Raw genomic sequence first — 230,686 nt, 5'->3', positions numbered from 1 at the left:
CTAATCCTCCAATCGGTTTCATTTAGTTAAAATTGCAGTTTCATTTTACCATAAAAATCCGGTTAAATAAAGAATACTAAAACTATTTACTTAATGTTGATAATTCTTTAATAATATTTATAAGATTATCTAACATATCTTTTTTATTCATATCCTTACTCTTATATGCTAAAACAGGTACGTCGCCCATTTTAAACATTATATGCTTTCTATAGTTCTCAAGGATATACTTAACCATTTCGGAAGTTAAGTAGCTTTTATCCTTAAATGTTATCAATACCTGAACACCTGTATCCTTAATTTCTAAAACTCCAATTTCTTTTGCTATAGCTTTCAAATAAGCTATGTTCATTAAATTATAAACACTTACCGGTATATCTGAATATCTATCTTCAATCTCCTCTATAACATCCTGCATATACTCATAGGATTCAATTGAAGCAATCTTTTTGTAAACTTGTATTTTTTGTGTTTCATCACTTATAAAGCTGCTTGGAATATACGCATCAATTTTAATGTCAACTGTAGTGTCTATTGGCTCTTTATCAATTTCACCTTTAACCACCTTAACAGCCTCTTCCAGCATTCTGCAATATAAATCATATCCAACAGAAGACATATGTCCACATTGTGCTGCACCCATGATATTTCCCGCTCCACGTATCTCCAAATCTCTCATAGCAATTTTTAATCCTGATCCAAGTTCTGTAAAGTCCTTTATTGCTTTAAGTCTCTTCTCTGCAACCTCAGTAAGAATCTTATCCTTTGTATAAGTGAAGTAAGCATATGCTATTCTATTGGTTCTTCCAACCCTTCCTCTTAACTGGTAAAGTTGTGAAAGTCCCATTTTATCTGCATCTGCAATTATCATTGTATTTGCATTTTGAATATCTATTCCAGTTTCTATTATAGTTGTAGCTAATAATATATCGTATTTTTTATCAACAAAATCTAGGATAACCTTCTCCAGCTCTCTCTCTGTCATTTGACCATGTCCAATGGCAATACGAGCTTCTGGTACAAGCTTTTGCAGATAAGTTGACATATCACTTATAGTTTCAACCCTATTATAGACGAAAAATACTTGTCCGCCCCTATTCATCTCTCTCATAATTGCATCTCTAATAAGCTGATCATTAAATTCTACAACATAAGTTTGAATAGGATATCTCTCTTCTGGCGGAGTTTCAATTATACTAATATCTCTCACTCCACTTAAAGACATATGAAGAGTTCTTGGTATAGGTGTAGCACTCAAGGTTAACACATCTATGTTTTTCTTAAACTCTTTTATCTTCTCTTTATGTGCAACTCCAAATCTCTGCTCTTCGTCAATTATAAGAAGCCCTAAATCTTTAAATGCTACATCCTTTTGAAGAAGTTTATGGGTTCCAACTACTATATCCACATTTCCTTCCCTTAAATCCTTTAAAGTCTTTTTAACTTGAGCAGCAGTTCTAAACCTGCTTATCATCTCTATTTTAATAGGGAAATCAGAAAATCTCTTAACCATGTTTTTATAGTGCTGTTCTGCAAGAATTGTTGTAGGAACAAGGATTGCAACCTGCTTCCCATCCATAACACATTTAAATGCACCTCTTAATGCAACCTCAGTTTTACCATAACCAACATCACCACAAAGAAGTCTATCCATTGGCTTATCGCTTTCCATATCCCTTTTAATATCTTCTATTGCAGCTAATTGATCTGGCGTTTCCTCATAGATAAACTCATCTTCAAACTGTCTCTGCCATGGAGTATCTGGTAAATATTTATGCCCTTTTAAAGTTGACCTGATAGCATATAGTTTAACTAAATCCTCAGCAATATCTTCAACTGACTTTTTAACCTTACTTCTAGCCTTAGCCCACTCATTGCCGCCTAATTTATTTACTTTAGGAACCTTTCCTTCTCCACCTATATATTTTTGAACTAAATCCAGTTGTTCCACTGGTACATATAATGTATCCCCTGAATTATATTCAAGGACCAGATAATCCTTCTTATTACCTTGTACATCTAACTGATTAATCCCCTTATACACTCCAATTCCATGATTAACGTGTACAACGTAATCTCCAAGCTTTAACTCTGTAAAACTCTTAATCTTACTTGCACCCTTCGCTGTGGACCTTCTTGTTGCTTTTCTCTTTGACTGTCCAAAAACCTCTGAATCAGATATAATACAGATTTTTAAATCTGGATACTCAAACCCCTTTATAGCATTACCAAAAGTTACTACCACATCGCCCTGTCCAACATTGTCTACTATGTCTTTATATACAGCATTAATATTTCTTTCTTTTAAAGTATCAATCAATCTTTCTCCACGAGTCCTAGTACCTGACAATATAAGAGTTCTGAAACCTCTTTTTTTCTTATCCTCAATATCATCAATAAGCATATCGAGTTGACCATGATAGTTGTGTATTGTAATTTGGGAGAAAGCAACAAGACATCTAGGTTTTAATACGGCTGACGTTGTAGATAACCCTTGAATTGTTAAAGTACTTCCAGCTTCTAACCTATCGATAACCTCCTCCTTAGCTACAAGGAGCTCTCCTTGAGCAGGTAATACATTACCCCTACTTAAGAAATTCTCATAATTTTCTTCAAACTCAAAGTATACACTGTCCATTTTTCCCATGGATCTATTTACATCATCCACAACAACTAATGCATTCTTAAAATAATCCAATAAAGTTGTTTGTTTTTCATAGAAAAACGGCATATAACTATCAATAGTTTCAAAATTCCATGTCTCAACTAAACTTTCAATATTATGTTTTACAGTTGTTTCTATTCTTTGCAGAGCATCTTTATCCTTGGCCTTCTTAAATACTGCTATAGCTCCTGCTAACTCCTCTTCTATCTTCTTTTTGCCTGCTTCAATATGAGATTCAGTTAAAATTATCTCCTTTGCAGGGAAGACATGAATCTTGTTAACTTTATCAATACTTCTTTGGTTTTCTGAATTGAAGGTTCTTATAGAATCTACTTCATCATCGAACAACTCTATTCTGTAAGGAATTCCACCCATAGGAGGATAAATATCAATTATCCCACCTCTCACAGAAAACTGACCAATGTTCTCCACTACACTACATCGCTCATAGCCACACATAACTAACCTTTGACTTAACTCTTTTATATCCAATACACTTCCAACTTCTATATCAAAGGTAAATCTCTTAAATAACTCTACCGGGGCATAAGAAGCCGCCAGCGATTCGATAGATGTGACAATGATGTTTTTCTCACCACTTAAAATTTTGTCAAAGACCTTAAGCCTCTCCCATCTCAAATCCCCAGATATTGCATCTATATTATAAAATGTTACCTCACGAGTAGGCAGATAATAAACATCATTACTATAGAAACTTAAATCTTCATAGATATTTTTAGCTTCCATATCGCTGTGAGTTACCACCAACATACTTTTCTCTGTTTCTTCAAATACACCATATAGCAGATAGCTTTTTCCCGACTCTGAAAGACCATGTACCCCTATAGGATATTTGTCCTCCTTTACAGCTCTTTTTATTTCTTTAAACTCACTGCTAATCTGCAAAGGTGCCATTATGCCTTTTAATCTCAAATTATCACCTCTTTAAAACAAACTTCATTACTTCTCGGCTTTAAAAGAATTGAATTTATTCATAGCTTCATTAGGCCCTTGTGTAACCATTACTTTAACAGCTTCTGCCGCTGCTTCAAAGGACTTTTCTAATAATGCATCTTCCTCTGCCGTAAACCTTCCTAATACATAATCAACTAAATCACAAGTTGGTTCTCCTACTCCAACCTTAATCCTTGGAAACACATCAGTACCTAAGTGCGCAATAATATTTTTTATCCCATTATGACCGCCAGCACTTCCCTTAGTTTTAATTCTTAACCTACCGACCTCAAGGCTTATGTCATCATAAATAACTATTATATTTTCATTAGGTATCTTATAAAAATCAATAATACTTCTAACGCTTTCTCCACTTAAGTTCATGTAAGTCTGCGGCTTTAAAAATATTACCTTTTCTCCAGCAATATTTGTTTCTCCATACATTCCTTTAAATTTTGTCCTGTTTATATTAAAGTTATACTTTTTCTCACATAAATCAACTATATCAAATCCTACATTATGTCTCGTTTTATCATATTTATCCCCTGGATTTCCAAGGCCAACAACTAAATACATAGTATCCTCCAACTTATCTCATTAAATATTTTAAACCATCTCCACTGCTTATTATACTAAACTTTCATAAAAAAACAAAAGCAGCATTTTTAATGCTACTCTTATTTCCTAACTTCCGGTATTTTTATATTAAAATCAGTATAAATTCCATTTTTATAAACTGTAAAATCTACTTCTGCCCCTTCATCTAAGGCTGACAAAACAGCATTAATATCATTAACACTACTAACCGATATACTATTTACTTCTGTAATTATATCTGTTGGTCTGATTCCAGCTTCATAAGCTAAACCATTTTTAATTACTTCTTTAGTATAAACACCTTCGATACCATCCTCTTGCTGCGAAACTGCAGCTTCTCCATAAATCCCAAGGTATGTAATCATAGAATCCCGTTTACCTAAGATATTCTCCGTAATCTGATTTAAATCCTCTACAGAAATATAAAAACTATTTTTTAAGTAATCATTGTGATATGCCATGGTCGTATTGTTTATTCCAACTAACTCGCCATCCATATTGCATAAAGCAGCACTTGTATTAATATACTTAGGTGGTACTGTTGTTTTTATCATTCTAAGCAGCTCTGCTACCTTAGTTTGAGAATTTCTAAACATTACACTCTCCTTAGTACTTAGCACTGTGCCAACTTCTATACTACCATTATAAGACTTACCTAAAGGATTACCAACACTTATAACCTTATCTCCAGGCTTTAAGTTTATAGGACTTTCAGCCATTGGCATTGGTGTCAAATTACTATTTTCAACCTTTAACATCGCAATATCATAAACAGTATCAAAACCTATAATTTCAGCATTATATACTACATCTGTATAACTTTTAATCTTAATGCTTGAAGCATTTATAAGATTATTATAACTTGAAATAATATAACCTCTGCTGTCTAATACAATCCCTACACCAACATTTACTTCCTTGGTGTAATTTTGATTATTAATCACATTAATAACTGAAACTACAGATCTTACAGCCTTACCAGCAACCTCCTGAAGCTTATTCGAACTCTCCTTGGTTATTACGCCATCACCCGTATCATCATGATTAAGATAATAATTCCCCTCATCTTTACCACCACTCATTACCATAGCAGTAAAGGCACCACCTAAAGAGGCCATAAATAAGCAAACTATAGTAAATACAACAAAAGTGCCTCTTCGCTTTCTCTTTATCTGATTAAATGTTATATTTGCTCTTGATTCCTTACGGTCATCATTAAAATTGCTCATAATAGCCTCCCTTCTAAATTACTCACCTTTATAGGCTATATTTTTTTAGTAATTGGTAAAGTAAAGGTGAACTTAACACCATTATCTATGTTTTTAACCCAAATCTCTTCGTCGTGAAGACTTATAATTTTCTTAACTATAGAAAGACCTAATCCAGTGCTCACCTTCTGAGTTCTTGATTTATCTACCTTATAGAATCTATCCCAAATATGCTTTATATCTGTCTCATCTATTGGCAAGCCTTCATTAAAGATTGATATGCAAGCTTTCTTTCCTTTACCTTCAGATGAAATCTTTATTGCTCCACCTTCATTTCCATATTTAATGGCATTATCAAGAAGGTTAGTAACCACTTGAATTATCTTATCTTCATCACAAGAAACAATTAATTCACTACCCTCAAAATATACCTCTACATTTAAATTTCTGCTTTTTATTCTGCCTTCATTTCTTAAAATACACAAACGAATAATTTCATTTATATCTACTGAAGTTCTCTCTAATTTATAGGTTCCTGATTCAACTGCAGATAAATCTAATAAATCATTTATAAGTCTCGCTAAACGCTGAATCTCCTCATAAGCAATATTCAAGTAATATTTATGCTTTTCTGGAGGTATTACTTCATCTAAGATTCCACCGATAAACCCTTTTATAGATGTCATAGGTGATCTAAGCTCATGAGATACATTTGAGATAAATTCTTTTCTGTTTTGCTCTACCTGCTGAAGAGAATCCGCCATAACGTTAAATGCATTTGCAAACTCTTCCATCTCATCATCTGAATGGATTTCAACTCTCTTTTCAACATCACCACTAGCTATTTTTCTAGCTACTGAACTCATTTCAGACAATGGATTTACTATCATCTTTTGAGAGAAATAGTATATTACCACACAGGATGCTATAACTGCCAAAACAGCTGATAACCAAATTATTTGATATACATTAGATAGAGAGCTGTCAAGATTATCCGTAGAAATACTTATAAGCGCAGCTCCCTTAACATTTCCATACATGTCTTTTAATGGTTCACCCATTACATAAACCTTTTTATCAAGATATACTCCATAATCATTTATAGCTTCAACACATACATCATCCTTTAAATCTTCAAGCTTACCATGATAAATCTGCTTTCCAATTAATTGATTATATTTCATTGAAGTAGTTGAATTAACATATCCTTCACTATCTAAAACTAAAATATCATCTCCGATATAGGAAGCTATAAATTTTATTCTTTCACCTAGCTCATCATGGGTCATCCCACCCTCTAAGTAGGTTATTACAACATTCTCAATAACATCTATTTGATTAGTTAAACTCTCTTTTCTTGATTTTATAAAATAATCCTGAAACCAGAAAGATAGAAATGCGGCTAAAATAGTAAAACTTACCGTTATTATGATGGTATATGTTACAACCATCTTAGAAAACAAGCTGTTTTTAACCATTATTTCACCTCAAATTTATATCCAACACCCCAAACAGTTTCTAACTGCCAAGTGTCTCCTCCTGCAACTTTTTCTCTTAATCTCTTAACGTGTACGTCAACTGTTCTTGAATCACCTGGGTAATCATATCCCCAAACCTCACAAAGTAATTGCTCTCTAGTAAATACTCTATTCTTATTGCTTGCTAGGAAATGTAATAATTCAAACTCCTTAGGTGGCATTTTTATTTCTTGCCCTTTATAAGTAACACTATAAGAGTTTATATCTATTACAAGATTATCAAAAGAAAGAGTTTCTTTATTATCTCCTTCAGAAGTATATCTTCTTAACACAGCTTTTACTCTTGCCATGAGCTCTTTAGGTTCAAAAGGCTTAACGATATAGTCATCTGCCCCTAACTCTAAACCTAAAACTTTATCAAAAGTCTCACCCTTAGCAGTTATCATTATAACTGGAGTTTCATTATCTCTTCTTATCCACTTTAATACATCAATTCCATCTAAGTATGGAAGCATAACATCTAGTAAAACTAGATCTGGCTTATAGCTAGAAAAAGTCTCCTGTGCTTCTCTTCCATCATTTGCAACCTTAACATGATATCCTGAATTCTCTAAATACATTTTTATTACTTCGCATATATTCTTATCGTCATCAACAACTAATACTTTTCCTAAATTGCCTTCCATAAATATCCCTCCAAATAATTAGCTTGCGCTTAATTTATTATCTCACTTGTATTATATAACAATCCACAAAAATCTAATTAAATTAACTATAAAATTAATATTTTTAACAAATTATTTAAAATATTTTAGTCACATAAATTTCACTATAAATTTATTCAATATTATAACCAAAAACATTATAAAAATAGAGGGAAGAAATCTCCCCTCTAGTAACTTAAATTTAAAAATTATTAATCAAAAAGTTTGCTTACAGAAACTTCTTCATATATTCTCTTTATAGCTTCTGCAAATAATGGTGCTATAGATAAAACTTTTACCTTATCTATCATTTTTTCTTCTGGTAAGTGAATGCTGTCAAGCATAACTAATTCTTTTATTGGTGATGCTTCTAGTCTTTCTATAGCTGGGCCTGAAAGAACTGCATGTGAGCAGCAAGCATAAACTTCAGTAGCTCCCATTTTAACTAGAGCCGCTGCACCATTACAAATAGTTCCTGCTGTATCTATCATATCATCTATTAAGATAACTCTCTTACCTTTAACATCTCCGATAATATTCATTATTTCAACTGCGTTTGCTTTTGGTCTTCTCTTATCTATTATAGCTATCGGAGCATTTAATCTATCAGCAAATTTTCTTGCTCTTGTAACACTTCCTAAATCTGGAGAAACTACTACAACATCCTCACAATCTTTAAATCCATTATCGATAAAGTAATCTGCAAGTATTGGTGCCCCTATTAAATTATCAACTGGAATGTTAAAGTAACCTTGTATTTGAGCAGCATGTAAATCCATTGTAAGAACTCTATCTGCTCCAGCTGCTGTAATAAGGTCCGCAACTAATTTAGCTGTGATTGGATCTCTAGCCTTAGCTTTTCTGTCTTGTCTTGCATATCCATAGTAAGGAACAACTGCTGTTATTCTTCCTGCTGAAGCTCTCTTAAATGCATCTATCATTATTAAAAGCTCCATAAGGTTGTTATTTACTGGTGCACTTGTTGGTTGGATAACGAATACGTCTAATCCTCTTACTGTCTCTGCGATATTAACAGCTATTTCTCCATCACTGAAAGTAGTTACATCACTTTTACCTACTTCAAGTCCTAAACGATGTGCTATATCCTCTGCTAGCTCTGGATATGAGTTACCCGCAAAAATCTTGATATTTCTTCCATGGCTTATCATTGTGTAGTCCTCCTAAAACTTTATTTATTATATTTATCATGTACCCAGTTTTCTTTATTAACTTGTCTCGCCCTAGCTATAGCTAAAGAGCCTTCAGGTACCTTGTTTGTAATTGTAGATCCAGCTGCAATATAAGTGTTGTTTTCAACTTCAACTGGAGAAATTAAATTTGAGTTACAGCCAATAAATACATTGTCTCCGATTATTGTTTTATTCTTAGTTTTTCCATTATAGTTAACAACTACAGTTCCACATCCAAAATTACACTTTTCGCCTACTTCAGCATCACCTATATATGTTAAATGAGATACCTTAGTCCCATTTCCTATAGTAGCTTTCTTAATTTCAACAAAATCGCCTATTCTTGCATCACTGCCTATAACTGTTTCAGGACGAATATATGCGAAAGGCCCCACAGTAGTATTTTCACCAACTCTTGACTCTAATACTACAGAGCTCTCTATAGTTACTCTATCGCCAATAACCGCATCTGTTAATCTATTGTTAGCATAAAGTGTACACTCTTCACCAACAACAGTTTTACCTTCTAAGACATTTCCTGGGTAAATTATTGTATCTTGACCAATAACCACATCACAATCAATATAAGTGCTTCTTGGATCCATGATTATAACTCCATTATCCATATGCATTTTATTGATTCTTGATCTCATTATTTCATTTGCAACAGAAAGCTCTTGTTTTGAGTTTACAGCTGTAATTTCATCAACATCAACAGCAATAGCTCCAACCTTTTTGCCTTCACCCTTTAAAATCTCTATTACATCAGTTAAGTAATATTCATTTTGATTATTGTTATTATTAAGCTTTCCTAAAGTGTTTAATAAAGCTTCAATATCAAAGCAATACATTCCTGAATTTATTTCATTAACCTTTGCTTCAGCTTCGTTACAATCTTTAAACTCAACGATTTTCTCTACTTCACCATTAGCATTTCTAATTATTCTTCCATACTTTAATGGATCTGCCATAACCGATGTTAATATTGTTGCACTACAGCCTTCTGCTTCATGATAATTAGTAAGTGATCTTACAGTTTCTTCAGTAATAAGTGGTCCATCACCTACAAATATTGATACAGTTCCTTTTTTGCCCTTTAAGAAATCTTCAGCACACATTACAGCATGCCCTGTACCTAGTTGTTCTGCTTGAACAGAATAGCTTATATTTCTGCTTTCAGTTCCCTTTTGAACCTTTTCAGCACCTTTCCCTATTACTACATTAACTTCTTCAATACCTGCACTTCTAATATTATCAATAACATGGTTTATCATTTCTTTTCCACATACTTTGTGAAGTACCTTAGGGGTATTAGATTTCATTCTTTTACCTTCCCCTGCAGCTAAAATTATAGCACATTTATACAAATTAAACACCTCTTTGTCTGAAATATATATAAAAAATTCAATTTTACTACATTTTTCTATCTTAAGTATCACACTTTTCTTTTGTTATTTATACTATAATTATAAATAAACTAAAAAAGCACCAGAATTTCAATTTTATATTTCTTATTTATTCTTCTTAATATGTCATAGTATACGACATACCTATATTTATTATATGTAAAGTAATATTTTTTTTCAACCAAACTATAAGTGAGAGTCTAAATCTTTGATTTAGTCACTCGAACTTACTCCACCGAACGCATGTGAGGTGGAGTTTCCTTAAGTAACATTATAAATCTTTGATTTAGTCACTCGGACTTACCCCTCCGAATAAGCTTAGAAAGAGCTTCCTTAAGCTATGCTCCAAAAGTTGCACTCCAAATCTTCGCCTTGAAGTGGAATTTTCACAGAGAGCAACTTTGGTTTTGTAAGTTAAATTTTCACCATATGCATTTTAATTTGGTAAGCAAAACTTCCTCCACTGTACAACATCCAGTGGAGTTTTACTATTATATACTCATCATAACCGGTCACAAAATAAAAAGGAGTTTTTCACTCCTTTTAGAATAGTTATTCTGCCTCTACTTGTTCCTCATTTTTTACCTTTTCATATTCATCAAGTATAGACTTTTGAATTTTCTCTCTTGTTTCAGTGTTAATTGGATGAGCTATATCCTTAAATTCTCCATCAGGAGTTCTTCTACTAGGCATAGCTATAAAATTACCGCTTTGACCTTCAATAATCTTAATGTCATGTACTACGAATTCATTATCTAAGGTTATAGAAACTATAGCCTTCATTTTTCCTTCAGTAGTAATTTTTCTGATTCTAACGTCTGTAATATTCATGAAAACCCACCTCCAAGATGTATGCTCTCATTTATTATTCTACCTAAACATTGCAATTCCTTCTAATTGTCGAAACTTTTTCCAAATTTTAATAAAATTCTTAATCATTATGGATAGAAGGGCTTACTATTGCAATACCATCTTCTCCAATTCCATGAAAATTAACTAATGAAACGTACTTATCTACTAGCTTCTCTTTAATTTCCACACTATCTATTAAAAATCCACTTCCAAGAAGTTCACTATCAAACTCACTTAATAACTCACGTATTCCTTTAGCAGTTCCTCCACCTCTCATAAAGTCATCTATAAATATACATCTGCTGTTTCTTCTCATAGATTTTGTAGACAAGGACATAGTTTGCAGTCTGTTACTTGACCCAGATGCATAATTTATACTTACTGTAGTTCCTTCAGTATACTTTGTATCGTGTCTAACTGTAACTAATTGCACACCTAATTGTTTTGCCACTTCATATCCAAGAGGAATCCCCTTAGTTTCAATGGTTACTACATAATCTACATTCATATTTTTAAATGCAGCTGATAAAATTATTGCAGCACTTTGAATAAGACTTGGATTATAAGCTATATCGGTAATATATAAGAAGTTACCAGGAACAACCCTTGATTTATCTCTTAATAATTCACACAGCTCTTCTATAAATTTTGCTTTATCATATGCTGATTTCTCGTTAATAAACTTAATTCCGCCTGAAGCTCCTGCAACTGTTTCTATCCTTCCCATAGATAGTGTTTCTAGAACCTCTCTTACAATAACAATATCTTCACTTATTGTAGATTTTGCAGCATTGAATTTTTCCGTAAATACATTTAGCGTTATAACTTTATTAGGATTTTCAGTCAAAACCTTTGTAATTCCAATTACTCTTTGATTTCTATTAAATTTACCTCTACCTTTTTCCATTTAACATAATACCTTTCCGAAATTTAACTATATTTTAACCTTTAATGTTCACCTTTATTCTATTATTCTATATGTTTTCATAATAAATGTAAATATAGAATTGGCTTAATACCTAAAGATATTCCCCTATGTAAAATGAAAAAAATAAATCTCTAAATTATTCCTGCTTAATTTATATTAACTGCACACTAAGATTTTAAATTAACTGCACATTACTATCTTTGCCGTTAACGGATTCCTTTTAGCAAACTCATTTGCTTCTTGAATATTTCTTGCTTTAAATAATAATTTACCACCGTTCTTATTTAAAACTCCTCCACATAACATATACTTGCTTCCTCTTATAGTTGTATCCTCTAGAAAATTTATCCCCTCTAAACCTTTTCCATCAGCCTTATACTTTAACTCTATAAATAATCCACCGTTTCCCATAATTCTTCCTCCAAACTTTATAACAAAATCAAATCACACTGAACGTTTGTTCTCTATAACTAATATAGCGAACAAACGTTCAAATGTCAACATGATTTTTCTGAAATTTATAAATAGTATATTCGACTTATTCATCTCTAAACTCATAAAACTATGTAGATATCATTGCAATTCCTATGATTCTTTATAAAATTCTTGTGTTTTTTATATGAGTTTTTGTATATAATTTATAGTAGAGATTTATTTCCTACACTATTAATCATAATTAAAATGTGATTACTGTATTACATAAGGAGTTGTTATTATGAGTTTTAATTTTTTAAAAGATACACACAAAAAAGTTCACTTTATAGGTATAGGTGGAATCAGCATGAGCGGTCTTGCTGAAATCCTGCTTAAGAATGGTTATAAAGTTTCAGGTTCAGATATGAAAGATTCAAAGCTTCTGCAAAGCTTAAGAACAAAAGGAGCAGAAGTATTCATCGGCCATAATGCTGATAATATAAAAGATGTAGACTTAGTAGTATATACCGCTGCAATAAGTGCTGATAATCCTGAGTTGATCAAGTCTAAGGAACTTGGATTACACATGATGGACAGAGCTGAATTCCTTGGAGCCATAATGCTTGGTCATAAATATAATGTTGCCGTAGCTGGAACTCACGGAAAAACTACAACTACTTCAATGATGGCACACATAGTCCTTGAAGAGAAGGTTGATCCAACAATCCTTGTTGGAGGAGAGCTGGATGTTATTAACGGTAATGTACTTGCAGGAAATAGCGATTACTTTGTAACAGAAGCCTGTGAATATAAAGCTTCTTTCTTAAAGTTCCATCCATATATAGGAGTAATTCTAAATGTAGATGCAGATCACTTAGATTACTATAGAGATATAAATCATATTAAGGATACTTTCAACGAATTCATTAATATAATTCCTGAAGAAGGTTTCTTAGTTTGCAATAATGATGATGATAATATAAAAGACATATTAAAAAATGCACACAAATGCAATGTAATGACTTACGGAATTAACTCTGGTGAATATACAGCAAGAAACATCAGTTATAACGCTCTTGGTTGCGGTTCTTACGATCTTTATAAGGGTGAAGAACTATTATTCCCAATTAATCTAAACGTACCTGGTGAGCATAATGTTCTTAACTCATTATCAGCAATCTGTGCATCATTAGCTCTTAATATATCTAAAGATGCTATTATAAATGGATTATTTAACTTTAGAGGAACTCATAGACGTTTCGAGTTTAAAGGTGAAAAGAATGGTGTAAAAGTAATCGATGACTACGCACATCATCCAACAGAAATTGCAGCAACCTTAAACGCCTGCAAAAACTATCCACACCAAAATCTATATGTTATATTCCAGCCTCACACCTACACAAGAACAATAACTTTATTTGATGAGTTTGCAAGTACCTTTGACAACGTGAACCACTTAATTCTAGCTGACATATATGCCGCTCGTGAAAAGGATACTGGAGTTGTAAGCTCAATGATGTTAGGTGATGCAATAAGAGCCCGCGGCGTTGATGCCATAAACTATCATAGTTTTGAAGAAATCGTTAATCACTTAAAATCTGTGGCTAAAGAAGGTGACTTAATTCTTACTGTTGGAGCAGGAGATGTCAATGTCATTGGCGAAATGTATTTAGCAGACTAACTTTCTTAAAATCAAAGCAGCTATTCCTTCATGAATAGCTGCTTTAATTAAACTATAAATAGTAATCAATAAATTTATATGAGGTGATGAAACATGAAAAATAAATATCCTAACAAAGCTTACATAGTAAATGCCTTCACAAAAGATAATATTGGAGGGAATAAAGCCGGTGTCGTAATCGACTGTGAACACCTTACCTCTGAAGAAATGCTTAAAATAGCAGCCCATTTAAACCTTTCTGAAACCGCATTTATCACAAAATCATCAAATCCACTCTACGATTATGAAGTTCGTTTTTTTACTCCAACAACAGAGGTAGACCTTTGTGGACATGCTACCATTGCTTCTTTTTATACCCTTGGAAAACTAGGACTACTGGATAACAGTAAGGAAAAGCTTCCTTTAAAGCAAAAAACCTTAGCTGGAATTTTAGACATAGAAGTTAGTTTTAAAAATGGCAATATATCTTCCATTCTTATGACTCAAACAAGTCCTGAGTTCCATTGCTATATAGAAGACCTCTCTGACTTATGCTCTATTTTAGGAATATCTCCACTTGAGGCTGGCATACCTGGTATTGAGGTAAAACCAATGATAGTTTCTACAGGCCTAAAAGATATAATTTTCCCTGTTAATTCACTAAATACCTTAAAGAAAATAACCCCTGACTTCGGAAAGTTAAAAAATTATACCGACAACTTAAATATAGTAGGACTTCATGCCTTTACTTTTGAGACAGAAAATACAGACAGCTCTGTTGCCACAAGAAATTTTGGTCCAAGCGTTGGAATAGATGAAGAAAGCGCCACTGGAACCTCCAACGGCGCTTTATGTGCATACATAATGAAGCATAACCTTATGGATTTTTGTACTAATTTACAAATAAGCTGCGAACAAGGTTATTACATGAATAATCCTAGTGAAATTCTTTGCCAGGGCTCCATAGAAAATAATTTAATCTCAATAAAAGTTGGTGGCATAGGAAGTATTGAAAAAATAGTACCTTTACCCGACTTATTAAATTAAAATGCCTTTTTCAAGTTTTCAATTTCACTATTAACCTGTCCTGAAACTGGAGATGCTGGATTAAACAATGAGTCATATCTATATATAAAGACACCAGAGCAGTTCTCGAAATTACGAGCAGCCTCTAGCTGTCTTTTTAACATATCACTATTGTTTATCCACTCCTTCGCACCAGCACCTGCCCATTTATCTTCACTACCAATCTTATAAGCAGCAAGACCAATATACAAATCCACTGATGGTTCTGTAACCAGATTGCTGAAACTCTCAACAGCACTAGCAAAATCACTACTTTGATTTTCAAATCCATAGTATACCTGTGGGCATATATAATCTACATATCCCTTATTTTGAACCCACTTCTGAACATCTATATATTGAGAATTATAATTGTTATTCATTGAACCTTGAGGGCTAATTCCAAATAAAACCTCAGAATCAACTTTCTTTATTGCTTCATAAACCTGCTTTACCAAGGTATTTACATTTTCTCTTCTCCAATCCTCCAAGGATAAGGTTCCTCCATTCAACAAATAGTTTCCAAAAGTAATCTCATCTATTGAGCCCTCAGTACTTGGATAAAAATAATCATCAAAATGTATCCCATCCACATTATAATTTTGTACGATTTCCTCAACCCCATTAACAATAAGCTGCCTTACCTCTTCTTTACCTGGATTATAATAAACTCCCCCATTATATTGAATAACATAGTCACCGCCTTCATTCATCCACTTTGTAGCTGGACTTTGCTCACTTATAACTTCTTTTGAGGTTGAAGTTCTTACTCTATATGGATTAAGCCACGCTTCAATTCTTAAATCTCTTTTATGAGCTTCTTTAACCATAATTTTTAATGGATCATATTTAATTGCTTGTCCCTCTGTTCCGCTGCAAATAAATGACCATGGATAATACTGAGACTTATATAAAGCATCTGAAAAAGGTCTTACTTGTACAATTACTGTATTAAGTCCAAAAGCCTTTATATTTTCAAAGGCACTCTCAATGTTCTTTGTGAATTCAGCTTCATCTTTTCCTGTTAACATTGGCGCCAAATCTATGTATGATAACCAAACACCACGAACTTCCCCATCAATTGCTACGTGTTTTTTCTCTTCATTACTCACTAAATCCTTGATGCTAAAATCCAACTTTCCACCTTTATTATTATCAAATTTCACAATCCACACCAGCCATCCAATTATCACAAGAATTATAGCTATTGTAGCCAGTTTTATCTTATCCACTTTTCAGCCCCCTCTTCATTAAGTATATTATTATCCTTCAATGCAACCTATTTATTTAGATATCTATTTGAACCTGCCTTTAAACCTAAATCAATTTATATACAAGTTTTCAATAATAGCCCTTGAAAATAAGCTTCGATTATATATATGTAGTGTTTAAATAGATTAGACTACAATTGTATGTCAATTAAAAATGACCGAACCTAAAACTTACAGGTCCAGTCATCTTAACTAAACAAATTAAAACTATTTCTTTAAGCTTATGCAATACTCGTTTTTCTATCTATGTTTAGAAAACACCTTCCACAGCTCATCTATCTCGCTTTTCTCTAAAAAGCTAGTAATTATTCTGTAGTCCTTCTGTCCTACATAAAACCCTATTCCTTTTTTAGATAAAGTTGAGCTTTTAATATCCTTAAAATAGAAAGTTTTTGACTTTTCATCAACATTGTTGTTAATCTCAATTTTATCCTTAAATAATTTGATATAGGCAGCCTCATTTAATCTTCTTACCTTTTTTATAATAGTAATAGTTAGTATTAGACCAATCAAAGCAAAAGCTAAAACTAATCTTCCGTAAAAGTCACTTTTAGTTACTAATAAACCTATCGAAATTATAAATAATAAAACCGTCAATAAAATACTCGTTGATAACTGCTTTCTCATTTGTGATTTGGCAGCTTCACTAAACTTATAAACCTTCATTGTTTTCTCCTTTGTTAAAGCATCTTTTCTTCTTGATTATAGCAACATACTTTTAGTTCTTCTACTTAAAAATCCTTTTGAAAATCTTAAGTTTATTACCGAATGGCGGATATCTCAACGGAACATCTAAGGCAAATCCTTTATCAACAATAGACTTTTCATGGGTAAATGTATTAAAGCTTGCTACTCCATGATATTGTCCCATTCCACTTTCACCCACTCCACCGAAAGTAAGATTACTTGATGCAACATGAAGTATTGTATCATTTATACAAACACCTCCTGAAGACGTTCTAGAAATAATCTTATCTATATTTCTTCTATTGTTAGAAAAGAAGTATAGCGCCAAGGGTTTAGGTCTGCTATTTATAACTTCAATTACCTGATCTAAATCTGAGTATGTTATTATCGGTAAAATAGGTCCAAAGATCTCTTCGGCCATAACCCTATGGTTAAAATCGACATTATCCATGACAGTTGGAGCAATATATCTCTGCGCCCTATCAAAGTCTCCCCCAATTTTAACCTTATCTTCATCTATATAGCTGACTAATCTATCAAAGGCTCCCTCATCAATAATTCGCCCATAATCAGGGCTGTTTTTTAAATCCTCACCATAAAAAGCTTTAATATATTTTTTCAATCCTTCAATAAGCTCTGCTTTCCTAGACTCATGTACAAGAACATAATCTGGAGCTACACAGGTTTGACCTACATTTAAAAATTTTCCCCAAGTTAATCTCTTTGCAGTGATATCCATATTAGTATCTTCATCTATAATACACGGACTCTTTCCACCTAATTCTAAGGTAACTTCAGTTAAATGCTTTGATGCAGCCTCCATTACAAGCTTTCCAACTCTTACACTGCCAGTGAAGAATATATAATCAAACTTCTCCTTTAACATGGCCTCATTGCTTCCCGCCCCTGCATTAACGACTTTAACAAATCCAGGTTCAAAGGTTTCTTCTATGAGCTTAGTCATTGCCTCAGTGGTGTATCTGCTTTTTCTAGATGGCTTAATTATTGCTGTATTTCCCCCTGCAATAGCCCCTACTAAGGGTGCCATTGTCAGCTGAAATGGATAATTCCACGGACTTACAATCAGAGTTACCCCATAAGGCTCCCTATAAAGAATATTTTTTGATGGAATATTTGCCATAGATGTTCTTACTTTTTTCGGTTTTGCCCATGATTTTAGCCTTTTAATTGCAAAGGTTAACTCATCTAAAACCATACCAACTTCAGCCATATAGCCTTCAGCATAACTCTTCCCTAAATCTTGTTTTAAAGCCTTTAATATAAGCTCCTCATTATTTACAATAGCACTCTTTAACTTCTTTAAGTTATTGATTCTATTATCCACTTCCAATGTCTTTCCTGAATTAAAGTACGTTCTCTGAAGTTCTATTATACTCTTTATGTTACTCATTGAATTATTCTCCTTATAAAATCTATTAAAATCACATTTAATTTTATGAACTCTCTCCATTAATGCTGTAAAATAAATACCTACAGTAATTATATCATTGTAAATGAATAATTTTTATTTTTATTTCTATTATTATTTACCTAATGTTTCTATATTTCTTCATTTGAGGTGTTATTTTCATCCCATTTCTTAAATATAAATATATTTTTTTGAAAAAAACATAAAAAGTTGTTGACTTCTTGTCCATAATATCATATAATAACTTTTGTCGGCGGGGTGTGGCGCAGATGGGAGCGCGCGTGGTTTGGGACCATGAGGTCGCAGGTTCAATCCCTGTCACCCCGACCAAAAGGAACATAATAAATGTTCCTTTTTTTATTTTTTAGTACCTTTATAAGAAAGACTATTTAAATTTCATATGAAAGATTTTATAATTTTTCTTGACTTATAAATAATAATGTAATATAATAATTCTTGTTAGCGGGGTGTGGCGCAGATGGGAGCGCGCGTGGTTTGGGACCATGAGGTCGCAGGTTCAATCCCTGTCACCCCGACCAAAAGGAACATTAATAAATGTTCCTTTTTTTATTTTAACTAAATCTTATATGAAGTATTAAAACTACAATATAAATTAAAGCAAAGATCCTATGATACCTTCTTAAACTTCCCGATTTATCCTTATATATAAATTTATGAATTATCCCCATAAAACAAACTATCGCAAATACAATAGCAACTAATATCCCCAAAAATGAAGTCTCATCACACCCAGTCATTATAATGGTATGAAGCATTACAGATACACAACTTCCAAAGGCAAAAATACCATGATCTTCTTCTAACATTTTTGCTAAAGAAATAGTTACATCCACAAGCCTCTTATGATTTCTTTTTGATAATCCTCTTATAAAAATATTATAAAACTCAGCAACGATAAAATTCATAATAGAACCTATAGTTAATATAACTGCAATTATTCCCCAAAAGATACCAATGTTTCTCACAATTTACCCCCGTTAACTTTCTCTCCGTATATTTATATGCACATGTTTCCTTGTCATTCTAACAACTCTTCAAAATATAAACATTTAGCAAATCCCCCGTCCATAATTAACCCGACTTGATCTCTTGAATAATTACTTGAACATGTTATACTCAGAACGTAGCACAAATTACTATTCTTTAAAACTTTGGGGTGATAATATATGTTTAATAATATAGAAGCGGCCATCTTTGATATGGATGGTACTATTGTAGATTCAATGTGGATTTGGGATGAGATTGATAGGGAATACTTAGCCAAGCATGGCATAGATGTTCCTCCAACCCTTAGTACTGATATAGCACACTTAAACTTTCACGACGTAGCGCTTTACTTTAAGAACACTTTCAACCTACCCTACGAGCAATCTGAAATAGAAAGTCATTGGAATGACATGGCTTTTGAAGCTTATGCTAAGAAAATAAAATTAAAGGATGGCGTAAGAGAATTTTTTGAAATGTTAAAATCAAAGAATATAAAAATAGCTTTGGCAACAAGTAATAATATGTTACTTTTAGAAGCATGCTTAAAAGCTAATGGTATTTATGAATACTTTGACTCTATAACCTTAACTAGTGAAGTATCCCGTGGAAAGGACTTTCCTGATGTATATCTTTTAAGCGCTGAAAAACTTGGTGCCACTCCGGAAAACTGTGTAGTATTTGAAGATCTTCTTACTGCAGTCAAAGGCGCTAAGCAAGCTGGTATGAAGGTTATCGGCGTATATGATGAAGCTTCTAAAGAACAGCATGCCGACATGAAGGAACTAGCTGATGATTTCATTGTAGATTATCACATTCTTTCTCAAGCTATATAAAGACAGGCTATACAGTTTTTTCTGTATAGCCTGTTTTCTTATTGTGTAATTTCTTCTGTTTTTCCATTGATTAATTCAATCAAATCCTTAGGATTTATCTCTATTTGACATCCGATTTTTCCACCACTAACAATTATGGCTTCAAAATTTTCACAAGACTTATCAATAACCGTTGTGTAAACCCTCTTCATGCCAACTGGAGAACAGCCACCTCTTATATATCCTGTAACCTTATTTATTTCTTCAACCTTTATCATATCAACCGATTTTTCGCCAACAACCTTAGCTGCAGCTTTTAAACTCAATTCTTTCTCTACTGGAATTACAAAAACATAATATTCATTACTGACGCCCTTAGTAACCAAAGTTTTAAAAACCTTGTTTACATCTTGATTTAACTTATGAGCAACGGATACTCCATCAATTTTACCATCCTTGTTCTCATAGGTATACACCACATAATTTATTTTTTCTTTATCTAATATTCTCATGGCATTAGTCTTTGGATTAGCCACAGAACTCACTCCTTCCATATCCCATATATTAATTCAATATCTCTTTATTTAAAATTCTGTTATATGTCTATTATACAAACTAATTGAATATATTTATACAATCAAACGCTTTTATGGAGGGAATTTATGATTAAAACTATCTTTATTTACATCTTACTCCTGGTCACTGGTGGCTTAGGAATCTCTTATTATCTTCTTATTGATAGATACAATAAATTAAACTTACAAACCAGAGTACTATCAAGACAAAATAGTGATTTAACGGCTCAGATAAACTCCATAAATAAACCAACTGATAATATACAAATCTACTATAAAACTAAGCCATACAATGCAGGCTACACCATAAGACCATGTTCATTATATATTGCACCACTTAGCAATAGCGCCACTCTTCGTAGTCTTCCATCTAATACGAAATTAGAAATCACTGATTACGTAGAAGCCTATGAACTTTCTTGGTACGGTGTTAAATTAATAATGAATGAAACGGTGAATATAAAAGGTTTCATTCGAGAAGATTTTATAACTGGAGTAGATGTAGTAGAAACTCAAGTAGTCTCTAAAAGATATTATTAAAAATGCTTCTCCTCATTCTATCTAAAGGAATTATCCACCCAATAAGTTTGAGTAACCAAAGTTAATTTTGATTATTCACTTAAAAATAAGCTGCTCCTTACTATTTAAGGACGCAGCTTATTTTTAATTTATTTCCTTACGATCTTTCATCTCTTTTTGTATCTTCTTTAAGGCTTTTTTCGAACCTCTTGCAATATCATGTTCAAGCTTTCGGTCTTTATACTTCACAAAAAGCTGATTAAAATCATAATCCTCTGGATATAAATCTACCGCACTGGCTTCAAGCTTAACACGCTTACAATTCACTTCTATAAATTCATCTTTAACTAACACCACAATATTATTAAATCTATCAGCTTCCTTATAAACAATGCCTGAAGTATTTTTATCTAAAACAATAACTCTATCTCCTTGGCTATACCCATTATAAAGCTTAACTTCCTTCTCTTCCTCTGATGCCATGATTTTCTTGCTTTCTTTTAGAATATCATAGTTATAATCTTTATTATTAATATATCTTTGTGCTCTTTTTATAACTTCATCAGAAATCCCCATTTTCTTAGATATATATAAAGCATTACTTTCTCCACTCCTTCCAATATGAAGTCTGTAAAGAGGTTCAAGGGTTTCTTTCTTAAATTCCATTGCAGCATTTTCAAAATCAGGATGATTCTGCGAGAAATTTTTAATCTCACCATAATGAGTAGAAGCAACAGTGATACAACCCTTGTGATAAAACTCTTCTAAAACAGCTATAGCTAAAGCAGCGCCTTCATTAGGTTCTGTTCCACTTCCGATTTCATCAAATAGAAGCAGGGTGTTCTTGTTACTTTCTTTTAATATAGCTCCTAGATTCTTAACATGAGATGAGAAGGTACTTAATGCATTCTCCACACTTTGGTTATCGCCTATATCTACAAATATTTTATCAAATACAGCAATTTCGCTGCCCTCTTCAGCAGCTATGTGAAATCCACTTTGAACTGCTAATGTCAATAATCCTACAGTCTTTAGCACAATTGTTTTTCCACCTGCATTAGGTCCTGTAATAATTAAACTTCTATAATCTTCTCCAATAGCAAAATTTAAAGGTACTCCCTTTTCAATAAGGGGATATCTCCCCTTCTTAATATTAATATAGCCTCTTCCATTAAGTCTTGGCTTTATTCCATCAATTTCTTTACTATACTTTGCTTTAGCTAAAATCATATCATACTCTGAAATTACCTCTATATTAATTTTTATCTCCTTAAGTCTCTCATGAAGTAATTCCGTAAGGAGTGCTAATATCCTATACTCTTCTACAGACTCTTCAGCCTTTAATATGGAAAGCTCTGAAGTAAATCTTGAGATTGATGAGGGCTCCACAAAAACTGTTGTACCCTTTGAAGATACTTCAACTATAGTGCCTTGCACTTGATTTTTAAAGGCTGCTTTTATTGGTACAGTATACCTTCCATTTCTCTGGGTGACAAAGGTTTCCTGAAGCATCTCCTTATTGGCTGAACTTCTAATAAACTTCTCAAGCTTCTCTTTTATCTTACTCTCACAGTTTTCAATATTCCTTCTAAGCTTTCCCAGTTCTTTACTGGCATTAGAATCAACCATAGTTCCTTTTATTGAAACTCCAATTTCTTCTTCTATATATTTTAACTCTGTAATATTTTCCCCATAGGCACTTAAAGTAGGTGCATAGCCTTCTTTATCCTTTATAAAGATTTTTACGCCTCTGCAACCACGTAAGAAGTTATCCATTGTGATTAGCTCATCAGGCTCTAAAACCCCGCCTTTTTCAATTTTATCTATTAATGGATTTATATTAAACACACCCTTTAGAGGCATATGATAAGATGCATCAATAAGTCTTCTCCCCTCAGAAGTTTCATCCAGCATTCTATTAATCTGCTTAATATTATTGCTTGGCTGCAGCTTATCGATTAACTCCTTTCCAAGTCCGCTGACACAGTGAGCTTTAACCATTTCCTTCAATTCATCATAATGTAATTTTTCTAAAGTATCTTTATTCATCTCTGTCCTCCCAATAATTATGAGGTCACGAATCTTCATAGATTCGAAAAATATAAAAAGCTATGGATACTACCACAGCTTACCTTCACATAACAACAAAACTTCTTCTAAAATCACTTTAAATCGGTATTCTGCTAAATAAGCTCGAATACCTAAATCTCCTTCGAAGTTTCATTTAAAGATAGATATACTATCTTACAGTAAATTCGTGGTTCCTCGTATCTTTTTAATAGATATAATTAATTCCGCGACAAATAAAGGTGCAAAACACACCATTTTTGCTGAATTTAAATTTTACTATCTACTAGATACTAGACACTCACCAAATTCCCTCGCCTTCATATTTTCAAATCTATGTACATTAATGGTACTTTACCACTTAATAAAAGTCAATATATACTTAATCAATATTACACTTAATAATCTAGATACCTCCTGATTTTAAAAGTTATAATATACCTTATTATATAATAGAGTTCTAACTTCATTGTATAACTTAATATTTGTTTAAGGTGATAAATTAACTAATAAACAAGTTTTATTTTTTATTAACAAGAATTTAAAGTAACATTTTTAAGTTTTTTTCATAGTATATACTATGCTTACGGCATACTGGGGGGAAAATAATGTGTAATCAAGGATTTAATAATTCTTTCTTTAATGGTGATTTTGATAGAGATGATAGAGACGACAGATGCGATAGAGATGAAAGATGTGACAGAGATGACAGGGATGACAGATGTGATAGAGACGACAGACGTGACAGGGATGACAGATGTGACAGAGATGGATTCCCAACTCACACTCACGGATTCATCGGAAATACAGGAAATAATTTAGGACACAATCATGGCTTCTTTGGTGTTACTGGAAGAGCTATACCTTGTGACAAATCACACGTTCATAAATTATATATAAACACTGAAAGTTTCAATGGACATTTCCATGAAATCTGTGATACTACAGGACCTGCAATATATATCGGAAATGGAAAACACATTCACCGTGTATCTGGATGTACTCAAAGGACACTTGGTGCTGCACGTAATCATGCTCATAGATATAACTTTGCTACTCTAGTAGATAACCCAAGTGGTTGTGAAGAAAGACCTTAACACAAACCTATAGATATGTAATTTAAAATAATAGGGCTACAGTCAAGCTAATACTTGGCTGCAGCCTATCTAAAACTACAATCATCTTTTATAATTCTTTTGAAAACAGAAATATACATACTCTATGGCTATAACCTGCCTTAACCTTTATCCCCCCCAAATTAATGGTTAAGGAAACTCCTTCTTATATTTATTCAAAGGAGTGATCTTGAGTAACTAAATCAAAGATTTAGACTATCACTTAAAGCGTAGCCCTAGAGTTATATAATTATCCATAATGTAAAGCCGCGAAATCCCACTCGCGGCTTTATTATTTTTATAATCCCTGTTCAAAACCAAAAATTCTATATGGATCATATTTTTCTCTAAGATCCTTCAATCTTTTTTTATTATCCCTATAATAATCCTCTAAATAACTCTCATTCTCTGCAAGTGGAAAATTAACAAAAGCTCCCTTTGTATATTTCTTAATTACATTATACTTTTCAACTGTCCAAGCTCTATTTCCTTGTGCATACATCGAATCTTCCCAGACTGATTGAATCCCCATAATAAATTGGGCATCTCTCCAAGCAAATGCCGACAATTTCTTATTGCCTTCATGCACCTTACCCCCTAAACCATATAAAGATATTGCTGCATAGGTTGATCCTTCTGCACTATCTTCTATTAAACTCACAAGCTCTTCTGCTTCTTCTCTTGAGTAATCTCGTAATACAAATCGGCCTCCTGATTTATAGCTTTCATAATCTGGATGACTATCTTGGATTTCTTCGTTAACCTTAAATACACTCATATACTTCATTGTTATACATAGGTCACAATGAAACTCTTTTATTGGCATAATCGCTAAATTCGCTTCTTTTTTCGTACCATAAAATATGCCTGTGAATTTAACGCCAATTCCTTTCTCTTTTGAATTGTATACTGCCATTTTCAAATTACATCTATTATCCAAGGTTTTAAACAGCTGCTGATAAATTAAAAATAATTGAACTCTATCTTCCTTCGGCAATTTAGGACAATCTATGTTAATTAAAGTTGCATTCTGAACCTTTTCTGGAAGCTTGAAGGTTAATGATGTGACAACTCCAAAATTGCCTCCACCAGCACCCTTTAATGCCCAAAGCAATTCTTTATTCTCAACTTCACTAACAATTATTTTTTCACCCTTATAATCAATGATTTCTGCCCCTATTAAGCTGTCACAGCCTAACCCAAACATTCTGGCGGAATATCCCCATCCACCACCTAAAGTAAAACCTACTGCACCTACGGTAGGGCATCCCCCTCCTGGAAAAGGATAACCGGCCTTTCCTGTAGCTTCATATAACTCCCTATTCCTAACTCCACCCTGAATTGTAAGAACCCCTTTTTCTTCCTCTAACATAATATTATTCATTCTACTTACATCTATAATTAAAACATCATTACCATTAGAGTACCCTTCATAATGATGTCCACCAGATCTTACTCTAATTCCAACTTTATTTTTTCTAGCCCATATTATTGCATTAATAATATCCTCTTCCTCTAAGCAATATACAATTGCTAACGGATATTTTTTAACAGCTCTATTCCATTGCTTTCTATCTTCCTCATAGCTGAAAACATCTCTTGTAACTATATGTCCTGTTAACCCTTTAAAATTTAACTTCTCCATAACACACCTACTTCACTTCAAATCTCTTTAATATGATGATATCATAGTTAAAAGAAATATTTAACCTTTCCAATTTGTCAAATATTTTCTGACAAATATATAATATACTAAATGAAGCTGATTAAGGAGTTACTTTAAATATGAGAAAAAACAATAAATCAAATATTCCTGAAACATTTCCCTGTGAAGTATGTGGATATACTATGAAAAAATTCAATCACGTATATGATAATAATCAATATGGTAAAACCTATTATAAATGTGATAATTGTGGACATAAAATATGCAAAATTAACTAAAAAGAACCGGCAGCACTAAAGCTGCCGGCTGGGTTTCTTTTCTTCTCCGCCAGATTAATAATAATCAGTATTCTATAGTATCTCTACTAATGACAAGTAGAATTATACTCTTTTATATTTTGAGCCTTCTTCTCTTTTTTATGACTACATCCACAACTATTAGCCTTTTTTTCTTTATCTTGTTTTGAACCACAACCACAACAATGCTTTTCACTCATGATTTATCACTCCTTAAAAATTATAATTTGAGGATATGAACTATCCTAAAAATATTTTGTCCACCTTCTTATTAATAACCCTATGAAATTCTAGAGTAATTTTCTACATTTTATTATATTTAAATTAATTTAGGTGTTTAAGATTGTTTATAGAAAACAGCTGATATTAAAAAATTCGAGCCATATTTTTCATTCTCAATAATTCCATTCTTTCCCCACTTCCCAAAGTCAGCCTTTACAGCTAATGGCCTTAGATCACCATAAAAAGAGAAAGCTCCCTTTGTCCAAACATCTTTATATCCTCGCTTCTTTACTTCTTTTTTTACTTCTTTAAGATTCCTTTTTATTGATTTATTTACTTTAAAAATATTTTTTGAAATCCTGAAAAAATCTTTATAAAATAATGTACTATCGCAATAATGAGCAAAAATCAAACATTTTGTTCCATTACTTAGTTCAATGCTACCTTCCATAATAGTTCCATGCTTTTTTCCAATTTCATGACAACCACTTTCTAAGTTAAGTATCATCAAATCACCACCTTTTATAATAGAGTTACCCAAAATAAAAAGAGTATGATTTTAGTTATAAAAAAAGATGTGAAACAAGTTCACACCTTTTACTTTGAAATAACAATAGCCTGTCTTCCCATAGCTTCCCAAACGCTTTTAAAGCGCTCTAATTCATATCGCTTTTCTTGACCATCATAAGGATCATTAACTATCACTATACCTTTCTCAACTCCAGTAATAACAACAGTATGTTCACCTCTTGGCCACCAGAATTCTTCATTTTCTATATACCAGCTGCTTGTATATTGTACCTCTATTAAGTCTCTCGTTATCCATGCCATGACAGGTTGTCCATTTTTAATTTTTTCAATGATTTGCGAAAATTCACAGCCAGTAATATTTTCAGCAGCTATATACCTATTTATCAAATTAAACATAGGTTGATTAAATGCGCCAAAGGCATTATTATCTCTAGGATTACCTATAAAGTACTCATAAGGACTTTCACCTTCAATTCTGCCATTTTTAAATCCAGGTAAGGCAGCTTTTGAAACTTCATCTGCCAAAGTTTCTTTACCAACACTTACCCCATAAAAATTTAAAAGCATTGCTGAACTTGTAACTTCACAACCTGTAGGAAGCTCTGGAAATTGATTTATTGAAGGAACACCACTAATATAATAATGATTACTTTCAATAAGTTCCTCCGTTTCTTGTATTTCTGTCGATGTGTCAATGATTTCTTCAACACGAAATTTTTGTGGCAATAAAAATATAAATAGAATTACATATGCAGTTAGAACTACATATGCTACATATCTATTACATCTATAAATTGCATTGTCTATTTTCATCACACACCTCAAATTAAAATTTTAAAAGCTTATCTCAAAGTTTTAACTAAGTCATCTGGCTCTAATACCTTAGTTATCTTAATTCCAAAATTCTGTTGAGCAACAACAACTTGTCCATAAGCTATTTTCTTTTCATTTACTAATATTTCAACTTCTTGATTATCTAAAGTATCAAGCTCAATTAAAGAACCTCTTCCCAGCTCCAAAATTTCACTTAAAGCCATTTTAGTTCTTCCTAGGACCACAGTAATCTCTATTGGTATATCTAATACTCTAGCTATTTTATCATTCATTGTTATCTCTCCTTATCAATTATATCAGTTATTTCAACACCTTTTTTTATTCCTAATAATCCTGCTTTAGCCTTATATACATCGGCATCTCCAACACTTATAGTTATATCATCATAAATTCTCTGGTCTAAAAGAATAACATCTCCTGCCTCTAGATTTAATAAGTCATTAATGCTTACTGTTGCTCCACCAAGCTTTGCACAGATATCTACATCTACATTTCTCGTGAAATCTAAAGCTTCCTTAGATAATAATTTTTCTCCCTCTTCATCTAATCTATTCAGTCCTTTGATATTATTATTAACTAAATCTCCAAGTACTGACTCCATGTTTTTGTAAGGCATACAGAATCTAACCATACCAAGTGACTCTTTCTGTAAAGCCACCTTTAGTGCAGCTTCAAAAATAACGTCTTTATTGGTAAGCTTCTGATATTGAACTGTATTTGTATATATATCAACAATATTTATATTCTCATGATGATAAGGTATATATATTCTTCTCAGTAAACACTCTGCTAAATACTTAAATAATTCTAAATCTATATTGGTAAGCTCCCTATCAATAGAATCAATTTTTCCACTACCACCTAATAATGAATCCACTAGGCTAAGTACCACATGCTTATCAAAGAAAATGGTTAAATTCTCTACTAACGGATAAACCCTATATTCTACCACTACATTATTACTATTTACCTTTTCTATAAATTCCCCAAAATTTGTCTGACTTGATTTTTCTAAATCTAATTTAAAATTATCACTTTTAGTCTCATAGCTTATCTGCATATTCGAAGTTTTACAAAATTCCTCAGCCATAGCTACAAAATATCTAATATTCTCTATGGAGAATTTTTCACTCTTTTTAAAGTCATATAATCTTATATCTTCCATGTTATATCCTCTTTCTTACCTTGATTGCAGATTATTTATCATTGACCACATATCATCAGCAACTGTAATTCCCTTGCTATTTAACTGAAAAGCTCTTTGAACTGAAATTAAATCAGTCATCTCCTGTCCTAAATTAACATTAGACATCTCTGTATATCCTTGCATTATACTTGAACCATTTACTACATTTAAATTCGCACCGTCTTTAGTCACAAATAAACTATCACCTGCTGATAAAAAGTCATTATCACCTGTTGCAGTATATAAATTTATTTTTCCTATCAACTCATTGCCAGCATATACTTGCCCACTCTTATCTACAGTAAAATTTTCATTAGTCAATCCTGCTGTTGCATAACTATTGTTATTATAAAACTGTATATCTAATATATTCCCTGCATCATCCACAAGTTTTCCGCTAGAATCAATGGCAAACTCTCCACTTCTTGTATATGCATAAGTATTATTAGGTCTTATAACTCTAAAAAGTCCTTCACCATCTATTGCCAAATCTGTTTTAATTCCAGATTGCTTTAAACTGCCTTGCATAGTATTTCTTATTTCATTACCGCTTCTTACGCCTGTCCCAATATTAGTATTTAGTTTATTAACAGGGTAAGAATCCCTGTTTAACCCTTCTCTGACCAAGTCATGAAACTCAACCTCTAATCTCTTATATCCAGTAGTAGTTGAATTAACCATATTATTAGAAATTACATTTATTTTGTTTTGATTAGCACTCATTCCAGACTTGCTTACATTCATCATTCCGTACATCAGTCTACCCCCTATCTAATAGATCCTATTTCATTTGCTATCTTACTTAAAGTTGTATCCATAATTTGGACAACCTTTTGATTTGCTTCAAAGGCTCTCATATTTGTCATTAAAGCTGAAGTTACATCTATAAGATCTACATTTGAGGTCTCTTTAACTCTATTTTGTATATTATAATTATTTGCTGTTACTGGATTGTTTCCTTCAAATTGATTCTGACCTACTTTATTTAAAGTGTTATAATCTTGAAAATCTACAATATTAAATCTATATGCAAGCCTTGAATCCAGCAAAATATTATTTCTATTATCCATAGATATCTTCTGATTTCCTACGTATATAGGCTCCAGTGCATTAGTGGCTTGGTTAACTCCAAGAACACTATCCCCAGTAGTTGTTACCAAATATCCCATGCTATTTACCTTGAAAACACCATCTCTCGTGTAACGTCTGTTTCCTTCTCTGTCTTCAATAGTGAAAAAGCCTTTTCCATTTAAAGCAAAGTCAGTGTCATTGTCTGTTGAAACTATAGTTCCCTGAGTATAGTTAGTATTAACTTCATCTATTCTCACTCCAGGATTTAAACTTCCAAGTTCCTGTTTTTTACCTTGTCCATTAACATACTTATCTCTATTGCTCAATACTAGCTCATCAAAGCTTTTAGATATTAAGGTTTCACTTTTAAAGCCTGTAGTGTTTATGTTTGCCATGTTATTTGTTATTACACTTTGGCTGGCCTGTAAATTTATCATGGCAGAAATTGACGAATACATTCCTCTTAACATAGTTGCCTCCTTAAGCTATATTATAATTTAATTTATTCATTGCATTTCTCAAGTTTACTATCGCTCTGCTGTGAAGCTGGCACACTCTAGACTCTGATACCTCAAGAACCTTTCCAATCTCCTTTAAGGTCAGCTCCTCATAGTAATATAAGGAAAGTACTAGCTTGTCCTTTTCCTTTAACATCTCAATTGCTTTTGCTAGTATGTCTATCTTTTCATCCTCTACAATCTTTTTATCTGGCAATGAACTTTCATCAGCCTTTATTGTATCTATCAGTGTTATATCATTATTTCCTTGGAAAATCACTGTATCTAAAGATGTGGTAGTCATTATATGTATATTAGTTTCAATTTTTTTCACCTCAGCAGTAGATACCTTTAAAAATTTTGATATTTCTAATTCTGTAGGTTCTCTAAATAAGTTGTTTTGAAGCTCTTTTACTGCATAATTATATTTGTTTATATTTGCAACATCGTTCCTTGAAACTGGAGAACGTCGTCTTATTTCATCTATTATAAAGGCTTTTATCTTCATAGACGCAAATGTTGAAAACTTACAATTTCTATCGTCCTCATATTTATTTGCAGCATCGATTAAACCCATGGTTCCATAGCTTACTAAATCTTCATACTCAATCCCTATACTTTCTGTATAATATTTAGATGCTATATATCTCACTAAATTAATGTTATCTAGTACACATTGCTCTTTCTCAGCTTTATTCAACTTAATTACCTCCCCACTATATATTAACTATTGCATGTGCTTTTATCTGTATTTCATTCGGTATTTCATTTAAAGATAATACCGTAATATTGGGAAATACCATCTCAACAAGTCTTTTAAATGGTGCTCTTATCTTTGGTGACACTAAAATTATTGGTCTATTATTATAAAAATCAACATTTTCACTTATGTCTTTTATACTGTTAAAAATTTTATTTGTACTTTCTGGGTCAACTGCTGGATAGGTTCCATTAGCTGATTTTTGAAGGTTATTTGCAATAAGTCTTTCTACCTCTCCTGATAAAGTTGCCACATTTATGTAATTACTGTCATCCACGAGTTCTGAACAAATCCCTTTACTTAAAGCCATTCTCACATACTCTGTAAGAAGTTCTATATCCTTTGTATTCACTGCACTATCAGCTAAGGTTTCAAGTATTGTCACCCTATCCTTAATTGCCACCTTCTCCCTAAGAAGATTTTGAAATACTTTCTGAACTTCACCTAAAGTCATTAAGTCTGGTATAAGTTCTTCAACAACTACACTGTATCTTGCCTTAGTTGCATCTATTATTTCTTTAACTTCTTCTCTTCCAATTAATTCATGGGCCTTATCCTTGATTATTTCTAATAAGTGTGTAACTAATATGGTTGATGGATCTACAATTGTATATCCTCGAAGTTCAGCTTCTTCAACCTTATCCTTGGTTATCCATACAGCTTCTAATCCAAAACTTGGTTCAATAGCTCTTATACCTTCTATGTCAAGCCCTAACCCCATTGGATCCATACATAAAAGCATGGTTGGCATAAGATCATATGTTGTAACTCTGTTTCCTCTTATCTTGATACAATATTGATTTGGATTTAACTGAAGGTTGTCTCTTATTCTTATGGGCTGAACAATAATTCCCATATCAATAGCACACTGCCTTCTTATTGAAGATATTCTTTGAAGTAAATCTCCACCATTACTTTCATCTGCTAATGGAATTAAGCCGTAGCCTATTTCCACCTCTAAAGGTTCAACATTTAAAAGTTCTGATACATCTTCAACTTCATTTATTGCTCCTGTTTCTTCAACGGCAATTTCCTTACTTTCAATAGCTTCTTCAATTTCCTTTTTATCTTTATTTAAGGTTATTCCAATTAATATACAACCAATAGCAAGAGTAAATAATGGTAACTTAGGCAATCCCGGCATTAAACCTAAAATTATAAGTACTACACCCGTCATCATTATTGCCCTTGGAATAGCCGTAAGCTGTTGTCCGGCCATGCTTGCAAAACTTTCATTATCATCTCCAACAGCCTTTGTAACTAAAATACCTGCCGATGTTGAGATAAGCAGCGCAGGTATCTGGCTAACAAGACCATCTCCGATAGTGAGTCTTATGAAGGTTTCTGCCGCTTCTCCAAAGCTCATATCAAACATCATTACCCCAATTATCATTCCACCAATTATATTTATAATGGTTACGATAATTCCTGCGATAGCATCTCCCTTAACAAATTTAGATGCACCGTCCATAGACCCATAAAAATCGGCTTCCTGCTGCAATTCTCTTCTTCTTTTTTTTGCTGTTCTTTCATCAATCATTCCCGCATTTAAATCTGCATCTATGCTCATTTGTTTACCAGGCATAGCATCTAAGGTAAACCTTGCAGATACCTCTGAAACCCTTCCTGAACCATTTGTTATTACTACAAACTGAATGATTATAATTATGAGGAATATAATTATTCCCACTACATAATTTCCCCTTACAACAAAACTTCCAAAGGATTCAATTACACTACCAGCATAACCTTCTCCTAAAATAAGCCTTGTTGATGAAATATTAAGACCTAATCTAAAAAGGGTTGTTATCAATAATATTGTTGGAAATATTGATAACTGTAGTATACTCGTTGAAAAAAGTGTCATAAGCAAAATTAGTACTGATAAACTGATATTTAAAACCAACAGAAGATCTAAGATAAACGGTGGTAAAGGAATTATTATCATAAGTACTATTCCGATTACTCCAAAGCCCACAATTATGTCAAATCTATTCTTGATGCTTAATTTCTCCATTCTCAACTCTCCTAATAATTTTTCTTATATCTATTTTTAATCTTATATACAGCAACCAAGACTTGAGCTACTGCTTCATACATATCTGATGGCACCTCTTGGTCAACATCAACTTCTTTATATATTAACCTTGCAAGCGGTTTATTTTCGATTATTGGTATATCATTTTCCTTAGCTATTTCTCTAATTTTCTTAGCTAGTAAATCAGCTCCCTTTGCAATAACTATCGGAGCTGCATCAACTCCACTTTCATATTTGATTGCAATGGAGATATGAGTTGGGTTTGTAATTATAACTGTTGCCTCTTTTGCATTTTGAATCATTCTTTGACCAGACATCTGTCTTTGTTTTTGTCTAATTTGAGATTTTACAAGAGGATCTCCCTCCATTTGTTTATACTCCTCTTTTACTTCCTGCTTTGTCATCTTCAGCTTCTGTTTGTGGGAGTATATCTGATAAGCAAAATCAAATACTGCAATCACTACTGCAATAAGTATTGCTACTATAAATAACTTTTTTATTAATGCTATAACCGTGTAAAATAAGTATGGGAAATGCACATTCCCTATCTTTAATATGTCTGTGTAATTGCTTTTAACAAAGGTGAATCCAATGTATCCTAAGGCAATTAACAACACTGTATTTTTGATTAAATTTACTAAAGATCTTTGCGAAAACATATTCTTCAGTCCCTCAATAGGGTTAAGCTTTGAAAATTTAGGTTTTAAAGCATCTTTACTAAATAACAAACCTGATTGCATAACATGAGATGCAACCCCAAAAATCATTACTACAAGTGCTACTGGAAAAAACAATTTAACAAAAGCATAGATTCCTTCCTTTAATAGCCCTCCTGCAAAATTACTACTAAGCTCAGCAGTAAAATCTATCTTTAGAAACGATGCAATAAATAATTTAAGATACCTTATCCCATTATTAGCAAGTATAAAAATTGTAAATACCCCTGCGGCTAAGGTTATTGCATTTGAAACCTCTTTACTCTTTGCAACATTCCCCTTTTTCCGCTCATCTTGCTTTCTCTTTTGGGTGGGCTGCTCCGTCTTATCTGATGCTGACACTCTCTTTCTCTCCTAACATTAATTTCTACATCCAGTAACTTGTCAACAATTGAAGATTAAAGGTTAGACTACCATCTAGAACATTTCCTAAGCCTTTAAATATCTCCTGTATTTCATTAATTACAAAAGGTAACGCTGCTATAATAAAAATAAGACCTACCAGCATTTTAAGGGGCATTCCTATTATCATAACGTTAAGCCCTGAAATACTTCTTGAAATTATTCCCGTAATCAAATCTGTCACAATAAGAATAAGAACTATTGGACTCGCTATCTTTATACCAATAATGAAATACTCTATAAACACTTTCATTATATATCCAAAATTATTATCTATAATTGAGTATCCTATTGGGATAATCTCAAAGCTGTTTAAGATTGAATTTATCATCACATGATGAGCATTTAATCCAAAAAACACTACTAATCCAATGAAGTACATAAAATTCTCCATAATAGTTGCATTTGCATTAGTATTAGGATCATAAGTACTAGACATGGATAAACCTATTTGATAATCTATTAAATTTCCAGCCATCTTCAGGGAGTAGAAGCATAAATTTACTATGTATCCCAAAACTAAGCCATTAACTGTTTCAAGAATTGCAAACACTACAAGTTCATAAGTAGTCCCTGCTGCTATACTTACCTCAATATTAACTCCTAACATGGCAGAGATAAGCAATGAAAAACATACTTTGAAAAGCTTAGGTGTTCTGCTTGGGAAAAATACATTTGCAGCCAAAAAGAAGGCTGATATTCTAAAAAATACAAATAACATATTCATTACCTTGTTATGGTACTTATCATGCTAAATAACTCAGTGGTTAGTAAAACTAGTTTATTTAACATCCAAGGTCCCAAGATTACCATTACTAATATTATTGTTATAAGCTTTGGTACAAAGGTTAATGTCTGCTCTTGAATCTGAGTTGTAGCTTGAAAAATACTTATTATAAGTCCAACTATCAACGATATCATTAAAATTGGGCCTGCAACCATAATTCCTGCCACTAAAGCTTTTTTTACAATTGTCATTATAATTATTTCGCTCATAGCTGTTCTCCTATCCCACAAAGCTTTCAATTAAAGATTTTACTAATAGGTTCCATCCATCAACCATCACAAATAGTAATAGTTTAAATGGGAGTGATATCATTGCTGGCGGAAGCATAAACATCCCCATAGACATCAATGTACTGGATACAATTAAATCTATAACTAAGAATGGAACATAAATTATAAAGCCTATCTGAAAAGCAGTTTTCAATTCACTTATAGCAAATGCCGGAACAATTATATTTAATGGTAGCTCTTCCTTAGGAATATTTTCAGCATCTATACTTGAATTAGTTACAAAAAGCTCTAAATCTTCCTGCCTCGTATGCTTTAATAAAAATTCCGCTATAGGCTTTTTCAACTGCACATAAGCTTCTTCATCACTTATTTCTTCATTCATGTATGGCTGAATAGAATTTTTATTAATATCCGAAATAACAGGGCTCATTATGAAGATAGTCATACAAAGAGCTAATCCAACTAAAATTTGATTTGGAATGCTCTGCTGAGCCCCTAAAGCTGATTTAATAAATGAAAATGTAATTATTATCCTTACGAAGCTTGTCATCATCATTACTACTGTTGGCAAGAACATGAGAAATGTCATAAAGAAAACTATCTGCATGCTTGGGGTTAAACTTGTGTTATTAGCTAAAATTTCCTTTAGTATGTCCATCTTCTTTTCCCCTTACAATCCCTTTATTTACTAAACTCTTTACATCAAAACCTGGTAGCTTTGATAGATTTATTACAGTCTGTTTTTCTTTTTTCATCCTGATTACTTCTTCTATTTCATTTTCATCTAACTCTTTTATTATCTGAGTGTTATGAGCTGAAGAAATTAGTACACAGCCAGTAGTCCCTAGCTTAAGTACATATAGAGTTGTATCTTTATTTAAGCTAAACCTTTCTATTACCTGGGCATAACTCTTCATACTGAAGGTATCTACACCCTTTTTACTCAGTTTTAATGAAACCACTATTAAACACAAAACAATTGGTACTAATAAAATAATATTAATTAAATACTCCATAAGTGTTTTATCCATATCCTATTCTTCAGTCTCCTTTTGTTGAACTATTAAAATATCAACTCTTCTATTAATTCCCATGTTCTCAACTGATGTATTTTCTACCAATGGTCTATGTTCACCATATCCTGTCGCTGAAAATCTATCTGCACCAAGATCTTTTTCATTAATAAAATACTTAACAACAGCAAGAGCCCTAGCTGAAGACAGCTCCCAGTTAGAAGGATACTTATCAGAACTTATAGGCCTGTTATCTGTATGGCCCTGCACCATAATTTCATTATCAACCTGTGGTATTATGGTGCTTATTACATTAAGAACCTGATATGATTCTTCCTTCAAAACAGCTTGTCCTGTATCAAATAAGATACTGTCCCCTAACTGAAGAATTACTCCAGCATCTTCTTCTCTTATTTTTACAACATCACTTAATCCATTCTTTTCTAAGACACTTGTAACCTTTTCAACCAACTGGTCGTAAGGATTTTTCACTCCAACTCCCGAAACAAAATCATCAGGTAAAGCTTCTGTCTGTTCATTAGTCATAGGAGTTCCTTCTATCTGACCCTTTAAAGCTTGAGCAATTGTCTGAAGCTTTTCATTATCAACTATTGAGAAGGTGTATAGTAATATAAAAAATGTAAGTAATAAAGTAATTGTATCTGCATAAGTGTCCATCCAAGAACTTGTTAAACCCTCATCGTTGCTTCTTTTCTTACGCGACATCTCTATCTACCTTCTTATCCATTCTTTTACTTCCTAAATATGCACGCTTTTCTTTTTCTGTTAAAAAGCTCATTAGCTTTTCTTCTAAAACCCTTGTGCTTTCTCCATTTTTAATGCTTAAAATTCCAACAAGCATCATATCTCTATTTGCAGCCTCTTTCTCACCTTTATTTTGAAGATTATATCCTAGTGGATTTAGTATTAAATTTGCCATTAGTGCTCCATAGAAGGTTGTTATTAAGGCCTTTGCCATACCAACCGCTATCATATCAGGGTTATCAAGTTCTGCAAGCATTTGTATAAGCCCTATTAAAGTTCCTATCATACCAAAAGCTGGTGCATATGCTGCCCAAGTTTTATAAACCTTAGCACCCTTATTATGTCTATTAACTACTTCATCAATTTTATTATTCATTATCTCAACAATTAAATCTGTCTCTATTCCATCAACAACTAGTTCTAAACCTGTCTTCATAAAATCATCATCAATTTGGTTTATTCTGCCTTCTAATGAAAGAAGGCCATTCTTTCTAGCATCAATAGATAAATCCTTAAAAGTCTCTATCATCTCAACCTTTTTTAATGCAGGCGTTTCAAAAATATTTTTAGTCATTCTTAATACTAACTTTATTTCATCTAATGGATAAGTAATTATTAAAGCTGCAAATGATCCTCCAACAGTTATATATATGGATAAAAGATCATAGAAACCTTTAAGGCCAACAGCTCCATCAGATATACTATAAATAATAAGTCCCGCACCAAGTAGGATTCCTATTGGTGTTAATATATCTTTTCTTTTCATAACTAACCTCTTACTTATCTCTTAAGATTTATAATTTCTTGTAAAAGTTCATCACTTGTAGTGATTACTTTACTTGATGCCTGGAAGGCTCTTGTTGTAACTATCATATCTGTAAACTCTTCTGATAAATCTACATTAGACATTTCTATTGCTCCCTGAATTATTGAACCGTATTCTGCATCATATATTGCATCACCAGAGTTTGCAGACTGACCATACAAGTTTCCTGATAGTGCAGTTAACCCTTCTGGGTTTTGGAATACAGCAATTCTAAGCTTTGCGTGATCCTCTATTTTTGTACCATCTTCAAGACCTAAAGAAATGGTACCATCCTTAGAAACTGTTACAGATATTACACTCTTATCTTCCCCTGCATCGTTAATAGTTGTTGGTATAATTATTGGATCTCCTGCATCATCTACAACTCTGTATCCATCAGCAGTTACCAAGTTCCCATCCTTATCTAAAGAAAATGATCCATCTCTTGTAAATGCCACTTCACCCTTCTTTTCAACTACGAAGAATCCATCTCCATCTATTGCCATGTCTGTTACTCTACCTGTTGGTTGTAAAGAACCTTGCCCCATATATTTGTAAATTCCTGCCACCTTAGTTCCAATTCCAACTTGTCCTGGGTTTGTTCCCCCAATTCCACCTGTTGGTGCACTAGCATGAATCATTGTTTGATTTAAAGCATCTGTAAATCTTGCACTTGATTTTTTAAAGGCTGTAGTTCCAACGTTTGCCACGTTATTACCTACTACGTCCATCTTTGTTTGATTTGCCTTCATTCCACTTATTCCTGAATACATTGATCTTAACATCTTTGTTTTCTCCCCTTTACACTTATTCTTTTACTTTTCAGTATTATCTTTCACCTTAACTAATGAGGAATATGGAAATTCCTTTATCTCTCCTGTATCACTAAGCTCAGCTTCTAAATAAACAGTTCCATCTTTAATGGATACACTCTTAAGTGTTCCCGAGTAACTTTTAGTTTCCCCCTTATTCTCTTCATCTGGAACACAAAGCTCAACTTCTTTACCTATTAAAGCTGATGAGGTTGATAATGCACTATTGATTAAAACACCATTATTTATTCCAACCAGATACTCTATTCCTTCATTCATTTCCATCATCTGCTCCAAGGTCGTAAACTGAGCTAACTGAGTAATGTATTGAGTTGGATCTTGAGGATTAAATGGATCCTGGTTCGTCATCTGTCCAACAAGCATTTGAAGAAATATATCCTTATTAGTTTCCTTCCCTGGCTGCACTATTGGCGTTCCATTTTCCGTTTTATCTGACCAGCTTCTTACGTTACTTATTTCCATGATTACCTCCCCTATGTTCTTATGAATGTAATAAACATTTCTTCTACACTAACAAATTAATATTAGACTCATCCTTTTGATTTTCTTGCTCTTCTTCTAAGTAACTGCCTTCCTTTGGAAGGTTACTCTTTTTCCCTTCTCTTGAACTGTTTTTGCTAAACTGCTCATTGAAGCTTCCTGCCATATCGCTGAATACTTCATTTTTAACTTGAACTACTACCTCTTTTACTTTTATATCTAAACTAGCCAAATGCTTTTCTATATCAGTAACATTTTCCTTTATAAGTTCATAAGCCTTCTTGTTGGTTAAAGTTATAATTAATTCATTATTATCCTCAGCCTTTAAAAGCTTAATATTGACCTCTCCCAGTTCTCTTGGGGTAATTTTCACATTTAGTTCTTCTATCCTGTTATTACTTATATATTTCACAACTTTTAGAACATCAGACCCTAAATATTCATTTCTCACCACTACTGGTGCTACTTCTTTTGTTGTTTCTGTTATATTGTTTGAAGAAAAGGCTATTCTGTTTAATAAACTAAGCTCACCCTGTGGGTTTGATGGTTTTTCTTCAACTATAATATTCCTATGTTTAAAGGAACCAACTCCAAACAAATTATCATTGCCTTGCTGAATTTCATTACTAGTCTTATAATCCTTAAAGATCTCTCCAGTTACATTCTGAAATTTATTAGCGTCCTCTGTTTTAAATTCAACTTCTCCATCTACATTAGCAATTTCTTTACCATCACCTATCTTGTTTAAAAGCTTTAGGAACAACTGATTCCTTTCTTCTTTACTTAAGGCAATGTCATCCAAATTCAAATTTAATCCACTAAAGAATTCCTCAACTTCACTTTCTTTAAAAACTTCCTCAAGGTTCTCTAAATTAAGCCCTTCTGTTTCCTCTGCCTTAAGAGCCATATTCTTAACTAGCTCCAGATTTATGGTCAATTCAGGAATGTCTTCAACTATTGCTGCTTGATTATTTTCAATTGTTCCTAAATTGTTCAATATTGAAGCCATTAATGCTATAAGGTCATACTCTGCATTATTTTCGCCGTCAATATCTTTAGTTTCATCTATATTTGTCATTTCTTCAGAAGCAGAACCTTCTATTTTGTTAGTAAGAACTTTGAAAAAATCACCATTTCCTTTATCTGTTTTTATATCCTCACCACTTGCAAAATTAACTGACATTGCTAACATATCTATCTTCATACTCATTAACCCCTAAATGCTTTGAACTACATTTCTAAAATAAGAATATATTCCAAACTCATCATTAATAGCTTGTTCTTTCTGGTCAACTTCCTTTTTGTGGAGCTTATATTTATTCTCTTTTAGTTTTTCTATAGACTTTCTTTCAATCTGATTATTAAGAAGTTCAAGTCTCGCTTCATTCACTAGAACCTCTTTTTCTTTTAACTCATTATCTGTTTTCTCAATCATATTAGATACAAAGCTCAAGTAATTTGAAACTATACTTCTTCCAACACCATCCTCTATATCAATGGTATCTGAATATTTTTGATAGCTTAACTTTAAATCTTCTAATTCTTTTTCTACAGCTCTTTTTTCACTTTGAGCCTTAGAGTACTTTACCTTACTTTCATCTTCATTTTTAACTCTTATGTCCAACACCTTTTGAAGTCTGAATTTAAAGTTATCCAAGTTTAATCCCCCTATCTAAATATGTTTAACAAACTATTTACGCTTTCCTCAAAGGAACTTTTTTCATCAATTCCCTGTTTCAAAAAGCCATTAATACTATCTATATACTCTATAGCTCTATCAATCTTCGGATTTGATCCATGCTCGTAAGCCCCAATATTAATTAAATCTTCTGCTTCCTTGTAGGTTGCCAATAAATCTCTCGCATATGATGCAGTTTTCTTATGCTCTTCCTCACAAATATCATTCATTAAACGGCTGACACTGTTAGAAACATCAATTGCTGGGTAATGATTTTTATGAGCCAGTTCTCTTGATAAAACAATATGTCCATCAAGTATTCCCCTTACAGCATCAGCTATAGGTTCATTAAAATCATCTCCATCCACTAGCACTGTATAAAAGGCGGTAATTGAGCCAACATCTGAAACTCCTGTTCTTTCCATTAGCTTTGGAAGCTCCGCAAACACTGATGGTGTATACCCCTTTTGTGCTGGTGGTTCTCCTATTGCAAGTCCAACTTCCCTTTGTGCCATTGCAAATCTTGTTACGGAATCCATCATTAATATTACTTTTTTCCCTTGATCTCTAAAGTATTCAGCGATGGAGGTTGCCGTTAAAGCTCCTTTAAGTCTTACTAAAGGCGGCTTATCTGAAGTTGCGCATACAACAACAGATTTCTTCATTCCTTCCGGACCTAAATCCCTTTCTATGAAATCTAAAACCTCTCTGCCCCTTTCCCCTATAAGAGCAATTACGTTAACATCTGCCTCTGCAGATTTTGCTATCATTCCAAGAGTCGTACTTTTTCCAACCCCACTTCCAGCAAATATCCCTATTCTTTGACCTTCTCCGCAAGTTATAAAACCATCTATTGCCTTTATCCCCGTAGGCATTATATTTTTTATTCTCTTTCTTTTCATTGGATCTGGTGGTTTATTAAACAAACTATACCTTTCTCCAGTGACTATCTCCTTGTCATCTATAGGTGACCCCAGCGGATCTATAACCTTTCCTAAAAGTTCATCACTGCATTTAACACTGCATGGATTTCCACTTGCCACAACTCTGCAGCCAGGACCTATTCCCACTAAAGTACCTAGTGGCATGAGAATTATTTCATTTTCTCTAAAGCCAACAACCTCACAGCTTATAGGATGATTGCTTTGATTGTAAATCGTACAAAGCTCTCCTACAGATGTTTTTAAATCCTCAACTTCCACTGTAAGCCCTATTACCTTCTTTACCTTACCTTCTGAAATGTAGGGTGTAATATTTTTTATCTTTTCAAGTGTTTTATTAAAATCTATAGATATCATATTTCCTCCTCTATAGCAGCTCTGCTTTAACCTTTTCTAAAACACTATCTATACCAACAGTTAATTTTCCTCCAGTAGTTTCTATTTCTGCACTTCCCTTTGCTATGACTCCATCCGGAATAACAAAAATCTTTTGTGATAGATCAAATTTATCTATCATCTCCTTCACACTTTTCTGAAGCTCTTCGATATAGATTGGATTTACTTTAATGATTAAATCCTTCTTTTGATTAAATTCCTTTATTACATTTTCAAGAAGGGCATTCATTGCATCTTTTTCCTCAAATTTATCTCTAAGTACTTGTTCTGCAATGGTTATTCCTATTTCAAGGATATTTTTTTTATTTTCTATTATGTAAGCTTCGGCCTGACTTTGAATTTCTAAAAGAGTACTGTAGCATTCTTCTCTAACCTTTTCACTGTCTGCCATAGCTTTATCTACATTTTTCTCATAGGCTTCTTTAAATCCATCCTCATAACCATTTTTTGTACCTTGTTCATAGCCTGTTTCATAAGCTTTCTTCTCTATTACCTTTGCTTGTTCGTTAGCTTCTGATATGATACTTTCCTTTTGCTCCTCAAGCTCTATAAGGATTTTTTCATATTCCTCTTTAGCTTTTTTGATTTTATTCTCTATGTCTTCTCTTTCCTTTATCAGCCTGTCTGGAATACTTAAAATTTCTCCCCCTGAGGAAACCTTCAAGCTTACCTTACCGTCAATGTGTATTTCCTTGTTTCTAAGTACATTATTGCTTCTAGACAACGAACTCATCCTCCGCTCCCTTAGCTATACTTACCAGGCCTTCTCTTTCAAGTCTTCTTATAACTTTAACGATATTACGCTTAGCTTCATCAACTTGTGATACCTTAACAGCTCCAAGTAATTCGATTTCTTCTTTTAATACCTCTGCAGCCCTCATCGATTGATTTTTAAATATAATTTCAGATATTTCTCCATCTCCACCCTTAAGAGCAACCGCCACATCCTTAAGGTTAACTTCTTTAAGAATTCTCTGAATTGATAGGCTATCGAGCCCAACAATATCTTCAAAGGCAAACATACTTGACTTAACTTTTTCTGCTAAATCATTGTTTTCAGTTTCTAAGAAGTTCATAATATTTTTCTCAGTTCTTCCATCCACCTTTGTAAGAATGTCTAAAAGACTATCAAATCCACTTGAAGTTTCTATCTTCTTTTCTCCTAATGCAACTAATTTTTTCTCTAGAATTGTATCAACAGCCTTTATAACTACAGGTGAAACTGTTGATATACTTCCTAACTTTAAAGCAACTTCTCGTTGAAGCTCCTGCTGCAGATTACAAATAACCTGCGCAGATTTTTCCGGTTGTATATGTGCTAAAATAATTGCTATAGTCTGAGCACTTTCACCTTTTATGCAGTTCATTATCTGATTTGCATCTGCTTTTCTTGCTGCTGTGAACACCTTTGTATAAGTCTCATATTTAATTCCTTCCATAAGCTTACTAGCTTTTGAATCATCAAAGGCCCCCTGTAGTAAGCTTTTAGCATAATCAATACCACCCTCAATAGAGAATTCATTACTGTTTCTTACATCTAAAAACTCCTTTAGGATTTTTCTTCTTTCCTTTGCTGTAACCTTATGGAGATTGGCAACTTCAACTCCAATCCTCTGTACTTGTTTATCTGACAACTCCTTTAAAATGTTAGATGATAACTCTGGACCTATAGTCATTAATACCACTGCTGCCTTTTTTGCTCCACTTATATCCTCTTTATTTAAAGTTCCTAAGTCGTAAGCATTTTCCCCTTTTATAATTTCCTTGTACATCCTTATCACCCACCTTTAGTCATTTAACCAAGTCTTAATCAGCTTAGTTACTTCTTCTGGACTTTGAGAAGCAATTATCTTAATTTCATCTTCTAAACTAAACTCTCTTGTTCTTTCAATTTCCTTTTCTCTAGCCATTCTTGCTATTAAGTCAGTTGTATCTTCAACCTCAACCTCATCTTCATCCTCATACTTATTCTTCTTACTCCTGTAAATCAAGTAAGCTATAAGTGCAATTATTAAGATAAGAAGTATGACTCCTGCAATGATTGCTATATTTATCATTCTTTGTTTCATAACCTCTGGTGTAACTTTATTGTCATCAAATATGTTTTCAGACTGTGGATTAAACTCCATAGAAACAACTGACAACTCGTCTCCTCTTTCTGTATTCATTCCTATAGCAGAAGCAACCATCTTTTCCACATTAGCAATTGTTGCTGGTGGTAAATCTCCATCAATAGCAACTGATGCTGTAATTCTCTTTACTTCTCCAGATGTAGTAATAGTTTTTGTTTCTGTTCTACCTACTTCATATTCAATTTGTTCTTCTTTTGAAGCACTACCAGTATTATCACCATCTGCAATATTGTTCATATTGTTATCTACTGGAGAACCTGTTTGTCCACCATCATTTGCTGTATTTTCACTTCTTATTTCAGATTTGATTACCTTATCTGGATCGATCTTAATCTCACTTTTTTCAACTGTATCAAAATTCAAAGTTGTATTTACTGTAGCTTTAACTTTGTTCTTCCCAAAAATAGGTTCCAACATCTCAACTAAAGATTCTCTTAACTCTTCACTAAGTTCTCTTTCGGCATTCCTTGAAGCTGCTAGACCCACACCTTTAACTAGATTTCCATTTTCATCATAAATGCCTTCTGATAAGAGATTCATATTTTGGTCAATTACTTCAATATTTTGCTTTGGAATATTTTTACCACTTGCTGAAACTAAAGAAATTATTGACTTTATTTGAGCATCATCTAAATCCTTTCCAGCCTTAAGGGATACATATACTGCAGCCTTACCAGCCTTGCTATTCTTACTAAAAACAGATTCTTCACCTTGTGTAATATGTACTCTGGCATCGTCGACCTGCGGAAAAGTCTTTATAGTCTTTTCAAGCTCTCCCTGAAGCATTCTAAGTTTTTTTATTTCAAACTCTTCATCAGTCATTGATAAGCTTGTGCCATCATCCATTAATTCAAAGCCCTTTGAACCATTTGTTATTGTTGGTGATAACTCAAGTCTAAGCTTGTCAACCTGTTCCTTAGGGACGTAAATTGTATCTCCCTCAATTTTAGTTTCAACTTTTTTATCCTCAAGAACCTTTGAAATGTTTGCAGCATCATAACTGTCTAACCCCGAAAATAAAATTCCATATTTATTCTTGATGCCATAGCTTATACTAAAAACTGTGGCTAATACAATCGCCACAATTCCAATGATGATGGCATATCTTTTATTTTTATCCAAGGCCTTAAACTTATCCTTGGTATTCTTTATAAAGTTCTTTATACTTTGTACAAAATTCTGCATATTATTTACCTCTTAATTGAGAGAATTAGAGTTGTACTCTATTTATTTCTTGATAAGCTTCTACAACCTTATTTCTTACCTCGATAAGAAGCTGCATAGATAATTGTGATTCCTGCATTGAAAGCATCACATCGTGCATGTTAATATCATCACCCTTTATAAAACCTTCGACCTTTTTGTCTGCAGTTACTTGAGTCTCATTAACCTTGTTAATGGCATCACTTATAAACTTTGAAAAGCTTGTTTCTTTATTATTTTCCTCAACAGACTTTTGTATATTAACATCATTTAATATTGAATTTATTCCAACCGACTGTATATTCATTGTTTCCCCCACTATCTTCCAATTTCTAAAGCTTTTGAAATCATATTTTTCTGTGCATTTAAAGTATCAACATTAGATTCATATGCCCTCTGTGCTGATATTAAATCAGACATTTCCACAAGTAAATCTACATTAGGATATTCAACATATCCCTCCTCATCTGCATCTGGATGATATGGATCATACTCTTTCTTTAAAGGAGCTTTATCCTCCTCAATATTCACAGCCTTCACTCCAAGCATACCCATCGCTTTATCATAATTTTCTGCAAATACTGCAGTTTTTCTAACGTATGCTCCACCTTCTTCAGTCCTTGTGGTTCTCACATTTGCAATGTTAGAAGATATAACATCTAATCTTAATCTCTCTGCTGAAAGTGCACTGGCACTAATTCTAATCCCGCTAAATATACCCATATTAATTACCTTCCTGTTATAACTGTTCTAGCTATTGCTAGCTTCGTATTTGTAACACTTACTAACCCATTGTACATAAGTGAGTTAGCTGCTTGATTAACTTTTTCACTTTCTAAATCCACGTTATTTCCATCATTTCTCATAGAAGTTGCCTTATCCTCTTTCACCTCTATCTGAGGCTGTTTGCTGGCTTTATTTAATGTTTCTTCAAAAGTTACATATTTTCTTTTGTATCCTGGTGTATTGATATTTGCAATATTATTAGCAATTGTTTTTCCCCTTAACTCTGTTACATCTAAACCACTCTTAATAAGTTGATATACCTGCATTTTTCTTCCTCCCAGATTTAATACTTTTTTTAATTTGAATATAAATTTGCAATACTTCCTATTTGTATATATAAAATTAACTTTAAATTTAAAATATTTAGAATGTACTTCAAAAACAAACTAATTCTTGTATATTATCCATTAAATATAAAAAACATACTACTCCAAAGAGAGTAGTATGTTAAAATTTCTGTTTGACAAAGTAATTGAAGAATTCTTGCTAATAAATATTTAATCACGGTTATTATGTGATTTTACAAGTTCAACAATCCTTAAAACATAATCTTATAAACAAAAAGTACACTGACTCTTTGGCAACTGGCTGGCATAACTTTCATCTTAGCCCCTATAGCTTTGCGTCACTAAGTTTCCCTAGTTTTGCCATATAATATCTCTAATATTATATCTTATTAAATTTTATATTTGCATAAATCATAATATTTTGCATAAAAAAATACTACTTTCCGAAGATAGTAGCTTAACTAACATCTCAAAGCATAACAATGATTAAACTCATAACCTTATAATAACTAATAGTTAAGGTTTTATCACTGTCTAATTTGAAATGTAATACAAAAAGTACACTGACTCTCCGGCAGCTGGCTGGCATAATATTCATCTTAGCCCCTATAGCTTTGCGTCACTAGATTTCTCTAGCTTTGCCATATTCAATTCTACACTTAGTCTACATTTCTATTGTATACCAATTTTCTGCTTATTTCCATATGTTTTTACATAATTCAAAAATTATTTTTATTTTTCTGTTTGTTTTTGTTGAAATTTATATTTAAGCTTACTATACACCTACTTTTTTAAAGTAGGTGTATAATTTTTATTTATTTTCCCATTATGGTAAGAGCATGTGCAAGACTATTATATTCCTTATCTTTTAAGAACTGCTGTATCTTTCCTACTAAAAATTCATCATGCTCTGTTATTACACTATAACTTTGTATAAGATTCAACATCTTATCAATATCCATACCTTCTTCGTAATAGCCACATAGACCAATCAAGTTCATTTTCATTATTGAAAACTGTACTATTAAGGATAAATAAGTTTCCATCATTGTTTTTTCGTTCGCAGGAAACATAGTTTTAAACATATAACATACTAAGTAATTTTCATATATATATTCATTTTTACTTATAAATTTTCTGTAGCTATTTCCCAAAGAATTAACAAAAGCCTCCTTTATATGCTCACCTTCTCCACTTTTAAGCCTAAGACCATCACTTATTTTTTCAAAATTTAATAAGAATCTTTGGTTATTTATTTTTTTACTTAAAATAATATTATTTAACTGTGTCAAAAATTCAAGTTGTGCATTAACTATGTTTGTACTTATAACCTCTTCTAATAATCCATCATATTGTCCTAACTTTATAGAGTTATTGAAATTAAAAATAATATCTTCAATCATTATATCTAAATTATCGCTTTCTTCGACTTCTTTAATAAATAATCCCAAGATAGCTAGTCTATTTTCAATAGTAAATTTTCTATTTTGAATTAATCCTATTGAAAATTGTCTAATTTCATTAAAATATCTATGACTAATATTTTTTGAAGTATTAGTTCTAACCTGTCTTATTACATTAACTTCTGGTGCATCTTTTATTTCTAAGTTAAATTCTATAGGATTTTCTCTTAATAATAAATTTCTAGATACCTCTACACATGAAACAGATAAGGACTGCTCTAAAATATCATCTACTTGATTAAATACTCTAGGATATATCCTACATGTATAGCACATATTTTCCGGACCAATCTTTGAATAAATTTCACATAATCTATCTTCTGAAAGCATAGGACACTTCTTTTCAATTAGATTTATTTTGCCATAGTCATAATCATTTACAGCCCTTCTATTTCTATTAATATGACCACTTAGCTTATTTTTAAACTCCGAAGCCGGTAACTTCTGGTACTTAACATAACTCTTCCTATCTACTGTTATTGACCAATCCTTGCAACAATGGTCCTCACATTTATTGCCTATACATTGGAACTCATCATAATAATCAATACTTAAAACTTTATATTTCGCCATCTGTATTACCCCTTTTTATTAATATATATCATAAAACAGCTTTCTATTTAATCATATATATTAATAAAGGACAAAGCTTACGCTTTATCCTTTATATGTGATATTTACTATCTTAATAATTGCATTACGCTCTCTGGTTGAGATTTAGCTTGCATTGTCATCGCTTGAGAAGCTTGAGATAAAAGATTTAACTTAGATAAGTTGATCATTTCCTTAGCAACATCAACATCTCTAATTCTTGATTCAGCAGCTGATAAATTTTCCGTAGAAGTAGTTAAGTTAGAAGATGTAGCTTCTAATCTGTTTTGCATAGCTCCAAGATTAGCTCTTGAAGTATTAACAGTTTCTAAAGCTTTATCTAAGCTATCTATCATAGCTTTAGCAGCTGTTGTTCCAGTAGTTCCCTCTGCTTTCATTGCATCTATTCTAGCTTGAGTTAATCCTAATGACTCAGTATTAACGTTTACTATTTTAACATTAAGCCCTTCTGATGCAGATGTATTAGCTCCTACCTGTAAACTTAATTCACTTCCTATTGTCTCTTTTTTAGCATTAGTACCTATTACTTCTGTTCCAGCAAAAGCAACTGTTTGATTCTTGCCAACTGTTAACGTAATCTCTTGACCATCAGTTGCTTTTAACGTGTATGTTCCAGCACCTAATTTATCTGATTTTGTTCCTACTGATGAATTATCTAATGTAAAAGTTTGTCCTCCAGCATTAACAGTTATCTTAGTTCCAGTAGCAGTTCCCTGTTCTGTTTTTATAGTAATATTACCTTCTGTTAGACCTGTTGCACCATCAGCTTTTGTTAATTGTAATCCCTCAATGTTGAAATCTGAATTTGTCATAGAAGCTGCCATTTTTGTATCTAGTACAGTATCTCCATTTAATACATTCTTACCATTGAATTTTGTAGAATCAGCGATTCTGTTGATTTCATCATTCAGTTGAGTTAACTCTTCTGTTATCTTTGTTCTGTCTGATGCAGTATTAGTTTCGTTTGAAGCTTGTACTGATAATTCTCTCATTCTTTGAACTATGTTTCCAATTTCTTCAGTAGCTCCCTCTGCAGTTTGTACTAAAGATATGCCATCTTGTACGTTTCTGTCAGCTTGCTCCATACCTCTGATTTGGCTTCTCATTTTTTCAGAGATAGCTAGTCCAGCAGCGTCATCTCCAGCTTTGTTTATTCTTAAGCCTGAAGATAATTTGTTCATTGAGTTTCCAGCTAAAGCTGTGTTTCTTGCTGATTGGTTAGTTGCTGTCATAGCATTGATATTTGTGTTAATTCTCATAATTTTACACTCTCCCTAGTTTTTATTATTTGACATCCTTGTCATTTAAAAGGTATTTTCCACCTTATGCTATTATATATCGTACTGCTTATTCAAAACTTTACACCTTTTTTGAAAAAATATTTAAATTATTTTTTCCTGCTTTTACATAAGCTGTACTTACTGTTTGCTTGTTTCTGTGGTCAAACAATTCTTTTTTAGCCTTTATAATTTGCTCTTCTAGTTTACTTTTTATAATCTTATCTATAGGCAGATATTTCTCCCAATATTCTTTTCTAAAAGCATCTAATTCTTCTCTTTTAAATTTCGTTATTAAGTCTTGTCTTTCATCTATCTTATACCCTAACTTTTCATGATCTACAACTTCTTCATTTAATATATCTATTATTTCTTTCGTTATTCTCTTGTATTTTTCAATCATAACTACTATCAATTTTGGCTCATCAGATAATTCATCTGTGCGTTAAGCTTATTCATACTTGATTCTAAATTTGCGAACTTCATATATAGCTGATTTTCCTTCTTTGACATCTTTGAAGTTAAATCCTTAATATACTGTTCTTGCCTTCTTATCTGTTCAGAAAACAAGTTATTTACTGCAGAAGCTGTTTTTTCAATTCCTGCCTTTTTAGCAAAGATACTTGTAGAGCTCCCTGCATAGTTGTAGGTTATATCCTTTATTTTTCCAAAAGAAGTAGTTACTGCCTTATAAACCAACTCACTATCATTCTCTAAAGCCTTTTTAAACTTAGTTGCATCCAATACCAGCTGACCTGGTTTGTTATAATCTGAATTACTAGCGATCCCAATGTCTGAAAGGTAAATTCCAAGGTCTCCAATCTGACCCAAAATAGCTCCCTTTATTCCTTCCATAAAGCTTCTAAAGTCACTGTCATTTCTCAATATGCCAGCCTTAGCCTTTTCTTCCCATCTCTCAATCTCTTTTTCATCCATCTCTTTCTTTTGTGCTTCGGTAAGCGGTGGATAATCTTTATTCTTTTTTTCAGTTGATAGATCATAGATTTTATCCATTATCTTATTATAATCTTCAATAAAAGCCTTCATCTTATCTGTAGTTCCCTGGGTATTAACTGTTGAGGTCATGGAAATCAATTCATCACTAACTCCACTTACGCTGTAAGTCACATTGTCAATTGTAAAGGTATTGCTTTCACTTTGAATTACCTTATCCAGTGGTTTTCCATCTGCTGAAAATACTGTCACCTTATTATTACTGCCCTTTACTAAACCTGTTACTTCAGTCGTCATCCCAATATTATTAAATAAATCCCCATCGAACTTTAACTCAGAAGATTCTCCTGTTTTTTTCCCTTCAATAGTAAGTTTACCTGTCATCTCACTATATGTAGCTTTAACATCTCCTTCTTTAAAGGTATCATTTATGCCTTTTACAACATCACTTACCTTTGAACCTGCTTTTATTTGTATTTCTTTATCATTAATTTTAATAGTAGTATCTGCAGTAACCAATTCTGTATTTTTATCTAACTTATTACTTTCTAATCGCGGTGGATTTGCCATAGCTTCAACCTTAAACTTATAATTAACATTACTAGCTCCAGCTCCTGCTGTAGCACTAATAACACCACTGTTAGAGCTATTTATAACTAAAGTACTGAATACCTTACTGCTTAAAATATAATCTGGTGAGGTTGCACTAAAATATTTATCCTGAAGACCCTTAACATCTTTAATAACATCTCTATAGATTTCCTGTTTCCATTTATTAATCTGCTGGGTTTGCTGCGCCTTATCGATTTTGTTCTGCTCTCCTGTTAGCATATCTTTTATCATTTGGTCCGTATCCATTCCTGTTGCAAGTCCAGGAATCCTTACTGAATTTACTGAAGTCATAATTTTTACCTCCCTATAAACCCTTAGCTTTTTTGCTTACCTCATACCACATATCTCTAACTTCTTCTATTAGCGGCAAGGTTTCGTCTATTATTTGCACATCTTTTTTCATGTTAGCTTGTACTAGCTGTCTCTTGATAAAATCGTAAAGATTAAATAGATTTTCTGCCGTTTCACCTGCATTCATATCTAAGGTCGACATTAATTCTGTAAAAATATCTTGAACTCTTGTCAGCTCCTTATGAGCTGCTTGAATATCTCTTTTTTCAATAGCCATCTTCGCTATCTTAGTATACTTGACGGCGCCATCAACTAACATAAGTAATAACTGTTCCTTTGATGCCATATTTATTGTGTTTTGTTTATATGCAATATACGGGTTTGATGTAAACATTTCTTCCTCCTACTTAAGCAGATTTAGAATATCTAAGTCATTGCTCATAGCATTCTTATTTTCCTCTTTTACTTTATCTAATATTTCTTTTCTCAGTATAGTTACTTCTCTCGGAGCTGAAATAGCTATCTTAACACTTCCATCTTCAATTTTTGTTACTTTAATTTCAATATCATCACCTATTAAAATTGACTCGTCTTTTTTTCTATTGATTACTAACATTCTGCTCTCTCCTTATCAAAGGATGCTTTGTTTCATATCTTTCATTTTGTAATATAAATTGCTTTCCTAAGCAGTTTTTTATATTTATAACTACAGGTGCCTTTAAATTCATAGTGCTTGTTTCTAAAGTTTTACCCAGTGTTATTATGCTTAAAACTAAAACATCCTCTGGCCTTTCTACTTCAAGTTCTTTTATAGTTTCTTCATTTAAGTTTATCTCATATTCACTATAAATATCAAAAGGATTCACAGTTGCAAAGCTTATTTCACTTTCTTCTGATTGCAATATCTTAAATCTATCGTTACCATCTAAATCTCTTATTTCAAATTTTCTAAGTGTTTCAAAGCCTGGTATACCTTTATTAAATGTTACTTTCATCTGTATCTTCCCCTATCTCAAGTAATCTAATATTGTAGTATTAAACAATTTAGAACTTACTTGAAGACTTGCATTATAAACCATTTCCGCAGATTTTAATTCAATAAATTTTTCAGTAACATTTACATCCTGCGTAACTGAAAGTGAACTCTTCATCTCTAGGATATTCTTTTCATTATTATCCTTAACCTGCTCTACAGTGTTAGTTCTTGCTCCAACTATAGCTCTATTATTTAATATATCACTCATATATCCATCTAAGTCCTTAGATAGTTTCCCTATATCCTCCATGTTGATTGGATCCTCGTTAAGTTTTTTTGATAATTCTCCTAATAACTCTAACCCACTTGTTGAACCAGTCTCTTTTCCATTAGTTTTAGTTATTTCATTAAGAGTTAAATTATAATCTACAGTAATCCCACTAGATATAACTGTATTTAACTTATCATCCAATTTGCTTTCTCCTAGATTATTCACAATTAGTGCTACATTTCCGTCCTTATCTGTTTCAATTTTCACTGGTGGCTCGTCAGTTATACTTCCTCCGAATATATACTTACCTGCATATGTAGTATTCATGGCTTCACCAATTTGTTTAATCTTTTCATTAGCCTGTGACTGAACGGCTTTTATTTCATCTTTCCCAAAGGTACCACTTATTGATGTTAAAAGGGTTTTTATATCAGTACTTAAGTTTGATATACTTCCTAATGCTTCATCTGTAAGGTCTAACCACCCTGTAATTTCATCACAGTTATAGTTATACTTTTCAACATTCTCTATCTCATTATTTAAATTTAATATCTTTATTGTTTTAAGTGGGTCATCCGATATCTTATTAACCTGTTTAGTGGTGTTTAATTGTGTGTTTAGCTTGTCCATAGTTTGAAGGTTATTTTGAACCTCCCTTAAATAACTATTCATCATACTTCCATTAGTTATTCTCATATTTATCACTCCATCCTATCTCATTAATCCATTAATTACTACATCTAATAAAGCATCAACAGTAGATACAACTTTTGCACTAGCATTGTAGGCATGTTGAAGTTGTACTAAATTAATCATTTCTTCATCCATGGCAACCCCTGATACACTCATCCTTGAGCTATCAATACTTGATAGTAATTTGCTTTGGTTAGCTTCTTGTCTTATAACCGTTTGAGATGCTTTTCCTAGTTCTTGAATAGTATTATTGTAAAAACTATTTATTGTTAGTTCCTTTTCATTTGGGGCTTCCCCAAAGGTTACTTTTTTGTCCTTTAATTTATATAATTCAGTTGCTAAATCCGATGTCATCTCAAGTTTTGATACATCTTCTAGAATCTCTGGATTTACTGATATTAGTTCATACCCTTTAGCATCAAAAATAAAAATCTCTTGCCCTGAAACCTCATTTACGCTACTTGTAATTACCTTTGCCAATTCTTCGATTTTACCCTTATATCCATCTATTTCTTTATTCATATCAGCAGTTGCTTGTAATTCACCTGAGAGTTTATTATCTGCAATTAACTTATCAACCTCTGCCTGTTCAAACTTCCCATCCTGCATAGCAACTTTTACATCATTATCATAGATATTTATCTTAAAACTTAAATCATCCAAAATTCTGTCTCTTTCGTCTAATAAATCATTAGGACTTTTACCCGTAGCTTCCACTACTTTTATATTTTTTTCTAAGTCTTGAAGAGCTGCAAGCTTTTGATTCACATCATTTAAAATATCTTCAGATTGTTTACTTAAGTTTTCTTTTAAGGATTCTAATTTTTTATTCACCTTATTTATGTTATTAGCTAAATACTTAGCATTTTCTATTGCAATATTTTTAGCACCTACACTGTTTGGGTCTTTAGATAATTCATTAAAGCCATTAAAAAACTTGTTAATCGATGATGATATTGAATTATTTGAAGGTTCATCAAATATAACCTCCATACTTTTATAATAATCATATTTTACACTTATATCTCCATAGCTATGACTCTCACTTCTAAACTGAAAATCATAAAATGTATTTCTTATCCTTGTAATATCAGTGATTTGAACCCCTGTTCCAAGTTGTCCTGCCCCTAAGTTGCTATTGAGGCCAGGCTGACTGAAAGGTCTACTTGCACTTTGTTCTACTCTTTGTCTCGTATACCCTGGTGTATTCATATTTGTGATATTATGTGATGTTGTTTGTATTGCTATTTGACTAGCTCTCATACCCGATGATGCTGAATTGAGAGTTCCTAATAAATTCGCCATATACGCCTTCCCCCTATCTTCCAACCTTTCCATAGGAATTATATGTTCCTGTGGATTTTGATGGTTTAATTACACTTATCATTTTATTTGTAAAAAACAAATTCTGTTTTATTATTGTATCGTTAGTATTCTTTTGTAATTCTAAATTATTTAATATGCTTTTTATCTCTTCATATACCTCTTTAGCATGAATATCATTACTATTTTCTATAAGTTCACTAAAGCTATCATCCTTCACTAAGCTACGTCTTTTAATCTCTATAGCTGCAAGGTTTTTACCAGCCTCTTCTATTCTTTCAGTAAGGGTCTCTAAAATCATTAATTCTTTATCAACAATAGCTTCGTACTGTTTATCTAATAAGTCTAAAAGTTCATGTAAAAGCTTCTTCTCCTCAAACATAACTAACTTTAATTCTGGATTCATTCAGTTACTCTCCTTTTGTTGCCTCAATAATTTTCTTTGCCACAGCCTTTGAATTTACACTGTAAGTCCCCTGCTTTATTCTGCTTTTTATCTCATTAATCTTATCTATATTTACATTTTCATTATTACTATTTATCTGATTTAAGTACTTAGCATCTTCTGAAATAGTTACCTTATCTTTATTCTGCTTTATCATTTCTCCTTGTTTAAGAGGTTGTCTTTGGTTGTTATATGCATTTATCATTGTATTTCTTTGTACAGAATGAATTTTCATTTCTTTACCTCCATAACCATCTTTTATGTCAACGTCTAACTGTTTAACTTTATTTGCGTCAACACTCAATCCCTCAAAGGAACTTCTTTTACTACCATTTTATTATTATCGGCATATTAAAAAATTTATTTAGCTTTTATAAAAAAATAATGAGTGTATACTTCTTACAAATGCTACACCCATCTTTAAATTCCGTTATTTTTAATCAATCTTATTCTTAAAATCCAAAAGTCTTACTGATATTTTGTCATCAACCTTTATTGGCTCTCCCAAAGCAACTGTTTTACTATTAATATTGATATCTAAATCTTCATCCATAGTCTTATCTAAAACTATAATATCACCAGTTTTTAAGTCTAGAATATCCTTTATACTTGTTTTACAGCTTCCCATCGTTACGCTAACTTCAAGCTTTGCATTTAATATTGCACTCTTATCATTAAATTCTTCAATTTCTTTTATTTTAAAAGACTCAAATTCAACCTCATATAACTTTTCCTTTAATCCTGGTTCCATGTTAATCCCCTTTACTTATAGATATCCACTAGCAACCCCTGTATGTTATCTATTGTTGCTGATATATCTAAGTTTTCTTTTTCTTCCTTTAATATTTCCTGGGTCAAACTCTCTAATTTTTCATTTATAGTTTCTACTGTAGCATAATATTGATTTTCCCAAAAGCCTATATTCTTGTTTAGAGCATAGGTATAATCCACTACTGTTCTTAAATAGCTTTTGATCGTATCCTTATAACTCTTCACATCAGCATAAGTTTTCGTTATTACTAGCCTGTTTCCCTTTTTTTTAATATCTTTTATATATTCTTCTAACTCTTCCTTTGTTGCTGACCTATAGGACTTTGCAAGATTATCTGAAAATCCGCCCTTAGTACCAATAGATTTCTCTTTTAGCTTCATGCTTTTTCTGACATTTAATCCTTCAATCTTCATATTATAATCCCCTATAATACTTCATTACCTTAGGAACATAATTCTGAGTTTCCTCAGGCATCTTATATATATCATTTATAGAGATTACCCCCCTGTTCATCATTCTTGTTGGCCCACCGTTATACGCCATTAAGGCCATTTCGATATCACCATTATATCTATCAATGTACTCCTTTATATGACGTACACCTCCATCAATATTCTGTTCAATATTTAATGGATCAACAATCCCCAAAGCTATACAATTCTCAGGCATAAGTTGCATTAGGCCCATAGCTCCTGCTGATGATACCACATTAGGATCAAAATTAGATTCTACCTTTATTATAGCTCTTATAAGGCTTGGATCTACACCATATTTTGTAGCTGATTTATCTATTGTTGCAGCTATTTTTTCATCTTTATTAAGATTTTCATTGTTTACTGATATTATATTATTAAAATTCCCTAGCACATTATTAAATAATGCTGTATTCTCTGATTGATTTCCAACCTTTTGATTTTGTTCTTTCATTGCTTTAAATAGGTTTTCAAGAACCATACTAAACATATTTGAAGTAGTACCATTATTCGAGCTGCACTTACACTCACTTAAGCTCTCTATACTTGAAAGTCCCGCAATATTATTAAGACCCTGTAGTTTATCTATCACAAAATCACCTCTAAACGTAATTAAATCTCTAAATCTTTTAATTTATTTAATAATTTTATATATACGGATAAACATAACATAACTTAACCCCCTAAAAATAACCTATATAAAATATTTTCTCATGTTGTAGCATATAGTACCTTTTGGAACTGTAAGGGTTCCCTTGTACTCTTAAGACGTAATATAGGGTTATTCAGTTTTGACTTTGCTTATTTATAAAGTTATACTTATCTCACAAGTTAGGTAATCTAATTTGAAAACTTAATATCGCGAGATGGAGCAGTTGGCAGCTCGTTGGGCTCATAACCCAAAGGTCGTAGGTTCAAGTCCTGCTCTCGCAACCAAAAAAACCTTGCATTTATTGCAAGGTTTTTTATTTTTATTTTTATTTTTATTTGAAGACTTTATTTTAAAGAGCTTCTCTTCTTATATTATTATTGCTAAAATACATAGCTTTTTAATTTATCATTTATGCCACCAATAATTGATGGTACAACCTTTACTATTGTTGGTAAAAACAATGCAATTATAAAGGCACCAGCACATAAAATGAATATGTCATATCTAATAGCATGTCCTATATAAATTTGATATCCATGTATAGATGCTCCTCCAATGGCAGCAGCCATAATCACCCTTGATGCCAGCCAAGATGCAAAACTGATTATCTTACATAGCAACAAAATGGTTGATAAAACAACTATTAGTACTAAAGCTACAGCTTTTAATGGCAGCTGCAATAATGTACTAATCATCGAAACTTCTCTTTGCGCCTTAACCTCACTCTTTCTCCTGATAGTACTTTTATCAGGCTCTTTTTTTGCCTTACTCCCTTTAGCTGAAGTACTTTTGCTGCTACTTTTCTTTTTTACCGAAGAAGTTTTAGATGAAGCTTTCTTTTTTTGCTTAACTCTAGAATTATAATATTCTATTTTACTACTTTCACCTTCAAAATCATCTTCTAAATTCTCAAACCTACTAAGCTCATCTATTCCCATAACAATGGTGTTATTCTCTTGAAGTTTTGCTCTTTCAAATTTTATATCTTCATAAGCCTTATCAAAAACCTTTATGAAGGCTTTTGCTCTTCGCTCATCATTTATATCATCCTTAAATTCACTGATCTTTTTCTCGTAAGCCTTTGTTATTTCTTCCATAGTAGCGTTTTTATCAACACCTAAAACCTTGTAATGTTCCATATCTCCCCATCTCCATATTAATTCAAATCTTTTGTTTTATTTTTAGTATCTATTATATCAACTTTTTTTAATTTTGCTAACGGTAATTATATCCTTTCATTTCTTTCCATCTTTATATTACCAATAATTAAAAGACTGAACCTTACCTTTAAATTAAAGGAAAGCTCAGTCCTATCTATTCGCTGGCCAAAATAGTTATCATGTTCATCACAGAAAATATATCCTTAGTATAAAAATCGTCTTCTAAGGTATCAATGTTTTCAACCAAATGCTCCACATCTTTAGAATACATATGACTTATATCTGCAAACTCTTCATCTGTAATTTCACCTTTTTCTACCCATGATATAATACTTAGTTCCTTAATCATTAAATAACTAAATATGGCGATTTGAATTTTCCCTAAGGCATCTCCATCATAAACAGCCTTCATAAAATATCTAAATACAAAATAAACTAATATATTTTCAAATTTAAACATTTTCTCGTCATAATACTTATAGAATTCTTCATATCTTCTTAAATATAGCTCTTTGTTATTATTATCCTCAAAATACTTCATAGCTCTTTCAATCTTAAGAGGATCCTCATCATTTATATGTTTTAAGTTCTTCAACTCATTAAAATACTTATAAATCTTTTCAGTTCTCTGCTCAACATCCTCCTTAAACTGAATTAACCCCTCACTAGCTTCATAAATAAAATCTTCATCTAGATATTTCTTATTAATAAGCTTTATAGCTCCTAGTTCATCATTATCTATTTTTTCCTGAACTTCTTCTATAAACGCAAGTGCTAATACTGTTCTTGCCTTTAGCTCCATGTCACGGTTTTGAAGCAGCTTAAAAACTATCTGTCTGCACTCCATAAGCTCCATATACAGCTTTCCATCAATATCATTATCTGATAATATAAACTCATCATTTTCAGTCACTTCAAATTCAACCTTATCAGAGTTTCTAAGGATTATCCTTGCAGCCTCAGGACAAGACAGAGAAATCCCAATTTCCCTAAGGTTTCCAAACTCCTCCGTATATCTCGGGAACTGCTGACATGTATAACAAAGGTAGTCCTCTCCTAACTCTGAATAAATATCACAAAGCTTATTTCCATTTAAAAAAGGGCAATTATTATTTTTCAAAACAAAGATATTATCTTCACCATCATTAACTATTTCACTTCTTAATTTATCTCCAAAAGCGCCTTTAACCTGCTGATAGGCTTCATAGGCCTCCTCATCAATTACAACTTCCCAGCCAGCACAACAGGTATCCTCACATTTATCTGCTATGCACTTAAATTCATTAAAATATTTTGGTACTCTTATTTTCATTTTCCACCTCAAAATTATATCTACTGCAAAAGTTCATTTTCTATGAAATTCATTATATAACTTTACTAAGTTAACTTCAAATACAAAGCATAAACTTAAATAATAAAAGAGCTGATGTTTTCTGCATCAGCTCTTGAACTATCAATTTATCTTCTTTTAAACCTCTAGTGAAGCTTCATTTAATTTTAACATTATATTATTCTTATCTTGAATTCTTGCCCTGGCAATATTATTTGCATGGTCACCAACTCTTTCTAGATTAGATAATAAATCAAAGAATATTACTCCCGAACTTGCCGTACATTGCTTTGCACTTAGTCTTTTTATATTATTATTTCTAAACTCATTTTCTAGGTCATCAATTTTTCTCTCAACCATCTCTATCTGCTTTAAAGAAACTAATTTCTTATTAGAGTAACTTTTTATTGATAAGTCTATAGACTCTAATGTAGAGCTATAAATTTCATTAATTTCATTTAAAGCATCCTCTGATACCTCTAATTTATTATAAATCCTAACACTAGCCAGCTCCACGATATTTTCAGCATGGTCTCCAATTCTTTCAATATCATTTATTGTGTGATAGGTTTCACTTACAAGTTTAGCATTTTCTTCTGTTAACTCATGCTGTGAAAGCTCAATTAAATAATCCGTAATATCTTTTTCTATAGTATTTATAATACTCTCATTCTCATACACCTTATCTATGCACTCTTGATTGCTTTCTAAAAATGCTCTCATAGAAAGTTCAAAATTTGATTTAGCTAGTTCAGCCATTCTTATAGTTTCCTTTACAACTTGGCTGCTTGCAATCATAGGTGTAGCTAAAAGCTGTTTATCCAGGTACATTGCACCCTTACTCTCAACTTTGCTGTCTCCTGGAATAATAACGTTAACTAGCTTCACTATGTATCCTGCTAACGGGAACATAACTACAGTTACTATAACATTAAAAATTGTATGGGCATTAGCAACTTGTCTAGCTACATTTCCTGGGCTGATAACTTCTACTAATTCTGTAACCTGCATTACAAAAGGTAAGAAAATGATGGCTCCAAAAATATTGAAAAACAAATGCATAAGCGCAGCCTTTTTCGCTGTTCTATTTGCACCAACTGATGCTAATAAAGCAGTAACACAAGTTCCAATGTTACAACCTAGTATAACAGGGAATGCTAACCTCATATCAATAGCACCTGTTGTTGCTAAAGCTACTAATATTCCTGTTGTCGCTGATGAACTTTGAACAATTGCAGTCATAATTAACCCAGTAAGTAAGCCTAAAATTGCATTGTTTCCAACAACAATAATAAATTCACCGAAAGCTGGTGTTTCTGCAATTGGTTTTAATGCTCCAGACATCGTCCCCATACCTAAAAATAATATGCCAAAGCCTAATGCAATGTATGCGACATCTTTAACTTTCTTTTTCTTTGCCACAAGAATTAAAATTGCTCCTGCACCTATGAATATTGGTGCAATTGTATCTAATTTAAAAGAAACCATTTGAGCGGTTATGGTTGTCCCAATGTTAGCTCCCATTATAACACCAATTGCTTGAGATAATGACATCAAGCCAGCATTAACAAAACTAACCACCATAACTGTCGTTGCACTTGAACTTTGGATTATAGCTGTTACAACAGCTCCAACTAGAACTCCTATGAATCGATTTGATGTAACCTTTTCTAATATTCCTTTAAGCTTTTCTCCTGCGGCACTTTCTAAACCATCGCTCATTAACTTCATTCCATATAAGAATAAGCCTAGGCCTCCAAAAATCCCAACAAAAATTTCAAAACTGCTCATAAACCCCTCTACCTTCTTTTATAAACTTGGTAATATTTTTCATACAAACCTATATTATCCCTTCGTAAATGTTTTGTAAATATTTCTTAACCTTGTTCAATGTTAAATATTTTTAACAATTAAAATATTTCAAATATATTGATTTTTACCAAATAAAGCCTTATTATATTGCACCCTATTTTGTATTTATAAGGCAAATAACATATACTCATACGACTATATTACTTTAATAAACTTCAGGGGTATTTCTTCAAAAAAATGAATACTTTATATTATAGGTGCTTGTACTATCAACACCACTTATTATTAATTTTTATATTTCGAGAGGAGTCTATTATGAAGTTTAATATACTTGGATTTTCACAAAAAGGTCTCGTTAGCTTAGGCCTTGATACTATTGATGCCATACTTCTTAGATATTTTATAGATTTTAAAGCTACTAATAAAATGCTAACAGAGAAGGTTGACGGTAATACATATTTCTGGGTTAGCTACGATGCCGTTTTAGCAGAACTACCTATTTTGAATATAAAAAAATGCACTGTCCAAGCTAGATTTTTCAAACTTAGAAATGCAGGTGTATTAACTCATTACGTAAAAAAATCAGGAGGCACCTACTCTTTTTTCGGCCTCGGTGATAAATACAAACTACTTATTGAAAATGAAGAAACTTCGTCTGAAACTAAGGCGCTAGCTTCAGTAAATTCTATACCCGTAGACGCCTCAGAAGAAAAAGAGGAAGCTCTGCCAACGGTTGATTCCAGCCTAGAGGTTATGGATTCTAACCAACCCCCTAGCAGTTCAATTGCAGATGTAGTGCATTTAAATGTATACCGTAGCACTCTTAATGTGCAAGGGTATCAGTTCAAACTGCTAACAAATAATCCATCTACTAAAGATCCATCTACTAAAAATAATATTACGTCTTCTTCAAAGAAGACTGTGTATAAATCTGGTCTTAAGAAGGCTTCACAAAGCCCCTTACATGAGAAACATAAGACAGATACCCTAAACAAGTATCTGCCCTTTCATATGCAATTATTCCATTTGTGGGACAGCAGCTAACTCACTTCTTAGCTGTTGAATTTCAGATACAATCTTTGAAGTGTCTTTTCCATGCTCGTAATATGCCTCTTTTAGCTCTGCTAAATCTTGTAACCTTTGCTCAATAGCTTGTTTTTCCATCTTTAATTCCTCCTTTATATACTTTAATTAGTTTTTGTAATTTTAGTATTTATATGAGTGTTTTTTGTTTATTATTTTAGGTTTTCAAGCTAAAATTCATATAAAAAGTCCATAAAATAATTTCTATCAGTGCTTATAAATTTAAAGGAGAGCATTAGGTTTTATTTCACCTATCCGCTCTCCCTGCCAAGCTATTAAAATGTAATTAATTCAGCCAAGCTAAAATTACAAAACTATAATCTAAAACTACTGTCTATTAAAGTAATTTATACCATCACTTGGTTTAAAATATGTTCTTATATATCCATCTGTAGACACAAATACAATTTCATTTTTATCTGCATCGTAATAAACTTCATCTCCCTCTTCCTTCTCCAGCTTGTACAAAGATGACGGTGAATTTATTACAGCATTTGCTCCGTCTAAATATTCTTCCTTGGTGTCATAATCGAACTCACTCTTATGCTTTGTAAAGTGATCTTCCCAATACTGATCATTTCTAAACTCAAGATAATTACCGCTTTGATTACTTTCTGAACTAAACCATGGGTTTATGTCTTCAAATGACACTCCAAAAATCTTACCAACAAATAAAACAGCAAGTACCGCTAATGCTAATAATACATTTCTCATTGGTTTTTTATTACCATTGTTATTACTTGTATTAGATGTGTTTATATTAACTTTACTAACCTCAGTTTTATTTTTATAACTATCAGCATTATTATTTACTTTAATGCTGCTATTATTATTTCCATTGTTTTTGTTTTCCTGTCTACACTTACTGCATCTTTTAGGTAGCTCTAAATTCTTACTTTTATAAAAACCTATTTCAGAATCCGATAGAATAAACTCCTTACCACATTGTTTACATATCCTTTTACTCAAAACTCATCCCCCTTACTCTGCTAATCCTTTGAAACAAGGCAATGTAGCCTTAAATTTTCTAATTAGCCTTAATTTAATTACTTACTATTTTACTATATTACCTTCTAAGACTCAACTTTATCTCATAGCTTAACCCTACTGTATTTCCCTTAATACAAGTAATTCTAAGCAAGTAATAATAAAAAAGAAGGCCTCTTAAATCAGTAGCCTTCATCTTATTATAAGTTTTTTTACACTACTTTAGCTCTCTATCTAACATTACATTTCCCATAATGCATCCTAAGTCAATATGATATTCACCATCGCTAATTACCTCCTAAATTTAATGCCAATAATATATACATTTTATCTTTAATCTTCATATAATAACCTATACTAATTTTGTGGGGAAATTCTAAAATGAAAACTGAAAACTCTAATTCATATAATAATTTTAATAGTAAAATTGATGAAATTATTAAAAATACAGCTATAGATGCTGCCAACATTGAAAAATTGGGAGCTGTTTTGCTCTCATTTGGATATGTTACATTTATTGAAGCTGCTGATATTGATATATTAGAGGCTTTAGATACTAATACTACAGGAATAACATCATTTGATATCCTAGTATTTGGACAAAAATTCACAGTTGTTGGATATCTTTTATTATATATAGCTGCCACCAAAAGACTCAATGAAAAAACACTGGCAAATTTACATGAAGGTGAAGAAAATAACTTATCAGCATTTGAAGTAATAAGAAATGCCTACTTAGGCAGCATTATTCTAAACTATTTAAGGCTTGTTGAATTTATTAAGTTATTGGAGTAATAAAAATCAAAAGGAGATATCCTAAATTAGGCTACCTCCCTGAAATTATTTACTATACAACCTTAGTTGTCCATTCCTCACAACTATTTTCACACATAATTTATTCATTGATAAATTATGTGTTACTCTTATTATATTATTACCAACTTCCTTTTTCAAAACCATCAACTAACGGTTCCATTAAAGCTTTATACTTCAGAGTCACACTAATGTTTTATCATACAAATCCTTATCCTTAAAATACCATTTAAATAATTTCTATCCTATATAGTGGATAACATCTTTGTAATACTCCTTAAACTTCCATCCTGAAAGTATATTATCACTGTAAAATACAACTTTATTATTTTGCCCAATCCCCTGCCCAAGAGTTAATTTATATGTTCCATCTTCATAGACTAGAGAATCAACTTGTGTTAAATACTGTACTTCTGATGGCATCTCATTCCATGGAAGTTGTATTTCATCCCAGCTTTCGCCTCTATTTTTTGTAGCAAATAATACCGGCTTATTTACATCTGACCTATCTTCTAATGAAAGTATCGCATTATTAATATCTGAAAACTGTATTCCTGTTAATGTATTACTACTCCCACTCAATGGTAAATTATTAGAATCCCATGTGCTTCCTCCATCATTTGTTAGATACAGAACTTTAGACTCCCCTGATCCCATAGACCAATCAGTTCCTAATGCCATATATCCTTCCATTTCACTTGTAAATCCTATAACTCTTCTTGTTATTGATTTAAACTCCTCTAATTCCAATTCTATCGTCTCCCAGTTTAGTCCATCATCCTTTGATAGTAATATTTTAGGATCTTCCCCATAAATAAGAGCAATCGTTCCACCTACATTATCAGAAATATAGTAGCTTTCTGATGGTATTTCTATACCCATTTTATAAAAATATAATGTACTTTCTAGATCTTCTTCTGATATTGGAATATCAATCCAAGTTTCTCCATAATCACGAGTTACTTTCATTTTGTAGCCATTAATAATATAGTCTTTCTTCATAAAAGAATTCTTATTTCCTGAAATCTCTTCTATATTTTTGGGAGTTACAATATAGCAAATTTTATTTTCAGTAACATTTGCACCCCCACCATCATGTAATGTAAAAATTATAGCTGTATGTCCATCACTATTTCCGCCAATTCCTGACCTATATTCATCAAAGGTAAGAACTGAAAAATTACCTAAACCATTCTGTTTCATAACAGGTTCTCCTTTAGATAATTTTGTGTTAGAATAATATTCAATAACATACCTAGGAAAATCTAACTGTTGTATTTGTTCTTGTAAAGGAATTTTTTTTATCTCTTGCCCTAAATATGAAAATTCACTATTTTCATTATAAATAATTGGTATAGTATTTTTTATATTTGATTTCGGACCTGCATAATTTAATATCTTTTTCTTTGCATTATATGAAAATCTATATGATTGAATGTATTGTTTTTCATCATTAAAACCCTGAAGTAAAAGATCAAAATCTTCAATACTCCCATCTGTAGATAAATTGCCACTAAAAGTGTCAACTGTTAAAATATTAGGTAACTCAACATTTTCTCTAAAAAGTTCTTCTAACCCATTAAATCCTTGTTCTTTTAGGTTATAATTAGTAATTTTAATTTTATTATCACCCTCTACAAAACCTACAGTTTTTTTCTTATAAACAATAAATATTAATGATATTATCAATATAACTATTATTCCTACAAAATACTTGCTTTTCTTTTGCATAAATCTACACCACCTTTTACATATAATACAATTATTGTTAATTAATCTCTATAGCATAATGATAGCATTTTGTTATATTTAGTTCAATTTGATAATCCCATTATTTCAAAATATTTAATTTCCCAATCTAATTCTGTATTATCACCTTTACTTTGAAACATTTCACCATTTTCATAAAATATTATGCTCATTCAACTTGTAAATTCAATAAAATCATCTAATACTAAATATTGCTTCTTTAATTCACTCTCATATTAAAACTAATACTCAATTTTAAAATATAATTTTAAATACGACTACAAATTACAAAATAAATGCTACTACACTAAAAATAATTGCTATAAGAAAAAGAGTTAGCTATTACACTAACTCTTTCTCTGGAACTACTAGACAACTTTAGTTGTCCAGTCTTCGCAGTTCCATATTTCTGTTACTACATCTTTATAGAATTCTGGTTCGTGACAAACTAAAAGTATTGTTCCTTTATATTCCTTTAAAGCTCTCTTAAGCTCTTCCTTAGCTTCAACGTCTAAGTGGTTTGTAGGCTCGTCAAGGATTAATATGTTTGTCTCTCTATTTATAAGCTTAGCAAGTCTTACCTTTGCAGCTTCTCCTCCTGAAAGTACCATTACCATGCTCTCAATATGCTTTGTTGTTAAACCACATTTAGCTAGGGCAGCACGCACCTCATATTGAGTGCAGCTAGGGAACTCTTTCCAGTACTCTTCAATACAAGTATTTCTATTTCCTGCCATACCTTCTTGTTCAAAGTATCCGATTTCTTGATAATCCCCTAAATTTACTTCTCCACTTAATGGCTTAAGTTCTCCTATTAAGCTCTTAAGAAGTGTTGTCTTTCCAAGACCATTTGCTCCAACTAAAGCAACCTTTTGACCTCTTTCCATAGAGATGTTAAGAGGCTTAGTTAATGGAGAGTCATATCCGATTACTAAATCCTTAGTTTCGAAGATTACCTTTCCTGAAGCCCTTGCTGTTTTAAAATTGAAGGTTGGCTTTGGTTTCTCCTTGGAAAGCTCAATTCTATCCATTTTATCTAATTTCTTTTGTCTTGATTTTGCCATGTTTGAAGTTGCAACGTTAGCCTTATTTCTTGCAACAAAATCCTCAAGTCTAGCAATCTCTTGTTGTTGTCTTTCATAAGCTCTTTCAAGCTGCTCTTTCTTAGCTTCATATATTCTTCTAAACTCTTCGTAATCTCCTACATATCTGTTTAACTGTCTGTCCTCAACATGATAAATAAGATTTATTACAGAGTTTAAGAATGGAATATCGTGTGATATTAAGATAAAAGCATTTTCATAAGCTTGAAGATATCTCTTTAACCATTCGATATGAGCTTCATCTAAGTAGTTTGTAGGCTCGTCTAGAAGTAATATGTCTGGAGTTTCAAGTAAAAGCTTAGCAAGTAATACCTTTGTTCTTTGTCCTCCACTTAGGTCAGTTACATCTCTTTCTAGACCAACATCTAAAAGTCCTAACCCCTTTGCCACTTCTTCAACTTTTGCATCTATAACATAGAATCCATTGTGATCTAACATATCTTGAATAACAGCAGTTCTTTCAAGGGCCTTATTCATTTCAGTTTCGTCCATTTTGCCCATTCTGCCGTATAAAGTGTTCATTTCAGTTTCTAAATCAAATAGATATTGGAAAGCTGTTCTTAGAACCTCTCTTATTGATAATCCCTTTTCAAGGTTCGCATGCTGATCCATATATCCAACTCTTACATTGTTTGACCAAATAACCTGTCCTTCATCTGGCATAAGCTTGCTTGTGATAATATTCATGAAGGTAGATTTACCTTCACCGTTAGCACCTATAAGACCAACGTGCTCACCTTTTAATAATCTAAAAGAAACATCTTCAAATATTGCTCTGTCACCAAATCCGTGGCTTATATTTTTAACTGTAAGTATGCTCATTCAATCTCCTCCTAATCTGTGTTTCCCCTATAGTCAGTGTGTTGTGTTTCTCTATCTTAATGTTAATTTATACTTCTAAATTTTGTCCACTGACTATTATACTTTACTCCTTTGTTTTTTTCTATGGTAATTAATAAATAATCCAGAATTCTTCAGTAGGATATAATTAAATAACACACACCCTCATATTAGTGTACATAATTTATCTAAATTGCTTAAGAGCAAATACTATCCAATTGGAAAATGTATGTAATATTATACACGATGTTAAATTTTTAGTTTTCATATATAAATATCCAAATACAAAGCTTAAAGGCAAAATACCTGAACCTTGTAATAAAATATCTGTAATACTAATACTAAAATTATTATTACTCATCCATTGTGGAAGATGCATTAATGTAAAAATAATAGTCGAAAATAATAATCCCCTCTTATTTCCGTAACTAGCAACCAATCTAGTTTGCAGATATCCTCTATATAAAAATTCTTCTACAATAGCAATAACCATACAATAAACAAATAGATATAACAATGAAACAAATAGTTTAAAATCTATCCTACTGATTGCTAAGAAATAATTACTATTATTAATTATGATGTATGTAACCATATATACCAAACTACAAATCAATCCTATTATTATTGAATTTAAAATATTTTTTTTAGATATACCTAAAGAAGATAATTTTTCTTTATTTAAAATTATAAATAAAATTGTTGGAGATAGTATACCCACCTTCACAATTATGCTTTTCAATATCCCATTTTGTGGGAAAACAGATTCAAAGTATTTTAAATATATAAATGATAATATTATATATGTAAATACTGCAATCAACGAAAATACAGTGGACTTATTCAGTTGATATATTTCTACATCTTCTTTTTCTAATTTCATCAACTTATCAAATATTTTTATAATAATTATAATAGACAGGCATTGAAGAATAATTTTAATATAACCTTCTATTAAAAAATTTAACATCGTAATTTATTCCTCCTTTATAAGATCACTATAAAACTTCATATGAAATAACAAATGTAAGGACTAGCCTTTCACTCGTTGTTATGTTTATAAGTTAATTTTTATTGACTATCATATCAATATTCCAAACTACTTCTTATCAACTACATCATATGGAATCCATAATGCTGTTGGTATGCCTAGCAATAAACATATCACCATAGCCATTACAGCCTTACAGATGCTTGTAGCTAATGTGCTCATAGACAAATTTATCAACCAATAATCTCCTATTATGGACGCCAAGTACGCTGATATAAATATGATTGTAAAATTAACAATAAAATTTATATTCTTTTTAACCATGCAAAACCTATGACAATTAGTACACTCTAATTGCCCATTCTTTTTGAAAAGTGATTTTATCCTATATAGTAAAGTAAATCTACTATGGCAGTTAACACAATATTTCATATCTTCCCCCTTGAAAATCTTGATTCTCTAAAAGAACTATGGTTACTATGATCACTTTTATTAAATCAATTACAATTATACCATTTTTTTCAATAAAACTTCAAACAAATAAGTCATCTGTATAAATAATTTGTTTGCAAAATCATCTCTATAAATTTATACTATATTGTGTTTATTAAATAATTCTCATTTTATATTTCATGAGTTTTACAATTAAACTATTTAGGCAAATATTTTATATAAAAATAACTTTATAAGACTATCAAAATGCAGAATTCATTATGATTGATGGACTCAACGGGAGGATAATATGACTTGTAAATTCTATCTACTTAAAGGTAAAGGTAAAAATGCCGAAAACGGCCATCTTTGGATATACTCAACTGAAATAGCTGAATTTGAAGGTGAATATGAAAACGGTGATATCGTAGAAATATATAACTATAGAGAAGAATTCATTGGAAAAGGCTACATTAACGATGCTTCAAAAATCACTTTAAGAATAATGACTAGAGACATAAATGAAGAAATTGATGAAGAATTCTTTAGAAAAAGACTTCGTGCTGCTTGGGAATACAGAAAAACTGTAACTGACACTTCTAGCTGCAGATTCTTATTTGGAGAAGCTGACTTTGTACCAGGTCTTATTATAGATAAGTTCGAAGATTACTTCGTAATCCAATCTCTAGCCTTAGGTATCGACAAATACAAAGATATCGTAGTAAAGCTGTTAGTTGAAGAGTATGGTGCTAAAGGTGTTTATGAGAGAAGTGACGCTAAGGTTAGGATCCTTGAGGGAATGGAGCAGGTTAAAGGTTTCTTAACTGAACCTTTCGATACAATGGTTCAAATCACTGAAAATGGTGTTAAATACTATGTTGATATTGAAAATGGCCAAAAGACTGGCTTCTTCCTAGACCAAAAGGATAACAGAGCTTCTATCCATAAGCTTTGCAATGGAAAAGACGTTCTTGACTGCTTCACACACACTGGTTCCTTTGCTTTAAATGCTGGAGTTGCAGGTGCTAAATCTGTTCTTGGTGTTGATATTTCTCAGCATGCTGTAGATTTCTGCAGACGTAACGCTGAGCTAAATGGTCTTCAAGACACAGTTAAATTCGAATGCCACAATGCCTTTGACGTTCTTAGGGAGTGGTCTGATGAAGGAAGAAAATATGATGTTGTAATCCTTGATCCACCAGCCTTCACAAAGTCTCGTGAAACAATAAAGAGTGCCACAAGAGGTTATAAGGAAATAAACCTTAGAGGAATGAAGTTAGTTAAAAAAGGCGGTTACTTTATAACTTGTTCATGCTCTCACTTCATGAATCCTGATTTATTCAGAGAAACAATAGCAAGTGCTGCTAAAGATGCTAAGGTTACTTTAAGACAAGTCGAGTTCAGAACTCAAGCACCAGACCATCCAATTCTATGGAATAGTGATGAATCTTACTATTTAAAGTTCTATATCTTCCAAGTAGCTTAATTAAATTTGAATTAATAAATGCCTATACAGCTTGCTGTATAGGCATCTTTTATATTTATTCGTTTTTACGAAGTTGTTTCACTACTTGATTTAAATATACACTAGCCGCTGTTACCAACACTCCCTGAACAATGGTATCGGCACTGATATTTCTTCGAAGACCAATGGTTAAAAGTACTCCCACAACCAATAATATAATTGGTATATACTTATCCTTGAATCTTTTACTATCTTTAAACATTACGCCTATTATTAAAAGTATCGGTATAACTACTAATGCATTTTTAGTAATATAAACTAGCAAATCCATAGTTATCCCCCCTACTTTATTTTATGACCAATTTACAATATTGACCCTCCAAAGTTATAGTTATAACGACTTTTCTTTTCATTCCTATATCTATCTATAGCCACCTCAATGTCTTTTATGACTAATTACCATAAAAATCACTTTCATCCCCCATAACAAACTCAAAATTCACAGAGAATTTGTTGTACGAAATTTATTGAAGCAGAGTTCTAAAAATGACACAATAAAAATATATTAATAGATTATCTGGAGGTGACTTTCCATGCAAATGCTATCATTCTTAAGATTTTTTCAAATACTATTCTGCTTTCCAATAATAATTCTATTTGCTACTTCTACCATGAATGAACTAGCGCAGATAATCTTCATTGTTCTCTTTACTTTATATACAGCAGTGTACGAACTAATTCTTCTTAAGTATTCAAAACGAAAAAGAAGAAGAACCACCAGTGACAGCAGTTCTTCTTTTGATTAATTTATTATCTTAAGCTCTCCAGCCTTATAAACAGGCACAATATCCACTGTATCCTTTGTAAAGCAGTACTTCAAATCCTCGTTATAGCTTAACTGCTCCATTCTCTTATAGTGGGAAGCTTCCTTAACAAAGCTATGTATGTCAGGATTAGCTTTATAAATATACTCAGCTGTAATTGCTATATCTGATAAGCTCATAGATTTATTGTCATCACCGTATATATCCTTCATACATTTAATAATATAACCACAGGTAATGAAGTCATCCATAGAAAACTGTCCATAGGTTCCAGCATTGACAAATACCACATCTTTCTTTAATGCTGCCAACTTTTCAGCCACCGCTTTTCCATTTATCATTGCTGCAATTAAAATCATATCAGCACTTTCACTGTTTTTTATGGCTCTCGTTCCATTTGTAGTAGTCATTATTAAAATTTTACCCTCAACAGCTTCCTTCGTATAATCAAGAGGTGAATTTGAAAAATGAAAGCCTTCTAGCTTTATTCCATCTCTTTCGCCACCTAAAAGATTATTTTCTTTATCCTGCTCTGCAAGGTTCATTGCTTCCTCAACTTCCCTAACGGGGATAACCTTCTTACACCCATTGTTTAGCGCCGTAACCATAACAGAAGTAGCTCTTAAAACATCAATTATAACTACAACCTTATCCTTTAGTTTTTCTTCCTTAATATCATCTGCAGAAATTATCACATCAATATGCACTTTCCATTCCCCCTTGATTAACCTTTAAAAATAATAATCTGACTTTGCACCTTCACCCGTAGAATCTACGTATCAATATAAATATAAGGTCAAAATTAGTTTTTCTCTGCTTCTTTGAAGTACTTCCCTTGATACAAATCTCTTTCCTTTAACGCATCATCTATCGCATTTAAAACTTCCCATTTTTTCAGACTCCACTTTGGCCCAATAAGCAAATCCCTTGGTGCATCTCCAGTAAGTCTATGAATAACAATATCTTGTGGAAGCATTGCAATAGCTTCAGTTATTATATCGATATATTCATCCATCTCAAGTAATTTAAATTCACCACGCTCAAGCTCTTTAGCCATTGCAGTATTCTCCATTACATGAAGCAGGTGTAGCTTTATTCCTTTTATAGGCAGGCTTGAAACATATCTTACGGTGTTTAACATATCCTCTTTCGTTTCTCCTGGAAGTCCAAAAATCACATGGGCAACCACGTCAATTCCCTTATCAGCTAACTCCTTAACTGCTTTAGTAAAGGTATCTCTCATGTAACCTCTATTTATTCTCACCGCGGTTTCATCCTTGCTAGTTTGAAGCCCCAATTCAACCCAGGTATATAGTTTCTTATTGTATTCATCTAAAAGGTTTAATACATCCTCACCAATACAATCAGGTCTTGTTGCAATAGCAAGAGCTACAACATTCTCATCCTTAAGAGCTTCATCATACTTCTTTCTTAATTCCTCCACAGGAGCATAAGTATTTGTGTAGGCTTGAAAATATGCAATATACTTTCCATCCTTCCACTTCTTCTGCATCATATCCTTAACATCATGGAACTGCTTTGTTATTGACAGGACTCTGTCTCCAGCAAAATCACCTGAACCGCTTGAAGAGCAGAAGGTACAGCCCCCTCTTGCTACCTTTCCATCTCTATTAGGGCAAGTAAAGCCTCCATCTAAGGATATTTTATAGGTCTTTTCACCATTGAATTTTTCTCTTAAAAAACCATTAAGATTATTATATCTTTTTCCGTTCCAGTCTTTTTTCATTAATACTTCTCCGTTTCATCAATTTCTTATCTCAAGTTTATGCTTATAGTTTAACTCTTTTACTTATTAAATGCTACTTTAAAAATTACCCACATAGAACCGGAAAGTTGTCCACATTTTATCTCTTTTCCACATATTTAATGTTGATAGTCAATATACTATATGGAAACTCCTTATCATATATATTCGAAGGAGTGCTCGAAGAGTAAGTTCGTGTATCCAAATCAAAGATTTGGAGTGTTACTTAAGCTAATATTCTAAATGGGGGGATATAATTGAAGAATATTAAATTAATATTTCAAGCTGCTACCGTTTTTATCGGTACAATTGTAGGTGCTGGACTTGCCTCTGGCCAAGAGATAACCCAGTTTTTTTCGACCTATGGTTTCTCTGGCTTCTACGGCATTTTGATCTGTGGAGTATTTTACATAGTAATAAGCTCTATTATAGTTTCTATAAGTCTACACCATAATCTAAATTCCTATACAGATTTCATTAATCTTGTTAGTCCTGGCTTCTTTGGAAAAATTACTGACTATCTGACCAGCTTCTTTTTAATTTCCGGTGCAGCAATCATAATGGCAGGAAGCGGAGCTCTCTTATACCAACATTTTGGTATTCCACGAATAGTTGGAACACTTTTGATGCTTGTGATTGCTATGTTTACCTTACTTAAGGATACTAAGGGGCTAATAGCAATAAACTCCATGATCGTACCAACCTTAACCACCATAATTTGCACTATATTTGCTCTTCATTTAATCTTTGCACCTGATGCAATGTCTATAGAAAGCATGAAGGCTGCACCTATTTATAAGGAACTAATTATAGACAAGCAGTGGATATTTGCATGCTTCCTTTATGCTGGATTTAATATGTTATCTTGTAGTGGTGTAATAGTACCAATCTGTAAGGAAATCAAGAGTAAAAGTATATTAATATCTGGATTAATTATTGGAGCATTAATGCTTACCTTTTTAGGCGCCTTGATTAATGCAATGCTAATCGCTAACAGTCCTGATATCTTTAACTATGAAATTCCACTTCTCTTTGTGGCTAGTAAATTTACACGTCTCATTCAAATTCTGCTCCTCTGCATTATTTGGTGTGAGATGTTCTCAACAGAAGTATCAGACATCTACAGCGTAGGAAAAACCTTAGAAATAAAATACAATATTCCTTATAAAAAATCTGTTGTATGCCTATTACTAATTGCTCTTCCAATATCACAGATAGGGTTTAAAAAACTTATAACCTTCTTGTATCCTGGCTTTGGTATCATCAGCATCATCTTTTTACTTCAATGCATAGTTTTCTATGTAAAAATGAAGAAGAAGCCTTGTTAAGACTTTAAATAATAATTTTATATCAAATAAAAAATAAGTAGCTTCCTAATTTTTAAAATAGGAGACTACTTATTTTTAAAGTTTTTTCTATACCATTTATTACATTGCTCATTACTTCATCCCACTTTTGAATATTACTTTTAACACCACTGTATGTATTGACTATATATATGTCATAGTAAAAGAGGTGTCAAAACTCTTAAAAATCTACTAAAACATAAGTCATAACTCTTTATAGTTTTAAACATTATAAATATCCAAATAATGAATAAAGAATTTAATAATATTACTTTTTCTAAACTATATGATATATATATTTCTGAATGCTTAAGTCCAACTTTAAAACATTCTTCTAATAAAATAATAAACCCTATAACTAATAACATTGTAATTATTGATTTTACACCTGTTTTAACAGATGTATCTTTAAATAAAAACTTCATTACTCTCCCCCATAAATCAGAATTCGAAAAACACCTTTAATATTTATTAAACATTCCAATCAATATACTTCACTAATCTAGAAATAAAGTACTCACAATCATTGCTCGAAGCTTCCTTAACATCTTCAAAATATATTAATTTACTTTCTTTATCTACTAAAAGTGATAATCCTCTTTCTACATCCATTATATATATGGAGCCTAAAGGTGATGTTGTTTCCGTGGATATAAAATACTTAATTTCATCAAATACTTTAGACATTATCTTTTCATCATGTAAATCAATATTTGGTTCTATTGTTACGTTAGAAATAAATAATATATTATTATTTTGATTTTCTAAGACATATCGATCAACTGATATCCTTTCCACAGTACTTTCATTCTTTTTACCATTACGCAGATTTATGAATATTACAAAAATCAATCCCAGTAATATAAATACCAAAAACCTCTTTATAATTTTCATTTGTCTCCTCCCCCCAAATAATTCTTTATGATAATAAAACAAGTCTAGTGCCGCCCATTTATTACTTTTAACTCACTAATTTTATTATATCATTATTTATACTTAGAGATTATACTGTACTTATGTATAATGTATATATAAGAATAAACCAGTATAATTTTCACTTTCATCATACATGTCTAACATGTTCATTTGGAGGATAAAGAAATGATAGATTTAAAGATATTAAACCACTGCACTGTATGTGCACGTAATTGCGGTTCAAATAGAAATACTGAAAACCTAGGCTTTTGTAAAAGCGGTACAGCAGTAAAGCTGGCTAAGGCTTACGGACATATGTGGGAGGAACCATGCATTTCCGGTGAGAAGGGTTCTGGAACTGTGTTCTTTTCAAACTGTAACCTACGCTGTGTATTTTGCCAAAATCACGATATTAGCCAAGAAGATATCGGTAGAGAGGTTTCTATTAAGCGTCTTAGTGAAATCTTTTTAGAGCAGCAGGCAAAGGGCTTCCACAATATAAATTTGGTTAACCCAACCCACTACATTCCTCAAATTATCTGTGCTCTAGATATTGCTAAGGAAAGGGGACTTTCAATTCCAATCGTATATAACTCAAACGGCTATGAAAACCTCGAAAGTATAAAAGCCTTAAAAGGTTACATAGACGTCTATATACCTGATTTAAAGTACTTTAATGATAAGTATGCTATTAAGTATTCTAAAGCACCAAATTACTTTAACATCGCTTCTGAAGCCATTAAGGAAATGGTCGAACAGGTTGGTCCCTGCAAGTTTGATGAAAATGGAATCATGACCAAAGGGGTAATTATCCGTCATTTAATGCTACCTGGACTTCTCTTTGATTCTAAGAAAGTAGTGGATTATATCTTCAAAACCTTTGGAGATAACGTGTTTTTAAGTTTGATGAATCAGTATACCCCTATGTTTAAGGCAAGTGAGTATCCTGAAATAAATAAACCACTTAATCCTGGTCATTACGATTCTTTAATTGACCACTGCCTTGATTTAGGCTTTAAAAATGCCTTTATTCAAGAAAGCGGCAGTAACACTACTGCCTTTGTACCAGATTTTAATCTTCAAGGTATATAAAAAATCAGCCAAGGATTATTTAATACTAACCCTTGGCTGATTTTTCTATTCACATTTATGTCCATTAGCTCCAGCTTTATAGCTTCTTTGAAATAATTCAAAGGTTGCTTCTAGTGCCTTCGCAGAGGAGTGTTCATCATTTATTTCCAACACCTTCATTGCCGCTTCAATGGTGCAGATCCCACCCTCTGGAATTCCTCTTCTCAGCTTAAACTGTGATTCCTTTTCTATATTTAAAGTTAATAGAGGCAACGACTTTAAATATGGACTTCTATTAAATATTTTTTTCGCTTCCTGCCAAGTTCCATCAATAATTATAAAGGCTGCTTTCTTATCAGTTTTTTCAAAAGTCTTTTCCCTATGCTTATTCTCCTCATCTACTGGAAACAACAGGTATAACTCAAATTCTCCACCTTCAATAAGCTCAATTAGCTTCGCTGGAGGAATCTTTCTTTCCCATATAAATATCTCTGTAGAGCCTTCATTAACAAGCTTTATTAATCTGGCAGTATTTGTTGGTCTTGTTACTTCCTTTTGAGAAGATAATATCCATATTTGAGCCTTTGTATTTATCCTTGAAACCCTATTACAGATGCAGTTTATTCTTGGCACTCCACAGAATTCACAGGTATCGCAAACTTTTGTTACCTGCCTTACTTTATTTTTATTTTCCATATCTTCACCATTGTTTCTTATTACTAAATTTCTCTATTTTCACTTATACCTTTAGGCAAAGTAAAATAAAACTTGACCCCTATATCTGTGTTCATAACTCCATAGGTTCCTCCATGAAGCTCTATAATGTTCTTAACGATAGATAGACCTAAACCTGTTCCGCCTTCTTTTCTATTTCTAGACTTATCAACTTTATAGAACTTATCCCAGATCTTGTTTAACTCTTTATCCTCAATAGGACTTCCTGAATTCTCAAACTCAACGCTGACTCCATCTGCCACCTGATTCATTGCAATATTGATTTTTCCGCCTACAGGTGTATGCCTGATAGCATTAGTTAAAAAGTTGGTCACCACCTGATCTAACTTAAAAACTTCCCCAGCGATCTTACAACTTAAGAGTTTGGTTTCCACTTGAATTTCCTTTGAATCTATGCTGTGGCTAAGCTTTTTAAGTACATTTCTAATAAGTTCATCCAACTCAAAATCTTCTTTATTTAACTCAATTTTTCCACTCTCTAAAGAGGACAACTCCAACATATCCTTAACCAAATTCCCCATCTTATCAGCTTCCTGTAATATGACTTCTAAAGAACTCTCCAAGCTTTCCTCAACAAATATACCATCCTTAATTCCTTCAGTATAACCCTTTATTAAAGTTATAGGTGTTTTAAGCTCATGGGATACATCTGCGATAAACTCTTTTCTCATATTTTCAATTTTTCTCTCTTTATCAATGTCCTCTTGAAGCTTACTATTAACATCTTTTAATGAAGTTAATGCATCATTTAAGTTTTCCCCTAGAAAATTCATTGTGTTTCCCAGATTTCCAAGTTCATCCTTGGATTTGACTATGCACCTTTCACTAAAATCCATCCCACTCATTTTGGTTGCAACTTTATTAATTCGCCTTAAAGGTTTAGTTATGAACCTTGAGTATATAAAGCATAATACTACAATTAATAAAATAGCTATTATAAAAAAGTATTTATAGAAGGTTCCTATTACAGTAACAGCCTCCTGTACATACTGCAGAGAAGTATATCCCATTATAATATTACTACCATCCATTACTGCTGATGCCAGGTACTTCGTATCTCCCTTTGAATCTGTAAAGGAAATTGTTATCTGTTCATTATTAACCAGCTTCGTAATTAAATCTCCATCACCTTGTATGGTTCTAACTATATAGTTGAACATATTCCTATTATTGTTATCCACTACTTCAGAATTAGTTTTAAAATATACAATCAGATTTGTCTGAGTGTTCATTACTGCAACAGAGGTTTTATATTGACTTTCAAACTTAGCTATACTTCCAAGAATTTCACTTTCATCATTAGCCGTGGTCAAAGTGTTTTTAAACTTTAAAACGTTGCTCTTAATGTCAGACTCCTTTTGATTATAGTAAGCATTTTCAAATAGCATTCTCTGACTAGTCAGCGTAATAATCAAAAATGATATAAAAACCACCATTGTAATTATAAACATCTTAGCGGTGATGCTTCTCTTAATCCTATCAATAACATGCATAATATACTTTTTAATCTGCTGCATAGATTATTACACCTCAACCTTATATCCAAATCCTCTTACGGTAACAATGAGCTTATTCATATGTTTTAGTTTTTCTCTTAATCTTTTAATTGTAGTATCAACAACTCTGATATCCCCTTCAAAGTCATAGCCCCATATCTTTGTTAAAATTTGCTCTCTTGATAAAACTATATTCTTATTGTCTAAAAAATAAACAAATAAGGAAAACTCTGTTGGAGAAAGGTTTATATCCTCTCCGCTTACTGTAACCCTATGGCCTTCAGCATCAATATATAAATCCTCAATTGTTATCCCAGATTCCTTCTCCTGTGGTTCCACATAAATTCTCTTTATAAGCGCTTTAATCTTTGCCACAAGAACCTTGGGACTAAAAGGTTTAGTCTCATAATTGTCAGCACCAAAGCCTAAAGCAAAAAGCTTATCCTCATCCTCTGCTTTTGCACTAAGCATTATAACAGGTATATCCCATTTATTTCTAATATGTTTAAGGGTTTCAAAGCCATCCATTACAGGCATCATTATGTCTAATATAATAAGTTGAATTGACTCCCTGTTTAAAACCTCTAATGCCTTCACTCCATTCTCACTATGAAAGATATTATAGCCTTCCTTTTTTAAATATGCACCTAACAAATTTCTTATATTTTCTTCATCATCAACCAATAAAATATTTACATTATTCATTGTGGTTCACCCCAATACGCCTATTTCTATCTTAAATTTCTATCTTTAATTATATCTAATTTCTCAAAAGATTTACTTTAAAACTTCATATTTCATAATATATTAACTATATTTTATTCCTTGTATTTGTCATTCTAATGTCAAAAAAGTTATTTTCAAATAAAAATCCAAGCTAATTATACTTACTAGCTTGGATTTCAAACTTATTTACCTTTATATCTCACCTTTGGAACATCAGTTATTTCGGCGCATGGTACTGGTGGTGTAAAATATTCATAGTCTTCATTATCCATGCTTTGTCTCGCTTGCCCAATGTCAGCTCCTTTTAACTCTGCAATCCTTGTTACTCCTGTATAAATGGCAGATATCTTATACCAGGTTGCATAATCAACCTCTCCTGTTTGAGGTAAGTTGAAAACTTGTTGAAATAACTTAACTTGTTGCGCTGTTGCTGGTCCATATACACCATCCACTGCTACCTTTCCAATTAAAGGATAGTTTCTTGCAATTCTGTTTAGGAAAGTTTGGGTAGTCCTAACAGGCTCACCTTTACTTCCTATTTTTAATATATAACCAGGATATGACTTTGGTGATCCTGATACCTTCGGTGCTCTATCAAGCACAATATCATTGCCATAATAATGAGTTAATATTTCATATGGAGTATATCCCTGCTCTCCTAAATCCTTGCTTCCCCATTGTGTCATCCATTCTGGGCATTGGACGTATTTTCCATCACAGTATTGAGTTAACAGCGGCTGTTTAGCCCCCTCTCTCTTCACATAAGTTGAAAAGAGCTCATCCACAATAATACTTATATTTTCAAAGATATTTCTTCCATATACAAAAGCTTGATCATATGCTGTAGAATTAGTAACATCAAAATCATAGCCTTTACTTCTATACCATTCAGTATAAATCCTATTTAACGCAAAAGAATTAATAGCATATACATTAGCCCTTATTGTACTACTTGGCCAAGTTGCATATATTTCACTGCTGGCTACATTCTTAAGGTAATCAGTATATGAAACCTTATAGTTTGGAGCACTGCTGTCTGTTGGTGAACCTGCATGAACAATTATATATTCTGGCACTACTGGTTCTGGTAATACCACCAATCCACTAGGTGGTGGTGGAAGAGGTTTTTCAGGATCTTCTGGAATCTTAGGTGGATACTGTCCAAATTGAACATTAGGTGGAATATTAATTATTTCTTCTAATTCTACGTTTTGCTCCATTTCTCTGTTCAATGGAGATTTAATTAAATTGGCAACCTGAATTGCCTTTTCAAACGGTAGAACTTGAACTCCCTTTATAAGTAAATCAGTATATCCCTCTGCAACAATTTTAATGTCTACTAAAGCATATGGAATAAGTGTGTTATCTTTATTAAGTGATCTATCTATTGATGGAGTTTCTACCTGTAGTACCATTGTTCTACCTTCAATATCAGTTATTAAGGTTGTTGGTTGTAATCCTGTATTTTCCTCTTCATTTGTATTAGATATCGTAACCTTCGCATTAGGAACTGGTATAAATGTATTTCTTTCATACACTTGAACTTGTAAATTCCCCGTGTCAGCCATAAAAATCTCCTTAAAATAGTACTTCATTTATATTTTATGACACAATACTAAAATAGTTACCTTTAATTATTCCTAGGATATCTTACCTGCGGACGTTTGCTTCCCCATAATGGAGGGAATGGTGGAATAAATACATCAAATTCTTGTTCCTCAACTTCAGCACTTCTAAGTTCAGCAATCTTTGTTACCCCAACATATATAGCCGAAATTTTATACCAAGTTGCATAATCAACCTCGCCAGTCTGAGGTAAACCAAAAATCTGTTGGAAGGTCTTAACTTGCTCCGCTGTTTTAGCATCATACTGTCCATTAACTGGAACTTTAGGAATAAGTGGATAATCCTGAGATATCCTATTTAAAAACTCTTGAGTAGTTCTAACCGCATCTCCACTACTTCCAACCTTTAATATATAACCAGGATAAGATTTAGGGCTGCCCTCTACTACCTTTGCTCTTTCTAATACTATATCATTGCCATAGAAATTAGTTAGGATTTCATAAGGAACATAACCTTGTTCTCCTAAATCCTTGCTGCCCCATTGAGTTAGCCATCCTGGGCAACTAACATTTCTTCCATCACAATACTGAGTTAACAGTGGTTGCTTTGCCCCGGCCCTCTTAACATAAGTAGAAAATATATCATCTACTACTCGGCTTATTGTTTCAAATATATTTCTTCCAAATGAAAAAGCTTGATCATATGCAGTAGAGTTAGTTACATCAAAATCATATCCTTTTCCTCTATACCACTCTGTATAAATTCTATTGAGTGTAAAAGAAATTATACAATACACATTAGCTCTTATCGTTGCTTCTGGCCAGGTTGCATAAATTTCACTGCTGGCAACATTTTTAATATAATCCCTATATGGAACCTTATAATTTGGTGCTGCACTATTTGAAGGTGTCCCAGCATGAACAACTATATACTCTGGAACTACTGGTTCTGGTAAAACAACTAATCCGCTTGGTGGTGGTGGTAATGGTTTATCTGGATCTTCCGGAATTTTTGGAGGGAAATCTCCATACTGCCTATTTGGCTGAATATTAATTACAATGACATTTGTTTCAATTTTACCTGTTTCTCTATTTATTGTTGCAGGCTGCATATTACATACCTGTATAGCAGTTTCATCTGATAGTATCTGACATCCATTAATAGCTAAGTCATCATATCCTGGCACCCTTATCAATATGTCATATAATCCATAAGGCATAATCTTATTATCTTTATTTAATGACAATTCAACTGGTGGTGCTTCTAAGTCTACCACTGGACTTTGTCCTTCTCTATTTGTTGTTAGAGTGCTTACCTGCTCTCTCATTCCTCTTACTGTTCTTGATATTGTTATTTCAGCGTTACTTATCGGAACTGCAGAATTACTCCTCAGTACCTGCACCTGTAAACGACCTATACTGCTCATAAAGCTCTCCTAAAAAAAGTTATTTCATCAATATTCTATGGTATTAAACCAATTATAGTTCCACTAATAAATCATTTAACTTATTTATATCAATAATACTGTAACAGTTGTTTAAATGACGGGTTGATACCCTTGCCAATAGCAGTTTAATTCCCTTTAAATCTATATTGGGATTATGTCCATCTATAACAGCCCACTGAAGAATTAATATTACCATCCAGCACAATATACAGCCTGATACAGCCACTCCGTCTATTTTTAAAATTCCATGCTCATCCTCAATAAGCAAACCTCTATTATCAACCACCATACTTTCCTGTGTCCTTTTCTTCATATCCTCACAAGGCTTTCCTGATAAAATTCTTATGCCCCCTTCATACTGTGAGTAACACATGCTTGTAAGAGCCTTTACAGCGGTCGCTGGAGTTGTAAGTGTCCTTCCCTCACATGGATGTCTAAAGTTAACATTATAATTTGTCAGCGCCTTCTTCGGCAGCCACATATCATACTCTCCATAAATAACTTCTCGTCCTTCAAGATTAACTATCCAAGTTCCTTGAACTGCGTCCCTTATTTTAATGATAATCTCCCTTTCATTTGATTTTAAGCTTGGAGGCATAGACATAATCTCTACATTTCCACCATTAAAATCAAAGTTTAATACTTCAAAAAAATTTGAAGTATCAAATTCTGATGTTTCTTCCATTAAAGGAGACATAACCTTAAATACCAGCTTATCGTGTATATTGGTCCATAAGCTTATTTGAAAATCATATCGTGTTTCGTCCTTATCATCCCTTGTCTCATTTCCTACAATTATCGGTACATATAGAACAGTATCATTTCGGATATCTCCTTCACTGTGTCTATAACCATCACCCTCATTGCCGTTATTTACAATTACAAAGAAATCATTATTGATATTGGAAAAATAATTAATATATCTTTCTAGTACTGAATTTCCATTTCGCCCACCTGAATTGCTTTCAACAGGTAAATATACAACCATTGGACCTTTGCTAACTTTATTTAATTCAGCAAAGTACTGCAATGCTTTTACCACATCGTAGGTTTCATATAAGTTTCCATTTCTAAACTTGATACAATTCATATTTCCAGTTATTACTTCAGCTCTTTTGAGTTTTACAATAGCAAAGTCACATTGATTCACGGAATTATATCTGCTACCTCCAATTGCCTTACATATAGTAGTTCCGTATCCATCACTATCAAGATATTCAAATTTTTTGTGAGGAGTATCACACTCCCTATAAAGCTCTATGACTTCCTCAATATATCTTCTATCATACACCCTTCCATAAAAATTATCTTTTTGATTCTCCCAATCTATAGTTTGATCCCATATAACTTTAATTCTGCTCTTCCCACCTTCCTGAATAAATTCCTTATCTAAATAATCTATCCCCCCACTTATAACTCCAACTGTTACCCCACTCCCATTATAGTGAGAATTTAAATTTACACACTTATCCTCAAGTCTATAATCTTTTTCCTCTATTTGCGATAGTTCATATATATAGTTTTGTTGAATACTAACTATCCCTGGAATATCTCTAAGAAAGTCCTTAACTCTTCCTTCTTCTATAAGCACAACATAATAAATAGGCAACTCCTCATATAAAAAAGCATAATCTAACTTCTCCACCTGATTTTTAATATCTCCATAGTACTCTATAAAATATGTCTCATAATCACTTCTAAGGTTATTCATATGACTTCCCCCTTTTCCTTTATTCCTCTAGGTTGAGATAACTTCGTTTTCCCATGTCTCTAAAGCTTTTTCTACACAAAGAGTTCCATACCCCCAGACATTATCAGGATATTCAATATCCACCCTTGTTCTATTAGCTCCCTTCAATAAGAAATACTTTAATCGTTCTCCATATAAATAAGGATCATTTCCTTTAATAATCCCAAATTCCATTAATAAGGCACAAGCACCTGCAACCGCCGGAGTTGCCATAGATGTTCCCGACATGGGCTCAAAGCCTCCATTAGGCGTTGTTGATTCAATATTCTCACCTGGCGCAACTATATCAGGCTTTACCGGCATTAATAGTGCATTACCTCTTCCTGAGAATGTCGATATTGTGTAATTAGCATAATTATAGCTTCCAACAGTAACAACATTTGCAACCGTACCAGGTATACCCAGAGTATTATTTTCATCTGGATTTAAAAACCTTGTATCCGCATTTAACCCTTCAGCTATAGGCAGCCACAAATCGTAATTGCCTTTATAATTAGTAATAGTATTTATCTCTATTGTCCAAACGCCATTAGTTATAAATCTATTTCCAACCCCTGAAATTATAATCATTACTTCTCCATTTATATTAAAAGGTGTTGGACCTGTATTATATATAAAGTACGAATCTCTCAATAAAACTCCTGTATTTACTGATGTAACAAGTCTTAGAGGATTTGTAGTATTACCTGTAGGTGAAGTAAGTTTTAAGGTAACATCATTTAAGAAGTTTTTATATAACTCAATAATTATTACCCTTTCCTCAGCACCAACATTAAACTGTATTCTTTGTGTTCCTTTTAATGCACCACCTGCGTGATGGGCTCTTCCACCTTCATTTCCTGCTGCTATGGCAATGGTGACTCTCTGACTTTTCGCCACCACAGAAATATATTGCTCTAACAAACTCTGCCCATCATGAGCCCCATCATTGGTACTAAAACTTATATTAATTACTAAGGGTTTATTTAATTCGTAAGATTTATCCGTTAAAAACTTTATTCCTCTCATCAATTGTGTACTCTTACCATTCTCTTGTTTAGATTCTCTCGCCATCTTCACCATAGCAATTGAGCTCTTTGGTGCAACTCCATAATACCTCTTAGGAATATTTCCACCAGCACAAGCAATTCCAGCAACATGAGTTCCATGTCCTACTGCATCTATATGTGGAACTATAGTATTAGGTCTGTCACTCTTTATAGCTTCATTTATTTTTGATTTATTGTATATAGCTCCACCACTGCTTAGGTCATATATATACTCAATTCTCGTATCTCCGTTTTCTGTTCTGAAAGCTGGATTTAAGTAATCTATGCCAGAATCTATAAATCCTATAAGAACCCCTTCTCCATACAAGTTATATTTTGAATTTGCTTCTATTACACAGGAGGCTCTGTTACTTGGTTCGTAAGCCAAATATAAATTCTTTGGAAGCTCAATATAATTTATCTCCTTTATATCAAACAGCTCCGTAATTCTATTTCCTGCAATAGTAATAATTCCATATCCATATCCTAAATCCTCAAATACTCCACCTAAGGCCTCAACTTGGGTCTTTAATAGTGCTGGACTTGCCCCATATAAAACCACAACCTCAACCTTATTTGCAGTTGGATCTTCTAAATCATATGCTCCTATAATTTTATCTTTTAACTCTTTGGGTACATTCATCAATAGATTTAAAGTTCCGCTCGTAGTATCCAAATAAACACCTCCAAATATCCTATACTTATATATATGATTAAAGGTGAAAAGACTTAACTTAATAAAAAAAGACTATGAAAGATTTGTTTTTAACCTTTCATAGTCTTTTTTTAGGAAACTCTTTTTCATATTCATTCAAAAGAGTAGGTTCACATTAGCCAAATCAAAGATTTGGATGCTAACTTAAAGTTCTACCTCAAGTCTGTTAAGCTTGGCGATTACCTTAATCTCCTTTGGATGAGCCGTTTCAGTACGCACCATATTTTTATTGCTTATCATTAGAACCTTGTTGCTATCTAATTTTTTAAGCTGTCTTAAAACACGCTCGCCATTTACATCTATTAAATATATTTTGTTATTTTCTATTTCAGATGTTAAATTTGCAAAAGCTAAATCTCCCTGGCAGATTCTAAAGCCTAATAAATCATCATTTTCAATTTTAATATATAAAACCTTATCCTGTGCATAACCTTCGATTTTATTAGATATAACAGGAAGCTCCTTCTTGCCTATTGGTTTATTTAAATCGTAATTATATACGCTTACTGATTTTAAAACTGAACCAAAAGCATCATTCCATACATCGTTGATGGTTTCCTTAACTTTATTAGCCTTAACCTTAGCATATCCTGTTGGAGCATTTTCTGCTGCCTTTCTTTCCTCATATGCTATGTTATCAAATAAAGTTGTCATCTCTGATAAATCTCCACCTAAAACCTTTCCAGCTCTTTCGATAAACTTCTCTTCAACAACTTTTCTTCCTGTCTCAACTTCATTTATATAACCTTCAGAAACTCCAAGCTTTTTAGCAAGCTGCTTCTGAGTCATTCCTTTATTATTTCTTGCTGCTTTGATTCTTTCACCAACTGAACTCATGAAAAAATATCCTCCCCATACACTTAATTAAAAGTAAACCCCTTCTCATATTAATTCGAAGGAGTTCCTTTTAATTTATTTATTTCTTATATAATGTTCTCTCTTGCACTAAATGGTCAATAAGTTCATATAATGACATCTTCACGGAATTCGGTGTTGTTGAAGCAAGTATAGGCTCTGAACCTAATACCTCTCTTACATTTTTAACTCCATTTTGGAGATATACCCCTTGAAATCCGTTAAATATCACTACTTTTTCATCTGGAAGTACTTTTAGACTTACCTTAAGCTCCTGCCCCTTTAATATCTGCTCTAATGTGCAGTTGCCCATATCTGAAGTTATTACCAGCACAGGTTCTTTACAGATCGTGCTGAATTTTAAGTTAAGTTTATCTAGCTCCTCTTTATTAAGTCCATAGGCTAAAATTAATCTTTCCTTAAAAATCCCCTTCATCATACCAATCACCTAACTATAATTTCTCTGGCTCGTCGTAATTAACGCCAAAAGTATCAACTGTAACTGATTCCATTACTTGATCTTCATATGGTCTGTCAGATCTGTCAGTTTTAACACTAACTATTGCCTTGGCAACATCTTCACCTTCGATTAATTTACCAAAGGCAGCATATTGTCTGTCTAGGTGCGGTGAGTCTTCAACCATTATAAAGAATTGAGATCCTGCTGAATTTGGATCATAAGCTCTAGCCATTGATAAAACTCCAGTTGTATGCTTTAAAGGATTGTTAAAACCATTAACTCCAAATTCTCCTTTAATTGAATATCCAGGTCCGCCCATTCCTGTTCCATTTGGGCATCCACCTTGAATCATGAAACCTGGAATTACTCTGTGAAATATTAGTCCATTGTAATATCCTTTATTAACTAAACTTATAAAGTTTTTTACTGTATTTGGAGCTATTTCTGGGTATAACTCTGCCTTCATAACTTTTCCATCTGCCATTTTAAATGTAACTATTGGATTCATATATCTTCCTCTTTTCTATCATTATTTTATTTATGTATATCCGTCTCACCTTGTAAAAGGTCATAGGATAATTTTATCAATCGCTCTTCTTTTGAGTTTAAAATTGTAACTTTTCCTTTTTCATCACTTTTATTTAGTAAATCTCTTTGCTCCAACATTCTCTTAAGCTGCCTTACTGTTCCAAGACTTCCATCAATGACAGCCACATCCTCATTAATTACCTTAACTAAAGAATCCTTTATAAATGGATAATGAGTGCATCCAAGAACAACAGCAGATACTCTGCTTTTATCAAGCTCTTTGAACTTATTATGCAAGTAATCTTCTACTAACGGTCCGCTTGTTACACCACTTTCAATAATTTCAACTAAACCATCACATGGCATTGGAATTATCTCCGCAGTCTCACTATATCTTTCTCTTAACTTACTGAACTTATTCTCTGATAAGGTCATTGGAGTAGCCATTATTACTACAACACCTTCTCCGTAATTTTCAACGGCAGGCTTTAGTGCCGGCTCAATTCCTATTATAGGTAATTGTTCTTCATATTTTTCTCTTAAATCATCAATGGCAGCACTAGTCGCTGTATTGCATGCCACAACTACAGCTTTTACCCCTAATGATATAAGCTTATCTATAACATTAAATGATAAGTTTCTAACTTCCTCTGGAGTTTTAGTTCCATAAGGTGCATTCATAGAATCCCCTATGTATATATAGTTTTCGTTTGGCATCAAAGCTACGGCTTCCCTTAAGACGCTGATCCCACCAATGCCAGAATCGAAGAATCCTATACTCAATTGATTTCTGTCCATTCTTTATAACACCACACAACATAGTTTTTAGATAACTTAATATTATCTCTATTATTTATAATACTACACCTATACTTTTATTAAAAGTAGAAGACAAGCATTAAATTATAAAAAATAACAGTATATCCTCAAAATATACTGTTATTTCTTCTCTAACCTTGCAATAATTCTATTGATTTTTCTTTGATATACTCTTTTAAACCTACACCATTAATTGTAGCCTCATCCTCTAATCCATTAAGGTCCACTTTAATTCTGAAGAAGTTTATAACAATCTTATTCTCAAAAATGATGTACTCATCAGAATGCAATGGTGAGAATATTACTTCAATCTCTTCAATATTATTTTTGTTTTCTACACCTTGAAGCTCTTCAACTATGCTGTCTAAGTTTAAAGTCTTTAATGGAGCAGCCATGGCATGCGTAAACTCTAAGTCTTCCATCATCCACATGTTGTTATTCCAGAACTTTTTCTCCTTCTTAGTTCCATCAAAACGCTCTCTGTTTTTAATGGCACTTAGGGCTCTTCTTACTGATTCCTCATTAAATTCTTCATCATAGGCAACCTTTAATCCTGGCATTTCTGCTACATCGTAGAAAAACTTTTCGGATACATTATCCTTCTCAGCAGCAGCCTGCCAATAATAAAGCATCGCTTCCACAGTTTCTAAATTTAATTTCACCCTATTTAACATATTAACTAATCCCCCTTAAATGTGCGTCAAAATATTTCTTTGTGCTAACTCAAATCCTATTAGAATGAGTTTACTATATAATTACCTTCAATAAATTTATATTGAATTTTAAATTATAATCTTAAATATAAATTAGCTTTAGTTAACTGCCTTTATTAAGCCTACTGCCTTACCTATGATGTATGCATTATCTTCTGTTATCTCTATTGGTGAGTATTTATCATTCTCTGGCATAAGCACAGCCTTCTTGCCTTTTACCCATAACCTTTTTAATGTCGCCTCACCATCAATGCTTACAGCTACAATTTCATTATGATTTGCCATTGTCTGCTTGTTAATAACAACATAGTCTCCATCTTCGATATTAACATTTATCATACTATCACCCTTTATCTTTAAGATAAATGGCTGAGCTACTCCCTTTAACCAATAAATAGGTATATTAAATTCTCCCTCAATCTCATCATTAATTAAAATAGGTTGTCCCGCAGCAATCTCATTAAATACCGGCACCTTATTTATTTCTTTTGCTCCGATAATCTCACTAGTTGTATCTGGGTTTAATATAACTTCCTCATAGCTGCTTGTATCAATAGCAAAATCATGAGATACATTATGTTTGAAATCTATATACTTATAAAGCTCAATAAACTTATTGTCCTTCTTTTCTTCAGTCATAAGCTCTTTTCCCCTTGTATCTTCCTCTACATTATTAGTTTCAATATCTATAACTTTGATTTCTTCAATCTGAAGTTTTTTATTTCTTCTATTTAAAACATTGCAGTTGATAACCTTGTACTTTTCTTTATCAAAGTCCGCTGTGCTTTTATTCTTAGTAAAATGTTCTACCCATGGTTTTTCTAACTCAACGTGAGAATTCCTTACCAAGACAAAGTTGCTGTAATCAACATTTTTAAGCAGGGTTCTAATAAATCCAACCTCTTTAACTGTCAGCTCCTCCACATTATCAATAATAATGTGTGTATAACGATTTTTCTGTATATATTCACAGTTATCATATATTAATTTAAACTGATCTATTTCATCTATTAAATTACTTTCAGCTATACAATTGCAATACCACTCATATAGAGCATAAATATGTTCTCTAGCTCTTGAGTTCTTTCGTATAGTTCTGCCTCGCTTTTTTCTGTTAAACTCTTGATACTCTCTTAGTGAATTAAGTTCCATTTCTTTAATGTACATAATTTCATCAAATAAAAAGTCTATATTATTAGTAATAATAATCTTATCTAGCTTTTTTACTGTACCTCTTAAATGATTTATACCTTCTAACAGTAATCCTTTTGCTACTTCATTATCACAAAGTCTATATCCTGACTTTAATAAACTCTGAAGCTCATTAAAACAGTTATCCATAAGCTTTTTCTTTGATAAAACCTCAATTGAATTTGAATTTATAAAAGAGAATAAAGTATTCACCCTTCCACTATCCTCTTGAACCGTTGCCAGCACTTCACTTAAGTCTTCTTTTGATACCACAAGTATATTTTCATCATCTCTTATACAAAAATTATCTTGCAAAAATACAGCTCTAGTTAAAGCTGATGTAGTTTTTCCCATATCAACTTTACCTGTAACTATAAAGTATCTATGTTTTGAGTCTCTCTCAAACTTCTTTAAACCTTCTAATTGCTTCATTTTATTCACCTCCATCCACAAAATTAATATATATTTTTTCTTAATAAATCTTTTAATCCGTTAAACAATATTATAGCATAATTCTTTATATACTCCTATTGAATTTATTGACCTCTACATAAACAGTATAACTTCTCTCCACTTTATGGTATTATCATATTTAAGATGTTATTTAAAAGGAGTAATAAAATGAGTTTTTCTTTATTTGATGCAGGAAAAATACAAATAATAAAAGATGATTATCGTCGTGAAAAAACTAGAGAAATTAATTTTAAAAATATAAGACGAATTTATGATTTAAGACCTAAGTCTGAATACACCCTTGATGACCAAAGTTTTTCGGACCTCGATCTTCCTAGTGTATATAAAAAGATTGATAAAACCTATACTACAGCAGGAGAGGCTGCTCTTTACACTTTAATTCGAAATTTAATTATAGATGAAAATGAGTTAAACGGCCGTGAAAAGCTAATTGATTTCTTCTGCAAAAACGAAGATCTCAGAGCTGAACTTCAGGTGCTTTACTTCAACATGGGCTTTGATAATAAGAACTCCTTCATTGATATGCTTCAGGATTATTTAAAAGTTAATAAATTAAAATATTATTTATATACCTTTCTTGGTAAATTAGTTTTACCTCTTACAATAATCTTAACCCTAATATATAGACAGCCAGCCTTTATCTTATCCTTCTTTATAATGGTTTGGATAAATGGTTCTATCAATATGTTCGAAGGAAAAAATGTTAAGGACAGAGGACTTCTTTATCTTAGAAAACTTATTGTAGTTGCTAAAAAACTTCAACACTTCAAGGTGAATGAATTAAAGGAGTATCAGGATTCAATAAAAAATATCCTAGATAACATAAAAGTAATTGATAAAAGCACACGAATTTTTGGTTTAAGCTATAATTTCAGTGGTATTTTTGAATTAATATCAGTTCCTTTACTTTTAGAGGAAGCCGCCTATTACAAATTAAGCAGTGAACTTAAAGATAAAAAAGATCTGCTTCTAGATCTATACTATTTAGTTGGAGAAATTGAAGCCTTTATTTCAATTTCAAGTTATAAATCCTTAGTAAAAAACTCTTGCTGTAAGCCAAAATTCTCAAAGAACATAACCTTAAATATAAAAGAAGGTATCCATCCTCTAGTTGAAAATCCTGTTGCAAACGCAATAACTATAGATAAGCATGGCATTATCCTTACTGGAACAAATATGTCTGGTAAATCAACCTTCCTAAGAATGTTAGGACTTAATATTGTATTTGCCCAAACTTTTAATTTTGTTCTTGCTAAAAGCTATGAATGCTGTTTCTTTAATGTGGTTACCTCTATAAGTCCAAAGGATGATGTAGAGCAAGGAAAAAGCTACTATCTTTCAGAGGCTGAATCAATTCTTCGTATAATTAAAGCAACTGAAAAGCCTATTCCAGTTTTCTCTGCCATCGATGAAATTTTCAGAGGAACAAATCCCGTTGAAAGAATTGCAGCCTCAGCTGAAATTCTAAGATATATTAACGCAAATGGGGCAATTTCAATAGTTGCTACCCACGACAGAGAACTTGCTGATATCCTAAAAGAAAATTATGATTTTTACTTCTTTAGTGAAGCTGTTGATAATAAAGAAGGATTATCCTTTGATTACAAACTAAAAAAGGGTGTATCCCAAACCAGAAATGCCATTAAGCTTTTAGATTATATTGGCTATCCTAAGGATATCGTCAAAAAATCATATGATAGAGCTAAAACTATTGAAGGTTTTATCTAAAAGAAAAACACCACTGCACTTTTTAAAATGCAGTGGTGTCTATTTTATCACCACTTATTCATTACTCTTTCAGCAAATCCTAAGAAATCCTTAATCTCAATTTTTCTTCCATCATCTAATACTACAGTTCCTGTGAATTTTCCAAACACCTGATGCTGATCACTTGCAATAATCCCAACAGAAGTGCTGTCCTTTCTATCAATGATTGGAATAAAATTCATCGTAAACCTATTATCATTAGAGGTAAATGTCCAAGGCTTTTCATACTCAAATTCACCACCTGATTTTGGAATGTTAAATATAACTTCGTCTAACTTATGTGCAACCCCATCATAAAATACCATGTTCTCTGTGGCGTCAGAAGTGTCACCAAAGCCGTAACCTATATTAAATCCAAAAGGTATTCCATCAACCTTACCTGAAGCTGAACCCCAATACCACGTATTTTTATATGTCCATACTCCTCTTCCCCAATCTAAAACTCCCATGGATGAAGAGTTATCAAATAAAATTTCCCTATCTCCATAAACAGCCTTTCCCTTTGCTTCCATGCAGTTTATTTTCTGATTATAATAAAATGCTTTTTTATCCTCCTTAAAAGGTGTAGCTATAACCATAGAATCCCTTGGTTCATTACTTAATATGAAACTACAGAAAAAATCCTTATCCTTATCAAATTTCTTCATATTACAATCTAATCTTCGTTCCTTGCCATCATTCTTAAAGCTGATTTGAATTCGATTATCCTTATATTCCACATCTCCTTTTTGAGACGTAGCTGGTAATCCCAGCTTTCCACAAGTAAAAAACTTCATCACACTAGTAGTTTTAAAATATGGCTTTTTAAAATCCAGAAACGATACACTTAAAAGAGCCATATATGAGTTATCAGCTATTGTTAAAGCAACCCCATAATCATCATTTGTAATAAGATAATAGTCCCACTCCTTAATTCTATATCCTGCTGCTTTTATGTCTTTTCTTGAATAATCTAATATAAGACTTGTAGCATACCCTCTATTGGTCAGCTCACCTCTTTCATTCAAAAGCCTCGCTTTCTCCATTATCTTATTCTGCATAAGAAACACCCCCTTACATTAAATATATTCCATTTTTTTCTTTTTATCTAGTCATTTTTCTTACTAAAGTTGATGTCCAAACTCCTACCATAAATACTCCAATGATGATTTCCAAAATAGAAATGACCATCCCTGCCGCATTAACAACCATAATATCTCCATATCCAACCGTTGCAAAGGTTACTGTACTGAAATATACAGCATAAACAAATAACTTAATAAACCCTCTGCTATCTAAGTTATTTATAATAACATTAATGCTTATTACTTCATTACTGAAGGTTTTTAACCCTGTAATCATATATAATATTCCAAAAAACACTATTAATATTAAGGATAGTATGAAGGTCCTTGAAGGCTTCTCTCCATAACCGCATACAATATCATAAATACTTGATAATATTCTTCTCTTCCCCCTTAATGTTTTGTGAAAGGCTCTTTTGCCTTCGTAAAAGCATACTCCATATTTACCACTTACATCATTCCTTCGAAATTGAGCCCCTAATTCCATATATGTATTGCTAATGCTTAAGCCTATCACGTTTTCTGCTTCTATATTGTCTTCCAGCTCACGGAATTTTTTATAATTAAATCTTCCAATATATGTACCATAATTTAATTTTGTAAAGGACTTTTCATTTATAAAATCAATTTCAAACTTCTTATAATTATCATCTATTACTGCATTCATAAGGCTACAATTTTCTTCAAATGTCACAGCCTCATACCTGTTCCCAATGAAACTGCTACCATTCATAAGTGTATTATTAAACCTAACCTTTATTAAGTTTGTATTGCCAATATAAAGCTTTTTCAAATTGCAGTTCAAAACATTTACCTTATGGAAATCACAAGAGTAAAATTTTAAACTTCCTTCAAATTGAACTGTACAATTTATAAAATTGCAATTCTCAAAACTGCATAACTCAAAAATGGTAACGTTAAAAGCATAGCCCTCAAAATTCATATTCTTAAAACTGCAACTTTCAAATTTTCCATTACTAAAATTAGCAGAATTGATTTCCTCTAGACCTTCACCAAAATTAATCTTTTTATAAACTGTATCTTTAAAATTCTCATAATTTTTATTTGTACCTATTCTTTTTTTTAATAAATTCATAATTTATACCACCAATGTTTTTGTTATATCAGTTAGTATCTTCTCAAGATATAAAAACTATATACAAATTAATTGCAAATCCATAAATATTCTATACTTTTCATTCTTGCTATAATATAATTATATTGTCGATATTTGGATGATAATTTATAGTATAATTCATTATCATGTGGCACTAAGTAAATAATTTTAGACTAAAAACTTGTACTGTAAAGTTTTACCACAAAAATATAATAATGAAGGAGGACATTATGGATACCTATACTTTTCTTAATATATCCTATAAAAAATTAAAATGTACGCTATTTTTAGTAATCATTTTTTTATTTTTTCCATATAATAATGCCCTTGCTTCTACAGTTAACTCTGATACTTTAGATTTTAATATTAAATATAAAGAAATTTTAATATTAACCTCCAATGCAGATAATATGCTTTGGGAAGGAAAACTTCTTAAATACCTCTCACAGCAATTCTCTTCTGATAATTCCCTAAAACTATATACTGAAATTCTATCATCCGTTAATAATGATGAAGAATATATGGATAAAGAAGCTGAACTTCTATTTATGAAATATGCTAAGAATAAATTTAATTTAATTTTATGCCTTGATGATGAATCCATAGAATTTGTTGCAAAATATTATAATAATAAAGCTTTATATAATACACCCATAGCCTATTGTGGTGTAAATGAGCTTTCAAAACTTAATAGATACCCATACAACTTTTTTACTGGTGTATTAGAGTCACCCAATCTAAGACTTTTAATTGATAGTATTCTAAGTACATATCCGGAAACAACTAATATAAATATTGTTTTAGATGAAACAATATCATCTAAACAAATTAAAAAGTTATTTTATAATATTTCACCTTATTATAGTTCTCAAGTCAAATTCAACTATATTAGCAGTAATAATATTGAAGATATTTCTTTTGCTTTAAGTTCTAAAGGAAATGATTGTCCTTCAATTTTAGTTGGTAACTTTAATAATGCTTCGAATACAAGTATTAATCCTGAAGATACTGTAACCATTTTAAAGAAGTCTTACTCTGGCCCTTTATATACTCTCAATCACGCCTACATTGGAAAGGGGGCTCTAGGAGGATATTTACTCTCTCCTGAAAATCATGGTAAACTGGCTTATGAAGTTGCAACCAGAATCTTAAATGGAGATCCACTCCATTCCATTTCACCAATTTTAGATTTAGATTATATGTTTATATTTGATTTAAAAGAAGTTTCTTATAATGGAGTTGATAGAAAGACTCTGCCTAAGAGCTCTATTTATGTTAATGATAATTGGATTAACCGTAAATTTTCAGCACCAGTAGTACTCCTTCTTCTTATAGTATTATTCATCGTAATAATACTAATGATGTTTTTTGCTATTAAGAAAACTGAAAATGAAAAAAAAGCTAACCTGGCAAAGGCTCGATATAATGAAGCAATGGTTAATGATAAGATAAAAACCGAATTTATAACCAACTTTTCTCATGAAATAAGAACATTATTAAATGTAATGCTATCAAGTCTACAGCTTTTAGATATATATAAGGATAATGGTAAAATTATCTTCACAGATGATAAAGATGCAACGAAGTTATCTTATATTAGACGAAATGGCTTTAGACTATTAAAGCTCATAAATAACTTAATAGATATTACAAAACTAGAATCTGGCTTTTATCATACTGAATTTGAGGTTCAAAATATAGTTGATATCATAGAGGATATTACCTTATCCGTAGTAGAATATGCAGAAGCTAAAAATATAACTATAATTTTTGATACCAATGATGAAGAATTTTTAATGCCCGTTGATGTGGAAAAACTAGATAGAATAACGCTAAACCTACTCTCAAATGCTATTAAGTTTACACCTAGTGGAGGCTGTGTCTATGTAACTTTAACTTGTAATAATGATACTATTGATATATCAGTAAAAGATACTGGTGTTGGAATTTCAAAAGAGGAACAAGCACTTATTTTTAATAGATTTATCCAAGCCTCTAACACAAATTCCGCCAGTACTTCCGGCAGTGGTATTGGTCTTTCATTAGTAAAATCTTTAACTGAACTTCTTGATGGTACCATTACTCTTAATAGTGAACTCAATATGGGTTCAGAATTTATAATCACTCTGCCAGTAAAAGATTTTGATAAAGCTTCAGAAGATGCCCTTATCCAAGTCAATGCAAAGCTTGCTAACCATAGTGATAAAATAAAAGTGGAGTTTTCCGATATAAATCTATAAAATAAAGCAGAAGCGATTTCGCTTCTGCTTTATTTTACACCCTTAGTTCTTCCTTGGCTTTAACGTGTTCCTTCCAGGCATAAAGTACTAATGAAACACAGATTACCCCATATGATACAAACACTCTAAAATATTCTCCAATCTGAGCATTATTAAATAAATTCTTACCTGCTGTAGGTGAAACTATAAATAACATATGGAAAAGAATCACTCCTAATATAGCCTGTTTATTTGTTGCTTTAGACACAGTTGCGCCACCAATTAGAATAGCGGCAATAGCAAACATACCCACCTGCTCATGGCTTCCGTAAGTATTTAAGGTTCCGATATTCTGTAGGAATATTAACTGACCCCATCCAGCTAACACCGTAGAGATAATGATAGCTTTTATTCTAGTTCTATCAACATTTATTCCCGATGCATTAGCCACAACTGCATTTTGACCTACTGTCCTAAAATCTTGACCAAGTTTTGTTTTAAATATCAATATATTAAATAGACATAGTAACCCAATAACTATTAAAGTAAATATAGGCACCTTTACCTCATAAAGCACTAAAGCTATAGAATTAATTTGGCAGCCAAAGAAAACTATGATGCTTATTACTGCATAAAATACTAATTTAAATCCTATCTTCTTATTCATTGTTTTAAATTTATATATAGCAAAAGCTACTACAGCTATTAGACATATTATAGCCAAATAATACACTACATAGTAAAGAGGAAACTTTATAATATTATCTAAAGCATATTTTATTCCACCATTTAAATCTACAGTGTTCTTAATTCCAACACCTCCACTAATCATCAATACAGGATTTTTCATAGGTATTACAGTTCCAACTAAAAACAAGAATAAAAGCATATATAATCCATTGGCAAAGAACCCCAAGATCATACTTGTAATCATTTCCTGACCTTTAGTTTTATTCAGTATTTTGCCTGTGAAATACCCAAATAAAATTGATAGTGGCGTAGATAATACAACACATAATACAAATCCCGGAATGCCTGTAATCCCCCAATGAGTAACTGCAATTATAACTATTTGTGCTGCCATTGCGCCAATTACAATACCAAAATTCAACCCCATGCCTGCTACTACTGGAATAATTAAAGCTAATACAAGAAATGTATTTCTACCTATTCTTGCAACTAACTCATTTAAAACTAACCCAATTGGCAACCCTGATACACTAAAGCCTACAATACATAAAACAACAAATACAATAGTCACCATATTATTAATTGTATATTTTTTCAAATCTTCTAAAGTAAACTTACTTTTCATTTCCAGCACCTCCCCTTGCCTTTGTCAAAGCATAGATTATGATACCATTGCTTACAATTAATCTAATAACCTCTGAAATATTACCTTCAGAAATTATTTTATTAATAACAGGAAGTCCAACAGTTAATAACCCTTGATATAAGAAGGTACCAATTATAACGTGGGATATCTTAACCTTGTTAACTGATGCCCCACCTATAAGAACTGCTGCAACCGCTGTAAGACCCATCATCATAGGTGCTTGATATAATTGAAAGAATCCATAGCTTTGAGAATAAACCATTATCCCAATCGAACCTAGTGCAGTAGAAATTATAGTTCCTATCATTCTCATCTTATTTACCTGAATAGCTGATGCCTTAGCAAACTTAGGATTATCTCCCTCTGCAGTCATCATTATTCCTGTTTTAGTTTTAGTGAAGAGCCACATTAGGAAACATCCTATGAAGAAGAATAAAAGCAATCCTGAAGGTATTTTTACACCCCCAATATTAAAACTCCATAGATTATCTAAAATACCAGCATATCTATGCTCTAGTGTTATAGTTGTTCTTAAGCCTGTACCTATTGGCCACTTTATCTCATTACTTTTAAACGGCAGAAGCAGCCACCCAATGCACATTAATGAAACAGTTGAAAATCCTGCATAGGTTGCTATCATCATCTCTGAACCCTTTACTCTGTTTAAAAGTGCTCCATATAGATACCCAAATACTATAGCAATTGGAATTCCAATTAAGGTTCCAACAGCAAATCCAACGCCACCTGATAAGTTAAACTCTATACTTATAAGTCCCCCTAATATACCTGCTAAAATCCCAACTGGCAATCCAAAATTCAAGCCAATACCACATAAAATCCCCGGCACCATAGCTAAAACTAATATTCCATTCATTCCAAACCTAACTAAAACGTCAGAGATAAGACCTGGTATAGATAAATTTAAAGGGACCGCCATAAAGCACAAAATTAAAAAGAATAGTGCAATAATAATTCTCGGTAATCCAACTTTATTTATAAATAATTTTATTCTTTCCTTCATTATTACAAACACTCTCCTTCCTCTACTGGAATATCTAATCCAGCCATAAGAAGCCCAAAATTCGCATCCTTATCTTCTGGTTTTAGAATTCCTGCTACCTTACCTTCAGTAATCATGGCTATCCTGTCACATACACTCCTTAACTCCGCAAGCTCACTAGATGTTACAATTATTGTCATACCTGCCTCTTTATTCAGCTTTACAAGGGTATCAAGGACTAATTTTTTAGCTCCTATATCTATCCCTCTTGTTGGTTCGGATACCATTAAAATATTAGGTCTTAGCACTAATGCTCTAGCAATACAAACCTTCTGCTGATTTCCTCCACTTAAGCTCTTAGTTGCTTGTGTTGCTCCTGTACACCTTATATCAAGAAGCTTAATCATATCGTTAGCACATTTTCTTATTCCTTTAGAATCCCAATACTTTATCCCTAAAAAATTCTTTAGAAACTTATTGTTAATCTGCATTGCTGTAACAACAATATTTAATTCTATAGAACTATCCAATAATAGACCTACGCCCCTTCTGTCTTCAGATACGAAGCCTAACCCACTATTTAAAGCTTCCTTTGGATTATTTAATCTTAGAAGCTTATCTTCTATATAAACTTCTCCACGACTTTCATATAATCCCATAATTCCATTAGCTATGCCTATCTTCCCTTGACCTGCAAGTCCTGCCAGACCTAGTATTTCACCTTCATAAACTTCAAGATTAATGCCTTTTACTCTTTCTCCTGGCATTTCAACATAAAAATCTTTTAGTCTTAATATTGGCTTGTTACTTTCTTTCTTTTCAGCTTCACTTTCTTTTTGAGTTATCTGAAGTTCTCTTCCTACCATTAATTCAGCCAACTCTATTACATTTGTTGAAGTTTTACTTAGAGTTTTTACTAATTCTCCGTCTCTTAAAACAGTGATATTATCAGCAACCTTCATTACCTCATCTAACCTATGGGTAATAAAAATAATTGCAATGCCCTTCTTAGCAATTTCAACCATAGCATCCATTAAAGTTTCCGCTTCACTTTCTGTAAGTACAGCTGTAGGTTCATCAAAAACTAATACCTTCATATTACTTTTATCTATTTCTCTTGCAATCTCCACAAACTGCATATATCCAACTGGCAACTCTGAAATATAGGTTAATTCATCAATGCCAATACCAATAGTATCTAACGCCCTTCTTGCATCCTGATTCATAGCTTTATAATCTAAACTCTTAAGACTTTTGCTATTTCTAAATACTGTGGTCACTAAGTTTCCTTTTGTAATTTCTCTATTTATCTTTATATTCTCTGTAACAGTAAACCCTGGTATAAGCATAAATTCTTGATGTACCATGCCTATTCCATTATTCATTGCTTCCATAGGTGACTTTATTTCTATTATGTTATCTTGAAGAAAAACTTCACCATGAAATCCCCCTGTGCTATGTATTACAGGCATACCAAATAAAATATTCATTAGTGTTGATTTTCCTGCCCCATTTTCACCTAACAGTGCATGAATCTCCCCTTGTTTAATGTCTATATTTATTCCTTTAAGTACAGGATTCCCAAAGTATTCTTTACTAATATTTTTCATTGATAATACGTAATTACTCTCCATGACACTCCCCCAATGTATTATTATTTTAAAAATCCTCAGAGGTTTCCCTCTGAAGATTAAAATATACTAGAAGTTTATATAATCTGATAAAATTAAATAGTAATTATCATAAGTCTTGCCTGACCCTGCATCAATATATGGAGTAATCTTTATCTCTGCATCATCAAGCAAGCTATTAAGAATTTCTGTAAGTTTAGCTTTGTCATTTTTGCCATCTGTTTCTCCATCTAGGAATGCCATAGCATACTTAACTCCACCCTCAACAAACATCATGTTTATTGGCACTGGCCAAGTTGAGAATCTGCCTTCTCCCCCACCAGCTTTAATTTTTTCACCTATTTGATCTACAATGTAAGCTACATCACCCTTCTTATCGTCTGGAATTTCAATTCCTAAAGCACCTGGATAAGCATGATAAGGAGATGGACAGCACTGTTGAGGGAATATAGCTCCTTCTTTAAGTACCATTTTTATAAGTGGCTCCTGCATTGAACAGTTAGTTGAAAAGAACGCTGTATCCTTTCCATATTCAGCAACCTTTCTAGGAACATCCTCTAATATGAATTGTTGTGCTCCTGGAACTCCAGCATCTCCAGTTGGGTCTGGTGCTGTTGCATCAACGAATTTAATTCCTTCCTTTTCACAAGTCTCTTTAAATAAATCTCTTCTCTTTGCAAGCATTTCATAAGACATATGTCTTGGGAATGTATAATGAACAAAAGTCTTAGCACCTTGCTTTTTAGCCTGTTCTATAACACTTACTCCCATTCCTAATTCATCAGCCTGTAAAATAACATCAGCTTTTCCACCTATCATCGCTGGATCTTCTCCTGGAACCCCCGCGATAAACAACATATCTGGATTAGTTTCTCTTACTTTATCAATTGCTGCTGATGCTCCTGGTACTGCTTGAACGAATATAATAGCCTTAACATCCGGATCAGCTGCTAACGCTAATGTATTAGCTATAGTTGTCTCCTGTTCTTTCATAAAACTATCTGGATATGTTTGTAATACAATCATATCTCCATATTGTTTTTTCATATTCTCAGCTGCTCTGTACTCTTCTTCCCCTTGTGAAACTGTCCCTGTAATTATTCCTATTTTGTAGTCTTTTCCCTTGCTGCCTTCCTCTGATGTAGGTGCCTTAGGTGCACATCCTGCTATGCCTACAATCATAGCTGCTGACAAGCAAATTGCAAGAAGTTTCTTTTTCATTAAATTACCCCCTTGTAAATTATAAAATAGGTAACTAGGTAGTAGTTGAATGTGTACATGACCTGAATATACCCTTGGTAATCATTTATATTCCTTTAATTAATTTTTATTCTTTGTTTGTTTATATTTTCTTAATAAAAAAAGTAATCCTTTTACCATAAACACCTTCCTATCTCGACGATAACAATGTTTATTAATAAAAGGATTACTTTTATATAATCTTTATAAATATTAAATTCTATTTAACTTATTTTGAACGAACTTTTTAATGAAACTATTCTGTTGAAAACTGGTTTTTCTTCAGTAGAGTATTTTGTGTCTACATTGAAATATCCATGTCTGAAAAACTGGAAGGCTTCTCCCGGCTTAACATTCTTCATATTAGCTTCAACATATCCTTCAAGCACCTCTAAAGAGTTTGGATTTATGCACTCTAAGAAAGTTTTGCTTTCATCAATCTCTTCATCCTTTATTAAAGGTTCATATAATCTAAATTCTGCTGGAATTGAATTTGTTGCATCAACCCAGTGAATTGTTCCTTTAACTTTTCTTCCAGTAAATCCTGTACCACTCTTAGTTTCTGGATCGTAAGTACAGTGAATTTCAACTACCTTACCATTTTCATCTTTAATGAAGTCATTACACTTAATGAAGTATGCACCCTTAAGTCTAACTTCATTTCCTGGGAATAATCTGAAGTATTTCTTTGGTGGCTCCTCCATGAAGTCTTCTTCTTCGATATAAATCTCTCTTGAGAATGGAACCTGTCTAGTCCCCATTGATGGATCATCTTGATTGTTCTCAAGCTCAAGTAATTCAACTTGACCTTCTGGATAGTTTGTTATAACAACCTTTAAAGGTTTTAATACTGCCATAGTTCTTGGAGTCTTAGCATTTAAGTCCTCTCTGATGAAGTACTCAAGCATCTGCTCATCAACAGTACTGTCATTCTTAGCAACTCCAATTTCCCTACAGAAGTTACGGATAGCTTCTGGAGTGTATCCTCTTCTTCTAAGACCAGCTATTGTTGGCATTCTTGGGTCATCCCATCCGTCAACAATACCTTCATCAACCAGAGCCTTAAGCTTTCTTTTACTCATTACAGTATTAGTAATGTTAAGTCTAGCAAACTCTATTTGTCTTGGAATTTCCTTCATTTCACACTTCTCTACAACCCAGTCATAAAGTTGTCTGTGGTCTTCAAATTCTAAAGTACATATAGAGTGAGTAATTCCTTCTATAGCATCCTCTATCGGATGTGCAAAGTCATACATTGGGTATACACACCACTTATCACCAGTATTATGGTGTGTTGTATGAGATATTCTATAGATTATAGGATCTCTCATGTTTATGTTAGGAGAACTCATATCTATTTTAGCTCTTAGAACTTTTTCTCCATCCTTAAACTCACCTTTTCTCATTCTATCAAATAAATCCAGATTTTCCTCTACACTTCTGTTTCTATATGGACTTTCTTTTCCAGGAACCTTAAGAGTACCTCTGAATTCTCTCATTTCTTCAGGTGTTAAATCACATACAAAGGCTAAACCTTTTTTAATAAGAAGAACTGCTCTCTCATACATTTCTTCAAAATAATCTGATGCGAAGTATAAGTTATCCCAGTCAAAACCAAGCCACTTAATATCTTCTTTTATTGACTCAACATATTCAGTATCCTCTTTTGTCGGGTTAGTATCATCAAATCTTAGATTTGTTGTTCCTTTAAACTCATCTGCTAACTCAAAGTTTAAAACTATTGATTTTGCATGTCCTATATGTAAATAACCATTTGGTTCTGGTGGGAAACGTGTAATTATATCATCATGTTTACCGCTCTGTAAGTCCTCCACCACTATTCTTTTAATAAAGTTAGAAGATGTATTCCCTACGTTCTCTCCCATAACATTCACTTCCTTCGCTTCTATTAAAAATATGTTTAAATTAATTTATATCATACATAATGCAACCTTAAATCGCTCACAATTTAATCAGCATTATTTTCAACTATACTAACCTTAAATATACCATAACTTGTAGGTTTTTTCTATGTGTTTTAAAAAATCCCCAGCGTTCCCTCTATTTCAGAAGAGGACTTAATTCTCCTTTGTATAAAACATACTCTATGTGAAGTGCTCTTGTCAGAGCAACATACAATAGCTTTTTATCTAGATCATTATCCCTATAATTTAAACTATCACAGTCATATACAATAACCGCATCAAATTCAAGCCCTTTTGTCATATAGCTCGGTATTATTAAGTTACTTACATCCATATTGTCCTGCTCTTCCCCAACTAAGTCCCATTTAAAAGCAGATTTTTTATTAAGTACCTTATGCAGCTTCCTGCACTTATCAAAGTCCTTACATACCACTGCTATAGTCTTCTTATTTAATCTATGAATTTCTTCAACTAAGGAGTCTATACTCTCTATCTCTGAATCTTCCTCAACTTCTATCACTTTAGGCATCATACCATGTCTTAAAATAGGCATCGCCGGCTTAACATTAAGCTGTTGTTTTTCTAAAACTATGTTTGCAAATTCAATTATTTCAACAGTAGATCTATAACTTTGAGTCAAGGTAATATAAGTAGCTTCCTCCTCAAACACCTTTGAAATTAAACTTTCCCAAGTATTTATTCCCTTATAACTATATATTCCCTGACCTATATCCCCAACTATAGTCATAGAATTATTTTTAGAGATCTCTTTTAATATAACCATCTGCAAAAAGCTATAATCCTGAGCTTCATCAATTACAGTGTGGATATATTCCTCTGTACTTAATCCATTAAGAACTATGTCCAAATAAGTAACTGCTGCTAAATCATCCGCATCAAGAACCTTTTTTTTCAAATTATCATTAAATTCACTAATCATATAATGAGCCAGCTTCTTTGGAATGCAGTTATCAGTAGCTTTCTCAAATACTTCTTCATCATTAAATAATCTTATATATCCCTCTAACGGATTTATAGTCTTCCAGTCCTTAAAGAAGGTATTCAAAGCCTTAACAGCTTTAGGCTTAAGCTGATTTATAAGCTCATCCCTTTCATCATAAGTCTTAATTATTTCTTTTCTTTGCTGCTCTTCTGAAAGCTCAGTTTTGCTTTTTATATCCTTTATTTTAAAGAAGTACTCATGTTCAATTTCTTCCTTAAATTTTTCTAGTCTATTCTTTAGCTTTCCTTTAAAGTATTTTTGGATTTCATCCTTCCTCTTATTTATCGGAAGCTTAACTAAATCCTTTATATAAAGCCTTCTTATATCCCTAGCTGAATATAGTGTAAAACCATCAATCTTGATGTCCTCAACCTCTATATTTTCACGCTCTAAAATTCTTATAAGTCTATCAAGAATAGTTTTATAAGTCATTGTTCCCTTTATCTTACTTGATGTAGTTATATACTTTATTCTTTCCACATCATCACTTTCTATTATTTCAGATAACTTTTTATCCTTAGTTATTATTTTCATCTTACCCTTTGTTATCTCCTGACATAGATTTTCAAAGGTAACCTGCTTAACATTGCTAACCCCTAAGTTTGGAAGTATATCTGATATATAATCAAGAAATAACTCATTTGGTGCAACCACTAAGATATTTCTATTATTCATTTCATCGCCATAGGTATAAACTAAATAGGCTAATCTATGAAGAGCTACTGTTGTTTTTCCCGAGCCTGCAGAACCCTGAATAATTATAGGCTTATTCTTGAAAGCCCTTATAATATCATTTTGCTCTTGCTGTATTGTAGTTACAACATCCTTCAGCTTTTTACTCATGTTCTCTTCAAGATTAAGCTTAAGGAATTCATCAACTAACTCTTCTCCATCTTCAGATGCAGGTACAATAAGTTCATTGACACCTTCATCAAAAATATTTACTATTTCTCCATCCTTAACTTGAAACTTTCTCTTTAACAAAAGTTCTCCACTTATTTCACCAATCGGTGCTCTATAAGATGCAGGTCCAAATGTTCCACTATAATATAAATTCGCTAGTGGTGCCCTCCAATCAATAACAACTTCCTCATTTTCGACTTCGTCTATAAGCCCAAACTTCCCTATATAAAAGCTCTCCGAATCTCTTAGCTTTTCTTTAAAATCAATCCTTGCAAAGTATGGATTCGTCCTTCCCTCACTATATTTATGTAAGTCCTTCTCCGCAAAAGCCTTCACATTTTGTGCTAGTAGAAGCTCAGTGCTATAAGTCCCTCCAGAAGCCTTTTTCAAACTTGAAACCTTAGCCTCATACTCTTCACACTTTTTCTCAATTCTTATAATCTCTTTTTCAATCCACACCTTTGTATCATAAAATTTCTCGAGCTCAAGCTTTGTTTCTTTCTCATTGACCGCCATTTAGTCACCTCCCATGTATCTATTAATTATGTATGAAATCACTGTTTCATATTCATATAATAGACTTCACTTATTGTTATTCTAATTATTTGCTAATTAGCAAACAAACTTTTCATTAACTTATATTACCTTATATATAATAATGTTACAATAGTTTATATAAGTATATTTCCAAACCTATGATTTAGCTAAGATACTTACTCATTCCACTATAAGGAGAATGAGTTTCTAATATTAAGGAGGTATTTTAATGAATAAAATAAATGAGTTAAGAGATTTTATGAGGTCACCTTTTAATTTAAATGATGACTCTGATGACTACGAATTGTCTGACCAAGAAAAAAAACTGCCTCAACCCCCACTGGAAAAACCTTACGCTAATGACTTAAACCAAATTAAGCTTCCTGAAGTTACTAATGATATTCTTCAAACCTCAAATGTCCTAGACATAATAAATGCTCGTCAAAGCTGGCGTTCCTACTCCGAAAAAAACCTCTCACTACCTGAGCTTTCCTTTCTTTTATGGTGCTCTCAAGGAGTAAAAAAAGTTACTGCTAATAATTATGCAACGCTAAGAACTGTTCCCTCTGGAGGTGCCCGTCACACCTTCGAAACTTATCTTGTAGTTAATAACGTAGATAGCTTAAAAAAAGGGATTTATAGATATTTAGCTTTATCACACAGTCTTATACTAATAAAAGAGGGAGACTTTTCTCATGAAACTGCCTCTGCAGCACTTAATCAGACCTTCTTATGCAGTAGTGCTGTAGTGTTCCTTTGGACTTGCCTTCCATATCGTGGAGAGTGGCGTTATCTTCATGCCGCTCACAAGGTAATGCTGTTAGATGCTGGACATGTATGCCAGAATCTTTATCTTGCCTGTGGCGCAATAAACTGTGGAACCTGTGGTATAGCGGCCTATGACCAAGCCTCAATGGATAAGCTTCTTGATATTGATGGCAGTGAAGAGTTTACCGTATATTTAGCTCCTGTCGGCAAATTAAAATAAAAATAAAGGGATATCTTTATCATTTAAATTTCGATAAAGGTATCCCTTAAAATTATCGTAGCTTAAAGGTCTTTGGTGCCACTTTATAGGTAACAGCCAACGCAATTGAGCTATATATTAAAGTTACTAATATTACTCCAATACTAAAAACATAATTTGAGCCATCAAAATTAAGACACATATATGCCACAAAATAAACAGCCATATTCACTATGGTAAATAACGGACTTTTAATAGTCATTTGCGCTGTATATGGTTGAATTACATAATAAAGGAATAAGTGATGAATTGAAAAAAAGCAAGATAAACAAATAATACTTATGAATATAGGTATCATGCTTCTTAACCCATTTATTTCTCCAGCTGAAATAATAACGGCTGTTATACAAATACAAATAGCTGCTGCAGGAATTAAATTTAAAGTAAGTATCCTTTTTAGCCTTGCTTTGAAATTTGATAATATAACATGCCCCTCTCTATAATATCCATACCTAAGCAGGCTGGCATCACAGTTAAAAAACATGGCCTTACAAACTCTTTCACTGGTAGAAAGCATATACATGATAAACACCCAGAAAGCGCCACTCCTTTCAAGTGTACTCACAACATCTTGTCTTATCTCTGGAATAAGTATTGTCACTGCAACTAAAATTGCACCTATAATCAGAATTATCGCAGTCCTCTTTTTAGTAGCAATAGTTAACAGCCTTCTATGTCGCATAAAGAATATTGCATTAAGATACTCATATCCCTCTTTATTTTTAAATTTATCACTATTTAAATCTTTTTCACTAAACTTCTTCTCATTAATTTTCACATCTGAGAAAGTTGCTTCAGCCATTATTGCATTTTTATCAAAACTTGAAATTTTAATTAAAGTTTCCTTGTACATTTCTTTATAATGTTTGTATTTCATTATATAAATCAAACTTAAAGCTGCTATTAGTAAAATAATTATGACTCCCCACACACTAAATAAAGTTGGGGATACCTTTAGGGTAAATCCCAATATAGGTGGTACATAAGCTAAAACTAAACATACCCCCATAATAGTTAAAGTAAACCAAACCTTCATATTAAGTATAATATTGGTTCTTTCATATATAAATAATTGGAGCGCTTCACCAATAAATTTAAAAGCTATAAGCTCTACTGTTAATATAAAACCTTTTAAAGGTGAAAACACAAACATCATCGCAGGTAGAAAATGAATAAAGTTTATGATTCTTTTATAAATTAATTTACTTTTAAAATAGTTACCTGACTCTACCCTCATTACACTAATCATTTTGAAAGCTTCCATCTGATTATCTGTTATTAGAGCATTAACAACAGGTCCAAGTACTAAACTTAAAAAGAAAAAAATATGTAATGCTATTTCTGTTGTATTACCCACTTTCCCTGAAATCAACGATGCCGGCAGCATTATCATCAAACCTAGATATATGGCTTTACCTAAAAAACCAAATATAAACGCAAAAGCAGTTACAACAAACCCTAAGATTAACTTCACTTCAGTCGCCTTATAAAGCCCTTCTGAAATCTTCTTTCCTATTAGAGGAAGCTTTTTCAAATAATAAATAAACCCATTAGCCTTTTCTGCAAAGGCTACTTTATACGTATTAATAAAAGCCTTAAGCATGTTGCTCCTCCTTTAAAATTTCAATTATATTCTTCTCAAACTCTTCACTATGTAAAACCTCTTCTGGCACCTCTTCTAAAGTTCCATTGTTAAGCACCACTATTTCATCACATAAATCCGTTGCTAATTGTAAAATATGAGTTGAAAAAATAATAATGTGATCTTTTTTTATTTCTTTTAAAAGGTTCTTTATTTCAAGTGCTACAATAACATCAAAAGAGCTTAATGGCTCATCCAGCAAAATGACTGGTGGTCTTGTTATTAAAAAGCAAAGCATTTGAAGCTTGTTTTTCATACCATGAGAATATCCCTTAATAAGACGAAATCTATCTTCTTCATCTATCTTAATAATATTAAAGTATTCCTCTATGGACTTTAATTCCTTTATTTTATCCTTGTTTATATCAATAAAAAACTTTAAAAACTCATAGCCTGTTAAAAACTCTGGCAATACCGGGTCAGCAAATACAAAACCAATTTTAGAATAATCTAAAATTTCTATGGTATCATTCTCCTCTTGAAGCTTGATATTCCCCTTATCTGATTTTAATTCTCCACTTATACAGTTAAATAAGGTTGTCTTTCCAGCTCCATTTCTTCCTAGAAGTCCATAAATCTTCCCCTTTTCAAACTCAAAAGTTGCACCCTTTAATACTTGCTTCTTTTCAAAAGCCTTCTCTATGTTTTCTAATACTAACTTCATATCTTATCCCCCATACTTATATCTTTTAATTATAACTCTACCCCATTAATTGTATATTATTTCTAACAATATTAAAATGGATTATACCTAAATTAATTGATCACTGATGTTTACCACCTCTATACAACAGTATTCAACGACCTCAACACCTTGACATATAATACATTTTTATATAATATTGTTATTATATGTAATATGAATAATGTTTTCGACAAATAAACTTGCACTTATAAAAGAGGGGGAGTTTTTATCAAACATAAAAATAAAATTATTATTATTTTATTTACAGTTGTAGCTCTAATAGCTGTAGGATTTATCTACAAAAGTATCCATATCTCTAAGTTTGAATCCTTGGATCCATCATGGGGTCTTGGTACAAAGGTAACACGTTCTGTAAGTAATGATAGAGATTATTCTTGGTATGTTGATCAAATGACTACTGGAAGAAATGATACCTATAGAAATTATCTAATACAAATCAACGAAATCAATTATTCCTATAATAAAACTTAAAGTATGAGAGTGAGGTTAAATTCATGGTTGATTATGAACAATTACCAAAGGGCTATCTTGAAAAAAGGAAAAAGGCTTCTTTAAGACTTCTTTATTCATTCTATCTATTTCTAATATATTCTTTGCTAATGAAGTACACATCCATCTTTGACTTTAAGGTTGCAACCTATATTTATTATGGTATTTTAGGCATAAATGTTATTTTCATCATGATGAGCTATACTGCAAAAATAACCTTTAATAATATCCCAATTCCAATATATGATGAGATAAAGGTATTCACGAAAAAAGAAATCCTAATATACTCACTTTTACCTATAGTTACAGTTCCCTTTATACTATATAACATCTTAACTTATATCATAGTAATAGTACCTTTCTACATTGGTGTTAGAGTAATCACCAGATCAGTGGATGACTATGATTCAAGGTCTAGCAGACGTTACTAAAAATATATATCGTTCAAATATAAATTTTAAATATTTATTTAAAAGAAAACCCCGTCAATCAAATTATTTCTTGATTGACGGGGTTTTATATTAAAACTCGTCGTGATATTCATCTAAGAAAGAATGTTTTTCTCCATCCTTCTGCCAGCCTAAAATAGCATCCATATTAACATTTTCTGCTGCTCTAAAGATAGATTTATCGACATCATTAAAGGTCTTCTTCATTTCAGCAATCATATGCTTTATCTCATGTCTCTTATTACCGATTTTCTTAGCTGCAACCATGCATGCACAGTTAAGCGGCCATATTCCTGCATTTTGTATGAATTTTTCAATGTAAGTCTCCTCAACATAATAAAGAGGTCTGATAAGTTCTAACCCCTCAAAGTTTGAAGATTTAAGCTTTGGAAGCATTGTTTTAAAGTTACCTCCATAAAGTACATTTAACATTGTTGTTTCAATAACATCATTAAAATGATGGCCTAAAGCAAGCTTATTACAGCCTAATCTCTGAGCTTCTGAATAAAGAGCTCCTCTTCTCATTCTCGCACACATATAACAAGGATAATCCTGTGCAATCTCATCTATTATTTCAAAAATCTGAGATTCAAATATATGAATAGGAATGTTTAAATAGTTACAGTTATCTATTAAAAGTTCCTTTATTTGTGGATGATATCCTGGATCCATGGCAATAAACTTAACTTCAAAGTTCATTTGACCGTGTCTTTGAAGCTCTTGGAAAAGCTTAGCTAATACTAAACTGTCCTTTCCACCTGAAATTCCAACACCAATAACATCGCCTTCTTCAACAAGCTTATAATCCTTAACAGCTTTAATGAACTTTGACCATATTTTCTTTCTATATCCCTTTACTAAACTACGCTCTATGTCCGCTAAAGGTTTTCTCTCATTAAAAGGAACTAATATTTCACAACCTTCTCCTGCAATACCGCTCATTTATATCACCTCTTAAAAATAATCTATATATTTCATTACATAAATGACACTCCAGAAGTTATGCTCCAAACCTTTGATTAGGTCATCAGAACTTACACAGAGTACATCTTTGATTTGGTTAAGTGGAATTTACTCCACCAATCAAATCAAGGCGGAGCTATCTATATTCTATCCAATAAATAAAAAGTCATATCTTGACTTACCAAGATATTATAACACCTTTACTTTCATTTGTCTTGTAGCTAGTTACTACCTTGATTTCAAAATAAAAAGGCCACCCTCTTGACTAGGCAGCCCCAATACTTATATTATAGGTAAACCGACTTAACTGCTTTTAAATCAGTTTAAGTATAATATAAACATAAAATTCTAGTGTTGCTCACTTTTTATTTCCCAGTGAATAACAAATGTTAATATTGCTCTTAGTAAGATAATTGCTGCTAAGATATACATCTCCTCGAGATTTCTTACTATAACAGTCTTTAGTATCTCTCCACCTAACTTGAATTCAAGTGCTAGTGCTAGTGCTTGGGCAAGATCAACCTTAATAGAGTAATCAACATGTTTTATTAAGCTTACTAAATATTGATAGAATGCCTTGAGTCCAGCAATTATAATTACTGTAGTTCCCATTAATTCTAACATTTCAATAACTATAGGTATTAAGGTATTAATAACGTGTTCTAGCATATATTTTCCCCCTTGATACTTTTGTTTACCAAACTATAATAGTATAATTGTCGACACTTGTCCACAACATTCACGAAAGTATACATCATCTGTATACTCAGAATTATCTAACAAGATAAACATTCCTTCTATGAGATAATTCTATAATTATTCTGAAATGCTACTTTAATTGAACTTTTCCATTGTTCTATTAATAATTTCTTTATATAAACTCCTAAATAAAAAATGACCACAGCCATTTTAAGTACCTGTGATCATTTAAGCTTTAAACTATATTTACATTACTAAACTCAATATTTATGTATTATAATCTTTCTAACATATCAGCTACAACTTTTTCCTCACCAATTCTATCCATAACATAGCTGATTCTTTCCATAGGTTCTCCAGTTTCTCTATAGTAAGTAAGAATACTTTCTACTGCATCAAACAATTCTTCTTCTTTAAATACTCTGCCTAAGTCAGTTCCAAATCTATGAGCTCTTCCAAATCTACCACCAACGTGTATTCTAGCTCCCTTTTCCTTTGCAACCGCCGCTCCTGGCTTACATGCTCTAACACAGTTTCCACAGTCAACGCATTTTGATCTATCAATGACAATCTTTCTATCAACAACTGTTAATGCCTTTTGTCTGCAGCTCTTAGCACACATTCCGCAGCCAACACACTTATCAAGTATGAATTCTGGAACTGTAACACCAATTATTCCTATATCATTTAAATTAGCCTTTGCACAGTTGTTAGCACAACCTGAAATACCAATTTTAGTCTTGTGTGGAGTGTCTTGTCCAAATTCTTTTTCTGAAAGCTTGTTGCATAAGCCTTGAGTATCTATATTTCCATGTAAGCATATAGTTCCTTTACATGAAACTAGTGGTCTTAATCTCTTTCCCGTTCCTCCATGCTTTAATCCTAAAGCCTTAGCTTCTTCAATTAATGCATCTACATCATCACCATGAATCCATGGCACTTCCACAGAAAGTCTAGTTGTAAATCCCATATAACCTCTTCCATATTTCTTGGCTATATGCGCAACATTAACCATTTCTTCTGCTGTCATATTCCCTGCTTTTGATAAAAATCTTACTGCAAAGTGTTCCTTGTCATTCTGAAGTAAAAATCCTAGAGCTTTTAACTCTGCTACTCTTTTCGTACTGTACATCTGTCTTCCCCCTATAACGCTTATAAATTACATACTATATTAATCTACCATGTTGTTTGAATATTGTAAAATTAACAAAATATTAAAAGAGCTATGTTTACACATAGCTCTTTATCAATTTTATTTTACCTTTTAAAGTATAATTTCCTAAGTATGCTGGAATCAAAACACTTTCTAAACTAGATAATTTTTCTTCACACTTAATCCCATCATCTTCGTACTCTATTATCCCTTCACCTTCAACGCAGGTGTAAATATAAAATTTTTCTTTATCACTTGTTTCACACATTTCACCATCGATGTCGTATATATCTATATTAAAACCTTCTCTAGTTACACACTTTTGAAAGCTTATATTCTTATTTATATTGATAGCTTTTGCTTTTGAATCAAAATCTATCACCTTAAGGGCATCAGAAATATGAAGCTGTCTTCCTCGATTATAATCGTATACTCTGTAAGTAATATCACTATTCTGCTGTATTTCTAAAAGTATTACTCCCTTTCCTATGGAGTGCAACAATCCTGGCTCTATCAAGTATATTTCACCAGGCTTAACATGAATTCTATTCATATAACATTCTACCTTTTCGCAACTACAGCTCTCCTTGAATCTTTCCTTGGTGCATCCATGTGTTCCTACAATTATCTCTGCTCCATCATCTACACTTAAAATATACCAAGCTTCTATCTTTCCATTATCATTTTCTTTCAATTGAGCATATTGATTATTTGGATGAACCTGTACCGATAAATTTTCTCCTGCACTAATTAATTTTATTAGAAGCGGAAAATCTTTATTGAAAAACTTATCTTTAAAAATTTTATCTCCAAGGAGCATTTTTTTCATTTTATTTATAACACTTATTAATGCTTCTCCTTCAAATTTTCCATTACTTACTTCCGTCATACCTTTATCATGGCAGGCAATTTCCCAGCTTTCTCCTATATTCTCCTTAACAATATCACTTCTATATTCAGAAAGTTTATTGCTTCCCCAAGGTTTCTCATAATATATATTCCTAAATTTTAAAGGATACATATGCTTCATCACCTAACTTATAAATTCGTTATACTTTAGGGTATGCCATGTATCCTTATATGGTTAATAGAAAGTTGAACTTTATTTATTTTTTATTTTAGAAATGTACCCTGATTAACCAAAACTTTATATTTTTATCACTCCAGCCTAAGTCCCAAGGTACATCATTCCTATCTGTATTGTGACAGGTAACAAGAGCATATCCTCTTGAATCCGCACTAGTAACAACTGAAATATGTTTTATATCCCCCTTTTTCTCATAAGCCACAAAATCTCCTGGCATCAATTGATAAGAATCCTTATACACCTTTTCATAAGTTCCATGTGCAATAACTGATGCTCTTCCACTGTACACCCAGTAATCCTTAAATTTATCTGCATTTACCCAAGATGCACTAGCATCACCTTTTTCATAGTTCCATGAGTGATTCTTTTTAAACCCGCCACCTTCATGTAATATTTGTGATGCAAAGTTTGCACAATCGCCACCTGCTGGATTAAAATTCCTATAATTTTTATTATATTTAAACCCAAATTCCTCTTCAGTAGCAGCTCCGCAGTACTTATCTGCATACTCCTTTGCAGCCACTCTTCTAGCATCTAAAGTTGTAAAATCTCTGGCCTCTTGTGATAATATAAAACTTTTTACATCTCCCACATTAAGTTTTTCAAGGTTTAAAGAATCTGCAAATGGATCTGTATACCATTCTTTATTTATTAAATACTTATCATCTTTAAATACAATTCCTAATACATGATATGTTCCAATTCTAGATTTATTTACTTCTTCTGGTCTGTCTTCATAAACATAACGATATTCTGTGGAACATGTAAAGTTAACCTTAAATCCCCCTGTTTCCTTTTCGGAAATTTTCGTTATGATAACTAAAGGTTTAATTTCAACAATTTTTACTCCTTGTTTCTGCTCCCAGTTATGAAGATAAATCATCTTCTTTTCTTCACTTTCGAATGCCCATTGACCATACTTTGTTCCCATATCATAAACCGCTTTTATTCCATCTCTTTCCCCTGTGATAATAGCTTGATTTCTCTCTGATATGGCTTTTTCAATAAATTCCTTAATCTCCATCTTAACTTCCTCATCCACCCCTTCGCCTTCAGCCCAGGCAAAAGCTGCTGTATTTGTAATAGAGATTAATACCATTGTAATTATTAAGCTTCTTTTCAACACATTTTTAATAATTCTAATGACTTTCATACTTGCTCTCCTCATTAAGCCCCTTAGCAAATTTAACCTAATTCACCTTCAATAATATTTATATATTCCTGTATGTTTTCATTCAATGGTACTTGTTTATACCACTGTTCTGATTCCCCTATAGGTTCCGAAAAGTACTTAGCCTTAATTAAAATTTCAGGTCTATACTCAAAGTGTAATGTATCGAAGTGTCCCCACTTTCCGCCCCAGACAAAATTATACTTCTCAAAAGTCTTAACAAGCTCTTCGGGATAATATAAAACCCTCTTCTCTCCAGCTTCTCTAGTTGACCACTTCCAATAATCACTTGGATTGCTGGCTATATCTATGGCTATTCCATAAGCATGAGGACTTAATTTTCCCGTTCCTGATATAACTCTGTAGTTAAAAGTTCCATTGATACTTCCTATTAACTCTCCAACCTTGCCATTTGATGCTGCTAAACCTTTTAACTCCTTCATGGCACCCTCTAATGCTTCTGCAGCACCATTATTTTTGTTAAATTGATATTTGTTATATGGGGCATATACCCCTACAAGATTAGAGCTTACTTCATATTCTGATTTTCCATAAACTGAATTTAAAAGTGAGTAACATCTATATCTTCCTGGATCTGAATTCACATCTGCAAGACCTATTGGCATTTCAAGAGGATAAGGCTCCTCTAATATATCCTGTATGTCAGCATTATTCATCTTCTGCTCAGAATTTTTCACCTGCATATCATCGTATATTATTTTTTCATCTTTAGCAGTTATAAAGTAAACCCCTTCATTTCCTTTCTCTATACCTATAATATAATCAGGGTACGCCATCATAATCGTTAAAATATCTTGCTTCATTTTTATATCATAACTCATTTCTGTATCACACTTTATATCTTCTTCTAAATCAACTGGAGTAAAATTGCTACTAAAGGTTAAAAGATTTAAAGATAAAAGCATACTAGCAATAATTCTTTTCACATTCTTCCTCCTAACACTTTTATTATTTAAGTAAAAAAAATAGTTTAAAGATAATCTTTAAACTATTTTGTGTCACTATTGAATTATTTATTACTATAAAATTGCTATAAGAAACTTTACATCCTTTCCATATGAATATTAGCCTTGAAGTCTTAACTCTTCCTCTACTTGAGCTTCTATATAACTTATATCCATCCTGCAATTTATATATTCCGTCTTTAGTTTTAAATATTTAGACCATGTACATAAAGCATAATCTAAAGAATCTATAAGTTCATCTATAACTTCTCCAACCTCTCTAGCTCTTTTTAGAGCATCTTTAACATCACTTTTACTCGCTAATGCAATGCAATTTAAGCTAGATGCTGAATCTATTAAAGTTTTATATATTCCCACAAACCTTACTAACTGGTCCACTGTCATATTTATATCAGTTGCATAACCTTCTATAACCTTTCTCTGTGACATATAATCCCACCCACTATTGTTATATACTAAATATATTATCCTATCAATCTATTTATTCCTTTAAGTAACGCTATGCTCTTTTAATCTCATGACCTAAAAAAATTTTTACAATATCTATTTGCTGTGTTTTTTTCCTATATTTCTAGTTGCTACTACATCTACTCCAGTTTCTAAAATATTTTCCACAATAACATCGCCAACTTTTATTGGAGCAGCAACTTGAATCTCCTTTAAAGCCTCCATTATCTTAAAATTCATATCCTTTGGTACAGGCTCCTTAGTTTTAACTGGCAATACAGGCAAATCTCCCTCAATCACCTTAACAGTTGAAGTTATTACTCTTACTGGATTGGTGACCTCATTTATTCCATATATCTCTCCTCTTTTACAAGTGTTTCCTTCCACTGTCTTATTCTCTACATCCACTTTTAGATGGCATCCCATTGGACAGCTGATGCAAATTAACTCTCTTATCATATTATTCACCATCCTCTAAATATATAGTTATATCTTCCTTAATATTGTTTAATTGAGATTTATTTAAAACTACCTTCTCCATCTCAGCAGGTGCCAGATGTTGTTTCTTAAAGATAGCGATAACTTCATCTCCACATCTAACTACTATCCTTTTATTATGATATATATTGTTTACTCTCATAAACACCGTGAGCTTATCCTCTACTGCATCCACATATAACTTTTGAGGAACTGTATAATTTATATTTTTTCCATTAACGATATTGAGATAACTGCCCTTTTTAAAATTACCTTTTATATATTTAGCTGCACAAGCTCCAGCATGCTTAGCCTCAGCACTTACAAAGTCAACTAGGTCATGAACATGAACAACATTACCACAAGCAAAGATTCCCTCTACAGATGTTTCCATGCTCTCATTCACTATTAACCCATTAGTTCTGCTGTCTTTTTCAATTCCTGCTCTTGAGGATAATTCATTTTCTGGTATTAACCCAACTGATAGAAGCAGTGTATCACACTCAAATTCAATTTCTGTTCCCTTTATTGGCCTTCTATTTTCATCAACCTTTGATATAATAACTTTTTCTAATCTGCTCTTTCCAATAACCCTTGTTACTGTATGTGAAAGATATAGTGGAATATCATAGTCATTTAGGCACTGAACAATATTTCTATTTAGCCCATTAGAATAAGGCATAAGCTCAACAACTGCTTTAACCTTAGCTCCTTCTAAGCTCATTCTTCTTGCCATAATAAGTCCAATATCCCCTGACCCAAGTATTACAACTTCTCTGCCAGGCATATACCCCTCCATATTTATATATCTTTGAGCTGCTCCTGCTGTAAATATTCCTGATGGTCTGTCCCCCGGCATGTTTATAGCACCTCGGGTTCTCTCTCTGCATCCCATAGCAAGAACTATTGCCTTAGCCTCCAAAACAATATATCCTTCTACTTCATTTATCACATGAACTTCTCTACTTTCTTTAACTTCAAGCACCATGGTGTCAAGCTTAACTTCTACCTTTGTATCATTAATCATATCAATATATCTTTGTGCATATTCTGGACCTGTAAGCTCTTCCTTAAAAGTATGAAGTCCAAATCCATTATGAATACACTGATTTAAAATTCCACCAAGCTCTCTGTCTCTCTCTACAATTAAAATGCTTTCTACTCCTCTACTATAAGCTTCATAAGCAGCAGCAAGACCGGCAGGCCCCCCGCCTATCACAATTAAATCATACATATCTGTCATCCCCCTATTTCGTTTTTCCAATTAAAATATATGAACCATCCTTGTCTAGCTCTATATCTTCCATTGGTATATTAAGTTCTCTTGCAATTATCTCTTGAACTCTTGGGCCACAAAAACCACCTTGGCATCTTCCCATACCTGGTCTGCATCGTCTCTTAACGCCATCAAGACTTATCTTCCCAAATGATCTCCTGATACTATCCACAATTTCACCTTCAGTGATACTCTCACATCTGCAGATTATTCTTCCATACCTCTTATCTTTTTTTATTAACTCTGCTTTTCCTTCAGGTGAAAGCTCCATGAAATTAATCTGTTCCCTCTCTGTAATAAATCCCTCTTTTTTTTCAGTGTTTAAACCAGCTGCTTTCAATATCTCTATGACACCTTCTGCAATGGCTGGTGCAGATGAAAGTCCCGGAGATTTTATTCCAGCCACATCTATAAATCTTTTAATTTCTTTATTTTCCTCAATGATAAAGTCTCCACAATCAGGATTTGCTCTTAGTCCTGCAAAGTTTCTTATGGTCTCTCTAAAATTAATTTTATCTGTGGTTTGCATTGCCTTATTTCTTATATATTCCAAATTTTCTGCAGTTGTTGCTACGTTGTCTTTATCATCAACACTTTCTGCATCTGGGCCTACTAACAGGTTCCCATGAACCGTCGGAGTAACTAAGATTCCCTTTCCCCTTGAAGATGGACATTGAAATATGGTGTGACTGACTACCTTACCTTGACTGTTGTCCATCACAAAATACTCACCCTTTATAGGATTAATTTTAAAGCTTTCCTTACAAATCATGTTGTGTATCTTGTCTGCATAAACTCCAGCAGCATTAATAACAAATCTGCTTTCAATTATCTCCCCTTTAGATGTAGTTATCTTGAAATTATCATTCTTCTCAATTGCTGTAACTTCACTTCCAAGCTTTAAAACACCACCATTAGCCACAGCATTCTCCATAAGTGCAATTGTATATTCATAAGGTCCAACAATAGCTCCTGTAGGTGCATAAAGCGCGCCTGCTATCTCCTTATTTAAATTGGGTTCTTTCTCCAAAACCTGATTCTTATTTAATATCTTAAGTCCTTTAACTCCAACTTTATTTCCATTTTCATATAAAGCCTTTATTGTCTCCATATCAGCTTCATCAAAAGCAAGTACTAAAGAACCATTTCTTTTAAATGGAACACTTAACTCACTACAGATTTTCTCAAACATCTCATTGCCTCTTACATTGTATTTAGCCATCAAAGTACCTTCCTTAGGATCATATCCAGCGTGAACTATTGCTGAATTTGCCTTTGATGTTCCCATGGCAACATCATTCTCCTTCTCTATTACAACTACCTTTACATCATACTTCATAAGTTCCCTAAATATTGATGCACCAATTACTCCCGCTCCTATTATTGCTATATCATACATCCCATTTGCCTCCCTTAAATAAATTTTCAAATTCAATAAAAAAAGACAAGCCAAAATAAGGATTATTAATCCTTATTTTGTGCTTGTCTCTATATCTCTCTTAGCACTAATTTATATATCTATACTACTATAATATCAAAAATTATGAAAAGTGTCCATCAAAGGAAAATGATTATCACTTTTTATATAGCATCTGAACGTGAGGTATGTTGTCCTCTAAATATTCTTCGGAAACCACTTTGAAGCCAGCATTTTCATAAAATTTCTTTATATAAACCTGGGCTGAAATTCTTACTTCAGTTTCCATTAATTCTTCTTCAATAAACTTCAAAGCCTTCAACATCATTTCTCTGCTTATACCTGTGTGTCTATATTTTTCTTTAACTAAAACACGCCCTATAGACATTTCCTCATAAGATACGCCTCTGTTTAATATTCTTAAACAGCCAATAATCTCACCTTCATCCTCGCAAAATAAATGATATGCTTCATAATCTTTATTATCACAATCCTGATAAACACAGTCTTGCTCAACAACAAAGACTTCATTTCTAACCCTCAAGAGCTTATATAATTCCTCCACTGTCAGTTCATTGAATCTTTTCAATTTAAATTCCATAATACCCCTACTCTTCTTCCCATTTTTGAGTTCTTACTACAGCCTTCTGCCAGCCAGAATATAATTTATCTACTTCAGTTTTGTCCATTGATGGCATAAATGTCTTGCTTGCAAACCAACGCTGCGAAATTTCCTCTTTACTGTTCCAGAATCCTACTGCAAGTCCTGCCAAATACGCTGCCCCTAAGGCTGTTGTTTCAGAAATTATTGGTCTTCTAACCTCCTGGCCAATTATATCAGCTTGGAATTGCATTAAAAACCCATTTCTGCTGGCTCCACCATCAACCTTTAAATTAGCTATTGGATAACCTGCATCCTCTGACATTGCATCAATAACAGCCTTAGATTGATATGCTATAGATTCTAGAGCTGCTCTAATGATATGGTTTCTATTTGCACCACGAGTTAATCCAAAGATTGCTCCTCTAGCATACATATCCCAATATGGTGCTCCAAGTCCTACAAAGGCAGGAACCACATAAACGCCACCATTATCTTCAACCCTTTGTGCAAAATACTCTGTATCTGCAGCATCATTAACCATTTTCATCTCATCTCTAAGCCATTGAATAACAGCTCCTCCAACAAAAACAGACCCCTCAAGAGCATATTGAACTTTTCCATCTATACCAATAGCAATAGTTGTAACAAGGCCATTATTACTTCTTATTATTTCCTCACCAGTATTCATTAACAGGAAACATCCTGTTCCATAAGTGTTCTTAGCGCTTCCCTTTTCAAAGCATGCCTGCCCAAATAATGCCGCTTGCTGGTCTCCTGCAATTCCTGCTATTGGTACTCTTATTCCACCATTTCCACCTAAATTAGTATGTCCATAAACCTCTGATGAGTTTTTAACCTCAGGTAACATTGACATTGGAATTCCAAGTTTCTCAAGAATTTTTTCATCCCACTTCAACTCTTTTATATTATAAAGCATGGTTCTTGACGCATTAGTATAATCAGTTACGTGAACTTTTCCATTCGTAAGCTTCCAAACCAGCCATGTATCAACGGTACCAAATAATAATTCACCTTTTTCAGCTTTCTCCTTAGCTCCTTCAACATTATCTAATATCCACTTAACCTTAGTTCCTGAAAAATATGCATCTATTAGAAGCCCTGTATTCTCTCTCACATATTCTTCAAATCCATCTTTAATTAATTCCTCACAGATTGAAGCTGTTCTTCTGCATTGCCAAACTATTGCATTGTAAACTGGCATACCAGTATTTTTATCCCAAACAATTGTTGTTTCTCTTTGATTAGTAATACCAATACCCGCTAGATCCTTTTGTGTAATATTAGATTTAGCCATTACCTCTTGAAGTACAGAATACTGGCTTCCCCATATTTCCATTGGATCATGCTCTACCCAGCCTTCCTTCGGATATATCTGCGGAAACTCCTTTTGGCTTACACCAATAATATTTTGATCCTTATCAAATATTATTGCTCTTGAACTAGTTGTTCCTTGATCTAATGCAACTATATACCTCTTATCCATGTTATCTCTCCTACACCATCCTTGCTTATAATAAAATAAAAGGCGCATAAAACTAGCATTCTAGTCTTATGTAGCCCTTCTCCAGTCTCATATCTACATAGTCCAAATTTCTTTTCTTGTTGTTGATACACAGGTTGCCCCTGAATTTAAAGCAGTAATCACTTCTTCCTTAGATTCAATAAGCCCGCCTGCCACAATAGGTTTTCCAGCTTTATCTGCCAGTTTTTCAATAACCTTTGGTATAACTCCAGGTAAAACCTCTATGGCATCACATTCTGTACCCAAATGCTTCTTCGCATTGTTAAGGGAAAGTGTATCAAATATAAAAACTCTTTGAATTCCTAACAGACCATAGTTCTTTGCGTACTTAACTACTTGAGGTTTAGTACTGATGACACCTTTAAATTTTGTTTCAGCTTTAAGATACCTTATACCAGCTTCTCTTCCAGTAATACCCTCAATTAAATCTATATGTATTATTCCAACTTTATTACTTAAATCTATCTTTTCACTAATTGATTTTATATCAATTATATCTCCAAATAAAACAAAAATGACCTGTACTTCAGATTTTAAAGCAATCTCTAGTTCACTTTCATTTTTAACTGCTGCTATTATTGGATTTTCTTCTAATAACTTTACAGAATCCATATCATACCCCTCATGCAACTGTTTTCAATTGTTTTTTTTTATTATCACACGTATGAAATTTTTTGTCAATTATATGACCTTGTATCCCCTCAAGGTTTTAATAATAGATAAATAAGCTTTATTTCCATAAAAATACTTTCTATAACTCAAATTTAGTTGTATAATCATATTAATTATGTTTATTTTTTACAGTAGGGGAGGACTATGTATGTTTATGTGTGAATTTGATGTGTTCAGAATAAAATCCAATATTAATAGGTGTCATAAGGCTGCAAAAATACTCCTTTATTTAAGTGCCTGCTTAGTTATCGTTGATTTGCTATTATTTCTACCTAAAACAATTGATTTTTCAGAATATTTGTTTTTATTAATATCGCACCTTATAATAATTTTCATAATTCCATTTTGGAATTGGTGCTATAAGAAAGCGTTTTCAAAAAAAGGTAATATAATAACCTTTAAACTGCTCTATTTTACTTTTATTCTTCTTCTCTTTATATGGGGAATATCAGTTTCATTAATTATGCTGTTTATTACAAAACAAATTTCAATTTATATTATGGTTACAATGGGATTAAGTGCCACTATTCACTTAAATAAACATGAATCTTTGGCAATATTGATTTTATCATCATTAGTTTTTATACTCTGCGTAACTTTGCTAATTCCTGAACCCGAAATATTATATAATCATCTAATTATTATAATATGTACAAATATAATTGCATATATAACCTTTACATTAAATTATAATTTTTCTAAATCATACTTCGAAAAAAATACTGAGTTACAAAATAGTAAATATGCTCTAGAAGAAATAAATAAGGAATTACAACGTTATGACAAAAACAGGACTAAATTATTCACTAATATATCTCATGAGCTCAAAACACCAATTAATGTAATCTATGGAGCCCATCAGCTTCTTGATGTTCAGTTTAATAGTGGTTCGCTTGATACGGAAAAATGTAAAAATTATAATTCGATGATTAAGCAGAATTCTTTTAGATTAATACGACTTATAAATAATATTTTAGATATATCCAAAATAGATGATACTGTATATGAAATAAAAAAGGAAAATTTAGATATTGTTGAGTCAGTTGAAAATATAGTTTCATCAGTATCTGAATTTATCAAAGAAAAGGAATTAAGTATAGTTTTTGATACAGACGTAGAAGAAAATGTAATCGCATTTGATCCTGATAAGCTTGAACGAATTATTCTTAATCTAATATCCAATGCCATAAAATTCACTGATTGTGGAGGTACAATCTTTGTAACTATAGATACAACCCCTAAAGATGTATATATATCAGTTAAGGATACAGGAATAGGTATTGATGAAGATCATCAAAAAGTTATTTTTAACAGATTTGCACAAATCGATGCTTCTCTTTCAAGAAATTCAGAAGGTACTGGAATTGGCTTAGCCCTAGTAAAAAGTTTAATGCTTCTTCATGGAGGCGATGTTACATTGAAAAGTTCACCTGGTAATGGAAGTGATTTTACTCTTCGCTTTCCAAACACCAAATTAGATTTTGGTGATTCATATAATGAAAGATCAGAATATAAAAAGAAAGCTTATAAAAATAAAATTGAACGAATCGAAATCGAGTTCTCAGATATATACAAATAAAAATAAGGGTTAGGTATAAAATTATACTTAACCCTTATTTTTATTTAATTAAACCTATTATGTCCTTAACTTCATTCACCGACTTCTCAAGCTCTTCATTATTAAAAATTACTATGTCACTATACTTTTTGTAAAGCTCATATCGCTCTTTATATAAGGCAAATATTCGTTTAACCCCATCCTTTAGCAATGGTCGTACCGAATCATCTAAGGTTTCAATTATTTTTTCTGGACTTCTATCAATAAAAATAATTACCCCATTCTTCTTTAACCTTTCCATATTTTCTTCTCGCTTTATAACTCCTCCACCAGTAGAAATTATAGCCCCTAAATTCCTGCTTGCTTCTTTAACAGCTTCAGTTTCCTTATCTCTGAAAAAACCTTCTCCATGGTTAAACATTTCTTCTATGGACATATGATTGCTTTCAACTATATAATCATCTAAGTCTATAAATCTCAACCCTGTCTCACTATTTACAAGTCTTCCAATGGTAGATTTACCACAACCAGGCATACCTATTAATACTATATTCTTCATTAATTACACCCCGTTATCCTTGAAGTAATATATCAAGAATAGCGACAGCTGCTGCACATTCAACCACTGGCACTGCCCTATGAACAATACATGGATCATGTCTTCCCTTTATTTCAAGGACATCATTTTCTTCATTATTTACATTAACAGTATTCTGTTTTAGAGCAATTGATGGAGTAGGCTTTATTGCAACTGAAAAAACAACTGGCATACCTGTAGTAATTCCACCTAGCACCCCCCCGTTGTTATTACTATAGGTTTTAATTTTTCCATCTTCAATGTAATAGCCATCATTTGCCTTACTTCCTCTTAATTCTGTTATTCCAAAACCTTCTCCGAATTCAACGCCCTTTACCGCTGGAATAGAAAACATCATATGAGCTAAAACACTTTCAACTGAATAGAACATGGGGTTACCTACCCCCGCTGGAAGATTAATGATTGCAGTCTCTATTATTCCCCCGACAGAATCTCCTTCTTCTCTAGCACTTAGAATCTCCTGCTGCATCTTTTCAGCAACAGCTTTATCAAGAACCGGAAAACTTTCTTGTCTTAGTTCTTCAATTACTTCCCTGGAAATATTAACTCCATCAAACTTCGCATCTATAACTTTTCCTATAGCTCTTATGTGGGCTCCAACAAATATATTCTTTTCTTTTAAAATCTCTTTACAGACTGCCCCTGCAAAAACAAACATTGCTGTTAATCTGCCTGAAAAATGACCTCCGCCTCTATAATCATTAAAACCTTTATATTTTACCATAGCTGGATAGTCAGCATGACTTGGTCTCATTTTTGATTTCAGCTCTGAATAATCCTTAGAATTTGTATTCGTATTTTCTATAATTGCAGTAAGCGGTGCTCCAGTGGTTTTACCTTCAAAAATTCCACTTAAAACTCTTGGAACATCTTTTTCTACTCTTGTTGTTGAAAACTTATTCCTGCCTGGTGACCTTCTTTTCATTTCTTCATAAACCCAGTCAAAATCAATAGTATGCCCTGCTGGCAGCCCATCTATTACAACTCCAATAGCTTCTCCATGAGATTCTCCAAAAACTGATATCTTAACCTTCGTTCCTAATATTGAACTCACTCATATTCCCCCCAAGTTTTTTATAATCTTCAAAGAAATTTGGATAGGATTTTTCAATAGCCATAGGATCATTAATCACAACATCTCCACTCGCTCTTGTTGCTGCTATGGCTAAGGCCATGACCATTCTATGGTCATTGTGGGAATCAACTTCTCCCCCCTTAAACCCTTCTATTCCTTCTATAATTAATCCATCTTTAAGTTCAGTTATCTTACCACCAATTTTATTAAACTCTGAAGCTGTTGCGAAAAGTCTGTCTGATTCTTTAATTCTTACTCTCTTGCCATTAAGTATCCTTGTTCTTCCCTCCGCAATACTAGCTGCAACCCCTAAAATAGGAACTAAATCTGGACACTCCGAAACATCAATATCAATCCCCTTTAGCTTCGATGGAATTGCTTTAATAAACTCAGCTGTCTCTTCAAACTGACATCCCATTCTCTTAAGAATATCTATAATTACCTTATCCCCTTGAAGAGAATCCTTTCTCAAAGCTTCACATTTAATATCACTTCCAATTGCCCCTGCAACTAAATAAAAGGCTCCTTGAGAATAATCACCCTCGATTCTGAACTCTCCAGGCATATAGCTTTGATTACCTTTAACTTTAAATACTTTATAAGCTTCATTTTCAATTTCAACTCCAAAGCTTTTTAAAACATCTAAGGTTAAATCTATATAGCCTTTAGACTCAAGATTTGTTGTAACCTGAATCTTTGAATTACCATTTAAAAGAGGAAGTGCAAATAAAAGGCCTGTTATAAATTGTGAACTTATATCTCCCCTTAAGCTATAGATTCCACTCTTAAGGCAACCATTAATCTTTAAAGGAAGTCTACCTTCCTCTGTGTAGTATTCTATTCCTTTTTCCTCAAAAATCTCATAATATGAAGTCAGTGGCCTTGAAACAAGTTTTCCTTTGCCATGAAAAACATATTCTCCATTCTTAATTAAAGCAATAGGTATAAGAAACCTCAAAGTTGAACCTGACTCATTACATTGAAACTGAAGCTGTCCACTAGTGTTAAGAAAAATATCACTTCCATCAATGATTAGTTCATCCTTGTTTATCTCAATTTTTGCTCCCAGCTTTTTCATTATTTCAATAGTTGCAATTATGTCCTTTGAAAACTGAATATTAGTAACCTTAGATACGCCTTTACTTAAGGCAGCTGAAATTATTCCTCTATGCCCAAGGCTCTTTGATGGAGGAATTGTTACATTACCACTTAGCTTTCTAGGCTTAATTATTATTTTTTCCATTGTTATTTCTCCTAAATGTAACTAAATAAACTTCTCTATGTCTTTCCCTGATACTTTATGAATAAAAGCTTCTCCTATGTCCCTTAGTAATATAAGATTCATGCCCTTACCAATATTCTTCTTATCCATTGCTAAAGCTTCCAATAAGTCTTCCTTTTTTATCCCTTGAACTTCATAAGGAAGCTGAAACTTATTAAGGAGCAGCTTTATCTCTTTAGCTGTCCCAGCTGCTGTTAAGCCTTTATTTTCACTATTTAATGTAATACAATACATTCCAACAGAAACTGCCTCACCATGACTTAAGCCTTCATAGTTTTGAAGCTTTTCAATACCATGGCCGATAGTGTGACCAAAGTTTAATATCATTCGTTCTCCTGTATCCCTTTCATCAGCTTCAACTACATGTTTTTTAATACAGCAGCATCTATAAATAATATCCTCTATTTTCTCTAGAAGCTCTTCGTAGCCCTGAACTTTTTTTAACTCATCAAATAACTCTCTATCCTTTATTAAAGCATATTTTATAACTTCACCTAATCCATCATTTAAGAACCTTTTCTCTAAGGTTCCTAAAACTTCTGGGTCTATGTATACTGCCTTTGGATGATAAAAGCTACCAACTAAATTCTTTCCCCTTGGAAGATCAATTGCCACTTTACCACCAATGGATGAATCAATTTGAGCCAAAAGTGAGGTTGGAATTTGGATATAAGGTATTCCCCTTAGCATAGTTGACGCACAGAATCCCGTTAAATCTCCTATTACTCCACCACCTAAAGCTATAATAAGATTCCCCCTATTTATTCCAAAATCCAAAAGAGGATCATATAACTCTAGCAATTGCTCCATAGATTTAGTTTTTTCACCTGGCTTTAAAACCATTTTTAAAGTATTGAACCCCTGGCTTCTTAAAGATTTTTCAACTACTTCTCCATAAAATCTGTCTACATTTTCATCCGTAACAATGGCAACTTTATCTCCCTTATAAACCTTTTCCACTTCATAACCTATATTATTTATGAGCCCCTTGCTTATTAAAAGCTCATAACTGTTGTTAGGAAGTTTAACTTCTATTTTTTTCACTTTTTTCACTCCTAAATTTTCTTCAATATAGGTTATATCTCTTTATATTGTTCTTCCTTAAATCCAACTAATACTTTATCATCTTTAACAAGAATAGGTCTTTTTACTAACATTCCATTTGTTGCAAGAAGCTCTACGCACTCTTCCCTTGTCATATCCTTCAGCTTATCCTTAAGATTCATTTCTTTATATAGCTTTCCTGATGTGTTAAAGAACTTCTTAAGTTCTAATCCACTCTTATCTATCCACTGATTAAGTTCTTCAACAGTTGGGTTGTTTTCAACAATATGTCTATCTTCAAACTCTACTCCATTTTCCTTTAAAAACTTCTTTGCCTTTATGCATGTTGTGCACTTTGGATACTCTACAAATAATACGCTCATTTTTATTCCTCCTAAAATTACTTTATATCTAATATTATAAGATATTTAATATCAATTATTCTAGTGCTCAACAACCTTTAGTTTTTTATATTTACTTTTTATGTAATTTATTGTATTGTTAAGGAAACTCCTTTTCACATGCGATCAAAGGAGTAAGTTCGCATTAACTAAATCAAAGATTTAGATGCTCACTTAAGAATTATATTGGGGGTGTTATTATGAAAATACTTGAAACAAATCGTTTAATTTTAAGACCATTTGAGCCCACAGACTTAGATGATTTATATGAATATGCAAAAAGTGAAAATGTAGGTCCAAACGCAGGATGGCCACCACACGAAAACAAGGATGAAACCTTAAAAATACTTAACTCATTTATAGAAGGTAACAACGTTAAAGCTATAGTTTACAAGGAAAATAATAAGGTTATTGGCTCTATAGGTGTTCACAAAGATCATAAAAGAGAAATTGAAAGCTGTAAAATGATTGGTTATGTTTTATCTGAGGATTATTGGGGAAAAGGCATAATGGCTGAAGGCGTTAAGGCTGTAATAAAACACCTTTTTGAAGAAGAAAACCTTGAAGTTGTATCCTGCTATCATTATCCTTTTAACACTAAATCTAAAAGAGTTATTGAAAAATGTGGCTTTGTGTATGAAGGAACTATTAGATGCTCCAGCGAAATATATAATGGAAACATCTATGATGATGTATGCTATTCAATAACTAAAAATGATTACTTCACAAATCTAAAAAATAAAATTTGATAAAACACATTTTATGTTTATCCGAAGGTGTAAGTTAGTATATACCGAATCTTATATCTTGATAATCACTTAAGCAGGAAATTTCCTGCTTTTTCTTTGTAACATTTTAAGGTTCTCATCGTTTATGTAGTGAAAGGGGGAGTGAGATGAAGAAAAAAGCCTTAGAAATAGTCTATGAAAAGTATTCACATGAGGTATATTTATATGCTTTTTCCTTATGTAAGGACCATTATTTAGCCCAAGACTTAGTAAGTGATACCTTCTTTAAAGCCTTATTATCCATAAAAGATGATAATGTAGACATTAAATACTGGCTTTTTAGAGTATGCAAAAACCTATGGCTTGATAATCTAAAGTATAGAAAACACTTCTCAAATAGTCCCCTAGATACTTTTCAGTTTCCTATAGAGGATAACACCCTTTCAAAGCTAATCATTGATGAAAATAAAAGAAAATTATATGCTGCAATCTTATCCTTACCCCCATCAAGTACGGAAGTAGTAATACTATTTTATTTTTGTAGCATGTCATTAAAGAATATTGCTGAAAATCTTAATATGAATCCTGGCGCTGCCCGAACACTCTTATTCCGTGCCAGACAAAAGCTCAAAACTTTATTGGAGGAGGAATAAACATGACCTTTCGTGAATTATTAGAAAAATATAAAGAAGGAACCTTAACAGAAGAAGAAAAAAGATTAGTTGAAAGTGAATTAGAAAAAAATGAAGCTATAAATAATTATCTAGCTGAAAATCTAGATCTAACCTCTAGTTTCAATTCTACTGAAGAAATTCAATCAGATATAACAACAAGTAAAGTAAGAAAAACCGTAAATCATAAACTATTAAAGGTAGTTGCTTTATCTGTAATTATCGTATTTGCAATACTATTTTCAGTTAAATATATTGTTTCTCCATTGATTTCTAGCCAGTACTATAACCCTACAAAATATAGTTTATCTAAGTATGACCAAAACTTTATTTTTGACTTACGTGCACTAAACGAAGTTGTTAATCCTGGATATGGTATTTCTTATGCATCTGCTGAAAATAATGGTTTCGGTAACTATACATTAACTTTTGAATCAAATAATCTTTTTACACAAGAAAAAACACCTCTCAGCTCTGAATTGAAAAAAAATGAACCTTACGGAATGTATGACTACTTAAATACTAGTAGAACTATACGCTACAACACGCTTTGGTCTGACTCTAAAACAAGTGAATCCTATAAAAAAATGCTTGAATACAAAAAAGAAGACACTAAAAACCTAATTGATTATTTAATGCAACTTCCTAATACTAATTATATTTCAGCCTATATGTTATTTGATAAGGAACTAACCCTTGATGAACTTCATGAATTAATCTTTAAATATGAGAATTTAAGATTTAACTGGACCGCTGTACGTGTTTCTGATGAAAAAATAGAACTTCCTATTGGTTTTCGTATAGAACCACAGGGTGATGCTGAAAGTTCAGATACCTCTTATTATAAAGAATATCCAACACTACAGCTTAGTGGTTATTTTTTAACTAGTGATCCCGACAGTTCAAATGGTCTTGTTCCTGGCTACAGAAAACACTTTAAAAGCTTACTGAAATATTTATCTGATCATGATGATGCAGTAAAAGCTCTCTCTCATTTTGATTTAGACTTTGACAAATATCTTGAGTATGTTGAAACTAACGGTATTAACGTATATGGGGTTCTTGTTTTTGGTACACCTGATGATATTGTATCCCTATATGAAAATGAAAATATCTTGACTATTGATATTGATAATGTGCTTCCATCGATATACTCTACTAAGTAAAATAATTAGCATTTATTTGACCACTTTTTATAGTGGTCTTTTTTATTTTTGGCATCTCAGCTCCCTTCTCAGGCATCATAGGAAAACTCCATTGCTAAGCTTCCTAATTTTCAATATACTGTAAATAAAGACATATATGTTTTAAAGATTTTCAACAACAATTTTAAATTCTACCGGTATTAATATGTATTTGGAGTGATGATATGAAGTTAACTATTGAGCAATCCCTTGAAAATAATGAGATTGAAATTACAATAAAATGCGGTGTAATGGATGACCGTTTAAGAAAGCTTATCGAAAGTATAAGACAATACTCCTTTTCTCTTCAATGTAAAAATGATTCTGAAGTATACTCAATCCCCTTAGAAGAAATATACTACATTGAAACTATTGATAAAAAAACCTTCGTTTACTGTAAAAGTGAAGTTTACGAAACTAATAGTCCTCTAAGTGACCTTGAGGAAAAATTCAGCACTTCTAACTTTATCCGTGTAAACAAAAGCTGTGTTCTGAATTTAAATTATCTTTCTAAGGTTAATCCTCTTTGGAATCATAGGCTAGAGGCAATCCTAAAGAATAATGAAAAAATAGTTATAACGAGACATTATATCCCTGATTTCAAAAACAAAATTGGATTATAGGAGTTGATTTTATGAAAAAACTGTTTAATTATATCCCCTCTATTTGTATGTGCTTTACACTTGGAACCTTAGTTAGTGCAATCAACAATTTATTTTCTGGTTACACTGCAATGGGCAATAAAGGCATTTTAGAATTCTTTGTAATGATTTTAGTAATTCATATAGTTATATGTGTTATTTCATATATAAATTTTAAAACCTACAAGCAAGCATATGTATGCTCTTTTCTTGCTACTTATATTTGCTTTTTACTTTTAAGTTTTACTTTTAACTTATTTACTTTCACCTTAAATAACGTATTAACATTTTCTATAATTTTTCTTGTTATATTTTATATAGTAGATTTATACTATAAACGAGAAGCTCAAATCGAAGCAGATAAAATAAATAATAAACTCTCCAAGTTATAAAACAAGCCGCTGTAGTCTCCTACAGCGGCCATTTTTTATTCTTGCTGAGCTAATTTTTTATAACCTTCATATCTCTCTTTAGCATCCTGCTCAACTTTAGCAAACAATTCTTCTGCTACTTCTGGGAAGGTCTTCGCTAAGGATGAGTATCTAACTTCACCTAATAAGAAATCTCTGAAGTTGCCTTTTGGCTCTTTAGAGTCAAGAGTGAACGGATTTCCATTCTTAACTGTTGGATTGTATCTGTATAATGACCAGTATCCGCATTCAACAGCCCTCTTCTCTTCCTCTTGACTTACTGCCATACCTGCTCTGATACCATGACTGATACATGGAGCATAAGCAATTATTAAGGATGGTCCATCATAAGCTTCTGCTTCTGCTATTGCTTTGATTGTTTGGTTCTTATCTGCTCCCATTGCAATTTGGGCTACATATACGTAACCATAAGTCTTAGCCATTAATCCTAAATCTTTTTTCTTAGTTCTCTTTCCTGAGGCTGCAAATTTAGCAACAGCTGCAGTTGGAGTTGATTTAGAGGACTGGCCTCCTGTATTAGAGTAAATCTCTGTATCGAATACCATAATATTTACATCTTCACCTGATGCAAGAACGTGATCTAAACCGCCATATCCAATGTCGTATGCCCATCCGTCTCCACCAAATATCCATTGGGATCTCTTAACAAAGAATTCTTCATCTGCCATCATGGCTTTAGCAATCTCACAGCTTTCACCTTTTAATGCTGCTCTTAATTTTTCTGCTCTTTCTCTTGTTCCTTGACTTTCATTCATATGTTCTAGCCATTCAGCTATAGCTGCTTTTGCACCTGCTGAAACATCAGAATGCTCTAAAGCTGCTTTGGCATTTTCTGCAATTCTGTTCCTGATGGTTTTTACCGCAATAAACATACCATAGCCATATTCAGCATTATCCTCAAATAATGAATTCGCCCATGCTGGACCATTCCCCTCTTGATTTGGACAATATGCGGTTGAAGGACCACCTGCCGCCCAGATTGAAGAACATCCTGTGGCATTGGCAATCATCATCCTATCTCCAAACAACTGAGTTACAAGCTTAGCATATGGTGTTTCTCCACATCCTGCACAAGCTCCTGAGAACTCAAGAAGAGGCTGCTCAAACTGACTTCCTTTTACAGTGTTTTTATTCATTGGATTTGGCTTATTTTTAACCTTTTCAACTGAATAATTCCAAACTTCAATTTGATCATGCTGACTATCCTGTGGCTCCATTACTAAGGCTTTCTGTTTAGCTGGACAAACTTCTGCACAGTTTCCACATCCAGTACAATCAAGTGGAGAAACTCCAATTTGGAAGTACATTTTATTTTCTGTTTTCAAGCCTTTTGCATCTAAAAGTTTCATAGCTTTTGGTGCATTTTCTTTTTCCTTATCATCTAACAAGAAGGATCTAATAGTTGCGTGTGGACATACATATGAACATTGGTTACATTGAATACAGTTTTCTGGTATCCACTCTGGTACATTAACTGCAATACCCCTCTTTTCAAAGGCTGTAGTACCATGCATAAAAGTACCATCCTCTGCACCCTCATTAACAAAGGTTGAAACTGGTATTGCGTCTCCTTCCATTCTATTCATAGGTTCTACAATATTCTTAATAAAGCTAGGATAATTACTCTTAATATCAAGCTTATCATCCTGAGCATCTTTCCATTGACTTGAAACACTTACCTTAACAATTGATTCTATTCCTCTATCAATTGCTGCATGGTTCATATTTACTACCTTTTCACCTTTTTTACCATAGGAAGTTACAACAGCTTCTTTTAGATATTTAACTGCATCTTCAATTGGTATAATATCGGCTATCTTAAAGAAGGCTGACTGCATTATCATATTTATTCTTCCGCCTAGACCAATATCTTGTGCTATTTTAACTGCATTTATAGTATAGAAATCTATATTATTTTCGGCAATATATCTCTTTAAATCAGCTGGTAATCTTTCCTCTAATTCCTCTTCTGACCATTGGGTATTTAAAAGAAATTTTCCGCCCTTTTTAAGTCCCTGTAGTAAGTTATAACTGTAAACATAAGATTGGTTATGACAGGCAACGAAATCGGCTCTATCAATTGTATAGTGAGACTTAATCGGCTTATTACCAAATCTTAAGTGAGAAACGGTTATACCGCCTGATTTCTTAGAATCGTAAGAGAAATATCCCTGTGCATACATATCTGTATGGTCACCAATAATTTTAATAGCACTCTTATTTGCTCCAACGGTACCGTCTGAACCAAGGCCCCAGAATTTACATGCTGTTGTTCCAGCTGGAGCTACATCTATATCTTCTCTAGGAGCTAAGGATGTATTAGTTACATCATCAATAATTCCTATAGTGAATCTATCTTTAGGCTGACCTGAGCTTAAATTATCATATACCGCAGCTATATGGGCAGGAGTTGGGTCTTTTGAGCCTAATCCAAATCTTCCTCCAACTACAAGTGGTGCATTTTCTTTATTAAATAAAGCTCTAACTACATCTAAATAAAGAGGTTCACCAATTGCTCCTGGCTCTTTTGTCCTATCTAAAACAGCTATTTTCTTAACTGAATCTGGTATAGCTTTTAATAATCTTTCTATAGAGAACGGTCTGTATAATCTAACCTTAACTAATCCAACCTTTTCTCCATGAGCGTTTAAATAATCTACTGTTTCTTCAACTACTTCTGCAACTGAACCCATACAGATTATGATTCTGTCTGCATCTGGTGCTCCATAATAATCAAAACAGTGATATTCTCTTCCTGTAAGTTTAGTTATTTCACCCATGTAGCTTTCAACTACTGTAGGAATATCTTCATAATATCTATTTAAAGCTTCACACATTTGGAAGTATACATCTGGATTTTGTGCAGTACCTCTTGTTACTGGATGATCTGGATTTAAAGCAGCTTTTCTAAACTCAGTTAAAGCTTCATAATCAACTAATTTTGCAAGTTCTTCCTGCTCTATAACCTCAACTTTTTGAATTTCATGAGATACTCTAAAACCATCAAAGAAGCATAGGAATGGCATTCTAGCTTTTATTGCTGTTAAATGCCCAACTGCTGAAAGGTCCATAACCTCTTGTACTGAACCTTCTGCAAGCATTGCAAAGCCTGTTTGTCTTGTTGCCATAACGTCTTGATGGTCACCAAATATACTTAAGGATGAAGTTGTTAATGCTCTAGCAGATACGTGCATTACCGCTGGCAATCTTTCTCCAACCATCTTATACATGTTAGGAATCATTAATAATAACCCTTGAGAGGCAGTGTAAGTTGTTGATAGTGCACCTGCCTGTAATGAACCATGTAATGCGCCTGCGGCACCTGCTTCTGACTGCATTTCTACAACCTTAACAGGCTGACCAAAAATGTTTTTTCTTCCCTTTGCAGCCCATTCATCAACAAGTTCTGCCATAGGTGTTGATGGAGTAATTGGGAAAATGGCAGCTACTTCAGTAAACGCATAGGATACATGAGCCGCAGCTGTATTTCCATCCATTGTTTTCATTTTTCGCATCATTTGTTACCTTCTTTCTTACGCAGATTTATATTCATATGTTTTATTACATATTAATTCTTATACCCTTTATCATGTTCTAAAAGTATTCATATTATGTATTCCTTAAAACAAAACAAGCATTTCTTCCTAAGAAATGCTTGTTTGTAATTAATCATATTTATTTCTATAAAGTTGGTTCTTGGTGATTCATTGACCAGCCATCTACTCTAGTCTCATAGGTATCTACTGAAAACTCTTTAATCTCAACCCTTTTCAGTTTTTTTACTGCTCCAAAAGGCTGTTTAAGGGATAGCTTATCTCCTCTTCCTGAAATAACCCAAAGAGTCTTATAACCTTTCGGCATTACTTCAAGCTTTTCTTCCCCTTTACCGTCAGTAAAGTAAACTAAAAGGTTTGCTTTATGCTTATTTACATATTCAAAAACTGGTGAAAACTTAGTTCCTCCACCAGGTACAGCCCTATCCATAACCCCTTTAACAGATTTAGTTTTATAGACTCTTTTAATAGATGTATCACATTCAATAATCGTAATTTCATGGTTATAATTTTTAACTATATCCAAAACTTCACGTATAGCCTGTTTAAACTCTTCATCACTTATACTTCCGCTGATATCAATAGCAACCATAATTTCAGCCTTATGGCCTCTAAGCTCTCCTCTTAAATCAAGTCTTTCAGGTTGTCTTCGGCTTCTTCTTGTAATAGTCTTCTTTTTATTACTTTCTAAGGTCCCCATAAGCTTCTTTAAATATATATTCCACGGAATTTCTCCTGAGGTGCTTTTTAACGCCTTAATTAAACTTTGAACATGTAAGGGGATTTCTCCTTTATCTGATAAGGATACAAATTTCTCTGTAAATTCTCTAAGAGTTTTATCATCTATTTCATCTGATTCATCCCAAAGATCATGAGTTTTTTCTGGATTAAACTCCTCTTCTACATCCTCATTCTCCCTACTATCATCCTCTTCTCCTTCTTCACTTTCTTCCATAAGATCCAGCTCATTTTGGATATTATCAACATAGTACTCCAGGGTGTTATAGTGCTCCAGATTTAAGTTATACTTTAAGTTTACAAACTCTAAAGTTGTAGCATATGGTGGTACAAAATCTATATATTGATTTACTACTATATCCATTGCAAGGTTTATTGCTAATGTACTATACTTATCCTTTAAATCTTTAGCTCTAAGAAGATGCATTGCAAGAATATGATGAATTTCATGCTTTATGGTTCCCTGCATCTGCTCCATAGTAAGCTGTAAAAATATTATTGGATTAAAGTAAATAACATACTTTGCACCCTTAAAATTCACCCCTGTTGGAGTTGTAATATCAAATCTTATTTCTCGCTTCATTTGAAATAAAAAATACCCATAGAAATTATCCTTATCCTCAATCAAAGAGAAGTTAACTCTATCCACCAGCTTGTAAAAAGCTTCTTCAAAATCCTTAGGTAAATTTACTTCAAATTCAAATCCATCTCTCTTAGCTTTGAACATTTCACCACCATTAACAATTTCGGTGATTTTCTCATAAAGCTCTATTCTATTTCTATCAAAACTACTTATCATAATGATACCTATCCTCTTATAGAACTATAAACACTAAAATAAGCTTCTACAAAAGCCTCATTATCTAATGCTACTTTGTATACTTCATCATAGTTTTCCTTCATATCCTTCATAACACCAACCATTAAATCCACTGGATACACTTTCAATACTTCAATTAATCTATCTACATACGCCTTCTTTTTATCATCCTCAACCTTAGGAATCTCCTTGTCTAACCCTCTTAAGATATTAGCAGCAGTTAAATATAATCTAGTGTGAGTTTCCTCCTTTAGTCTTATAATAATCTCTTCAGAAAGCTCATCACCTTGAAATACTTCATGAAAACTTACTAAACTATTATGATCCGCCTCAACGAAACTCATGAACTCCTCAGCAATTACCTTTCCTAAATTTCCTTTTAGAACATTTAAAAATACTTTTCTCGGAATAGCTCCTTCACTTTCTCTGTACACTTTAAAACTCTTTGAAACTCTCTCATAACTTCTAGGAGTAGCTCTTATATCATCTTCTTTTATACTGTGAAGATGCTCTGGAAATGTTGATATAAATTCTATAACCTTATCTTCTACTTCGGCTTTTAAGGCCCACTCAATCCATGCAGAAGGGTCGCTTTCCATGTTAAGCCATACAAATCTATTCTCCTGTGCAGCATCCATATCCACAACCTGATAATCAAAATCTGAACCGTATTTACTTGAAGGGTTCATTGCAGCAAGGATCTTAACATCTTCATGAAGCTTATACCCATTAATTTCTCTATTTAATATAAGGTTCATAAGCTCCTGCTGAACACTATGGTCACATCTATTAATTTCATCTATAAACAAAAGTACCCTTTCCCCTTTTAATATCTTTTCATCAATCTCTCTAAGCTTTGTGTGAGCAGCATAAATTGTTGTTTTCTTTCTCACAATGCCACCTTCACTGTCACCAGCTTCGTAATCTTCAACTGTAGGAAGACCACCAATTTCACCCTCCTTTAATAGATTCCCATCTATTACCACAAGGCTCCAGTTGTTTCTTCTGCCAAGCTCTCTTGCTAAAGCAGTTTTTCCGATTCCACTTTCTCCAATAATAAGTGGCACTTCATTTGTTGCAATTACAAGTTCTGCACTAGATAATGTATCTTTAAAATTCACTTTTCTTCCCCCTACCTTATCCTTAGTTTTTCATCTACAGCTATCTTTTTTGCTTTATGGCTTCCGTATTTATAGATGAACATTACTTTATCCATTGAGAAATTCTCGTTACTTTCACTTATGCTGCTGCATCTCATAAAATCTCTTACATATTTCTCTTCAACTTCCTCACTTGAAACAGCCGCTCTTATAACTTCTTCAATCTTTTCCTTTGAAATTTCTTTCCCTACGTACTTTATAACAAGCACATTATTCTTTAAAAGCCTTAATTTCTTCTCTTCATCCAGGCCTTGAATAAATTTTATTGCAGCTTCATTTATCCTTACAGCTTTCATTTCTGCTTCTAAAGTTGGTGCATTTATATATCTTAAGGCATCATAACTTTTCTCAATAGCAGCCACTTGAACTGCTTCACTTGGATTCTTTATATGCTTTATTGCATCATAATCCTTATTAACAGCTGATATTTGAAGTTCCTCACTAGGATTTACAGCATATTGGATTGCCCATCCTTTTTGTTTTATACCTAATAAAATCAACTCTTCCGATGGATTCTTTATATACTTTAAGTTAGTCCATCCTTTTTCAACCGCAAGTCTCTTCATCTCTTCTGTTGGCTCTTCAATGTATTCAATAGCATTAGCATTATTATTTAAAGCAGCCAGTTTCATTTCTTCAGTAGCATCTTTTATATACTGAATAACCATTCCATTACGTTCGATTGCTACCCTCTTCATCTCATCAGTTGGATTTTTTACAGTCTTTATAATAATGGGATTTCTCTTTATAATTTCAATTGTTCTGTCATTATTCATAAACTACACCTCAGTATCGATTATTTATAATAAGTTTCCAATAATAACTTTATTAAGTAATAATCATTCTCTCTTTATTATATCACTTTTATTTTTAATTTAAAATGTCTAAAACCTACCATACCTTAAAAATAAAAAGGCTGACACCTTATTTGTAAGTGTCAGTCTTTCTGTTTAGCTTATTCTTTTTATATAAAAAAGTTTAATCATTGTTTTTACAACCGCATCTAAATCATTGCTGTTTATTACAGTTGAAGCCAATTCCTTAACTTCTTCTGCACCATTACTCAATACATAGCTCATATCAGATACCTTTATCATTGCTATATCTTTATTGTCATTCCCAAAGGTAACAACTCTTGTACACTTTACTCTCTTCTTTAATTCAAGAACCGCATTCCCCTTGTTTGCTTTAGAACTGAATATTTTCATCATCTTATATCCATCTTTATAATTCTCAAAAACAAACCTAATATCTTTACAATACACTTGCTTTTCAAGAATTTTTTTTAATTCTTCAAGTTTTTCACTGGTATCTATTACTGTAAAATACACTGTTTTTCTTTGCTTCGGAAGACTCGTAAGTATATAGTTCTTCATCGGAAGAAGTTTTTCCTTATTATAAAACTCTTCTTCCATAGGGTTTTTAAATTCGTCATAATAAATATGAATAACATCATTAACAATGGTATTAGCAAAGAAATTCATACCAGCATTTCTAATTGAATCTATAATATTTAACGAAGTCTCATGGCTTATAGCCTCAACATATGCATATGACCTGCTATTCCAATCATATATGGCTGCTCCATCCATAGTTATTATGGGAAGCTTCACCTCTAAACTATTCATTAATGATACAATATCAGCAGAAGTTTTATTTGTTGCTAAAGTTATCTGTGCTCCATCTGCTATCATTTCGTTTAACTTAACCTTTGAATATCCACTTACTTGTCCACTTGAATTCATTAAAGTATCTTCTAATTCTGTAACCAACAATATATCCTTATTTTTCTTTCTTGGAATCTTTATTCCATTAATAGCAAGTGCCACAAATATTCCTATTAAAGTATCTATAATTCTACTTACTGTAAAAGCATAAGGACTTACATCTGCTGCATGATTTACAACTACACTTAAAAATACTATACAACTTGTATGACTTGCCTGCTTATGCTCTAGCAAAATACTAGTATATATTACGGGAATAATTGCAATTGAGATTAAAAGAAATCTAAAAATCTCACTAACTCCGACCATGTATTTTCTTTCAAATACTAAAAGAAACATTCCAAATATACCACCTACAAAAGTTCCGATAATCCTATTACGTGAAGCTGTACGTGTATTTGAAATCCCTGGCTGCATACACATTATTGCAGCTATTGTTGAGTAAAAAGGAAGTCCCTCTCCTCGTATTAGATAAATTAAAAAACATATAAATACAGCTACAGCTGATTTTATAATTCTCATTCCGATTTTTGGCATGATATTCTCCTCATCTTACGTTTCACTTTTTATTAAGGTATTATATACAATTTTATATTATATCACTAAATTCTTTCTTGTAGAATTAAGAATTCAAAAATATAGTATATGACACTTCTACTTATTCTCTATATAACTCTCAATGTCTTTAACTTCAAACGATTTTACCTTATACCTTAAATGTTCACAATAATTTTTGTGAATACATATTAAATTTAATGAAACCTCATATTATAATATATATATATGATAAAAGAACCCCTTCTTATTTCAATAAAAAGGAGTTCTTAAATATGAAGCTTAGGCTTCTAACTTCAATTTAAAGGAGATTTAATTTATGCTTACTGCTTTTAAAATATTTCCCATAGTAATAATGATTATTTTTTTAACTATAGGAGTCCTATTATGTTTGCTTATCAACAAAATTTTTAAGAAAAAATAAACTACTTATTTAAGTAATAGGTAAGCACATTTTTAACCATCTTAGTTGGAATACCACTTCCCCCACGCCCTTGAACATTCTCGATAAACATGGATATTGATATCTTGGAACTATCTACATCTGTGGCAACAAACCATCCATTTTCTATACCTGCTTCACCTTGCTTTTCTTTTATCTCTGCTGTTCCTGTTTTACCTGCAAGACTATGCCCTTCTATCCTAGCATCTCTAGCTGTTCCATTAACATCATTTATTACAGCTGTAAATCCATCTATTAATGGAGCTACATTCTCAGGCTTTATTGCTGTTTTCCAAACTTCTGCATTAGGATTTAATCCAATATCAAGTCTTGGTTTCATTATTGAACCCTCATTTGACAATGCACTATACATAAGTGCTACATCTAATGGTGAAACCAAAAGCTCCCCTTGACCGTACCCGCTATCTGCAAGTAAAATCTCCTTCTTTAAGTCACCGGAATTGCTTATTTGTGAATTCTCCATTGGAAACTCAAAGTTTAACTCTTCACCAATTCCAAAGTTTTTAGCACCATTTATAAACTTTTCTTCTCCAAGTTTTAACGCCGTCTGACCAAAATAAATATTATCAGAGAATAAAATAGCATCTCTTAAATTCACTGCTCTTCCTGGGTCTGTTACTCTCGTTATTTTGTAATCTCCCCATGAACCATCAGGCTGCCACTCTTTACCGCTTATAGCAACTTCTTCAGCAGGCGTTATTACACCTTCATTTAGGCCTGAAGCTGCTGTGACCAACTTAATTGTTGAACCCGGTGAATATACATTATTAAATCTGTTATCAAACTGCTCACTATCTAGCTTTTCCCACTTTTCTTTAACTGCTTTAGTTTTATAAGTTACATATATATTAGAATCATAGGAAGGTGAACTAACCATAGCTAGAACCTCACCTGTTTTAGGATTTACAGCTGTTGCTGCTCCTTTTTCTCCATTCATTTCGTTATATATTTGAATCTGAAGTGCTGAATCAATAGATAATTTAATATCTTGTCCCGATACTGCCTCCTTCTCAGCAATTGTTATCTCCTCTTCTAACTCGCCTCTTAAAAGATATATCCTAGCACCATCCTCTCCTCTTAGCGACTCCTCATATACCTTCTCCAGACCAGCTTTCCCAATTAAGCTTGTGGCATCATAACCCTTATCCTTATTTGCCTCTAATTCCTCTGCTGTAATTGGTCCAACATGTCCAATTAAATTTCCAAAGGCCTCTTCACCACTATATACCCTTGACCTCTTGTTATTTACTATTACCCCTTCAATTGTTGATAGTTTATCCAGCTTTTCAAAATCAGTCTGTAATACATCAACTATAGGAACAAAATGTTCTGGATTTGTATTTGCTGCTAGCTTTTCTCTAATATAATCTTCACTTATATCCAAAGTTGAGGCCATCGCTGCAATCTTTGCATCTTTCTCATTTTCAAATTTACTTGGATGTATTCCAACTGACTTAACAAAATCATCTTGTGCTAAAGTCATACCATCCTTATCAAATATGCTTCCACGCTTAGAATAATTATCTTCTACTCTAACCTTATCGCCAGCAATCATTTGTGGAAATATCATGCTTTCATCCCACTTTACCTTATAGATCTTATCTTCCTCTATAAAAGTAATATTAAAATCTTCAATTATCAAATCGCCAACTATTGATTTCGCCTTCATTGTAAAAGGTATTTCAAGAGATTTTTTATCTCTTTCTTCTTCATTATTTATTGATATCTTCATATCTTTAGCTTTAATTGCTCCATATATGTTTTCATATCGCTCTACAAAAGTATCCTTATCTATATATTGTTTAGAATCTGCTGAAAGCATCTCATACATCCCAGCGTAGTCTGCTTTAATCCACAATTCCTTATATTCCTTAAACGTGTCCTTTATTGGATCTTTCTTCGAACATCCAGCTCCCATAATTGCAAACATTAAAATTGCCGCAATTACTATAATTAGTTTCTGTATTTTTTTACTCACCCTCATCGCCTCCCTCTAATTTAACCTCATTGTTTTTAACTAAATTATATATTTTAGTTAAAAGCTATGCTTATTAATAAATCATTTTTCATTATACCTATAATTGTAAATATACCTGCCAACTTATTCAATATATTTAACATAATATAAACATATTATTCTTAATATTGCCATTATGATTAAACCTCGTAAAGAAGCCATAACCACTAAAATAATTAATTAATAATCTCAATATAGTAAAAAGGTATTCTTAAATTTTAAGAATACCTTTTTATTCATCATAGGTTCATTGGAATATTAATTACTTTAAGCATTGTAATAAGTTCTCTAAGTTATGCATTAACTCCTCAGCCTGATTCTTTGATATATTCATTTTACAAAATACCTCACCAGGAACATCGAGAATTTCACTCTTTAGTTTAATTCCTTCTTCTGTTAAATTAACTATAACCACTCTGTCATCATTAACATCTCTATGCCTTGTTATAAGCCCTCTTTGCTCAAGCTTTTTTAAAAGTGGCGTTAAAGTTCCTGAGTCTAGATGTAATCTTTGACCAATCTCCTTAACCGTCATTTGCTCCTTTTCCCATAAAACAATCATAGCTACATATTGAGTATAGGTAAGATTATGCTTATCAAGGATTGGTTTATAAAGCTTTATTACTTCTCTTGAAGCCGCATATAGGGCAAAACATATTTGATTTTCTAACTTAATACAATCACAATTACTCATTATAAAACTCTCCTAAACCTATTAACCTATCTATTTTGCAGCTTCCTTTTTTAATGCATCTACATAAGAGACTGCAGATAAAGCTGCTATATTTCCTTCTCCTGCTGATTTTATATATTGATATGGCTTCCCAACAATGTCTCCAGCAGCAAAGCATCCCTTTAAATTTGTTTTCATTGATCTATCAACTTCAACGTGATTATCTTGAATTTTTAATCCTGGAACTAACTGTCCTGGAGATATGCTGTCTCTTAGAATAAATAATCCATCTGTCTCAATCTCTCTACTCTTTAATACTAGCTTTTCTACCTTATCTTCTCCAACAATTTCAACTGGAGTGTCCTTAACTACCTCTATAGCGCTGTCTACCTCAACCTCATCTTTGTAAGTTGGTATATAATAAACCTTAGAGGCTATAGTGCTTATGAAGTTTGCTTCTTCTTCTTCATTCTTACTATCAGCAATTATTGTAACAACTTTATCCTTATATAAAGGAGCATCACAAGTTGCACAATATCCAACACCTTTACCTAGTAGTCTTTCTTCTCCAGGAAATAGCTTTCCATATTGTATTCCAGTAGCCAATATTACTGAAGTAGCTTCATACATCTTGTCATTTACCATTAAGGCATAATAACTACCCATAGCATAGATATTATTGACTCTCTCATTAGTTATTCTAATATCCATGGCTTTTATATGCTTCTCAAACTCTTCCTTTATTGCTTTTCCACTCATTCCATAAAACCCTAAATAGTTATTTATCTCATGAGCCTTAACTAATTTCCCAGAAAGGTCATCATTTCCAAAGATAATAAAACTTTTCTTTCTTATCTTCGCATTAAGTGCTGCAGATAGTCCCGCTGGACCACTTCCCACTATTGCAATATCATATCTTTCACTCATAACTTTCTCCTCACAGCTTATATTATACGTGAGCCTCTACCATTTGCTTAATTTGCTCTTTTGGCATAAATCCAACGTTTCCAGCAACCTTTTCTCCATCTTTAAATACCATTACAGTTGGTATTGATGCAACCTTATAAGACATAGCTATATCAGGGCTCTTATCAACATCAACTTTCACAAAGCTTACGTTGCTCATTTCATTTCCTAATTCTTCAAATATTGGAGCTAACATTTTGCATGGTCCACACCAATCAGCAAAGAAATCAACTACAACTACACCATTTTTTATTTCTTCTTTAAACTCTACAGAATTAACTATTCTTGACATATATATTCCTCCTCATTTAAATTAAATTTACCTAAATAATATTTTCATAAATTTAATTTTATACAATTTAATTTCTTAATATCAATTTACTCCTTTTACCTATAAAAGTCAAGTAAATTTTATTTATAAATTTATTATCTTCAAAACTACCGTTTTTATTTACTCTATTTCTATAAAAATAAGCTAGATTATTATCTAGCTTATTTTTATAATATTATATTTTCTTAACAAACTCTGATTTTAAAGACATAGCTCCAAAGCCATCTATTTTACAATCAATATTGTGATCACCATCAACAATTTTAATGTTTTTGACTTTAGTACCTTGTTTAAGTGCTGAAGATGCACCCTTAACTTTTAAGTCTTTTATGATAGTAACAGAGTCTCCATCCTTTAAAATATTTCCATTAGCATCTTTTACTACTACTTCATCAGCATTCGTCTCTTCAGCTCCTGGAGTCCATTCATGTCCACATTCTGGACAAACAAGAAAAGTTCCGTCATCATAAGTATATTCTGAATTACATTTAGGGCAATTTGGTAAGTTATCCATTATTTAATTCCTCCACTTGTTTTATTGATAACCTATATTAAAAGATTATCCTCCCTCTTTATTGCAGCTTAATTAAGTCTTTCTATAGGGATATGTACAAGTTTATATAATATCACAGTATATCATTTATGACAAACACTGAAAAATTTTAAAGTTTGCTTTTTATAAGATAAGATGCTGATTAAAACAATCAACATCTTATCTGTGTATAAAACTATGTCTTATTTTTTCATGAGTTTCTTAAACTTCTTTTTCATACTCTTCATATTCTTTAATTGCTTTTCTAATAAATCGTTAAGTTTCATAATTTAATGTTTCCTCCCTTTAATCTTTTAGTAACATTATAAACTCTCTTCATTATTATAATTTCCTTATAATCGAATTTTATAAGGCCATAAATGTTGCTTAGATTGTTATTAATCTCTCATTTATTCCACAATAAGCTACAATTACCTATAAAATATATCCTTAATTATTTTTTACTTACTCATAAAAAAGGCTCTTTTTAACTTAATTAGTTTCATCATACTCTCTTTATTAGCTTCAAACTGAACTTTTCTACCACCATTTGCTCCTGATGGATGTGGAAATCCAAACAAGATTTGATCTTCACCAATTATTCCTTCAGCTTTTAATTTACATAAAACTTCCTCAACAGCTCTTCCTAAAGGAATTAATAATATCTCATTAGCGTTATCAAGTCTTTTAAACTCTTCCATAAAATTTTTATATACATATTTCATTAAAAACTCATTTTTAATAAGCTTTGGTGTATGACCAGTGTAATTTTCTTTATTAACGAATACAGGATAAGGCACCAATGAAACTGTATGTAATAATTCATCCTTATTGCCAAATAACTCGCTACAATCTTCTATATTTAGTGCCTTATTTAACTCTAATCTATTTAACATTTCAATCAGATTTTTTCTTAAACTTCCACTAAATCTCCCTGCAACCTTACATGCATACTGTATTTCTTCAATATTATTGCCTTTTTCAAACTCTTTCCTCGCAATAGCAATTGCTGTACTCATTTGCTGGAAACCAGGTGTTATTCCAACAATAAACACCTTTGCCCTTGGGTTAAAATACTCATTATGCGGAGCATAATATATTTGTAGCTTTTCATTTTCCTCTATCAAAAATGGTTCGATAAGCAATTCATCTTTTGTGTATTTATCCTTTAATGGCAATTGTTTAATTGCTTCTTTATAATCTATTAAAGTTTTTTTCATTTCTTATCACCACCTAAACACTTTTATTAATACATCAATATTATTATCAACAAACATTACTAAAATAATTTTACTTTATAAAAATAACCCTAAAAAATAGATTCTAATATAAATCTACTTCTTAAGGTTGTTTATTTCTAAGCTGTCTTTATTTTAAATACTATCTTCTTTACTGTATCTATCTTGCCACATTCAATCCCTGGCTTATGACCATCATGTGGTAAGAATAATGCAAAAGAACCTGCTTCTATTACAGTTCTTGTGTAATCTTCAGCATCCTCATAAAAAATAACGTCCTTTGTCTCTGATAAATCTTCAGTAACTGTAAGCTTCTCTCTAAGCTTATAATCCATAACTTCTTTACCTTCTCTTATATATTGAACATCAATATATTTATTATGAGTTTCAAATCTACACTCACCTTCTGGCTTAGTCTCATAAGTTTGAATCATTGCAAATAAATCTTCACCTAAGATTTCATATCTTCCATCTTTAAGATTAGCTTCTTCTGCTTTTTTTACAAACTTTAAAATTTCACTAGCCTTAATATTTAACCCGTCATATTTTTCTATGTTTTTAATGCTATCAACTATCATGTTTATCCCCCTTAATTTATTCCTATGTTTTTTATAGCAATTCTACCTAAGTAAACCTTAACTACCTATTATTTTATCATATGATACAGTTATTTTTCTATATTTTGAAAGGAAACTCCTACTCACATTTGTTCCCAGGATTAAATTGCACTAATCAAAATAAGTTTTGCAGTGTCACTTATAATACGATTCTCCGTTACTCCTCCAAAGTGGCGTAGTTTTAGTATTCTTTTAAATGCTCTATGATTTCATCTACTTCTATTATGTGACTTTGTGTTGATAACTCCTATTTTAATAGTTCTAGTAGTTTTATAGTATTGATCTTAATGCATCTTGCTTATATTTTATGCCCTTATCATAAGCTTTATCTGTTATTATTGTAGAATTATTTTTACTAAAATATCTGTATATTTTGTTATAATCATACAAAACTTGTTCTTTCTTCAAAAACTCTTTGACCTAAATATGTTTTAACAAATATTTTTTTCATTTCATAATACTACTATTGATTTAAAATATATGTATTTTTAGTTTATGGCTAAATAAATTTATAAAACCTATAAGATAAGTTATAATAATTAAAATTAATATTAACTATAAGGAGTAATTTATATGGAATATAAAATAAAAGAAGTTTCTGAAATAACTAATATATCTCAATCAAAAATAAGATATTATGAAAAAGAAGGATTATTACCTGAATTTAAACGAGATAAAAACAATATAAGAGTATTTTTAGAAAAAGATATAGAATTACTAAATTTAATTAGATGTTTAAGAAATATAGGAATGTCAGTCAAAGAAATCCGTACTAATTTAGATATTCTAGTAGACAGTAATAATAATCAATTAGCAATAACTATTTTAATCGAGCATCGAAATAAATTAGAAGAACAAAGAAAAACACTTGAAAAACATATCGAGAAAATAAATTTAAACCTTGAAAGCAGACAAAATAGTTAACATATATTTTCTTTATAAAAAGCTTGACTTAAACTATAGTTTAATAAATATAATTATAAATACCAATATATATGAAGGAGGCATTTTATAGTGTTAGTAAATACTGATAAATGTATAGGGTGTACCTTATGTAAACAAGACTGTATAGTAAATGATATAGTAATGATTGATGGAAAATCTCATATAAAAATGAAGCTTGTGTAAAATGTGGACATTGTATTGCAATTTGCCCTGTAAAGGCTATATCTTCTGATGATGAAAAAGAATACCCAATGAATGAAGTAAAAGAATACAACGCTAAAGAATTTTCAGTAAATCCAGATGTGTTAATGAATTTCATGAAATTTAGAAGAAGCGTTAGGTTATTTTCCACAAAAAATGTTGAAGAAGAAAAGATAGATAAAATAATTGAAGCAGGAAAATTCACTCAAACTAGCGGAAATCTGCAAGATGTTTCATATGTTATTATAAAAGATAAAATACAAGAGCTTAGAAAAATGGTGCTACAGACTTTAAATAGCCAAGCTGATAATTTATTGTATGATGAAACTACTCCGTCTCAAATTAGGATGTATGCCAATATGTGGAAAGATATGTATGGAAATTTTGTAGAGAATCCTGCTGGAGAAGATAAGCTATTCTCTAAAGCTCAGCTATTAATAGTAATAAAATCAAATAACATTGTAAATGGAGCTTTAGCAGCATCAAAAATGGAACTTATGATAAATGCTTTAGGGCTTGGAACATATTTTAGTGGCTTCTTATCAAGAGCTGTAAAATTTAATCCTGAAATAGGTAAATTTCTACAAATAGGAGATAACGAAGAGTTAGTTGCATGTATGGTAATTGGTTACCCAAAAGTACATTATAAAAGAACAGTTTCAAGAAAAGATGTAAATATAACAAGATTATAATTAAAAAATTTTTAAATTATATGTAAATATTAAACCATAGTCAATATATTATTGGATTGACTATGGTTTAGTATTTAGTTTAATTGGGCTGTAGCTAGGTTTGTGTAAAATAAACTTACCTACAGTCCACTATAATTGATTTATTACATATCCCTTTATGCTATTAAAACTTAAATGTTAAGAAAAACTTGTGCTATCAATGTCCTTGTAAATAAAAAACTTATATTCTAATTAGAATATAAGTTTTAAGTTATAAAACCAGCACCGTTACTTGTGATATGGTTCTCCTTTAATTATTCTAAAGCCCCTATAAACTTGTTCAAGCAACATAACTCTGAAAAGCTGATGTGGGAAAGTCATTTTTGAAAAGCACAACTTATAATTAGCTCTTTTTAGTACTTCTTGCGATAATCCTAAACTTCCGCCAATTATAAATACTAAATTAGAGTTTCCTTCAACTCCTAAGTTATCTATAAAGCCTGCAAATTCCTCTGAAGTAATATGTTTTCCTTTAAGCTCCATTGCAACTACATATGCATTGTCCTTAATTTTTGATAATATATTTCTTCCCTCTTTTTCTTTTATTAATAGTTCTTCTTTATCTGATGCATTATCCGGTGTTTTTTCATCTGGTAATTCTACTATATCAAGCTTACAGTATCTTGAAAGCCTTTTAGCATATTCATCTATAGCATCCTTTAAATATTTTTCTTTTATTTTTCCTACGGTAATTAATGTTATATTCACTAAGTTTCCTCCTGCACACTTTAATCTACGCTTTTAATTTTACTAAAATTAGTATATCTCTAACCAGCCATAATTAAAAGTCTTACTCCTCAATCTCCTCGTAATCCTAAAAATACCTACACTATACCTAAAAAAATAAGGATATTACCTAGGCAATATCCTTATTTTTTTATCTTATTCTATTTTTCTAAAGCTTTTAGTGCAACAGAGTTTAAAATACTCCATGGTTTATTAAAATGTGGCTGGAAGAAGAAATCTGTTACCGCTAACTCTTCCAATGTCATATGATTTTGAATGATTACTGATAGTGTATTCATAAATTGAGTTAAATCCTGCTTAGATACTATCTGACCACCAATTACTCTATGCGTTACCTTATCAAATACTATTTTTAGCATTGCTTCACTATAAGTTGGCATAAATTCAGGTCTATGATTCTCTTTTATAAGGGCAGTTCCGATTTTCATAGCTGTGGTTGACTTAGCAACTTCTTCCGTCATACCCGTTGAAGCTATGCATTGATCATATATTTTTATTCCTGAGGTTCCTTGCGTTCCTAAGTATCTCAATCTTGGTTCTACTAAGTTTTCAGCAATCAAAGTCCCCATCCTTACAGCATTGGTTGCTAATGGTATATATCTTTCATCATATGCTGGGTTGTATTTAACCATACAGCAATCCCCTGCTGCAAAAATATCTTCAGCACTTGTTCTCATATACTGATCTATTATTATAGCTCCATTTTTAAGGGTTTTTACTTTATCCCTAACTAACCCTGTATTTGGCGCAAAGCCGATACAAAGAATAACTAAGTCTGCCTCTATAGTTTCTTTATCTGTAACTATTTTAGTTACCTTACCATTTAAACCCTCAAACTTCTGAACCTTTTGACCAAGCTTAAGCTTTACACCTTTCTGTATAAATTCATTTTCTGCTACATCAGTAAACTCTTTATCTAGATACTTGTTCATTATCCTATCTTCAGCATCTATTAATATTGTATTTTTACCTTGCATCTCAAAGGCTTCTGCAAGCTCTACGCCTATATATCCAGCCCCTATTACTGCAATATTTTTAGCATCTTTTGATTTTTCAATAACCATTTTTGCATGATCATAATTTTTGCACAATAATATATTATCCAGTTCCCCGCCTTCGAATTTTGGAACTATCGGCCAAGATCCTAATGTGAGAACTAATTTATCATACTTATCTTCAAAAACTTCACCCGTTTTTAGATTCTTAGCTTTAAGCATTTTATTATCTACATCTACATCAATTACCTCATGGTTCATCCTCATATCTATTCCCATTCCAGTCAAATTCTGTGGTGAATTATAAAATAATTTTTCTGGCTCAGTAACAACCTTTGATACACTTAATGCTATTCCGCATGATAAAAATGAAACATTATTATTCTTTTCATATACTACAATATCACAATCTGGATATTTCTTTTTTGCATTAACAATAAAAGCTGTCCCAGCATGTGTACAACCTATTACAACTACTTTCATATGCACTCCTCCTTGCTTTATCTTTAATTATTCCCAACTCATTATTTTTATATAAGCTTCAAATAATCAATTTAGATACCTTCATATTAAAATACATCGTTTATTATTTAACGATTTCTTGATATTATTGTATCACATTTTTAGAATTTTAATAGTGCATATTTGTTAATAATCATTTTCCGTTAATCAATATTTTATGAATTGATTAACTCTTATATTTTAATATCCTAAACTTTCATTCATAAAAATAACATGAATCCTATCTTTATCTCTTTGCTTCTTTATAACTATATACTCATTACAAATTCTTTCAGGGCTTGAACAATCCATGCAATGGCCAACCTTCACGCAAGGTGTTGCTCTATTTAATCTCTCGCAATTTACTGGTGCACAAATTCTTTCATTTCTTAAAATTGCCTCTTCAAGATTTTTAACTATCTTATTTTCTCCAACAACAAGTATAACCTTATCTGGTCCAAAAAGCATTGCTGCTACCCTGTTGCCCGTACCATCAACATTATAAAGTTCCCCATTTTCAGTTACTGCATTTGTTCCCGCAAAGTAAACATCTGCTGAAAATGCTCCTCTATAAATTTCCTTTATCTCATCTTGTGATAATCCCTCTGCATATCTGTCTAAAAAATTATATCTTCCACTTCTTAAATGATCTATTACTCCAGTTTCAAACAAAGACATTGAACCACCACAAGTAACTGTATCTCCTTCTTTAGTTAATTCAACAATCTTACTAATTAACTCTTCTCTGTCCTTAACTAAATACCCGTTCATTCCATTCTTTTTTAAGGCTTCAATAGTATTATTTATTCTTTTCTCCTTAAGCCATTTTAAGTTATTATCCATTCTCCATCTACTCCCTTCTTTAAATAAACTTCCATAACACATAATTTTGCTTCAGTTAATAGAATTTGCGCCCCTTACTTAATATGAAGAAGTTCTTCTTTCTATTCCTATATAAAAATTATATCATAGACAATTATTTTAATACCAAATTATGATAATTTCATAAAAAAACCTCAGTGAATTATATCACTGAGGTTTTAATATAAACTACTTTGCGCAGCATTTCTTGTATTTTTTACCACTTCCACATGGACATGGATCGTTTCTTCCTATTTTAACTTCGTTAACAACAGTTTTTGAATCTCTCCAAGCTCTTTGGATTTCTTTTCTCTTTTCGTCTGAGAAAATTCTATCCCATTGTGGTAATGTGTATAGGTAATCAGCTTTTGAATCAAGCATATTGAAATATAGCTTCTCATAATCAATTTTGAAGTTTATTTCTGTGTTAGCTTCAATTGCTTCAAGATCCAACTCTTTATCTATACTTTCATTTATTCCATCTAAGAATCCCATAAAGAAAACTTCATCTACTTCAAATTCTTTAGCTAGATTTTCAAAAGTTCCACTTATTACTCCACCTTGTATAGCTAAAGCTTTAATGTATATTGATTTCTCAACCTTTGCATACTCTTTCCAGAATGCTGGCTCTCCATGTGATTTCACATATTCAACAACATAATTTGTCCAGTCTGTATATATACTCATGTTTATTTCTCCTTTTTGTCTGAAATTTTATTATATTAAAATAATATTATTCAACTAATTATAATAGAAATTTATTATCGTTTCAATATAATCTTATTTTTGTTTATTTATCTTTAATGCCTGTATATCTGAAGAATTAAAAGGCTTAGATATATTAAAGTTTCCACCAAGAGTATCAACACCTTGATTATCTATAGTTATCATAATCTTATCAACTGACTCTAACTGTGATAATGACGAAGTTATAGCCTTTAATAGAATTTCTTCTTGTGAACCTGTCATTTCAAATACCGCATCACTGCTAAGATTTACATATGCAATACCATCTTTTATTGAAAAACTTATAAGTCTGGTTTCCTTTGGAAGCACAGGCTTACATTGACTTACTGTTGCAGGTCCTTTTATAAGTTCTTGTATTATGATTTCACCTAAAAGCTCATCATATCCAATAAGTCTCTCTTCTTTTATAACTTCGCTCTTAACTTCATCTCCGCCAAAGTATAATACAATATCCGTAAACTCCTTGCCTTCATCAGCAGTAGCACCCTTTGTGCTCTCAAGTTTTTCTTTAACTAATGAACTTGCTTGATCCTTTTTAACAGCTAGATTTTTATAATATAGCATTCCTACAATTACTAATACTCCAATTAGAATGGCTAATATAATTGTAACTAAGGTTTTTCTTTTCATACTTACCCCCTATTAGGATTAAAATTATATTATATATCTAGTAATAAACTATGTTTGTCCCTATTACACATTCTTAACTCTAAGTCCTTCTTGATGTCAATATTATTCGCTCTTAACACACTTACTACTGTCTCATAAGCAAGCTCTGGATAATTGTTAGTCTTACTTAAGTGACCTAAATATATAGTTTTAAATTCATCCTTAAATATATCTACTATAGCCTTACCACAAGCTTCGTTAGATAAGTGTCCTACAGTACTGAGTATTCTCTTTTTTAATGGATATGGATACGGTCCAAACTTAACCATTTCAATGTCATGATTGCTTTCCAGCAATATTATATCGCTATCGTCTAAGGCACTCTTCACTTCTGGTGAGAAATACCCAAGATCTGTTGCTATACAAGCCTTTTTACTTTTCCCATAGACCTTATATCCTCTAGGACATGCAGCATCATGGGATATTGGAAAGTTCTCTATGATTAAATTGTTTAGTTCAGTATATTTGTCATCCACCAGCTTAATATTCTTTTCCTTTATTGCGCCAACCTTCCCTTCCATGGCCTCCCATGTAAGACTTGGTGCATATATAGGTATATCATACTTTCTTGAGAGTACTCCCACGCCTTTTATATGATCTGAATGCTCGTGCGTTATAAATATTCCATCTATAGTTTTAGGATCAACACCAATTGCTGATAACTCTTTATCTATAGATTTTCCAGGCATACCTACATCTATTAATATATTTGTATCATTTTCACCTACAAATATACTATTTCCACTACTTCCACTAAACAATGGACAAAATCTCATAGTATTCTCCTTATTTTCTATAGATAAATTATTAATCGTTCACTCTTTTTATGTCTGCACCAAGTGCCTTAAATTTCTTTTCAATGTCTAAATACCCTCTATCGATATGTTCAACACCCTCAACTTCTGTAGTTCCTTTTGCTGCAAGTCCTGCAATAACAAGCGCTGCTCCTGCTCTTAAATCAGTAGCTTTAACATGGGCTCCAGAAAGTCTTTCAACACCATCTATTATAGCTATTTTACCTTCTATTTTAACGTTGGCACCCATTCTCTTAAGCTCATCAACATGCTTAAATCTATTTTCGTATATGCTTTCATTTACTATACTTCTGCCTTTTGCAAGAGTAAGTAATGTGCTCATCGGCTGTTGAACATCTGTTGGGAATCCTGGGTATGGAAGAGTTTTTATATTTACACCCTTTAGATTTTTGTCACTCTTAACAGTAACAGAATCATCGTGCTCTACAATCTCTACTCCCATCTCTATTAATTTAGCAGAAATAGATTCTAAGTGCTTTGGTATTACGTTTGTTACGTTAACTTCTCCTCCACATGCTGCTGTCGCAACCATGAAAGTACCAGCCTCAATTTGGTCTGGTATTACAGAATAATTGCATCCACAAAGCTCCTCAACACCTGTAATTTTTATTACATCAGTTCCTGCACCTTTTATTTTTGCTCCCATGGTATTTAAGAAGTTCGCAACATCAACAACGTGTGGCTCTTTTGCTACGTTCTCAAGTACTGTAACTCCTTCAGCAAGAGTTGCTGCAAGCATTATGTTTATTGTTGCTCCAACACTTACAACGTCAAAGTATATAGTAGTTCCTACTAATTTTTCTGCTTCTATGCTAACTGCTCCATGCTCTATTGTAACAGTTGCTCCAAGAGCTTCAAACCCCTTTATGTGCTGATCTATAGGTCTATCACCAATTGGGCATCCACCTGGAAGCTCAACTCTAGCCTTTTTAAATCTTGATAAAAGGGCTCCCTGAAGGTAGTAAGATGCTCTCATCTTTCTTACTTCTGGAATTGTAGCGTTTGTAGTAACTATATTTGAACTGTCAATAGAAATACAGTTGTTTCCCGCTTCTACTTTACATCCTAAATATTTTAAAATTGTCTCTAAACAGTTTATATCTTCTATATTAGGGACATTGTCTATATGACAAACTCCCTTTGATGCTAATATTGTTGCTGGCAAAATTGCAACTGCTGCATTTTTTGCTCCATTTATATTTACGTCTCCAAATAATGGATTTCCTCCATTTATAACCAATCTTTCCATATAGGTATCATCCTCACTATTTATATTGTCCGTTTAGTATATATATTAACTTGCTTCATCTTCAATGTTTGTATTCATAAAGTCTCATACTGCTTATTATAACACAATGTTCGTGTATTTTAATAAAAATTTTTAAATTATCCATCTAAATTTTCATATATATTGTTTATTATAGATTCTTGCCCAAAATCCTTGGTTATATTTGCTTATATAAACTATTATAACCTAATATAATATGTTATAATACTGTTAATTGTATCATCACAATTAATATAAAATTTATGATATAATTTAATAATAAAATTTCTTATATATACGTTCAAAAAAATCAGTTCGTATAACCCAAATCATAGATTTGGATACTCACTTAAGAATTAAATTTAAGTTTTAGAGTGTGATTAACTAAGACTCTAATCAGGAGGTTCCCATGAAATATTATTTAGTTGCGACCATAGACAATGAATTTACTTATGAAATTCAAACTATTCAAAAGTTTTTAAATAAAAAATATAGAGTGTATAAGAATATAAATAATCTTTATATCCCTCTAGGCTCTATCAATAATGCTGAATTTGATAAATTAGATGAAATAATAAAAAAAATCATATCTCCTTACAAGAAATTTAGAGTTGGAATAGATAATGATATATATATTAACGATACATCTAATACTGTAAATTTAAAAGTTAAGGATAAAGGATATATAAATAAAATTTCTAGAAGTTTATTTGATATGCTTGATACTCACGGTATAAATGCAAAGGATTTTTCAAGCTTTGCATATTTCAATATGCCAATCTCAAATGCTAATAATGCAATTAGAAAAGCATATTCAAATAATTCATTTGCCTTAGATACATCAAAAGAAAAAACTGAATTAATCAATTTTACTAAAATAGATAAAATTGAAATTTGGAAGCAGCTTAACAACAGAAAAGATACTATAGTAAAAAGCTATAGCTTAAAAGAGTTTTAAATCAACTAAACAATATTGTTGGGCAAAAAAATAAACCATTATTAAAATAATGATTATTAAATTTAAATAAATATACCCTCTATAGGGCAAACTAATCTCAAAGGATGGTGATTTGCTCTATGTGGGGTATAATATTTTCTATTATTTCAGGGGTAGCTATGAGTGTTCAAGGAGTTTTCAATACTCAGCTTACAAAAAAAATTGGAGTTTGGGAAACAACCGTACTTACTCAAGGCATTGCACTTTTAACAGCTTTAATCGTATTATTTTTTGCAGGAGATGGAAACTTTAAAAACTTAAGAGATGCTAACAAGCTATATCTTTTAGCTGGTGTACTTGGAACGGTAATTACCTTTACAGTTATTCAAAGCATGTCTGACTTAGGGCCTGCCGTTGCGGTCGCTACCATCTTAGTTGCACAGCTCATAGCTGCTGCTCTTATAAATCACTTTGGCTGGTTCGGAGCTGAAGTTGTTCATACCTCTGTTATCCGTCAAATCATTGGTGTTGCTGTAATGATAACAGGAATCATTATTTTTAAATGGAAAGGATAGTCCCTATCTTTTCTATTTTTTGTGTCCCAATAAGTAATTTATATGTTAATAGTAATGATAATTAATATATTACTAGAGGAGGCAATCTATGGACTTTAAACAATTAGAAGCATTTATTACAGTGTCCAAGCTTAAAAGTTTTTCAAAAGCTGCAAATGCCATTTACCTTTCTCAACCAACAATAAGCTCTCATATTTCAAGTCTTGAACGTGAACTTAATATACAGTTATTTGACCGAACTTCAAAAGAGGTTAACTTAACTCCCGTTGGGGAATCCTTCCTTCAATATGCAAATGATATAATTAATACTAGAAACAATGCTATTGCTGATTTAGCTAACTTTAACAATAACATTTCTGGTGTTTTAAATTTATCAGCAAGCACAACGCCATGTAACTCACTGTTACCTTCATTGGTTTCAAAATTTAGCGAACTTTACCCAACTGTAAAATTTAACATTAAGGAACAAGGTTCCTGTAAGATAATAAATGACATAATTGATTTAAACTGCGAAATCGGATTGGTTGGGACAAATATAGATAATCCTAAAATAAACAGTTACAAAATCATAGAAGATGAACTTGTTGTTATTTCAAGTTCAAAATTAAACCTGCCTGAAGTGTTAACTATAGATGAAGTTGTTAAATATCCATTTATTATCCGTGAAAAAGAATCTGCCACAAGACAAACTCTAGAGGATAATTTCCAAGGACATAATATAGACTTAAGTAAATTAAAAACAATTTGTGAGGTTGATAACATTCATTGTCAGCTTAAATTTGTAAGCCTTGGCTTTGGTATTTCAATTATTAGCAAAAGCTTGTTTGATGAATCCATTTTAAATGATGCTATTCGCTTTAGCAGAATTCAGGATATTGATTTAAAAAGAAACATTTTTTTAGTAGTAAGTTCTAAACGCACATTGACTCCTACTGCTAAAGCCTTCTTTAATATGTGTATAGACGAGTTTAATCTTAAAATATAAAATATATTTTATTATATATAAATTATCTAAAGTTAAGGATTAATTAACAATCCTTAGCTTTATTTTTTATCTTTTTAAAAGCTTTAACAAATGTTTGCCACTTACATATACTAATAAGTGAAATAAGTATGTATAGGAGTACTTCTATGTTTTTTAGCAAAAAAATGGACCCTCTTCTTAAAAATATAGTTGAAGAAAATCTCTATAACAATTATAGAGTTATTATACAGTATGGAAGCATTTCAGGTTCTATCGAAAAAAAAGTACGTTCTTTTAAGGGCGAAGTTATATATGATATTAAATCTATCAATTGTATCTGCGTTGTAATTAATAAACGAGGACTTAAACGAATGTTAGAGCTTCCTGATGTAAAGTATGTATGTTTAGATGAATCTGCTTACTTATGCAGTAAAAATATCCTTCACGCTAATGGAATCTTCTTAGAAAACAAAAACTATACTCTTCTAAAGGAAAAGAAGATTTCCGGAAAAGGAATTGGTATAGGCATCATTGATAGCGGTGTTTATCCTCATATTGATCTATCTACACCTTCAAACAAAGTAAAAAAATTTGTGGATGTAATAAATAACATTACATTTCCTTATGATGACAATGGCCACGGAACCTTTATTTCTGGACTTTTATGTGGTGAAAATAACACAAGCAAAAACATTAAACAAAGAGGAATTGCTACAGATAGTGATCTGATCATGATTAAAGCCTTCAATAAGTTTGGTAAAGGATATGTTTCCTCCACCCTTTATGCTTTTGAACAGCTTTATAATCTAATCGAAGAATTCAATATAAAAATTATTTGTGCTCCCTTTGAGGTTCCAACCTTAAATAAAACTATACTTTCACTTTACGATAAGATGTTTACAATGTTTAAAAATAAAAACATACTCATCATTGTTCCCTCTGGTAACAATGAAAGTAAAGAAGACACCATTAGAGGTATCGCATTATCTGATAAAGTTCTTACTATCGGAGGTATTAATACTAATTCAACTTACCTTGTAAGTGAATACTCTTGCTGCGGTTCAACAAAAATTTTAAAGAAACCTGATTTTGTTGCTGCAAGTGATGATGTGCTTTCACTAAATACGGATAAAAATTACATTTCAGAACGTGATGGTGAAAAAATATATCCTCATCCCCTTACGACACCTTACACAGTTTTAAGCGGAACCTCCATCGCCTGTGGTTTTATCACTGGTGTCTGTGCTCTTTTATTACAGTGTAATAATGATTATACCTTTGATGACATATATTCCTTACTTAAAATAAATTCTGTATTAATAAAAGATAAAAAATATAAACAAGGCCATGGATATATAAACGTATCTAATCTAATAAATAACTTAAAGATTACAAATAACGTTCTTCAAGTCAATAATGATAAAAAGAAATAAGCATCCCCAACCTACGGGATGCTTATTTTTTATAATAATTTTCTTCTAACCATATCTATAACAGCTGTAGCTGCTCTTTCTCTTACTCTTTGCCTATTTCCAGATAAGTTTAATTTTCTTACTTCAACTTCATTATTATAATATACTGCAATATAAACAAGACCCACAGGTTTTTCCTCTGTTCCTCCTCCTGGTCCTGCTATTCCAGTTGTAGCTATTCCTATATCAGCTCCTGAAGTGCTTGCAATTCCCTTAGCCATTTCTATTGCTGTTTCCTCGCTTACAGCTCCGAAACTATTTAAGGTTTCTTCCTTAACCCCAAGCCTTCTTATTTTAGCTTCATTACTATAGGTTACAGCACCCTCAAGAATGCTTGCTGATATTCCTGGATAGTTAATTAATCTTGCAGCTACCATACCACCTGTACATGATTCTGCAGTAGCTATAGTTAATCCTTTTCCAACTAATATACTTCCAAGTACATCCTCTAAAGTAGTTTCTCCTTCTCCATAAATGTTGTCACCTAATATACTTCTTATCTCAGCTTCTACTGGAGCAATTAACTTATTAGCAACTTCTTCACTTTCAGCTCTGGCTGTAATTCTGAAAATCATTTCTCCTTCTTTTGCATAAGGTGCCACTGTTGGATTTTCATTGTCTATTAAATCACCAATAAGTTCAGCAGCAGCGCTTTCTCCAACACCAATAACTCTAAGTATTTTAGAAACTAAAATCTCTTTAGAATATTTTCTTAAGTATGGAATTACACTTTCCTCAAACATTGCTTTCATCTCTCTTGGAGGTCCCGGAAGCATAACTAAAACCTTACCTGCTTCTTCAAGGATACAACCTGGAGCAGTTCCATTATTATTTTTTAAAACAATGGCTTCCTCTGGGAAATATGCCTGTTTTTCATTAGTCTTTCCTAATGGCTTATTAATTTTTTCAAAGTATTCCTTTATTTGATTTAAAGATTCCTCGTGACAAACAGACCTCATTCCAAAGTACTCAAAGGCAATCTCCTTTGTTAAGTCATCCTTTGTTGGCCCTAAGCCTCCAGTTGTTATAACTAAATCTGCTCTTGAAAAAGCAAGCTCATAAGCTTGTTTTAATCTTTCTGGGTTATCCCCTATTACAGATTGATGATAAACAAATATGCCTTCTTCACTAAGTCGTTTTGATATATACTGAGCATTTGTATTTACTATATCACCTAATAATATTTCTGTTCCTACAGCAAGTATTTCACATCTCATAAATAAAATTTAATGAGAAGCTCATTAAGAACTTCTCATTAAAAAACTCCCCCCCTTAATTAAAAACATTCTCAAGCTTTTTAAATATATCTTTATTTTCTTTTATCTTATTATCATTTCCAAGAACAACAACGAAATCCTGTTTTAATACATCTTCAATCATTCCTGCAAAATTATTAATATCCTTGATGTTAGTTGATAAAACTTCTTTTCTTTCTTTAACTCTGTCTTCATGTGATATTCTTCTTAAAAATAAGCTTATGGCTACCTCTCCAGACATTGAAGGAGTTAATGGTAAGTCTAATTCACTCATAGTTCCAATTATATACTTAGTCATTTCTCTCTCCGTAGTTTCAAAGCTTCTTACATACTCTGGAGTTTCGTCATATGCCTTTAAGGTTTCTTTAATATTTGGGTCTCTGTAGCTTGCAAATACCATATTTCCATTTCTTAAGATATTGGCAAAGGCTCCATAAGCACCACCTTGAACTCTTACCTTATTCCATAGATAATCCATACCTATAATAGTCTTTAAAACTAAAAGTTTTCCTGTGTATTCATAGCCTAATTTCTTAAAGTTATAACCTTTAGCAACATATTGAACATTTGCTGGAGTTAACATACCTTCTTTTTTATTTTCTTCTTTAAATTCATATGAATATCTTTCAACTTCATTAGTAGATAAAACTGATAATATAGTAGAAACATTGTTTTGAACAGCTTTTAGTTCCTCATCCTTACCTGTTACAGTAATCATTAAGTTATTAACATTAAAAATAGTATTAATTAGCTCTTTTAATTTTCCTACAGTACTATCTATTTTTTCATCAAAGTTATCATCTAAGCTTTTTAAGAATCTATAGAATTCATATCCTGTAGTTTTTTCTACATAATCATAGGATGGTGAGAAATATGAACCTAATCTTGTGCTTGCAACTTGATGTCCTCTTTCTAACAATCTCATTTCTACTCTTGAAATCAACATTCTTAGCAGTTCTCTAATTCTCTTCTTATCTTCAAATTTTGTATTTTTCATAATATCTGCAATAATGTTAAATGCTACTGGCAGCTTATCAACTAAAACGCTACAGTGACCCTCCAAATAAGGACTCAATAAGTTAACATCCTTGCTGTCTCCATAAACCTCACTCTTGAAATAAACTCCACCGGTATTTATTAATACCTCATTAGATAGTTCACCATAAGTATATGTTGATGTATCTAATTTCCCAAGAAGTGTTCCTAGGAAACTTATATATGGTATGTCTTCTTCCTTAACACAATTACTGTTAAACATAAAAGATACATATGCAATTTTACTGGTGAAGACATCATGATATAAAACCTTTATACCCTCTGCCTCTGTTTCCTCAACCTTTAGCTCCTCTACCTTGTCATCAATATCACTTAATGAAAGTACTGGAATAGTCTCTAATACCTCATGAGAATCTGGTGTTGTTTGTCTTTTGATTAATTCCCTAGTTTCATTAACTATTTCCTGTAATTCTTCCATAGATAAACTTTCTTTATATTTCTGTAGTTTCGCCTTTAGTTGTGCTTCTTTTTCATCAGCTAAGCCCTTCTGTGGAACTAAAAGTAATAAAGATGAATGTGTATTATTTAATAAATACTTTTCTATTAATTTTTCAAAGTAATTAGTTGTAAGTCCTTGCTTCATTTTTTCTATATTCTCTTCATATCTTAAATGAACTAACGGATCTCCACCATGAAGCCAACTATCCATAGCAGTCATATAATAATAAAGACCTTTAGGCATTCCTTGGAAATCAGATTCTCTCAATTTAAATTCAGTAATATTTACGCAGGCCTCAACAAGCTTTTTATCAATCCCGTTGTCTACAAGGTTTTGTAAAGTTCCAAAAATAACTTCCCTAAACTTTTCCTTTTTCTCTTTCTCACTGCCCTTAACAACTATACTGAATACTGGCTGAAGAATGCTTCCATCAAAGTATCCATATACATCCTTACCTAATTCAGCATCAAGAAGAGCTTGCTTTAAAGGTGCTCCTTGAGTTTCCAATAATAGATATTCTAAAGTACTTAATGCTAAGTATAGCTCATCATCCATAGAACTGCCTGCTACAAAGTTCATAGCCATAAATGTTTTTTCTTCTGAAGAGTCTTCTACTGAAATAGAGTATTCCTTAACAACTTCCTTCATTTTGTTAAATGGCTTCTCTGGAAGAATCTCAGCATTAACTTCCCTTCTCTCAAAATTAACTAAATAGTTATCATTTATAAATGCTAACATCTTATCAAGATTTCCATCTCCATATAAGAAAATAAAGCTGTTTGATGGATGATAATACTTTGTATGGAAGCCTAGAAATTCTTCCTGTGTCAAATCTGGAATAAACTCTGGATCCCCTCCTGATTCACATCCATAAGTGTTGTTTTCAAATAAAGAACCTTGAATATTTCTCATTAAAACTCCATCTGGAGAAGAAAAGGCTCCCTTCATTTCATTATAAACAACACCTTTATAGGTTAACTCATCTTCAATATTCTCTAACTCATAATGCCAGCCTTCCTGCATTAATATCTCTTTTGTAGAATAGATATTAGGATAAAAAACTGCATCTAAATATACATCCATTAAGTTAAAGAAATCCTTCTCATTCTTACTTGCTAATGGGTATATTGTTTTATCACTAAAAGTCATTGCATTTAAAAATGTATTTAAAGACCCTTTAATTAACTCAACAAAAGGCTCCTTTGTAGGAAATTTCTTTGACCCACATAAAACACTATGCTCTAATATATGAGCTACACCAGTATCATCACTTGGCGGTGTTTTAAATCCAATCGAAAAAACTTTATTAGAATCATCATTCTCTAAATGTAAAAGCTTTGCTCCTGTTTTTTCATGCTCAAATATCCTGGCTATGGAATTTAACTCTTCTACTTTCTCTTGCCTCTCTAATTTAAATCCATGATATACTTTACCAACTGTATATTCCATATTAATCCTCCTAATTAAACGTATGTAACTTTAATCTGTGTACTCTAAGTTAAATAACTCAAATCTTTTCCATCTTATTTCAATAGTTTACTTTATAATATTATTTAACTTCACCATATTAATATTCCCTAATTATATTTAATTAATATTTTAGAGAGTTAACACTAAGTACATATAGCATTAACTCTCTATAATTTACTTTAATTTAGTTATTCTACTTTACCTTCTAAATCTCCTCTAACATTGGGACCATTATTTTAGCTAAAGTATTAATATAATTTAATTGATCATAATTAAATTCCTTATGATTTATTGAGGATGAAAGATGAATGGCTCCAATAATATCTTTTTTATTTCTTAACAATACAACCATATTAGACTTAATATCAGGAATTGCCATAGATTTATTTAATTGATTAATACAATTCCAATCAATTCCACAAATATTTTCCTTTGACTTTATTGCTGATTTCACAACGGAAATATTATACTCTTCATCAATGTCCCCACATTTTTCACTTATCTTGCAATATTGAGTAACTATTTCGTTATTGTTAATAATATATAAAATACAACTATCTGCTTCAGTAATTTCTGATATACGATTTATTGCATTTACAACCTTATCCTTTATTGGAGTATCATCATTCATTAGGTCAATAAATTCCATTACTATAGATACATTCTTATAATCCTGATCACCATTTCCAACAAAGATACCACTTAACCTATTTGTAGTACTTATCTTGTAACCAAATGATTCATTCCATACCTTTGTTCTATTTCTACCCCCATTTTTAGCCTCATATAAAGCCTGATCTGATTTTTCAATCAGTTCATCATAGGTTGTTGCATGTTTCGGGTAATTTGCAACCCCCATACTTACAGTAACTTCACGCTTATCACCCATAAGCTTTTCTTCTATTATTTTATTTCTAATTCTTTCAGCTATAATCTCTGCATCATTTACCCCGATGTCAGGAAGTACAATAATGAATTCTTCACCACCATATCTTCCAATAACATCACTTTTACGTATGTTATTTAATACAGTTTTACATAGTTTGCTTAAAACCTTATCTCCCATTCTATGCCCATAATTATCATTAATTTCTTTAAATTTATCAATATCAAGCATTATTATAGAAAATTCAGTTCCATAGGTATAGGATTTCTCTATTTGCTCTTGAATAAATAACTCTAAGTGCTTTCTCATTAATGCACTTGTTAGATTATCAATACTTGAACTCCTTCTAATGTTCTCTCTATCTATAATCATGTATAATATTCTTGAAATATTAGAGCATTTTTTCATGGTATTGATATTAATATTGTTTATTCGCTTAGTACTCTCAACATAAATATACCCAACTAACTCATTTGTATATTCGTGACTATTGGTTACTCGTCCACTTTTTAAAATCTGGGTAATAGGAATGCACATAGTGGTTTTATTATTATTATCTATATCATAGCTAAGCACTTCACCACTATCACCAACAATTCTTTTGTCCTTTGAAATTAATGGCTTCTTCTTACTTCTAACCATATTTATTAAAGATAAGTCATCTGGTAAAACTATATTTTCATCAGTAGATGCTGAAATCTTTATTTTCCCTTCATTTTCTAATAAAATAGTAGCTCTGTTAGCAACAGATATTAAATTTATATATTTGCATATAGTATTTAAATTTTCATTTATATCACCACTTAGCTTACCAATCATGTTATCTATTGTATCTAACTCTTCAAATTTATCCTTATTTTGTTTCTTTAATTCTTTTAGAAAAGTTGCATTAACTATATTAGGCTTCATTATACCCTTTAAATATAAAACTATATTTTTTACCTTAGATATATTAACCTCTATATATGAACTTGCTTTAGCTGCTCCATAATGCTGTCTAACCTTCATTAATAGTTCAAAGGCTTGAATTACATCTGGATTTATTTTTATATATTTTCCTACTTCATTATTGGGCATACCTTCTAAAGTGTTAATTATTAAACCACAACATTCATATATATATTCTGCTGCGTAAGTATAATTTTCTTCTCCATAGTACCCCTTCGCCAACTGAAAGTTTATCTTCCAAGATAAAATCAAATTTTTATCTTTTAAAACTTCCAAGCTATCAACTAACTTTTTATAACTAATTCCTTGTCTTAAAACTACCCCTAAATATTCAATCTCAACCTTATTTATATCTGATTTTATTAACTCTCTATACTTTATAATATATTTATAAATCTCAATGGCATCTTCTTCAAAACCAAGATATATAAGCTTATTAATACAATAGCACAACATTGATATTCTAAAATCTAAATAAAGTATTTTTTCAGCTGAATTAATTACGTAAGAAATATCAGATTTACTTCTTTCGTAGCATAAGCGATAAATATTATAAAGAAGTGAAATTTCATACCCCATAATGGATTTAGAATCACCTAAGATTTCAAACCCTTGCTCTAAGTATTTCTTACCCTCTTCTTTATTCCCAACCAAATCAGAAATTAAATACATGAAAATACAATATGGACCTGCTTCTTGCCAATATTTCATATAATCTTTATCTATATAATGTTTGCATAATTTTACATATTTATAACTTTCATTATATTTTCCTATTTTATAAAGTATTGTACCAATATAAGAGAAATTATAAAAATTAGCTCCCAATACTTCACTTTCCATTGCATGGTTTGAGGAAGCATTAAAATATTCATATGCTTTACTATAATTTAGCATTATATAATGAACAAATCCTAAATTAGACAAAGAATTTACCTTGTAAGAATCATCATCACTTGCCATACCTATTGTATTAGACTTTTCAAACCATTCTAAAGCTTCTTCTTCAAGCTGCAGGTAATCACTATATAGTACCCCCATACTATTCGTTATTCTGCATAACCTTTTTGTAAAGTTTAGCTTTTCACATTTTTCTACCATTGGCTTTAAAAGCTCTAATCCCTCTACTTCATTTCCTTCTGCAATTAAAACATCAATATAATAATTCATAAAGGCCAGTCTATATTCTTCATCCTCTTCTTCACATAAACTTATTCCATAATTACATAATTCTTTTACTTTTTCATACTCCTGCTTATTATATTTACGCCAAATAATAATTAATAAATATTTAATCTTACCAATTCTATAATCAGACTTTTCTACAGCAGCTCTCATTTCTTTCAAGTACTTAGTAACATATTTTTCATATCCTAAATCAATAGATAAAAATAAAATTTCTCTTAAAATATCTATATACTCGTTTATGTATTTCTCCTTATTACATAAATTCTTTGCGTATAAATAGTAATCAATACTTGTCTTTTTTTCAGCCACTTTATTATAGAGTTCACCAAGTCTCATATTAACTGCAATTTCTTCTTTCCTTAGCTTTGCAGAATCTTTATTTTCCTGTATAAAATTCAATATTTTAAAATTGAACTTTATTGACTCTTCAATTTTATTTAAGCTTTCAAGCTCCTTCTCTCTTGACTTATAAAACTCTAAAATCCTCTTATCTTTTACTTTTTCCAAGTTATATATTATTTCATCTATATACTCACCTTGTACTTTTTTATTATAACTCATTAAAATCTGTGCAATTTTCACATGCTTTTCAAATCTTACTTTTTCATCTATACTCCTATATAAATAGTTCTTTAGAAACTTATTATAAAAGGTATACTTAGTCCCTTGATGATTTTGTGTTCTAGATAAAATTCCTTTTGCGATTAAATATGCTAAACTATCCTTTAAGTTATCCCTTAATGGGTTTAAAAACTCAACTATTATAGATAGACTTACAGGCATATAAAAATATGACATATCGTAAAGTATCTCTAAATACTCTTTCTTTAATCCTAAAAGCTGATTTCTGCAAACCTCTTCCATATCCGTTGACATATATATTTCATGATTAGATATCTTTTTCCACATCCCATCAGTTTCATCTATATATACAACCTTTTTATCTCTAAGATACTTAATACCTTCCTCAACTAAAAGTGGATTTCCCATAGAATGTCTATATATTAAATCTGTAAAACTTTCTGAAATTCTATCTACATTAAGTACATTTTTTAAAATCCTTGAAGTCATATCTTCATTTAATGGAGTCAAATGAATTTCCAAATCTACCTTTGAGTTTATTTTAGTCAGCATTTCTGTAAAATCATAATTTCCAAGGCAATCCCCGTCCCTATAAGAAATAATCACAGAAATATTTCTAGCCTCCATCACCCTGCTTAAAACGTATTGAATGATTCCTAATGTAAAATTATCATACATATGAACATTATCAAAAATAATCACACCTGGCTTTTCTGAATAATACTCTAACAAAAATAAAGATATTTTTGCCATTAAAGCCACATTGCTTTTCATCTTTAATTCTATATCTCCATAAGTATCAATGGTTTCCTCTCCATATATTTCTGGTATAACCATTGATAATTCTTTTTTATATTTATTTAGAAGGCCTTTATCTGCACTTGCAACTACTTGCTTTAATAAATTACTTATGGCAAAACTACTGCCATAATCAGCAACGTAGAAACACTTTAATATATTTTTATAATTAACATCAATTAAATGCTTAACATGTGTAATTAACCTAGTTTTACCTATTCCAATTTCACCATGTATAAGAATAACACTTCCATTAATTTTTTCTTTCATGCCTTCATTTATAGATTTTATAATATTTGAAACTTCTTCATTCCTTCCTATTAATGGGGTATTAAAATTCAATTTTTCCTTTTTACGACTTATATAATTGTATGTTGTATTAAAAATCTTATTTATCTCATCAATAATATTTAAAATTTTACCTTTTCCCTTTTCAATATTATTGTCATGCAGATTATAAATAAGAGTACTCATTTTATCTCCAATTAACTGTAAATATTCATGCCTTTTTTCACCATTAAGATTCTCATCAATGTCATGTTGAATTTTACCGTATATCTTTACCCCCTTATTTTGAAGAACCATACTAATAAGTATTTCCCTTAATTTCTCAACATAATATTTTTCATTGTTAGCTTTGTTATTACTAAAAACAGAGTCCTTATAATTATCATTTGAATCATAATGTATATATATACCAAGCTCCCTACAGTCTAGAAGCGCTGTTATCTTATCCTTCATCTTAACTCTATTATCGCTTGAAACATATATGCTTTCTAAACTAAATGGCATTGTCTTAATATAACTGTAACATTGTTCTTGAGCCAACTTACATATTTTTACAAATATATCCAATAATACTTCTACACTAATTTCATCTATCATATCCATTAAAGATTTATAATCACTTATTGATTCTGTAGCATAAAAATACTCTACCTTTTTTTCTTTACTACTCGAATTTACTGTAGAACCAAATTCAAGTATGTTTATATATGAATCACTTAATAAACTTGTTTTCTCAAACTCTTTAATATACATTTCTAAGAGAGTTTTCTCAACATGAATAGAATTCAGTATATAAATATTTACTTTTCTTTTATTTTTCGTAATATCTATAGCTTCATACATAGAATAAGATCTGCTGTTGCTAATCAGTTTATCTATTCTATACTTCCCGTTAATTATTCTCATAGTAATACCACCTATACAAATAATAAAATACTAAGTAATAAAAATTAACCCCATTAATTTTTATATATTAGATATAATATTATACCATAGTTTGTAATTTTATGGTATGTAATGCATATTTTTTACAGGTCTTGTTGTTAAATTAAGCAAAAAAAATAATATCTCCTAAGAGATATTATTTTTTTATGTCAAAATCTCATATCCATTTTCAGTTACAAGAATTGTATGCTCCCACTGAGCTGATAATTTTCCATCAGCAGTAACAGCTGTCCATTCATCTTCCCATATTTCAACTTCTGGTACACCTTCATTTATCATAGGTTCAATAGTAAACGTCATTCCTGGAAGCAGAATCATTCCTTCTCCTCGTTCTCCTATGTGTGGAACGAATGGATCTTCATGGAACTCATTTCCTATTCCATGTCCTCCAAAGTCATATACTACGGAGTAACCTTTGCTTGTAGCATATTCATTGATAACAAAACCAATGTCTCCCAAAGTATTGAAGGGCTTAACTTCTTCAATTCCCCTCCTTAGACACTCCTTGGCCGTTTCAACTAAATCTCTTGCTTTATCACTTACACTTCCTATCATAAAGGTTCTATTTGAATCACCATAATATCCATCTAAAATGCAAGTAACATCTACATTTACTATATCACCATCCTTGATTATTGTATTTTCATTTGGTATACCATGACATACAACATCATTTAGTGAAACACAAGTACTCTTAGGATATCCATGATAACCAAGTGGCGCTGGATATGCCCCTTTAGCTACAGTATATTCATGAACCCATTTATTTACTTCCTCTGTAGATATTCCTGCACAAATTTTTTCCTCTACCATATCCAAGATCTCTCTTGTAAGTGCTGATGCCTTCCTAATTCCTTCAATATCTTCTGAAGATTTAATAATATCCCTTGGTATTTCATAACCTACTTGATGACTTAACTTTTCTAAATACAGATCTTGATCCATATGACATTTCTTATATTTAAGTCCGCTTCCACACCAGCAAGCATCATTTCTATTTAATTTATTCATATCCTACCTCCGATTAAAATATATAAATCAATAACTTATAAACACCTTATAAATTTGTTTAATAAAGTGAACCTCTAAAGGCTATCCACCAAATCTTTAATTTAGAACATTTAACTTTCACAGAGTTTATATTTACTTTGTTAATTACTCAATTCATCTAAACAAATCTAAAGTGGCATTATATACTATTATATCACTTATTCTAATTTATTAAATTTATTTTATGTTTATAAATTTATTATAGATTTATAGCTTTTAAAAGTGATAAATATAAATATATTGTCCTTTTCCATTCTTTATCATTCTCCAATATTGATGGAGAGAAACATGTTTTCTATTTGCACTATGTTGTGCTCCAAAAATATCGTGCTTATCGGTAGCTATATTAAATTCTTTGGATGTTACAATTTGTGTATGATAAGGCTTTTTATCTTTACCAGCATACTGTATAACATCCCCTGGTATTAAATACTCATATAATTCATCAAATTTATCAATAGCCTCTTCAACCGTAAACTCCTTATACTCCTTTACAATATAACTACCACTATCTTCATTATATCCCCAATACTTCCTAAAATATTCTGCACTTCTCCAAGTTAAAGAGCATTTTTTCAATGTGGAAGGCTCTTTTGTATAACAAAACCAGGCCGTTGCTTTCTCATAATCTGAACCTACCATGGCCATTCCACCTGCAACCAAAGCCTGACATACGAAATTAGTACAATCATTTCCTTTGTAAAGTGGATATTCTTTAGTATTTGATACCTCTGCATAAGTCTGTGCATATGCTACGGCAGCTTCTCTATTATAAGTATATCTTTTATTTCGTAATATATTATTTTTAAGTAGGGTTCTTCTTTTGCTGTTTTTTAGTTTACAAAACATTTTATTTTTCACGATAAAAACCTCCCTGCTTAAATACTATGTCATAGTACTTAACTAGTCTCTTTTAAATACTACAACAACCTATTTATATACTTATTATACTGATTATCTGAATTTAATGTGTCAAAAATCTCATACCTACTATCGTTTATTACTTTCAAAGAACAAAGCTAAAACACCAGCACCAGTATGACTTCCAATTGTAGGCCCTAAAATATTTATCTCACACTGTTTTACATTCCCCTTTTTACGGCATAGCTCCTCTAAATACCTAGCTTCTTCATAGCAATCGCCATGAGAAATTGTTATGAGCTGCATCTCATCACTAGATTTTTCAATAAAATTTTTAGCAAGCTCATGAATAGATTTCTTCCTTCCCCTAGCTTTATATAACGGTATTAGTTTCCCCTCATTATCAACATGAAGAATAGGCTTTATATCCAGCAAAGTTCCAACAGTAGCAGCTGTACTTGAAACACGTCCGCCTTTTTTTAAATGATGTAAATCATCTACTGTAAAATAATGATTAACCTTCAACTTCACATTCTCTATATAATTAACTATTTCATCTTTAGTTTTATCTGCCTTCATCATTTCATAAGCCTGTATAGCCAAGAAGCCAATTCCCATACTTGCCGATAATGTATCTATGACTGTAATATCACAATTTGGGTACTTTTCTTTTAAATTATTAATAGCCATAAATGCATTATTTACTGTGCCTGAAAGCCCTGATGATAAACCTAAATATATAACTGATTTCCCATCTAAAATCAGCTTTTCAAATGCTTCCTCAAATTTATATGTGTTTACTTGTGATGTTGTATATATTTGTCCATTCCTCATATTGTCGTAAAACCATTTCAGATCAAGAGTCTGCCCAAAGTAATCCTCAACTGTTTTTCCTTCGATATTACAATTTAATGATAATCCCATTACATTTGGCTGCTCCACAAAACTTATAGGTAAGTCACTTCCCGAATCAACCATAAGTATTAAATCTTCTTTCATACTACATACCCCCTTAAGTTTTACTTATAACTTATTTACACAACTTAAAATAAAATAACTCATAAAAAATAAGATCAATTAAATTTATTATATATACTACAATTTTACTATATTTTTAAACAAATTACAGTATATTCAATTTAATTAATCTCATTTCAGGTTTATTATTTTAATTCTCAATAAATCTACCTAGTTTTCTAAACTTATAATAACGCTTTGTAAGCAGTGAATCTATTGATTCTTTTTCAAATCTTTCAATTGCCTCTCTTAAGTTAACAGATATACGGTATATCATGCTGTCAAAATCCTCTTGAGCACCACCTGCTGGTTCTTTAATAATTCTATCTATAATTCCAAATTGTAATAAATGTTCTGCAGTAATCTTCATCCTTTCTGCAGCTTCCTTTGACTTAGAGGCATCTCTGTATAATATAGATGCAAATCCTTCAGGTGATAATACAGAGTAAATGGAGTTTTCTAGCATCCAAACTTCGTCTGCTACTGCTAAAGCTAAAGCTCCACCACTTCCACCCTCTCCAATAAGCATCGATATAATTGGTGTCTTTAAATTACTCATGGCCATTAGATTTTTAGCTATTGCTTCTCCAATACCTCTCTCTTCTGATTCCATACCACAGAAAGCTCCTGGAGTATCTACAAATATAATAACCGGTCTTTTAAACTTTTCAGCCTGCTTCATTAACCTTAATGCTTTTCTATATCCCTCTGGCTTTGGCATTCCAAAGTTTCTATCTACATTTTCCTTTGTTGACTTTCCCTTTTGAATTCCTATAACAGTTACACTTCTTTTATTAAACTTAGCAATCCCACCAACTATTGCTCCATCTTCTCCAAAATATCTATCACCCTTAAGTTCTATAAAATCTTCAAAGATGCTGTTTATATATTCTAACGCTCTAGGCCTCTTAGTATTTCTAGATATAGTTACCTTATCCCATGCAGTATTTCTTTCACCCATTTACTACACCTCCTTGCTTTACTCCTAAATACTATGGAGTTCTAATAATTTTCCTAAAGTCTTTTTCATTTCTTTTCTATGAACTATTTTATCAACAAAGCCCTTCTCCAATAGAAACTCTGCCCTTTGAAAATCTTCTGGGAGCTCCTCGCCTATGGTCTGTTGAATAACCCGTCTTCCTGCAAATCCAATAAGGGTCTTAGGTTCTGCAAGAATTATATCTCCAAGCATTCCAAAGCTTGCCGTAACTCCCCCAGTTGTGGGGTCTGTTAAAACAGTAATATATAAAAGCCCTTGTTCATTATGATAAGCTAAAGCTGATGAGGTTTTTGCCATCTGCATTAATGAAAATATTCCTTCATGCATTCTTGCTCCACCTGAACATGTGAAAATTATTATTGGAAGCCTCTTTTCTGTTGAGTACTCAATAGCTCTTGTAAGCTTTTCGCCAACAGCGCTTCCCATGCTCCCCATCATAAAATTACTGTCCATAACACATATAACAGTGTTATAGCCTTCAATTTTGCCTTCCCCTGTTACTACAGCTTCATTTATATTCAGCTTTTGTCTAGAAACATGAAGTTTTTCTTCATATCCCGGGAAATCTAATGGATTTGTAGAGGTTATATTTGAAAATAATTCCTTGAAAGTTCCTTCATCAACAACCTGTTTAATTCTTTCTTTTGCTGATATTCTAAAGTGGCCTTCACAAGAAAAACAAATCTTTAAATTATTTTCTAAGTCCCCTCTGTAAAGTATCTTCCCACAATTAGGACATTTAACCCACATACCGTCTGGTATTTGAGGTTTATTGATCTGCTCAATTCTTTCAGGTTTTACTTCTATATAAACATTCTTTTTAAATAATGCCTTTAACTCTTTCATATTTATCCCTCATTTAAGTTAGCTAAACACTTAATATCCAAGCTCACTTGCTAAGAAACTTGTATCAAAATCTCCACTTACAAACTTTTTGTTAGATAAAATCTCTAGTTGAAGATCAATATTAGTCTCTACACCTTCTATAATAAATTCACTTAAAGCACTCTTCATTTTATTTATGGCTTCTACTCTAGTTTTTGCATGAACTATAAGTTTTCCAACCATTGAGTCATAGCTATGTGGAATTACATAATTTTGATAAACCGCTGAATCTAACCTAATGCCATTTCCCCCTGGAATGTGTAACCTTGTTATTTCACCAGGACAAGGCATGAAATTCTTCATTGGATTCTCAGCATTAATTCTACACTCTATTGAATGTCCTTTTAGTTCAACATCTTCTTGTGAAAAGGTTAATGTATTACCTGCTGCAACTTTAATCTGTTCTTTAATTAAATCTATTCCTGTAACCATTTCAGTAACCGGATGCTCAACTTGTATTCTTGTATTCATCTCCATAAAGTAAAAATCTAAGTTCTTATCAACTAAAAATTCAATAGTTCCTACACCTACATAGCCGATGGATTTTGCTGCTTCAACAGCAATTCTACCCATACGCGCTCTTAATATTTCATCAACAACTGCAGACGGTGCTTCTTCAAGAACCTTTTGATTTTTTCTTTGAACTGAACACTCTCTCTCTCCAAGATAAACCGTATTTCCATGCTCATCAGCTAAAAGTTGAACTTCAATATGTCTTGGCCTTTCAATAAACTTCTCCATATACATATCATCATTTTTAAAGGAAATCATAGCTTCTTTTTTAGCTGCTGCAAATTCTCTTATTAAGCTGTTTTCATCATGTACAATTCTTATTCCTTTACCACCGCCTCCAGCTGATGCTTTTATCATCACTGGGTAGCCTATTTCCTTGGCAATTTTTACTGCTTCAACTTCATCTTTAACCAAGCCCTTAGACCCTGGAACTACTGGTACACCCGCAGCCTCCATTAACTGCTTTGCTCTTGATTTATCGCCCATTGCTCTTATATTCTCAGAAGTTGGTCCAATAAATTTTATATTGCACTCTTCACACATTTTAGCAAAACGGCTGTTTTCAGAAAGAAAACCGAACCCTGGATGTATAGCTTCTGCTTCTTTTAAAATTGTTGCACTAAGGATACTATTTTCATTTAAATAACTATCCTTAGAGGCTTTAGGGCCTATACATATACTTTCATCTGCAAGCTGAACATGTAGACCTTCTTCATCGCCTTCTGCATACACTGCCACAGTTTTGATTCCCATTTCCCTACACGCTCTGATTATTCTAACTGCTATTTCCCCTCTATTGGCAATTAATATTTTCTTAAACATATAGTTACCTTCCTTACCTTTATACTCCTACAGCAAAAGTTAACTCTGCTTGGCAAACAACCTTGTCACCAACTTTAGCAGTTGCTTGACCAATTCCCATTGGTCCCTTCATTTTGATAATTTCTACTTCTAACCTTAATCTATCACCTGGTACAACCTTTTCTCTAAACCTAGCATTTTTAATTCCACCAAAGTAAGCAATTTTACCTCTAAATTTTTCATCATATAATAATGCTATTGCTCCAACCTGCGCTAATGCCTCAATTATTATTACTCCTGGAAGCACTGGCTCTTGTGGAAAATGTCCCTGGAAAAAGTACTCATTCATGGTTACATTTTTATAACCTACTGCTCTCTTTAATGGTTCTAAACTCTCTATTGAATCCACAAATAAAAATGGATATCTGTGAGGTATTATTTCTTGAATTTCTTTTATATTTAAAGATATTGTTTTCTCTGTTTTTAATGTATCCTCCATAAATAACTCTCCTTAATTATTACTTATTTCTTATAGCTATTAATGGCTGACCATATTCAACAACTTCACCATTTGAAACTAATATTTCTGCTATAACACCATTATTTTCACATTCAATTTCATTCATTAGCTTCATCGCTTCAACTATACAAAGGATATCCCCTTTAGAAACCTTATCTCCAACCTTTGCAAAAGGCTCTGCACCCTCACTTGGTGCTGCATAAAATGTTCCTACCATAGGTGACTTAACCAAAATACAGTCTTCTAATGAATTCTTTTCTATTGTAACTGCCTCTTCTTTTTTATCTATTATGTTAACTTGATTTTTTACTTCACTTGTAACTACACTCTCATTTGCAACAACTGGTGCATTAATTGTATTAACCTCTTTAACTTTCTCACTTCTATCGCTATAAACATTTTTGCTCATTCTTATCTTAAGTCCTGGCTCCTCTAGTTCAAGTTCTCTAAGGTTAGATTCATTAACTATTTTTATTAGTTTTTCTATAGCTGCATAATCCATGGATTATTCCTCCCATCTCTTAAATAAAAGTGTAGCATTATGGCCTCCAAAGCCTAGTGAATTTGTTAAAGCATATTTAAGCTCAGCTTTTCTTCCAACGTTAGGAACATAATCTAAATCGCACTCTTCATCCTTCTCTTCATATCCAATTGTTGCTGGAATAAAACCCTCTTGAAGTGCTTTTATACAAACTATAGACTCAACTGATCCTGATGCTCCAAGCAAATGCCCTATCATTGACTTAGTAGAACTTATTGGTATGTTATATGCTCTCTCACCAAATACATTCTTAATTGCTATTGTTTCAAACTTATCATTATAAGGTGTACTCGTTCCATGAGCATTGATGTAAGATACCTCATTTAATTCTATTCCTGCTTCATCAATAGCCTGTTTCATTGCTCTTGCAGCTCCCTCTCCGTCTGGGCTTGGAGAAGTAATATGATATGCATCACAAGTAGTTCCATACCCAACTACCTCTGCATATATTTTTGCACCTCTTGCTATTGCATGGTCTAAATCTTCTAATATAATAACTCCTGCACCTTCACCCATAACAAATCCACTTCTGTTTTTATCAAAAGGTGTTGATGCTCTCTTAGGATCCTGGCTGTTACTTAAAGCCGTTAATGAAGTGAAACCTGCCATTCCAATTCCAGTTATAGATGCTTCTGTTCCTCCAGCTATTATAACGTCTGCCCTATTAGCCTTTATCATTTCAAAGCCTTCTCCAATACTGTTAGTTCCAGTAGCGCATGCAGTTACAACGGATATGCACGGTCCTTTAGCACCATACTTTATTGCAATATTTCCACCGGCTATATTCTCAATCATCATAGGTATTAGAAATGGTGAAACCTTTGTTGTATCCTTTGTTATCATTCTTTTATGTTCATTCTCCATAGTCTCAAGACCGCCAATCCCTGAACTTACTAATACTCCAAGTCTGTATTTATCCATTGTCTCTAAGTCTATTTGAGAATCCTTTATAGCTTCTTCTGTTGCCACCATTGCATACTGACAGTATTTATCCATTCTTCTAGCTTCTCTTTTATCTATAGCTACTTCTGGATTAAAACCCTTAACTTCTGCTGCAACCTTTACTTTAAATTTTTCTGTATCCATTGATTTTATAAAATCTATTCCACACTCACTTGCTTTAACTCCGTTCCAAAAGCTCACTACGTCATTTCCTATTGGAGTTACTGCTCCCATGCCTGTTATTACAACTCTTTTACTCACTAGTTACTTCCTCCTATTACTACATAACCATTCCGCCATCAACGTTTATAACTTGCCCTGTAATATATGCACCATCTTCTGATGCTAAAAATGCTACTACCTTTGCAATCTCCTCTGCAGCTCCAAATCTTTGAAGTGGAATTACATCTAACATCGCCTTTTTTACATTCTCATTTAACACCTCTGTCATATCACTTTGAATAAATCCAGGTGCAATTGCATTTACCGTTATTCCTCTACTGGCTACTTCTTTAGCTATAGATTTAGTAAACCCTATAACTCCAGCTTTTGATGCCGCATAATTTGATTGACCAGCATTCCCTATTACTCCTACAACTGATGAAATGTTTATTATCTTTCCACCACGTTGTTTAATCATATGTGATATTACATTTTTACAGGTATTATAAACACCCTTAAGATTTATATCTAAAACTCTATCAAAGCTATCTTCTTTCATTCTCATTAGTAAGCCATCTTTAGTTATCCCTGCATTATTTACAAGTATATCTACAGATCCAAACTCTTTTATACTTTCATCAATTAATCTTTTTCCATCCTCGAAGCAGCTCACATCGCCTTTTACTAGCAGGGCATCTCCACCTAAAGCTTTAATCTCATCTGCCACTGCCTGTGCTTCACTTTCACTGCTTACATAATTTATTGCTACATTAGCTCCACGCTTTCCAAATTCCAGAGCAATTGCTCTTCCTATTCCTCGGCTTGCCCCTGTAACAACAACATTCTTACCCTTAAACATATATTAATTCACTCCTATGCACTTTCACTTAAATTCTTTATCGTATTTTCTAAAGAGGCTATATCCTCAACATTAAATACTTTAGCGTCCTTATTAATTTTCTTTACAAATCCACTTAATGATTTTCCCGGTCCTACCTCTATAAAGACATCAATCCCCATATCCAGCATAGACTCTATAGTTTTTTGCCATTGAACAGAAGATTTAACCTGATTTTCTAAAAGCTCTGCTAAATTACTAAAGTCACTTAGAACTTCCCCTGTAACATTTGGGAGTATAACAACATCTGTTTTTTCTATTTTTACTTCATCTAACTCTTTTCTTAACTTTTTTGATGCCTCTCCCATAAGCTTAGTATGGAATGCACCACTTACTGTAAGCTTAAGGCATCTTTTTACCTTTTTACTCTTTAACATTTCTATAGCTTCATCTATTAAAGGCTCTTCACCTGAAATTACAATTTGATTAGGGCAATTATAATTTGCAATTGCAATAATCCCCTTTTCTCTTAACTCTTCACAAACAACTTCAATGTCCTCGATGCTTCCACCTATTACTGCAGCCATTGCACCTTTGCTTTTATCACTGTCCTCCTTCATGAAAAGTCCTCTTTTTCTAACTAAACTTAATCCATCCTCAAAACTTAAAGCGCCACTTCCAATTAAAGCTGAGTACTCTCCAAGACTTAATCCAGCCATAGCTGACGGATTTATTCCCTTAGATTTTAAGATTTCTAAAATAGCCATTGATACAGTAACTATTGCCACCTGATTATTTTCAGTAGAAGTTAGCTCTTCAAGAGGACCGTTAAAACAAAGATCTGCAATATCCTTCTTTAAGATTGAATTTGCTTTATCAAAGGTTATCCTTGCTTCTTCAAAGTTCTCATATAACTCTCTTCCCATTCCAACATACTGGCATCCTTGACCTGGGAAAATAAATCCTAGCTTTTTCATTTTCAAATCACTCCCTAAAAATACTCTCCAACAACTTTGACTAACTTTTCTGTCTTTTCAACAAAGTCCTTAATTATCTCTTCGCAGCTTTCCTGCTTTTTAACTAAAGCCGCAACTTGACCAGCCATAACACTTCCGTTGTTTATATCTCCATCTACAACAGCTTTTCTAAGAGCTCCAATTCCCATTGACTCTAATTTCTCTGGTGAATTTCCTTCCTTTTCAAGCTTTATATACTCTCTTGTTAATCTATTTCTTAAAACTCTTACAGGATGCCCAGTGCTTCTGCCTGTTACAACAGAATCCATATCCTTTGCATCTATAACTTTTTGCTTGTAATTTTCATGAACTGTACATTCCTTGGCAACTAAAAATCTAGTTCCAACCTGGAAACCTTTAGCCCCTAAAGCTAATGCTGCCATCATTCCTCTTTCATCAGCAATTCCTCCTGCTGCTATAACAGGGATATTTACTGCATCAACTATCTGAGGTACAAGAGCCATTGTTGTAAGCTCTCCAATATGTCCACCGGCTTCGCATCCTTCTGCTATTACCATGTCTGCTCCGCTTCTTTCCATTCTTTTTGCCAAAGCAACGGACGCTACTACTGGAATTACTTTTATTCCATGTGACTTCCACATATCCATATATTTCCCAGGACTTCCTGCTCCAGTTGTAACTACTTTAACACCTTCTTCACATACAATCTTTGCAACCTCATCTGCATTACTGTTTAAAAGCATTATATTTACTGCAAATGGCTTATCTGTAAGCTCTTTTGCTCTTCTTATTTCAGCTCTAACATTCTCTGGAGTGTTTCCACCTGCTGCAATAATTCCAAGTCCACCAGCATTAGACACAGCACTAGCTAATGTACTATCTGCTATCCACGCCATAGCTCCTTGAATAATTGGATATTTAATTCCTAAAGCTTCACATATATCCGATTTAAACATATATACCTCCTATGGTTAAGGTCAGATAGTTAACTATCTGACCCCTTAAATCCTTAACTCTTATATTTTCAAGTTATAACTTATTACTTTACTTTGCTTTCAATATATTTTGCTATATCTTCAACACTCTTAATGTCTTCGATATCTTCATTTGGAATTTCTATCTCAAACTCTTCTTCTAAGCTCATAACTATTTCAAATATTTCTAATGAGTCTATTCCTAAATCATCTGTAAATGAAGCTGTAATATTTACCTCACTTGCCTCTACTCCTAATTGTTTTGCTACTACATTTTTAACTCTTTCTAATACCATCTTAACTTCCTCCTAAATATATAATTTATTACTTATTCCATTTTAATAAAGTGCTTCCGTAAGTTAATCCACCACCAAAGCCAATGATTAAAAGATTACTTCCACTAGATAAAATCCCAGCTTTATTTGCTTCATCTAAGGCCACTGGAATACTCGCTCCAGATGTATTTCCTACATGTTGCAGATTAATGATAAATCTATCTAAAGGTATTTCTACCTTTTTTGAAAAACTTTCTAACATCCTCATATTTGCTTGATGCGGAAGAATAAAGTCTATATTCTCTTTTTTTAATTTGCTTTCATTTAATATTCTATTAAATTCTTCATCCATAGTTTTAACTGCAAATTTATAAATGTCCTTACCATTCATTTTCAGCTTACCATCATGAATATCTCCACAGTCTACATATGGATTGTTAAGAGGTGATCCTTCGCAAGTTAATGATTCCCACTTTTCACCGACACTCCTGCAGTTAACATAGTTTATGTGCTTCTCCTTATCCTCACTTAAAACAACCGCACCTGCTCCATCTCCAAACAGCACGCAAGTATTTCTATCCTTCCAGTCTGTTATATTTGATAAAACCTCTGCACCAATAACTAAAGCCTTTGTTGCTCTTCCTGCTGCAATATAATTGTTAGCCATATCTAATGCAAAGATAAAGCCACTACATGCTGCATTAATATCAAACGCCATTGCATTATCAGCTCCGATATTCTTTTGAATCTTACAAGCTGCTGAAGGTATTATACTATCAGCACTTACGGTAGCAACTATAATTAAGTCTATTTCCTTGGCAGTTACATTACTGTCCTTTAAAGCCTCTATAGCTGCCTTTGTCGCTAAATCTGAAGTTGTTTCACCTTGTGATATTCTTCTTTCTACTATGCCAGTTCTTTCTCTAATCCACTCATCTGATGTATCAACAAGAGCTTCAATGGCTTTGTTAGACATCACATTACTTGGCATATATGCCCCAGTCCCTAGTATTCTTGAACCCTTCACTCTTTTAACTCCTTATCTGCTTTTTAAATCATATTTTTCCATAAAGAATTTATTTATTTTATCTAAGGACTTAACTAATACCTCTTCTTCGACCTCTGATAATCCACCTATAGTTTCACTTATCATCTCTTGATGAAATTTATCATGAATTCTATAAGCTAATTTTCCCTTACGAGTTAAAGCTATCATTACAGCCCTTCTGTCTTCCTCGCCTCTAGTTCTTTCTACATATCCTTTTTTCACTAGTTTAGTTATAGCCGTAGTTAATGTCCCAACTGTAATACCTAAATCATTAGCTACTTCTGTCATTGTTCTTGGTTTATACATTCCTATAGCTTCAATAGTATGTATTTCAGTAACTGATAAATCATTAAGTTCACCTTGCTTTAAGGCTTTCTCTTCGATTTCTAAAATATCATTAAATAATGTCACTAGTAATTCATTTATAATTTTTCTATTAGGACTTAAGGTTTTCATCGCGATTTTCCCCTTTTGTTTGATTTTCAAATAATTTGATAATCAAAGTATATTACTAAAAAAAAGTAAAGTCAATAAATAAATTTCATTTTAACACTTTGTTTTTATTTATCTGACTTTGTTAATATTTTAAAATTGGGCTTAATGAACTTTATCATAAGCCCAATTTATCTTTTAATATTCTCTTGAACCGTTATACTTTAACGGATCTACTGGACTTCCATTAACTCTGATTTCAAAGTGTAAATGAGGTCCTGTGCTGTCACCTGTACTACCGACTTCAGCTATAATCTGGCCCTTTGTTACACTTTCTCCATTAGATACCTTTAATGTACTACAGTGTGCATATACTGTCTCTGTGTTATCTCCATGATCAATCATTACAACATTACCATAACCATTTGCAACTCCTGAAAAATAAACAGTTCCATCTAAGGCTGCTTCAATAGGAGTTCCTGAATTTGCGGCTAAATCAATGCCCTTATGATTATATCCACTTCTTTGTTCACCAAAAGTAGATGTTAATACTCCTTTAATAGGTGTGTTTAGAGAACTATGAAGAAAAACTTCCTTATATAGGTCTGAACTACCACTACCCAAAGTATTAAATGCTACCTCATCATTAGTTTTTAAATTTTCAGGTATAGATTTTACGTCAGCTTCCTTTTGTATTGTAAAGCTAACTAAACTTTCCTCACCTTTATCATTGTATTCTATTATCTTATTAGAAATTTCCTCCTCATTTAAAATATCCTTTTTATCACATTTGATTTCTTCATAGGATATTTCATTATTTACTTCTACATCCTTGATGTTGTCAACGCCTGAACTTCCAACATAGATATGTTTAATAATTTCAATTGCCTCGTTTCCAGCTTCCTCGTTTTCAACAATACCTATATTTACACCGTCAGACTTCATGACTAAAGCATTTACTGCTTCCTCTTCAAGAGCTTCCCCCCTACTTGCTGGTGATCCGTTCATGGTAACCATTGTAATAATACATAAGGTTGATACGCACACTATGACTATTTCTTTCCATAGTTTAATTTTCATAGTATTTCCTCCTTACTACAGTGATAATATACCCCATTCCACTTTTTTTAATCATTTCTTTAAATTTATATTCCTAACAGCAAGTCCATTTTATTTTTACTTTTTTGTTTATTTAATTTTACTTTTAATAGGTTTACTATGTGATATACTAAAGGTATAATAAAATTTTACTTAAAGTTATTATTCAAAATTAAACTAGTAAATAATGATTTTTGACAATATATTACGTATACATCGATTGTAATCACATTGTATACTTTTTCTTTGATTAATATCATTATTTGTCGATAAAATAGAAAGGTGCGATAAAATGAGTACTTTTATGTTTAAAACAAAAACATTAGATTACACGCCGGTTAATAATATATTTATAGATAACTATATGGCAAATGCGAGGGGTGAATATATAAAAGTATATTTATTAGGCCTTAAGTATTGTATGAGTGGTGAGATAGGAGTAAATTCTTCATTGATAGCTTCAGCTCTTTCACTTCTAGAAACAGATGTAATAAATGCATGGAACTATTGGAATGATGAAGGTGTTGTAAAACTTACACCTATTGATAATCTAGGCAACTTTAATATTGAATTTATAGATTTAATTAAAACTCCTGAAAGCAATAAATCAATAAATCTTCTTAAAGAATTAGATAATTCCTTAGTTAAGGATATGCTTCAAGATATCGAACGCCTTTTGGCGAGACCTCTTTCTTCAAAAGAGATGGAAACTTATCTGGGCTGGCAGCAGGATTTCAACTTTTCTCCTGAACTTATACTTCTTCTTATAGAATACTGTGTATCTAAAGGAAAATCCGATTACAGATACATCGAAAAGATTGCAGTATCCTGGCATGATAGTGGAATCACTAACATTGATCAGGCTCAAGATTTCATCAAAAAACACGAAGATAAGTGGATAAACATACGAAAAATATTAACTTATTTAGGTATAAAAAATGGTGAAGTAATGAAACCTCAGGAGGATATGCTCGAAAAATGGCTTAATGTATACAAATTTTCTCTAGAAATAATTTATAAGGCCTGCGATATATGTTTTGAAAGACTAAACAGAGCAGATTTTAAATACATTGATGGCATATTAAACAGCTGGTTTAAAGATAATATAAAAACCCTTCAGGATATTGAATTGAAGGATAGAAAAAAAATTAATGCTAAGGCAATCTCCACTGAATCTTCAGCATCTAAAAAAGGTAAAGGTAAATTTAACAACTATGAACAAAGAAGCTATGACTTCGACGATTTAGAAAGAAAACTTTTAGGATGGGATAACAATGATTAATAATCATCATTTACAAGTTATGAAAATCTATGACGACATAAAAGAAAGTCAAAAGAGAGCCCTTGAGGGACGAAAAGAGGAAGTTCGAAGAAAGATACCTGAAGTTGAGGCCATCGAACGTGAAATAGGCAAACTCTGTATAAAAGTTTCTATTAATGCCCTACAGGACATTCCTAATAGAGAAGATCACCTTAGATCTTTAAAAGAAAGCATAACGACCTTAAGAATGAGAAAAACAGAGCTTTTAGTTTCTAATGGCTTCCCAATGGATTATCTTGATTTACATTACTCTTGTAATAAGTGTAAGGATACTGGCTACATTGGATTAGAAAAATGCAGCTGCTACAAACAAAAATTAAATAAATTATATTATAAAAATAGTGACTTATTTACAGTGTCAGACAAAAATAATTTTGCAAACTTTAGTATGGATTTTTACAGCAACAAAAATGAAGGTCCTGAAAAATATAGCCCTAGAGAAAATATGAAGAAAATAGTTAATGGCTGTTTAAAATTTATGTCTAATTTTGAAAGTACAGACGAAAATATTCTATTTTACGGTAATTCTGGGACAGGAAAAACTTTTTTATCTCACTGCATGGCAAAGGAACTAATCGATAGCGGCTACTTTGTAGTTTATAAAACTGCCGAAGAACTAATAAAAAATCTTAGAGACGTTAGATTTAATAATAATTCAACTTTAGAAGACCACTTAATAAACTGCGATCTTCTAATTATAGATGACTTAGGAACAGAGCTTTCATCAGAATTTTCAAAGGCTGAGCTATTTAATCTTTTGAATACTAAATTACTTAGAAATAAGAAAATGCTTATTTCTACAAATTACTCACTAGATGAGCTTCTTTCTCTTTATTCTGAAAGGATAACTTCTAGATTGTTTGGTAACTTTACACTATACAAATTCTATGGTAAAGATATCAGACTTCAAAAAAAATTATCTAATTAATATAAAAACCACAGTTGTTATCAACTGTGGTTTTTATTAAACACACTTTAGATCTAAAACTCATAAAGACCACCCATAAATAGATAATCATTATTATCCTCTTTTAATAGAGTGCTAGATTCATTTTCATCTTCATTAACTAATGCAGATGATCTGACTATAACCTTATCACCATATTGAGCTCTTAGCTTATCTATCGCACTATCTAATACCCTCTGCTTTTCATTTCTATCAGTATCAAATATAGAACTTTGATACACCTCGTTACTTGTGAGTTTTGTTACCCTTACACCAAGAAGTCTTATAGGTTCCCCCTTCCACATTTCTTTGAAAATTTTACTTACATTTTTGTATATCTCATCTGTTGAGTCTGTAGCAGTTAGCAAGGTTTTCTGGTGAGAATACGATGTAAAGGTGCTTGATTTAATAGATACTACAACTACACCACATAACATATTACTAGATCTTAGCCTCTTAGCAACACTCTCTGTCAGCGCTAATAATATCTTTAAGGCATCTCTCGCTATAAATACATCCTCTTTCGTTGTTGTAGAATTTCCAATTCCTTTTGTATCCTCGTACCTGCTTTCATCTACTGGCGAATCATCAACTCCATTAGCATAATTGTAAATCACATCTGCAAAGGATTTAAATATATTTCTAAGTATATCTAAATTATATTTAGCCAAATCTCCTATAGTACATATATTAAGGTTTAAAAGTTTTTTTTCAGCTGCTTTTCCAACCATAAATAAATCTCCAACAGGCATTGGCCACATCTTTGTTTCTATTTCATATTTAAATAGAGTATGTACAGAATTCTTCTTCGGAAAATCACTTGCCATTTTAGCTAATAATTTATTATCACCTATTCCAACATTTACAGTGAATCCAAGCTCATTTTCAATTCTAGATTTTATTTCATTGGCTTTTTCCATATAATCATTTCTAAAATGGCTAACTTCCATAAAAACTTCATCTATAGAATATCTTTCAATCGAAGAAGAGTACTCTTGCAATAATCTATACATAGCATTGCTGCACTTTATATATATTTTTCTATCTGGAGAGTACACTTTTAATTCAGGACATTTTTTAACTGCAGCCACAATAGGTTCACCAGTTATAATATTATATTTTTTAGCAGGAATTGATTTTGCTAAAACAACCCCTCTTCTGTCTTCTAAGCTTCCCCCAATTATAGATGGTATTGTCCTGATATCTATAGAGTTTTTATCTTTTTTCAACTCTTCTATAGCCGTCCACGAAAGAAAGGCTGAATTAACATCTATATGAAATATAATTCTCTTTGGTACTTCATTCATTGCTTTCCCCTCCTTAAATGAACTTTCATAGAATACATCTATGATTTTATTAATGTGAATTTACTCCTTCGAACTAATGTGAGAAGGAACTCCCTAATTCCATTTATTTTTGCTTAATAAATCCGAGAAAGAGTAAGATTGAACTTATTTAAATGAGTTTCTTTTAAACTTATCATATATTATTTTAACGAACATACGTTTAATTGTAAACATAAAAAAAGATCCTGAATAAATTCAGAATCTTTATGGAGCTTCCAGTCGGAATCGAACCAACAACCTGCTGATTACAAATCAGCTGCTCTACCGTTGAGCCATGGAAGCAAACATGGCGACCCAGAAGGGACTCGAACCCTCGACCTCCGGCGTGACAGGCCGGCACTCTAACCAACTGAGCCACTGGGCCACATTATAAGTTTAAATGGTGGTCGCAACAGGGATCGAACCTGTGACCCCCTGCTTGTAAGGCAGGTGCTCTCCCAGCTGAGCTATGCGACCTTATATGGTGACTCCTAGGGGAATCGAACCCCTGTTACCACCGTGAAAGGGTGGTGTCTTAACCGCTTGACCAAGGAGCCAAAATTTTGTTGTTAAATCTATCTCATAAGTTACCTTTAAGGTAATTTGGCGACCCAGAAGGGACTCGAACCCTCGACCTCCGGCGTGACAGGCCGGCACTCTAACCAACTGAGCCACTGGGCCATCTTATAAGATTATGTGGTGGTCGCAACAGGGATCGAACCTGTGACCCCCTGCTTGTAAGGCAGGTGCTCTCCCAGCTGAGCTATGCGACCTAGTATGGTGACTCCTAGGGGAATCGAACCCCTGTTACCACCGTGAAAGGGTGGTGTCTTGACCGCTTGACCAAGGAGCCATATGTCATTTAACATTTGTTCTTGTCTTCGTTTCTCTTTCGTTTGTTTCTTCCGAGCCACTCGACATGTATTATAATACAAAATAATTAACCCTTTGTCAACAACTTTTATTAAATTTATTTTTATTTTTTCGTTTTACTTTTTATGTTAAATTATTTTAACTTTTATTAATTTTATTTAATTCTCTGTAACCATTGATATTACTAGCATTTAAAATGTTTAATTAGATATTACATTCAAGTATATACTATATAAAAATTTGGTATATAATATTAAATAAATACGTAAAAAATATAAAAACAAAAAACTTTTTTTGAAAAATTTTTGTTTTTAAACAAAAATAATTTATGAGGTGAAAAATTTGTATCATGATTTAATAATAATTGGTGCTGGTTCTTGTGGAGTTGTATCTGCAATTAAAGCAAAAAACTTAAATATAGATGTTGCTCTTATTGATAGTAACGATAGAATTTGTAAGAAATTATTAACTACAGGAAATGGACGTTGTAATATTACTAATGAAAATTTATCTTTAAATAGATTTCATAGTGATAATAAAAATTTCTTTAATGAAATTCTTACAAAATACAATTTAGATACTACTCTAGATTTCTTTAAGTCTATTGGAATTTACACTTGTACCTTAGAATCTGGTAAAATGTATCCAATTTCCCTTCAAGCATCTTCAGTAATAGATATTTTAAGGCTAAATTTATCAGAAAGAGCTATTCCTTTATATTTAGAAAACAAAGTTTCTAATATATCCAAAAACAAAAAAAATTTATTTGAAATAAAAACAAATATAGCTACTTACACTTGTAAAAAGCTTCTACTATGTACTGGTGGCAAAAGTTATACTAAACTTGGTTCAGACGGTTCTGGTTACAAACTTGCAAAAGCTTTAGGCCACACCATCATTACCCCTACCCCTGGTATTGTCCAACTTAAATTAAAGTATGACAGGCTTAAAGCTTTATCAGGAGTGAAATTTACAAGCTATTGTAGCATTCTTATAAATGGTGATATCCAACGAAAAGAGTTTGGTGAAATTCTATTTACTGATTACGGTATCTCTGGACCCCCAATTCTTCAATTAAGCCGTATCGCTTCAAGGGGAGTTCTAAATGATGATAATGTGGTTATAGATGTTAACCTCACTAATTGTCAGTACGATCAGCTTGTTGAGTCCCTTGAAACTCACTTTGCCACATTCTCTCACAGAAGTATTCATGATAATCTTGTAGGCTTAATAAATAAAAAATTTATTCCTATAGTTTTAAAAGAATCCGGAATTATGGATATCCATATGCCAACATATGACGTGGATTATGAAAACAGATTTAAGCTCTATAGACTACTTACCTCTTGGAAGTTTAAGGTTATTGACACTAATACTTTTGAAAATGCTCAAGTAACAATTGGTGGAATTAATACCAAAGAAGTTAACCCTTCAACCCTAGAATCATATATAGAGCCAGGATTGTACTTTGGAGGCGAAATTCTTGATGTAGATGGTGATTGTGGCGGATTTAACCTTCAATGGTGTTGGAGCTCATCTAGTGCAGCTGTAGAAGGTATATATGCTTCTTTTAAAAAATAGAACCTTAAATACTAAAGGCAATACTTCATCAAATGAAGTATTGCCTTTTACCTTAATTGAATTAGTATTCTATTTTCTTTAATCTTTCCTTTATTTCTAAAAATGCTTTACTATCCTTTATAAAGTCATATTCCTTCATTTCTAATAAGTTAATTATCATAGAACTCATTTTTAAAATTGTCGAAAATTCTCCACTCATATTCATTTCACTAAAATACCATGGATTTTCATCATTATCTTTAACTCTCTCTAAAGCTTCAACTGCTCTACTTATACTTCCTATAGTTTTTTCTTCATTTTTATAATATGCATAAAACCCTGCTAACTGAAGATAATCACCGAATGTGTTATTATACTTATTATGGCTGGTTAATTCTTTAATTTTCAGCCCCAATTCCATGTATTTTTCTGCTAATTCCAAATCATCTTTGTAATAAGATGATGCTAATCCATGCAATATGGCTTGAGCTTCAGTTATGGAGTTAAAAAACTCATACTGATAAAGTCTTCGTCCTTCCTTTAAATCATTCTTTCTAATATAAATTCCAGCCTTTATTATATTAGTATTTCCCAATGGCTTTTTCATATTTTCTAATATCTTCAACGACTTATCAAATTCCTCAAAAGAGGCATAGTAATTAACTAACTGAATTTTTGATGCAGCTACCGTATCTTCATCAGTGGAATTATTAACTATATCCTGATATATGTCTATTGCTTTTCCATATATCCTTTTCACCTCATCTTCATCCTTAATTAAAGCACAACCCATGGTCATTAAAGTTACTAATGTAAATTTTAATTTATAATTTGTAGGATATTTATTTATATATTCCTGACAAATTTCAATACCCTTTTCACCATTGCCTGCATTAATTACATCCTGACATTCTTTACATATAGCTTCCATGGCCTCTTCTGAAATTACAGAATTAAAATTCAAAAGCTCATCAATAGATATACTAAAAAGTCTAGCAAGTACAGGCAGCATTTCTATATCCGGATAGGACACTCCACTCTCCCACTTTGATATAGCACCCTTAGATACTCCTATATACTCACCTAACTGCTCTTGTGTTATTTTCTTTGACTTTCTTAAACTATAAATACTTTCTCCAATTTTTATCTTATCCATATAAATCTCTCCTAAAATTTATTAGGTCCCATAAGTAAACATCCAAATCTTTGACTTTATTGATATGAATTTAAGTTCCAGTAACTAAATCTATGATTTAATTACTAGAACTTACTCTTTTAGCCTCCTTCGAATAACTATGAGAAGGAGTTTCCTTAAATAAAGTATAGATCCTATGTTTAAACAAAACAATGGACAGCCACTCTTACTTTCATCTCTAAAAGTTTACTGTTAGTAAACTAATCTCCTTACTCCATATTTATCCAAAGCGTTATTTAAGAATCCTATTCCTAATGATTCATTCTTCATCCTTAATTACTTATATAAAAATAAGCCTAGCATCTCTGCTAGGCTTAAACTTACTTTATATTAAAGTTCTCCAACTCTCATTGTTTGATCTCTCTTTGGACCAACTGAAACTATAGATATTTTAACTCCAGTAAACTCTTCTATTTTCTTAAGATATATTTTAGCGTTCTCTGGAAGCTCATCATAGCTTCTAGCGTCGTTTATACTGTCATCCCATCCATCGAACTCTTCATATACTGGTTCACACTCTGCTAGGTCTTCTAAGCTTGCTGGGAAGTAATCAATAACTTTTCCATCTAACTTATAACCTACACATAATTTTAACTTTTCAAGACCAGCGAGAGTATCTATTTTAGTTACCCCAAAGCTTGTTAAGCCGGAAACTCTAGCTGCAGTTTTTAAAATAACAAGGTCAAGCCATCCACATCTTCTGCTTCTTCCAGTTGTAACTCCATATTCATGACCTTTTTCTCTTATCCACTCACCGATCTCATCATCAAGCTCTGTTGGGAATGGACCCTTACCAACCCTTGTAGTATATCCTTTAACGATACCTACAGCGCTGTCTATCATAGTTGGTCCTATACCAGCTCCTGTACAGATTCCTCCTGATATTGTATTTGAAGATGTTACATATGGATAAGTTCCAAAATCTATATCAAGTAAAGTACCTTGAGCTCCTTCAAATAAAACATTCTTATTAGCCTTAATACTGTCAAATACTCTAACTGATGCATCAGCCACATATGGCTTCATTCTCTCACCATAAGCTCTATATGCGCTATAAACCTCTTCTAAGTCTAAAGCATCTCCACCATATAGTTTAACTATTTGATCATTTTTCCCTGGTAAATACTCTTCAAGTTTTTTTCTTAAAACTTCAGGCTTAATAAGGTCACAAACTCTTATTCCACATCTCTCAACTTTATCAGTGTAACAAGGTCCTATACCCTTTTTAGTTGTTCCTATATCATTTTTTCCTCTAGCTTCTTCTTTTAAAGCATCTAGTATTCTGTGATATGGCATTATAACCTGAGCTCTATCACTTATAAGTAATCTTTCTGGTGTTATGCTCTCTCCAAGACCACTTAAGTAGTCCATTTCTTTAAATAAAGCCTCTGGGTCTACTACAACTCCATTACCTATAACGTTAAGTTTGTCACTATAAAGTATTCCTGATGGAATTAGGTGTAACTTATATTCTTTTTCTCCTACAACTACAGTGTGACCTGCGTTATTTCCACCTTGGAATCTAACTACTACGTCTGCTTCTTCAGCAAGATAGTCAGTCATCTTCCCTTTTCCTTCATCTCCCCATTGTGCTCCTAGTACTACAAATGATGGCATACTTCTCCTCACTTTCTTTCACTTAAATTAAAGTAAAACTTTTATTCTAATTTATCTTGTTTAATTTTTCATTTAATATTCGTGCAACATGAACGCCACTAGCAGATGCTTGTGATAAAGAGTGTGTAACTCCTGACCCATCTCCTAATACATAAAGGTTTTTCATTTTAGTTTCTAAGTTACCATCTACACTTATAATTGAATTGTAGAACTTAACCTCAACACCATATAAAAGTGTATCTTCATTAGCTGTTCCTGGTGCTATTTTATCTAAAGCATAAATCATCTCTATTATAGCATCTAATTGACGCTTAGGTATAACAAGACTTAAGTCTCCAGGTGTAGCCTTTAATGTTGGAACTGTAAAACTCTTATCCATTCTATGATCATTAGTTCTTCTTCCCTTAACTAAATCACCGAATCTTTGAACTAAAACTCCGCCCCCAAGCATATTGCTTAATTTTGCTATTGACTCACCATATTCATTACTGTTTTTGAATGGCTCTGTAAAGTTATTAGTAACAAGTAGTGCAAAGTTTGTATTATCTGTATGAAGCTCTGGATTAGAATAACTATGTCCATTAACAGTAACTATACCATTAGTGTTTTCTTCTACTACCTCTCCATGTGGATTCATACAGAAAGTTCTAACTAAGTCTCCATATTGTTTAGTTCTGTAAACAACTTTACTTTCATAAACTTTTTCAGTTATATGTTCAAACACCGCGGCTGGAAGCTCTACTCTAACTCCAATATCAACTCTATTGCTTTGACTTTCTATTCCTAGTTTACTGCATACATTTGATATCCACTTAGAGCCTGATCTCCCTGTTGCAACAACTAAGTTCTCACACTTATATTCACCTTTATCTGTTGTTAAAACGAACTCATCATTTTCTTTTTCTATATTTATAACTTCAGTGTTAAATTTCATTTCAACTTTATCTTTAAGATAATCATACATGTTTCCTAATATCTTAATATTTCTATCCGTACCAAGATGTCTAACCTGTGCATCTAATAGATGAAGGTCATGCTTTAATGCTTCTGTTTTTAAAGTGCTTTCAATTGTAGAATATAATCTTGCATCACTTCCACCGTTGTCACAAAGTACCTTATCAACATAATACATTAAATCTAAAGCTTCTTTTTTACCTACATACTTATATAAGTCTCCACCAAAGTTATTAGTGATGTTATATTTACCATCTGAAAGACTTCCTGCACCACCATAACCATTCATGATATTACAGTATTTACAGTGTACACAAGATTTTATCTTCACACCATCGATAGGACATTTACGTTTTTCTAAACTATTTCCCTTTTCGATTATTAATACTTTAGCCTTTGATTGAAGAACTGATAATTCATAAGCAGTAAAAATACCACTAGCTCCAGCCCCTACTATTATAATGTCATAATTATTATTCATGTTTAATCACCCCATAGATATCTTATCAAAGTACCCTATTGTTTTCAATGAAAATACGAATATTTTTAACAACTCTTTAAAAATTATTCATTTTTTATTTGATAAATTCGAATTTTAATCACTTTAACTCTCTTTATCATTCGTATTTTTTGTTGAAATATGATGTTTTTTTAAATAAAAGAGATATCATTAAAATGATATCTCTAACTTTACTATCTATAAAATAGATTTATAAATATTTATTCCATCTAAACTATATATCTTCTCTGAGAATTCGCCTTCTTTAACATCTCTTATTGCCTTTTGCATATCATACATTCTTGCATCAATAACATCTAAATGGTGAAGTAATTCTGCTTCTGGAATCATAGGTTTTTTAGGGCTTCCATATTCTAGCTCATAGTGATGAGTAAGTATCATATGTTGTAAAAGCATTATTACTTCTTTGTCTGCACCAATACTTTTTCCTGCTTCATCTATTAAATTTATACCCTGTATAATATGTCCAAGTAATTGTCCCTCTACACTATATTTTGATACTATACCTAATTCACTAGATTCCATTTCTTTAATCTTTGCAATATCATGTAAGATTACTCCGGCATAAACTAAGTCCTTATTAAGATAAGTATATATTTCCATTAACTTTTCTGCTGCCCTAAGCATAGTTGTAACATGATATAAAAGCCCACCCTTAATAGCATGGTGATTAGATTTTGCTGCAGGATAATGCATAAGCTTATCACTTACTTTGCCTACAATAGATTGAGTTATTCCTTTAATATATTGATTTTCTATTTTATCAATATAATCTAATATAAGTTCAAACATATCTTCTGACTTATAAGGTGCAGCCATGATGAATTCATCTACATCTATATTATCTTCTTCAACAACACATCTAATTTTATCTATTTTTAATTGTAATTTACCTCTATATTCAGTAACAACAGCCCTTACCTTTACAAGAATATTCTCCTTAATAACCGTTTCTATACCATTAATGCATTCCCATAGCTTTGCATTAATTTCACCTGTAGAATCCATAAGTATTAAATCAAGATATTTATTTGTTGTGCTATTATTCGTAATCTTACAATCTGAGCTTTTTACTAAGTAAAAACCTTCAATTTTATCACCTTTAATAAATTCACCAATCTTCTTATTTTCCATAAGCAGCGCTCTCCTTAACCATTTCTTCCTTAACTGGATAGGCTAATCCTCTTAACTACCTTACCTTCCTCATCAGTAAAATGATTTATTGCTATTCTAATTAAATCAACTAGAACCCATATACCAAATCCACCAAAGGTTAATAGCATAAGTATTGCCGTACCAGCCTTACCTACATAAAATCTGTGAAATCCAATAAACCCAAGAAAAACACATAAAACTAAAGTAATACTCCATGCTTTGCCACTATAATCATCATCTTCGATATATTCTACAGCTTTCTTATCCTTTTTAGGTCTTGGATTTTTAATAATTACTTCATTTTTTACATCTTCCTCAGCTTCATATTTTATTATAATTTGTTCACTATTTAAAGCTATAATTTCTTCATTAAAACCACTCATTACTTCAGAGCTGTCCGAAACCTCATTAACTTCTAATTCTTTCTCTGATAAAAGCTCATCTGATGACTTAATAGCAGTTTTAATTTCTTCTTCATCTATGCTCATTCTACCTTCACCTCACACTAAATATACCTAGTATATCTTTATGTAAAGAGTTTATAGTCTATGCACCAAATATAATTATTCTTATTTGATTTACTTCTTATTTTAAATTAATGAACCTCACTTTACTCCTGATGAACAAGATCTAAATCACCAAATTTACTATATCTACCTATCCATGCAAGATTTATGGTACCAACTTCACCATTTCTGTGTTTAGCTAATATACATTCAGCTAGACTTTCATCTTCCTTATCCTTACTGTAGTAGTATTCTCTATAAAGGAACATAACAATATCGGCATCCTGCTCTATAGATCCTGATTCTCTCAAATCCGAAAGCATCGGTCTATGGTCAGCCCTTTGCTCTGGAGCACGTGATAACTGTGATAGGGCAATTATAGGGCACTTCATTTCCTTTGCCAGTGCCTTTATCCCCCTTGATATTTCAGATACCTCTTGTTGTCTGTTATCAGAATTACTTCCTGACATTAATTGAAGGTAGTCAATTATTATCATATCAATACCATGTTCTATTTTCAGTTTTCTACACTTAGACCTCATTTCCATTATAGATATACCAGCAGTATCATCTATATATATACCAGCTGATGCTAATGGCCCAGATGCTCTTGCAATGTTCTCCCAATCGCTATCACTAAGGTCACCATTTCTAAGCTTACCCATGTCTACATTAGCCTCTGCACAAAGAAGCTTATATGCAAGCTGTTCCTTACTCATCTCTAAAGAAAACACCGCAACTTTTTTTCCGCTTCTTATTGCAACGTTTTGAGCTATATTAAGACAAAAGGTTGTTTTACCCATAGAAGGTCTGGCAGCTAAAAGAATCATGTCTCCAGGCTGAAACCCTGCAGTTTTAGCATCTAAGTCCTTAAACCCACTAGCAACCCCGTTTATTTGTCCTTTATTATTAAATATCTTTTCAATTTCTAGAAATCCTCTTTCAAGGACAGTACTCATAGCTTCAAAGTCACTAGAGCTTCTTTTTTCTGATATATTAAATACCCTTTTTTCTGCTGCATCAATTACCGATTCAACATCATCTTGCTTTTCATAACACTCTTCAATAATCTCTGTAGAGTTTCTTATTAATCTTCTTAATGTTGATTTATCCTCTACAATTTTTATGTATGAGGATAGATTTGCAGTAGATGGTACTGATGTACTTATCTGCGTAATGTAAGTAATTCCACCTACTTGTTCAAGCATATTATTTGATTTTAGATAATCAACTAAAGTAATCATATCTATTGGTATATCTTTATTATATAAATCTCTTATTGCCTTAAACATTGTCTTATGGGCATCTCTATAAAAATCATCAGCCTCAAGAACTTCCGCTGCTTGAGCAATTGCATTCTTATCTATAAGCATTGATCCGATAACTGATTGCTCAGCTTCAATGTTTTGAGGCATTGTTCTAAGTGATTCACTCATATCCTCACCTCTTTTGTACTATTATTTAATAAAAATTAAAACCCTGTAATGTTGCGCCACAAGGTTTTAATTTAGTAATCTTAAAATACTATTGCTAGTAATTCTTCTATATTTGATACTGGTACAACTTCTATATCATCCATATTATTAGGTATATCCTTTTTATTATCTATTGGTACTAACACCTTTTTTATACCTTTTCTTCTTGCTCCATATATCTTTTCTCTAACTCCGCCTACTGGTTTTATACTTCCTCTTAATGAAATTTCACCTGTAACTGCGATGTCCTGTCTTATAGGCTTATCTAAAATAGCACTTATTATACATGCTGTAATAGCTCCTCCTGCAGAAGGGCCATCAATTTTTCCGCCACCAATTACATTAACATGGATATCATAGTCTTTAATATCTTTATCAGTTATTTTTCTAATAACCGATGCTGCATTAAATACTGAATCCTTTGCCATAGAGCCTGCAGTATCATTAAATCTAATTGTTCCTTTACCTTTTTCTCTAGCTTCAAAAGCAGCACATTCAATTTCTATAGTTGAACCTAAGAAACCAGCTACCCCTAAACCATAGATTTGTCCAACTTCCTTACTTTCTAAACTATAGTTGTCCTCATAAGGTCTTAATCTATTATTAGATACTACTTCATTAAAATCTTTTAATCCTATCGTAATATCCGTTTCATCTGGATTGTTAAGTAATACATATCCATAAACATCTGCAAGGATATTAACAGCTTTTCTACCTTCAATAGTATATCTGCTTATCTCTTTCGCTAAACCATCTTCTAATTTTATATTTAACTTTTTAGCTGCATTTAATACAACATTTTCTATATCCTTAGCAGATAATGGTTCAAAATATACTTCTGTGCATCTTGATCTTAGAGCAGGATTAATTTCTCCTGGGTCTCTTGTTGTTGCTCCTATAAGAACAAAATCAGCCGGTGCACCATTTTCAAATAAATACTTAATATACTTAGGAGTCTGCTCATCATCTGGATCATAATATGATGATGAAAATTCTACTCGCTTGTCCTCTAAAACCTTTAACAGCTTATTTTGAAGAGTATAATCAAGTTCTCCTATTTCATCTATAAAAAGCACTCCTCCATGGGCATCTGTAACTAAACCAGTCTTTGGTTCAGGAATTCCCCCCTCTGCCAAATCTCTCTTACTTCCTTGATATATTGGATCATGTACAGAACCTAAAAGCGGATTTGAAATTTCCCTTGGATCCCATCTTAAAGTAGTGCCATCAACCTCAACAAAGTTAGCATTTTCCTCATAAGGAGTATGCTTTAATTTCTTAACCTCTTCTAGAGCAATTCTTGCCGCTGTTGTTTTTCCAACCCCAGGAGGTCCATATAAAATTATATGTTGTGGGTATGGTGATGCCATTTTAGATATTAAAGATTTTATTGCTCTCTCCTGACCAACTATCTCTGAAAATTTCTCTGGTCTTAAAAGACTCATTATATTTTGAGTAAGACGTTTTGAATCAAGCTTTTCAAGCTCTTCATATTTTCTTAGAGTCTTGCTGTTTTCAGCTCCTCTTTGCTTTTTTACAATGCCAAGTCTAATATCGTCAATATATTTGTCCTGCTTTTCCATTATAAGTTTTTCAACTTCAGAATCTATTTTGTTTTGTATATATCTTTTAGCCATAAGCTCGCTTACTTCTTTAGTTGTAGCTTCTAATACATCTATAATTGAATCTTCATCTGGCGTTGTTTCGGCACCCTTACCATTAGTCACTATTTTGTTTATAGCATATAGTTTCTTGTATTTATCTTTACTGTTAAGTTGCTTTTGAACCTTAAATTTAACTGCTCTTCCTCTTATAGTTCCCTCATCTAAAAGCTTGTACATAACATCATGTAGAATATCTATTTCAACTTCAATGGATAATTCTTCTTCAATTCCTAATTCTTTTAATTTATCTAATGAATTTATCTCCAAAATTATTTAGCATAGAAGAAGAGTTTCTTCTTCTATGCTTTCCTCCCCTCGGTCATTAAAATTTATTGTTTTTCTTTTATAACAACTTTAATTTTAGTTGATATTTCTGGATAAAGTTTAACCTCTGCAGTGTATATTCCTAGTGTCTTAATTGTATTCATAGCAATTTTCTTTTTATCTACAGTAACACTTAATTGCTTTTCCATTTCCTGAGAAATATCTTTTGATGTAATTGCTCCAAATAGCTTTCCACCATCTCCAGCCTTTGTATATATTACAACTTCTTTATCCTTTAGCTCATTAGCAAGCTTTTGAGCTGCCTCTATTTCAGCTGTCTTTTTCTTTCTATCAGCTTCATTTTTCTTATTTAATATATGCATGTTAACATCGTTAGCTTCCTGCGCTAATTTCTTTGGAAATAATAAATTCCTAGCATATCCGTCTGATACGTTAACAACATCTCCTTTTTTTCCAACTGATTTAACATCTTGTAATAAAATAACTTTCATTATTAGTCACCCTTCCTTAAGTACTTTTCTATTGCTTTATTTAATAATTCTTCTGCCTCATCCTGTGAGGTATGCTTTACTTTGGCTGCAGCCATTGTTAAATGGCCCCCACCACCTAAGTCTTCTAAAATAACTTGAACATTTATATCACCTAAGGATCTTCCACTTATATAGGTTTCTCCATCTATTTTAGCAATAACAAAGGATGCTTGAATACCTGTAATATTTAGCAATTCATCCGCAGCCTGTGCCGCTAAAACTGAATTTGATAAATCTGGCGGACATTTTGCTATGGCGATTCCTTCTTTTAATTTTGCTGTCCTTATTATTTCTGACCTAGTTATATATACGTCTAATGCTTCGCTGAAAATTCGCTTTACATCAACGGTATCTGCACCTTGTCTTCTTAAAAATGCCGCTGCCTCAAAGGTCCTTACCCCTGTTTTAAAGCAGAAATTTTTCGTATCTAAACATATTCCTGCTAAAAGTGCTACAGCCTCAATTTCCTTTAATTTAGGCTTTTCTACCATATATTGAATTAGTTCAGTAATTAATTCAGATGTAGAAGAAGCATAAGTTTCAACATAATTAATTATTGAGCCCTGAATGAAATCCTTAGCTTTTCTATGGTGGTCTATAATTACAAGTCTATTTATACTCTTTACAACATCCTTAGAAAGTACATAGCTTTCATTATGTACATCTACTAGTATTAATAAACTCTTATCATCTTTAAGGTTGTTTATTTCAGAGGGCTTTATAAAGGTTTCATTATACTCTTCTTTTTCACTCATCCTATCAACCATATAATCAACGGCATCATGCTGTTCACCAAGTATGATATAACACTCTTTATTTAAGGACTTTATGGTGCTATACATTCCAATTGCAGCTCCTAAACAATCCATATCAGGATTATGATGTCCCATTATAAAAATCCTGCTGCTCTCATTTACGAGCTCTAGCAAAGCATGCCCTATAACTCTGGCCCTAACCTTAGTTCTTTTTTCAACCTCTTTAGTTTTTCCACCATAAAAAGAAATTTTCTCAAAGCTTTTAATTACACACTGATCTCCACCCCTTCCTAAGGCAAGTTCCTGAGCAGTTGATGCAAATTCATAGTTTTCTGCTGGTGTATTTCCGCCTCTTCCTATTCCAATGCTTAATGTAACGGCAAGCTTGTTGCCAGTGCTGATTTCTCTCATTATATCAAGTATATCAAACTTTTTACTAATTTCATTATCTAAGTTTATATCTTTAGTAACTAATATGTATTTATTAGATGAGTACTTAGTTATCATTGCCTTTAAGTTGCTTGCATAATTATTTATAGCTCTATCTATATCTGCAATAAGCTGAGGTCTTAACTCTTCTTCTGTGGTCTTAATAACATCATCTAAGTTATCTACTTCAATTAAAATTATACTTTCCCTTGATTCACTAATTTTCTTTTCTAATTCTATATTTTCAGTAATATCGTAGAAACTCATCATTACTAAATTATTATACTTATCTGAAGTACCATCATTAATTACATTAGTATATATATTATATACCCTATCATTAAAATTAACTTTTTTATATTCAGACTTTCTTCCATCTAGTATAAGCTTTACATTTATTTCTTTTATAAGCTCCTTAACATTTTTTCTTGCAATAGTTTTGTTATCCACTATTTTTCTTAATTCTTCATTATACCAAATAACATTACCATTTTCCATTAAAAATAATATTGGAAATGGAACTCTTGAAAATACCGTTGTCTTTACTGAATTAATTCTTGAAGTAATTATTTCCTCTTCATTAATTTCAGCTTCATTTTCCAACTTCATATTTAAATTATTATAAATCATCAAAGTTAAGCAAACTATGAGAAGCAAACTAAGAATAAAAAATGCCTTTGATATAAATAGAATAAAACTTATCATTGAAAGTAAGATTAAAGCTATCTTACTATTTATAAACTTATCTATTTTATCATTAACGTATCTTTTTTTCATATACTACGCCTTTCTTAGTCTATGTGGGTCAAGCCTTCTGAAATCTAAAAGCATCTCCACAAACCCAATAATACAAAATATAAAAAACACACCCATAACAAATACTGCTGCAATTATTAATATCCTAGCCACTTTGGGAAGCATCATTTTATTAGTTAAAAAATACTGTGTTGCTGCAACACCATTTATACCTAATATAACTATAGTTATCATGTATACTGAATTATATACCGTAATTCCCCATGCTGCTCCACGTCCATATAGTATAAGCGCTATACACATTGTTCCAATTAATGCAGCTCCAACTAAATTTGTAACATAAAACTCACTAAATTTAATAACTTCCAATTTTGCATACCTTAACTTTTTTAATATTATTGAAAGTAATATATAACATACATATCCTTGTAAAAATGCAACAATAACAATTACTGCAGGAAATATCATCAATATAAGCTCTGGTGTTATCAAAGATTTCATCTGATTCATCATTTCAATCTGCTGTCCTGTAATTCCCATAGCTTCATACATCTTTACGCTTTGATCTATTGAAATAGCAAATATATCTGAAAACTCAGTAGCTTGACTTCTCATAAATTCAAAAATATTTTGACCGCTAATAAGAATACCTGTCAAGGCAAAATCAACTGTAACGGCTATTCCACTAGCCAAAACTGTTAAAATTAATATCTTGTATGGACTATACTGCTTCCTTACTGCATATCCTAGTGATATTCCAACAATACCATAGCTTACCCCCATAGTAATTGCTGTAATAGGATTAAACATTATTGCAGTTATAATCATACTTACAATTACACAGCCTGCAGAATATTTAAAATCATGACGATAATGAACAACAGCAACTATTATAGGAAGTATCATCATAGCTATACCATATAAAAATGAGAAATACGATGATAATATTACAACTACAGATATTAGTGCAGCCATTATTGCAGACTCTGTTAAACCCTTGGTATTAATCTTTTGTTCCATAATATCCTCCTACTGATTTCGCTCTCTAATGTAATCATGTAATTTAGATAATTCTTTACCGTTTTTTTCCAAAGGATCCCCTTCCATGATACCTAGTTTGAGCTTTTTCTTCATTGTTTCATCCACTGCCAAATGAGAATATCCAAGTTTTTCTGATAGTATATATAATATTATTATAGCCCCAGAAATACAATCTAAAATCGCATCTTGTGCTATATTGCTTCCCCTGCTTAAAACTTTAAAAAAATCCCCTATAATACACAATAAATCAGCTTTTAGACCTTCAATTATTTTTATGTTAGACATAATATTAAAATCCTCGCGCTTCATCGAATTCCCCCCTTCATTTGGCTATAAATCTATTGTAATTTTTTTTTAGTTTTAATGCAACAATATGGTAATTTTATTTGGATTTATTTCACAATTAAGTAAATTTATTTAGGTTATTTTACTAATTACACTTTATATGATAAAAAGACTAGCAAATATTTATTTGCTAGTCTTTCTTAAACCATAGGTTATTAACTAAAACTTAGTATTATATTATTCAGTTGTGAATGGTAATAATGCTATGTTTCTAGCTCTTTTAATAGCTACAGTTAACATTCTTTGGTGCTTAGCACAGTTTCCAGAAATTCTTCTTGGTAATATTTTACCTTTTTCTGTAACGTACTTTCTTAATTTATTGATATCTTTGTAATCTATAGAAGTGGCTTTATCCATACAGAAAGAACAAACTTTTCTTTTCATTCTTTTTCTGTTTCCGCCTTTTCTCTTATCATTTCTATCATAAGCCATTGTGCACTTACCTCCTTTTACCTAAATTTATTAAAATGGCATATCCTCACCGTCATCAATTGGAGTCATATCTCCACCACCAAAATAATCTGATGGAATTGATGGTTCCATAGGAGAACCCATGCCCGTATTCATTCCCGATGATTTATTGCCTCCCCATTCAAGGAAACTTACTTCATCAGCTACTACTTCAGTTACATATCTTCTTCCGCCATCTTTAGCTTCATAAGAACGAGTTTCAATTCTACCAGCTACACTCATAAGTTTACCCTTACTCATGTAATTTGCTGTATTCTCAGCAGTTTTTCCCCATACTACGACAGGAATAAAGTCTGCACTTTGTTGACCTTCCTTCTTAAATCTTCTATCAACTGCAAGTGTGAACGTTGCTACAGCTGTACCTGTACCTGGAGTAAATTTCAACTCTGGGTCTTTGGTTAATCTTCCGATTAGAACAACTTTATTCATAAATAACACCTACTTGCTTTCTGGATTGATTATGATATGTCTGATAACACCATCAGTAATTCTGAATACTCTGTCTAACTCTTTAGGTAATTCAGCGCCAGCTTTAAAGTTGATTAAAGTGTAAGTACCTTCGTTAACTTTAGCGATTTCGTAAGCAAGCTTTCTTCTACCCCAAACATCAACGTTCTCAACTTCTCCACCATTGTTCTCTATTACACCTTTAAACTTCTCTATGTTAGCTTTAACAGCTTCCTCGTCTAATGATGGGTGTAATACGAATATAGTTTCATATGATCTCATTAGTTTCACCTCCTCCCCCCGGACTAACGGCTGTGATTTTCACAGCAGGGATTACATCAATAAATTTTATCACAGCACTTATTTTAAGTCAAGTGATTGCTTTATTATTTTAGCTCTTTTATTCCGTTGCCTTAATTACCTTTTTTATGCTTTTTTCAAATTTGCTCCTTGGAATCATAACTATTCTATCACATCCAATACATCTAATTTTTATATCCGCCCCAACTCTGATGACTTCCCACTTATTACTTCCACATGGATGCGTCTTTTTAGTTTCTACGATATCATTTAAATCAAATTCTTTCATAGTACTCTCCTGAATATTATTATTGACATTACTTTTAAATTGTAATCTTAATCATTGCTAAAGGTTACTTCCATTAACTTATTATCCTTTAGTTCATATGTAGCTTTATAAGCCATTTTATTATCATTAACCATATTTTTCAACATATCTAAATCTCTTAACTCTATCTTTAGACTTATTCCACAACTTTTTGTTATATATGTTGGTGTAGGCATCATTGTTACTTTTAGATTATTTTCAAGGCAAAGTGATTCCGCTTGCATTGCCTCATGAGTATTATTAAAAGTCACTATATAAAACTCTTTCATTTAATTTATCTCCTAAAATATTTTTATAGTTTTATTGTTTTACTACCATTCATCATTTCAATAATAGCATACATATTTGTAATTTCTCCTACTGCAAGTTTATCTTTTATCTTATAAAAATCAAGACATAGACCACAGCTTTGAACATTCGTTCCTCTATCTTTAAGCTTCTTTATACTATCTAATACTAAAGAATCCTCAACTACTAGTTTTACCCCACCATTTATAAATAATAAATTATCTGGTATTATATCAGCTTCAGCTAAAGCAAACATATAACTCTTCATGAGAGCCGTTCCCAATTCACTAGAACCTTCTCCAAGCTCATTTGATGCTATTACTATTGTAAATGGCTCTTTATTCATATCTAATACCTCTGACTCGTTTGGAAGCTCTCTTACTTCCCCCTTAGTAATTTTAACTTCAAACAAATTATTTTCTTTATCTTTGCCTTCAAATTTAAAACCATTAGATGCAGCGAACTTTTCTATATTATTTTTTGCAACCTTATTATCAACTATTACAACTGCAGTACCACTTTCAATTCCATCAAAGTATTTTTTTGTATTTATAACTGGCATAGGACAGTTAAGTCCCTTACAATCAATTATATTTTCAATATTTCTCATCATTATTCCCCCTTAAATCTTATTTATTTTCAAATTTATTTACTTAATTATATTTTTGTATATTTATATGATTATGATGTATTATTAAATTGTTATAGGCTATCATTATAAGTAAATTAAGTTTAATAAACAACTACTATGTTTAATAAATAACTATTTTATTATAGCGATTACTATAAATTAATTATATCAGAATAAAAATCTATATTAAATTTAATTTTCAAATACATTTCATAAATCTATTATGTATTTCAATACAATAAGGGGGTACATTTAATGCAAATATATGTTGATAATGCAGCAACAACTTTTCCAAAACCAAATAGTGTTTATAATGAAATCATGAATTATATGACAACCATTGGTGGAAATCCTGGAAGAGGTGCGTCAACCTCATCCTTAAAAGGAAATAAAGTTATCTTTCAATGTAGATACGAGCTCTGTAAATTATTTAATTATGATGATACAAAAAATGTTATTTTTACATCCAATATAACCATGTCCTTAAACATGCTCATTAAAGGTTCTGTTAAGCCTGGCTGGCATGTAATAACATCCTCTATGGATCATAACAGTACTTTAAGAACACTAAAGGATCTTGAACTTAAAGGTCTCATTGAGCTTGATATTTTACAATGCAATTCTCTAGGTTTAATTGATATTAATGAATTCAAAAATACTATTAAAGATAATACTAAACTTGTAGTTCTTTCACATGCTTCAAATATTATTGGAACTATTCAACCTCTAGAAGCAATCGGCTCTATCTGTAAAGAAAACGATATTTTCTTTATTGTTGATTCTGCCCAAACTGCTGGAGTTTTAAATGTTGACTTTAAGTCATTAAATTGCAGTGCTCTAGCTTTTACTGGTCACAAAAGCTTACTAGGCCCACAAGGTATTGGTGGCTTTATAATTGATGATTCCTTTAATGATATTTGTTCTTCACTTATTGTAGGGGGAACTGGAAGTTCTTCCTCTGATATTATTCAGCCTGAATTTTTACCTGATAAATTTGAAAGTGGCACTTTAAATACTCCAGGAATTGTAGGCTTATTAGCTGGCATAAAATTTTTACAAAAAGAAGGCATTTCTAGAATTAAGGAACATGAAGAATACCTTACTCAGCGATTTATCGATGGTGTCCTTAACATTGAAACTATGAAGGTTTATGGAGACTTATCTGCTTCTAATAGAACTTCAACCGTATCTATTAACTCTTCAATTTTAGATAATAGTGACCTAGGTTATATCTTGGACTCTGAATATAATATAATTACACGTACAGGGCTTCATTGTGCACCTCTTGCTCATAAAACTATTGGTACATATCCCTCTGGTACTTTAAGATTCAGCTTCGGCTATTTTAATGATGAGAAAGATGTTGACTACATTTTAAAATCTTTAGATGAGATTATAAAAAGAAGTTTATAATTTAATACTTATTAGTGTATTAAATACACCTCTTTGGTAATACTTACTAATAAGGAGGTGTATGTTTTTTATGACTAAAAAAGTTATATTTGATGCATTGTCAGAAAATTGCATTTATAATATTAGAGAGGTAGTTTCTCAAGAAATTGTTCAGGCTATAAAGGAAAATAAAGAAATTATAATTCTATGTGTAGGAACCGATAGATCAACTGGAGATAGTCTAGGCCCAATTGTCGGAGATAAACTTAAGTTTTTAGTAAGGAATAATGTCTTCATATATGGTAATCTTGAAAATCCAGTTCATGCTAAAAACATATCTGAAGTAAAAGACTTAATTCTTAATACCCACTCAAACCCTTATGTTATTGCAATTGATGCATCCTTAGGAGATCTCCAGGATGTAGGAAAGGTTATTATAGAATCTAAACCTTTGAATCCTGGTTTAGCACTAAATAAAAAACTTCCTTCTGTCGGTAACCTTAGTATAACTGGAGTAGTTAATATTTCAGGTTCACTTGAGTTTATGGTACTCCAAAATACCAGACTTTATATTGTAATGAAATTAGCCGAAACAATTTCATCTGGTTTATATCATGCAATATTAAAAACTATAGGTGGTAGAAAGACATCATCATTAAATAAAGGGGATTTACTTTTAGATATATCCGAAACGTTATAAAAAGTATAAATAATAAATGTTTCACGTGAAACACTTATTATTTATACTTTTTTCTTTTTAAAAAAGATAGCGTCGTAATTAACTCTATCTTAATAATTTAATTGTTTGTATTTATGGCTTGATGTAGTACACTATTTTCTTCTTCCGATAAATCATATCTAGAGATTCCGTTATCTATAGGTTTAGCATAAGTTATACTTTCATTCCTTGAATATATACTTGTTATAATAACTCCATTATTATTTCCATCAAGCATAGCTATGGAATAACTTAGATCGCTTCCTATATCCTCAAACGCTTTATATCTTTTCATTGCTACTTTTTGAACACAAGACTTAACTAAAGTAGACGTGCTATCACATATTTCCTTAACATTTTCAGTAGTTTCCTGCATACTATCAATTTTATCTAATGATTTTACTATTAGTTCCTCAATATTTTTACTATTAGTACCTCTCATCATTCTTCTATACTTATTTTTCATTTTACTTGTAGATACCATACATGCTATTACTACTATAATAAGTATAAATGTTAACCCTATCAATGCTAAAGTTATATATGTACTATACTGATTTATTAAATTTATTATCTCTTGCATATTTATCCTCCCAATTGTGTTTCACGTGAAACATTAAGCTTCTAGGATTTCTATTATTCTTTGTAAATCTTCTGGAGAATAATATTCTATCTCTATTTTTCCTTTGTTTTTAGAATTATTATTTATGTTTACTTTAGTGTTAAAATGATTCTCTAATCTCACTTTGATGTCCTTGTAATATATATCTTCTGCTGGCTTTCTAATTGGTTCTTTAATTTCTTGATGTCTACCATAATTTTTAACTAAACTTTCAGTTTGTCTTACATTTAAATTTTCATCAATTACCTTCTGCGCAATGATATATTGTTCTTCCTTGTTTTCTAGACCTAGTATAGCTCTTCCGTGACCTTCTGAAATAACTCCCTCAATTAAGTAACCTTGTATTCTTTCATCAAGATTTAAAAGTCTTAATGCATTTGCTATTGCACTTCTAGATTTTGAAACTTGTTTGCTTATTTCTTCTTGAGTTAAGCTAAATTCTTTTAGTAACCTTTTGTAAGCCATAGCTTCCTCTATTGGGTTAAGGTTTTCTCTAATTATATTTTCAATTAAAGAAACTTCAACAATTTCTCTCTCTGTTAAATCCTTTATTATTACAGGAACTTCTTTCAAATTCAACTGCTTCGCAGCTCTCCAACGTCGCTCTCCAGCAATAATTGTATATATATTGTCTTCTTCCTTTACAACAATTGGTTGTATTATTCCATGCTCCTTAATGGAGTTAGCTAGTTCCATAAGTTTTTCATCATCAAAATTTTTTCTTGGCTGTTTTTTATTGGGTTTAATTAAATTAACATCTATAGTTAGCACTTGTTCTCTATCGTTTGATTGTAAATCACTTTCAGGAATAAGTGATGCTAATCCCTTTCCCAATACACTTGTCTTTTTCATCCTAGTTTCCTCCTTGTCTGCGAATAAATTCTTCAGTTAAAGCTTCAAAAGCTTCTGCTCCTTTGCATTTATCATCATATAACATAATAGGCAATCCAAAACTAGGGGATTCCGCTAATTTAACGTTTCTTGGTATAAATGTATCATATACTTTATCCTTAAAATGATTTTTTATTTCATCAACTACTTCATTACATAATCTAGTTCTGCTATCATACATACTCATGATAACTCCTTCTATTTGTAAAGAAGTGTTTAAATATCTTTTTATAAGTTGAACTGTACTCATCAATTGTCCTACACCTTCAAGCGCATAAAATTCACACTGAATTGGAATTAAAACAGAGTTTGATGCTGTTAAAGCATTTAAAGTTAAAACCCCTAAGGATGGTGGACAATCTATAAAAATAAAATCGTACTGATCTTTAATTTCATCTATTTTGTTTTTTAGAACCTTTTCTCTTTCTTCTTGCCCAACAATTTCAACTTCTGCTGCCGCTAAATTCATGTTTGAAGGTGCAATATAAAAATTATCTATAATCTCACTTTTCTTTATGACTTCACTTAAAGTAACATTACTAGTTAAAACGTCATACATAGAGTAATTTATTTTTCTTTTATCCAACCCTAATCCACTTGTTGTATTCCCCTGTGGATCTATATCAATAGCTAAAACCTTGTATCCGTTCATAGCTAGGTATGAACATAAATTAATATTTGTAGTAGTTTTACCTACTCCACCTTTTTGATTAAATATACATATTACCTTCATTTTATTCCCCCCTTTATGAAAAGTTTGTAATGTATTTATTTTATTCAATTAATCTTAATCTAAACATATTTATATACTTCTTTACTAACAATTTCATAAATTTAACTATGTATTTATATTATATATTGATATAGATTTTATTTAAAGTAATTATTAGCACAAAATGAGCATATATTTAACTTTTTATCTAAAAATAAAAAAGTCTAAATGTTTCACGTGAAACATTTAGACTCTTAATCTATTTTTTCTTTATTGTAATCGTAACTTGAATAGAATCCTCTAATTCCTTTGAACGATAATTAGCATCTATTCCAAATTTGTCAAACACCTGTTTTACAGTATTAACATATATGGCAGGACTAAAAGAACCCTTAATCCTCTTTTTTCCGTCTGCTGCAACTTCACTATGTTGTAACTTTAATAGTTCTCTATCAATAGCTTCTTCTGTCTTCTTAACATTTAAACCTTCTTTAATCACTTTATCTAAAATTTTATATTGTAATTCACTATCTGGTAACTTTAATAAAGCTCTTGCATGTCTTTCAGTAAGTTTGTTTTCAACTAAAGAATCAATTATATCTTGATTTAATTTTAGAATTCTAAGCTTATTCGCGATTGTTGATTGTTTCTTTCCTATTACCTCTGATAATTGCTCTTGAGTATATGAATGTACCTTTATAAGATTATGATAAGCTAATGCTTCCTCATAAAAATTCAAATCTTCTCTTTGTAAGTTTTCTAATAGTGCAATAGCTGCTGAATCAGTATCATTAATATTAGTTATAATAGCTGGAACCTCAGTTAAACCTGCTTCCTTAGCCGCCCTTAACCTACGTTCTCCTGCAATTAACTCATATCCATTTTCTACTTGTCTAACAGATAAAGGTTGAATTATTCCATATATTTTTATAGACTGAGCTAGTTCTTTTATAGCTTCTTCATCAAACACTATTCTTGGTTGATAAATATTAGGTTGTATTAAGTCAACTGCTATATAATTAATAGTATTTTCCATTCTTTACCATCCTTTTATGAAATTCCTCTATATACTATTCTATATGCAATGTTAAATTCCTCTTTATATATCAAAATTTCACCTAAATATTTTATTCCTGTTTATTTTATTGGATTTTTAGTTACCATTCCTGCTTTTCTAGGATATTTTTTAGGTGTATCCTTTATTTTTTTTACAACCAATAAATTATGCTTTAAATCGCTGCCTTCAATATCAACTTCAATTATTTTTTCTATTTTACCGCCTAGAGCTTTTAATGCACCTTCTGCTGCCTTTATTTCTTCTTCTATAGCTGGACCCTTTAATGCAACAAAGTACCCTCCAACTTTTACATATGGTAGGCAAAACTCTAACAATACTGTTAAGTTCGCTACTGCCCTTGAAACAGCAAGATCAAATCTTTGTCTATATTCAGCAGTCTGTGCAAAATCTTCTGCTCTTCCATGAATTGTTTTTATATTAGATAAGTTTAAGTCATTTATTACCTCATTTAAAAAATTTATTCTTTTATTTAAGGAGTCTAATAAGACCATTTTACTATCTTCCTTCACAATCCTCATTGGAATACCAGGAAATCCTCCCCCTGTTCCAATATCAATTATAGACTTTGCATTTTTTACATAATCACAATTAAAAACCTTTATTGAGTCAATAAAATGCTTTTTTATTATTTCTTCGTCATCAGTAATTGCAGTTAGATTTATTTTTTGATTCCATTCTTTTATAAGATCTTTATATTTAATAAATTTATTATACTTCTCTTCATCAAAGCTCAATCCCATACTTTGGCAAGCTTCGTTTAACATATCGAAATATTCCATGTTAACCTCCACATTAAACTAATAAATTAACTTAGCTTAGTTTTCTTCACTATTATTTCTTTTTTGCTGCTCTAAGAAAATTAATAAAACCGTAATATCAGCTGGTGATACACCTGATATCCTTGATGCCTGACCTATATTAGTCGGTCTAATATTATTCAACTTTTGTATTGCCTCTGTTCTAAGACCTTTTACTGTTGAATAATCAAGTTCTTCAGGTATCATCTTTGTCTCATATTTCTTAAATTGATTTATTTGTTCTAACTGTTTAGTAATGTATCCCTCATATTTAGAAATTATATTAACCTGCTCTGTTACTTGATCGCTTAATGGCTGTCTTTCAGGATCTATTTCAGCAACATTATAGTAATCTAATTCTGATCTTTTAATTAGCTCATATAAAGATGTCGGCTTCTTTAATGGTGCTGAAGCTTTACTCTCTAAAAACTCATTTATTTCTTTTTTATTTGTAACTTGAACATTTTTTAGTCTTTCAACCTCTGCTTCAATTTCTGCTCTTTTCTTCGTAAATGCAGCATATCTTTCTTCAGTAACAAGACCAACTTCATATCCAATATCCGTAAGCCTTAAATCAGCATTATCTTGTCTTAAAAGCAGTCTATATTCTGATCTTGAAGTCATCATTCTATAAGGTTCATTAGTTCCTTTTGTAACTAAATCATCAACTAGAACTCCTATATAAGCATCAGATCGCTTTAATATTAGAGGTTCTTTACCTTTAATTTTTAAAGCTGCATTTATACCTGCTAAAATACCTTGACCAGCAGCTTCTTCATATCCGGAGCTTCCATTTACCTGGCCTGCTGAGAATAATCCATCTATGTGCTTAAACTCTAAAGATAACTTTAATTGAGTAGGGTCTATACAATCATACTCTATTGCATAACCTGTTCTCATAACCTCAACATTCTCAAGACCATCAATAGTTCTTAAAAAGGCTATTTGTACATCTTCTGGAAGTGAACTGCTCATACCTTGAACATACATTTCTTCTGTTCCTTCACCTTCTGGTTCGATAAATAACTGATGTCTATCTTTATCTCTAAATCTCATAACCTTATCTTCTATAGAAGGACAATATCTTGGACCTGTACTCTTTATAGATCCATTATATAATGGTGATCTATCTATATTAGCAAGTATAACTTCATGAGTTCTCTCATTTGTATAAGTTAAATAGCAGCTTACCTGGTCTCTAGTAATGTCACCACTCATAAATGAAAATGGAACTACTTTTTCATCTCCATTTTGAATTTCCATCTTAGAAAAATCAACAGATCTAGCATTAATTCTTGCTGGTGTACCTGTTTTAAACCTTCTTAAAGAAATACCTAAATCTATTAAAGAATTAGATAATTCATTAGCTGGGAATAATCCGGCTGGCCCTTCATTTACAACAACTTCACCAATAATTACATTAGACTTTAAATATGTCCCTGAAGTTAAAATTATAGCTTTACAAGTAAAGTAAGCTCCATACTTAGTCATTACACCTTTAACTACATTGTTTTCAACATCAATACTTGTTACTTCAAGTTGTCTTAAATCTAAGTTAGGCTCTGTTTCTATAACATGTTTCATTGTTTCAGAATATCTTCTTTTATCAGCTTGAGCTCTTAATGAATGTACAGCTGGCCCCTTTGATAAATTAAGCATTCTTGACTGAATATAAGTCTTATCTATATTTCTACCCATTTCTCCGCCTAAAGCGTCAATTTCTCTAACTAAGTGACCCTTAGCCGTCCCCCCTATGTTAGGGTTACATGGCATAAATCCAACACTATCTAAGTTTAAAGTGCACATAAGTGTCTTTAAACCCATTCTTGCAGTTGCTAATGCAGCTTCACAACCTGCATGGCCTGCACCTATAACAACTACATCATAATCGCCTGCAAAATACTTCATATTTTCACCTCTATTTACCTAGACAGAAATCCTTAAATATCTTGTCTATTATATTTTCTTCTAGGGAATCCCCCGTAATCTCTCCTAGAAATGTCCATGCATTTCTTATGTCAATAGATGCTAGGTCTATTGCAAATGTATTTTTTAGAATATCTATTGCACTAACAATACTCTCATAAGCTCTAAATAATGATTCCTTATGTCTTGTATTAGTTATTATAACATTGTTTGATGCTATTTCGCCTTTAAAGAAAAGTTCCTTAATTGCATTTCTAACGTCATCAATTCCTTCACCAGTCTTAGCTGATATTCTAAAAATATTTTTACTGTTTAAACTAGCTAAATCATCTTTATTTATTTTGCTGTTTAAATCACTCTTGTTCAATAATACCATATATTTTTTATCACTTATATGATTAATAATTTCCTTGTCTTCCTCGCTTAGCCCTCTGCTGGAATCTAATATAAGTATAATTAAGTCAGCTTCCTTTATCTTTTCTCTTGATCTTTCAACACCAATCTTTTCGACTACATCTTCTGTTTCCCTTATCCCTGCAGTATCTACTATTTTTATAGGTACTCCTGAAATATTTATATATTCTTCTATAACATCTCTTGTAGTTCCTGGTATATCCGTAACTATGGCTCTATTTTCTCTTGTTAGTGCATTAAGTAATGACGACTTACCTACATTAGGTTTACCTACAATTACTGTGCTTAAGCCCTCACGTAATATCTTACCTTCCTCTGCCGTATCTATTAATCTTTTTAGCTCTGCCTTAACAACTTCTAAATCCTTAATTCCCATCTCAGCTGTAACTTCCTCTAAATCATCTTCTGGATAATCTACGGTAGCTTCAATATGAGCTATAGTTGAAATAAGACTTTCTCTTAACGATCCTATTTCCTTGGAAATAATTCCCTCGCTCTGCATTAAAGCAGACTTCATGCTTAAATCAGTTTTTGCATTTATTATATCAATAACTGCTTCTGCCTGTGATAAATCTATTCTTCCATTCAAAAACGCTCGTTTAGTAAACTCACCAGGCTCTGCAAGTCTAACCCCTTGCTTTATTACTTGTTCTAAAACTCTTTTGGTTGCAACAACCCCACCATGACAGTTAATTTCTATGGTGTCTTCAGCAGTAAAGCTTCTTGGTCCTTTCATAAAAGAAACTATAACTTCATCAACATGATTTCCATCCTCATCTATAATGTGTCCGTATCTCATAGTATAGCTCTTCATGTCCATAAGAGACTTTCCGTTTTTAGCTTTGAATATTTTATCTATGAACTCTCTAGCTTTATCGCCAGAAACTCTTATTACAGCTAATCCACCTTCTCCAATACTGGTTGATATAGCTCCTATTGTATCAAAATCCTTCATCTCATTACCTCCCATTAAAGAATAATATACCCTATCGATTTCATTTGTTTTATATAATTAAACATATTACAATACTTTTACTATAAATTGTACCCACAAATACTCATTGTATCACATAGTACATAAAATAAAAAGAAAGCCATTTAGGCTTTCTTTAACTCGATAACAACTCTTCTGTATGGTTCATCACCTTCACTGTGAGTTGTTACATATTCATTATTTTGAAGTGTAGAGTGTATAACTCTTCTCTCATATGGATTCATAGGTTCAAGCTTAAGTGTTTTTCCACTTACCCTAACCTTATCTCCCATTTTATTTGCTAACCTCTTAAGAGTATCTTGTCTTGTCTGTCTATAGTTAGCAGTATCAAGAATTACTCTTTTGTATGTTTCATCATGATTTTTATTTACAACTAAGCTTACTAAATATTGAAGGGAATCTAAGGTTTCGCCTCTATAACCAATTAAAACACCCATATTAGGTCCTACTAAATCGATTTTTAATTCATCATTTTCTTCCTTAGCATGAATTTCTGCCTTTATCTTCATAGCATTTAATACACCTCTAAGGAACTTAGTTGCATCACCAGCACTATCCCTCTTTAAGGTAACTCTTACCTTAGCTGGCTTAACCCCTATTATGTTTAAAAAACCTTTGCTACCTTCTTCTAAGATCTCAATTTCAACCTTATCTTGGGTAACATTTAATTCCTTCAAAGCATTTTGTATAGCTTCTTCAGTTGTTTTCCCCATGGTTTCTATATTTTTCATGATTTAGATACCGCCTTTCAATAATAAACTCTTTATTATGCAGCTTTAGAATTAGGCTTTGTGTAAATTTTATTTAAAACATATGACTGACCCATTTGGAATATGTTTGATACTGTCCAGTAAAGAACTAAAGCTCCTGGGAACTTTATAGACATAAATCCAAAGAATATAGCCATACCAGTAGTCATCATTGCAGTTGAATTAGGTCCATCTCCAGTTGAAGGTGACATTATCTTACTTGAGAAGTAAGTAGTTAAACCTGATAATATTGGTAATATATATGTTGGATCTGGTGCCATTAAATCTTTCATCCATAAGAATCCTGCACCCTGATAATCGAATTGCTGGAATACATAAAATAGCGCGATTATTAATGGGAATTGGATAAGCATTGGTAAACATCCGCCTAATGGAGAAATATCGTTATCCTTATATAACTTCATCATTTCAGTCTGCTGTCTTTGTGGGTCATTCTTATATCTATCTTGAATCTTTTTTAGTTCTGGTTGAATAACACCCATCTTAGCAGTAGTTTTGCTTTGCTTTAAAGATAATGGTAATAAGCATATTCTCGCAATTATCGTAAATAATATTATTGCAATACCAAATGATACATTTGGGTTAGAAGTAAACATTTCTACAAAATGATGTACAGCTACAAACCCCTGTTGAAATATGCCTGATAAAAAGTCAGTCAAATTAACCCCTCCTAAATTTTCTATTTAACGGGGTCATAGCCACCTTTATGATATGGATGACACCGTAAAATTCTCTTAATGGCCATAAAACCTCCTTTGAAAGCCCCATACTTTTCAATTGCCTGCATAGCATACTCAGAACAAGTAGGAGTATATATGCAACAAGGTGCCTTCATAGGAGATATATTTTTTCTATAAAATTTAATTACTATTAGTAATAATTTTTTCAACATTATTAAGACCTGATTTCTTGAATAGATACTTCACCGAATTTTCAATATCTTTATAAGATTTGTCTCTTGAAGCACTTCTTGCAACAAAAACTAAATCATATCCCTGCTTCAAATCTTGTTTATTAAGTCTAGCACTTTCACTTATAAGTCTTTTGACTCTACTTCTAACTACACTTTTTCCGACCTTCTTACTTACAGATATCCCAATTCTATTTATGCCTTTATTATTTTTAAATACATATAATACAAGTGTGGCTGTAGCAAAAGATCTTCCTCTTCTATATACTAATCTAAATTCAGGATTCTTTCTTAGCCTTTCTTCTTTCATCGGTTCCGTTGCTCTCTTTCTTAGATTACAGAAAAAGGCCACAAAAGCGGCCCTTATGCTGTCAATTTCTTTCTTCCTTTAAGTCTTCTTCTTCTAAGAACGTTTCTTCCAGAAGCGGTACTCATTCTCTTTCTGAATCCGTGCTCTTTCTTTCTTTGTCTTTTCTTAGGTTGGTAAGTCATGAACATGTGCTGCACCCCCTTCTTTATATCCTAAGTTATTTATAGTAATTAACTTATAACTACTTTGTAAGTTTCACTATTAGATTATAAATGTTCGCAAGTTCAATGTCAAGATAGCTTATTAGAACAATTTATTACATTAGTAATATGTCATCTTTTTTTAGTTTTTAAACCTTATTGTTATTAAAATTTCCACAAATATCACTTTTTTGTGGATAACTTATTGAACCTCTCTCCATCTTTTGATATTATAAAGAGAGCATTGTTGATAATTTGTTTTTTGTACAAGTTATTCACAGGCTGTTGATGAAATTGTGAATAACTTTCAAAATTCATTTATTTTTTGATTTTTTTTACGGAATAATGCTATTTTAAAGGTATTTTGCCTGTGTATAACTTTATATTTAACACTGTTAGTAATGTATCTTTACAAATAATTATCCAATAAATTATAAACATGTGAATAAAAATTTTAACAATAGTAAACAACTCTAATGTATATATGCAGTGTTGTTGATACTCTTGTGAATTTTTATATGTTTTTGCGACAAATTATATGACATATATTATATATAAATATTTAATAGGAGGATACAGAATGAACACCTATGTAAAGGAAATATGGGAAAAGGCATTAGAAATACTTAAAGCTGAATTAACCGAAGTAAGTTTTAATACTTGGATAAAAAGCATTGACCCACTTAATATAACAGATTCATCTATCACTCTTGGTGTTCGTAACGACTTCACTAAGGACATATTAGAAAACAGGTATAAGGATCTAATAAAGAATTCAATTCAAGCAGCATGCAATAAATCTTATACAATAAATTTTGTAATTATATCAGAAGAGGCAACGGATGAACTCCCAAAGGTAACCCCTAAAAAGCAAAATTTAGTTGTAAATGATGAAATGTCTGCTACCTTAAATCCAAAGTATACATTTGATTCTTTTGTCATTGGTAATAGTAATAGATTTGCTCATGCAGCTTCTTTAGCTGTTGCTGAATCACCAGCTAAAGCCTATAACCCACTATTTATATATGGTGGTGTTGGACTTGGTAAAACGCATTTAATGCACGCCATTGGAAGCTATATAAAACAAGCAAATTCTAGGTCAAAAGTAGTATATGTGTCCTCAGAGAAATTCACTAATGAGCTGATTAACTCAATTAAAGATGATAAAAATGTAGAGTTTAGAAATAAATATAGAAATGTAGATGTTCTTTTAATAGATGATATACAGTTTATTGCTGGTAAGGAGTCAACTCAAGAAGAGTTTTTCCATACCTTTAATGCACTTCACGATGCCAATAAACAAATTATTCTTTCAAGTGATAGACCACCAAAAGAAATTCCTACATTAGAAGACAGACTTAGATCTAGATTCGAATGGGGTCTTATAGCTGATATACAGCCACCTGATTTTGAAACAAGAATAGCCATCCTAAAAAAGAAAGCTGATGTTGAAAATCTTAACATCCCTAATGAAGTTATGGTTTATATAGCAACACAAATAAAGTCTAACATTAGAGAACTTGAGGGAGCATTAATACGAATCGTAGCCTACTCTTCATTAACTAATAAAGAAATTAGTGTGGATCTAGCTTCCGAAGCGTTGAAAGACATAATTTCGAATAAAAATTCTAGACAAATAACAATTGGATTAATTCAAGATATTGTCTCTAGCTACTATAATTTAAAGGTTGAAGATTTCAAATCAGCAAGAAGAACAAGAAATGTTGCTTTCCCAAGACAAATAGCAATGTATCTTTCAAGAAAACTTACTGATACTTCACTTCCTAAGATAGGCGAAGAGTTTGGTGGAAGAGATCATACAACAGTTATCCACGCCTACGAAAAAATATCTCAAAACTTAAAAAGGGATGAAAGCCTTCAAACAGCTGTGGCTGAGCTTACAAAAAGGATTAATCAAAAGTAATTAATCACAGCTGTTATTACTTTTTGATAAAATTCTGTGGATTGCTTACAAAAAACATATATTGAACTTAACATTGTGGATAACTGATAACATCGTTGCATCTTTTATCCACAATATTTTTACCAAAAAAGTCGTTGATTCTGTAAGGGTTGAAGCACTTATTAACAAACTAACAGCCCCTACTACTACTACTACTAAATAATATTAATATATCTTAGCTATTAAAGGCTATTTTTCTGTGTGTATAAAAGGAGGATTTAAAATGAAATTTTTAATAGAAAAAAGCGTACTTCAAGAAGCTATATCTGATGTTCAAAAGGCAATAACAGGTAAATCAACATTACCAATACTTCAGGGTATTTATATATCAGCTAAAAATGGAATGGTAACATTAATTGGTTCTGATATAGAAGTAAGTATTGAAACAAAGGTTTCTGCCAATGTTATTGAAGAGGGAGAAGTAGTTCTTGATTCTAGACTATTTGGAGAGATTGTAAGGAAACTTCCTAACGATACAGTTGAATTAGCTACTATAAATGATTCAGAAATTGAGTTAAAGTGCCAAAAATCAAATGTTCAGCTAGTATACTTAAATCCAAGTGAATATCCAAGTCTACCAAGTATAGATGAAGATGTTGTTCTTACTGTTTCTCAAAAAACATTAAAAAACATGATTAAATCAACTATCTTTGCTATAGCTCAAGATGATACAAGGCCAATTTTAACTGGTGTTCTTCTTCAGGTTAAAGAAGGAAAATTGAACATGGTAGCATTGGATGGATTTAGAGTTGCACTTAAGAGTGAGAATATGGACTGCTCATTTAATAAGGAATCGGTAGTTCCAGGAAAGACACTAAACGAAGTATCAAAAATTCTTAAAGATAATGATGACAATGTACAAATTACATTTACTAAAAACCAAATATTATTTAACTTTGGAAACACTAAAGTTATATCAAGGCTATTAGAAGGTGACTTCATAAAATACGAGGCAATAATACCTAAAGAGCATAATCTAAAAGTCACTGTTAGAAGAGATGAAATTTTAGGTTGTATAGAAAGAGCTTCTTTAATGGCTAAGGATGGAAATACTAACCTAGTAAAACTAGATATTGCTGATGACACTTTAGTAGTTACATCTAATTCTCAATTGGGAAAAGCTAGAGAAGAAATGCAGATAATTTTGCAAGGTGAGGGATTAAAAATTGCATTTAACTCTAAGTACTTAATAGATGTATTTAAAATAATGGATGAGGAAACTATAGTAATGGAGTTTACTTCACCAGTTACCCCTTGCGTTATAAGAAACTTAGAAAGTGATAATAGTGTATATTTATTACTTCCAGTTAGAGTTGCAAATCACAATTAAGGTGGGAAAATTATGATAGAGATAAAAATCGACACAGAGTTTATTAAACTAGACTCATTTTTAAAGTTTGCTGGAGCTACAACTTTGGGATCAGAATCTAAATTTTTTATTCAAAATGGAGATGTAAAAGTTAATGGTGAAGTAGAACTTAGAAGAGGAAAAAAACTTTACCCTGGAGATAAAATCGAGTTCCAAGGTGAAACTTATACTGTTTTATAGAGTGAAAAGGCTGAGATATAAATCAGCCTTTGAATATTTATATATAAACTTAGTAAACTTGAGATATTGGTGGCGAATTATATTTTTATAGTAATATTTACACTTAGAATATATATTATGATATAATTTTAGGTGGGTGTTTTTATGTACGTTAAATATTTAAACTTGATAAATTTTAGAAATTATAAAAATATGACTATCGAATTATGCGATGGAACTAATGTATTTCAAGGAGATAATGCTCAAGGAAAGACGAATATTCTTGAGTCATTATACTATTCAAGCATAGGAAAATCACATAGAACTAATAAGGACAAAGAACTTATAGGATGGAATAGTGAAGAAGCTTATATTGGAGCATATATAGTTAAAGAGCGATTAGATAAAAAAATTAATATAAAACTTTTTAAAGACGGAAAGAAAGCCATAAATATTAATTCGATTAAAATAGCTAAGCTACAAGATCTTATGGGAGTTTTAAATGTTGTTATGTTTTCACCAGAAGATTTAGATATAGTTAAAGATTCACCATCCTACCGAAGACGTTTTTTAGATATTGAATTATGTAAGCTTGATAAAAAATATTATTATTGTTTATCGTCTTATAAAAAAGTTTTAAATGAGCGTAATGTGATTTTAAAGAGATTTAGCGGTAATGAAGATATGATTGATATCTATGATATTAGATTAGCTGAATTCGGAAGTTATATAGTTTCAAAGAGATTAGAATATATAAAAAAATTAAATGATTTTTCTAAAGACATTCATAATGATATAACTCAAGGTAAAGAAGAAATAAAATTTGAATACTTAATGCAGCTTAAAAGTATAGAGGACATAAAAGAATCATTATACGAGCTTATTAAGGCTAATAGGAAAAAAGATATAGAAAAAAGAGTTACGTCAGTGGGACCACATAGGGATGATTTTTCAATATTAATAAATGACGTAGATGTAAAAACTTATGGTTCACAAGGTCAGCAAAGGACCTCAGTGTTAACTATAAAATTTGCATCATTACGAATTATAAAAGATTTAATAGGCGAATACCCTTTATTATTACTTGACGATGTATTGTCTGAATTAGATTCAAAAAGGCAAGAATATATATTAAAGTCTATAAATGGTATACAAACCTTAATTACGTGTACCGGGATTTCAGATATTAAAAGACATTTAAAAAATAACAACATGAAAATATATAATGTGGATCAAGGAAGTTTAAGAGAAATAAAATAAAGTAGTTAGGGGGGAGAAACTATGTTTTTACATCTAGGAGAGAATGTAGTTGTACCAGTAAAGGATATAATAGGTATTTTTGATTATGAATCTTCAAGATATGGATCGGATACTAATCAGTTTATAAGATTAGCAGAGGAAGATGGATTTGTGGAAAGAGTAACTAACGAGAATCCTAAATCATTTATTATAGCTGAAGTTGATAAAATGAGTAAAATTTATATGTCCCCTATATCATCGACAACTTTATGTAAAAGGGCAAATTTATCATACTGTGAACTTTAGGGTAAGTTAGGAGGAGAGCTATGAGCAATAATGAAAGATATGATGAAAATCAGATTCAGGTGTTAGAGGGACTTGAAGCTGTAAGAAAAAGACCGGGTATGTACATTGGAAGTACAAGTAGTAGAGGTCTTCATCATTTGGTATATGAAATCGTTGATAATAGTATAGATGAGGCATTAGCTGGTTTTTGTAATAATATTGAGGTTACTATACATGAGGATAATTCAATAACAGTTAGTGATGACGGAAGAGGTATGCCAGTTGGGATGCATCCTAAAATGCACATACCGACTGTTGAGGTTATAATGACTGTTCTTCACGCAGGTGGAAAATTTGGAGGCGGAGGATACAAGGTATCTGGTGGTCTTCACGGGGTAGGTGCATCTGTTGTTAATGCACTTTCATCATTATGTACAGTAACAGTAAAAAGAGAAGGTTCTATATGGAGTCAAAGCTTCGAGAGAGGTAAGCCAATAACAACACTTGAAAATGTTGGCACTACAGAGGAACATGGAACAACAACTCACTTTGTACCTGATGATGAAATATTTGAAACAGTAGAATTTGAATATGAAACTTTATCCCAAAGGCTTAGAGAGCTAGCATTCCTTAACAAGGGGATAAATATAAAAATAAGAGATGAGAGAGATGGAAAGCACAATGAGTTCCATTATGAAGGTGGAATAAAGTCCTTTGTTGAGTACTTGAACAGAAATAAAGGTAAAATTCATGATGAGCCTGTTTATATTGAGGGAATAAAGGATACGACTTCAGTAGAAATTGCGTTCCAATATAATGATACTTACAATGAAAATTTATTCACCTTTGCTAACAATATTGATACAGCAGAAGGTGGTACACACCTTGTTGGATTTAAGACTGCTTTAACAAGAGTTTTAAATGATTATGCTAAAAAGTTTGGTTTCTTAAAAGAAAATGATAAAAACCTAAGTGGTGAAGATGTAAGAGAAGGTCTTACAGCTGTAATATCAGTTAAAATTACAGAACCTCAATTTGAAGGTCAAACAAAAACTAAGCTAGGTAACAGCGAAGTAAGAGGAATTGTTGAATCAATAATGGGGGAAGTAGTAAGTGCATTCCTTGAAGAAAATCCATCAGTAGGTAAATCAATCATAGATAAGGGATTGAATGCTGCGAGGGCTAGAGAAGCTGCTAAAAAGGCAAGAGAGCTTACAAGAAGAAAGTCAGTTTTAGAAAGCACAAGTTTACCTGGTAAGCTTGCGGATTGTTCATCTAAAGATCCTTCTGAGTGTGAAATTTACATCGTAGAGGGAGACTCAGCGGGAGGTTCTGCAAAGCAAGGAAGAGATAGAAAGTTCCAAGCTATTCTTCCACTGAGAGGAAAAATAATGAACATTGAGAAGCAGAGACTTGATAAGATATTAGCTTCAGATTCAATAAGATCAATGATAACTGCTTTTGGAGCCGGGGTTGGAAAAGATTTCGATGTAACTAAAATAAGGTATAATAAAATAATAATAATGACAGATGCTGACGTAGATGGAGCACATATTAGAACTCTTTTATTAACGTTCTTCTATAGGTACATGAGAGAGCTTGTTGATAAGGGTCATGTGTTTATTGCTCAGCCACCTCTATACAAGGTAAAAAAAGGTAAGGTTGAAAAATATACTTATAGTGATAGAGAACTTGAAGAAGTTCTTAATGAAATTGGTGGAAAAGACAGCAATACTGATATACAGAGATATAAAGGTCTTGGAGAAATGAACCCAGAACAATTATGGTCAACTACAATGGATCCATCACAGAGAACCCTTTTAAAGGTGACTGTTGAAGATGCAATGGCTGCAGATGAGATATTTACAATACTTATGGGAGATAAGGTTGAGCCACGTAGAGAGTTTATTCAAGATAATGCTAACCAAGTTAGCAATCTAGATATATAGTATTGAGCTAGTGTTAAGGTAGGTGGAAAAATGGATACTATAGATAAAATAATACCCGTTGATATACAACATGAAATGAAAAAGTCCTATATAGATTATGCCATGAGTGTTATTGTTGGGAGAGCTTTACCAGACGTTAGGGATGGTCTTAAGCCTGTTCACAGAAGAATACTATATTCTATGAATGAACTTGGTATTACTTATGAAAAAGGATATAGAAAATGTGCCAGAATAGTCGGAGACGTACTAGGTAAATATCACCCACACGGTGATAGTTCTGTTTACGATGCTTTAGTTAGAATGGCTCAGGACTTCTCTATAAGATATATGCTTGTAGATGGTCATGGTAACTTTGGATCAGTTGACGGTGACGGGGCAGCGGCAATGAGATATACTGAGGCTAAGATGAGTAAAATCACTAGCCAGATGCTTCGTGACATAAATAAAAACACAGTAGATTTTATTCCTAACTTTGATGGTGAGGAATTAGAACCTGTAGTTTTACCAGCTAGATTTCCAGCATTACTTGTTAATGGGTCTTCAGGAATAGCTGTTGGTATGGCAACAAACATACCACCACACAATCTCGTGGAGGTTATTAATGCTGTAATAATGTTGATTGATGATCCAGAAGCTACAGTGGCTGACTTCATGACTCATATCAAGGGTCCAGATTTCCCAACGGGCGGAATAATACTTGGTAAGAGTGGTATAAGAAGTGCTTATGAAACTGGTAGAGGAAGAATACTAGTAAGATCTAAAGCTGAAATAGAAGAACATAATGGAAGAAATAGAATAATAGTTTCTGAGATACCATACATGGTTAACAAAGCTAATCTAATAGAGAATATTGCTAACCTTGTAAAAGATAAAAAGATAGATGGAATATCTGATTTAAGAGATGAGTCAGATAGAGATGGTATGAGAATTGTTATAGAACTAAAAAGAGATGCAAATGCAAATGTAGTTCTAAACAGATTATATAAACATACAAAAATGCAAGATACTTTTGGTGTAATAATGCTTGCCTTAGTTAATAATGAACCAAAGGTACTTAACTTAAAAGAAATACTAGTTAATTATTTAAATCACCAAAAAGATGTAGTAACTAGAAGAACTATATTTGAATTAGATAAGGCTAATGCTAGGGCTCACATCTTAGAAGGTTTAAGGATAGCGCTTGATCATATTGATGAAGTTATAACTTTAATCAGAGGATCTAAGACAGGTCAAGAAGCTAAGGATGGATTAATGAGTAAGTTTAACTTAACGGAAAAACAAGCTCAAGCAATTCTTGATTTAAGACTTCAAAGATTAACTGGATTAGAAAGAGATAAAATTGAGGATGAGTATAGTGAGTTAATGAAAACAATAGCTTATTTACAATCAATTTTAAATAGTGAAGAGGTTCTTCTTGGAATAATCAAAGATGAATTAGTTGAAGTAAAGGCTAAATATGGAGATGAAAGAAGAACTCAGATTGAGAAAAATCCTTATAGCTTTGAAGATGAAGATTTAATTGATGATGATGAGATAGTTATAACATTAACTCATGGAGGATATGTTAAGAGATTACCTGCAGATACCTATAACGCTCAAAGAAGAGGGGGAAGAGGTATACAGGGAGTTGCAGCTAAAGAGGATGACTTTGTAGAGCATATCTTAGTAACTAAGACTCTTCAAAACATAATATTCTTCTCTAATAAAGGTAAGGCATATAAACTTAAGGCTTATGAAATTCCAGAGGCAGGAAGAACAGCTAAAGGTATGAACATAGTTAACCTACTTCCGCTAGAAGCTGGTGAGAATATACAAGCAGTTATGTCTATAAAGACCTTTGATAGTGATAATTATCTTATGATGGGAACTAAGTCTGGTATGGTTAAGAAAACATCACTAGACAAGTTTGAAAATATAAGAAAGAATGGATTAAACGCCATAAATCTTAAAGAGGATGATGAAATAGTTGGAGTTAGAATAACTAAGGGTGACGATGAAGTTCTATTTGTAACTAAGGATGGATACTCTATAAGATTTAGAGAAGAAGAAGTTAGAAATATGGGTAGAACTACTACTGGAGTTAAAGCTATAACTCTTAGAGAAGGAGATTTTGCAGTATCAATGGTTATTGCGAAAGAGGAAGAAGAACTTCTAGTAGTTAGTGAAAAAGGCTTTGGTAAGAGAACTGCAATAGCAAACTATACACTTCAAAGAAGAGGTGGAAAAGGACTTAAAACCTACAAAATAACAGAAAAGACTGGAAGCGTTGTAAGTGGAAGAGTTGTAAAAGACCTTGATGAAATGATGTTAATAAATAGTGATGGTATAGTTATAAGAATAAATGTAAGTGATATATCTACAACAGGAAGAAACGCAATGGGTGTTACTTTAATGAAAACTGGTGAAGATGTAAATATAGTTGCAGTAGCTAAAATTAATTACAATAGTGAAAAACCTCAAGATGAGCAGCTTAGTTTAGAGGCTGTTAATGAAGAGAGTGAAAATCTAGAATCAGCAGTTGAAGCTCTAGATACTGATCTAGAGAAAAATGATGATATTTAATTATAAATATATAATTAAATAATTAATTCGATTAAAGTCCAATAAGCTTAACTTAATAGATTATTAAGTTAAGCTTATTTTTATATTTAAGATAACTAAACTTTTTAGAGTTTTAGTAATTTAAACAATGGAGCGATATTATTTAGATAAAATCCCAAAAATAAACTATTAATAATATAAGTTACTGTACATAAGTATAAATTAGAGTTAAAAAATAGTAATTTGATATGTATTTATTAATAGAATATATAAACATATCCATGTGTATCTATATGCGAATTTAGGAGAAAATAAAAGCATTTAATAGTATGGAAAGAATAATATGCATAAATAAAATATATTATAACTTTTGAGGTTAATTTATCATGATAATATATGTCTTGTCGCTGAGATACACAGCAACAAAGCAACAAACAAGTTAAAAAAAACTTAAAAAAGTTGTTGACAGACATGGATGTGTCTGATAGAATAATAAAGGTAGTCAGCTGAAAGGCTGAAAACAAGAATTGGTCTTTGAAAATTAAACAGAGAAATAAAGGTAAAACCAGTTAATTTCGATAGAGATAATCTATCAATAAATGACTTTANAACTTATTAAAAAGTTTTAAAAAAGTTGTTGACAGGTGCGAAAGCCTCTGGTAAAATAATAAAAGTCGTCGGAAGTAAACGACGAAGAAAAAGAATTGGTCTTTGAAAATTAAACAGAGAAATAAAGGTAAAACCAGTTAATTTCGATAGAGATAATCTATCAATAAATGACTTTAACAAGTCAGCGAAACAATTAGAGCGCAGCTCAAACTTTTTAAATTGAGAGTTTGATCCTGGCTCAGGACGAACGCTGGCGGCGTGCCTAACACATGCAAGTCGAGCGATGAAGCCCTTCGGGGTGGATTAGCGGCGGACGGGTGAGTAACACGTGGGTAACCTGCCTTGTAGAGGGGGATAGCCTTCCGAAAGGAAGATTAATACCGCATAACATCTTTTTATCGCATGGTAGAAAGATCAAAGGAGCAATCCGCTACAAGATGGACCCGCGGCGCATTAGCTAGTTGGTGAGGTAACGGCTCACCAAGGCGACGATGCGTAGCCGACCTGAGAGGGTGATCGGCCACATTGGAACTGAGACACGGTCCAGACTCCTACGGGAGGCAGCAGTGGGGAATATTGCGCAATGGGGGAAACCCTGACGCAGCAACGCCGCGTGAATGAAGAAGGCCTTAGGGTTGTAAAGTTCTGTTTACGGGGACGATAATGACGGTACCCGTGGAGGAAGCCACGGCTAACTACGTGCCAGCAGCCGCGGTAATACGTAGGTGGCAAGCGTTGTCCGGATTTACTGGGCGTAAAGGATGCGTAGGCGGATGTTTAAGTGAGATGTGAAATACCCGGGCTCAACTTGGGTGCTGCATTTCAAACTGGACATCTAGAGTGCGGGAGAGGAAAGCGGAATTCCTAGTGTAGCGGTGAAATGCGTAGAGATTAGGAAGAACACCAGTGGCGAAGGCGGCTTTCTGGACCGTAACTGACGCTGAGGCATGAAAGCGTGGGGAGCAAACAGGATTAGATACCCTGGTAGTCCACGCCGTAAACGATGAATACTAGGTGTAGGAGGTATCAACTCCTTCTGTGCCGCAGTTAACACAATAAGTATTCCGCCTGGGAAGTACGATCGCAAGATTAAAACTCAAAGGAATTGACGGGGGCCCGCACAAGCAGCGGAGCATGTGGTTTAATTCGAAGCAACGCGAAGAACCTTACCTAGACTTGACATCTCCTG

Annotated in this window: 219 protein-coding genes, 10 tRNA genes, 1 rRNA gene, 2 pseudogenes and 2 riboswitches; of the genes and pseudogenes, 44 read left to right on the top strand and 188 right to left on the bottom strand. The window is 32.1% G+C overall.

Going from position 1 to position 230,686, the window contains the following annotated elements; translation table 11 throughout:
• Window positions 1–82: 82 nt before the first annotated feature.
• The 10 genes from mfd to BN1075_RS01700 form a co-directional block, all read right to left on the bottom strand.
• Complete coding sequence (gene mfd, locus BN1075_RS01745) at window positions 83–3,598, bottom strand: transcription-repair coupling factor (RefSeq protein ID WP_040191300.1); 3,516 nt, start codon at window positions 3,596–3,598, stop codon at window positions 83–85.
• Window positions 3,599–3,625: 27 nt separating this feature from the next.
• The gene (gene pth, locus BN1075_RS01740; RefSeq protein WP_040191299.1) at window positions 3,626–4,195 is read right to left on the bottom strand and encodes an aminoacyl-tRNA hydrolase; all 570 of its coding nucleotides are present in this window, start codon (window positions 4,193–4,195) and stop codon (window positions 3,626–3,628) included.
• Between the two features lie 101 nt (window positions 4,196–4,296).
• Window positions 4,297–5,445 (bottom strand): S1C family serine protease, encoded by a 1,149-nt coding sequence (locus BN1075_RS01735; protein WP_040191298.1) that lies wholly within the window; start codon window positions 5,443–5,445, stop codon window positions 4,297–4,299.
• Window positions 5,446–5,480: 35 nt separating this feature from the next.
• Window positions 5,481–6,902: a HAMP domain-containing sensor histidine kinase gene (locus BN1075_RS01730; RefSeq protein ID WP_040191297.1), complete on the bottom strand. Its 1,422-nt coding sequence runs from the start codon at window positions 6,900–6,902 to the stop codon at window positions 5,481–5,483.
• Window positions 6,902–7,588 carry a response regulator transcription factor gene (locus tag BN1075_RS01725; RefSeq protein WP_040191295.1) on the bottom strand — a complete coding sequence of 229 codons (687 nt, stop codon included), beginning with the start codon at window positions 7,586–7,588 and terminating at the stop codon, window positions 6,902–6,904. Before BN1075_RS01725 ends, BN1075_RS01730 begins: the two co-directional genes overlap by 1 nt.
• Window positions 7,589–7,818: 230 nt before the next feature.
• The gene (locus tag BN1075_RS01720) at window positions 7,819–8,775 is read right to left on the bottom strand and encodes a ribose-phosphate diphosphokinase (protein ID WP_040191293.1); all 957 of its coding nucleotides are present in this window, start codon (window positions 8,773–8,775) and stop codon (window positions 7,819–7,821) included.
• Between the two features lie 20 nt (window positions 8,776–8,795).
• Complete coding sequence (gene glmU / locus BN1075_RS01715; protein ID WP_040191292.1) at window positions 8,796–10,163, bottom strand: bifunctional UDP-N-acetylglucosamine diphosphorylase/glucosamine-1-phosphate N-acetyltransferase GlmU; 1,368 nt, start codon at window positions 10,161–10,163, stop codon at window positions 8,796–8,798.
• 591 nt (window positions 10,164–10,754) lie between these two features.
• Entirely contained in the window at window positions 10,755–11,033 is a 279-nt protein-coding gene (gene spoVG / locus BN1075_RS01710) for a septation regulator SpoVG (protein WP_040191290.1), read from the bottom strand.
• Between the two features lie 100 nt (window positions 11,034–11,133).
• Window positions 11,134–11,961, bottom strand: a complete 828-nt coding sequence (gene purR, locus BN1075_RS01705) for a pur operon repressor (RefSeq protein ID WP_040191289.1) — start codon at window positions 11,959–11,961, stop codon at window positions 11,134–11,136.
• Between the two features lie 201 nt (window positions 11,962–12,162).
• Complete coding sequence (locus tag BN1075_RS01700) at window positions 12,163–12,393, bottom strand: hypothetical protein (protein ID WP_040191287.1); 231 nt, start codon at window positions 12,391–12,393, stop codon at window positions 12,163–12,165.
• Window positions 12,394–12,697: 304 nt separating this feature from the next.
• Between BN1075_RS01700 and murC the strand changes: the two genes are divergently transcribed.
• Both murC and BN1075_RS01690 read left to right on the top strand, forming a co-directional pair.
• Complete coding sequence (gene murC, locus BN1075_RS01695) at window positions 12,698–14,077, top strand: UDP-N-acetylmuramate--L-alanine ligase (RefSeq protein ID WP_040191285.1); 1,380 nt, start codon at window positions 12,698–12,700, stop codon at window positions 14,075–14,077.
• Between the two features lie 93 nt (window positions 14,078–14,170).
• Window positions 14,171–15,103, top strand: a complete 933-nt coding sequence (locus BN1075_RS01690; protein ID WP_040191284.1) for a PhzF family phenazine biosynthesis protein — start codon at window positions 14,171–14,173, stop codon at window positions 15,101–15,103.
• On the opposite strand, the gene BN1075_RS01685 is transcribed toward BN1075_RS01690, so the two are convergent.
• The 3 genes from BN1075_RS01685 to BN1075_RS01675 form a co-directional block, all read right to left on the bottom strand.
• Window positions 15,100–16,353 (bottom strand): glycoside hydrolase family 10-like protein, encoded by a 1,254-nt coding sequence (locus BN1075_RS01685; RefSeq protein WP_052406333.1) that lies wholly within the window; start codon window positions 16,351–16,353, stop codon window positions 15,100–15,102. The genes BN1075_RS01690 and BN1075_RS01685 overlap by 4 nt on opposite strands.
• Before the next feature lie 279 nt (window positions 16,354–16,632).
• Window positions 16,633–17,058: a hypothetical protein gene (locus BN1075_RS01680; RefSeq protein ID WP_040191283.1), complete on the bottom strand. Its 426-nt coding sequence runs from the start codon at window positions 17,056–17,058 to the stop codon at window positions 16,633–16,635.
• Window positions 17,059–17,119: 61 nt separating this feature from the next.
• The gene (locus BN1075_RS01675) at window positions 17,120–18,490 is read right to left on the bottom strand and encodes an aldehyde dehydrogenase (RefSeq protein WP_040191282.1); all 1,371 of its coding nucleotides are present in this window, start codon (window positions 18,488–18,490) and stop codon (window positions 17,120–17,122) included.
• 272 nt (window positions 18,491–18,762) lie between these two features.
• Here BN1075_RS01675 and BN1075_RS01670 point away from each other — a divergent pair.
• Both BN1075_RS01670 and BN1075_RS01665 read left to right on the top strand, forming a co-directional pair.
• A tRNA-Pro gene (locus tag BN1075_RS01670) sits at window positions 18,763–18,838 on the top strand.
• A gap of 133 nt (window positions 18,839–18,971) precedes the next feature.
• Window positions 18,972–19,047: transfer RNA gene (locus tag BN1075_RS01665), tRNA-Pro, on the top strand.
• Window positions 19,048–19,080: 33 nt separating this feature from the next.
• Here BN1075_RS01665 and BN1075_RS01660 read toward each other — a convergent pair.
• Window positions 19,081–19,494, bottom strand: a complete 414-nt coding sequence (locus tag BN1075_RS01660) for a hypothetical protein (protein WP_040191281.1) — start codon at window positions 19,492–19,494, stop codon at window positions 19,081–19,083.
• Between the two features lie 201 nt (window positions 19,495–19,695).
• Here BN1075_RS01660 and BN1075_RS01655 point away from each other — a divergent pair, with 201 nt between their 5' ends.
• On the top strand, window positions 19,696–20,349 hold the full coding sequence (locus BN1075_RS01655; RefSeq protein ID WP_040191280.1) for an HAD family hydrolase: 654 nt from the start codon (window positions 19,696–19,698) through the stop codon (window positions 20,347–20,349).
• A gap of 38 nt (window positions 20,350–20,387) precedes the next feature.
• Here BN1075_RS01655 and ybaK read toward each other — a convergent pair whose 3' ends face one another.
• A complete protein-coding gene (ybaK, locus tag BN1075_RS01650) occupies window positions 20,388–20,864 on the bottom strand; it encodes a Cys-tRNA(Pro) deacylase (protein ID WP_040191279.1) in 477 nt (158 codons plus the stop codon).
• Window positions 20,865–20,990: 126 nt separating this feature from the next.
• On the opposite strand from ybaK, the gene BN1075_RS01645 reads away from it, so the two are divergent.
• A complete protein-coding gene (locus BN1075_RS01645) occupies window positions 20,991–21,443 on the top strand; it encodes a hypothetical protein (RefSeq protein ID WP_040191278.1) in 453 nt (150 codons plus the stop codon).
• A gap of 123 nt (window positions 21,444–21,566) precedes the next feature.
• On the opposite strand, the gene BN1075_RS01640 is transcribed toward BN1075_RS01645, so the two are convergent.
• Window positions 21,567–23,471 (bottom strand): endonuclease MutS2, encoded by a 1,905-nt coding sequence (locus BN1075_RS01640; protein WP_040191277.1) that lies wholly within the window; start codon window positions 23,469–23,471, stop codon window positions 21,567–21,569.
• A gap of 626 nt (window positions 23,472–24,097) precedes the next feature.
• Here BN1075_RS01640 and BN1075_RS20520 point away from each other — a divergent pair.
• Entirely contained in the window at window positions 24,098–24,586 is a 489-nt protein-coding gene (locus tag BN1075_RS20520) for a YmaF family protein (RefSeq protein WP_052406332.1), read from the top strand.
• A gap of 316 nt (window positions 24,587–24,902) precedes the next feature.
• On the opposite strand, the gene BN1075_RS01630 is transcribed toward BN1075_RS20520, so the two are convergent.
• From BN1075_RS01630 to BN1075_RS01435, 42 genes are all read right to left on the bottom strand, one after another.
• The gene (locus tag BN1075_RS01630; protein WP_040191276.1) at window positions 24,903–26,249 is read right to left on the bottom strand and encodes an FAD-binding oxidoreductase; all 1,347 of its coding nucleotides are present in this window, start codon (window positions 26,247–26,249) and stop codon (window positions 24,903–24,905) included.
• A 385-nt stretch (window positions 26,250–26,634) separates the two neighbouring features.
• On the bottom strand, window positions 26,635–26,766 hold the full coding sequence (locus BN1075_RS22315; RefSeq protein ID WP_268871530.1) for a hypothetical protein: 132 nt from the start codon (window positions 26,764–26,766) through the stop codon (window positions 26,635–26,637).
• A gap of 137 nt (window positions 26,767–26,903) precedes the next feature.
• The gene (locus BN1075_RS01625; protein ID WP_040191275.1) at window positions 26,904–27,296 is read right to left on the bottom strand and encodes a hypothetical protein; all 393 of its coding nucleotides are present in this window, start codon (window positions 27,294–27,296) and stop codon (window positions 26,904–26,906) included.
• Window positions 27,297–27,385: 89 nt separating this feature from the next.
• Window positions 27,386–28,132 carry a C39 family peptidase gene (locus BN1075_RS01620; RefSeq protein WP_052406331.1) on the bottom strand — a complete coding sequence of 249 codons (747 nt, stop codon included), beginning with the start codon at window positions 28,130–28,132 and terminating at the stop codon, window positions 27,386–27,388.
• 29 nt (window positions 28,133–28,161) lie between these two features.
• The gene (gene fliN, locus BN1075_RS01615) at window positions 28,162–28,425 is read right to left on the bottom strand and encodes a flagellar motor switch protein FliN (RefSeq protein ID WP_052406330.1); all 264 of its coding nucleotides are present in this window, start codon (window positions 28,423–28,425) and stop codon (window positions 28,162–28,164) included.
• A 2-nt stretch (window positions 28,426–28,427) separates the two neighbouring features.
• Window positions 28,428–29,318 carry a FliM/FliN family flagellar motor switch protein gene (locus BN1075_RS20515; protein ID WP_052406329.1) on the bottom strand — a complete coding sequence of 297 codons (891 nt, stop codon included), beginning with the start codon at window positions 29,316–29,318 and terminating at the stop codon, window positions 28,428–28,430.
• A gap of 15 nt (window positions 29,319–29,333) precedes the next feature.
• Window positions 29,334–30,095, bottom strand: coding sequence for a flagellar hook-basal body complex protein (locus BN1075_RS01605; protein ID WP_040191273.1), 762 nt, complete (start codon window positions 30,093–30,095; stop codon window positions 29,334–29,336).
• 11 nt (window positions 30,096–30,106) lie between these two features.
• A complete protein-coding gene (locus BN1075_RS01600; protein ID WP_040191272.1) occupies window positions 30,107–30,880 on the bottom strand; it encodes a flagellar hook-basal body complex protein in 774 nt (257 codons plus the stop codon).
• Between the two features lie 10 nt (window positions 30,881–30,890).
• The gene (locus BN1075_RS01595; RefSeq protein ID WP_148315435.1) at window positions 30,891–31,607 is read right to left on the bottom strand and encodes a sigma-70 family RNA polymerase sigma factor; all 717 of its coding nucleotides are present in this window, start codon (window positions 31,605–31,607) and stop codon (window positions 30,891–30,893) included.
• A gap of 16 nt (window positions 31,608–31,623) precedes the next feature.
• On the bottom strand, window positions 31,624–33,684 hold the full coding sequence (gene flhA / locus BN1075_RS01590) for a flagellar biosynthesis protein FlhA (protein ID WP_040191269.1): 2,061 nt from the start codon (window positions 33,682–33,684) through the stop codon (window positions 31,624–31,626).
• Window positions 33,685–33,695: 11 nt separating this feature from the next.
• Window positions 33,696–34,763, bottom strand: coding sequence for a flagellar biosynthesis protein FlhB (gene flhB / locus BN1075_RS22060; protein ID WP_052406328.1), 1,068 nt, complete (start codon window positions 34,761–34,763; stop codon window positions 33,696–33,698).
• A gap of 25 nt (window positions 34,764–34,788) precedes the next feature.
• Window positions 34,789–35,544, bottom strand: a complete 756-nt coding sequence (locus tag BN1075_RS22055; protein WP_052406327.1) for a flagellar biosynthetic protein FliR — start codon at window positions 35,542–35,544, stop codon at window positions 34,789–34,791.
• Window positions 35,545–35,549: 5 nt separating this feature from the next.
• Window positions 35,550–35,819: a flagellar biosynthesis protein FliQ gene (gene fliQ, locus BN1075_RS01580; RefSeq protein WP_040191268.1), complete on the bottom strand. Its 270-nt coding sequence runs from the start codon at window positions 35,817–35,819 to the stop codon at window positions 35,550–35,552.
• 10 nt (window positions 35,820–35,829) lie between these two features.
• Entirely contained in the window at window positions 35,830–36,498 is a 669-nt protein-coding gene (fliP, locus tag BN1075_RS01575; protein ID WP_040191266.1) for a flagellar type III secretion system pore protein FliP, read from the bottom strand.
• A complete protein-coding gene (locus BN1075_RS01570) occupies window positions 36,470–36,871 on the bottom strand; it encodes a flagellar biosynthetic protein FliO (RefSeq protein WP_040191265.1) in 402 nt (133 codons plus the stop codon). The genes fliP and BN1075_RS01570 overlap by 29 nt, the downstream gene beginning before the upstream one ends.
• Before the next feature lie 3 nt (window positions 36,872–36,874).
• Complete coding sequence (locus tag BN1075_RS01565) at window positions 36,875–37,579, bottom strand: OmpA family protein (RefSeq protein WP_040191263.1); 705 nt, start codon at window positions 37,577–37,579, stop codon at window positions 36,875–36,877.
• The gene (locus BN1075_RS01560) at window positions 37,569–38,384 is read right to left on the bottom strand and encodes a motility protein A (RefSeq protein WP_040191262.1); all 816 of its coding nucleotides are present in this window, start codon (window positions 38,382–38,384) and stop codon (window positions 37,569–37,571) included. The genes BN1075_RS01565 and BN1075_RS01560 overlap by 11 nt, the downstream gene beginning before the upstream one ends.
• Before the next feature lie 14 nt (window positions 38,385–38,398).
• A complete protein-coding gene (flgF, locus tag BN1075_RS01555) occupies window positions 38,399–39,208 on the bottom strand; it encodes a flagellar basal-body rod protein FlgF (protein WP_040191261.1) in 810 nt (269 codons plus the stop codon).
• Window positions 39,209–39,238: 30 nt separating this feature from the next.
• Complete coding sequence (locus BN1075_RS01550; RefSeq protein WP_081911456.1) at window positions 39,239–39,718, bottom strand: flagellar hook assembly protein FlgD; 480 nt, start codon at window positions 39,716–39,718, stop codon at window positions 39,239–39,241.
• A gap of 43 nt (window positions 39,719–39,761) precedes the next feature.
• Window positions 39,762–40,940 carry a flagellar hook-length control protein FliK gene (locus BN1075_RS01545; protein ID WP_040191260.1) on the bottom strand — a complete coding sequence of 393 codons (1,179 nt, stop codon included), beginning with the start codon at window positions 40,938–40,940 and terminating at the stop codon, window positions 39,762–39,764.
• Window positions 40,941–40,952: 12 nt separating this feature from the next.
• Window positions 40,953–41,393 (bottom strand): flagellar export protein FliJ, encoded by a 441-nt coding sequence (gene fliJ, locus BN1075_RS01540; RefSeq protein ID WP_040191258.1) that lies wholly within the window; start codon window positions 41,391–41,393, stop codon window positions 40,953–40,955.
• A gap of 11 nt (window positions 41,394–41,404) precedes the next feature.
• Complete coding sequence (gene fliI, locus BN1075_RS01535) at window positions 41,405–42,712, bottom strand: flagellar protein export ATPase FliI (protein ID WP_040191257.1); 1,308 nt, start codon at window positions 42,710–42,712, stop codon at window positions 41,405–41,407.
• 10 nt (window positions 42,713–42,722) lie between these two features.
• Window positions 42,723–43,475: a FliH/SctL family protein gene (locus BN1075_RS01530; RefSeq protein ID WP_040191256.1), complete on the bottom strand. Its 753-nt coding sequence runs from the start codon at window positions 43,473–43,475 to the stop codon at window positions 42,723–42,725.
• Window positions 43,468–44,523, bottom strand: coding sequence for a flagellar motor switch protein FliG (gene fliG, locus BN1075_RS01525; protein WP_042386790.1), 1,056 nt, complete (start codon window positions 44,521–44,523; stop codon window positions 43,468–43,470). The genes BN1075_RS01530 and fliG overlap by 8 nt, the downstream gene beginning before the upstream one ends.
• Before the next feature lie 15 nt (window positions 44,524–44,538).
• Window positions 44,539–46,068, bottom strand: a complete 1,530-nt coding sequence (gene fliF / locus BN1075_RS01520; protein ID WP_040191255.1) for a flagellar basal-body MS-ring/collar protein FliF — start codon at window positions 46,066–46,068, stop codon at window positions 44,539–44,541.
• Between the two features lie 25 nt (window positions 46,069–46,093).
• Entirely contained in the window at window positions 46,094–46,393 is a 300-nt protein-coding gene (fliE, locus tag BN1075_RS01515) for a flagellar hook-basal body complex protein FliE (protein WP_040191254.1), read from the bottom strand.
• Window positions 46,394–46,404: 11 nt separating this feature from the next.
• Window positions 46,405–46,809 (bottom strand): flagellar basal body rod protein FlgC, encoded by a 405-nt coding sequence (flgC, locus tag BN1075_RS01510; protein ID WP_040191253.1) that lies wholly within the window; start codon window positions 46,807–46,809, stop codon window positions 46,405–46,407.
• 5 nt (window positions 46,810–46,814) lie between these two features.
• A complete protein-coding gene (flgB, locus tag BN1075_RS01505; protein ID WP_040191252.1) occupies window positions 46,815–47,138 on the bottom strand; it encodes a flagellar basal body rod protein FlgB in 324 nt (107 codons plus the stop codon).
• Between the two features lie 310 nt (window positions 47,139–47,448).
• Window positions 47,449–47,531, bottom strand: a riboswitch (cyclic di-GMP riboswitch).
• A gap of 198 nt (window positions 47,532–47,729) precedes the next feature.
• Window positions 47,730–47,812, bottom strand: a riboswitch (cyclic di-GMP riboswitch).
• 162 nt (window positions 47,813–47,974) lie between these two features.
• Window positions 47,975–49,195 carry a flagellin lysine-N-methylase gene (gene fliB, locus BN1075_RS01500; protein WP_040191251.1) on the bottom strand — a complete coding sequence of 407 codons (1,221 nt, stop codon included), beginning with the start codon at window positions 49,193–49,195 and terminating at the stop codon, window positions 47,975–47,977.
• Between the two features lie 107 nt (window positions 49,196–49,302).
• Complete coding sequence (locus BN1075_RS01495; protein ID WP_040191250.1) at window positions 49,303–50,493, bottom strand: flagellin N-terminal helical domain-containing protein; 1,191 nt, start codon at window positions 50,491–50,493, stop codon at window positions 49,303–49,305.
• Window positions 50,494–50,593: 100 nt separating this feature from the next.
• Window positions 50,594–50,914: a hypothetical protein gene (locus BN1075_RS01490; RefSeq protein ID WP_148315433.1), complete on the bottom strand. Its 321-nt coding sequence runs from the start codon at window positions 50,912–50,914 to the stop codon at window positions 50,594–50,596.
• Between the two features lie 8 nt (window positions 50,915–50,922).
• Window positions 50,923–52,368, bottom strand: a complete 1,446-nt coding sequence (gene fliD / locus BN1075_RS01485) for a flagellar filament capping protein FliD (protein ID WP_040191247.1) — start codon at window positions 52,366–52,368, stop codon at window positions 50,923–50,925.
• A gap of 13 nt (window positions 52,369–52,381) precedes the next feature.
• Complete coding sequence (gene fliS / locus BN1075_RS01480; RefSeq protein ID WP_040191246.1) at window positions 52,382–52,762, bottom strand: flagellar export chaperone FliS; 381 nt, start codon at window positions 52,760–52,762, stop codon at window positions 52,382–52,384.
• 9 nt (window positions 52,763–52,771) lie between these two features.
• Window positions 52,772–52,984 carry a carbon storage regulator CsrA gene (gene csrA, locus BN1075_RS01475; RefSeq protein ID WP_040191245.1) on the bottom strand — a complete coding sequence of 71 codons (213 nt, stop codon included), beginning with the start codon at window positions 52,982–52,984 and terminating at the stop codon, window positions 52,772–52,774.
• Window positions 52,968–53,363 (bottom strand): flagellar assembly protein FliW, encoded by a 396-nt coding sequence (gene fliW / locus BN1075_RS01470; RefSeq protein ID WP_040191244.1) that lies wholly within the window; start codon window positions 53,361–53,363, stop codon window positions 52,968–52,970. Before fliW ends, csrA begins: the two co-directional genes overlap by 17 nt.
• A gap of 12 nt (window positions 53,364–53,375) precedes the next feature.
• Window positions 53,376–54,311: a flagellin N-terminal helical domain-containing protein gene (locus BN1075_RS01465; protein WP_040191243.1), complete on the bottom strand. Its 936-nt coding sequence runs from the start codon at window positions 54,309–54,311 to the stop codon at window positions 53,376–53,378.
• A 15-nt stretch (window positions 54,312–54,326) separates the two neighbouring features.
• The gene (gene flgK, locus BN1075_RS01460) at window positions 54,327–55,613 is read right to left on the bottom strand and encodes a flagellar hook-associated protein FlgK (protein ID WP_040191242.1); all 1,287 of its coding nucleotides are present in this window, start codon (window positions 55,611–55,613) and stop codon (window positions 54,327–54,329) included.
• 13 nt (window positions 55,614–55,626) lie between these two features.
• Window positions 55,627–56,037, bottom strand: a complete 411-nt coding sequence (gene flgN, locus BN1075_RS01455; protein WP_040191240.1) for a flagellar export chaperone FlgN — start codon at window positions 56,035–56,037, stop codon at window positions 55,627–55,629.
• A 4-nt stretch (window positions 56,038–56,041) separates the two neighbouring features.
• Window positions 56,042–56,380, bottom strand: coding sequence for a flagellar biosynthesis anti-sigma factor FlgM (gene flgM / locus BN1075_RS01450; protein ID WP_197072254.1), 339 nt, complete (start codon window positions 56,378–56,380; stop codon window positions 56,042–56,044).
• A 132-nt stretch (window positions 56,381–56,512) separates the two neighbouring features.
• Window positions 56,513–56,827 (bottom strand): FliM/FliN family flagellar motor switch protein, encoded by a 315-nt coding sequence (locus BN1075_RS01445; RefSeq protein ID WP_040191236.1) that lies wholly within the window; start codon window positions 56,825–56,827, stop codon window positions 56,513–56,515.
• A gap of 11 nt (window positions 56,828–56,838) precedes the next feature.
• Window positions 56,839–57,261, bottom strand: coding sequence for a YaaR family protein (locus BN1075_RS01440; RefSeq protein WP_040191235.1), 423 nt, complete (start codon window positions 57,259–57,261; stop codon window positions 56,839–56,841).
• A gap of 1 nt (window position 57,262) precedes the next feature.
• Window positions 57,263–57,913 carry a lytic transglycosylase domain-containing protein gene (locus tag BN1075_RS01435; RefSeq protein WP_404988295.1) on the bottom strand — a complete coding sequence of 217 codons (651 nt, stop codon included), beginning with the start codon at window positions 57,911–57,913 and terminating at the stop codon, window positions 57,263–57,265.
• 268 nt (window positions 57,914–58,181) lie between these two features.
• Here BN1075_RS01435 and BN1075_RS01430 point away from each other — a divergent pair.
• Window positions 58,182–58,257, top strand: a tRNA-Met gene (locus tag BN1075_RS01430).
• Window positions 58,258–58,353: 96 nt separating this feature from the next.
• Here BN1075_RS01430 and BN1075_RS01425 read toward each other — a convergent pair.
• The 3 genes from BN1075_RS01425 to BN1075_RS01415 all read right to left on the bottom strand — a co-directional run bounded on the left by BN1075_RS01425 (window position 58,354) and on the right by BN1075_RS01415 (window position 62,254).
• Entirely contained in the window at window positions 58,354–59,112 is a 759-nt protein-coding gene (locus tag BN1075_RS01425; RefSeq protein WP_040191233.1) for a J domain-containing protein, read from the bottom strand.
• 175 nt (window positions 59,113–59,287) lie between these two features.
• On the bottom strand, window positions 59,288–60,445 hold the full coding sequence (gene fliB, locus BN1075_RS01420; protein WP_040191232.1) for a flagellin lysine-N-methylase: 1,158 nt from the start codon (window positions 60,443–60,445) through the stop codon (window positions 59,288–59,290).
• 156 nt (window positions 60,446–60,601) lie between these two features.
• The gene (locus BN1075_RS01415; protein WP_042386787.1) at window positions 60,602–62,254 is read right to left on the bottom strand and encodes a Na/Pi cotransporter family protein; all 1,653 of its coding nucleotides are present in this window, start codon (window positions 62,252–62,254) and stop codon (window positions 60,602–60,604) included.
• 282 nt (window positions 62,255–62,536) lie between these two features.
• On the opposite strand from BN1075_RS01415, the gene BN1075_RS20500 reads away from it, so the two are divergent.
• Window positions 62,537–63,319, top strand: a complete 783-nt coding sequence (locus tag BN1075_RS20500) for a hypothetical protein (RefSeq protein WP_148315431.1) — start codon at window positions 62,537–62,539, stop codon at window positions 63,317–63,319.
• Here BN1075_RS20500 and BN1075_RS21350 read toward each other — a convergent pair.
• Entirely contained in the window at window positions 63,293–63,439 is a 147-nt protein-coding gene (locus BN1075_RS21350; protein ID WP_156132714.1) for a hypothetical protein, read from the bottom strand. The genes BN1075_RS20500 and BN1075_RS21350 overlap by 27 nt on opposite strands.
• Before the next feature lie 246 nt (window positions 63,440–63,685).
• The gene (locus BN1075_RS01405) at window positions 63,686–64,327 is read right to left on the bottom strand and encodes a zinc-ribbon domain containing protein (RefSeq protein ID WP_040191231.1); all 642 of its coding nucleotides are present in this window, start codon (window positions 64,325–64,327) and stop codon (window positions 63,686–63,688) included.
• Between the two features lie 399 nt (window positions 64,328–64,726).
• On the opposite strand from BN1075_RS01405, the gene BN1075_RS01400 reads away from it, so the two are divergent.
• Window positions 64,727–65,140, top strand: a complete 414-nt coding sequence (locus tag BN1075_RS01400) for a hypothetical protein (RefSeq protein WP_040191230.1) — start codon at window positions 64,727–64,729, stop codon at window positions 65,138–65,140.
• Between the two features lie 258 nt (window positions 65,141–65,398).
• Here the strand turns inward: BN1075_RS01400 and BN1075_RS01395 are convergent, their stop codons facing one another.
• From BN1075_RS01395 to BN1075_RS21345, 4 genes are all read right to left on the bottom strand, one after another.
• Entirely contained in the window at window positions 65,399–66,889 is a 1,491-nt protein-coding gene (locus BN1075_RS01395; protein WP_040191229.1) for a WD40/YVTN/BNR-like repeat-containing protein, read from the bottom strand.
• 386 nt (window positions 66,890–67,275) lie between these two features.
• Window positions 67,276–68,832 carry an ABC-F family ATP-binding cassette domain-containing protein gene (locus BN1075_RS01390; protein ID WP_040191228.1) on the bottom strand — a complete coding sequence of 519 codons (1,557 nt, stop codon included), beginning with the start codon at window positions 68,830–68,832 and terminating at the stop codon, window positions 67,276–67,278.
• A gap of 202 nt (window positions 68,833–69,034) precedes the next feature.
• Entirely contained in the window at window positions 69,035–69,820 is a 786-nt protein-coding gene (locus BN1075_RS01385) for a CPBP family intramembrane glutamic endopeptidase (RefSeq protein ID WP_040191227.1), read from the bottom strand.
• A 129-nt stretch (window positions 69,821–69,949) separates the two neighbouring features.
• Window positions 69,950–70,273: a hypothetical protein gene (locus tag BN1075_RS21345; protein ID WP_148315430.1), complete on the bottom strand. Its 324-nt coding sequence runs from the start codon at window positions 70,271–70,273 to the stop codon at window positions 69,950–69,952.
• A 310-nt stretch (window positions 70,274–70,583) separates the two neighbouring features.
• Between BN1075_RS21345 and BN1075_RS01380 the strand changes: the two genes are divergently transcribed.
• On the top strand, window positions 70,584–71,759 hold the full coding sequence (locus BN1075_RS01380; RefSeq protein WP_040191226.1) for a class I SAM-dependent rRNA methyltransferase: 1,176 nt from the start codon (window positions 70,584–70,586) through the stop codon (window positions 71,757–71,759).
• 55 nt (window positions 71,760–71,814) lie between these two features.
• Here BN1075_RS01380 and BN1075_RS01375 read toward each other — a convergent pair whose 3' ends face one another.
• A complete protein-coding gene (locus BN1075_RS01375) occupies window positions 71,815–72,069 on the bottom strand; it encodes a phage holin family protein (protein ID WP_040191225.1) in 255 nt (84 codons plus the stop codon).
• 262 nt (window positions 72,070–72,331) lie between these two features.
• Between BN1075_RS01375 and BN1075_RS01370 the strand changes: the two genes are divergently transcribed.
• A complete protein-coding gene (locus BN1075_RS01370) occupies window positions 72,332–72,544 on the top strand; it encodes a hypothetical protein (RefSeq protein ID WP_040191224.1) in 213 nt (70 codons plus the stop codon).
• Here the strand turns inward: BN1075_RS01370 and BN1075_RS01365 are convergent.
• Together BN1075_RS01365 and BN1075_RS01360 are read right to left on the bottom strand one after the other, a co-directional pair.
• Entirely contained in the window at window positions 72,541–73,269 is a 729-nt protein-coding gene (locus BN1075_RS01365) for a 2-phosphosulfolactate phosphatase family protein (protein ID WP_040191223.1), read from the bottom strand. The genes BN1075_RS01370 and BN1075_RS01365 overlap by 4 nt on opposite strands.
• A 95-nt stretch (window positions 73,270–73,364) precedes the next feature.
• Window positions 73,365–74,309, bottom strand: a complete 945-nt coding sequence (locus tag BN1075_RS01360) for a tRNA modification radical SAM protein MnmL/YtqA (protein WP_040191222.1) — start codon at window positions 74,307–74,309, stop codon at window positions 73,365–73,367.
• A gap of 275 nt (window positions 74,310–74,584) precedes the next feature.
• Between BN1075_RS01360 and BN1075_RS01355 the strand changes: the two genes are divergently transcribed.
• Window positions 74,585–75,655, top strand: coding sequence for a YkvI family membrane protein (locus tag BN1075_RS01355; protein WP_040191221.1), 1,071 nt, complete (start codon window positions 74,585–74,587; stop codon window positions 75,653–75,655).
• A gap of 173 nt (window positions 75,656–75,828) precedes the next feature.
• On the opposite strand, the gene BN1075_RS01350 is transcribed toward BN1075_RS01355, so the two are convergent.
• Complete coding sequence (locus BN1075_RS01350; RefSeq protein ID WP_040191220.1) at window positions 75,829–76,098, bottom strand: hypothetical protein; 270 nt, start codon at window positions 76,096–76,098, stop codon at window positions 75,829–75,831.
• A gap of 46 nt (window positions 76,099–76,144) precedes the next feature.
• On the bottom strand, window positions 76,145–76,567 hold the full coding sequence (locus tag BN1075_RS01345) for a hypothetical protein (RefSeq protein WP_040191219.1): 423 nt from the start codon (window positions 76,565–76,567) through the stop codon (window positions 76,145–76,147).
• A 207-nt stretch (window positions 76,568–76,774) separates the two neighbouring features.
• Between BN1075_RS01345 and BN1075_RS01340 the strand changes: the two genes are divergently transcribed.
• On the top strand, window positions 76,775–77,680 hold the full coding sequence (locus BN1075_RS01340) for a radical SAM protein (RefSeq protein ID WP_040191218.1): 906 nt from the start codon (window positions 76,775–76,777) through the stop codon (window positions 77,678–77,680).
• A gap of 45 nt (window positions 77,681–77,725) precedes the next feature.
• On the opposite strand, the gene BN1075_RS01335 is transcribed toward BN1075_RS01340, so the two are convergent.
• The 13 genes from BN1075_RS01335 to BN1075_RS01275 all read right to left on the bottom strand — a co-directional run bounded on the left by BN1075_RS01335 (window position 77,726) and on the right by BN1075_RS01275 (window position 92,120).
• The gene (locus tag BN1075_RS01335) at window positions 77,726–78,355 is read right to left on the bottom strand and encodes a tRNA-uridine aminocarboxypropyltransferase (protein ID WP_040191217.1); all 630 of its coding nucleotides are present in this window, start codon (window positions 78,353–78,355) and stop codon (window positions 77,726–77,728) included.
• A 23-nt stretch (window positions 78,356–78,378) separates the two neighbouring features.
• Window positions 78,379–79,911, bottom strand: a complete 1,533-nt coding sequence (locus tag BN1075_RS01330) for a HAMP domain-containing sensor histidine kinase (protein WP_042386782.1) — start codon at window positions 79,909–79,911, stop codon at window positions 78,379–78,381.
• A 6-nt stretch (window positions 79,912–79,917) separates the two neighbouring features.
• Window positions 79,918–80,595 (bottom strand): response regulator transcription factor, encoded by a 678-nt coding sequence (locus BN1075_RS01325; protein ID WP_040191216.1) that lies wholly within the window; start codon window positions 80,593–80,595, stop codon window positions 79,918–79,920.
• A gap of 203 nt (window positions 80,596–80,798) precedes the next feature.
• Complete coding sequence (locus tag BN1075_RS01320) at window positions 80,799–82,184, bottom strand: peptidoglycan-binding domain-containing protein (protein WP_040191215.1); 1,386 nt, start codon at window positions 82,182–82,184, stop codon at window positions 80,799–80,801.
• A 62-nt stretch (window positions 82,185–82,246) separates the two neighbouring features.
• On the bottom strand, window positions 82,247–83,608 hold the full coding sequence (locus tag BN1075_RS01315; RefSeq protein ID WP_040191214.1) for a peptidoglycan-binding protein: 1,362 nt from the start codon (window positions 83,606–83,608) through the stop codon (window positions 82,247–82,249).
• Between the two features lie 52 nt (window positions 83,609–83,660).
• On the bottom strand, window positions 83,661–85,340 hold the full coding sequence (locus BN1075_RS01310; RefSeq protein WP_040191213.1) for a S8/S53 family peptidase: 1,680 nt from the start codon (window positions 85,338–85,340) through the stop codon (window positions 83,661–83,663).
• Window positions 85,341–85,367: 27 nt separating this feature from the next.
• Window positions 85,368–87,083, bottom strand: coding sequence for a S8 family peptidase (locus BN1075_RS22415; protein WP_042386814.1), 1,716 nt, complete (start codon window positions 87,081–87,083; stop codon window positions 85,368–85,370).
• Between the two features lie 183 nt (window positions 87,084–87,266).
• Window positions 87,267–87,959 carry a helix-turn-helix domain-containing protein gene (locus tag BN1075_RS01300; protein ID WP_040191212.1) on the bottom strand — a complete coding sequence of 231 codons (693 nt, stop codon included), beginning with the start codon at window positions 87,957–87,959 and terminating at the stop codon, window positions 87,267–87,269.
• A gap of 79 nt (window positions 87,960–88,038) precedes the next feature.
• Window positions 88,039–88,416, bottom strand: coding sequence for a DUF3783 domain-containing protein (locus BN1075_RS20495; protein ID WP_081911452.1), 378 nt, complete (start codon window positions 88,414–88,416; stop codon window positions 88,039–88,041).
• Between the two features lie 13 nt (window positions 88,417–88,429).
• The gene (locus tag BN1075_RS01290) at window positions 88,430–88,945 is read right to left on the bottom strand and encodes a peptidylprolyl isomerase (RefSeq protein WP_040191211.1); all 516 of its coding nucleotides are present in this window, start codon (window positions 88,943–88,945) and stop codon (window positions 88,430–88,432) included.
• A 26-nt stretch (window positions 88,946–88,971) separates the two neighbouring features.
• Entirely contained in the window at window positions 88,972–89,763 is a 792-nt protein-coding gene (murI, locus tag BN1075_RS01285) for a glutamate racemase (protein ID WP_040191210.1), read from the bottom strand.
• A gap of 152 nt (window positions 89,764–89,915) precedes the next feature.
• A complete protein-coding gene (locus tag BN1075_RS01280; protein WP_040191209.1) occupies window positions 89,916–90,458 on the bottom strand; it encodes a TDE2712 family protein in 543 nt (180 codons plus the stop codon).
• Between the two features lie 138 nt (window positions 90,459–90,596).
• The gene (locus tag BN1075_RS01275) at window positions 90,597–92,120 is read right to left on the bottom strand and encodes a LexA family protein (protein ID WP_040191208.1); all 1,524 of its coding nucleotides are present in this window, start codon (window positions 92,118–92,120) and stop codon (window positions 90,597–90,599) included.
• A gap of 189 nt (window positions 92,121–92,309) precedes the next feature.
• On the opposite strand from BN1075_RS01275, the gene BN1075_RS01270 reads away from it, so the two are divergent.
• Window positions 92,310–93,890 carry a MutS-related protein gene (locus BN1075_RS01270; protein WP_040191207.1) on the top strand — a complete coding sequence of 527 codons (1,581 nt, stop codon included), beginning with the start codon at window positions 92,310–92,312 and terminating at the stop codon, window positions 93,888–93,890.
• Between the two features lie 47 nt (window positions 93,891–93,937).
• Here BN1075_RS01270 and BN1075_RS01265 read toward each other — a convergent pair whose 3' ends face one another.
• Window positions 93,938–94,969 carry a DUF2804 domain-containing protein gene (locus BN1075_RS01265; RefSeq protein WP_040191206.1) on the bottom strand — a complete coding sequence of 344 codons (1,032 nt, stop codon included), beginning with the start codon at window positions 94,967–94,969 and terminating at the stop codon, window positions 93,938–93,940.
• A 43-nt stretch (window positions 94,970–95,012) separates the two neighbouring features.
• Window positions 95,013–96,089 carry an ion channel gene (locus BN1075_RS01260; protein WP_040191205.1) on the bottom strand — a complete coding sequence of 359 codons (1,077 nt, stop codon included), beginning with the start codon at window positions 96,087–96,089 and terminating at the stop codon, window positions 95,013–95,015.
• Window positions 96,090–96,340: 251 nt separating this feature from the next.
• On the opposite strand from BN1075_RS01260, the gene BN1075_RS20490 reads away from it, so the two are divergent.
• Entirely contained in the window at window positions 96,341–98,350 is a 2,010-nt protein-coding gene (locus BN1075_RS20490; protein ID WP_052406324.1) for a sensor histidine kinase, read from the top strand.
• Window positions 98,351–98,384: 34 nt separating this feature from the next.
• Here the strand turns inward: BN1075_RS20490 and BN1075_RS01250 are convergent, their stop codons facing one another.
• From BN1075_RS01250 to helD, 6 genes are all read right to left on the bottom strand, one after another.
• The gene (locus tag BN1075_RS01250; protein ID WP_040191204.1) at window positions 98,385–99,644 is read right to left on the bottom strand and encodes an ABC transporter permease subunit; all 1,260 of its coding nucleotides are present in this window, start codon (window positions 99,642–99,644) and stop codon (window positions 98,385–98,387) included.
• Entirely contained in the window at window positions 99,634–100,686 is a 1,053-nt protein-coding gene (locus BN1075_RS01245; protein WP_040191203.1) for an ABC transporter permease subunit, read from the bottom strand. Before BN1075_RS01245 ends, BN1075_RS01250 begins: the two co-directional genes overlap by 11 nt.
• Before the next feature lie 2 nt (window positions 100,687–100,688).
• The gene (locus BN1075_RS01240; protein ID WP_040191202.1) at window positions 100,689–102,299 is read right to left on the bottom strand and encodes a sugar ABC transporter ATP-binding protein; all 1,611 of its coding nucleotides are present in this window, start codon (window positions 102,297–102,299) and stop codon (window positions 100,689–100,691) included.
• Window positions 102,300–102,365: 66 nt separating this feature from the next.
• On the bottom strand, window positions 102,366–103,517 hold the full coding sequence (locus tag BN1075_RS01235) for a DUF3798 domain-containing protein (protein WP_040191201.1): 1,152 nt from the start codon (window positions 103,515–103,517) through the stop codon (window positions 102,366–102,368).
• A 242-nt stretch (window positions 103,518–103,759) separates the two neighbouring features.
• The gene (locus tag BN1075_RS01230; protein ID WP_040191200.1) at window positions 103,760–105,421 is read right to left on the bottom strand and encodes a glutamine--tRNA ligase/YqeY domain fusion protein; all 1,662 of its coding nucleotides are present in this window, start codon (window positions 105,419–105,421) and stop codon (window positions 103,760–103,762) included.
• Between the two features lie 175 nt (window positions 105,422–105,596).
• On the bottom strand, window positions 105,597–107,882 hold the full coding sequence (helD, locus tag BN1075_RS01225; RefSeq protein WP_040191199.1) for an RNA polymerase recycling motor HelD: 2,286 nt from the start codon (window positions 107,880–107,882) through the stop codon (window positions 105,597–105,599).
• A 250-nt stretch (window positions 107,883–108,132) separates the two neighbouring features.
• On the opposite strand from helD, the gene BN1075_RS01220 reads away from it, so the two are divergent.
• Entirely contained in the window at window positions 108,133–108,891 is a 759-nt protein-coding gene (locus tag BN1075_RS01220) for a SagB/ThcOx family dehydrogenase (RefSeq protein ID WP_040191198.1), read from the top strand.
• Between the two features lie 52 nt (window positions 108,892–108,943).
• Here BN1075_RS01220 and BN1075_RS01215 read toward each other — a convergent pair whose 3' ends face one another.
• Both BN1075_RS01215 and BN1075_RS01210 read right to left on the bottom strand, forming a co-directional pair.
• Complete coding sequence (locus BN1075_RS01215; protein ID WP_040191197.1) at window positions 108,944–110,533, bottom strand: hypothetical protein; 1,590 nt, start codon at window positions 110,531–110,533, stop codon at window positions 108,944–108,946.
• A complete protein-coding gene (locus BN1075_RS01210; protein WP_040191196.1) occupies window positions 110,526–111,236 on the bottom strand; it encodes an ABC transporter ATP-binding protein in 711 nt (236 codons plus the stop codon). The genes BN1075_RS01215 and BN1075_RS01210 overlap by 8 nt, the downstream gene beginning before the upstream one ends.
• 351 nt (window positions 111,237–111,587) lie before the next feature.
• Here BN1075_RS01210 and BN1075_RS21340 point away from each other — a divergent pair, with 351 nt between their 5' ends.
• Window positions 111,588–111,749 (top strand): hypothetical protein, encoded by a 162-nt coding sequence (locus tag BN1075_RS21340; protein WP_156132712.1) that lies wholly within the window; start codon window positions 111,588–111,590, stop codon window positions 111,747–111,749.
• 23 nt (window positions 111,750–111,772) lie between these two features.
• Entirely contained in the window at window positions 111,773–112,198 is a 426-nt protein-coding gene (locus BN1075_RS01205; protein WP_040191195.1) for a hypothetical protein, read from the top strand.
• 90 nt (window positions 112,199–112,288) lie between these two features.
• Here BN1075_RS01205 and BN1075_RS01200 read toward each other — a convergent pair whose 3' ends face one another.
• The 13 genes from BN1075_RS01200 to BN1075_RS01140 all read right to left on the bottom strand — a co-directional run bounded on the left by BN1075_RS01200 (window position 112,289) and on the right by BN1075_RS01140 (window position 124,651).
• A complete protein-coding gene (locus BN1075_RS01200; protein WP_040191194.1) occupies window positions 112,289–113,158 on the bottom strand; it encodes a tRNA 2-thiocytidine biosynthesis TtcA family protein in 870 nt (289 codons plus the stop codon).
• A gap of 369 nt (window positions 113,159–113,527) precedes the next feature.
• Window positions 113,528–113,848, bottom strand: a complete 321-nt coding sequence (locus BN1075_RS01195; protein ID WP_040191193.1) for a DUF1622 domain-containing protein — start codon at window positions 113,846–113,848, stop codon at window positions 113,528–113,530.
• Window positions 113,849–114,152: 304 nt separating this feature from the next.
• Complete coding sequence (locus BN1075_RS01190) at window positions 114,153–115,010, bottom strand: 4Fe-4S binding protein (RefSeq protein ID WP_040191191.1); 858 nt, start codon at window positions 115,008–115,010, stop codon at window positions 114,153–114,155.
• 97 nt (window positions 115,011–115,107) lie between these two features.
• Window positions 115,108–116,052 carry a type I phosphomannose isomerase catalytic subunit gene (locus tag BN1075_RS01185; RefSeq protein ID WP_040191345.1) on the bottom strand — a complete coding sequence of 315 codons (945 nt, stop codon included), beginning with the start codon at window positions 116,050–116,052 and terminating at the stop codon, window positions 115,108–115,110.
• A gap of 97 nt (window positions 116,053–116,149) precedes the next feature.
• Complete coding sequence (locus BN1075_RS01180; protein ID WP_081911449.1) at window positions 116,150–117,271, bottom strand: amidase domain-containing protein; 1,122 nt, start codon at window positions 117,269–117,271, stop codon at window positions 116,150–116,152.
• A 32-nt stretch (window positions 117,272–117,303) separates the two neighbouring features.
• Window positions 117,304–118,236: a M15 family metallopeptidase gene (locus tag BN1075_RS01175; RefSeq protein WP_081911448.1), complete on the bottom strand. Its 933-nt coding sequence runs from the start codon at window positions 118,234–118,236 to the stop codon at window positions 117,304–117,306.
• 138 nt (window positions 118,237–118,374) lie between these two features.
• Complete coding sequence (locus BN1075_RS01170; RefSeq protein ID WP_040191190.1) at window positions 118,375–118,704, bottom strand: radical SAM protein; 330 nt, start codon at window positions 118,702–118,704, stop codon at window positions 118,375–118,377.
• Between the two features lie 114 nt (window positions 118,705–118,818).
• Window positions 118,819–119,181, bottom strand: a complete 363-nt coding sequence (locus BN1075_RS01165) for a DUF1667 domain-containing protein (protein ID WP_040191189.1) — start codon at window positions 119,179–119,181, stop codon at window positions 118,819–118,821.
• Window position 119,182: 1 nt separating this feature from the next.
• Complete coding sequence (locus BN1075_RS01160; protein ID WP_040191188.1) at window positions 119,183–120,433, bottom strand: NAD(P)/FAD-dependent oxidoreductase; 1,251 nt, start codon at window positions 120,431–120,433, stop codon at window positions 119,183–119,185.
• Between the two features lie 13 nt (window positions 120,434–120,446).
• The gene (locus BN1075_RS01155) at window positions 120,447–121,874 is read right to left on the bottom strand and encodes an NAD(P)/FAD-dependent oxidoreductase (RefSeq protein WP_040191187.1); all 1,428 of its coding nucleotides are present in this window, start codon (window positions 121,872–121,874) and stop codon (window positions 120,447–120,449) included.
• Between the two features lie 175 nt (window positions 121,875–122,049).
• Window positions 122,050–122,493: a GNAT family N-acetyltransferase gene (locus BN1075_RS01150; protein WP_040191186.1), complete on the bottom strand. Its 444-nt coding sequence runs from the start codon at window positions 122,491–122,493 to the stop codon at window positions 122,050–122,052.
• Window positions 122,494–122,500: 7 nt separating this feature from the next.
• On the bottom strand, window positions 122,501–124,000 hold the full coding sequence (glpK, locus tag BN1075_RS01145; protein WP_040191185.1) for a glycerol kinase GlpK: 1,500 nt from the start codon (window positions 123,998–124,000) through the stop codon (window positions 122,501–122,503).
• Between the two features lie 93 nt (window positions 124,001–124,093).
• Window positions 124,094–124,651 (bottom strand): glycerol-3-phosphate responsive antiterminator, encoded by a 558-nt coding sequence (locus BN1075_RS01140; protein ID WP_040191183.1) that lies wholly within the window; start codon window positions 124,649–124,651, stop codon window positions 124,094–124,096.
• A 208-nt stretch (window positions 124,652–124,859) separates the two neighbouring features.
• Here BN1075_RS01140 and BN1075_RS20485 point away from each other — a divergent pair, with 208 nt between their 5' ends.
• Window positions 124,860–126,290, top strand: a complete 1,431-nt coding sequence (locus BN1075_RS20485; protein ID WP_052406323.1) for a sensor histidine kinase — start codon at window positions 124,860–124,862, stop codon at window positions 126,288–126,290.
• A gap of 40 nt (window positions 126,291–126,330) precedes the next feature.
• Here the strand turns inward: BN1075_RS20485 and BN1075_RS01130 are convergent, their stop codons facing one another.
• Genes BN1075_RS01130 through BN1075_RS01110 form a run of 5 tightly spaced genes read right to left on the bottom strand, consistent with a single transcriptional unit; the run spans window position 126,331 to window position 130,651 of the window.
• Entirely contained in the window at window positions 126,331–126,828 is a 498-nt protein-coding gene (locus BN1075_RS01130) for a shikimate kinase (RefSeq protein WP_040191182.1), read from the bottom strand.
• 13 nt (window positions 126,829–126,841) lie between these two features.
• Window positions 126,842–127,921, bottom strand: coding sequence for a chorismate synthase (gene aroC / locus BN1075_RS01125; protein ID WP_040191181.1), 1,080 nt, complete (start codon window positions 127,919–127,921; stop codon window positions 126,842–126,844).
• Entirely contained in the window at window positions 127,893–129,185 is a 1,293-nt protein-coding gene (aroA, locus tag BN1075_RS01120) for a 3-phosphoshikimate 1-carboxyvinyltransferase (protein WP_040191180.1), read from the bottom strand. The genes aroC and aroA overlap by 29 nt, the downstream gene beginning before the upstream one ends.
• Before the next feature lie 21 nt (window positions 129,186–129,206).
• Window positions 129,207–130,268, bottom strand: coding sequence for a 3-dehydroquinate synthase (aroB, locus tag BN1075_RS01115; protein WP_040191179.1), 1,062 nt, complete (start codon window positions 130,266–130,268; stop codon window positions 129,207–129,209).
• 32 nt (window positions 130,269–130,300) lie between these two features.
• Window positions 130,301–130,651, bottom strand: coding sequence for an arsenate reductase family protein (locus BN1075_RS01110; RefSeq protein WP_040191178.1), 351 nt, complete (start codon window positions 130,649–130,651; stop codon window positions 130,301–130,303).
• A 218-nt stretch (window positions 130,652–130,869) separates the two neighbouring features.
• Here BN1075_RS01110 and BN1075_RS01105 point away from each other — a divergent pair, with 218 nt between their 5' ends.
• From BN1075_RS01105 to BN1075_RS22470, 5 genes are all read left to right on the top strand, one after another.
• Window positions 130,870–131,418: a GNAT family N-acetyltransferase gene (locus tag BN1075_RS01105; RefSeq protein ID WP_040191177.1), complete on the top strand. Its 549-nt coding sequence runs from the start codon at window positions 130,870–130,872 to the stop codon at window positions 131,416–131,418.
• Between the two features lie 146 nt (window positions 131,419–131,564).
• Window positions 131,565–132,050 carry an RNA polymerase sigma factor gene (locus BN1075_RS01100; RefSeq protein WP_040191176.1) on the top strand — a complete coding sequence of 162 codons (486 nt, stop codon included), beginning with the start codon at window positions 131,565–131,567 and terminating at the stop codon, window positions 132,048–132,050.
• A 2-nt stretch (window positions 132,051–132,052) separates the two neighbouring features.
• Window positions 132,053–133,234, top strand: coding sequence for an anti sigma factor C-terminal domain-containing protein (locus tag BN1075_RS01095; protein ID WP_040191175.1), 1,182 nt, complete (start codon window positions 132,053–132,055; stop codon window positions 133,232–133,234).
• A 203-nt stretch (window positions 133,235–133,437) separates the two neighbouring features.
• Window positions 133,438–133,875, top strand: a complete 438-nt coding sequence (locus tag BN1075_RS01090) for a LytTR family DNA-binding domain-containing protein (protein WP_040191173.1) — start codon at window positions 133,438–133,440, stop codon at window positions 133,873–133,875.
• Window positions 133,876–133,886: 11 nt separating this feature from the next.
• Complete coding sequence (locus BN1075_RS22470; protein ID WP_040191172.1) at window positions 133,887–134,285, top strand: DUF3021 family protein; 399 nt, start codon at window positions 133,887–133,889, stop codon at window positions 134,283–134,285.
• Window positions 134,286–134,320: 35 nt separating this feature from the next.
• On the opposite strand, the gene nifJ is transcribed toward BN1075_RS22470, so the two are convergent.
• The 12 genes from nifJ to BN1075_RS01025 form a co-directional block, all read right to left on the bottom strand.
• A complete protein-coding gene (gene nifJ, locus BN1075_RS01080) occupies window positions 134,321–137,839 on the bottom strand; it encodes a pyruvate:ferredoxin (flavodoxin) oxidoreductase (protein WP_040191341.1) in 3,519 nt (1,172 codons plus the stop codon).
• Between the two features lie 166 nt (window positions 137,840–138,005).
• Window positions 138,006–139,415: a vWA domain-containing protein gene (locus BN1075_RS01075; protein WP_040191170.1), complete on the bottom strand. Its 1,410-nt coding sequence runs from the start codon at window positions 139,413–139,415 to the stop codon at window positions 138,006–138,008.
• 8 nt (window positions 139,416–139,423) lie between these two features.
• Window positions 139,424–140,557, bottom strand: coding sequence for an ATP-binding protein (locus tag BN1075_RS01070; protein WP_040191169.1), 1,134 nt, complete (start codon window positions 140,555–140,557; stop codon window positions 139,424–139,426).
• A gap of 11 nt (window positions 140,558–140,568) precedes the next feature.
• A complete protein-coding gene (locus tag BN1075_RS01065) occupies window positions 140,569–141,372 on the bottom strand; it encodes a hypothetical protein (protein WP_040191168.1) in 804 nt (267 codons plus the stop codon).
• Window positions 141,373–141,546: 174 nt separating this feature from the next.
• Window positions 141,547–142,860 carry an HAD-IIB family hydrolase gene (locus BN1075_RS01060; protein WP_052406322.1) on the bottom strand — a complete coding sequence of 438 codons (1,314 nt, stop codon included), beginning with the start codon at window positions 142,858–142,860 and terminating at the stop codon, window positions 141,547–141,549.
• Between the two features lie 443 nt (window positions 142,861–143,303).
• On the bottom strand, window positions 143,304–145,325 hold the full coding sequence (locus tag BN1075_RS01055; RefSeq protein ID WP_040191167.1) for a penicillin-binding transpeptidase domain-containing protein: 2,022 nt from the start codon (window positions 145,323–145,325) through the stop codon (window positions 143,304–143,306).
• Between the two features lie 295 nt (window positions 145,326–145,620).
• On the bottom strand, window positions 145,621–146,052 hold the full coding sequence (locus BN1075_RS01050) for a MarR family winged helix-turn-helix transcriptional regulator (RefSeq protein WP_040191166.1): 432 nt from the start codon (window positions 146,050–146,052) through the stop codon (window positions 145,621–145,623).
• Between the two features lie 30 nt (window positions 146,053–146,082).
• Window positions 146,083–146,958, bottom strand: coding sequence for an NAD(P)/FAD-dependent oxidoreductase (locus BN1075_RS01045; RefSeq protein ID WP_040191165.1), 876 nt, complete (start codon window positions 146,956–146,958; stop codon window positions 146,083–146,085).
• Between the two features lie 22 nt (window positions 146,959–146,980).
• Window positions 146,981–147,289: a thioredoxin gene (gene trxA, locus BN1075_RS01040; protein ID WP_040191164.1), complete on the bottom strand. Its 309-nt coding sequence runs from the start codon at window positions 147,287–147,289 to the stop codon at window positions 146,981–146,983.
• A 214-nt stretch (window positions 147,290–147,503) separates the two neighbouring features.
• Window positions 147,504–147,842 (bottom strand): zinc ribbon domain-containing protein YjdM, encoded by a 339-nt coding sequence (locus BN1075_RS01035; RefSeq protein WP_040191163.1) that lies wholly within the window; start codon window positions 147,840–147,842, stop codon window positions 147,504–147,506.
• A gap of 479 nt (window positions 147,843–148,321) precedes the next feature.
• Window positions 148,322–149,080, bottom strand: a complete 759-nt coding sequence (locus BN1075_RS01030) for a hypothetical protein (RefSeq protein ID WP_040191162.1) — start codon at window positions 149,078–149,080, stop codon at window positions 148,322–148,324.
• 137 nt (window positions 149,081–149,217) lie between these two features.
• Complete coding sequence (locus BN1075_RS01025) at window positions 149,218–149,676, bottom strand: NanQ anomerase/TabA/YiaL family protein (RefSeq protein ID WP_040191160.1); 459 nt, start codon at window positions 149,674–149,676, stop codon at window positions 149,218–149,220.
• A 612-nt stretch (window positions 149,677–150,288) separates the two neighbouring features.
• On the opposite strand from BN1075_RS01025, the gene BN1075_RS01020 reads away from it, so the two are divergent.
• Together BN1075_RS01020 and BN1075_RS01015 are read left to right on the top strand one after the other, a co-directional pair.
• Complete coding sequence (locus BN1075_RS01020) at window positions 150,289–150,639, top strand: MerR family transcriptional regulator (RefSeq protein ID WP_040191159.1); 351 nt, start codon at window positions 150,289–150,291, stop codon at window positions 150,637–150,639.
• Between the two features lie 87 nt (window positions 150,640–150,726).
• A pseudogene (locus BN1075_RS01015) lies at window positions 150,727–151,553 on the top strand (nitroreductase family protein).
• A 267-nt stretch (window positions 151,554–151,820) separates the two neighbouring features.
• Here BN1075_RS01015 and rlmH read toward each other — a convergent pair.
• The 7 genes from rlmH to BN1075_RS00980 form a co-directional block, all read right to left on the bottom strand.
• Window positions 151,821–152,300 carry a 23S rRNA (pseudouridine(1915)-N(3))-methyltransferase RlmH gene (gene rlmH, locus BN1075_RS01010; protein WP_040191158.1) on the bottom strand — a complete coding sequence of 160 codons (480 nt, stop codon included), beginning with the start codon at window positions 152,298–152,300 and terminating at the stop codon, window positions 151,821–151,823.
• 179 nt (window positions 152,301–152,479) lie between these two features.
• Window positions 152,480–153,817 carry an FAD-dependent oxidoreductase gene (locus BN1075_RS01005; protein ID WP_040191157.1) on the bottom strand — a complete coding sequence of 446 codons (1,338 nt, stop codon included), beginning with the start codon at window positions 153,815–153,817 and terminating at the stop codon, window positions 152,480–152,482.
• Window positions 153,818–154,036: 219 nt separating this feature from the next.
• Window positions 154,037–154,678, bottom strand: a complete 642-nt coding sequence (locus tag BN1075_RS01000) for a lactate utilization protein (protein WP_040191156.1) — start codon at window positions 154,676–154,678, stop codon at window positions 154,037–154,039.
• Between the two features lie 207 nt (window positions 154,679–154,885).
• Window positions 154,886–155,383: an SEC-C metal-binding domain-containing protein gene (locus BN1075_RS00995; RefSeq protein ID WP_040191155.1), complete on the bottom strand. Its 498-nt coding sequence runs from the start codon at window positions 155,381–155,383 to the stop codon at window positions 154,886–154,888.
• Window positions 155,384–155,476: 93 nt separating this feature from the next.
• Window positions 155,477–156,073 carry a GerMN domain-containing protein gene (locus tag BN1075_RS00990; protein WP_040191154.1) on the bottom strand — a complete coding sequence of 199 codons (597 nt, stop codon included), beginning with the start codon at window positions 156,071–156,073 and terminating at the stop codon, window positions 155,477–155,479.
• Between the two features lie 29 nt (window positions 156,074–156,102).
• Complete coding sequence (locus BN1075_RS00985; protein WP_040191153.1) at window positions 156,103–156,888, bottom strand: MBL fold metallo-hydrolase; 786 nt, start codon at window positions 156,886–156,888, stop codon at window positions 156,103–156,105.
• 31 nt (window positions 156,889–156,919) lie between these two features.
• A complete protein-coding gene (locus BN1075_RS00980; protein WP_040191152.1) occupies window positions 156,920–158,176 on the bottom strand; it encodes a UDP-N-acetylglucosamine 1-carboxyvinyltransferase in 1,257 nt (418 codons plus the stop codon).
• 427 nt (window positions 158,177–158,603) lie between these two features.
• Here BN1075_RS00980 and BN1075_RS00975 point away from each other — a divergent pair, with 427 nt between their 5' ends.
• From BN1075_RS00975 to BN1075_RS00960, 4 genes are all read left to right on the top strand, one after another.
• Window positions 158,604–159,152, top strand: a complete 549-nt coding sequence (locus BN1075_RS00975; RefSeq protein ID WP_040191151.1) for a hypothetical protein — start codon at window positions 158,604–158,606, stop codon at window positions 159,150–159,152.
• Window positions 159,153–159,271: 119 nt separating this feature from the next.
• Window positions 159,272–159,706 (top strand): DMT family transporter, encoded by a 435-nt coding sequence (locus tag BN1075_RS00970; RefSeq protein ID WP_040191150.1) that lies wholly within the window; start codon window positions 159,272–159,274, stop codon window positions 159,704–159,706.
• A gap of 88 nt (window positions 159,707–159,794) precedes the next feature.
• Window positions 159,795–160,691 (top strand): selenium metabolism-associated LysR family transcriptional regulator, encoded by an 897-nt coding sequence (locus BN1075_RS00965; RefSeq protein ID WP_040191149.1) that lies wholly within the window; start codon window positions 159,795–159,797, stop codon window positions 160,689–160,691.
• Window positions 160,692–160,837: 146 nt separating this feature from the next.
• Window positions 160,838–162,103, top strand: coding sequence for a S8 family serine peptidase (locus tag BN1075_RS00960; RefSeq protein WP_042386778.1), 1,266 nt, complete (start codon window positions 160,838–160,840; stop codon window positions 162,101–162,103).
• Window positions 162,104–162,132: 29 nt separating this feature from the next.
• Here the strand turns inward: BN1075_RS00960 and BN1075_RS00955 are convergent, their stop codons facing one another.
• The 19 genes from BN1075_RS00955 to BN1075_RS20480 all read right to left on the bottom strand — a co-directional run bounded on the left by BN1075_RS00955 (window position 162,133) and on the right by BN1075_RS20480 (window position 185,914).
• Complete coding sequence (locus BN1075_RS00955) at window positions 162,133–163,359, bottom strand: competence/damage-inducible protein A (protein ID WP_040191148.1); 1,227 nt, start codon at window positions 163,357–163,359, stop codon at window positions 162,133–162,135.
• Window positions 163,360–163,414: 55 nt separating this feature from the next.
• The gene (locus BN1075_RS00950; RefSeq protein WP_040191147.1) at window positions 163,415–166,342 is read right to left on the bottom strand and encodes an insulinase family protein; all 2,928 of its coding nucleotides are present in this window, start codon (window positions 166,340–166,342) and stop codon (window positions 163,415–163,417) included.
• 226 nt (window positions 166,343–166,568) lie between these two features.
• Window positions 166,569–171,959: a diguanylate cyclase gene (locus BN1075_RS00945; RefSeq protein ID WP_040191146.1), complete on the bottom strand. Its 5,391-nt coding sequence runs from the start codon at window positions 171,957–171,959 to the stop codon at window positions 166,569–166,571.
• A gap of 183 nt (window positions 171,960–172,142) precedes the next feature.
• Window positions 172,143–173,009: a type I methionyl aminopeptidase gene (gene map / locus BN1075_RS00940; protein ID WP_040191145.1), complete on the bottom strand. Its 867-nt coding sequence runs from the start codon at window positions 173,007–173,009 to the stop codon at window positions 172,143–172,145.
• A gap of 255 nt (window positions 173,010–173,264) precedes the next feature.
• Window positions 173,265–173,909: an amidase domain-containing protein gene (locus tag BN1075_RS00935; protein ID WP_235777734.1), complete on the bottom strand. Its 645-nt coding sequence runs from the start codon at window positions 173,907–173,909 to the stop codon at window positions 173,265–173,267.
• A 129-nt stretch (window positions 173,910–174,038) separates the two neighbouring features.
• On the bottom strand, window positions 174,039–174,908 hold the full coding sequence (locus BN1075_RS00930; protein ID WP_040191143.1) for a DegV family protein: 870 nt from the start codon (window positions 174,906–174,908) through the stop codon (window positions 174,039–174,041).
• A 169-nt stretch (window positions 174,909–175,077) separates the two neighbouring features.
• Window positions 175,078–175,887 carry an acetyl-CoA carboxylase carboxyltransferase subunit alpha gene (locus BN1075_RS00925; RefSeq protein ID WP_040191142.1) on the bottom strand — a complete coding sequence of 270 codons (810 nt, stop codon included), beginning with the start codon at window positions 175,885–175,887 and terminating at the stop codon, window positions 175,078–175,080.
• Between the two features lie 24 nt (window positions 175,888–175,911).
• A complete protein-coding gene (accD, locus tag BN1075_RS00920) occupies window positions 175,912–176,772 on the bottom strand; it encodes an acetyl-CoA carboxylase, carboxyltransferase subunit beta (RefSeq protein ID WP_040191141.1) in 861 nt (286 codons plus the stop codon).
• Between the two features lie 30 nt (window positions 176,773–176,802).
• Window positions 176,803–178,146, bottom strand: a complete 1,344-nt coding sequence (locus BN1075_RS00915) for an acetyl-CoA carboxylase biotin carboxylase subunit (RefSeq protein WP_040191140.1) — start codon at window positions 178,144–178,146, stop codon at window positions 176,803–176,805.
• A gap of 19 nt (window positions 178,147–178,165) precedes the next feature.
• Window positions 178,166–178,624: a 3-hydroxyacyl-ACP dehydratase FabZ gene (gene fabZ, locus BN1075_RS00910; RefSeq protein ID WP_042386775.1), complete on the bottom strand. Its 459-nt coding sequence runs from the start codon at window positions 178,622–178,624 to the stop codon at window positions 178,166–178,168.
• 19 nt (window positions 178,625–178,643) lie between these two features.
• Entirely contained in the window at window positions 178,644–179,147 is a 504-nt protein-coding gene (gene accB / locus BN1075_RS00905; RefSeq protein WP_040191139.1) for an acetyl-CoA carboxylase biotin carboxyl carrier protein, read from the bottom strand.
• Between the two features lie 3 nt (window positions 179,148–179,150).
• Window positions 179,151–180,389: a beta-ketoacyl-ACP synthase II gene (fabF, locus tag BN1075_RS00900; protein WP_040191137.1), complete on the bottom strand. Its 1,239-nt coding sequence runs from the start codon at window positions 180,387–180,389 to the stop codon at window positions 179,151–179,153.
• 19 nt (window positions 180,390–180,408) lie between these two features.
• Window positions 180,409–181,149 carry a 3-oxoacyl-[acyl-carrier-protein] reductase gene (gene fabG / locus BN1075_RS00895; RefSeq protein ID WP_040191136.1) on the bottom strand — a complete coding sequence of 247 codons (741 nt, stop codon included), beginning with the start codon at window positions 181,147–181,149 and terminating at the stop codon, window positions 180,409–180,411.
• A gap of 14 nt (window positions 181,150–181,163) precedes the next feature.
• Complete coding sequence (gene fabD, locus BN1075_RS00890) at window positions 181,164–182,105, bottom strand: ACP S-malonyltransferase (RefSeq protein WP_040191135.1); 942 nt, start codon at window positions 182,103–182,105, stop codon at window positions 181,164–181,166.
• Between the two features lie 14 nt (window positions 182,106–182,119).
• Complete coding sequence (gene fabK / locus BN1075_RS00885; RefSeq protein WP_040191134.1) at window positions 182,120–183,061, bottom strand: enoyl-[acyl-carrier-protein] reductase FabK; 942 nt, start codon at window positions 183,059–183,061, stop codon at window positions 182,120–182,122.
• A gap of 83 nt (window positions 183,062–183,144) precedes the next feature.
• A complete protein-coding gene (acpP, locus tag BN1075_RS00880) occupies window positions 183,145–183,375 on the bottom strand; it encodes an acyl carrier protein (protein ID WP_040191133.1) in 231 nt (76 codons plus the stop codon).
• 28 nt (window positions 183,376–183,403) lie between these two features.
• Window positions 183,404–184,381 carry a beta-ketoacyl-ACP synthase III gene (locus BN1075_RS00875; protein ID WP_040191131.1) on the bottom strand — a complete coding sequence of 326 codons (978 nt, stop codon included), beginning with the start codon at window positions 184,379–184,381 and terminating at the stop codon, window positions 183,404–183,406.
• 12 nt (window positions 184,382–184,393) lie between these two features.
• On the bottom strand, window positions 184,394–184,858 hold the full coding sequence (locus tag BN1075_RS00870; protein ID WP_040191130.1) for a MarR family winged helix-turn-helix transcriptional regulator: 465 nt from the start codon (window positions 184,856–184,858) through the stop codon (window positions 184,394–184,396).
• Between the two features lie 174 nt (window positions 184,859–185,032).
• Window positions 185,033–185,914, bottom strand: coding sequence for a M23 family metallopeptidase (locus tag BN1075_RS20480; RefSeq protein ID WP_052406321.1), 882 nt, complete (start codon window positions 185,912–185,914; stop codon window positions 185,033–185,035).
• Between the two features lie 310 nt (window positions 185,915–186,224).
• On the opposite strand from BN1075_RS20480, the gene BN1075_RS00860 reads away from it, so the two are divergent.
• Both BN1075_RS00860 and BN1075_RS00855 read left to right on the top strand, forming a co-directional pair.
• Complete coding sequence (locus tag BN1075_RS00860) at window positions 186,225–187,214, top strand: DnaD domain protein (protein WP_040191129.1); 990 nt, start codon at window positions 186,225–186,227, stop codon at window positions 187,212–187,214.
• Window positions 187,207–188,181, top strand: a complete 975-nt coding sequence (locus BN1075_RS00855) for an ATP-binding protein (protein WP_040191128.1) — start codon at window positions 187,207–187,209, stop codon at window positions 188,179–188,181. Before BN1075_RS00860 ends, BN1075_RS00855 begins: the two co-directional genes overlap by 8 nt.
• A 53-nt stretch (window positions 188,182–188,234) precedes the next feature.
• Here BN1075_RS00855 and BN1075_RS00850 read toward each other — a convergent pair whose 3' ends face one another.
• The 8 genes from BN1075_RS00850 to BN1075_RS00815 form a co-directional block, all read right to left on the bottom strand.
• Window positions 188,235–189,506, bottom strand: coding sequence for a DNA polymerase Y family protein (locus BN1075_RS00850; protein ID WP_040191127.1), 1,272 nt, complete (start codon window positions 189,504–189,506; stop codon window positions 188,235–188,237).
• Window positions 189,507–189,752: 246 nt separating this feature from the next.
• A tRNA-Thr gene (locus BN1075_RS00845) sits at window positions 189,753–189,827 on the bottom strand.
• A 5-nt stretch (window positions 189,828–189,832) separates the two neighbouring features.
• Window positions 189,833–189,909 (bottom strand) — tRNA-Asp (locus tag BN1075_RS00840).
• A gap of 16 nt (window positions 189,910–189,925) precedes the next feature.
• Window positions 189,926–190,001 (bottom strand) — tRNA-Val (locus BN1075_RS00835).
• Window positions 190,002–190,006: 5 nt separating this feature from the next.
• Window positions 190,007–190,081 (bottom strand) — tRNA-Glu (locus BN1075_RS00830).
• Between the two features lie 47 nt (window positions 190,082–190,128).
• Window positions 190,129–190,205, bottom strand: a tRNA-Asp gene (locus tag BN1075_RS00825).
• 16 nt (window positions 190,206–190,221) lie between these two features.
• Window positions 190,222–190,297, bottom strand: a tRNA-Val gene (locus tag BN1075_RS00820).
• A 5-nt stretch (window positions 190,298–190,302) separates the two neighbouring features.
• Window positions 190,303–190,377: transfer RNA gene (locus BN1075_RS00815), tRNA-Glu, on the bottom strand.
• Window positions 190,378–190,739: 362 nt separating this feature from the next.
• Here BN1075_RS00815 and BN1075_RS00810 point away from each other — a divergent pair.
• Window positions 190,740–191,978 carry a BaiN/RdsA family NAD(P)/FAD-dependent oxidoreductase gene (locus BN1075_RS00810; protein ID WP_040191126.1) on the top strand — a complete coding sequence of 413 codons (1,239 nt, stop codon included), beginning with the start codon at window positions 190,740–190,742 and terminating at the stop codon, window positions 191,976–191,978.
• Between the two features lie 61 nt (window positions 191,979–192,039).
• Here the strand turns inward: BN1075_RS00810 and BN1075_RS00805 are convergent, their stop codons facing one another.
• The 17 genes and pseudogenes from BN1075_RS00805 to yedF all read right to left on the bottom strand — a co-directional run bounded on the left by BN1075_RS00805 (window position 192,040) and on the right by yedF (window position 207,619).
• Window positions 192,040–193,113 (bottom strand): helix-turn-helix domain-containing protein, encoded by a 1,074-nt coding sequence (locus BN1075_RS00805; RefSeq protein ID WP_040191125.1) that lies wholly within the window; start codon window positions 193,111–193,113, stop codon window positions 192,040–192,042.
• Between the two features lie 369 nt (window positions 193,114–193,482).
• Window positions 193,483–194,769: an adenylosuccinate synthase gene (locus BN1075_RS00800; RefSeq protein WP_040191124.1), complete on the bottom strand. Its 1,287-nt coding sequence runs from the start codon at window positions 194,767–194,769 to the stop codon at window positions 193,483–193,485.
• A 46-nt stretch (window positions 194,770–194,815) separates the two neighbouring features.
• Window positions 194,816–196,204, bottom strand: a complete 1,389-nt coding sequence (locus BN1075_RS00795; protein ID WP_040191123.1) for an NAD(P)/FAD-dependent oxidoreductase — start codon at window positions 196,202–196,204, stop codon at window positions 194,816–194,818.
• A 216-nt stretch (window positions 196,205–196,420) separates the two neighbouring features.
• Window positions 196,421–197,377, bottom strand: a complete 957-nt coding sequence (locus tag BN1075_RS00790) for a 3'-5' exoribonuclease YhaM family protein (RefSeq protein ID WP_040191122.1) — start codon at window positions 197,375–197,377, stop codon at window positions 196,421–196,423.
• Between the two features lie 29 nt (window positions 197,378–197,406).
• The gene (locus BN1075_RS21050) at window positions 197,407–197,886 is read right to left on the bottom strand and encodes an NINE protein (RefSeq protein ID WP_235777733.1); all 480 of its coding nucleotides are present in this window, start codon (window positions 197,884–197,886) and stop codon (window positions 197,407–197,409) included.
• Window positions 197,887–198,008: 122 nt separating this feature from the next.
• A complete protein-coding gene (locus BN1075_RS00780) occupies window positions 198,009–199,340 on the bottom strand; it encodes a replicative DNA helicase (protein ID WP_040191121.1) in 1,332 nt (443 codons plus the stop codon).
• Window positions 199,341–199,420: 80 nt separating this feature from the next.
• Window positions 199,421–201,310: a Lon family ATP-dependent protease gene (gene lonC / locus BN1075_RS00775; protein ID WP_040191120.1), complete on the bottom strand. Its 1,890-nt coding sequence runs from the start codon at window positions 201,308–201,310 to the stop codon at window positions 199,421–199,423.
• Window positions 201,311–201,372: 62 nt separating this feature from the next.
• A complete protein-coding gene (rplI, locus tag BN1075_RS00770; RefSeq protein ID WP_040191119.1) occupies window positions 201,373–201,819 on the bottom strand; it encodes a 50S ribosomal protein L9 in 447 nt (148 codons plus the stop codon).
• Between the two features lie 2 nt (window positions 201,820–201,821).
• Window positions 201,822–203,819 (bottom strand): DHH family phosphoesterase, encoded by a 1,998-nt coding sequence (locus BN1075_RS00765; protein WP_040191118.1) that lies wholly within the window; start codon window positions 203,817–203,819, stop codon window positions 201,822–201,824.
• A gap of 3 nt (window positions 203,820–203,822) precedes the next feature.
• Window positions 203,823–204,818, bottom strand: coding sequence for a DUF2232 domain-containing protein (locus BN1075_RS00760; protein WP_040191117.1), 996 nt, complete (start codon window positions 204,816–204,818; stop codon window positions 203,823–203,825).
• Between the two features lie 9 nt (window positions 204,819–204,827).
• Window positions 204,828–205,148, bottom strand: a complete 321-nt coding sequence (locus BN1075_RS00755; protein ID WP_040191116.1) for a MazG-like family protein — start codon at window positions 205,146–205,148, stop codon at window positions 204,828–204,830.
• Window positions 205,149–205,361: 213 nt separating this feature from the next.
• A complete protein-coding gene (rpsR, locus tag BN1075_RS00750) occupies window positions 205,362–205,616 on the bottom strand; it encodes a 30S ribosomal protein S18 (RefSeq protein ID WP_040191115.1) in 255 nt (84 codons plus the stop codon).
• Between the two features lie 149 nt (window positions 205,617–205,765).
• Window positions 205,766–206,084 (bottom strand): annotated as a pseudogene (locus BN1075_RS00745) (single-stranded DNA-binding protein); the annotation flags it as partial.
• A 9-nt stretch (window positions 206,085–206,093) separates the two neighbouring features.
• Window positions 206,094–206,384, bottom strand: a complete 291-nt coding sequence (gene rpsF / locus BN1075_RS00740; RefSeq protein ID WP_040191113.1) for a 30S ribosomal protein S6 — start codon at window positions 206,382–206,384, stop codon at window positions 206,094–206,096.
• Between the two features lie 118 nt (window positions 206,385–206,502).
• On the bottom strand, window positions 206,503–206,691 hold the full coding sequence (locus BN1075_RS00735; protein ID WP_040191112.1) for a DUF951 domain-containing protein: 189 nt from the start codon (window positions 206,689–206,691) through the stop codon (window positions 206,503–206,505).
• A 47-nt stretch (window positions 206,692–206,738) separates the two neighbouring features.
• Complete coding sequence (locus BN1075_RS00730) at window positions 206,739–206,999, bottom strand: putative Se/S carrier protein (RefSeq protein ID WP_040191111.1); 261 nt, start codon at window positions 206,997–206,999, stop codon at window positions 206,739–206,741.
• A 23-nt stretch (window positions 207,000–207,022) separates the two neighbouring features.
• Window positions 207,023–207,619, bottom strand: a complete 597-nt coding sequence (gene yedF, locus BN1075_RS00725) for a sulfurtransferase-like selenium metabolism protein YedF (RefSeq protein WP_148315436.1) — start codon at window positions 207,617–207,619, stop codon at window positions 207,023–207,025.
• Between the two features lie 285 nt (window positions 207,620–207,904).
• Between yedF and BN1075_RS00720 the strand changes: the two genes are divergently transcribed.
• Together BN1075_RS00720 and yyaC are read left to right on the top strand one after the other, a co-directional pair.
• Window positions 207,905–209,062 (top strand): aminotransferase class V-fold PLP-dependent enzyme, encoded by a 1,158-nt coding sequence (locus tag BN1075_RS00720; RefSeq protein ID WP_040191109.1) that lies wholly within the window; start codon window positions 207,905–207,907, stop codon window positions 209,060–209,062.
• A gap of 70 nt (window positions 209,063–209,132) precedes the next feature.
• Complete coding sequence (gene yyaC / locus BN1075_RS00715; protein WP_040191108.1) at window positions 209,133–209,741, top strand: spore protease YyaC; 609 nt, start codon at window positions 209,133–209,135, stop codon at window positions 209,739–209,741.
• Window positions 209,742–209,838: 97 nt separating this feature from the next.
• Here yyaC and BN1075_RS00710 read toward each other — a convergent pair whose 3' ends face one another.
• From BN1075_RS00710 to rpmH, 12 genes are all read right to left on the bottom strand, one after another.
• A complete protein-coding gene (locus BN1075_RS00710) occupies window positions 209,839–210,342 on the bottom strand; it encodes a DUF4446 family protein (RefSeq protein WP_040191107.1) in 504 nt (167 codons plus the stop codon).
• 33 nt (window positions 210,343–210,375) lie between these two features.
• A complete protein-coding gene (locus tag BN1075_RS00705; protein ID WP_040191106.1) occupies window positions 210,376–211,233 on the bottom strand; it encodes a ParB/RepB/Spo0J family partition protein in 858 nt (285 codons plus the stop codon).
• A gap of 1 nt (window position 211,234) precedes the next feature.
• The gene (locus BN1075_RS00700) at window positions 211,235–212,005 is read right to left on the bottom strand and encodes a ParA family protein (RefSeq protein ID WP_040191105.1); all 771 of its coding nucleotides are present in this window, start codon (window positions 212,003–212,005) and stop codon (window positions 211,235–211,237) included.
• Between the two features lie 238 nt (window positions 212,006–212,243).
• On the bottom strand, window positions 212,244–213,020 hold the full coding sequence (locus BN1075_RS00695) for a ParB/RepB/Spo0J family partition protein (protein ID WP_040191104.1): 777 nt from the start codon (window positions 213,018–213,020) through the stop codon (window positions 212,244–212,246).
• Window positions 213,021–213,121: 101 nt separating this feature from the next.
• Window positions 213,122–213,841, bottom strand: coding sequence for a 16S rRNA (guanine(527)-N(7))-methyltransferase RsmG (gene rsmG, locus BN1075_RS00690; protein ID WP_040191103.1), 720 nt, complete (start codon window positions 213,839–213,841; stop codon window positions 213,122–213,124).
• Window positions 213,842–213,877: 36 nt separating this feature from the next.
• Complete coding sequence (mnmG, locus tag BN1075_RS00685; protein ID WP_040191102.1) at window positions 213,878–215,767, bottom strand: tRNA uridine-5-carboxymethylaminomethyl(34) synthesis enzyme MnmG; 1,890 nt, start codon at window positions 215,765–215,767, stop codon at window positions 213,878–213,880.
• A 10-nt stretch (window positions 215,768–215,777) separates the two neighbouring features.
• A complete protein-coding gene (mnmE, locus tag BN1075_RS00680; RefSeq protein WP_040191101.1) occupies window positions 215,778–217,154 on the bottom strand; it encodes a tRNA uridine-5-carboxymethylaminomethyl(34) synthesis GTPase MnmE in 1,377 nt (458 codons plus the stop codon).
• A 143-nt stretch (window positions 217,155–217,297) separates the two neighbouring features.
• Window positions 217,298–217,924, bottom strand: coding sequence for an RNA-binding cell elongation regulator Jag/EloR (gene jag, locus BN1075_RS00675; protein ID WP_040191100.1), 627 nt, complete (start codon window positions 217,922–217,924; stop codon window positions 217,298–217,300).
• A gap of 35 nt (window positions 217,925–217,959) precedes the next feature.
• Complete coding sequence (gene yidC / locus BN1075_RS00670) at window positions 217,960–218,622, bottom strand: membrane protein insertase YidC (RefSeq protein WP_040191099.1); 663 nt, start codon at window positions 218,620–218,622, stop codon at window positions 217,960–217,962.
• Window positions 218,623–218,642: 20 nt separating this feature from the next.
• On the bottom strand, window positions 218,643–218,852 hold the full coding sequence (gene yidD, locus BN1075_RS00665; protein WP_040191333.1) for a membrane protein insertion efficiency factor YidD: 210 nt from the start codon (window positions 218,850–218,852) through the stop codon (window positions 218,643–218,645).
• Window positions 218,824–219,183, bottom strand: a complete 360-nt coding sequence (rnpA, locus tag BN1075_RS00660; protein ID WP_040191329.1) for a ribonuclease P protein component — start codon at window positions 219,181–219,183, stop codon at window positions 218,824–218,826. Before rnpA ends, yidD begins: the two co-directional genes overlap by 29 nt.
• Before the next feature lie 53 nt (window positions 219,184–219,236).
• Window positions 219,237–219,371, bottom strand: coding sequence for a 50S ribosomal protein L34 (gene rpmH, locus BN1075_RS00655; RefSeq protein ID WP_040191098.1), 135 nt, complete (start codon window positions 219,369–219,371; stop codon window positions 219,237–219,239).
• Between the two features lie 592 nt (window positions 219,372–219,963).
• Between rpmH and dnaA the strand changes: the two genes are divergently transcribed.
• The 8 genes from dnaA to BN1075_RS00615 form a co-directional block, all read left to right on the top strand.
• On the top strand, window positions 219,964–221,307 hold the full coding sequence (gene dnaA, locus BN1075_RS00650) for a chromosomal replication initiator protein DnaA (protein WP_040191097.1): 1,344 nt from the start codon (window positions 219,964–219,966) through the stop codon (window positions 221,305–221,307).
• Between the two features lie 262 nt (window positions 221,308–221,569).
• The gene (gene dnaN, locus BN1075_RS00645; protein ID WP_040191095.1) at window positions 221,570–222,676 is read left to right on the top strand and encodes a DNA polymerase III subunit beta; all 1,107 of its coding nucleotides are present in this window, start codon (window positions 221,570–221,572) and stop codon (window positions 222,674–222,676) included.
• A gap of 12 nt (window positions 222,677–222,688) precedes the next feature.
• Window positions 222,689–222,895 carry a S4 domain-containing protein YaaA gene (yaaA, locus tag BN1075_RS00640; protein WP_040191094.1) on the top strand — a complete coding sequence of 69 codons (207 nt, stop codon included), beginning with the start codon at window positions 222,689–222,691 and terminating at the stop codon, window positions 222,893–222,895.
• Between the two features lie 144 nt (window positions 222,896–223,039).
• Window positions 223,040–224,134: a DNA replication/repair protein RecF gene (recF, locus tag BN1075_RS00635; RefSeq protein ID WP_040191093.1), complete on the top strand. Its 1,095-nt coding sequence runs from the start codon at window positions 223,040–223,042 to the stop codon at window positions 224,132–224,134.
• Window positions 224,135–224,155: 21 nt separating this feature from the next.
• Window positions 224,156–224,419, top strand: coding sequence for an extracellular matrix regulator RemB (gene remB, locus BN1075_RS21335; RefSeq protein WP_040191092.1), 264 nt, complete (start codon window positions 224,156–224,158; stop codon window positions 224,417–224,419).
• A 20-nt stretch (window positions 224,420–224,439) separates the two neighbouring features.
• The gene (gene gyrB / locus BN1075_RS00625) at window positions 224,440–226,347 is read left to right on the top strand and encodes a DNA topoisomerase (ATP-hydrolyzing) subunit B (protein ID WP_040191090.1); all 1,908 of its coding nucleotides are present in this window, start codon (window positions 224,440–224,442) and stop codon (window positions 226,345–226,347) included.
• Between the two features lie 30 nt (window positions 226,348–226,377).
• Window positions 226,378–228,909: a DNA gyrase subunit A gene (gene gyrA, locus BN1075_RS00620; protein WP_040191089.1), complete on the top strand. Its 2,532-nt coding sequence runs from the start codon at window positions 226,378–226,380 to the stop codon at window positions 228,907–228,909.
• A gap of 803 nt (window positions 228,910–229,712) precedes the next feature.
• Window positions 229,713–230,686 (top strand): 16S ribosomal RNA (locus BN1075_RS00615); the annotation flags it as partial.

Source organism: Clostridium culturomicium (assembly GCF_000821305.1).
Taxonomy (GTDB): Bacteria; Bacillota; Clostridia; order Clostridiales; family Clostridiaceae; genus Clostridium_J; species Clostridium_J culturomicium.
The sequence above is the reverse complement of the archived record's forward strand: the minus strand, read 5'-3'. Positions and strand labels throughout refer to the sequence as shown.

Excerpts from the sequence above, each read along its gene's own strand:
- BN1075_RS01195 (WP_040191193.1), bottom strand. The coding sequence starts at position 113,848 with ATGCTAGAACACGTTATTAATACCTTAATACCTATAGTTATTGAAATG.
- accB (WP_040191139.1), bottom strand. The coding sequence starts at position 179,147 with ATGGATTATGCAGCTATAGAAAAACTAATAAAAATAGTTAATGAATCT.
- fliS (WP_040191246.1), bottom strand. The coding sequence starts at position 52,762 with ATGTTTACATCAAACCCGTATATTGCATATAAACAAAACACAATAAAT.
- BN1075_RS00980 (WP_040191152.1), bottom strand. The coding sequence starts at position 158,176 with ATGGAAAGATTGGTTATAAATGGAGGAAATCCATTATTTGGAGACGTA.
- rpsF (WP_040191113.1), bottom strand. The coding sequence starts at position 206,384 with ATGAGATCATATGAAACTATATTCGTATTACACCCATCATTAGACGAG.
- BN1075_RS00915 (WP_040191140.1), bottom strand. The coding sequence starts at position 178,146 with ATGTTTAAGAAAATATTAATTGCCAATAGAGGGGAAATAGCAGTTAGA.
- BN1075_RS01035 (WP_040191163.1), bottom strand. The coding sequence starts at position 147,842 with ATGGATAACTTACCAAATTGCCCTAAATGTAATTCAGAATATACTTAT.
- BN1075_RS00700 (WP_040191105.1), bottom strand. The coding sequence starts at position 212,005 with ATGAAGGTAATATGTATATTTAATCAAAAAGGTGGAGTAGGTAAAACT.
- aroA (WP_040191180.1), bottom strand. The coding sequence starts at position 129,185 with ATGGAAAAAATAATAATTAAGCCTAGAAAGCTAAGTGGTAATGTAACA.
- helD (WP_040191199.1), bottom strand. The coding sequence starts at position 107,882 with ATGGCGGTCAATGAGAAAGAAACAAAGCTTGAGCTCGAGAAATTTTAT.
- BN1075_RS00780 (WP_040191121.1), bottom strand. The coding sequence starts at position 199,340 with ATGAGTGAATCACTTAGAACAATGCCTCAAAACATTGAAGCTGAGCAA.
- fliF (WP_040191255.1), bottom strand. The coding sequence starts at position 46,068 with ATGCAGAATTTTGTACAAAGTATAAAGAACTTTATAAAGAATACCAAG.
- nifJ (WP_040191341.1), bottom strand. The coding sequence starts at position 137,839 with ATGCGAAAAATGAAAACAATGGATGGAAATACAGCTGCGGCTCATGTA.
- BN1075_RS01155 (WP_040191187.1), bottom strand. The coding sequence starts at position 121,874 with ATGTATGATATAGCAATAATAGGAGCGGGAGTAATTGGTGCATCAATA.
- rplI (WP_040191119.1), bottom strand. The coding sequence starts at position 201,819 with ATGAAAGTTATTTTATTACAAGATGTTAAATCAGTTGGAAAAAAAGGA.
- BN1075_RS00850 (WP_040191127.1), bottom strand. The coding sequence starts at position 189,506 with ATGAATGAAGTACCAAAGAGAATTATATTTCATATAGATGTTAATTCA.
- BN1075_RS01400 (WP_040191230.1), top strand. The coding sequence starts at position 64,727 with ATGAAAACTGAAAACTCTAATTCATATAATAATTTTAATAGTAAAATT.
- BN1075_RS00710 (WP_040191107.1), bottom strand. The coding sequence starts at position 210,342 with ATGCAAGAGATAATAAATTTAATAAATCAGTATAGTACATATATAACT.
- BN1075_RS01060 (WP_052406322.1), bottom strand. The coding sequence starts at position 142,860 with ATGCCAAAAATCGGAATGAGAATTATAAAATCAGCTGTAGCTGTATTT.
- BN1075_RS00755 (WP_040191116.1), bottom strand. The coding sequence starts at position 205,148 with ATGAAGCGCGAGGATTTTAATATTATGTCTAACATAAAAATAATTGAA.
- BN1075_RS21345 (WP_148315430.1), bottom strand. The coding sequence starts at position 70,273 with ATGAAATATTGTGTTAACTGCCATAGTAGATTTACTTTACTATATAGG.
- fliD (WP_040191247.1), bottom strand. The coding sequence starts at position 52,368 with ATGACTTCAGTAAATTCAGTAAGGATTCCTGGACTTGCAACAGGAATG.
- BN1075_RS01075 (WP_040191170.1), bottom strand. The coding sequence starts at position 139,415 with ATGATAAGTAGTTTTGATAGAAATAGAATAGAGCTTTATGAGAAAATC.
- glpK (WP_040191185.1), bottom strand. The coding sequence starts at position 124,000 with ATGGATAAGAGGTATATAGTTGCATTAGATCAAGGAACAACTAGTTCA.
- recF (WP_040191093.1), top strand. The coding sequence starts at position 223,040 with ATGTACGTTAAATATTTAAACTTGATAAATTTTAGAAATTATAAAAAT.
- rsmG (WP_040191103.1), bottom strand. The coding sequence starts at position 213,841 with ATGGAATATTTCGATATGTTAAACGAAGCTTGCCAAAGTATGGGATTG.
- BN1075_RS01090 (WP_040191173.1), top strand. The coding sequence starts at position 133,438 with ATGAAGTTAACTATTGAGCAATCCCTTGAAAATAATGAGATTGAAATT.
- BN1075_RS01465 (WP_040191243.1), bottom strand. The coding sequence starts at position 54,311 with ATGAGAATAACTAATGGAAGTATGATGAATAGTTATTTAAGGGAGGTT.
- fabK (WP_040191134.1), bottom strand. The coding sequence starts at position 183,061 with ATGTTTAAATCGGATATATGTGAAGCTTTAGGAATTAAATATCCAATT.
- BN1075_RS00705 (WP_040191106.1), bottom strand. The coding sequence starts at position 211,233 with ATGAAAAAGACAAGTGTATTGGGAAAGGGATTAGCATCACTTATTCCT.
- flgB (WP_040191252.1), bottom strand. The coding sequence starts at position 47,138 with ATGCAGGTATATCAACTTATTAAGAGTGGTTTAGATGTAACAGAGTTA.
- BN1075_RS01200 (WP_040191194.1), bottom strand. The coding sequence starts at position 113,158 with ATGAGCGGTATTGCAGGAGAAGGTTGTGAAATATTAGTTCCTTTTAAT.
- fliN (WP_052406330.1), bottom strand. The coding sequence starts at position 28,425 with ATGAATGATAAAATAGCTAGAGTATTAGATATACCAATAGAGATTACT.
- BN1075_RS01425 (WP_040191233.1), bottom strand. The coding sequence starts at position 59,112 with ATGGAACATTACAAGGTTTTAGGTGTTGATAAAAACGCTACTATGGAA.
- murI (WP_040191210.1), bottom strand. The coding sequence starts at position 89,763 with ATGGACAGAAATCAATTGAGTATAGGATTCTTCGATTCTGGCATTGGT.
- BN1075_RS00945 (WP_040191146.1), bottom strand. The coding sequence starts at position 171,959 with ATGAGAATAATTAACGGGAAGTATAGAATAGATAAACTGATTAGCAAC.
- BN1075_RS01605 (WP_040191273.1), bottom strand. The coding sequence starts at position 30,095 with ATGTACGGAATGATGAATGTAAGCAAGTCTGGAATGAGTGCTAATCAA.
- trxA (WP_040191164.1), bottom strand. The coding sequence starts at position 147,289 with ATGTCAAGAATAGTTAATTCTGTAGAGTTTAAAGAAGAAATAAAAAAT.
- BN1075_RS01030 (WP_040191162.1), bottom strand. The coding sequence starts at position 149,080 with ATGAAAAAAACTTTAATAGATTATAAAGAAGCAATTAAACAATTGCCA.
- BN1075_RS00765 (WP_040191118.1), bottom strand. The coding sequence starts at position 203,819 with ATGAAAAAAAGATACGTTAATGATAAAATAGATAAGTTTATAAATAGT.
- BN1075_RS01065 (WP_040191168.1), bottom strand. The coding sequence starts at position 141,372 with ATGAATAATGACAGAACAATTGAAATTATAAAGAGAAATCCCATTATT.
- BN1075_RS01655 (WP_040191280.1), top strand. The coding sequence starts at position 19,696 with ATGTTTAATAATATAGAAGCGGCCATCTTTGATATGGATGGTACTATT.
- BN1075_RS00790 (WP_040191122.1), bottom strand. The coding sequence starts at position 197,377 with ATGGAAAATAAGAAGATTGGTGAATTTATTAAAGGTGATAAAATTGAA.
- BN1075_RS01385 (WP_040191227.1), bottom strand. The coding sequence starts at position 69,820 with ATGTTAAATTTTTTAATAGAAGGTTATATTAAAATTATTCTTCAATGC.
- BN1075_RS20495 (WP_081911452.1), bottom strand. The coding sequence starts at position 88,416 with ATGATGAAGGGGATTTTTAAGGAAAGATTAATTTTAGCCTATGGACTT.
- BN1075_RS01055 (WP_040191167.1), bottom strand. The coding sequence starts at position 145,325 with ATGAGGGTGAGTAAAAAAATACAGAAACTAATTATAGTAATTGCGGCA.
- BN1075_RS22470 (WP_040191172.1), top strand. The coding sequence starts at position 133,887 with ATGAAAAAACTGTTTAATTATATCCCCTCTATTTGTATGTGCTTTACA.
- BN1075_RS00760 (WP_040191117.1), bottom strand. The coding sequence starts at position 204,818 with ATGGAACAAAAGATTAATACCAAGGGTTTAACAGAGTCTGCAATAATG.
- BN1075_RS00985 (WP_040191153.1), bottom strand. The coding sequence starts at position 156,888 with ATGAGATTTTGTCCATTGTTTAGTGGAAGTAGTGGAAATAGTATATTT.
- BN1075_RS00955 (WP_040191148.1), bottom strand. The coding sequence starts at position 163,359 with ATGAGATGTGAAATACTTGCTGTAGGAACAGAAATATTATTAGGTGAT.
- pth (WP_040191299.1), bottom strand. The coding sequence starts at position 4,195 with ATGTATTTAGTTGTTGGCCTTGGAAATCCAGGGGATAAATATGATAAA.
- BN1075_RS01000 (WP_040191156.1), bottom strand. The coding sequence starts at position 154,678 with ATGGATAATAACTTAAAATGGCTTAAGGAGAAAAGAATAAATAATACT.
- BN1075_RS00800 (WP_040191124.1), bottom strand. The coding sequence starts at position 194,769 with ATGCCATCATTTGTAGTACTAGGAGCACAATGGGGAGATGAAGGAAAA.
- BN1075_RS00795 (WP_040191123.1), bottom strand. The coding sequence starts at position 196,204 with ATGAATAATAATTATGACATTATAATAGTAGGGGCTGGAGCTAGTGGT.
- BN1075_RS00730 (WP_040191111.1), bottom strand. The coding sequence starts at position 206,999 with ATGAAAGAGTTTTATATAGTGACTTTTAATAATACTCATGAGGCAATG.
- BN1075_RS00965 (WP_040191149.1), top strand. The coding sequence starts at position 159,795 with ATGGACTTTAAACAATTAGAAGCATTTATTACAGTGTCCAAGCTTAAA.
- BN1075_RS01110 (WP_040191178.1), bottom strand. The coding sequence starts at position 130,651 with ATGAGCGTATTATTTGTAGAGTATCCAAAGTGCACAACATGCATAAAG.
- BN1075_RS00930 (WP_040191143.1), bottom strand. The coding sequence starts at position 174,908 with ATGAAAGAAGATTTAATACTTATGGTTGATTCGGGAAGTGACTTACCT.
- BN1075_RS20485 (WP_052406323.1), top strand. The coding sequence starts at position 124,860 with ATGTTTATGTGTGAATTTGATGTGTTCAGAATAAAATCCAATATTAAT.
- fliP (WP_040191266.1), bottom strand. The coding sequence starts at position 36,498 with ATGGACATACTAAAGGAAATTTTAGCTAATAACACAAGTTTAACCCCA.
- BN1075_RS01095 (WP_040191175.1), top strand. The coding sequence starts at position 132,053 with ATGACCTTTCGTGAATTATTAGAAAAATATAAAGAAGGAACCTTAACA.
- murC (WP_040191285.1), top strand. The coding sequence starts at position 12,698 with ATGAGTTTTAATTTTTTAAAAGATACACACAAAAAAGTTCACTTTATA.
- BN1075_RS20520 (WP_052406332.1), top strand. The coding sequence starts at position 24,098 with ATGTGTAATCAAGGATTTAATAATTCTTTCTTTAATGGTGATTTTGAT.
- BN1075_RS01310 (WP_040191213.1), bottom strand. The coding sequence starts at position 85,340 with ATGAATAACCTTAGAAGTGATTATGAGACATATTTTATAGAGTACTAT.
- BN1075_RS01375 (WP_040191225.1), bottom strand. The coding sequence starts at position 72,069 with ATGGATTTGCTAGTTTATATTACTAAAAATGCATTAGTAGTTATACCG.
- BN1075_RS01210 (WP_040191196.1), bottom strand. The coding sequence starts at position 111,236 with ATGAAGTTAGTATTAGAAAACATAGAGAAGGCTTTTGAAAAGAAGCAA.
- remB (WP_040191092.1), top strand. The coding sequence starts at position 224,156 with ATGTTTTTACATCTAGGAGAGAATGTAGTTGTACCAGTAAAGGATATA.
- BN1075_RS00855 (WP_040191128.1), top strand. The coding sequence starts at position 187,207 with ATGATTAATAATCATCATTTACAAGTTATGAAAATCTATGACGACATA.
- BN1075_RS01205 (WP_040191195.1), top strand. The coding sequence starts at position 111,773 with ATGGTTGATTATGAACAATTACCAAAGGGCTATCTTGAAAAAAGGAAA.
- BN1075_RS01490 (WP_148315433.1), bottom strand. The coding sequence starts at position 50,914 with ATGATTGAAAAATACAAGAGAATAACGAAAGAAATAATAGATATATTA.
- BN1075_RS01280 (WP_040191209.1), bottom strand. The coding sequence starts at position 90,458 with ATGTTAAATAGGGTGAAATTAAATTTAGAAACTGTGGAAGCGATGCTT.
- BN1075_RS01560 (WP_040191262.1), bottom strand. The coding sequence starts at position 38,384 with ATGAAAAGAAAAGATATATTAACACCAATAGGAATCCTACTTGGTGCG.
- flhA (WP_040191269.1), bottom strand. The coding sequence starts at position 33,684 with ATGGAGAAATTAAGCATCAAGAATAGATTTGACATAATTGTGGGCTTT.
- BN1075_RS01445 (WP_040191236.1), bottom strand. The coding sequence starts at position 56,827 with ATGGAACCAGGATTAAAGGAAAAGTTATATGAGGTTGAATTTGAGTCT.
- BN1075_RS01300 (WP_040191212.1), bottom strand. The coding sequence starts at position 87,959 with ATGAGTTCAGTTGGTGAAAGAATCAAAGCAGCAAGAAATAATAAAGGA.
- BN1075_RS01230 (WP_040191200.1), bottom strand. The coding sequence starts at position 105,421 with ATGGGAGAGAACGTAGGGAATACATCTTCTAACTTTATTAAAAGAATA.
- gyrB (WP_040191090.1), top strand. The coding sequence starts at position 224,440 with ATGAGCAATAATGAAAGATATGATGAAAATCAGATTCAGGTGTTAGAG.
- BN1075_RS01600 (WP_040191272.1), bottom strand. The coding sequence starts at position 30,880 with ATGTTAAGAGGAATGTATTCGTCAATTTCTGCCATGATAAATTTACAG.
- dnaN (WP_040191095.1), top strand. The coding sequence starts at position 221,570 with ATGAAATTTTTAATAGAAAAAAGCGTACTTCAAGAAGCTATATCTGAT.
- BN1075_RS01215 (WP_040191197.1), bottom strand. The coding sequence starts at position 110,533 with ATGCTTAAGGCTTTTATTAATACGTATAAAGTAGCCTTTGCAGAAAAG.
- BN1075_RS01735 (WP_040191298.1), bottom strand. The coding sequence starts at position 5,445 with ATGAGCAATTTTAATGATGACCGTAAGGAATCAAGAGCAAATATAACA.
- BN1075_RS01370 (WP_040191224.1), top strand. The coding sequence starts at position 72,332 with ATGCAAATGCTATCATTCTTAAGATTTTTTCAAATACTATTCTGCTTT.
- BN1075_RS00925 (WP_040191142.1), bottom strand. The coding sequence starts at position 175,887 with ATGGGTGAAAGAAATACTGCATGGGATAAGGTAACTATATCTAGAAAT.
- BN1075_RS01150 (WP_040191186.1), bottom strand. The coding sequence starts at position 122,493 with ATGGAATTTAAATTGAAAAGATTCAATGAACTGACAGTGGAGGAATTA.
- BN1075_RS01495 (WP_040191250.1), bottom strand. The coding sequence starts at position 50,493 with ATGAGAATTAACACAAATATCAATGCTATGACAGCAACTAACCAATCA.
- BN1075_RS01380 (WP_040191226.1), top strand. The coding sequence starts at position 70,584 with ATGACTTGTAAATTCTATCTACTTAAAGGTAAAGGTAAAAATGCCGAA.
- BN1075_RS21350 (WP_156132714.1), bottom strand. The coding sequence starts at position 63,439 with ATGGAAAAACAAGCTATTGAGCAAAGGTTACAAGATTTAGCAGAGCTA.
- fliW (WP_040191244.1), bottom strand. The coding sequence starts at position 53,363 with ATGAAAGTAACATTTAATAAAGGTATACCAGGCTTTGAAACACTTAGA.
- BN1075_RS00950 (WP_040191147.1), bottom strand. The coding sequence starts at position 166,342 with ATGGAATATACAGTTGGTAAAGTATATCATGGATTTAAATTAGAGAGG.
- BN1075_RS01725 (WP_040191295.1), bottom strand. The coding sequence starts at position 7,588 with ATGGAAGGCAATTTAGGAAAAGTATTAGTTGTTGATGACGATAAGAAT.
- BN1075_RS01260 (WP_040191205.1), bottom strand. The coding sequence starts at position 96,089 with ATGAATTTATTAAAAAAAAGAATAGGTACAAATAAAAATTATGAGAAT.
- BN1075_RS01320 (WP_040191215.1), bottom strand. The coding sequence starts at position 82,184 with ATGGCTGACACGGGGAATTTACAAGTTCAAGTGTATGAAAGAAATACA.
- BN1075_RS01545 (WP_040191260.1), bottom strand. The coding sequence starts at position 40,940 with ATGAAGATAGATATGTTAGCAATGTCAGTTAATTTTGCAAGTGGTGAG.
- spoVG (WP_040191290.1), bottom strand. The coding sequence starts at position 11,033 with ATGAATATTACAGACGTTAGAATCAGAAAAATTACTACTGAAGGAAAA.
- BN1075_RS01625 (WP_040191275.1), bottom strand. The coding sequence starts at position 27,296 with ATGATACTTAACTTAGAAAGTGGTTGTCATGAAATTGGAAAAAAGCAT.
- BN1075_RS01730 (WP_040191297.1), bottom strand. The coding sequence starts at position 6,902 with ATGGTTAAAAACAGCTTGTTTTCTAAGATGGTTGTAACATATACCATC.
- jag (WP_040191100.1), bottom strand. The coding sequence starts at position 217,924 with ATGAAAAATATAGAAACCATGGGGAAAACAACTGAAGAAGCTATACAA.
- flgK (WP_040191242.1), bottom strand. The coding sequence starts at position 55,613 with ATGGCGAATTTATTAGGAACTCTCAATTCAGCATCATCGGGTATGAGA.
- BN1075_RS01050 (WP_040191166.1), bottom strand. The coding sequence starts at position 146,052 with ATGAGTAATTGTGATTGTATTAAGTTAGAAAATCAAATATGTTTTGCC.
- fliB (WP_040191232.1), bottom strand. The coding sequence starts at position 60,445 with ATGAAAATAAGAGTACCAAAATATTTTAATGAATTTAAGTGCATAGCA.
- BN1075_RS01645 (WP_040191278.1), top strand. The coding sequence starts at position 20,991 with ATGATTAAAACTATCTTTATTTACATCTTACTCCTGGTCACTGGTGGC.
- BN1075_RS00960 (WP_042386778.1), top strand. The coding sequence starts at position 160,838 with ATGTTTTTTAGCAAAAAAATGGACCCTCTTCTTAAAAATATAGTTGAA.
- BN1075_RS01390 (WP_040191228.1), bottom strand. The coding sequence starts at position 68,832 with ATGAGCATACTTACAGTTAAAAATATAAGCCACGGATTTGGTGACAGA.
- yyaC (WP_040191108.1), top strand. The coding sequence starts at position 209,133 with ATGACTAAAAAAGTTATATTTGATGCATTGTCAGAAAATTGCATTTAT.
- BN1075_RS01025 (WP_040191160.1), bottom strand. The coding sequence starts at position 149,676 with ATGATAGTTGATAGCATTAAAAACATAGAAAAATATGACGGGTTAAAT.
- BN1075_RS01245 (WP_040191203.1), bottom strand. The coding sequence starts at position 100,686 with ATGAAGGAAAGAATAAAATTATTTATAAATAAAGTTGGATTACCGAGA.
- gyrA (WP_040191089.1), top strand. The coding sequence starts at position 226,378 with ATGGATACTATAGATAAAATAATACCCGTTGATATACAACATGAAATG.
- rpsR (WP_040191115.1), bottom strand. The coding sequence starts at position 205,616 with ATGGCTTATGATAGAAATGATAAGAGAAAAGGCGGAAACAGAAAAAGA.
- BN1075_RS01565 (WP_040191263.1), bottom strand. The coding sequence starts at position 37,579 with ATGTCGCGTAAGAAAAGAAGCAACGATGAGGGTTTAACAAGTTCTTGG.
- fliQ (WP_040191268.1), bottom strand. The coding sequence starts at position 35,819 with ATGAGCGAAATAATTATAATGACAATTGTAAAAAAAGCTTTAGTGGCA.
- BN1075_RS01675 (WP_040191282.1), bottom strand. The coding sequence starts at position 18,490 with ATGAGTAACATAAAGAGTATAATAGAACTTCAGAGAACGTACTTTAAT.
- rpmH (WP_040191098.1), bottom strand. The coding sequence starts at position 219,371 with ATGTTCATGACTTACCAACCTAAGAAAAGACAAAGAAAGAAAGAGCAC.
- BN1075_RS01440 (WP_040191235.1), bottom strand. The coding sequence starts at position 57,261 with ATGAAGATTGAAGGATTAAATGTCAGAAAAAGCATGAAGCTAAAAGAG.
- BN1075_RS20490 (WP_052406324.1), top strand. The coding sequence starts at position 96,341 with ATGGATACCTATACTTTTCTTAATATATCCTATAAAAAATTAAAATGT.
- BN1075_RS01700 (WP_040191287.1), bottom strand. The coding sequence starts at position 12,393 with ATGGGAAACGGTGGATTATTTATAGAGTTAAAGTATAAGGCTGATGGA.
- mnmE (WP_040191101.1), bottom strand. The coding sequence starts at position 217,154 with ATGAAGGATTTTGATACAATAGGAGCTATATCAACCAGTATTGGAGAA.
- BN1075_RS01335 (WP_040191217.1), bottom strand. The coding sequence starts at position 78,355 with ATGGAAAATAAAAATAAAGTAAGGCAGGTAACAAAAGTTTGCGATACC.
- BN1075_RS00860 (WP_040191129.1), top strand. The coding sequence starts at position 186,225 with ATGAGTACTTTTATGTTTAAAACAAAAACATTAGATTACACGCCGGTT.
- BN1075_RS01720 (WP_040191293.1), bottom strand. The coding sequence starts at position 8,775 with ATGATAAGCCATGGAAGAAATATCAAGATTTTTGCGGGTAACTCATAT.
- BN1075_RS01130 (WP_040191182.1), bottom strand. The coding sequence starts at position 126,828 with ATGAAGAATATAGTATTAATAGGTATGCCTGGTTGTGGTAAATCTACC.
- BN1075_RS01235 (WP_040191201.1), bottom strand. The coding sequence starts at position 103,517 with ATGAAAAAGAAACTTCTTGCAATTTGCTTGTCAGCAGCTATGATTGTA.
- BN1075_RS01360 (WP_040191222.1), bottom strand. The coding sequence starts at position 74,309 with ATGAAAAAAGACTGGAACGGAAAAAGATATAATAATCTTAATGGTTTT.
- fliB (WP_040191251.1), bottom strand. The coding sequence starts at position 49,195 with ATGGCGAAATATAAAGTTTTAAGTATTGATTATTATGATGAGTTCCAA.
- BN1075_RS00870 (WP_040191130.1), bottom strand. The coding sequence starts at position 184,858 with ATGAAAACCTTAAGTCCTAATAGAAAAATTATAAATGAATTACTAGTG.
- map (WP_040191145.1), bottom strand. The coding sequence starts at position 173,009 with ATGAATAAATTAAATAGAAATGATGCTTGCTGGTGTGGAAGCGGACTT.
- fabZ (WP_042386775.1), bottom strand. The coding sequence starts at position 178,624 with ATGGAGGATACATTAAAAACAGAGAAAACAATATCTTTAAATATAAAA.
- BN1075_RS01170 (WP_040191190.1), bottom strand. The coding sequence starts at position 118,704 with ATGTCACAGAGAAAGGTTATAGAAGGTTATGCAACTGATATAAATATG.
- yaaA (WP_040191094.1), top strand. The coding sequence starts at position 222,689 with ATGATAGAGATAAAAATCGACACAGAGTTTATTAAACTAGACTCATTT.
- BN1075_RS00970 (WP_040191150.1), top strand. The coding sequence starts at position 159,272 with ATGTGGGGTATAATATTTTCTATTATTTCAGGGGTAGCTATGAGTGTT.
- BN1075_RS01160 (WP_040191188.1), bottom strand. The coding sequence starts at position 120,433 with ATGTATGATTTAATTGTGATAGGCGGGGGGCCTGCCGGTCTTGCTGCT.
- csrA (WP_040191245.1), bottom strand. The coding sequence starts at position 52,984 with ATGTTAGTAATCAATAGAAAAAAAGACGAGTCAATTTTAATAGGTGAT.
- flgC (WP_040191253.1), bottom strand. The coding sequence starts at position 46,809 with ATGGGTATATTTAGCGGGATTAGAATTAGTGCCAGTGCACTTTCAGCA.
- BN1075_RS01340 (WP_040191218.1), top strand. The coding sequence starts at position 76,775 with ATGATAGATTTAAAGATATTAAACCACTGCACTGTATGTGCACGTAAT.
- purR (WP_040191289.1), bottom strand. The coding sequence starts at position 11,961 with ATGGAAAAAGGTAGAGGTAAATTTAATAGAAATCAAAGAGTAATTGGA.
- BN1075_RS01140 (WP_040191183.1), bottom strand. The coding sequence starts at position 124,651 with ATGGATTCTGTAAAGTTATTAGAAGAAAATCCAATAATAGCAGCAGTT.
- BN1075_RS01570 (WP_040191265.1), bottom strand. The coding sequence starts at position 36,871 with ATGGATAAAACACTTATGGAGTATTTAATTAATATTATTTTATTAGTA.
- BN1075_RS01395 (WP_040191229.1), bottom strand. The coding sequence starts at position 66,889 with ATGCAAAAGAAAAGCAAGTATTTTGTAGGAATAATAGTTATATTGATA.
- BN1075_RS01190 (WP_040191191.1), bottom strand. The coding sequence starts at position 115,010 with ATGTACAGTACGAAAAGAGTAGCAGAGTTAAAAGCTCTAGGATTTTTA.
- BN1075_RS01275 (WP_040191208.1), bottom strand. The coding sequence starts at position 92,120 with ATGAAGCAATTAGAAGGTTTAAAGAAGTTTGAGAGAGACTCAAAACAT.
- BN1075_RS22055 (WP_052406327.1), bottom strand. The coding sequence starts at position 35,544 with ATGTTATTTGTATTTTTTAGAATATCAGCCTTCTTTTTGGCTGCAAAT.
- BN1075_RS01325 (WP_040191216.1), bottom strand. The coding sequence starts at position 80,595 with ATGAATAATGTAAATATTTTATTGGTTGATGATGAAGAAAATATAAGA.
- BN1075_RS01550 (WP_081911456.1), bottom strand. The coding sequence starts at position 39,718 with ATGGAAATAAGTAACGTAAGAAGCTGGTCAGATAAAACGGAAAATGGA.
- fabG (WP_040191136.1), bottom strand. The coding sequence starts at position 181,149 with ATGTTTAAGGGTAAGAATGTTGTTGTTACAGGGGCAAGCCGAGGAATA.
- BN1075_RS01100 (WP_040191176.1), top strand. The coding sequence starts at position 131,565 with ATGAAGAAAAAAGCCTTAGAAATAGTCTATGAAAAGTATTCACATGAG.
- flgF (WP_040191261.1), bottom strand. The coding sequence starts at position 39,208 with ATGTTAAGATCAATGTATTCAGGAATAAGTGGAATGAAGGCAAATCAA.
- BN1075_RS01165 (WP_040191189.1), bottom strand. The coding sequence starts at position 119,181 with ATGATAAGAGAGTTAATTTGCATCAGCTGTCCAATGGGATGCCATCTA.
- BN1075_RS01415 (WP_042386787.1), bottom strand. The coding sequence starts at position 62,254 with ATGAGCAGTTTTGAAATTTTTGTTGGGATTTTTGGAGGCCTAGGCTTA.
- BN1075_RS01680 (WP_040191283.1), bottom strand. The coding sequence starts at position 17,058 with ATGAAGGTTTATAAGTTTAGTGAAGCTGCCAAATCACAAATGAGAAAG.
- BN1075_RS01180 (WP_081911449.1), bottom strand. The coding sequence starts at position 117,271 with ATGAAAGTCATTAGAATTATTAAAAATGTGTTGAAAAGAAGCTTAATA.
- BN1075_RS20480 (WP_052406321.1), bottom strand. The coding sequence starts at position 185,914 with ATGAAAATTAAACTATGGAAAGAAATAGTCATAGTGTGCGTATCAACC.
- BN1075_RS01020 (WP_040191159.1), top strand. The coding sequence starts at position 150,289 with ATGGAATATAAAATAAAAGAAGTTTCTGAAATAACTAATATATCTCAA.
- acpP (WP_040191133.1), bottom strand. The coding sequence starts at position 183,375 with ATGGTATTAGAAAGAGTTAAAAATGTAGTAGCAAAACAATTAGGAGTA.
- BN1075_RS00995 (WP_040191155.1), bottom strand. The coding sequence starts at position 155,383 with ATGAGTATATATACAGACTGGACAAATTATGTTGTTGAATATGTGAAA.
- BN1075_RS20515 (WP_052406329.1), bottom strand. The coding sequence starts at position 29,318 with ATGGAAGATATAAGATTATATGACTTTAAAAAGAGTGAAAAATTCTCC.
- BN1075_RS01270 (WP_040191207.1), top strand. The coding sequence starts at position 92,310 with ATGAGTTTTTCTTTATTTGATGCAGGAAAAATACAAATAATAAAAGAT.
- BN1075_RS01350 (WP_040191220.1), bottom strand. The coding sequence starts at position 76,098 with ATGAAGTTTTTATTTAAAGATACATCTGTTAAAACAGGTGTAAAATCA.
- BN1075_RS01045 (WP_040191165.1), bottom strand. The coding sequence starts at position 146,958 with ATGAGTGAAAGATATGATATTGCAATAGTGGGAAGTGGTCCAGCGGGA.
- BN1075_RS21050 (WP_235777733.1), bottom strand. The coding sequence starts at position 197,886 with ATGAGCATAGATGAAGAAGAAATTAAAACTGCTATTAAGTCATCAGAT.
- BN1075_RS01250 (WP_040191204.1), bottom strand. The coding sequence starts at position 99,644 with ATGAAAAGTAAGTTTACTTTAGAAGATTTGAAAAAATATACAATTAAT.
- BN1075_RS01690 (WP_040191284.1), top strand. The coding sequence starts at position 14,171 with ATGAAAAATAAATATCCTAACAAAGCTTACATAGTAAATGCCTTCACA.
- BN1075_RS00975 (WP_040191151.1), top strand. The coding sequence starts at position 158,604 with ATGAAATATTATTTAGTTGCGACCATAGACAATGAATTTACTTATGAA.
- flgN (WP_040191240.1), bottom strand. The coding sequence starts at position 56,037 with ATGAATCCAGAATTAAAGTTAGTTATGTTTGAGGAGAAGAAGCTTTTA.
- BN1075_RS01620 (WP_052406331.1), bottom strand. The coding sequence starts at position 28,132 with ATGAAAATAGACAATGCAATTTATAGATGTAATAGATATGTAGCATAT.
- BN1075_RS00720 (WP_040191109.1), top strand. The coding sequence starts at position 207,905 with ATGCAAATATATGTTGATAATGCAGCAACAACTTTTCCAAAACCAAAT.
- BN1075_RS00805 (WP_040191125.1), bottom strand. The coding sequence starts at position 193,113 with ATGGATAAGATAAAAATTGGAGAAAGTATTTATAGTTTAAGAAAGTCA.
- BN1075_RS01330 (WP_042386782.1), bottom strand. The coding sequence starts at position 79,911 with ATGCAGCAGATTAAAAAGTATATTATGCATGTTATTGATAGGATTAAG.
- BN1075_RS00735 (WP_040191112.1), bottom strand. The coding sequence starts at position 206,691 with ATGAAAGAATTTGATTTAAATGATATCGTAGAAACTAAAAAGACGCAT.
- BN1075_RS01240 (WP_040191202.1), bottom strand. The coding sequence starts at position 102,299 with ATGGAGAGTAATTACGTATTATCAATGAAAAATATTAGTAAAGAATAC.
- dnaA (WP_040191097.1), top strand. The coding sequence starts at position 219,964 with ATGAACACCTATGTAAAGGAAATATGGGAAAAGGCATTAGAAATACTT.
- BN1075_RS01630 (WP_040191276.1), bottom strand. The coding sequence starts at position 26,249 with ATGGAGAAGTTAAATTTTAAAGGGTTAACAGGACATATAGTTACAAGA.
- BN1075_RS01640 (WP_040191277.1), bottom strand. The coding sequence starts at position 23,471 with ATGAATAAAGATACTTTAGAAAAATTACATTATGATGAATTGAAGGAA.
- BN1075_RS01345 (WP_040191219.1), bottom strand. The coding sequence starts at position 76,567 with ATGAAAATTATAAAGAGGTTTTTGGTATTTATATTACTGGGATTGATT.
- BN1075_RS00990 (WP_040191154.1), bottom strand. The coding sequence starts at position 156,073 with ATGAAAAGAAAAACCTTAGTTACAATTATATTAGCCATTCTAATTGGA.
- BN1075_RS01290 (WP_040191211.1), bottom strand. The coding sequence starts at position 88,945 with ATGAATCCAATAGTTACATTTAAAATGGCAGATGGAAAAGTTATGAAG.
- BN1075_RS22315 (WP_268871530.1), bottom strand. The coding sequence starts at position 26,766 with ATGAGTGAAAAGCATTGTTGTGGTTGTGGTTCAAAACAAGATAAAGAA.
- mnmG (WP_040191102.1), bottom strand. The coding sequence starts at position 215,767 with ATGAAGTATTTTGCAGGCGATTATGATGTAGTTGTTATAGGTGCAGGC.
- fliG (WP_042386790.1), bottom strand. The coding sequence starts at position 44,523 with ATGTACAAGGAAATTATAAAAGGGGAAAATGCTTACGACTTAGGAACT.
- BN1075_RS01105 (WP_040191177.1), top strand. The coding sequence starts at position 130,870 with ATGAAAATACTTGAAACAAATCGTTTAATTTTAAGACCATTTGAGCCC.
- fabD (WP_040191135.1), bottom strand. The coding sequence starts at position 182,105 with ATGAAAAAGCTAGGATTTATTTTCCCAGGTCAAGGATGCCAGTATGTT.
- BN1075_RS00695 (WP_040191104.1), bottom strand. The coding sequence starts at position 213,020 with ATGGAAAATACTATTAATTATATAGCAGTTGACTTAATACAACCTAAT.
- fliE (WP_040191254.1), bottom strand. The coding sequence starts at position 46,393 with ATGAATATACAGTCGGTTGGAATAAATTCAATATTAAATGATGTTAAT.
- BN1075_RS01185 (WP_040191345.1), bottom strand. The coding sequence starts at position 116,052 with ATGTATCCTTTAAAATTTAGGAATATATATTATGAGAAACCTTGGGGA.
- accD (WP_040191141.1), bottom strand. The coding sequence starts at position 176,772 with ATGAAAGAGTTAAAGGCATTATTTAAAAAGAATGTTTATATAGAAGTA.
- BN1075_RS01265 (WP_040191206.1), bottom strand. The coding sequence starts at position 94,969 with ATGCAGAATAAGATAATGGAGAAAGCGAGGCTTTTGAATGAAAGAGGT.
- rnpA (WP_040191329.1), bottom strand. The coding sequence starts at position 219,183 with ATGAAAGAAGAAAGGCTAAGAAAGAATCCTGAATTTAGATTAGTATAT.
- BN1075_RS01005 (WP_040191157.1), bottom strand. The coding sequence starts at position 153,817 with ATGAAAGTAGTTGTAATAGGTTGTACACATGCTGGGACAGCTTTTATT.
- fliI (WP_040191257.1), bottom strand. The coding sequence starts at position 42,712 with ATGATATCTATAGATTTTAATAAAACACTTGAAAAGATAAAAAATATT.
- BN1075_RS01315 (WP_040191214.1), bottom strand. The coding sequence starts at position 83,608 with ATGAGCAGTATAGGTCGTTTACAGGTGCAGGTACTGAGGAGTAATTCT.
- BN1075_RS01220 (WP_040191198.1), top strand. The coding sequence starts at position 108,133 with ATGAATAAAATAAATGAGTTAAGAGATTTTATGAGGTCACCTTTTAAT.